Origin of the sequence: Bradyrhizobium sp. NDS-1, from assembly GCF_032918005.1 — a bacterium.
Classification (GTDB): domain Bacteria; phylum Pseudomonadota; class Alphaproteobacteria; order Rhizobiales; family Xanthobacteraceae; genus Bradyrhizobium; species Bradyrhizobium tunisiense.
In genome coordinates, this window is sequence record NZ_CP136628.1 from 3,363,425 (window position 1) to 3,585,761 (window position 222,337).

Here is a 222,337-nt window from a genome sequence, read left to right on the forward strand (position 1 = left end):
TCAGCTCTGCAACTTTGCCGATCCAGTCTGACACAGTTAGTCCGCTGAGCACTCGGCATATTGCGCCGTGCCTGTCCTTCCGAAGGCCGGCAGCCGACAATTCATTTGGGGCCGCTTTGTAATTGGTCTGAGCGTTTAATACTGCCTCAAGGAAGCTTCTTTGTTCGGGCGGCACGCGCGTAGATGGCGTGCAGCCAACCAAAACCGCGAAAAATACTATGATCATACATCGGATAGGGAACTTTCGATCGTCACTCATAGCCGAATTGTAAAAAAGACCACTCATTGCGTGAACCGATGGACGCAAGACGAATCGCGTCAAACATCACAGCTCGCCCACTACTTGGATACATTTGGCTCAGCAAGTCGTCTTTAGACGCATTAATGTCCTTGCAAACGAGGAACTGGCTGCTCGCGTTCGGCATGATTGTTCAACTGCGCCTAACGAGACCGGGATTTGCTTGCCCAGAGCCGAAAGTGCTGTCACGTAACAGAGCTCGTGAGCTTGCCTTCGGAGGCCTGCCTAAAGCGTTGGAGAACAGCGTTCTGCCCTGCATGGCAGTGATGGCCGTCACCTCGAAGGGCTATTCTTTGCCCGTCCTTCATTTGCAATCTCGCAGGGCCGGCGCTCCTTCTTGGGTCCTAAGAAGCCGCCCCCTAGGTGTGGGTGACGTGCGACCGCCCGATCCGGCTAGATATAAAATTTCAAAAGTGACTTTCTGTTCTCGAACCGGTTGGGGCAGCACGCGGGAAGCGCTGCCCGAGGGCGACTGCAACAGGCTGTAGCGGAATATCTGGTCGCCCGATCTTGGGGGCAGTTTCAACCTCAGGATTTCCGCCAATGCCCGACGCTCTTCCGCTGTATCCCTCCGACTTCCGCACCGCGCCGGTTGCACCCTTGAACCGAAAGCGCCGCAAAAACCCCCGCACGGTCACGATGCCCGGCAGGGTGGGGCCGCATGTGAAATTGGTCTTTGCCGAAATGGCGCGGCAAAAGCTGCGTTACCTTGACGTGGCCGAACGTAGCGGCGTGCAGCATGCTACGCTGAAGGCGTGGAGAAAGAAGAATCGGCCGGGCTTGGAGTCGGTTGAAGCCGTGCTAGCAACTCTCGGGTTCGGACTTGTCCCCGTCGCCGCACTTGAAGCGCTGGACCACCCTGAACTCGCGGGCGAACTCACCGCGCTAGCTCTCAAGATGCGGATGAATATCCCGCAGACCTGGGCCGCTCTGATCGACATCGGCGTCGAGCAAAAGCTTCTCCGCATGCGGGCAGACGAGCGCGGCACCATTCTGGCCGAGCATGAAGCGCGCCTCGCTCGCATCCCCGCCAACGACAACCAGAAGCGCCGCCGTAAAGTGGCTTAAGGGATACCGAAACGATCCCGACAGCCGCCCCTGATGTTCCCATACTGCTCCCGTTGCTTGGTTCTCCTCCACACCAAGTAAAGCCGGTCGTCAGCCTTGGCCGGTGTGTTTCGTAGCCAGATGCACCGGCCAGTTTTTTTTAGATGGATGCCCATGTCTAAGATCTATCTCTCGCGCACCCAGGCCGCAAAGCGGATCGGCCGTTGCGCAAAGACCCTCCGCAACCTCGCCAAGCGTGGCGATGGCCCCCCGTTTTTGTTAATCGGCGACCGACCTGCTTATCCGGCCGAACAGCTTCAGACCTGGATTGCAGCCGGCGGAGATGCCCAATGAGCCGCGCCAAGCTTCTCGCCGACCTTCAGGCGGCGTCCGCAGATTACTCAACGGCTCAGCGGCAGCTTGCAGAAGCGCAGTTCAGTGCACGTCACGGCATGGCGCACAATCTGATGTTCGCCGCGAGCCGCGAGCATGTTGCCTATCACCGCTGGCTCAGCGCTCATGAAGCATTCGCTACCAGTGCACCGAAGCCCGCTCCGAAACCTGCCCCGAAGGCATTGGCCGTCACACCGCGAGACCCCGGCGCAGACGCCGTTGCCGACTACTGGCGGCGGTGATTCAATCCACTAGAGACCCACCACAATGAGCATCCTGAAGTCCCTCTTCGGCAAGAAGCCGATTACTTCCACCGCCATCGCCACCGAGATCGAGAAGGCGCGCGCCGAACATGACGCTGTCCTTGCTAAACGGGGCGCAGCGCTGGCCGGTCTCGGCTTGATGGATGATGCTGCCCATCAGAAGGCCGAAGCAGAATATGAAGTGCACCGGCGCGCTGCCGATCGCGCTGCCGCGCGCCTCGCTGATCTTGAAAAGGCGCACGCGGAAGCGCTCGCGACCGAAGCATGGGCCGAGAAGCAAGCCGAGGCAGAACGCTTCCGCCAGCGTGTCGAGAATGCACGCAATGATGTTGAGATCCAGGCAGTTGTCTTGCTTCGCGAGTACGACGCTACGGCTGCAAAGCTCGGCGACATCATCGCTCGGCTCGGTGACATCGACACCGAGGCGAGCGCTGTTAACGAAGCTGGCCGATGCGCACCGGGCTTCGAGCCTGTGCGCAGCATCGACGCCGCGCACCGTCAGCATCCGGGTCGGCAAGCGAGCGAGCGTCGCGAGATGCAGCAGTGCTGGGTGTTCGCGAACGGGGATGTGCTTCCCGTGCGAACCAACGCTGATGGTAACGTCATCAAGGAAGAGCCGCGCTGGGTTCATCATGAACAGCGTTTCGACACCCCGCGCCTTGAGCAGCGTGAGATTGTCGTATCGCGCACCAAGGCGCGGCCTGGCCACTATGAAGCCGGCCTGGCCGGCATCGTGCTTCCGCCCGGGTTTGCCCGTGGTGCTGCACATTGGCCGCGCAAGTCATGAGCGCGCGGGGCTTGAAGTTGATTTGAGCCATCCCGTCGAAATCAGCGGGCTGGTGTGCGAGAACGCCGCTATGTCGTGCAGAGGAAGCGCAGTTGCGACATGACCCGTGCTGAGCTTAGTGGCTGCGACATCGAAAAATGGCGTTAGCGCGCACGCCTGATGTCAACTTGTCCGCCAATAGCGGCGCATTAGCGGACGGCGCCAGAGGTCGGCAAATGGGCCAATTACCGACATCGAGCCCCGCTCAGTCCGTTCCCAACGAACGCCGACCGCGCAAAGCGAGATGCGAGTTTTCGGCTTCAAGTTCGTCGCAACTGACCTATCGACAAACGCGACGAATGAGCGATTTAGCAAGCGCAGAGAAAGTTTTGAAAGGTTCGATCTTGCGAGCGCGGAGCGTCTCCTCAGACAGCCACAAATGAGGACCTCCCGGAGGAGGAACGCGGAGTAGTAAATAGTCAAGAATGCTTGCGTTATTCTCGCCCATTCTGATCGCCGCTATCCAGCCTGAATGCCATCGAACGCGGTGGCGCATACTCCAACGCACCTTGCCGTCGTAGTTGCGCCATTTAGCCAAACCGAAGTGGACGTGCACAATCTCGTCCACCAGCAAGCTATCACTTGACGACTCAATCGTGACACTGGCACCAGCCTTCTCAAGAAGCTCCCGAAGCTGCACAGCATGTCCGATGTTCATATCGAGCCACTGCTGGTGGGCGGTAAGATCCGTCCAGTGTTTATTGTTCTCGCGATAGTCGATTAATCGGTAAAGGTTTTGAAGGCTACCGAAGTGCTTATAATAGGTGTTGCTGTGTGGAAGCGTCGGAGCTTGATTAATAATCTTGGCGCTGAGTTTGCCTTTCTTCAGAAGGACTTTGCGCACCCGCCGCAGCATCTCGTCTTCTGAAATCTCGACGTGCCATTCATCCATGATCTTGTTCGCGCGTGTAAACGCAGCCTTATCGATAATGGGCGTGATGCAGCCCTCGCTCCTTATCCATTGCTCTTTTGGATTGTGCCTTCGCTTCGTGCCTAGTTTTTCCGTCGAACGATTGTAGACGTAGTTGCCGATGAATGCTTCGTTTTTTAGAATTGCGCCTACAAGCTTGTTACTCCAGAGCCGGCCGTTATGTGTCGCCACTCCTTCCCGATTTAGTTCTTTTGCGATGCTCCATTGAGACTTTCCTCCAACAAAATCATCGAAAATCCTCTTAATGATCGCGATTTGCTCCGTCGGTCCTGGACGTAGTTTCACTCGGTCTGCAGCCAAGCATTTGCGTTCACCGGGCTTGAGAACTCCTTTGAGCTGAGCGTGGTCGTCCACCAAGCAACGCTCCAAGCCAAAACCGGCCGAGCCGCCCATTTTGAACCCGATCTTAGCCAACCGCGAGGTCCCAGCAAAAACCTTTGCCGATAGCTCGCGGCTGTACTCGGCCGCCATGACCCGCTTGATGTTCTTCAGAATATTGGAAAGAAGGCTTCCGTCGTTATCAAACTGCTCCGCGCAGTATGCGACCTTAACCCCCGCCTTTTTGCAGATGAACTCATAATGCGCGCTTTCGTCTACGTCTTGAAAGCGCCCCCAACGGCTGACGTCAAAGACTAGAATATTGCCAAAATCAATCTGATCTGAGCTAACGTCAGCGATCAACTGAGTAAGGCCCATCCTGTTCTTAATCAGCAAGCCGCTTTCACCTTCATCGCGATAGGTGCTCACAATTGAGAGCCCGTGAAGCTGTGCGTAGGCAGCAATGACCACAGCTTGATTCTCAATCGAATATTTTTGGTAGTCAGTGGACATACGGACGTACTGCGCGGCTCGTTGCGCTTTTTGCGTCTGAGGTAGACTCTCCCTACGAGCGACAAGCGCGCGCTGCTCCGGCACTGCTGGCATTCCGCTGCGCGATATCCTTTTCATCTATACAACTTTGCTGCCGGCAGCGCCACTGGAAACGCCCTGTGGCTCCATAAGCCATCAGACACGTCGGCGCGAAGGTGATGAAACTGGACCTTCGGCGCTTGGTGCGAAATCGCAGGACATTTAAGCTTTTCACCGGAACTGTCGCGCCAACAGGCGTCCGCCATCCATTGTACCGAGCGTTGGCGCGCCAGCGGTGAAGAATCCTGACAGCCGTTGCCGTGCTTGGCGTCACGAGTGGCAAGACAAGAAGGACACCCCAAACAGGAGCCCGCGAGCACACATCGCGCGGTGCACGGAAGATACGACGCTCCATTAGAAAAGATCCTCGATCGCTTTGGCCGAACCTTGGTGCGCGGACGGAATGATGAGCTCTTCGTGCCCGGCATGTCCGGCCGTATCGAGTCGAACGACAAGCTGCGCAGCCTGACCGCGGACGGCGCTTCGGTGGTTGCCAGTTCTAGCGAGGGCACGACGACCCGAGGACCTGTTACTATCCAGAATCACTGGATGATTAATGGAGCCGACGATCCCCGCGCGGTGGCAGACCAAATCGACGCTCGCTTTTCCATCCTGATGCGTCAGCTTGAAAGCGAGCAACGCGGTCTCCTGAGTGACTGAGGCCGGAACCGAGAGGGCGCGACGCGCCTCAAAGGGAGCTGAACTGACAAAACCTCCAGTTGATGCTCGGCCTTGCAATTGCCTATACGATTCCGTATATTCACGTTATGTTCTTTGCGGGCCAAACCGAGAGCTGAATGAGGAATAGTCTCAAGACAGTTCTTTTTGTGGCCGCATTTTCGCCCGCGCTGATCAGCGTGGGACTCGCACGCCTTTATGCCGGCAGCCCCTTTTGGGACGCGATCTATTACCTCTTTGCCGGGTTCATCGGCAGCCTCTTGGTCGTCTATATCCTCACGGTGCTGAAGTGGCGGGGCGAAGAATTTCCCTTTGCAGCCAAGAAAATCGAGTCTAACGACGTTCTTCTCTTAGGAGTTGTGGTAACATACGTCTTCCCGTTCCTAGCAAGGGCGTCTGAGATCACGGTTGGTGCAATTCTTTTGATTGGCTGCGCGGTGTGGGTCGTTTTTTGGCTTACTGACGCAACAATACCGAGTCCTCTGATGCGACTAGTCGGGTATCGTTTCTATAAAATCGAAGCCGCGAACGGGATGGTTTACACGCTTATCACGCAGAGGGAAATTTTTGACCCTCGGGACGTGAAGACCGTCAAACGAATCTCCGGTTCGATGCTTTTGGAGATCGCCAAGTGAATCTGTTCGCCTTGATGAATGATCGACGAGTTGTTCGTATTCCGCTAACTGCCGAAGTTCAACGCGAGATGGACGAGATCTTCAACAATCAAGAACAGAAATTCAGAGCGTCCAGCGAGGAGCAAATCGCCTTTGATGGAAAATACAAGCCAGACGAAGGCGAGTGTCTCTTCATTGAAGACTATGATGATATCGATGGACTCCATGCCGCGATTGCAAATCCTTTGGGCATACCGCAGATCGCGCCCGAGGCAGATGAGTTCGAGAAGATAAAAGCTCTTTTTATGGGAAAGAGCCAAGACGGCAAGAGAATTGCCCTCGTTCAAAATTTCGATAAGAGAAAGGTTCTTTCCAACAAGGGCTTCGCAATTTTTCACTCAGCTGACGTTTTCAAAAAGGTCGAAGGTGTTGGCTTAACGATTGGCGCCAACCTTTCCGCCATTTTAGAGGACGGCAGGTTATCATTTTTCAGCTTTCACTCAGCACGACAAATCTTTGATCTCAGTCAGTACTTCAGGGAAGCGACCGACGAAGATCTGAATAGTTTTGCGGCCAGCGAAGCTCTGAAGGTGAAGGATCTCGCAACCTTTGTAGCTGCGTCCGATAACTGGATTCGGGGCAAGATCGCGCTGGTCATGCAGAGCGGCATCTTGGAGACTATCGACTTCGAGGCAACGAAGGCCGCCGCACTCGTTTTCGGTATCAACCTAGAGACCGAGGCTAATGGGGACAAAGTCGCTTTGGTCCTTCCAGAGAAAAAGGCCGAACTCAAGAAGCTTCTTCGTTTTTTGGATGAAGATTACTTCCAGTCTGTACTTTCGAGCACCCCGCATCTCTCCAACTCGAAAAGGCGCGTTTAGCGAGGGTGATCTGTTCGCCTATACGTCGGCAGACGGAAGTTAAGGATCTGCTATTCATGGCAGCCGCCCTCTTCATGACTAAACACATAAAGTGGGCGTAGCCAGATACGACGAGGCTTGACGGGAAGACTGCTCATTCTGCTGCCTCCAATTCCTGGGAGGCCACCGGCACCAGCGCGTCGGCCAGCAGCGCGTCGAGCAGTTGGCGGCGGGCGTCGGCGACGGAGGCGAGGCTTGCTTCCAGCCGATCGCACAGCGCCATTAGTGCTTCGACCTTGGCAACGATGCGGCGTTGTTCTGCGAGAGGCGGAAGGGGAATGGGCAGTGAAACAAGCGTTCCTTGATTTATCTTAGGCATTGTCGCCTGCGCACCAGATGCCTTCGACGAGAGAAACTCTCGGCTGGCCGGCGATATCGACGCCAGATGTACATAGTCGAGGCACACGTGGCCGGACACACGAACCTTCATGATCAGATCGGGAAAGAGGAACGTATTCGGCGGCCCTCTATATACCGCTGCCATCCCGACATACTCACGTGTGTTTCCGCGTTGAAAGAGAAGGTCGCCATCCTTGAGCCAGAAATCCGATCCGATCGGGATGTTTGCTTCAACGTACTTGAAATAGATCGGGTTAAACGTGCCGCTCGTCGTCGCGGTTAGACTTATCGCTTTAGGCGCATCCTCGCGTTTGGTAGGCTTCGGCGAGATACCGTTTTGTGGTCCCGATACAATGAGTTGGTCAAGTGCTGCCCACTTCCACGTTTTGGGCAGTGCGTAGGGCTCGTCTTCCGGATTGATCGAAACGGGCCCCCGTCGCGATCTACCTTTCTCGTTCGCAATTCGGTTTAGCAGTTCAGACGCCGGTTCGTCGTTCGCATCCTGCTGCACGAGCTTCCCGCGCATGGCCAGGTTAAGGACAGTTTGGCGTAGTTGCTTGATTTGGTCGGGGCGGGTGGTCAGCGCCGGCAGAGCGTCGAGGACGAAGCGGGAATCAGCCTGGAAGGTTTCGGGCTCGGGCGTATTGAGGCGTGCGAGGCTCGCTGCCGCTAGCCGGTCGCGCGCCGCCTCACGGTCCGCCCGCGCTAGCTCTAGCCGGTCACACAGGCCCATCAGCTCATTAACTTTACCCACAATGCGGTGCTGTTCAGCGAGCGGAGGAAGAGGAAACGGCAGCACGGCAAAATCTGCGTCGTTGATTGCCGGATAGGCTTGGCCACGTTGATTCTCTTCAACGCACTCCACCATGAACGGACTGCGCAGCACTATCCACATATAACGCGGCAACACGTGACCGTGCCCATTGAGGACCGCGAATGCGGTGCTAGCAATCGGCGCCGGGTCGAAGTCAGTTTCAATGACCGCAACGTTCAACAAATATGGGCGGACGCAGGAATAGATAACGTCGCCCTTTCGCGTGACCTTGCGCGCGCGGCTTGGAGCGTCGCTCGCTTCCAAGACCTTCGGAGCGGCAACAACGCCAGCCTCCTTGTCGATTGCTGTTACATCGATGTAAGTGAACTTCGATTGTGGGACTTGCTGCGCTCGATCGCTAGTAACTTCGCGGACACGCGTCCAACGCCAATTCCGCGGCACGTCGAACGGCGGCTCATTCACATCGGGGAGCGCCTTGCGCTTCCTGTTCTCACGATCTTTTTCATTCGCGATTCGCTTCAACAATTCCGACGCTGGTTCGTCGTTAGGATCTTGCAGCACAAGCTTACCGCGTACGGCCAGATCAAGAATGAAACGCCGTAGGCGAGCCACCGCGTTGGGTACGTCCGCGATCTCATGATAGTGCGCTAATAGGCGTTCTGCGTTCATCGCGAAAGCGCTTCCGCAAGTATCGCTTTCAACTGGTCCCGCAGAGTACCCGCCTGAGCTTCGGCGGCTGCAAGCTCAGCCAGCAGCGTTTCGGGGTCTCCGTGATCGTCTGCCACAGCGTGGGGGTTCTTGATGGCGAGGTTAAAGCTGCGCGCTTTGACTTCCTCGGCCGTCACCTTCCACGCCTGCGGCGTCTCCTCGCGACCGTTGCGCTCCTTGCCGCCCCACCAGTCGATGCAGTCTTGAAAATGCTCCAGCTGGATTGGCTTGGTCATCGAATAGGCCTTCTGGCCTGGCGGCACTCGATGCTCGTAAAACCAGATGTCCTTGGTCGGTGTGCCTTTCTCAAAGAACAGCAGGTTGGTTCCGATTGAAGCATAGGGCTTGAACACTGAGTTGGGCAAGCGAACGATAGTGTGGAGATTGCACTCCTCCATCAAATGTTCTTTGAGTCGGGTCTTGATGCCCTCGCCGAACAGCGTGCCGTCAGGCAGCACCACCGCAGCGCGACCATCGGTCTTTAGCAGGCGCACTATCAGCGCAAGGAAAAGGTCCGCTGTTTCCTTGGTGCGAAAGGTCGGAAAATTGTTCTCGATGCCGTCCTCCTCCTTACCGCCAAAAGGCGGGTTGGTGACGACAATATCGACGCGCTCGTCCTTGCTCCAGGAAACCAGAGGCCGAGCCAGCGTGTTGTCGTGGCGCACGAAGCTGGGGTCCTCAACGCCGTGCAGCAGCATATTGGTGACACAGAGCATATGCGGCAACTGCTTCTTCTCGACCGCCTTCAGAGCGCCCTGCATCTTCTCGCGCTGCTTGGGTGTGCGGACGTAGTGTTTTTCCATGTGATTGATGGCACAAGATAAAAACCCGCCGGTGCCGCAAGCCGGATCGAACAGGACTTCGCCTGGATGCGGATCGATGCGGTCGACCATGAAGGCTGTGACGGCGCGAGGCGTGTAGTATTCGCCGGCATTGCCGGCGGATTGAAGATCATTGAGTAGCTGTTCGTAGAACTCGCCAAAGTGCCGCCGCTCATCGAGGTTGTTGAAGTCGATCTGGCTGATCTTATTGACGACCTGTCGCAGCAGCTGGCCAGATTTCATGTAGTTGTAGGCGTCCTCAAATACATCGCGCACCACCCGGCGACGGTCGCCTGGCTGGCCGGTGGGTTTCAGGCCCTTCAGCGCCGGGAATAGCTCATCATTCACAAAGTCGAGCATGGCCTGACCGGTGATGCCTTCCGGGTCTGCCGCCCAATTGCGCCACTGAAAACGCCTCGGGATTGGTGAGCGGTAGCCATCCTTGGTCAGTTCGAGTTCCTGATCCTGATCGTCGATGATCTTGAGAAAGAACAGCCAAGTGAGCTGGCTGATGCGTTGGGCATCGCCGTCCACGCCCACGTCCTGACGCATGACGTCCTGAATAGATTTGACGGTTGTGCGGACGATCACGACATTTCCTCTTCAATCTCAGCCTTAAGCTCAAGCATTGTCTGCTCGACAGGGTCCCTGTTGCCGGTGGGATAGAGCGCTTTGATTGCCAATTTTGGGAAAGTGTCGCTTTTCCAAAACGTCTCGGGGTTGAAGCGAAATTTAGCCACCAATCGCCGACCGAAGTCCATTTCGCTGTGTAGGTATCCACCTAGTGGCGTTATGTCCGCAATCTCAGGGTACTCTCCAAGAAGATAACCTTCTTGAAGATGGGGCCGCATGGCCGATGGAGGACACGCGCTCGAAAGGCGAACAATCTGCATTGAGGCCTCTGAGCTGGCGGTGATGGCGCCACTCAGGTTTGGCACGGCCAACACATATACGAACGCCTCATCCGACTCGTCCGATGTCGCAAATGAAGCCGCAACTCGAAGAGAATGCGAAACATCGAGCAACGGGGTCGGGCATACTTCGTAGTGCTGCAAGATAGACCATCTTAGAAGCCGATGACGCGCCAGCCTGTCAGCGCCCACAAATTCCGCGCCTTCGTAGCGGGAGATTAGCTTTTTCTCCGCATCTCTCAGAACCGTGAACCGATTTGCGAGAGTCTGTTGCGATGGGATCTTTCCCGTCCGAGACGATCGAAAGATGGTGGGCTTTATGGTCGTCAGGCCTGATCTAGTTAGATAGTCGTTACTTTGTCCTCGAAAAAGAAGGACGTGCTCCCGATTAAGAAACTGCAGCGCCGCGATCTTCTGAGCTAAGTCGACGTACGATTTTACGCTATGCCCGGGGCCACGTCGAACGACTGTGTTTGAGACCGCCTCTGGAACAGAACTCCGGTCGTACAAACCCCAAATTGTCTGACTCCCTATGGTCTCCATTTTTTAACCTGCCGCCTCGTAGAGGGCGTTCTGCATTTCGCGGACAGCTTGCTCGAACCCATCCTTGTCGCCGAACGCCTTTATCAATTGGACGACGCTGCCCATGCTCGTAAATGGTGTCACCTTCAGCACATTGGCATCATCGAGATTCAGAACTCCCTCGTCGCGATACTTGTCGAGCAGAGCGTCAAGCACCGCGCGAGCTTGCGGTCCGTATTTCGTGAACACGTCGCGCTTCCTCACGTTCTCTGCACGCTCGCGGCGAGTCAGCGGCTTCTTGTCAAAAGCGACGTGGCAGATCAAGTCGAAGGGGTCAAGGTTCTTACCGAGCTCCTCGACGAGGGCATCGAGGGACAGCCCCTCCGCCTCCAACTCGTCAATGAGCGCCTTCTTGCGTTCGGCGGACTTCCAGCGCTTGAGGAAATCGTCGAGACTGGCAAAACGCTTCTTCAACGCCGCCCTGGTGAAGTCCCGCAAGGTCTCCGTGACCAGCTTTCCATTCTCGTCGAGGTATTCCACCCGCTCAGCGATGATGCGCGCGCCAACGCCATCCACATAAATCTTGCGGATCGGATCGCCAACCGGCAGAGGCACATTCGGCTGATCGACGATCGTTTCGTCGAGTGGCGGTTCATAGGTCGCCTGCTCGCTCTCCCCCAGTCCCTCGACAGGTGTGATCGGGTCGTTCTCGCCAGCTGTATGGATTTGCACCGGCTCGCCATCAAACTCTGGGTCGGCAAAGTGATTGGTCGCGCCGCGAAAGTCGATCAGCGTGAAGAAAAACTTCTTCGTGTCCTCATGAACGCGCGTGCCACGACCAACGATCTGCTTGAACTCCGTCATCGAACCGACTGGCCGGTCAAGCACGATCAACCGACAGGTCTGCGCGTCGACGCCGGTTGACAGCAGCCGCGAGGTCGTCACAAGCACGGGATATTTCGACTCGGGGTCGATGAAGTTGCCGAGCTGATCCTGACCCTCTTTGTCGCTACCAGTGATGCGCATCACGTAGCGATGATTCTCTTCCACGAGATCGGCGTTTTCGTTGACGAGAGCCTGCCGCATGCGAGCTGCGTGCTCTTCATCGACACAAAACACGATGGTCTTCTGGAAGCGGTCGCCGCTTTCTTTGAGGAACTCGGTGATCTTCCTAGCGGTCAGCAACGTACGGTCATCGAGTACTATGTTTCGGTCAAAGTCCTTTGCGTTGTAGATGCGGTCTTCGACAGCGTTGCCGTCCCGATCGAGCTGCCCGAGTTCCGGGCGGTAGCCTTCGATGTCGCGGTCAATATGAACCTTGATCACCTTATAGGGGGCAAGGAAGCCATCGCTGATTCCCTGCTTCAATGAGTACGTGAAAACCGGATCGCCGAAATAGTCGGTGTTGGAGACGTAAGCTGTCTCCTTGGGTGTGGCCGTGAGACCGACCTGGGTGGCCCCCGAAAAATGGCTCAGTATCTCGCGCCACGCGGAGTCTTCGGCCGCACTGCCGCGATGGCACTCGTCGATTATGATCAAGTCGAAGAAACCGGACGAAAACTCACGATAGATCTTTTGCCGCTCTTCGGGCCCGGTGATTGCCTGATAGAGCCCAAGATAGATTTCGAAGGCAGTGTCTATCCGCCGCTTTTTGTCCAGCGCCAATGGCAGATCGACGGTTGTACCGTCCTGCCGCTCGATCGTTTTGGCGTTTGTCGAAAGCTTAGCCATCGCCGCGCCAAACGGGCGGAAGTCGTTGACCATCGTCTGGTCGATCAGCACGTTGCGGTCGGCCAGAAACAGAATGCGCTTCTTGCGGCCGGCCTTCCAAAGCCGCCATATGATCTGGAACGCGGTATAGGTCTTGCCGGTGCCGGTCGCCATCACCAGCAGCACACGGTCGCGCCCCTTGGCGATAGCCTCAATTGCGGCGTTGACGGCGTTGACCTGATAGTAGCGAGGCGCCTTGCCACTGCCGTCATCGAAATAGTCCTGAAGGACGATATTTTCGGCTTCAGCGTCGAGGCCCTTCCAGGCACGGTAGCGCGCCCATAGGTCGGTCGGCGACGGGAAGGCATTGAGATCAAGGTTCACTTCGCGCGGCGTGCTGTCGCCGGTGCGGTCGTGGAACACAAATCCATCACCGTTCGAGGTGAACACGTAGGGAATATCGAGAGTGGCGGCGTAGTCCAGCGCCTGCTGCATGCCGTCACCGACACTACGAGAATTTTCTTTAGCCTCGATGAGCGCCAGCGGGATGTTCGGCTTGTAGTAGAGGACGTAGTCGGCGCGCTTGGCCTTCCCACGCGTGACCAGTTTGCCACGCACGATGATGCGGCCCTTGGTAAAGCCGACCTCCTCGCGAATTTGCAGCATTTCGTCCCAGCCAGCATCGCGCAGCGCTGGCGTGATGTACTTCGTGCAAATATCTCGTTCGCTTAATGAGCGTTTGTCCATTGATGGCAAGCTTTTTTGCGGCGCGAAGCGCGCCAGGCGAATGCAGTTTCAGATGAGTGAGTTGCCCCGGACCTAATCTCGAACCTCTAATGCGCGAAAGTTGAGCATGAAACAACTAGGTGATGAAGTCCTCCGCGAATGTTCGGCACTAAACAGTATGGCTGATACAGCGACTCGCTTGGCGGGTGAGACAGGACATGCAAAGCGGTCCGACGCCCGTGCCAGGGCTAGACTTTCTCTCATTCAAGCCAGCGGGTTCGCTCTTCGCTGAGCATCGCGTCTCCCGCAGGCTTTCTCAGCTCAAGAGTCATTGGGGCTTGGAGTGGGGCTTCGAGGACAACTTTTGAGGAGGCGCTCTCAGGCGCCGGCCCACAAAATCTGAAATTCTTTTGTATTTTCAAGTTGGTGGGGGAGGCAGGACTCGAACCTGCGAAGCCATGAGGCGGCTGATTTACAGTCAGCTCCCTTTGCCACTCGGGACACTCCCCCGCTCGACGGCAGCACAATCGGGCCGGACCTTGCCGGCGACCGAAGACGGCCATGGAACGTGAAGGCCGCGACAGCCCGGATGGGGGCGCGACCGGGCGCGGTTATGGGCGATCCGGTGGGGCAAAGTCAACCGAGGCGAACAGCTAAAATCGCCTTCGAAGCCACCCAAATTGCCATATTCCGGGACCCGTGACACAAGCGAGCCCATGAAGGATCGAAAATTCACCCCCAGAGGCTCCCGCGGCGGGGCTAAGCCCTTCAACAGGCCCGGGAAATCGGCCGGCCGGCCGGCCTGGCGCGACCGCGATTCGCACGCCGACGGGCCAGTCATCCTCTATGGCTGGCACACCGTGACCATGGCCCTGGCCAACCCGGAGCGGCGGATCCGCAAGCTGACGCTGACCGAGAACGCTGCGAAGCGGCTTGCGGACGAGAATATCGAAACCCGCGTCTCCCCCGAGATCGTCCGGCCCCAGGAGATCGACCGCCTGCTGTCGCCCGACGCGGTGCATCAGGGCCTGCTTGCGGAAGCCGATCCTCTGCCTTCGCTTGATATCGAGACCTTGAAGCAGGAGGGCATGGTGCTGGTGCTCGACCAGATCACCGATCCGCACAATGTCGGCGCGATCCTGCGCTCCGCCGCAGCCTTCGCGGTGAAGGCGATCATCACCACTGCGCGCCATAGCCCGGAAGCCACCGGCGTGCTCGCCAAGGCCGCCTCCGGCGCGCTGGAGCTGGTGCCCGTTGTGACCGTGCAGAACCTCGCGCGCGCGCTGACCACGCTGAACGAAATTGGCTTCCAGACCGTGGGCCTCGACAGCGAGGGCAGCGAGGACCTGTCGGACGTCGCGCTGCGCGAGCCGCTCGCGCTGGTGCTCGGCGCCGAAGGCAAGGGTCTGCGACAATTGACCCGCGAGACCTGCAGCGTCGTGGCGCGGCTCGACATGCCCGGCGAGATCAAGAGCCTCAACGTCTCCAACGCCGCCGTGCTTTCGCTCTATGTCGGCGCGAGCCGGCTCGGGTTGATGAAGTAGGCGGCTGCCACAAGCCGCTACCCCATCATCTCCCTGACCATCGGCACCACCTTCCGCCCATAAAGCTCGATGCTCCGCATCAGTTTCTCGTGTGGCAAGGGACCCGCCGAATATTTCAACTGAAACCGCGAAATGCCGAGCGCCTTCGCGGTCCTGGCGATCTTGCGCGCGACCGTCTCCGGCGAGCCGGCATAGAGCGAACCGTGCTCGGCCTCGCCGACGAATTCGTCGCGCCCCATCGGCGGCCAGCCGCGCTCCTTGCCGATGCGGTCGCGCATGGCCTTGTAGTCGGGCCACAGCTCTTCGCGGGCCTCCTCATCCGTCTCGGCGACGTAGCCGGGCGAGTGCACGCCGATCGGCTGCGCGGGGCGGCCGAATTCCTTGGCGGCGCGATGGTGGAGGTCCACGAAGGGTGCAAAGCGCGCGGGATCGCCGCCGATGATCGCGAGCATCAAAGGCAGGTCGTAATGCGCGGCGCGCACCACCGATTGCGGGCTGCCGCCGACGCCGATCCAGGTTTTCAGCCGGCCGTTCTCGACCGGCGGATAGACCAGCTGGTCCCGCAGCGGTGGACGCAGCTTGCCGTCCCAGTTCACCGGCTGCTGCGACAACAGTGCGGCGAACAGGTCGAGCTTCTCCTCGAACAGCTCTTCGTATTTGCGCAGGTCGAAGCCGAACAGCGGGAAGGATTCGGTGAACGAGCCGCGGCCGAGGATGACCTCGGCGCGGCCGTTCGACAGCGCATCGAGCGTGGCAAAGCGCTGGAACACGCGGATCGGATCGTCCGAGGACAGCACCGTCACGGCCGAGCCGAGACGGATGCGCTTGGTGCGCGTTGCGATCGCAGCGAGCACGGTCTCCGGCGAGGAGATCGCGAAATCGGCGCGATGATGCTCGCCGAGGCCGATGAAGTCGAGGCCGAGCTCGTCGGCCAGCACGGCTTCGTCGACGACGTTGCGGATGACCTGGGCGTGGGGGAGCAAGGCGCCTGAAGCGTCCTTGGTGACGTCGCCAAAGGTGTCGAGGCCGAATTGAAGCGGTGCGGTCATTGATCAGGTCTCTGCGGGGAGGATCGATCACACCTAATGAATGGCCGCGGTGCCACAAGCCGGCTTTCGGAAATGCTCGGTTTCCGTTTGTGCGTTCTATCGCGCGATCCGCACCACCATCTTGCCGAGCGCGCCGCGCGTCTGCATGGTCCTGAACGCCTCGCGAAAATCTTCCAGCGCGAAAACGCGGCCGACCACAGGCTTCAGCTGGCCGTCGGCGAGCCAGCCCGTCAACTGCGCCATCAGGCGCTTCTGCAGCTCGGGCTCGCGCAGCGGGATCTGCGCGAGGTCGACGCCGAGCAGGGCGCCGCCTTTCAGCAGCGGCAGGTTGAACGGCAGCGCGGGAATCGCGCCGGCGGCAAACCCGACCACGAGATGGCGACCGCGCCAGGCGATCGATCGAAATGCCTGCACCGAGATCTCGCCGCCGACCGGATCGAAGATCACGTCGGCCCCATGTCCGCCCGTCAACTCCTTGAAACTGTCGCGCCAGTCGGACTGCGTATAATCGATCACCGCGTCGGCGCCGTGCACCTGCGTGAATTCGCGCTTCTCCGCCGTCGATGCCGCCGCGATCACACGCGCGCCGAGCAGCTTGCCGATCTGGACGGCCGCGATTCCCGTTCCGCCCGCCGCACCCAGCACCAGGAGCTGCTCGCCTGCGACCAGCATGGCACGGCCGCTCAGCGCATAGAGCGCGGTCAAATAGTTGGCGCGAAACGAGGCGGCGACCTCGGCCGCGACGCCGTCGGGCAGCGGATAGAGTGCTTCGGGCTTGACGACGATCTCTTCGGCGAGCGCGCCCGACCGCGTCATGCCCATCACGCGCATGCCGGGTTGATAGCCGCCGGGCGCGCCGGGAGCTTCCGTCACGACGCCAGCGAACTCCGTTCCGGGAATGAAGGGGAGTGGATCCTTGGTCTGATAACGTCCCTCGATCTTCAAGCCGTCGACAAAGCCGATGCCGGCGGCTTCCACGCGGATGCGCAATTGCCCCGGCGCCATCGAGGGGGGCGGGATGTTCTTCAGGTCGATCTGATCGATGGTTGCGTATTGCTCGACGACGACGGCTTTCATATCGGGACCTCGGCTGTTCCGCTTATCCTGACAGGTCCCGAAACCAGCCTCTTGCGTCTATCGCCACATCCCGCGCATCCGCGCGCCGATGTCGATCTTCGGCCCTTGCGCCGCGGTGCGGGCCGCACCCGTTGCGGCCTTCGGCCAGGCGGTGCGCTCGAACAGGTAGACCAGCGGCTCCGGGATGAAGCGGGTGCGCGAGGCGTAGACGTGGCGGTCGCCTCTGGCGGCCTGGCCGTGGGTGAAGAAGCGCTGGGGAACGACGAGGTGCAAATCGTCCTTGGCGCGGGTCATCGCGACATAGAGCAGGCGGCGCTCCTCCTCGAGCTCGGCCGAGGTGCCGGCGCCGAGATCGGAGGGCATGCAGCCGTCGACGACGTTGAGCACGAACACCGACTTCCACTCCTGGCCCTTGGCCGAATGGATGGTGGAAAGGATCAGATAGTCCTCGTCGCGCAAGGGCGGGCCCGACTTGTCGCTGGTCGCATCCGGCGGGTCGAGCGTGAGCTCGGTCAGGAATTTTTCGCGGGATGAATAGCCGCTCGCGATCTGCTCGAGCTGCATCAGGTCGGCGCGGCGCGTCTCGGAATCCTCGTGCATGCGGTCGAGATGCGGCTCGTACCACAGCCGCACGCGTTCGAGATCGGCAGGCCATTCCGAATAGCGCAGGTTCTGGGTCGTGCGCACGAAGTCGGTCCAGTCAGCGCCGGTGCGTGCCGGCGCCGGGATCTGGCCGAGCGCGGCGAGCGGATCGGTGCTTTCCGCCATCTGGTCGAGCACCCGCTGCGCGGTGGCGGGGCCGATGCCCGGCAACAGATGCAGGATGCGGAAACCGGCGACGCGGTCGCGCGGGTTCTCGACGAAGCGCAGCAGCGCCAGCACGTCCTTGACATGCGCGGCGTCGAGGAATTTCAGCCCGCCGAACTTGACGAAGGGGATGTTGCGGCGGGTCAGCTCGATTTCGAGCGGGCCGGAATGCGAGGACGTCCGGAACAGCACCGCCTGGTGCTTTAGCAGTGCGCCTTGCTCGCGGTTCGCCAGCACCTCCTCGACGATGTAGCGGGCCTGGTCGGCCTCGTCGTGCACGGTGACGAGCTGCGGCTTCTGCCCGGAGCTGCGGTCGGTCCAGAGGTTTTTTGTGAAGCGCTCGCGCGCAAGGCCGATGACGCCGTTGGCGGCAGCCAGCACGGCTTGGGTCGAGCGGTAATTGCGATCGAGCGTGATGATCTCGGCGCGCGGCGAGAAGCTCTGGGGAAAGTCCAGGATGTTGCGCACCGTGGCGGCGCGGAACGAATAGATCGACTGGGCGTCGTCGCCGACCACGGTCAGGCCGCGGCCGTCCGGCTTCAGCGCCAGCAGGATCGAGGATTGCAGGCGGTTGGTGTCCTGATATTCATCGACCAGCACGTGATCGAAGCGGCCGCCGATCTCCTCCGCGATCAGCGCATCGCCCATCATCTGCGACCAGTAGAGCAGCAAATCGTCGTAGTCGAGCACGTGCTGGGCCTGCTTGGCCTCGACGTAAGCCGCGAACAGGCCCTTCAGCTCGGACGCCCAGCCTGCGCACCAGGGATAGTGCTGCCCCAGCACCTTCTCGATCTCCATCTCGGCGTTGACGCAGCGCGAGTAGATCGACAGGCAGGTGCCCTTGGCCGGAAAGCGGCTCTCGGTCTTCGACAGGCCGCGCTCGTGCCGGACCAGGTTCATCAGGTCGGCGGAATCCTCGCGGTCGTGGATGGTGAAGGCGGGGTCGAGGCCGATCCGTTCGGCATATTCGCGCAACAGACGCGCGCCGATGCCGTGGAAGGTGCCGGCCCAGCTGAGCGCATCGCGCATGATCGCGGCGTTGTTCTCGCCCAGCACCTTGCGGGCGATGCGCTCGACCCGGCCGGCCATCTCTGCCGCCGCGCGGCGGGAGAAGGTCATCAACAGGATGCGGCGCGGATCGGCGCCCGCCACGATCAGATGTGCGACGCGGTGCGCCAGCGTGTTGGTCTTGCCGGAGCCTGCTCCTGCAATGACGAGCAGGGGAGCGCCCACGGTCGCACCCTCGGCCACGCCATGCTCCACGGCGCGGCGCTGCTCCGCATTGAGCGTGTCCAGATATGCTGCCACGAATCGCCCCAGTGAAAGGGCGAGAGTCGGCGATCCCACCGCGAATCGCAATGCGGCTGGACGAAACCGGCTTTAGGATTTAGGGGGAGGACGGCCCAAGGTTCCAGTTTCGAAAAGCGCCCCCGGCATGACCGAGCTCAAGCCCGACCTGTTCGAGATGCGACGGCTGGAATCGCTCAGCAACACCATTTTTGGTGTCGCCATGACGCTTCTGGCGTATGACCTGCCCAAGGCCGCGGGGTTCACCAGTGCGCCCGGCTGGGGCGACCTCGCCCATGTCTATTCGGGCAAGCTCGCCGGCTTCGCGCTCAGCTTCATCATCGCCGGGGTGTTCTGGATCAGCCATCACCGCCGGCTGGCCCGCCAGCCCGTCGGCAGCCGCGGCGTGGTGGTCCTCAACCTGTTCTTCCTGCTCTCGATCGTGCTGCTGCCGGTGACCAACGGCCTCTACACCAATTTCGCCATGAGCAGCGCGGTCGCGGTGCTCTACGGCCTGCATCTGACCGCGATCGCCGGACTCAATGTCTGGCTGTGGTGGACCATCCTGCGGGGGTGGGGCCGCGAGATCGTCGCCTCTATGTTTCCGCTGTTGGTGTTCATCCCCGGCACGATCGTTGCGGCGTTTGCGCCGCATATCGCGCCTTACGTGTGGTTCATCGCCTTTGGCGGGCTGCTGATCCAGCGCTTCTATGTCGCGCCGAACCCATCGGCAGGCACGTAAAGCTTGACCGGGCGGATTTCGTAGACCGCGGTCGGATTGACCGCCCGCAGCTTCCGCGCCGCCGCGATCGCCTCTTCCTCGGTGGCGCATTCCATCAGGTGAAAGCCCAGAAGCTGCTCCTTGGTCTCGGCAAACGGGCCGTCCAGCACCATGCCGGCGCCGGGGCCCCGCAGGGTGCGGGCCTTTCGGGTCTCATCCAGGCGGGCGGCCGGCCCAAACTGGCCGCTGGCCCGCAAGGGGGCCTGAACCTCGATGACTTTGGCCACCACCGCGGCGTCCTGCTCGGGCGTCCAGGACATGACCTCGTCTTCCACGTGATAGGCCAGGATGGCGTAAAGCATCGTCACCTCGTTGTTTTTCTGCACGGGTCCCAAGGACGTCGCACCGACGGCGGTGCCGACAATTCCGAAGCAAAATATTGCGTAGCCCGCAAGCGACGAAACCGTCCTGAAACCCGATTGCGGCGTTGCCGTGTGAACGCCGCCGGAACCGGTCGCGACTGATGACCACAACAACAAGATTTTTGCTGGAGGCGGCAATGTCGGGTCACAACACCAGAAATGCTTGCAAGATCATCTGCGATGCGCGTCGGGCCGGACTATCGGAGCCTGCCGACCTGCACGACCAGGCCGGCCATCACCGCTATTACGGCAGCTCGGCCGAGAACGGCGGCGAGCGGATCGTGGAGAGCCGGCGCGGCAAACGCCCGCGCGTGTTCGGCATCTTCGGCTTCTGAAGTCCTACGTCCCCGATATGGACGTCCTGCAAATATCGATCGCGGCGATGCCGTTCCTGCTTGCACTCATGAGCCGGACGGGGAAGGTCATCGCGCCGTGCCTGCTGACGAGCCTCTTCACGGTGCTGCTCGGCGCGGAGCCCCACCGCGCGGTCGTGGCCTGGTGCGTCGGCATGCTCATCGCAGCCGTTGCGCTGCGCGAGCGGATTCGCGCGGGCTGGACCGGTGAGCGGCCGCGATCCACAAGTCAAATCTGAAAAGAGCAAATTCGAAAGAAAAGGCGCGGCGGGGAGGCCCCGTCGCGCCCGATTTCTTGCTCGCTGGTCCAGGGCTGAGAGCGCCCCGATGCCAAGCCCTTTAGTCGGAGCTCAGCGGGCGATCCCAGCGAGGTGACAGCGCTTGGTAAGAGACACTGGATCACCTCCTTTCGTTGGTTTCGGAAGATCTCAATATAGGCGGCATTCCTGGCGCTGTTAAGGGGCGCCGGGTCGGGAAGGAACCAGGGCGCCCGCACGGGGCGCAAGACGTTGCAAAGCGACCTCCTGGGCAGTTGAGACCGCCGCCCGGCCGTGTTAGGGAGCCCCTCATGCGGGTGTAGCTCAATGGTAGAGCAGCAGCCTTCCAAGCTGAATACGAGGGTTCGATTCCCTTCACCCGCTCCAACACGTGCCGCGCCAGAATTGTCCGGCACCTGAGCATATCGCTCGATCCCCTGCACCTGACGCGTTTCGAGTGGTCGTCGGCGCTCGCTGTGCGCTGACGGCGAACCCCTGGACATCCTCGGAGCAAGTGTAGCATCCTCAAGTTGCAGGCGGGCGGCACGATCTCGCTAGATTGATCGAGTTCTGCCGGGCGTGCCGTGAGGCCGGGGGCTGGAGTGGCGAAGCGCATCATCTTGTTGCTGGATGGCACGTGGAACGACGCCGATGATGATGGGGCCGACACCAACATCGTTCGCCTCAGGCAGAAAATCGCAGAGCATCTCTCCAACGCGCATGTGCGCGCCACGAGCGACGTCACCAGCTCCGCTTCCGTACCTCAGCAGACGTTCGTCCTGAAGGGAGGCAAGCCGGGCGGCCGGGAAAACGTCATCCTCTACGAGCGAGGGGTTGGAACCAGCGGTTTTCTGGACCGGTTCAGCGGCGGTGCGCTTGGAGCAGGCCTGTCGGAAAACGTTCGCCGTGCCTACACTTTTCTGGTCCAGCACTACGACCGGGGAGACGAGATCTTCATCTTCGGCTTCTCGCGCGGCTCATACACCGCCCGGTCGCTTGTGGGCTGTCTGGCAGCCGTCGGTCTGGTTTATCGAAATAAATTCGACGCCAAGGCCTTGTCGCGGCTGTGGGCGCATTACCGCACGCATCCGGCCACCCGACTCCCCTGTGACGGGATGCTCCTCGGGAAGATTTCGTCAGGTCCGAACAGCGTTCCAGTCAAGTTGCTCGGCTTGTTCGACACCGTGGGTGCCCTGGGGATACCGCTGAACGCGTTCTGGAAGGAAAATCGCGACCTGTACGGCTTCCATGACGTCGGTCTGTCGGAGATCTGCGAGCACAGCCTTCAGGCGCTGGCGATCGACGAACATCGGGAGGCTTTCGAAGCCACCCTCTGGCGGCGATTGCCCTTCACCGCACGGCCGGCAAACGTGGAGCAGGTCTGGTTCGCGGGGGCCCATGCCGACGTCGGCGGCGGATATATGCGATCCGGGCCGCATCAACTCGAAGACATCACCCTGAATTGGATGATCAAGCGCGTTCGCCAGATTGCCGGCGACGACTTCCCATTGGATCCGCCGCCGGCACTCGGTCCTGATTGTATCACGGCGCCCCAGCACGAACCTCGTCAGGGGCTGTATCGATTCACGCCGTATGTCTACCGGTCGATCGGAAATCTGCCCGTACCCGTGGCGCCGAGACCGTTCGAACGAAACGTCTGCTTCGACCGGCACGCCAAGCCCATCGGAGAGGCTATCCACATCAGCGCCATCGAGCGTCTGGGTCTACCCATCAGGATTGGCGGTGTTGACGCGACATACGCCCCGCGCAACCTCGTGTCGACCCTCCAGCAACTGGTTCAACTGAACGGTGATGTTGCCGTCGTGGACTGGAATGCCATGTCGACACCGCCCCTGCTGGCGACGGTGTTGATGGGGCAGGGGCTGAAAAGAGTCGGGTAACCGCGCGCGGAGCTTAGCCATGTTTTACTTGATCGTGCCGCTGGTCTTCATTGCGATTTTCGTGCTCGGGGCATTTTTCTGGTTCTGGTGGGCTGCGCCGCGCGCGCAGGTCCTGCTTCATTTCGATGCCGATCAGATCAAGCAGTTGGAGGTTCAGGATCGCCTGCGCCAGACGAACTATCAGGTCCTGACCGGGCTCGGACTCGTCGCGACCTTCATTGCCGGCGCCGTCCAACTCTGGTTGACGAGCAGCCAGTGGAACGCGGATTACAGGCTTCGTCTGGATCACGAGCGAAGCCAGCAATTTGCCGAGGCGACCCGCAGCCTGGTTGACGCCCCGGATAAACCCTATGCACAAGTGGCGGCGCAGCGGATCACCGGCCTCGTCTCGGAGAATCCTGGCGCTTTCGGGCAGCAGGCTATTACAATTCTGGAAAGCGTCGTCGTCGATGGAACGAAGGCCAACCGGATGCGGGAATCCGGGACTTGCTACGCGGAGGATCCGACCCGGCCAAGGCCGGTCGTCGAGCGCCGCGAGGAGCCACCGCCCGCTGCTCAGGCCGCCATCCAGCAACTCGGCGGTGCTGTACTATCCAGGGTCCGCAGTTCCCCCACCGGCAGGTTGTGTGCCGGTGACAGGCGCTTGAATCTGGCCAATCTCGGATTGGACAATTTCGATCTCAGCGGGCTCGACCTTTCTTGTTCGGTGATGACGCAAGCCCAGCTGCGTCGGGTCAGCTTACGATACGCCAATCTTTTTGGCGCTGATCTCGGTGGCGCAAGTCTGGCCGACTGGGATGTTCCAGGCTCGCCGGCCAGTTCGGGATGGTTGTGGAAGGAATCTGAAAGGCGGAAGCAACTTGTGAAGACGCCGTTCACCGCCGAGAGCATCGGCTTCGATGAAACCGATCCGGCTCAGAAGAAGGGAGCGGAAAGAAAGAACCCACTTCCTGAATTGGCCATCTGGCAGACCTATCGCTGCTTCATCACCGATTTGCGCTATGCCGATCTTCGCGGCGTCAACTTCGAAAACGCATCCCTGGGAGGCGTCGATTTCAGGGGCGCGGATCTGACCGGCGCCAATCTGTGCGGTGCCACGGTCAGCCGGGCGAATTTCAGGGGCGCCAAGGGTCTGACGAGCGACATGCTCCGACGAGTCTGCGTCGGTCGGTTTGGGGATGATGACGCCACCATCAACGCCGCCCAGCCGCTCGGCCTGGAGCCGTATTTTTCCGGCGAGTTCAGGCGCGTCGAGATGTGCGGAGTTCGGCGTGGTGATTGCCAGCCAAATGCCCAGACGTCGAAAGCCCTGAACCGGCCGCGCCGCTGAGAGAGGTATCGGTCATCTAAGCGAATTTCGGGAGGAAAGATGTACGCAATCACGTTCGCCGCGGCGGCCATCATCTGGCCGTTCATCGTGGCCATGATTTCGAGCCGGTTTGGCGCCGATGTGGGCGCTCGCTTCCTCGAACGCCCAGGACCGATTCCATCGACCGGCGAGGCGCTCACTCCAAGATCGCTCGAGCAGTGGCTGCGGTCGCCCGCCAATGGTCCCTTCCGCAGGCCCTATGCCCAGTGCATCATGCCTCTGGATGTCGTCTACATTTTTCTTGTCGGAGGGTTTTTCGTCGCTGGCTCGCTATGGCTCGTTTCGGCGCTGACATGGCCTGACCCGGCCGATAGGTGGTATTGCGTCGCGGTAAGCATCGTGCCGACCGCCTATATCATCAGCGATCTCGTGGAAGACGCCATGATCGCGCACGTCCTCCTGCGCCACGACGTGAGCGACACCAAATTCAACCTGATGCGTCTGGCGACGACCATCAAGATCGTGACCTTCGGAGCGTCCGCGGCTCAGACCGTTGTCCTCGGCTTTTGTGCGCTGCTGCTGAGTGCGGCCTGATGTTCCTTCGAGACGTTGCCCTGCGGGCCACGCTCCCATGCAATTCGCAACCGGGTTACGGTGAAACTCAGTTGACTGTGTGCTGTATCGCGACCTGATCGTGGCGAATTGCAAAGCCGCCGTGGGGCTGGTGTCCGATGCCCACCCAGGCCCGCAAGAACAAGGACGGCCCGGCCGCCGGGCCTGATCCAGGTCAATGTCTCGCGTGGCGGATGGTCTATTCGTCGGCCCTGACTTCGGGGTACACACGACATGACCGACAAGCCGATCGATTGGACGCCGGATCTCTCCTTGCCGACGTCGAAGTCCACCGTCCAGCACTTCACTGCAAATGCCGGCGGCGATCGCCTCGCGATCGACACCACGCCTTGGGGCGAGGCCGATCTCACGGTCAACGGTCAGTCGATTGCTCACATTGAGACGGCACCGAGCGCCGGGGACGCGTTTCGCGCGCTCGAAACGTTCGCGGAAGATTTCGAAGACGGCAAGGATGCGCGCCTCGGTCGGGCGATCGAGGACGACGAGGTTCGCCAGAGGCTGGGCCTGACGCGCCGCTAGGAACCATCACACGGCGCACGAGTTGGCCGGTCGGGCAGGGCCGAAAGTCACACCAGGCCCGTGCAGGAAGACGTGCGCGGGCGCACCACCGCGCAGATCGCAGGTCATCCCATTCATCCGATGCTGGTGCCGATCCCGATCGCGTGCTGTGTCGGGGCGCCGCTGACCGACATCGCCTATGCCGCAAGCGCCGAGATCATGCGGGCGATTTTTCCGCCTGGCTGACGCCCACCGTGGCGCAAGGCCTGCACTTGGGGCGTGCCAGAGTAGGGGCCCGCGCGCAGCCATGCTTGAGGCAGCTCAAACCGCCTCCGCGCGTCGTTGATAGCCTATAGAGGCGCCAGGAGTTCACCCATGCGTTCCGATACGGTCAATCGCATTGCTGCAGCCGCCGAGAAGGGTTCGCGAGGCGGTGACCGACATCGAGTGACGGCCGCGCCGTCTTGCTTTGATCCCGGTTGGGGTGCGTGATGGAGGGCTTCTCAGATGCATGCGATGATCCTGACTGCGCGAGGAAAGCCGCTTTCATTTCAAGAGCGACCGGATCCCGTTCCCGGACGAGGCGAGGTTCGTATCAAAGTCAGCGCTTGCGGAGTTTGTCGAACCGATCTGCACGTCGTTGACGGTGAGCTGCCCGACATTCCTTATCCGATCGTTCCGGGTCATGAGGTCGTCGGCCGCGTTGATGCACTGGGCGAGGATGTCGAGAATCTGGCCTTGGGCACGCGCGTCGGCGTACCTTGGCTTGGTTACACCTGCGGAGAGTGCCTTTACTGCCGCACCGGCAAGGAAAATCTCTGCGATCGGCCCCAATTCACCGGCTACACGCGTGATGGTGGCTTTGCGAGCCATCTGGTGGCCGATGCAAGGTATTGCTTTCCACTTGGCGAGGACGGCGATGACGTAGCCGTCGCCCCGCTGCTCTGCGCCGGTCTGATCGGTTGGAGATCCCTGATCATGGCGGGCGAGGGCAAAGCGTTGGGCATCTATGGTTTTGGCGCGGCGGGCCATATCGTAGCGCAGGTTGCTCGAGATCAGGGGCGGACCGTCTATGCCTTCACACGTGCCGACGATCGGGACGCGCAGCAGTTTGCGCTTTCTCTCGGTGCGAATTGGGCTGGCGCTTCGGAGGATCGGCCACCGGCCGAGCTCGACGCCGCAATCATCTACGCACCTGTTGGCGCGCTGGTGCCTCTTGCCCTGCGCGCGGTGCGAAAGGGCGGCCGGGTCGTCTGCGCCAGCATTCATATGTCCGACATTCCCGCATTCCCGTACGATATTCTCTGGGGGGAGCGACAGATTATGTCGGTAGCCAATCTGACGCGGCGCGACGGAATCGATTTCCTCGCAGCTGCTGCTAAAGCCAACATTCGGATACAGACAACAGTATTCCCGCTGACGCAGGCGAACGAAGCACTCGCTCACCTTAGGGAGGGTAAGCTCGTTGGCGCTGCGGTGCTCCGTTCGTGACTGTATCGTTGCGGCTTCATCGTCTGATCTAGACAGCTGTCGATTGGCAGCAGTTTCAGCGACCGGCCTCAGACGGCCGTGCTACCTCAACGAATTGCGAGTTCGCTGACGGGCTTGTGGCCGTCTTTCCCGGTTTGACTATGCACGTTGGCGTGGACGGTCTTATCCGCTCGCTTTGACCATGATCTGTAATAGGCAACCGCGGTCATGACCGACAGGCCACCAGCTCCAACGAGGAGCTGAGAAGGAACATTGTCGGAAGTCGCTTGCAGTATAAAATATGCGATGAATGACAGGTAGATTCCAACGCAAAACACTTCAAGCGACTGTTGGCCGCATTTGATCAACGGTTGCCAGATGGCTGCGCGCAGTCCCGGTGCATCGATCGGTATGAGTCGCGTTACGACGATTGTCAGAAGCGCCAGATGCAGGAAACGGTAGGGCGCCAAGTTGGTTTTGTCGTTCGGATTAAATATCTCGAATAGAGCGCGCGGAAATATCGTCCGAAGCTCCGGCAGAATCCCCGCCAGGGTCATTGCCGCCGCGAAAAGCAAATAGATCACACTGACGCAGAAAACCACTCGGGAGCGAACCAGGAAATTCAACGTTCCGGCTCCACCGAGCGCCAGCCACGCACCGATCACGAAGAGAAGTTGCCACGTGAAAGGATTGAAATACCACCAGCCCGAGGGATAGGAGGGAAGATTCCAGCCAAATTGTCGAGCGGCGAAATACAGAAGGACGGATCCTGCCATGATCCAGTTTCGGTGCCGTAGCATCATCCAAAGGATTGGCGGAAAGCTACCCATCAGAACGACATACAGGGGCAGCACATCGAGATTCACCGGCTTGTATCTCAGCACCAGTCCCTGCAACAGCGTTTCGACCGGCGCATTCGTAAGAGGTGCAACATTGAATTGATCGATGAAACGGGGAGCGTTGAACTCCTGCGAGAGAAAATGGATGGACGAGATATAGAACACGAACAGCAAGACGTGCGCGGCGTAGATCTGCCAGACCCGCTTCAAGAGTCGCGTTGCTCCGAAAACGAAGCCTCGCTCGGACATGTGCCTGGTGTACACAAGGGCCGAGGTATAGCCTGAAATGAACACGAACAGATCAGCGCCATCGCTGAAGCCATAGTTCCGGAACGTCAGCCAAGCCAGCACGGTGCTGGGAATATGGCCCAGGAACATCGCCCAATTTGCGAGTCCGCGAAACAGGTCGAGGCGCAAGTCCCGTGTCGAAGGTGGCAGGGCGATGGCGCTCATTGTCTAAGCCGATTGTGATGATTGCGGGAGCTTGAGTGACGTCGGCCTGGATTGCCGGGCGTACGCGACTACCCGCGAGGTCTGGTATCGAACCGGTTTGCAGCAACGATAATCCTAGAAACAGCTTCGGCGATCTTATTGAGGCATATCAATCTTTTGGCGCGGTGGAGACCGGCCTGTATTCAACTCGCCGACGAGATAGTCATTGCCGCAACCAGGATGTCGACCAGCAACGTTTTGGGGGCGCCGACGACAGCGGCAACGGTGTGGCAGGTGAGTGCGATCCATCCGCAGCTGACGCAACGTTAAGCCCGCCGGCGCGTTATCGGACAGGCGGTCTTTTGAAAGCCAAGCCAGGAGTTCGACAATGGGCCTTGCTCAATATGCCATCGTGCCGGTGCGGGACGAATGGGGCGTGCTGCACGACGGCGACGTCAAGAACACATATGCCACCAAGGAAGCTGCTTTCGAGTCGGCGGTCGCGGCCGCATCCCTGGCGCTGCGTGAGGGGCATGAAGTTCAAGTCAGCGTGCCCGGCCGGGAGGCCGGCGACAACGCGCTGGGCGTGAGGCCGGGATGACCAAGCCCCGTGAGCCGAACGGCGTGGAGCCATCCCGCTCCGAGGACGACATCCAGCGCGAGCAGCTGGGTCCGCGCGGGGGCCCCGGCGCGCCGGATCCTGCCAGGATGACGCCCCAGCGCGACAAGACGCCGAAGCACGTCGATCCCGGCCATACGGCCTGATGCGGCGAGGCCGCGCCGCGGGGTGGCGCTCATAGCCGCTCAGGGCGATGTTGGTTGCCGCGGCCGGTTTTCAGGCGTTATGTGATGTTCGTTCGAACATTGCGCTCGAGCGCGATCATCATGAGGATGCAGGATGAACCCCGTCGTCGTTGCTGTTGCTATTACCGGCTCTGTTCCGCGCAAGAAGGACAACCCCGCGGTGCCGATCCTGCCGGCGGAGCAGATCGAATCGACGCACGAGGCCTTCGAGGCTGGCGCCACCCTTGCGCATATCCATGTTCGCAACGACGACGAGACGCCGTCCTCCGACCCGGAGCGCTTCGCGCTGGTGCAGGAGGGGATCAGGAAGCATTGTCCCGCCATGATCGTACAGTTCTCGACCGGCGGGCGAGGGCGCGATCCCTCGGCGCGTGGATCGTCGCTCTATCTGAAGCCTGATATGGCCTCGCTGTCCACAGGCTCAGTCAATTTTCCAACCATCGTCTACGAGAACAGCGCCGCTCTGGTCGAGACTCTTGCCACCGGCATGAAGGCAAATGGCATTCGTCCGGAAATCGAGATCTTCGATCTCTCGCATCTGCATGGTGCTCGGCGTCTGATCGAGGCGGGGCTGATCGACGCCCGTCCGCACGTGCAGTTCGTTATGGGCGTCAAGAATGCGATGCCCGCGGACGAACACGTCCTTGACATCCTTCTGGCAGAGCTGAGGCGGCTGATCCCGAACGCGACGTGGACCGCGGCCGGGATCGGACGTCATCAGGCCGAGGTCATGGGCTGGGCGCTGGCGCGGGACGCCGATGCGGTTCGCACCGGGCTCGAGGACAATATCAGGGTCGACAAGACGCGCCTCGCCGCCAGCAATGCGGAGCTCGTGAGCATCGCCTGCGAGGCTGTCGCCCGCCACGGACGGCGCGTCGCGACTGCGGCAGAGGCGCGCTCCTTGCTCGGGATCGCCCGGTAAGGACGATCATCCCGCGCCTGACGTGTGCCTGACATGCTCCTGGCCGCCTTCTGCCATTCGGCGGTCGGCGTTCCCGTGGGCTCGGTCCCCGGCTAAGCATGGCTCACAGGCGCGATCTGCGCCTGTCGGCCAGGCGACGTTTGGAATGCGGTTCTTGAAATCTGACGGCAGGCTGATCGGCGTCCTGCTGGTGCTCGCCATCACGCAGCTGGTCGGATGGGGCACGATCGGGCTGCCTGCCATCGTCGGGCGCGACCTCGCCGCCGACCTCGGCATGAGCCTGCCGGCGGTGTTCGCCGGGACATCCGTTCTCTATGTCTCGATGGGCCTGTGCGCCCCGTGGCTCGCCAAATCATTCGCGCTTCATGGCGCACGGACTGTCATGATGGTCGGCACGGTCGTCACCGCGCCGGGCTTCGTGCTGCTGTCCCTCGCGCGCGAGCCGACGATGTATTTCGCCGCCTGGATCGTCCTCGGCATCGCCGGCAGCGCCACGCTGTCGACCGGCGCCTATATCATGCTGAACGAGATTGCCGGGCGACAGGCCAAGAATGCGATCGGGGCCTTGATGCTGGTGACGGGCCTGTCCAACAGCATCTTCTGGCCGACGACCTCGTTACTGAGCGCTCACCTCGGCTGGCGCGGGACGTGCCTCGTCTATGCCGCGATGATGCTCGTCGTCAGCCTTCCGCTCTATGCGCTCGCGCCGCGCCGGAAAATCGCCGGGGATGATGGCGGCGAGCCGGTCAAGGCGCCGCCGCCGCCCACGATTCCACGGAGCACTTTCGGCCTCGTCGTCGCCGCGATCACGCTCAACGCCTTCGTCAATTTCGGCATCAGCGCCATCATGATCGAGCTCCTGCGCGCGGAGGGGCTGCCGCCGGCGCAGGCGCTTCTGTGCGGCTCGATGCTGGGCGTGATCCAGGTCAGCGCCCGCGGGCTCGATCTGCTCGGTGGCGGGCGGTGGGACGGGATCACGACCGGGCTGGTTGCGGGCACGGCGCTGCCGTTGGCCATGCTGCTGCTGATGCTGAGCGAGGGCGCGACCTGGGCCGTCGCGGTCTTCATCCTGCTCTATGGCGCCGGCAGCGGGGCGATGGCGGTGGCGCGGGCCACCATCCCGCTCGTGTTCTACGACCAGACTGAATTCGCCAAGGCGATGTCGATGATTGCGCTGCCGCTCAATCTCGCCTCCGCGATCTCGCCGCCGCTCCTTGTCGGCCTGCTCACCGAATTCGGCAGCCGCGGCGCGCTCGGCCTCACCTTGGTCTGCTCCTGCGCGACGGTGCTGATCCTGGTCCTGCTTGGGCGGAGGCGGCCGCAGGTGGCGGTGGCCGCGACCTGAGCCCTCCAGGCAATATTCGCGGCGCGGAAAGTTGCGGCCGGCGCCACCCTCCGTGCCCGCAGGAGATAGCCGTATGCCGCCAGTGCAGTGCTCACCGCGCTAAAATGGTGTATCCGCAGGGAGCGCGGCCCGCGATCTCGCCGCCGCGCCAATATCCAGTTCCCGGAGGAAGCTTACATGTCGGCCCTGCCGCTTTCAGGCATCAAGATCCTTGATCTCACGCGCGTCCTCGCCGGGCCGTTGTCGGCCCAGATGCTGGGCGATCTCGGTGCGGAGGTGATCAAGATCGAGCGACCGGGCACCGGCGACGATGCGCGCGCATTCGGGCCGCCTTACCTGACCGACCCGGAAGGCAAGGCCAACAACAACAATTCATTCTACCTCTGCGCCAACCGCAACAAGAAGTCGGTCACGGTCAATATCGCCAAGCCCGAGGGGCAGGCGATCATCCGCGAGCTCGCCAAGGACGTCGACGTCTTCATGGAGAACTACAAGGTCGGCGACCTCAAGCGCTACGGCCTCGATTACGAGACCATCAAGGCGGTCAATCCCGGCATCATCTACTGCTCGGTGACCGGCTTCGGCCAGACCGGTCCCTATGCGCCGCGCGCCGGCTATGACGCCATCCTGCAGGCGATGGGAGGGCTGATGAGCGTCACCGGCCACATGGACGGCGAGCCGGGCGAGGGCCCGATGAAGGTCGGTCCGTCCATCGTCGACTACATGACCGGCATGAACACCTCGATCGGCATTCTCTCCGCGCTCTATCACCGTGACGCCAATGACGGGCAGGGGCAGCACATCGACGTCTGCCTGTTCGACACCGTCATCGCGTCGCTGTCGCACTGGCTGCAGATCTACCTCGTCAACGGCAAGACCCCGCCGCGCCGCGGGACCTGGGGCAATGGCGGCATGCCGGCCGGCGTATTCCGCTGCACCGACGGCGAATTGATGCTGGTGGTCGGCAACGACGGCCAGTTCCGAAAGACCTGCGCCGTGCTCGGCGAGCCGGAGCTCGCGAACGATCCGCGCTTCGTCAAGAACAACGACCGCGTCGTGCATGGCAAGGAGATCATGGCGATCTTCGCCGGCCTGTTCCTCAAGCAGCCGGTGGCCTACTGGCTGGAGAAGCTGGAGGAGGCGGGCGTGCCCTCCGGTCCGATCAACAATTTCGAGCAGGTGTTTTCCGATCCGCACGTCCAGTCGCGCGGCATGCGGGTCAAGACTCAGCATAAGTTCGAGCCCGAGCTTTCCCTGATCCGCAACGCGCTGACCCTCTCGGGCACCCCCATCACCGACTACCGCGCCCCGCCGCTGCTCGGCGAGCACACGCAGGAGGTGCTCGGCGGCAAGCTCGGCTATGATGCGGGAAAGATCGAGGAGTTGAAGAAGCAGGGGATCATCTAGCGCTTTTCTCCCCTTCTCCCGAAAGGCGAAAAGGGGAGCGACGCTTGGCCTTGCCTGAGGCCTGCGGGCCATCCCCAGATAAGTCCGGTCCGTAGTCGCACAGGCTTTCGCTTTGCGCGCGACTCTGATTCGATCCCTCTACTTGAGTTCGGGGAGGGAAGCGAATGTCCTACACGATCGGGTTCCAGGCCAAGAACCAGAAGGCAATTCTGGCGACCGAGGCGGCCACCGCCAATCAGGCCGTCGCCATTGTTGCCGCACTGCGGCAGAGTGCCGACGAGATCAAGTTCATCCGCTCGCCGCAGGAAGGCGAGATGGGCATCGAGATGCTGCTGCTGCTCGCCAAGGAAGAGGCCGAGGAGATGCCGCAGCGGGCCTGATCACCCGCTCACACTTCGGTCAGAAGCGAAACATGCCGGCTGCAGGATGATGTAGCACGGCGTCAGTCTCGCTCGAACCGAAGGTGGCTGCCCATGAAACGCGAAGCGCTCCGCGTCGAACCGATTTCGACGTTCCTCGATCGCGTGAAAGCGCCGACCTCGCCGGTCACGCGCGCCGGCCACACGATCTTCGTCTCCGGCCTGCCGCCATTCGATCCCGCGACCGGCGAGATCGCGGAAGTGCCGATCGAGCGGCAGAGCGAGCTCGTCATGGAGCAGATGAAGCTGTGCCTCGCGGCGGCCGGCGCTTCGCTCGACAATGTCATGAAGTGCAACGTCTACTGTACCTTGACCAAGCACTTCGCCGCCTTCAACGCCGTATACGCCCGCTATTTCCCCACGGATCCGCCAGCGCGGATCTTCGTCTGCACGCCGGAATGGTTCGGCCCGTTCGACGTCGAGATCGACTGCATCGCGATGGTGTGAGGGACTATCGCGCCGCCACCCGCGACGGCGCCTTCGCCTCGATCTTTCCCGCCGTCAGCGCCATCGTCGCGACGCTGACCACGCGCGCGACGACATCCTCGACGTCGTCGAGATCGCATTTGCCTTCCGACAGCTTGGTCAGCCGCTCGCTCTCGCGGATGGTGTGGTGCGCCATCGCGAGCGCGAAGTTGAGGCCCCAGTAGATATCGACCTCGCTGCGCTCGGGCAGGGCGCGGCGCATCGCGCCGGCGAATTTGCGCAGATGGTCGATCTCGCGGTTCTTGATGCGGCGGATCGGCGGCACGGATTCGATCGAGGCGCGGATCATGAAGCGCGCCGCCGTGGAGCGCTGGTTCTCGGGGCCGAGACAGCCGCGCAGCGTCGGCCCGACCAGCGCGTGCAGGATCACCTCGATCGGCGCGCGGCCGCCGCCTTGCTCTTCCGCCGCTTTCAACTCGCGCAAACGCTCGCGGTTGGTGGCGATCGAGCGCGTGACAAATAATTCCGCGATCAACTCGTCCTTCGAGCCGAAATGATAGTTCACCGCCGCCAGGTTGACACCGGCCTCCGCGACGATGTCGCGCAGCGTCACGTCGCCGAAGCCGCGATCGGCATAGAGCCGTTCGGCGGCGGCGAGAATGGCAGACCTCGTATGATCGCTGGCCATGAGTGCCCCTGAGGGGAGGGAGTTGCAATTCAAACAGTTGTATGAAACTATCGTTTGAAGGCCGGAGATGTCAATGCGCAATCGGGACTCGTTCGCAACTCCAAAGGTTGGTTCCGAAGGCACCGCAAGCGCGCTTGCGGGCTGCGCGCAAGCGGTGGACAGTCCGGCGCAAAACAGGCCCGCGAAGCCAGCAGGCTCGCAAAGAGAGAGACGAGGAGCGTCCCATGGATTTCGATCTGTCCCCCAAGCAGAAGGAATGGCTCGACCGCGTGAGGTCCTTCATGGCCAAGCACGTGCGCCCGGCGGTGCCGATCTATGACCAGCAGGATCACAGCGGCGAGCGCTGGAAAGTGATCCCGATCCTCGAGGACCTCAAGAAGAAGGCCAAGGCCGAAGGCCTCTGGAACATGTTCATGCCGCCGAGCGAGCATGAGGACGACGAATTCCGCGGCGCGGGATTGACCAATCTGGAATACGCCCTGCTGTCGGAAGAGATGGGCCGCATCACCTGGGCCTCGGAAGTGTTCAACTGTTCCGCGCCCGACACCGGCAACATGGAGGTGTTCATCCGCTACGGCTCCAAGGAGCAGAAGCGGAAATGGCTGCGTCCGCTGATGGACGGCGAGATCCGCTCGGCCTTCCTGATGACGGAACCGGCGGTCGCGTCCTCCGACGCCACCAATATCGAGACCCGCATCGAGAAGGACGGCGACCATTACGTCATCAACGGCCGCAAATGGTGGTCGTCCGGCGTCGGCGATCCCCGCTGCAAGATCGCGATCCTGATGGGCAAGACCGATTTCAAGGCGGCCAAGCATCAGCAGCAGTCGCAGATCCTGGTTCCGCTCGATACCCCCGGTATCAAGGTCGAGAAGATGCTGCCGGTGTTCGGCTTCGACGACGCGCCGCACGGCCACGCCCAGGTGCTGCTCGACAACGTCCGCGTGCCCAAGGAGAACATCCTGCTTGGCGAAGGCCGCGGCTTCGAGATCGCGCAGGGCCGTCTTGGTCCGGGCCGTATCCATCACTGCATGCGCACGATCGGCAAGGCCGAGGAGGCGCTGGAGAAGATGGTGAAGCGTCTGTCCTCGCGCAGCGCCTTCGGAAAGAAGATCGTCGAGCATTCCGTGTGGGAGCAGCGCATCGGCGAAGCCCGCACCAACATCGAGATGACGCGCCTGCTCTGCCTCAAGGCCGCCGACATGATGGACAAGGTCGGCAACAAGACCGCGCAGGCCGAGATCGCCATGATCAAGGTCGCAGCGCCCAACATGGCGCTGAAGATCATCGACGAGGCGATTCAGGCGTTTGGCGGCGCCGGTGTCTCGGACGAGGCGGGCCTTGCCAAGGACTACGCCCACATCCGCACACTCCGTCTCGCCGACGGCCCGGACGAGGTGCACAATCGCGCCATTGCCAGGCTTGAGGTTCGGAAGTATGCAAACTCTCCAAGTCACTAAGGACGGCGGAGAGCGCTGACCGCGCTCTCCCCACCGTCATTCCGGGGCTCGCGAAGCGAGAACCCTGAATCTCGAGATTCCGGGTCTGGTCCTTCGGACCATCCCGGAATGACCGACAAGAAAAAGAGGGAGCGTCATTGTGGCGGACGGCGTCAGGAAAGACGAAGAGTTTTCGGGCACCAAGCCGGTCGAGGAGCGGCATCGTTTCGACGAGCTGCGCCTGGAAGCCTGGATGCGCAATAACGTCGAAGGCTTCGAGGGTCCGCTGGTAGTGCTCCAGTTCAAGGGCGGCCAGTCCAATCCGACCTACCGGCTGAACACGCCGAACCGTTCCTACGTGATGCGCCGCAAGCCGTTCGGCAAATTGCTGCCGTCGGCGCATGCGGTCGACCGCGAATATCGCGTGATCGCAGCGCTCGGCAAGCAGGGTTTCCCGGTCGCGCGTGCCTACGCGCTGTGTCAGGACGATAGCGTCATCGGCGCCGCCTTCTACATCATGTCGATGGAGGAGGGCCGGGTGTTCTGGGATCCGACGCTGCCGAGCCAGGATCGCGATGCGCGGCGCAAGATCTTCACCAGCAAGATCGAAACGCTGGCGAAACTGCACATGTACGATCCCACGGCGATTGGCCTTGGCGATTTCGGCAAGCCCGGCAACTATTTTGCGCGCCAGATCGACCGCTGGACCAAGCAATATCGCGCCTCCGAAACGCAGCACATTCCGGAGTTCGAGAAGGTCGCCGAATGGCTGCCCAAGACCGTGCCGGAGCAGGCGCGCGTCTCGATCGTCCACGGCGACTATCGCCTCGACAACATGATTTTCCACGCGACGGAACCGCGCGTGCAGGCCGTGCTCGATTGGGAGCTGTCGACGCTCGGCGATCCCATGGCCGACTTCACCTATCTGTTGATGCAGTGGATCATGCCGGGCCTCGATGGCGCCGACCTCAAGGCGCTCAACATCCCGAGCGTGGAAGAGGCCGCGCAGATTTATTGCAACGTCACCAAAATGACGGTGCCCGATCTCAACTGGTATTTCGCCTACAATCTGTTCCGCCTCGCCGGCATCACGCAAGGCATCGCCGGCCGTGTCCGCGACGGCACCGCCGCCAACGCCAAGGCCCTCGAATCCGCCAAGCGCACCGTGCCGCTGTCGCTGGCGTCGTGGGAGTATGCGCAGAAAGCGGGCGCGGTGTAGCAAGAGCGAAGGCGCGGCTGACGGCCGCGCCTTTCGCTTTCGGGAGTTCGTCATCCCGCACATTCGCTGTCATTGCCCGCGAAGGCGGGCAATCCAGTGTTCCAGAGACGCCGAGACGCCGCGGCGTACTGGATGCCCCGGTCAAGCCGGGGCATGACAGCAGTGATGAGGTGGGTTTATTCCGCCGTCATTGCGAGCGGAAGCGAAGCAATCCAGGATCTTTCCACGGCAGTAGTCTAGATTGCCTCGTCGCTACGCTCCTCGCCATGACGGGCGGCGGGTGGCGAGCCCAGCATCGGTTCAGGTAGAGACGGACGCATGATCGACCAGATCACCCTCACCACCTACATCCTCATTGTCCTCGGCTTCGTCTTTATTCCCGGGCCAGCGACGCTGCTGACAATAGCGCGTGCGGCGAGTTCCGGCACAAAGGTAGGCATCGCGACCGGAGCGGGAATTGCTGCGGGCGACATCATCCACACCTGCATGGCCATCGTCGGGCTGTCGGCGATCATCGCGACCTCGGCGCTGCTGTTCAGCATCGTCAAATATGCCGGCGCTGGCTTCCTGATTTATCTCGGCATTCGCGCCATGCTCGACAGGGCCCCGGTCGAGTTGAACGGCGCCGCGCCCCAGATTGGCGCGGGCCGCGCCTTCCGCCAGGCCGTGCTGGCCGAAGTGCTCAATCCCAAGACCGCACTTTTCTTCCTGGCGTTCCTGCCGCAATTCGTGAAGCCGGAGCACGGTGCGCCCGCACTTCAGCTTGCCATTCTCGGTGTCGTCTTCGTGCTGCTCGGTCTGTTCAGCACCGTCGTGTTCGCCGTCGGCGCCGGCCGTCTCGGCAACCTCCTGCGCCGCCATCCGGCGGTGGTGAAGTGGCAGGGCAAGGTGGTCGGCGCCATCTACTGCGCCGTCGGTGTGCGGCTGGCCTTGCAGGAGCGGTGAGGCAGGTTGGCTCGCGTAGGGTGGGCAAACTACCGCCGTGCCCACCATCTCTCGGCGATCACACGAAAACGGTGGGCACGCTCCGATTTGCCCACTCTGCGGCAGCGCCTAAGAGGCGCCCTTCACGCAATGCGCGATCAGCCTCTCCACGAAGCCTGCGCATTTCTCCAGTTCGGCCATCTCCACGAACTCATCCGGCGTATGCGCCTGCGCGATCGCGCCGGGGCCGATCACGACGGAAGGCACATCCGCCATGCTGGCGAACAGGCTGGCCTCGGTCCCGAAGGCGACCTTGGCGTGGTCGTTGCGACCCGCAAGGCTCTTGGCGAGCGTGACGATGGCCGCGTCGGTAGCGGTGTCGAGCGCGGGATAGTCGAGGATCTCCTCGAAATCGATGCCGCAATCGGGATGCCGCGCCTTCATCGCCGGGTCGAGCTCGGCCTTGGCCCAGGCGACGATCGCGTCCGTGACCTCGCGCGATTCGGTGATACCGATGCCGCGGCATTCAAAATCCACCGTGCAGGTGTCGGGCACGATGTTCAGCGCCGCGCCGCCATGCACGATGCTGGTGAGCAGCGTCGAGTGCGGAACGTCGTAGAGGCTGTCCGTCGCGCGCGCGGCCGCGAGTTGCTCGGCGCGGCGGCGGATCTCGACGATTAATTCGGCCGCATATTCGATCGCGTTGACGCCGTCGGGCGCGATCGAGGAATGGCGGGCGAGCCCGCGAAACGTCGCGCGCACGCCGTGCTTGCCCTTGTGGCCGATGATCACCTTCATCTCGGTCGGCTCGCCGATGAAGGCGCCGAGCGGCTTGATCTTCTTCTTCGCGACCTCGCGTAGCATCGGCCGCACGCCGACGCAGCCGATCTCTTCGTCGTAGGAGATCGCCAGGTGAATCGGCGTTGCGAGCTTCGCCTCCACCATCTCCGGCACCATGGCGAGGCACACCGCGACAAAGCCCTTCATGTCGGTGGTGCCTCGGCCATAGAGCTTGCCGTCGCGCTCGATCAGCTTGAACGGATCGTGGCTCCAGTCCTGGCCGACGACCGGCACGACATCGGTGTGTCCCGACAGGACGAAGCCTGGCCGATCCTGCGGTCCGATGGTGACCCATAGCGAGGCCTTCTGTCCGGTCTCATCGATGATGCGCTCACCCTTGATGCCGAACGCGGCGAGGTAGCTCTCGATATGGGCAATCAGGGGCAGGTTGGTGCGGTCGCTGATGGTGTCGAAGCCAACGAGGTCGGCGAGGAGTTTGCGGATGCGGTCGGGTCTTGAGTTCTGCATTGTCTCGTTCTGTCAGGGGAAGGAGGTTGGAGTGCTTGCAGGAACCATACCAATGTGAGGTCTCCTTGGGCAAATAAACACCGCCGCCGTCATTCCGGGAGGATGCGTGGCATCAAGCTATGGTGCGCAATTGCGCACCTGAGAATCCATCGGCCCGCATCACGCGCTGTGAAATGAATTCCGGGCTCGCGACTTCGTCGTGCCCCGGAACGGCGAGGGGCGCTACCATCCCTTGGTTGCCCGACGGGCAAAACACCCAACTGGTCGGTCAATGCGCGCAGCCGAAAATATTCCACTTTACCGAAATTCGGAAAGTGCGTATGTGTCGCGCCAACCCGGCCCAAGGAAGAGGGGCGTATCGCGATCGTCACGACGCGGGCCGGACGGCGGTGGACGCTGATTGCATCGGCGCGAAGAGCTTCGCAGGGCGGGCAACCGTGAGCGAGAGCGTCGCGCACACGACCGGTGTGATTCCAGCGTACGGCAAAATCGTGTGGTCCTGACGCCCGGGGTCTGTGCGTCAAGGCTTGTGGTGAGGTGTGTCGTCCAACCGGACGCACGCGTCAGCCATCCGCAAGGCGACGGGGGCAATAGTGCAACGCTCCCCGAGGAGAGCACGACATAAGCCGTAAAACCACTGCGCAGGGAAGGCCGGGATGTCCTGGCTACACCTGTATGCCGCTGTGCAGTTTCTTGTCACGCAGGTTTCGCACAGTGGACCGCGGGTGCCAGCCGGCGCCCGGTCTTCCCTGCGCCCTCTTTCAATCGAGGGCGAAGCGATGAAGCAAAGCTCGGGCGACATGCGCCGCGAGGATGATCAATCATGTGTATCGTTGAACAAGGTGTCGTGCCGCGGACACAACGCAGCGTCCCTTCGACGATGCGCTGCAGAGCCGGGGCCTATGCATCAACGAGTGCCGTGGCTTCCTTGAGTCCCGGCTCTGCGCAGCAGCGCAAGAACGTTGCAACGCGTCCGGGACCCGAGCGGAGCTCGTTACACGGGCTTGCCCGTATACGGCATCGACGCCGTCAAGCCGCCATCCACCGGGAACGCCTGGCCGTTGACATAAGAGGCTTCGTCGCTGGCCAGGAACAGGCCCATCGCCGCGAGCTCGTGCGGCTGGCCGGGGCGCTTGAGGGGATTGAGCTGGCCGATCTTGTCCTGGGTGCCGCGCTCCTTGGCGCGGTCGAAGATCGGCTTGGTCATGCCGGTTTCGATCAGGCCCGGGCACACCGCGTTGATGCGCACGCCGGTGCCGGTGAGCGAATAGGCGGTGGTCTGCACCAGGCTGATCACGCCGGCCTTGCTCGCGGCGTAGGGATGTCCGCTGGCGCCGGCCTTGAGGCCCGCGACGGAGGCGGTCAGCACGATCGCGCCGGACTGCTGCTTCACCATTTGCGGCATCGCATGCTTCACCGCCAGGAACGGCCCGATCAGATTGACGCGCAACACCTCCTGCCAATGCTCCACGGTCTGCTCGCCGAGCGGGATCAGCCCGCCGCTGACGCCGGCATTGGCCCAGATCACGTCGAGCCGGCCGTGGGTCTTCACTGCCTTGTCGATCACGGCAACGACGTCAGTCTCGGAGCCCGCGTCGGCGATCATGGCCTCCGCGACGCCGCCGGCCTTTTTCACCTCCTCGACGGTCTCCTTCACCGCCTCGGTGCGATCGACCGCAATGAGCTTTGCGCCTTCCCGGGTGAACAGGAGCGCGGCGGCGCGACCGATGCCACTGCCGGCGCCGGTGATGATGACGGATTTGCCTTGCAGGCGGCCCATGCGTTTCTCCCTTGTGGTGCCTCGCGCGGCCCTTGCCGCGCGACGGAATTTCAAACAAGATTTCAAACGGTAAAGTGTCTTGAGACACGTTCTCTACTGACGTACAGCGACATCAAACGGGATGGAAGAGCTTCGATGACAGGTGCAGACAAGCCCAAGGTGGTCACGACGCGGTGGTGGTGGGTCCGTCACGCGCCGGTGCGCAACGACGGCGGCAACATCTACGGCCAGTCCGACATCGCCTGCGACACCAGCGATACCTATGTGTTCAACGCTGTTGCCAAGGTGCTGCCACGCACTGCAGTCTGGTTTTCCAGCAATCTGAAGCGCACGCATCAAACGGCCGAAGCGATCTGGGCGGCCGGCTTTCCACGGCCGGCGTCGATGAAATGGGAAGCTGATCTCGCCGAGCAAAATCTCGGCCGCTGGCAGGGCATGAACCGCGCCCAATTCATCGCGAGCCGTCCCGTCGGCACCAGCTGGTTCGCCGATATCAACGAGCCCGCACCCGGCGGCGAGAGCTTCATGGATCTCTATCACCGCACGCGCCGCACCATCGAGCGGATCAACAATGAGGCAGCAGGCCAGGACATCATCGCGGTCGCCCATGGCGGCACCATCAAGGCGGCCGTTGGTCTTGCGCTCGGCGGTTTGCCGGAGCAGGGGCTCGCATTCGACATCGACAATGTGTCCGTGACGCGGCTCGATCATTTCGCAAGCGCCGAGCGCACGGTCTGGCGGTTGCCGATGGTGAACCAGCAGCCATGGATCGCGGATGACGCTCACGCGGCGATGCATCAGCCCGCGGGACCGGAAGTCAAGAAGCTCGCCTGAAGAAATTGCGCGCTCGCACCGACGCGACGTAAGCTCGGGGCCAAATCAATCGTAATCTGGGAGAGAAACATGACCTTGTTCGACATGAAGGGGAAAGTCGCCGTCATCACGGGATCGACGCGCGGCATCGGGCTTGCGATCGCCGAGCGCATGGCCGAGCACGGTGCCAAGGTGGTGATTTCCTCGCGCAAGGCCGATGTCTGCGAGCAGGTCGCCAAGGGCATCAATGACAAGTACGGCAAGGGTACCGCGGTCGCAATCGCCGCCAACATCTCGTCGAAGGAGAACCTGCAAGACCTCGTCGACGAGAGCAACCGCGCCTTCGGCAAGATCGACGTGCTGGTCTGCAACGCCGCCTCGAATCCGTATTACGGTCCGCTCGCGGGGATCTCCGACGATCAATTCAGGAAGATTCTGGACAACAACATCGTCGCCAACAACTGGCTGATCTCGATGGTGGTGCCGCAGATGATCGAGCGCAAGGACGGCTCCATCATCATCGTCTCCTCGATCGGCGGGCTCAAGGGCTCGACCATTCTCGGCGCCTATGCGATCTCCAAGGCCGCCGACATGCAGCTCGCGCGCAACCTCGCCTGCGAATATGGCCCGCACAACATTCGCGTGAATTGCATCGCGCCCGGCCTGATCAAGACCGATTTCGCCAAGGCGCTGTGGGACAATCCGGAGAATTTGAAGGCCTCGACTGCGCGCTCGCCGCTGCTGCGCATCGGCATCCCCGACGAGATCGCCGGCGCCGCCGTGTTCCTGGGATCGAAGGCCGGCGACTTCATGACCGGCCAGACCATGGTGATCGACGGCGGCGCGACGATTAGTTGACGCGATAGAGCGTCATCCCGGGGCGCGCTTAGCGCGAACCCGGGATCTCGAGATTCCGGGTTCGATGCCTTGCATCGCCCCGGAATGACCCTTCGGGTCACTCCACCGCCGCGTAAACCAGATCCCGCACCAAGGTCCGCGTGTAGTCGCGCTGTCCCGGGCCCTGGCTCATGAACACCGCGAACAAATCCTCCTTCGGATCGATCCAGAAGAACGTGCCGGCAATGCCGCTCCAGAAATACTGGCCGACGCTGCCGGGGAAGGGCGCGATGCCGGCCTCGCGGCGCACGGCGAAGCCGAGACCAAAGCCGTGGCCGGGCGACAGCAACGTGCCATTCGTCACGACATGCGGCCCGAGGTGATCGGACGCCATCAGCTCCAGCGTCTTGCGGCCGATGATCCTGTTGCCGTCGAGCGTGCCGCCGTTGCGCAGCATCAGGCAGAAGCGGGCATAATCCATCGTGGTTGAAACCAGCCCACCGCCGCCGGACTCCATTAGCGGTTGTTCGAGCATGTTGAACAGAGCGACCTTGTCGCCGGTCCAGGGATCGGCCGCGAACGGGTCGGCAAGCCTGGTGGCATTGGACTCGGCTGTCGAGAAGCCGGTCTCGGCCATTTGCAGCGGTGCCAGCACGCGCTCTGTCAGGAACGCGCCGAGCGACTTGCCGCTGGCGACCTCGATGATGCGACCAAGGATGTCGGTGGAGCGGCTGTAGTTGAATTCCGCGCCGGGCTGGCAGACCAGCGGGAAGCTCGCCACCAATGCGGCATGCTCGGCATTGGTGATCTTGCGGCTGCGCACGCGGGACTCCTGGTAGAGCTTGTGCACGGGTCCGTCTCCCTGGTGCTCGTAGGTGAGGCCCGAGGTGTGGCGAAGCAGGTCCTGCACGGTCATCGGCCGCGCCGGCGGCACCAGCTCGAGCTTGCCGTCCTTGACGATGCCGACCTGCTGGCCGGCGAACTCCGGGATGAACTTTGCGACGGCGTCGCTGAGCAGGAGGTGGCCGTCCTCGACCAGCGCCATGACGGCGACCGAGACGATCGGCTTGGTCATCGAGAAGATCCGGAAGATCGAATCCCGCGCCATCGGCGCAGGCCCCGCCGGGCTCTGCCTGCCGAGCGCCTCGAACCAGCCGATTTGGCCGCGCCGGGCCACCAGCACGGTGACGCCGGGAACGGTTCCCTTGTCGATCTCGCGCTTGAAGGCGTCCGACATGGCCTGCAGGCGCGGCCGCGACAGCCCGAGCGTCTCCGGGCGGGCCTCCGGCAAGGGCGGAGTGTGGACCGCGGAGGCGGCAGTGGTAGCAGCTTGAGCGTTCATGGGGGCTCCCGGGCTCTTGTTTTTTGGTCGGGAAAGTGTGGCCCAGAAACCCCGGTACAAACAAGCGAGGCCGGCGCGGTTCACCCTTGCAAACCGGTCGTCGCCTGTGCTTGAAAGCGGCCCTGATCCCAAGGCGACGCGGGGTCCGTAGGAGTGTAGCTCAATTGGTAGAGCACCGGTCTCCAAAACCGGGGGTCGCAGGTTCGAGCCCTGCCACTCCTGCCAGTCAAATCAATCACTTAAGTTCGATGCTGGCGGATAGGGACGAGGACGTCCCATGGACGAATCGCCACGCGCTGGCCCGTATCCCGAGGGCCAGGCCGGCGAGGCGCCTCTTAGCGCGCCGGCGCCCGTTCCGCATCGGCGGGACCCTGGCTGCGATCGACGTCCCGGATGGGGACGCGGCGCAGCAGCGAGACGATGGTGCCGCCGAGCTCGAAATAGGTGCGCAGCCGCAGCGCACGGGACGACCCCTTCAGCTCCGCGTTCAGGCTCACCGGCACTTGGACGTAGGTGAGGCCAAGCTGGAGCAGCGAGATCAACGCGCAGATCTGATAGCCGTAGCCGTCGGCCTTGACCGCGATCTGGCGCAGCCATTTCACGGGGTAGACGATCATGCTGTGGTAGTCGGACAGCCAGAAGCCGAACAGGCAGTTCAGGATGAACCGCAGCGAGTGCGACTGCAGCGAGCGGTTGACGGAGCGGTCCGACTGGTTGTCGCGATAGGTGATGACGAGGTCGGCGGCGCCGGCCGCCTTGAACATCCGGGCAATGCCCTCGTTCTGAAAGGCGTGATCGCCGGGAATGAGCGTGATGGCTTCGAATTTCGCGCGCGACAGCGCGTATTCGAAGCCGGCACCGACGCCGCGCCGCTCGGCGTTATGTTGCACGATGATGCGCGGCTCGCCGGCCGCAAACTCGTCCATGATCGCGCCGGTGCCGTCGGTGCTGCCGTCGTCGATCAGGAAAATCTCGAAATCGTCGAGCAACTCGCGGGCGAGCGGCAACACGCCGTCGATGGTATCGGCGATCTTGTCCTGCTCGTTCAGTGCAGGGATGACGATCGTAAGCCTTTTTGCCGCCCTGGAAGGTGTCATCTCATGCCGCCTGTCGCCGGCCACTCTTTACTGGTGGAACCCTGGCGCGACTCTAGGTCATATGGGCCGGGCGAACAATAAGGGGCCCGCAGATATGCCCCGTACGACCGGTATGAATCCGGCGATGTGTGTGTTCTGCGCAACTAATCCGAAAAATCATAGAGACTGGTATCGCCGATGCCGAAGGCGCGGCGAAGCCGTCCGACGCGGTCTGCCATGGTCCGGCCCGCGATGGTCGGGGCGAAGTGCGTATCGAGCGGTTCGACCAACCCGCCGTCGACCAGGTTCCTAATTCGTCCCTGGAACAGAGCTGGAACCTGCCGCTCGATGATGTCTGTAAGCGGTGCTCTCCGCTCGGGCCGGTCGACGACATCGAGCAGGATGTCCAGGGAAACCGATTTGTACACTGCGCCGAAAGCGAAGACGTAACCCATGACGAGAAAGCCGAAAATCGACGCGGCGTCCCAGTACTGAAATTCCGGAACGACGAAGATTCCGAACATCATGCCGAGACCATGGGTGACGACCGCGGCGATCGCGAGCAGCATCACGGCTCCAAGCGTCCATCCGCGAGTGCGGGCCATCGACTGCAAGGCAGGAGCCAGCAGGGCGAAGATGACGGCGGCGAGGAATCCGACAACGAAGGACATCGCGGCCGCTCACCCAAGTCCGGTCGACAGGCGGACGAGTTTGACGAGACGCGCGACCGCCACGCCCTTCGCCGTCGGGACAAGCCTGCCGTCTGCCGTGACCACCATCCCGGCGCCGACGAGCAGCTTCAGGCGGTTGTGCGTGAAGGTGCCGAGATCGCCGCCCTGCATATAGGCGACCGCCCATTGCTCCAGGGTGAGGGGGCGCCCGGCCCGGACGAGTGCCGTGAGCAGCGTCAGCGTAAAGCCCCAGGCCAGCAGGCTGAAGAGGATGTAGCAAAACATCATCGCGGTCGCCAACAGGAACAGGCCGCTGAGTACGTCGTCGAAATGGCGTTGACCTGGGAGTGCGATGCAGGCGACCGCGTAAAGGGCGATGACGCTGACGCAGCCGAGCCGAAAGCGGCGGCCGGATCCGCCGGTGGCGGCGATGCGCGCATAGCACAGCAACAGCAGCGGCAGCGCGACGCTGAGACCAATCGCGGCGGCTTGCGCCGGGCCCGGTAGCATGTTCATTCGGAAAATCGCCCCGGACGCCTCTCAGGCCCAGCCAGAGCGAAAGTCTATAGGAGGTCGTATTTTTCGGGTCAAGGGAGCCCGTCATCCCGCCCTTGCGGACGTCTCGTGGGCGTGCGAATCCTTGCAGGGATGCCGTTCCTCCATCCGAGATGTTCCCATTGCTGCGTGCGATAGTCGTTCTCCTCGTCGTCTTGGTGGCAGCGCATGCGCCGATGCTCCTGAACGACGGTCTCTTCATGGACGACTGGCTGGTGCTCAAGCCGCGTCCGGACTATTTCATCGACATCGATTTCCTGCTGAACGGCGCCGGTCATCCGATTTTCTATAGCTACGACACGTTCGCAAACTGGACGGGCGCCCCCGTCGCCGTGATGGTCTCGCTGGCGTTCGCCGGAATCGTCCTCGGCGCAACATCGCTGGCGCTGACGGCAACGCGTCTCAATCTGCTCGACCGCGCAGAGGCGGTCGGTTTCGCGCTGATCGTCTGGACCTATCCCGGCTATCAGCTTTGGGCGGGCAAGGCGAACTCGGTCTACGTCTTCAGCTTCGGACTCCTGTTCGTCGGTGCAGGGTTGTTGACGCTGGCCTTCAGCGCCCGCGGCCTGCGGCGTGTGCTGCTTCGCGTGGCCTGTGCGCTCGTGTTCCTGCTGAGCTTCGCACTCAACTCGATCATCGTGCTCTATGCCTTCGTGGTGCTCGGCCTCTTCGTTGCGATCTGGCGGAGCGGCAACGCGGCGGAGGGCTTCGTTCGCCGCACATGGTTCGCAGCCTGGCGCACTGCCTTGGGATATCCGGAGCTGATCATGCTTCCGCTGATCTACTGGGGCACGCTCAACATCTGGTTCAAGCGGATCGGCGTGTACGCACAGCATTATGATGCGCATTTGCCGACCCTGCTCGAACTGGTCGGGGGATGGTCGGCATTTCTGGTCACGGCTTACTTCGACCTCCTGGGTCATGCTGTGCGCGCGGCGATCAGGGTCCCGACGATCTTCATTCTGGCGGCCGTGCTCGTCGGCATCGTCCTGCTGATGCTGCGTTCCGACACGAAGCCGGCCACGTCCAGGCTCGCGACCATCGTGCCGCTCGTGCTTGCCGGGATCTTGTTCCTCGCATTGTCGTCACCCTATCTGATCGCGGGCCTGCGGCCGTCCTCCACGCATTTCTACGAGAGCCGTCATCTCCTGATGTTCGGCGTGCCGATGGCATTGGCGCTTCTCGCACTCAAGCGGCTTGCCGAACGTTGGACCATTCCCAACACCGCCTTTGCGGTCGTGTTCGGCTCGGGCCTGATCATGTCGATCGGCATGCTGTGGAGCGACTACGTCTTCATGCAGGCGAGAACGCTGAAGCAGGAGGCGCTGGCGCGCGACCTTGCCGGCCGGGTCCAGCCCGCGGCCACGGTCTATGCGCTCGACGACGGCTTTGTCGACTACCCGTCTCGGCACGTGCCGTTCGGCCTCGCCGAGGTCACCGGCATGCTCCGCCTTGCCTGGGGTAACCAGCCCTTTTTCGGATTCGCGCTGCGCGCGGAGCGACCCGACATCCTGCAGGGAATGGACGAAGCGAGGAAGGCTCCGGGAAGTGCATTCCATCATTTCGATCCGTCGGGACCGCAGGCGACGATCTCGTTCCAGCCGGGCCCTGGAGCCGCGCCGAACCAGACCCTGGTGCGAAAATACTACGCGTGCCGGTTGCTGGCGCGCTGCGATGTTGCAGAGTTTCTGGCTCAACTTGCGCAGGTCACGATCAAGCTGGGCCCGATCGCCGGCGTCCTGCCGCTCGATGGCGCAAGCAAGAGTGCCGTGCCTAGCCGCTAGGACGCTGTTTCCAAACCGTCTCTGCAAGCGCGATGTCGGTCACCGAATCCTCGCCGGAGGCCAGAGGTATGGCTCGCGCGGCGATGTCGGTAACGAAGGCGTCGGCCTGTCGCCGAAATGCCCAACTCTTTTCGCCCGTCAGCCGCGTGCCTTGGCCATCATGATCGATGATGACCTCCGCCTCTTGCTCGGCGAAGGGTGGGGGCAATTCCAGGGTCAGCGCGCCGCGCTCGAAATCGATCGTCAGTCCCTCGCGCCAGGCACCCTCTGACCCGTTCACGAGATCCAGCGTGCAGGCGACGCCGTCGAAGTCGAGCGTTATGCGCGCGGCGCCGGAGGTCTCGACTGCGCTTTCGGCGACGGTCGGCGACGATCCGAGCAGGTAGCGCGCCAGATTGATGATATGGCTGAAGACGTTCAGAAAATTGTCGTAGCCGGGACGCATCGTGCGCGGCATCCAGTCGGGACCATCCTGCCAGAGTTCGAGCCCGTCGGGCCGGGCTTCGCCGGTCATCACGAAATTGTCGTGCGAGCGTCCAGTGTCGCCGCCGAAGCACCAGCCTCGTGCCCGGACCATGCGTCCGAGCGACTGGTCGTTGCGCAAGCGGGTCAGCACCTGCAGCGCCCGTGCCACACCGGCGTCGTGACGCTTCATGTAGCCGATGCTGTAAACGAGGTTGTGCCGGCGCGCAGCTTCGACCAGCGAAATGGCCTGGGCCGTCGTGTAGGCCATCGGCTTTTCCGAGAGCACGTGCCGGCCGCTGTTCAATGCGTCCAGAACGATCGGACCGGTGGCGCGACGCTTCGTCACGACGACGACGGCGGACACCGCGCTGTCCGCGAGCAATTCGCGATGCGTGCCGTAAACCCGGGGAATGCCGAATTTCTGCGCGGCGGCGGCCGCGAGGTCCGGCCGAAGATCGGCGATCGCGACGACTCGGCAGGCGGGATTGGCCGCGAAATTGGCGAGGTGGCACATCTGGCCGACCATGCCCGTTCCGATGATGCCAATGCCTGGCCCCACTGGCGATGATCCCTTAGCGCTTCCGGATCACGAGGAAATGCGCCGGTTGTCCCCACGTGTTGATGAACGCCGCATCCGACCTGGTGAGGGCGGCGACCGCGGATGCGTCCCGTCGCCCGATCGCGCCGAAGATGCGATGGAAACTGTCGAGCGTCGCAATGACGGCTTCGATGTCGGCAGCATCGTCGGCGAGAACGTCGCTCGTCCGGATCGTCTCGCGCAGCGACGCGAGGCCCGCGACCACGCGCGGCAGGCTCTCGCCGAACGGATCGTCGATCATCGCATCGACGTCGAGGACCAGCGCCTCGATCGATGCGGAGATCGCCTGCACTGCATCGGCCTTGCCGACCAGATAGAGCTTTCGCCCGCCGAGGAAGCTCAGGCGACTGCGGTCGAGATGGCGTCTGGCGCGATGCAGCTTCTCGTCACCGGACAGGACTTTCTTGTGCCAGTAGATGTCCAGGCTGTCGCGGTAGGCGGGCCATGCCGAATGGACGTCGAACCCCTGTTCATGCGCCGCCGCGCACAAGGTGGCCGCGTCGAGGAAGTAGCGATGCCGGACGAACGGATTCTCCAGCACGTCCATCAGCCAGGATTCGAAGCTGCGGGTGTGCGGAATGCTGTCCCACTTCGGCTCGAATAGCAGCTTGGCCGTCTCGAGCGCGGCGCGACCGCTCAATGCCTTGCCGGCCGCATGGATCGCCTTGAGCGCGAGCTCGAAGAAGCCGCCATAGCGCTCGTAATAGGACACGACGGCATAGCCGTCCGGGTTGAGCTTCCGATGGAAGACGCCGAGCCATTTTTCGCTCGGCTGGACCGTGTAGATGAAGCCCTCGGCATCGATGATGTCGAAGCGGCGATCGCTGCTGAAGCCCTCGACGTCCGCGAGTGCGAGCTCGCGGAGACGCTCGGTCAAGCCGAAATGCGCGAAATAGGCCTCGATCTTCGGATGTGCATGCCGGTTCGGTTCGGCGAGCGTCATGTTTGCGCCCCAACCGGCAAACACCAGCGCGTTCTCGCCGGAATCGGGGCCGAATTCGAGCACATCGGCATCGCGGAACAACCGCGGCGGCAGCACCAGCTTGTCGGAAAACAGCTCGCGCCGCTGACCGGCGTAGGCCTCTAGCTCGGTGGACGACTTGAAATTCCCGAACGTCGGCAGGACATCCTGACGTTCGTAATAGTTGAAGAGCTTGTCCTCAGCCATGCCGCGACCTTAGCGCCGCTTCGAGACGATCGAGCTCGCTCCAGATATCGGAGGGCGCGAAGATCGAAACGATCTCAAGCGGACGCTTCACGCTCTCGCGCAGCCGGCTGCTGACCTTGGCTTCGTTTTCCTGGTTCACGGCGAGGAGACACACGAGCGGATTCGCGTTGCCGGCGAGGTCGTCGGGCGAGCGGATCGGAATGCCGGTGCCGGGCAGGAACAGCCCCTGGCGCTCCTTCTGGTCGTCGACCGAGAGGTCGACGAGATCCGCCAGCTCGTGGGCGTTGGTGAAGGTACAGGCGCGGCAGCCGGCACCGTAGATGGCGATCTCGGCACCATCGGCGCGAGCTTTCGCGAGAATCGGACGGAGACGCGCGCCATACTCTCTTGCGCGCTGACCGAATTTCTCGCCGACACCGGCCGGCGCGGGCGGCACCGTTACAGTGCCCGCGGCACGGCGAGCGGCGATCGCGAGGCTGCCGCCGCTGAAATTGTATTTCTTCACGGACACTGCCTCGAAGCCGTGGCGCGCCAGCAGCGCGAGCAGGGTCGGTTCGGTGAAATAGCTGACGTGCTCCTCCCAGAGCACGGAGAGGTCTCCCACCGCCGAGCCGGGGGCGAAATCGGGCACGTCGATGAACAGCAGCCCATCCTCCTTCAGCGCGATCTTCACGCAGGCGAAGAAGTTTTCAAAGTCGACGATATGCTCGAGCACCTGGCGCGATATGACCAGGTCGAACTTGCCGGACTGAGCGACTGCGTCGTGGGCCATCTCCGGGCTGAGCATGTCGGCATAGACCTTGATGCCGCGCTCGCGAGCGATCTTGCCAGATACCGGATTGGGCTCGACGCCAACCATGACCTTGGTGCCGCGTTCGCGGAGCTTGTCCATGAACAGGCCGTCGTTGCATCCGATCTCGAACACGGACTGATGCTTCGAGAATTTCGCAATGGTGTCGAGCTCGTCCACCTGGTGCGGTTCGGGCTTCCAGCTGCTGAAATTGTAGTTGAACTGGCGGTACAGAATGTCGGGATCGATCGGCTTGACGATCTGGGGCAGGCCGCAATCGCCGCAGGCCAGCACCTCGAACGGATACCGTTCATCCTGCTCGTTTCGGCTGTGCCGCAGCCGATGTGCAATCGGCATCAGTCCGAGGTCGATGACCGGACGCAGGTTGGTGGAATGGCAAAGGCGGCAATGGTCGGTCACGGCTTTAACTCTTTGCAGGAAAAGCAAGGGAACATCGGCGCCACGGCGATACGCGGCGCAGTTGAACGCTATATAGCGCCGCAGGCTGTGCCACAATTCTTAAGTTGCCCGGGGTGGGCTATTCACAAGCCCGGAGGCCCCTCTGAAGCTGGTACCCCGCGGCCTTCATTGCGGGCTTCCCCGCCGACACGCACGGAACCGCGCGAAGCCGACTAATGGCAGGTCATGAGTTGATCGAGAGCCTTGATGTCCGCTCGCTGGCCGTTGGGAGACAGACGGTGCTTCACCACCTCGAATGGCTCGATGCCGTAGGCCTGCCGGTAGATCTCTTTCGACCTCGTCCGGAGCGCGGAAACGCCGGCCTCGGCTTGGGGAGCGAGTGCTTGCTCGCCATCCCTCCACGTCAACAGCCAGTAGTCCGGGGTTTCGCTATGCAAGGCGAATCGCTTCACCAGTTCGGCGCTCTGAAAGAGATCGGAGAAGCCGTTGAGCCAGAAATCGCAATTCTGCTTCTGGACATAGAACAGCTTGACACCGAGTGACCGGAGGGTGGCTTCGGCCGTGTCGGCAGTTCCCAGTGCGATCTTCCTGAAGTCGCGCGCGACGTCACTCTGATAGGTGTGGATGATCTTGCCCCGCGTCAGCAGCGGCGAGAAATAACAGGGCACCATGGCGCGGTAACCGTTGAGCGCGAGAATCCGCTCGGAGCCCGTCGATTGCTGCAGTTCATCACAGCGCTGCCAGTTCAGGCTGACACGAGGCATCTGGATGAGTGAGCGCCCGCCGCCCGCAAAGGCAATGGCTCCGTCATCCCTGAAGCTCTGCCAAGGATAGGAGATTGTCATCCAGCCGCACGCGGCGAGCAGCGCCAGGATGGCAACATTGGGTGCAAAGCGCCCGACGAATATGGCCGGGATTAGCCAGCGCACGATGATAAGAGCCCAGCACGCGATCGCGACGGCCGCGAGCGGGAATAGCGCATTGACGTGAATGGATAGACGGATCAGGCTCGGAATGTTCAGCGTCATGTCCAACAGCCGCACGCTGGCGACATAGGCGATCACGATGAAGACGCCCGCAATGCTGGGCAGGGCCAGAGACTTCGTGACACTGGCGCGATCCGGAAAAAATCTAGAATCGAGGAAAGAGATCGCGCAAGTCGTCGCCGCGATCAGAGCTGCAACCTGCAGAACGGATTTGGCCTGCCTGATGAAGTTGACCACTCCGACCTTGCTGAGAAAGTCGGTGACCTCCAGCGATTGCGACAGCACGAAGAAGTCAAGAATCTCCAGGCTGCCGAACTGCGAGAAACGTTCGACCAATGCGATCTTTCGAAAGAGCGAGTACGGATTGGTTGCGGGGATTCCGAGATAGAAGTAGTTGATGGAGAAGGCGAGGATGCACCCGCAAACCGCTCCCAACCCGAGCAGCAGGCTGGTGACGAGACCGGATCGATCGCGCTGAAGGAGCCTGGTGAATACGCCTAGCAACGAAATCAAGAACACGAACGCTGCATAGAGCGGATAGGAGGCAGAGACGGCAAGGCCGCAAAGGCCGGCGGCAAGGCGGTCGCGAGCCTGGGAAGACCGAATGACGACCAGCAGGAAATAGACGAAGAATGCCGCGGTCTGAAGGTGGTACTTGCCGAACTCCATGATGTAGAGGCCAGCCTTGACGCTCGGCATCGTGCGGGGCCACGCAAGGCCCAGGATCGCTACGCCGAGTGCAATTGGTATCGCCGCGTCTTCCCAACGGCGTCCGAGAGCCTGTAACGGCAGAATGAGTCGGGCGAGCTCAAAAATGACCGCGCCGATCCCGACGAAGTAGAGAAACGAAACGATCTGGGCAACGTGGGGCGGCAGGAACGTCGCCAGCAACAGATGCAGGCCGTTGCCGTGACCAATTTCAAAGTCGGAGAAGATGGGATTGTCGGCCGCAAGCCAGATGCTGTGATTTCTCGCAACCTCCGCGAGATACGGGGCGTAGAGCTGTTGGACGTCGGTCGAAACGACGTCCGGTATGACGGCGCGATCGAGGAACACCGTCGCCAGAAGCCAAAGACCCATCAGGCATGTTGCGGCCAGCGGCAGGGTCACCGCGAGTTTCTGCGGCTTCCCGAAGCTTCGGCTATCCCACAGCAGCGCCAAGGTCGCAAATCCGAGAACGATTTGCGGGTACAGGATGGAAAGAGCGCCGAAACCAAATCCGGTCAGGATCAGCGCGGCTGCGCCGACAAAGAACTCGTCGACGCGCTGAGTGGGCTCGTGCCTGATGAGCGAGAACGTCAGCCGTCCGGTCGCCATGATGAGCCAGCCGAGATACGGCGTCAGGACGATCCAGGCGAGCACGTAAAGTCGCGTGGTCCAGCCACCGTCGTACAGCAGGATGCGATAGGTGCCGGTTCGGTTCACGAACCAGATGGCAAGTGCCGCAGGCACGAAGACGAGGGCGCGCGGCCACCACGCCTCGACGATGGCGCGCATACGCAACTCGCCGGCCGTCATCGTTTGATCTTGTCCAGGATTGCTCATGCTAGACCGGCGCGACATCAGTTCGTTCGGCGATGGCCCGCGCCTGGTCGGGGTTGAAGCTGGTGCGCTCGGGGGCGATCAGCCATACCAGCCCGCCAACCAGCCCGATGATCAGGCCGCCAAGACCCAGGAAGACGGATATCGCAAGCGCCTTGTCGGATGCGATTCCAGCGAGACCGAGCGCGGCAACCATTGCGCCTTCTCGCACGCCCCATCCTCCGATCGAGATCGGAACCGCGGACGACAGAATGACAAGCGGAACAAGAGCGAACGCATCAAGCGCAGAGAGTGGCGCGTCGAGCCCGATCGCAAGGACCTGACAGGCTGCGACCGTGATCAGGTGGATGATGACGGCCGACGCCATCAGCGTTCCGCGCCCGTCAGCCGCCAGCGGAGCCCTGACCAGCAACGCGAATTGCACGATCCTGGCCGGCAGCGCGGCGATGATGCGAGGCGGCCAGCGGTCCAGCATGAGCAGAGCGATCAGGCCGAAACACGCCATGACGAGAACGACGATGATCGCGAACAGGAGCGACCTGTCGCTGATCCGTTGCAGCAGGAACGGCATCCCTGCCAATATGACGACACCCAGCGCCAGCAGCGCCAGAAACCGATCGGCCACGATGCTGCTGATGGTCGGCGACCATTGCACGCCATGGCGCCGCAGCATCCAGATCCGAACCGCGTCACCGCCTGCGGGCAGCACCTGGTTGAAGAAGGTGCTGACCATGAGAATGCGCCAGCCGGACAGCCAATCCAGAGGCACGTGCATGGCGCGGAGGATCAGAATCCAGCGGTGGCAAAGCACGAAGGTCTGGACAAACAGCAGCAGCACCGCGAGCGCCAGCATGTCCAGTCTGACGGCGAGAAGATCGGCTTGCAGGGAGGACAAATCCTGGGTCCGCAACAATAATACGAGGATTCCGATCGAGACGGCGAACTTCGCCAGAGTAAGCAGTGCTTTTGCAGGCGGCTTCATCGGCTGGTGTCGTCCTCGATCATTCGCGGCGGTATCGTCGGGCAGCGATAGCGGCCGGAGTCTATTTTCTCGCCAGATGCTCCGTGGCGAGCGTGGCAATCCTTGTGACGTAGTCCTGGACCTCGGCGGCGTCGCCGCCATCGGGGGCCCAGTCGGGAAATGCGGTGCGGGCGGGATCGAACGGGCCGGCCGTGGTTTCGTGAAACACCAGCCACTCCGAGGTGATCAGGATCGAGTGAAAGACCTGTTCGGGCATGCGGTAGTAGCAGCGCTTGCCCTGGCCGTAGGGCGCCATCTCGAGCACCTGGCGAATGCCGCCGTCGTCCTCGAAGATCACAACCTGCGCGGTGCCCTCGATGACGTGGAACGATTCAGGTTTGCCAAAATGCTTGTGAGGCCGCACATACGCCTCGCGATGATGCACGATCAGCATTTCGTGCAGGCTGGACGAGGGATCGGGATGCGTGCACAGCCGGCTGCGTAGACGCGGGTTGCCGGCGGCGATGCGCTTCAGCTCCGCGATCGTGGCGTCATCGGCCGTGACGATGGCGTCGTCCGAATAATAGACTTCGGGATTCTGCGCGCGCAGCGACGTCGGCCGGCGCGGGCTCGTCGCCTCATTCGAAGAAGATGAACCCATGGTCGCCCCGGTACCCGCATTTGTCGTAGATCCAGGCCCAGGTTTCCGGGCCGTGGAAGCTCAGGCAAGTGAGCTGCCAGTAGAGGAGGTTCGCCTTCTCGCGCTCGTTGCGGAAGGATTCGACCATCAGATATTTCGAGGTGCCGCGTCCGACGCGCTCGATCTCAGGCACCGCGCGGAAGACGTCCTCGAGCGGAAGGTTGTGCAGCACGCCGAGCGACACCACGAGATCGAAACTGTGATCGGGGTAGGGGAGCTCCACGGCGCTGCCGACTTTCAACAGCGGCCGCACCTCCTCCTTGGCATTGGCGATGCCGTAGTCGGAAATGTCGATGCCGGCGACCGTGAGGTCGGGGACGAGCTGGGTGAATTCGTAGAGCAGGTAGCCCTTGCCGCAGCCGACGTCGAGCACACTCATTCCGGGCTTGATGCCGTAGCGATCGATCAGGGTCTGGGCGAGCGGACGCCAGCGTCCGTCGTAGCGATAGCCGCCATAGCCGTAGCGCCGGTCGCCGTCCCAATAGTCGCGCCCCCACTGCCGCGCCACAGTGGCGGATTCCGCCTTGTCGTGCTCGACCACGCGCTGAACGTAGTTCCGCCTGGTCGATGCGTGCATTGGCTGGAGCAGGTTGATCTCGGTCATGGCGCCGAACCGGTCCGCGGCATCGTCACAGGATGGTCGCGTATTTATTGACCAGCAGGATGTCCTCGACGGCCTGGATGTCCTTCTGCGATGACAGCGTGATCTCCTCGACGGCTGCGTGGAGGTCGCAGCCTTCGCGCAGCACGCGGTCGTAGATCTGTCGTCGCCGGGCCTCGTCGGGTGGCAACATGAAGATGCTGTAGAGGATCAACCCCTTCAGGCGGGGCAGCTCGTCCAGGATGTCCTCGAGCACCATGTAGCTGCCGGGCATGATGTGCTCGACGGCGCTGAGCAGAAATTGCAGGTTTTTCCGCCGCGCGTAGTCGCGAATCACGATGTTCTGGACGTGCTGCGGGGTGCGGCTGCCGTTCAGCGGCCGCGCGCCGATATAGCCGCGATGTCCGGCTCGCTCAGCCATGGAAGCCCCCCGGCAGCTTGTATTGCATGCCGACCCGCGTCGCCGGGCGCAGCAGGATCGGCTCGAAGAATTCGCCGAAGCGCTTGTCCGCGTAGGGCGACATGATGCTCTTGAAGCGGCAATTCATGCTCCAGCGCGTGCCGGGCTCCTCGTTGACGCGATTACCGTGCATCAGGGTCTGATTGAACAGCATCACGTGACCGTAGGGAATCTCGATGAAGGTCGCGTGCGGCTTGATCGTCTTGTACAGCTCCTCGGCGCTTCGCAGGCTTGCCATCCGGTCCTGCATGTCACCGTTCAGCGACGGCGGCAGCAGATACATCGCCTTGGTGCTGTGGACGTCGACCAGCGGCACCCACACCACGACCTCGAACGGCGAGTCGCCCGACCAGACGTCGGAATGGGTGGCGAGCAGCGAGGAATCGTCGCCGGGCATCTGGATGCTGAGATTGACGCGGCGCTGCATGCAGAGCTCGTTGCCGACGATGGTCTCGATCGTCGAGCGTGCCAGACGGAAATAGGTCGGCCGGAACCACGGCTCGGCGTTGAGGCCGTTGAAGACGTGCAGCCGCAGGCCGTTGAGATCGTCGACGCTCACCCGCGTGTGGATGCTGTCGAGCATCGCGTAGGGATCGTTGCTGTGCGGCAGCTTCAGATAGTCCGCCGCAAGCTCGGCGGTGCGCCGCTGGATCCGGTCGAGGCCGGCGCGGTCGTCCGCCGGCGTGGTGACGAAGCCGTGGTCGATGAAGCGCTGCGCCAGCGCCTGCTCGTCAGCCTGAAGGAAGTCCGTATCCGTCATGCAAAATACTCCCGGGCGGTCGCGCAGATATAGCTGATATCGGCGGCCGACAGGAACTGGTTGATCGGAAGCGTAAGGATCTGGTCCGCCTGTCGTTCCGTCACGGGGAACGCGCCGCGGCCGTGGCCCAGATGCGCCGCCGCCGGCTGCAGGTGGATCGGGACCGGATAGTGAATGGCGGTCTCGATGCCCTTGTCGGCAAGAAATTTCTGGAAGTCGTTACGGCGGTCGGTCTGCACCACGAAGGTATGGAAGGTATTGAACTCGATGTTGCGGCAGGGCGGAATGAACAGAGGGAGCCCTGCGAGCTCGGCGCGGTATTGCGCGGCGTTGCGCCGCCGGCGCTCGATCACCGATGGCAGGTTGCGCAGGCGAATGCGCAGCACTTCCGCCTGCAACGTGTCGAGCCGTGACACGATGCCCCATTCCTGGACGTCGCTGCGGTTGATCAGACCGTGATTGCGCAGCCGGCGGATTCGCGCGGCGAGCTCGGCGTCCGCGGTGACGAGGAAGCCGGCATCGCCCGCGGCATTGAGATTCTTCAGGGGATGGGCGGAGAAGCAGCCGAACGTTCCGATGGTGCCACTCATTCGGCCGTCATAGGTCGAGCCGACCGCCTGGGCGCTGTCCTCGATCACGGCGAGCGCGTGCTTGTCCGCGATCGCCATCAGCGGGGCCATGTCGGCCATGCGCCCAGTCAGATGCACCGGCATGATCGCCTTGGTGCGCGGCGTGACGGCAGCCTCGACCGCGGCCGGATCGATGTTCTGGTCCGGCAGCACGTCCGCAAACACCGGCGTCGCGCCGACCGCGACGATCGCGGCGGTCGATGCCACGAACGAATTCGGCGGGGTGATGACCTCGTCGCCGGGACCGATATTGAGCGCCCGCAAGGCGAGGATCAGCGCGTCGGTGCCGGAATTCAGCGTCACGACATGCGCCGAGCCGAGATAGGCGGACAATTCCTCCTCGAGTTTTCCAACGGCGGCTCCGCCGATGAAATCGCCGCGCTGGAACACGCCCTCGACCGCCTGCATGATCTCGGCGCGCTCTTCCTCGAACTGTGCGGGAAGATTGACGTAACCGATGCGCCGGCGGCCGGTGTCAGCGTCCATGGCAGAACTTCCTGACGGTCTCGATGACGCGATCCTGCTGGGCGCGCGTCAAATGCTGGTCGACGGGGAAGCTGATGACTTCCTTGGCGTGGCGGTCGGTGACCGGGAAGGTGCCGGGCGCGTAGCCGAGATGCCTGAGGCCTTCCTGCTGGTACAGCGGGATCGGATAATGGATCTTGGCCTCGATGCCGTTGTCCAGGCAATGTTGGTAGAGCTCGTCGCGGCGCTCGGCGAACACCATGTAGAGGTGGTAGACGTGTTTCACGTTGGGCCGGCGCGGCGGGACGCGCAGGCCGGGGAGACCGGCAAGGCCGGCGTCGTAATAGGCCGCATTCTCGATCCGGCGCCGCGTGATCTCGCTGGTCTGGCCGATCAGCCAGTTGCCGACCACGGCCTGCAGGGAATCGAGCCGCGAGTTGCAGCCGAGGATCGCAATCTCGTCGCGATTCTTCATGCCGTGATTGCGGATCAGACGGAGTTTTTCGTTCATGCCGTCGTCATTGGTGACGACGACGCCGGCATCGCCCCAGACGTTGAGGTTCTTGAGCGGATGCAGGGAGAAGCCGGCCGCGATGCCGTGGGTGCCGGAGCGCTTGCCCGCAAACTCGGAGAGGATGCCCTGGCACGCATCCTCGACGACGGGCAGGTTGTGTCGCTGCGCGATCGGCATCAGCTTGCCCATGTCGGTGACCTCGCCGGTCAACTGGACCGGCATGATCGCTTTGGTCTTCGCAGTGATGGCGGCCTCGACCTGGTCGACATTCATGCAGAAGGAATCGTCGCAGTCGACCAGCACCGGCGTCGCGCCGGTTTCCGCGATCGCGCCGACGGTGGCGATGAACGTGTTGGCGGCGGTGATGACCTCGTCGCCATGGCCGATGCCGAGCGCCTTGAGCGGAAGCTTGAGTGCATCGGTACCGGATCCGACGCCGATGGCGTGACGCACGCCGATCAGCTCGGCAAAGCGCTTCTCGAATTCGGCAACCGGCTTGCCAAGGGTGAAGTCCCCGGTCGCTACCAGACGGCCGATCTCGGCCAGGATCGGAGCGGGGTCGGAAAATTGCTCGAGCAGATAGGAATATCGAACGTCGTACATGTGACCCGTCAGGTGGAATGGAGTTGAGGAGAGGGGGTGTGCGAGGCGGCATGCGCGCGCTCGATCGAGGTCGCGATCGCGGCCGCGGAAAGTCCGTGCTTCTTCAGCAGAGAGTCCTGCGAGCCGTAATTGTGCATGAAGCGGTCCGGCAGCGACAGCCGCAGCATCGCCGGCAGGCCCGAACCGAGCTTGTCGATCAGCGTCTCGGCAACCGCGCTGCCGAGGCCGCCGGAGGGCACGTGCTCCTCCAGCGTTGCCAGGAGCTTGACGCCGCGGATCGCCTGCAGCAGCGCTTCGGTGTCGAGCGGCTTCACGGTGTGCATGTGCAAAATACCGGCGCGAATGCCTTGCGCGGCCAGCAGGTCGGCTGCAGCGATGGCGCGCTGAAGCATGATGCCGGTCGTCACCATGAGGACGTCGCCGGGCGGCCGCATCAGGATGGCCTTGCCGATCTCGAAGCCGTGCTCGGCCTTCGAGACGATCGCGTCGCCGCCCTTGCCGAGCCGGATATAGATCGGTCCGGTCCAGTCGAGCGTCTTGTCCATCATGCGCGCGGCCTCGTCGGCGTCGCACGGGCAGATCACCGTCATGTTCGGCAGCGCCCGCATGATGGCGATGTCCTCGATCGCCTGGTGCGTGGGGCCGAGCGGTGCGTAAACGAGCCCGCCGCCATTGGCGATCAACCGCACCGGCAGGTTGTGCAGGCAGAGATCGACCGCCACCTGCTCGTAGCAGCGGCGGGTGAGGAAGGTCGCGATGGTGTTGACGTAGGGCACGAAGCCTTCCATCGCGAGACCCGCCGACATGCCGATGATGTGCGCTTCCGAAATGCCCTCGATCAGATGGCGCTTGGGGAATTCCTTGCTCATCGCGCGCAAGGTGCCGGCGCCGGGATCGGAGCCGATGTAAAGAACTCGCTCGTCGCGTGTGGCGAGCTTGTGGACCATGTTCATCGCGGTGTTGCGCATGGGGAGCCGATCAAAAATCGCCGACGGCGACGCGGATGGCGTCGAGCTCGCTGTCGGTCAGCTTGTTCTTGTGATGCCAATCGGCGTTGGATTCTGCGGCCGGCAGACCCTTGCCCTTGACGGTATGGCAGATGATCGCGGTGGGCTTGCCCGGAACGGCCGGGACCTGCTTCAGCACGGTGCGCAGGGTACCGACGTCGTGGCCGTTGATCTCCTGCACGGCGAAGCCGAAGCTGCGCCATTTGTCCGCGAGCGGCTCCAGCGGCAGGACGTAATCGGTCGGGCCGTAGCTCTGGAGCTTGTTGTAGTCGATCATCGCGACCAGATTGTCGAGCCCGTGCTTGGCCGCGCCCATCGCGGCTTCCCACACCGATCCCTCGTTGATCTCGCCGTCGCCGAGCAGGACGAAGGTCCGGTAGCTGCGCTCGCGCATGCGCGCGGCGAGCGCGAGACCGACGCCGATCGACAGACCATGTCCGAGCGCACCGGTCGAGGCCTCGACGCCCGGCACCTTGCCGTATTCGGGATGTCCGCCCAGGATACTGTCGGGGCCGCAAAAGCCGTCCAGCTCCGACAGCGGGAAGAAGCCGCGATCGGCGAGGAGCGCATAGAGCGCCAGACAACCGTGTCCCTTGCTGAGGATCGCGCGGTCGCGATCGGGATCACGCGGGTTGTTCGGATCAATCCGCAGCACGTCGTCGTAGAGCACGCGCACCATCTCGATCAGCGACAAGGCCGGACCGACATGGCCGCGTCCAGCCGAACGGACAGAACCGAGGACCAGGCGGCGCAAATAAAGACTGCGCTCGTCCAGCGTGCAGGTGAGGGCGGCTTCAGCGTGGGGTGAGATCTGGATCACGTTGGCAAATCGTTTGATGGAGCCGGCGGGCTTTGTCGAGCTGGCCGGCAAGGCGGACCGTCAGATCGCCACCCTGCGCAGCCAGGGCGCGCCGGGAGCGGCTTTCCGGCAAATAAGCATTCAGGACAATCAGGCACCAAATCGCCCCGAACACAGGATACAGTACGTCACGGCGGATCGCAAACGCGTCATCCCCAGCCTCGAAGGCGTGCGAGAGCCGTTCGATCAATCGGTTCGCGCTGGCCTCCGGCAGATCGCTGCCCGGGTGAATCGCGGTGTCGGACACGAGCTTGACCGGATCGTCCCAGCCGAAATATTCGAAGTCGATGAAGCGCAGCCTGCCGTCTTCGGTGCGTAGCGCGTTGTGCAATCCGAAATCCGACGGGCTCAATGCGCGATGGGCGGGTGCCAGGTCCGCGGCGGGATCCCGGCCCAGTTCCGCGTAGCGTCGACGGAGCCGTTGAATGGCGGCGGCAGTGCTGGGAACCAGGTCGCGGTCGATGAACGCGCGCAGGTCCGGATGATCGTCCGAGGCCCGTCTCAGTCCGGCGAGGCGCTGCTCGTACTGGGCGACGGCTTCCTCAGGCGAAAAGATGCTGGCTGAGGCGTTCCGCAAAGTCTGCGCGCCCTCGGCCTCGCGCAGCTTCTGCAATTCGATCAGGAAATCGGCCAGCTGATCGGCATCGCCGTTCTGGGGGCGCAGCACCGCCGCTTCGCCGTCAAACCATTGATACAGCGCACAGCATGCATCCGCGTCCTTCGCGATCGGACGCGGTGTCGATGTGATGCCGTGGCGCGACAGAAACGACAAGGCGTCATATTCCTGTCCCAGGCGATCGCGCCCGTCGGACGGATATTGCTTGAGGGCGAGGGGCGAACCCTCCGTCATCTCCAGCCGAAACACTCGGTTATTGCCGCCGGACCGTGCCGGTTGGGCAGCCGCGACCTGTACCCCGGCGAGGCGGCTGCCGATCGAGATCGCATCCTGCGCGCTCAAATCCGGTTCGCTCATTGCGCGAACACTCCGCGGCTTATGTCCGCCCAGGTCGCGATCGGCTCGCAATGGCCGGGATGGGGCGGCCGCGACTGTGTGAACAGGATTGATCGCGTCGCCCTCGGAAAATGCGGTTGCTCGAAGACGTCGACGAGATCGTCAATGAAGATATCGAGCTTGAGGCTCGCGAGCCGCTCGACCTTGGCTGCCAGCGTGTCCTCGAAATAGACATCGCCCGCCGCCAGCGCGGCATCGGCGACGTCGATGAGGCCGGCGCCCTTCAGCCAGCCGCGCGCGGCCTCGCGCAGATCGACGCGCTCGGGATCCTGATGGCCGAACTGCGTCTTGTGACTGACGATGTAGACGCTCGCGCCGGTCTTGCGGCAGCTTGCGAGAAACTCGCGGACTCCAGGATAGATCTCGGCGCCGCCAATGCCCTTGCCGTAGACGAAGCCTTGCAGCCCCTGCCAGGCAAGCTCGCCGCCCGCGCGGGACCGCAAGAGATCCCGCACATCGGTCTTCAGCCCGACCCAGCCCTCCGGCACCAGCCCACGCTGGCGCGCGACGGCGGCAAAGACCTTGTCGTAGCAGATGATCGTGTTGTCGAAATCGATGCCGATCCGCACGCCGCTCACTTCATGCTGATGTTCTGCATCATCTTGATGTTGAAGTACCGGGGATCGTTGAGCGAGTTCGGCAGGCGGCCGGCCCTGAAGGCGTCCACCAGTCCGGACACGGCCTGCTCGATGGTGTGCGTCGGCGCAAATCCGAGCTCGCGGCGGATCTTCTCCGAGGAGACATGGTAGGAGCGCAGATCGTCGGTCGGCTCGACGGCCACGTCGACGTTGCTTCCGACCACCGATTTGACGATGTCGGCGATCTTCATCAGCGAGTGGTTTTCGTAGCCGATATTGTAGATCTTGCCGTCGATCTTCGCGTCATCCTGCTGAAGCAGGAACAGATAGGCCGCCGACATGTCCTCGATGTGCAGATTGGGCCGCTTCTGCGTTCCGCCGAACACGCGGATACGGCCGGTGTTGACCGCAAGGTTGGTCAGGATGTTGACGACGACGTCGAGCCGCTGCCGCGGTGCGTAGCCGCAAACCGTGGCGGGACGAACCGTGCAGGTGACGAAGCCGGACGCGGCCTCGTCGGCGAGGTCGGTCTCGCACATCGCCTTGAACTTGGAGTAGTCCGTGAGCGGCTCGCAAGACAGCTCCTCGGTGACCTCGGCCTCGTCCTTGATGCCGTAGACGCTCGACGAGGAAGCGTAGATGAAGCGCTTGATGCCGGCCTTCTTCGCGGCGCGCACCATCGGACGGAAGCAGTCGTAGTTGATGGACTTGCCGAGTCCCGGATCCAACTCGAACGAGGGATCGTTGGAGATGCAGGCGAGGTGGATCACCGCGTTGTTGCCGCGCAGGGCCTCGTTGATCGCGGCCTCGTCGCGGATGTCGCCCTTGATCAGGCGCAGGTTCGGATTGTCGCGTACGGCGTTGAAGACGTCGTCACCGTACATGAAGAGGTCGAGCACGGTGACCTTGTGTCCGGCCGCCAGCAGCCGGGGAACCAGCACGCTGCCGACATAGCCGGCGCCACCGGTGACCATCACATTCCATTTCTGATCAATCACTGTCGTTCTCCAGATTCTTTTATCGCGCTACTTCAACAACGCGGTGACAAACTTGACCAGCGGCGCCTTTTCGACCGAGCTGCGGTGACCGACGATGCCGACCTTGATCGCGCCCGCCGCGTTACCGATGAAGGCGACGTCCTCGATATTGCCGCCGGCCGCCACCAGCGGCGCCGTAATCGTCAGGAAGGCATCGCCGGCGCCGACCGTGTCCACCACGGTCTTGGTGAAAGCGGGCACGCGCGCGACGCCTGTCTTCGACGAGAAGGGGTAGCAGCCGAAGGAGCCGTGCGTGATGATCATGTTGTCGCAATCGATCTTGCCGTGCAGGCCGTCCTCGATCACCGATGCGATATCGTTGAATTTGTCGGTCGCGGCCAGGCGCGCTTCCGGCGCGTCGATGCAGACGTAGTCGGCCCGCGGATACTTCGTGATCAGATTGTAGCCATGGTTGCCGCTGTTGCTCTGGGCGTTGACTGCCAGGAACTTGGAGTTCGCGATCAACGTGTCGATCGTGCTGGGTGCGATCATCCCGTGACCGAAATCGGTGACGATGACCACGTCCCCGCCGCGCACGCGTTCCGCTGTGACCTTGTCGATCTCCCTGCGCGTGGTCTCGTCCAGCGGCGTGTCGTCCATGGTGTAGACTTCGAACAGCTTGTGCAGATAGCCCATCTCGACGTACCGCAATTTGCGCGTCGTAGGGCGGCCCTGAATGCGGATCGACGTGAGCGTGACATTCGGGCGGACATGGGCGCGAATGAATTCTTCGGGGTAGTCGTTGCCACCCAGCGTCGTGACGATCTCCACCGACTTGCAGAAGCTCGCCACGTGATTGGCCGCGGCAATGACGCCGCCGGCAAATTGCTCGCCATTCCTGAACAGCGTCGCGACGATGTTCTCCTTCGAAGCCTTCCCGAGCGCCGTGACGTACTGGTATTCGTCGATGATGGTATCGCCGACCAGCACGACGTGCATGTCCTGGATCTTGTCGATCAGCTTCAGCAGGCGTTCGGCGCCGCCGCCTTCGCGCACCTTCTGGAGGTAGTCGCGCAGAGGTGGATCGTAAATGTCGAAGTAGCGGTTCAGCAGCGACGACGAGCTGAACGTCACGTCGCGCGTGAAGACGACTCGCCCGCCATGACGTTCGACCGCCTCGCGTTCGGTGGCGATCTTGCCGGTGACGTCATCCTCGGGGTTTTCGTAATCCGAGCCCTTCACGTAGATGTCGGGGCGCACGGTATCGAGGACCGGCTCGGCGCTGGAGGTCCGGTTGATGCCGACCCAGTCGACCGTGCCGAGCGCGGCCAGCATCTCCGCGCGCATGTTCTCCGGAAAGATCGGCCGTCCCGGACCCTTGTTGACGAAGCGGTCGGCGGTGATGGTCACGATGACCACGTCGGCCTCGTTGCGCGCCGCCAGGATGTGCCGGACGTGGCCGAGGTGCACGAGATCGAACACGCCGTGGCAGAGCGCGACCGTCAGGCCCTTGGCCTGCGCGGCGCGCGCAACCTCGCCGAGCTCCTCGATCGACTTGATCTTGTCGTGCGGTGCCGGATGGCCGGTCGGCTTGTCTGGAGCATTACCCATATGAATTACCCAAAGCGCCGGCAGGTCTCAGATGGCCGGCCCGAAATTGATCGACTCGCAGCAACGATATCCCGCGAGCCTGTTCAAGAGCTTGCCTTCGGCGAGCTCTTGTCGTCACCGAGATATTTGAACCAGTCCCTGGTGGCGTCGGCGATCTTGTCGACCGTCCACAGCGGAGCGTCCTTGTACTGATCCATCGATTTCAGCATCGTCGCAACGCCGTCCTCGAACTTCACCTTCGGCGTCCAGTTCAGGACCCGCTTGATCTTGGTGATGTCGGCGTAGGTGCAATCGGGCTCGCCCGGACGCTTGGGAATGTGGACCCTGTCGCCGCCGAGAAGCTCGACCAGCCGGTTGACGCTGTAGGTGTTGTCCGAGCCGACGTTAAATATCTCGTGCGAAATATCGGAGCGCGCTGCGGTCACGAAGGCGTCCGCGACGTCGCTGACGAAGGTGAAGTCCCGCGTCTGCTCGCCGTCGCCGACCACCGTGAAGGGCTTGCCGGCGAGCTTCTGCGCCATGAACACGCCGAACACGGCGCCGTAAGTGCCGGTGGTGCGATGGCGCGGCCCATACACGTTGAACAGGCGCAGCGCGACCGCGGGCAGCTTGTAGACCTGGCACCAGTGCATGACGCACTGCTCGCCGAGATTCTTGGTAAGCGCGTAGGGATACATCGGCCGGATCTCGGCGCTCTCGGGCGTCGGATAGGCGTCGGGAATACCGTAGCAGGACGAGGATGCCGCGTAGACGAAGCGCTTGGCGCCAGCGTGCCGTGCCGCCTCGAGAACGTTGACCGTGCCGTCGACATTGGCGCGATGATACGGGATCGGGGACTCGATCGAGGGAACGATGTCGGCAAGTGCCGCGAGGTGGAAGACCCAGTCGACACCGTGGAAATACGGCTTGATGGATTCGAGGTCGGTGACGTCAGCCCGCACGACCTTCAACTGGCTCGAATTGGCGCGCGAGGCCAGATTTTCGGGGCGGCCGATCACGAAATTATCGAGCGCGACGACTTCGTGGCCATCATCAAGGAGGCGATCGACGAGGTGACTTCCGATGAAACCTGCGCCACCGGTGACAATGCATTTCATGGGGAACATCCGTGACGCGAATGCCCAGCGAAACAGGCCCGCCAATGTTAAGTGAAACCCGAAAGCCGACTATCAGCCGCTCGCCGATTTTGCAAGCATTATACCTTTGCAATCCCTAGTAATAGCCGGTATCAGGGCGTCATGTTGCAGCCGAGCCGCCAGCCCATGCCTGTCGAGTCCGTCGATCCCGATCACAAGGCTTTTCTCGACGATTACGTGGGTCGCCTCCATCGCGCGACGGCGGTCGACGACGGCGTTTTTGCCTCGATCTCGGCTACGCGCGCCGTCTGGTTGCGCACGCGCGAGCAGGGCGGCCGCGTCATCTTCATCGGTAACGGCGGCTCGGCCGGCATCGCCTCTCATCTGGCGATCGATCTTGCGAAGAACGCATCGGTGCCTGCGCTCTGCTTCAGCGACGCGAGCATGATGTCGTGCCTCGCCAATGATTACGGGTTCGAGGCTTGGATCGCGCACGCCGTGCGGCTGAACGCCCGTGCCGGCGACTGCCTCGTCGCGATCAGCTCGTCGGGACGCTCGAAGAACATCCTCAATGCGGTGGCGCAGGCGAAGACGATGAAGCTTGATGTGATCACGCTGTCGGGGATGAATGTGGACAATCCCCTGCGCAATCTCGGCGATGTCAATTTCTGGGTCGACAGCCGCAGCTACAACATTGTCGAGACCACGCACCAGTTCTGGATGATGGCCGCGATCGACCTCGTCATCGGTCGCGCGGAATATCCGGCATCCTGAGGCGGGCACCGGATGCAGTCGCGGTTCAAACAGGCGGCCCTGTTTTCGGTAAAGCTGCTGCTGTCGATCGCCGTGCTGGTCTACATCGCGCGCGGTCTCGACCTGAAGCAGTTGCGCAACCATATCGTCTCGGTAGATCCTTTCCTGTTCGTCCTCGCGCTGGCGCTGATCTTCTTCCAGACCTTCGTGCTCAACGGCCGGTGGGCGCTGATCATGCGCGCGCTCGGCGTGTCGCTGGACTGGCTCGCGGGCTGGCGCATCCTCATGATCAGCCTCTGGTTCAATCAGGTGTTGCCGTCGTCGGTCGGCGGGGATGCGGTGCGGATGTGGCTGCTGCGCCAGCGTGGCGTGCAGTGGCCGGAGGCGGTCAAGGGCGTCGCGGCCGACCGTTTCACGGCATTGATCGGGTTGATCGTGCTGATGGTAGCCGGATTGCCGTTGCTGCTGTCTCGCGTGTCCAATCAGGCCGCGATCCTGGCCATCGGCGGGCTGACTCTGGCAGGCGTCGCCGGTACCTTGGTCCTGTTGACGCTCGACCGTCTGCCCAAGCACCTCATTGCGCATCCGGCGATCGCGAGCTTCGTTCGGTTCGGAGCACTGGTGAGATTTCTTCTGCTGCAGTCCGAGCGCCGCGCTCTGCTGTTCGGATCGGCGCTTCTCATTCATCTCGTGACCGCGGCCGCCTGCTACGCCCTGGCGCGCGGTGTCGGAGCGCAGCTCTCGGTGCTGGACGCCGTCGTCCTGATTCCGCCGGTGGTGCTGTTGACGGCCGTCCCGATCTCAATCAGCGGCTGGGGCGTTCGCGAGGGTGCGATGGTCGCCTGCCTCGGTCTGGCGGGCGTGCCTTCCGAGGAAGCGCTGTCGGTTTCGCTCCTGCTGGGCGCCATCAGCGTGATCATCGGGCTCGTCGGCGGTGCGATCTGGCTGGCAAGTCCGGAGCGCGGCTCGTATTCCGCGGACAAGGCTGCCAAGGCGGCGGAGGAAGCTCCCAGCTACGGGCTGGGAAAGGAAGTCTCGAGCCACCCATGACCCGTTTGAGCCCCTTGCTGCAGGTCTGGTTTTCACAGGGTGGGATTGCCTCACCCGCCCGCGCATCTCATTTTTCGGTTCCACGATGAAAAATCTGTTCTACGTCCGCCAAACCTGCCGCCTCTGTCATTCGGACAAGCAGGAGCTGGTCGTCCCGATGGCAGGCATGCCCATCGGCACGCCGAACTTCCAGGTCCCGGACGCCAGCGTCGACGATCCCGTCTTCCGGGCCGCGGTGCCGATGGCGCTGCATCTGTGCCGGGATTGCGGTCACCTGCAGATTCTCCATGTCGGCAATCCCGAGATCCAATACCGCAACTACGTCTACACCACCTCGCTCTCGCTCGGCCTGCGGGAGCACTTCGCGGGCTATGCGAACGACGTCGTCAGCCGCTTCGGCATCGCGCCGGGCTCGCTGGTCGTCGAGCTCGGCAGCAACGACGGATCGTTGCTCGGCTTCTTCAAAGAACGCGGCATGCGGGTGCTGGGTGTCGATCCCGCCGTCGACATCGCGCGGCGCGCGACCGAGGCAGGGATCGAGACCATCGGCGATTTCTTCACCGATGCCATCGGTCACCGCATCTTGCAGAGCCATGGTGCGGCGAGCGTCGTGATCGCCAACAACATGATCGCCAATGTCGACAATCTCGATCCGCTGGTGATCGGGGTTCGCGACGTGCTCGCGCCGGACGGGTTGTTCGTCTTCGAAACGCAATACGGCGTCGACGTCACCGAGAAGAACCTGCTCGACACCGTCTATCACGAGCATCTGTCGTATTTTAACATCAAGCCGCTGATCCGTTTCTTTGCCCGGCTCGGCATGGAGCTGATCGACGTCCAGCACATCTGGACCAAGGGTGGCTCGATCCGCGTGACGGTGCAGCGCGCCGGCGGTGCCAAGAAACCGTCGGCCGAGGTCGCGCGCTTCGTTGCCGAGGAAGAACGGCTCGGTGTCGATCAGCCAGCCTATTATGCGCCCTACGTGAAGAGGATCGCCGCGATCCGCGACGAGTTGGTCGCGATGGCCGATGCCGCCCATGCGCGCGGGCAGCTCGTTGCCGGCTACGGCGTCTCCGTCGGCACCACAACTCTGCTGCCGCAGTTCGGCCTGGAGAGCAAAATCGACTTCCTCGTGGACGACGACCCCAAGAAGGGGAACGTGATGGCCGGCCCGGGTTACGACATCCCGATCCTGCCGCCTGCCGCCCTTTACGAGCGCAAGCCGGCATTCGTCGTTGTCTTCGCCTGGCGCTATGTCGACCCGATCCGGGCCAAGCACGCCCGCTATTTCGCCGAAGGTGGAAAATTCGTGGTTCCGCTGCCGGGCATTTCGATGGTCGACCGGGCCGACTGACTGCGTTTGGGCAGGCAAGGGGCAGGGCGCCAGGCTGGCCCCTGCACCAGCAGATCATCGGACCGGTAAAGCTTTGATTCGCTTGGAATCTGCCGGAGCCTGGTGCGGATCAGGGGGCTTGGCGGGCCCGCCGCTATCTTGACCTTTGGTCCCATCCGCAGTAGATACCCCGCACTCGCAGCCGGCCCGTTAGACGCGGATCTCCGGCGCGGCTTTGAAATCCCCGAACAATCGAGCCCGGTTTCCGGCTCATCCTTCGCGACAGAGGGCTGGGCCAACGGCGGCTGTTCGGATCCCTGAAATTCAATCGCGTCTGTCGACGGACGTTGGACATCAAAACGATGGCAGTCAGCCCGTTCAAGTTCTTGCAGGAAGTGCGCTCGGAGACGGCCAAGGTCACCTGGCCGACCCGCCGCGAGACCACGATCACCACCATCATGGTGTTCGTCATGGTCGCCGTGGCCTCGATCTTCTTCTTCGCCGCCGACCAGATCATCCGTGTCCTCATCACCTTCCTTCTGGGCATTCACTGATGGCAACAGCAACCGCTCAACTGTCTGACAAGCGCTGGTACATCGTCCACGCCTATTCGAACTTCGAGAAGAAGGTCGCCGAATCGATCCGCGAGCAGGCCAAGCAGCGCGGGCTCGAGGAGCTGTTCGAGCTGGTGCTGGTGCCGACCGAGAAGGTCACGGAAGTGCGCCGCGGCCGCAAGATCGACGCCGAGCGCAAGTTCTTCCCGGGCTACGTGCTGGTGAAGATGAAGCTGACCGACGAGGCGTTTCATCTGATCAAGAACACGCCGAAGGTCACCGGCTTCCTCGGCGCCGAAAACAAGCCGATGCCGATCTCGGAGGCCGAAGCCATGCGCATCCTGCACCAGGTGCAGGAGGGCGTGGAACGGCCGAAGGCGTCGGTGTCGTTTGAAATCGGCGAGAACGTGCGCGTGGCCGACGGCCCGTTCGCCTCGTTCTCGGGTGTCGTCGAGGAAATCGACGAGGCGCGCTCGCGCGTGAAGGTCGCGGTGTCGATCTTCGGCCGCGCCACGCCGGTCGAACTGGAATTCGGTCAGGTCGAGAAGGTCTGATCGGGTCGCGCGTGAAGCCGAAAAGCTTCGCGCAAAGAGAGGCCGTGGGAGGGAGAGGGCGGTTGCCAGCCGCATCCGACCCAGACCACGAACCTGAAACCGCCGGCCATGCCGGCACAACAGGAGTGATACATGGCAAAGAAAGTGACCGGATACCTGAAGCTTCAGGTCCCGGCCGGTGCGGCGAATCCTTCGCCCCCGATCGGTCCCGCGCTCGGTCAGCGCGGCCTCAACATCATGGAGTTCTGCAAGGCGTTCAACGCCCAGACCCAGAAGGAAGAGAAGAACACCCCGATTCCCGTCGTGATCACGATCTACGCCGATCGTTCGTTCACATTCGAGATGAAGACGCCCCCGATGTCGTTCTTCCTCAAGCAGGCCGCCAAGATCCAGTCCGGCTCGAAGGCGCCGGGCCGTGACAAGGCCGGCAAGGTGACCAAGGCGCAGGTGCGCGAGATCGCCGAGAAGAAGATGAAGGATCTGAATTGCGACTCGATCGAATCGGCCATGAAGATGGTCGAGGGCTCTGCCCGTTCGATGGGTCTGGAAGTGGCGGGGTAAGCGGCTATGGCAATCGGAAAGCGTTTGAACAAAGCCCGCGAAGGTGTTGATCGCGAAAAGCTTTATCCGCTCGCGGACGCCATCAAGATGGTCAAGGAACGCGCGAAAGCGAAGTTCGACGAGACCATCGAGGTCGCGATCAACCTCGGCGTTGATCCGCGTCACGCCGACCAGATGGTCCGTGGTGTCGTCACCCTGCCGAACGGCACGGGCCGTACGCTCCGCGTCGGTGTGTTCGCCCGTGGTGCCAAGGCTGATGAGGCCAAGGCTGCGGGTGCCGACGTCGTCGGCGCCGAAGACCTGGTCGAGAAGGTGCAGAACGGCTCGATCGATTTCGACCGCTGCATCGCCACCCCCGACATGATGCCGCTGGTCGGTCGCCTCGGTAAGGTGCTCGGCCCGCGCGGCCTGATGCCGAACCCGAAGATCGGCACCGTGACCATGGACGTCACCGGTGCGGTGAAGGGTGCCAAGGGCGGCTCGGTCGAGTTCCGCGTCGAGAAGGCCGGCATCCTGCAGGCCGGCGTCGGCAAGGCCTCGTTCACCGAGGAGAAGCTGGTCGAGAACATCAAGGCCCTGGCTGACGCTGTCACCAAGGCCAAGCCGGCCGGCTCCAAGGGCACCTACATCCAGCGCGTTGCCGTGTCCTCGACGATGGGCCCGGGCGTGAAGGTCGAGCCGGGCACCGTTCTCGGCTGAGGTTTGGAAATTGCATGCGGCGAGGGGCGGAATCGGGCAGCCGATTCCGCCCCTCGTCGTTTGTGAAGGCTTTCACCGGAAACAAGAACAATGGCTGACAAGGTCCTGATCTATTCGCGCTTTCCCAAGTCGATGATGGCGCGCTTCGCCGAGCGGTTCGATCTGCTCGACACCGGCGGCAAGCCCGCGAGGGAGGTGTTTTCGGCCGACGAACTCGGCGGGGTCCGCGCGATGTTGACGGCGGGCGGCACGCCGCTCGGTGCGGAAGCGATGGATCTCTTCCCAAAGCTCGGCGCCATCGTCTGCTACGGCACGGGCTATGACGGTGTCGATCTGAAGGCGGCAGCCAGCCGCAACATCGCGGTCGGCCACAGCCCCGGCGCCAATGCGGCCTCGGTCGCCGATATCGCGATGACCCTGATGCTGGCGACGACGCGGCGGATCCTGGTCGCCGACCGGTACGTCCGCAGTGGCGACTGGGCCGCCTCGAAACAATCTCCGATGATGCGCCCGCAGGCCGGGATGCCCGGCCGCCGCATCGGCGTCTACGGGATGGGCGAGATCGGCCGCAAGATCGCGGCGCGCTGCGCCGCTTTCGAGAGCGAGGTCGGCTATTTCAGCCGGAGCAAATACGATCTGCCCTATCAATATTTCCCGTCGCTGGAGGCGCTGGCTGACTGGTGCAGCGTGCTGATGGTCGCGGTGCGGGCGGGGGCCGAGACCCAGCATGTCGTCAACGCCGACATCCTGAAGCGGCTCGGGGCGGACGGCTACGTCGTCAACATCTCCCGCGGTTCCGTGATCGACGAGAATGCCCTTGTGGCGGCCCTGACCGAGAAGACCATCGCCGGCGCTGGCCTCGACGTCTTCGAGACGGAACCGCACGCGCCCGATGCGCTGACCGCGCTCTCCAACGTGGTGTTCGCCCCGCATATCGGCGGTCACACGCTCGAATCGCACGTTGCCATGCAAGCCTGCGTGCTGGCGAACCTGACCGCGTTCTTCGAGGGCAAGCCGCTGCCCTACGCGGTCAAATCGGCCTGAATCGGTCTTTATCGGCCCAGGTCAAGCCCCGCCGGCAACAGATTGGAACTGGTGTGAATTTTGCTCTTGGCAAGCAGGCTCCGAGCGGTTAAAGAGCCGCTTCCGGACGTGCCGGCCTCGGCTGGCGTGTTCGTGCACGCATTCAGAAAACCCGACACGACAGGAGATCATTCCTTTTCAGGACGTCCGCGAGGATTTGCCCGAAAAGGAAGGAAAACCCGTCGGTTGGTGGAATGCGGGCAGAGGTCGGACGGTTCGCCGGCTGACCTTGTCCTGTCCAAGACTGCAGGCGCCCGCGAGGAATTTCGATTTCTCAATGGCTTAATTGCATGGCCTGCATAGACGGGTGAAGACCGGATTTCACTTCGCATCCAGCTTTAGGGCTGGTTCGCGAAACGGGTCTGGTTCGGACCTCGACACGCCGTGGGCCCAAGGGCTCCCGGAGGGCAGGCTTTGAATCGTCGTTTTGCCCGGCGTGTCCTGGGGGGATTTGCCCCCGAGGTTCAGGTTTGGGTGGGACGATGGGTGCAACCCGGCGGTCCCGCTTCCCGCGATGACCGCCAACCGGAGAGAGCTTGCTGTGGAACGAGCGGCAAAAAAAGAGGCGGTCGAACAGCTCAATGAGGTCTTCAAGACCACGAGCGTCGCGGTCGTTGCTCAATATTCCGGCCTGACCGTTGCCCAGATGCAGAAGCTGCGCATGCAGATGAAGCAGGCTGGTGCCTCGGTGAAGGTCTCGAAGAACCGTCTCGCCAAAATTGCTCTTGAAGGCACTGACGTCGTTGCCATCGGCCCCATGCTGAAGGGACCGACCGTGATCGCCACTTCGAACGATCCGGTAGCGGCGCCAAAGGTCGCCATCGAATTCGCCAAGACGAACGAAAAGTTCGTCATCGTCGGCGGCTCGATGGGGAAGACCGTCCTGAATGTCGACGGCGTGAAGGCGCTTGCCTCGCTGCCGTCGCTTGATGAACTGCGCGCCAAGATCGTCGGCCTGCTTGTGGCCCCGGCGACCAAGATCGCTCAGCTCGCCAATGCGCCCGCGGGCAAGCTCGCGCGCGTCATCCAGGCTCATGCCTCAAAGGGCGAAGCGGCCTGACGCCCTTCGCAAAACTCAAACCCGAACCAGACTTACACGTAAGGAAACTGAACAATGGCTGACTTGCAGAAGATCGTTGACGACCTCTCGAGCCTCACCGTGCTCGAAGCTGCTGAACTGGCGAAGCTCCTCGAAGAAAAGTGGGGCGTTTCGGCTGCCGCGGCCGTCGCCGTGGCCGGCCCGGCCGGTGGTGGCGCTGCCGCCGCTCCGGCTGAAGAGAAGACCGAGTTCACGGTTGTCCTGGCCTCGGCCGGCGACAAGAAGATCGAGGTCATCAAGGAAGTCCGCGCCATCACCGGCCTGGGCCTGAAGGAAGCAAAGGACCTCGTCGAGGGCGCGCCGAAGCCTGTCAAGGAAGGCGTGAACAAGGAAGAGGCCGACAAGATCAAGATCCAGCTCGAGAAGGCTGGCGCGAAGGTCGAGCTCAAGTAAGCGGCGCTTGCTGCGAGATCCCGGGCGAGCGTCAGCGAAGCCCGGGATCTTGGCTTGCCCCTCAAAGGGGCGTGCCGGATGCAAAAGGCGTGCGACGGAACGTTCCGACGCGGGCCAAACACGAAAAAGTGTGGGGATTTGCGGGTTTCACCCTCGAATCTGCATTATTGTCGCCCCATATCGGGTCGGCAGCACGAAAGCGCGGTGGGCAGGGATGCCGGATTTCCCTGTAAGCCGTTGGGAGAGCAAGCTATTTCGGGCTTTTGCAGTCCGTGAAGACGATGGTTGTGACGGGCGGGCGCGCAGCAGCGCCCCGCGCGTCGTTTTGCGTTTTGAAGGTCTGAAGAACAGATTCAGGACATTCTCGCCTGAAACTGAGTCTCCGGTCCCCAAAACGGGTTCGAAAAATTCAACCCGGGGAGCGGTGGCAGCCGCGTCCCGGACGGCGCGCCCGGAGCGGGCGACGAAAATGAGAGGCCACGATGGCGCAGCAGACATTCACCGGTCGCAAACGCGTTCGCAAATTTTTCGGACACATCAAGGAAGTCGCCGAGATGCCGAACCTCATCGAGGTTCAGAAGGCGTCCTATGACCAGTTCCTGATGGTCGATGAACCGCAGGGTGGCCGTCTCGACGAGGGTCTGCAGGCGGTCTTCCGCTCGGTGTTTCCGATCTCCGACTTCTCGGGCACCTCCATGCTGGAATTCGTCCGCTACGAGTTCGAGCAGCCGAAATACGACGTCGACGAGTGCCGTCAGCGCGGCATGACCTTCGCGGCCCCCCTCAAGGTGACGCTGCGCCTCATCGTGTTCGATATCGACGAGGAAACCGGCGCGAAGTCGGTCAAGGACATCAAGGAGCAGGACGTCTACATGGGCGACATCCCGCTCATGACGATGAACGGCACCTTCATCGTCAACGGCACCGAGCGCGTCATCGTCTCGCAGATGCACCGCTCGCCCGGCGTGTTCTTCGACCACGACAAGGGCAAGACCCATTCCTCGGGCAAGCTGCTGTTCGCCGCCCGCGTGATCCCGTATCGCGGCTCCTGGCTCGACATCGAGTTCGACGCCAAGGACATCGTCTATGCGCGTATCGACCGTCGCCGCAAGATTCCGGTGACCTCGCTGATGTTCGCCCTCGGCCTCGACGGCGAGGCGATCCTGTCCACCTTCTACAAGAAGATCCTCTACAAGCGGACCAAGGAAGGCTGGCGCGTTCCGTTCGACGCCAACCGTTTCCGCGGCTACTCGACCGTCAACGATCTGATCGACGCCGACACCGGCAAGGTCGTGCTCGAGGCCGGCAAGAAGCTCACCGTCCGTGCCGCCCGCCAGCTCCAGGAGAAGGGGCTGAAGGCGTTGCGCATGTCCGATGAGGAGCTGGTCGGCAACTACATCGCCGAGGACCTCGTCAATCCGAAGACCGGTGAGATCCACGCCGAGGCCGGCGAGGAAATCACCGACAAGTCGATGAAGGTGCTCAACGAGCACGGCTACAAGGAATTGCCGCTGCTCGACATCGACCACGTCAATGTCGGTCCCTATATCCGCAACACGCTCTCGGCCGACAAGAACATGACGCGCGAAGATGCGCTGTTCGACATCTACCGCGTGATGCGTCCGGGCGAGCCGCCGACGCTGGATTCGGCGCAGGCCATGTTCCAGTCGCTGTTCTTCGACGCCGAACGCTACGACCTCTCCGCGGTCGGCCGCGTCAAGATGAACATGCGCCTCGACCTCGATGCGCCCGACACCCAGCGCACGCTGCGCAAGGAAGACATCCTCTCCGTCATCAAGACGCTGGTGGATCTGCGCGACGGCAAGGGCGAGATCGACGACATCGACCATCTCGGCAACCGCCGTGTGCGCTCGGTCGGCGAGCTCATGGAGAACCAGTACCGCATCGGCCTCCTGCGCATGGAGCGCGCGATCAAGGAGCGCATGTCCTCGGTCGACATCGACACGGTCATGCCGCAGGACCTGATCAACGCGAAGCCGGCGGCTGCCGCCGTGCGCGAGTTCTTCGGCTCCTCGCAGCTCTCGCAGTTCATGGACCAGACCAACCCGCTGTCGGAGATCACCCACAAGCGCCGCCTGTCGGCACTTGGACCGGGCGGTCTGACCCGCGAGCGCGCCGGCTTCGAGGTGCGCGACGTGCATCCGACGCATTACGGCCGCATCTGCCCGATCGAGACGCCGGAAGGTCCGAATATCGGCCTGATCAACTCGCTCGCGACCTTCGCGCGCGTGAACAAGTACGGCTTCGTCGAGACGCCGTATCGCAAGGTCAAGGACGGCCGCGTCACCGACGAGGTCGTCTATCTCTCGGCGATGGAAGAGGGCCGCTACACGGTCGCGCAGGCCAACGTGCCGCTCGACCCGAAGGGCCGCTTCACCGAAGACCTCGTGGTCTGCCGTCACGCCGGCGAAGTCTTGCCGGTGACGCCGGACAAGGTCGACTACATGGACGTGTCGCCGAAGCAGCTCGTCTCCGTCGCCGCGGCCCTGATCCCGTTCCTCGAGAACGACGACGCCAACCGCGCGCTGATGGGCTCGAACATGCAGCGCCAGGCGGTGCCGCTGGTTCGCGCCGAGGCGCCGTTCGTCGGTACCGGCATGGAAGGCGTGGTTGCGCGTGACTCGGGTGCCGCGATCGCGGCGCGCCGTTCGGGCGTGATCGACCAGATCGACGCCACCCGCGTCGTCATCCGCGCCACGGAAGATCTCGATCCGACCAAGTCGGGCGTCGATATCTACCGTCTGATGAAGTACCAGCGCTCCAACCAGTCGACCTGCATCAACCAGCGTCCGCTGGTGAAGGTCGGTGACATCGTCAAGAAGGGCGACATCATCGCCGACGGTCCGTCCACCGATCTCGGCGAGCTCGCGCTCGGGCGGAACGTGCTCGTCGCGTTCATGCCGTGGAACGGCTACAACTTCGAAGACTCGATCCTGCTCTCCGAGCGGATCGTGAAGGAAGACGTCTTCACCTCGATCCACATCGAGGAGTTCGAGGTGATGGCCCGCGACACTAAGCTCGGCCCCGAGGAAATCACCCGCGACATTCCGAACGTCTCGGAAGAAGCGCTGAAGAACCTCGACGAAGCCGGTATCGTCTACATCGGTGCGGAAGTGCGCGCCGGCGACATCCTGGTCGGCAAGATCACGCCGAAGGGCGAGAGCCCGATGACGCCGGAAGAAAAGCTCCTGCGCGCCATCTTCGGCGAGAAGGCCTCCGACGTTCGCGATACCTCGCTGCGCGTTCCGCCGGGCGTGCAGGGCACGATCGTGGAAGTGCGCGTGTTCAACCGTCACGGCGTCGACAAGGACGAGCGTGCGCTGGCGATCGAGCGGGAAGAGATCGAGCGTCTGGCCAAGGACCGCGACGACGAGCAGGCGATCCTGGACCGCAACGTCTACAACCGTCTTGCCGAGCTCCTCGAGGGGCGGCAGGGCATTGCAGGTCCCAAGGGCTTCAAGAAGGACACCAAGATCACCCGTGCGGTGCTCGAGGAGTACCCGAAGTCGCAATGGTGGCTGTTCGCTTCGCCGAACGACAAGCTGATGGCCGAGATCGAGGCCATGCGGAAGCAGTACGACGAGTCGAAGAAGGGGCTTGAACAGCGCTTCCTCGACAAGGTCGAAAAGCTTCAGCGCGGTGACGAATTGCCGCCCGGCGTGATGAAGATGGTCAAGGTCTTCGTCGCGGTGAAGCGCAAGATCCAGCCCGGCGACAAGATGGCCGGCCGCCACGGCAACAAGGGCGTGGTGTCGAAGATCGTGCCGATCGAGGACATGCCGTTCCTCGAAGACGGCACGCACGCCGACATCGTGCTCAATCCGCTCGGCGTGCCCTCGCGCATGAACGTCGGACAGATCCTCGAGACCCATCTCGGCTGGGCCTGCGCCGGACTCGGCAAGCGTATCGGCCAGACGGTAGATGCCTATCTGTCGAAGCAGGACATCAAGCCTCTGAAGGAAACCTTGAAGAAGGTCTACGGCGAGGACGAGACGATCAAGTCGCTCAACGACAACGAACTGATCGAGCTCGGCCACAACCTCAGCCGCGGCGTGCCGATCGCGACGCCGGTGTTCGACGGCGCCAAGGAGGCGGACATCGAGGAGATGCTGAAGCTTGCCGGTCTGGACGCTTCGGGCCAGTCGACCGTCTATGACGGCCGCACCGGCGATCCGTTCGATCGCAAGGTGACGGTCGGCTACATCTACATGCTCAAGCTGCACCATCTGGTCGACGACAAGATCCACGCGCGTTCGATCGGTCCGTACTCGCTCGTCACCCAGCAGCCGCTGGGCGGCAAGGCGCAGTTCGGCGGCCAGCGCTTCGGCGAAATGGAGGTGTGGGCGCTCGAGGCCTACGGCGCGGCGTACACGCTCCAGGAGATGCTGACGGTGAAGTCGGACGACGTCGCCGGCCGTACCAAGGTGTACGAGGCGATCGTGCGCGGCGACGACACGTTCGAGGCCGGTATTCCGGAATCGTTCAACGTGCTGGTCAAGGAAATGCGCTCGCTCGGCCTCAACGTCGACCTGCACAACTCCAAGGTTGGACCGGCGCCGACGTCGGAAGCGGCCGAGTAATTCGACCTGTCATGCCCGGCCTTCCAGGCCGGGCACCGGCGCCCCGTCCGAGGCCTTGAGGGCAGGGCGCCTGCTCGAGTGATTTTCGAATTTGCGGCCGGAGGCGACCGGCACGCGAGGAGAAGACGATGAACCAAGAAATTATGAATCTCTTCAACCCGACGACGCCGGCTCAGGTCTTCGACCAGATCCGGATCTCGATCGCGTCTCCAGAGAAGATTCTGTCCTGGTCCTACGGCGAGATCAAGAAGCCGGAGACCATCAATTACCGTACCTTCAAGCCCGAGCGCGACGGCCTGTTCTGCGCCCGCATCTTCGGGCCGATCAAGGATTACGAGTGCTTGTGCGGCAAGTACAAGCGCATGAAGTACAAGGGCATCATCTGCGAGAAGTGCTCGGTCGAGGTCACGCTGTCGCGCGTCCGGCGCGAGCGCATGGGCCATATCGAGCTCGCAGCCCCCGTCGCCCACATCTGGTTCCTGAAGTCGCTGCCCTCGCGCATCGGCCTCCTGCTCGACATGACGCTGAAGGATCTCGAGCGGATCCTCTATTTCGAATACTACGTCGTGCTCGAGCCGGGCCTCACCGCGCTGAAGGACCGCCAGCTGCTGTCGGAAGACGAGTATCTGAAGGCGCAGGACGAGTACGGTCAGGACTCCTTCACCGCCATGATCGGCGCCGAAGCGATCCGCGAGCTGCTCAAGGGCATGGACCTCGAGAAGCTCGAGGCTTCCCTGCGCATCGAGATGCAGGAGACAGACTCCGACATCAAGCACAAGAAGCTCGCCAAGCGCCTGAAGATCGTGGAAGCGTTCCGCCACTCCGGCAACAAGCCGGAATGGATGATCATGACCGTGGTTCCGGTGATTCCGCCGGACCTGCGTCCGCTCGTGCCGCTCGACGGCGGCCGCTTCGCGACCTCGGACCTCAACGACCTCTACCGCCGCGTCATCAACCGCAACAACCGCTTGAAGCGGCTGATGGAGCTGCGCGCGCCCGACATCATCATCCGCAACGAGAAGCGCATGCTTCAGGAAGCGGTCGATGCGCTGTTCGACAACGGACGCCGCGGCCGCGTCATCACGGGTGCCAACAAGCGCCCGCTGAAGTCGCTCGCCGACATGCTCAAGGGCAAGCAGGGCCGTTTCCGCCAGAACCTGCTCGGCAAGCGCGTCGACTATTCGGGCCGTTCGGTGATCGTGGTCGGTCCCGAGCTGCGCCTGCATCAGTGCGGCCTGCCGAAGAAGATGGCGCTCGAGCTGTTCAAGCCGTTCATCTATTCGCGGCTTGACGCCAAGGGCCTGTCCACCACCGTGAAGCAGGCCAAGAAACTGGTCGAGAAGGAGCGGCCCGAGGTCTGGGACATCCTGGACGAGGTCATCCGCGAGCATCCGGTGCTGCTGAACCGCGCACCGACGCTGCATCGTCTCGGCATCCAGGCGTTCGAGCCGGTGCTGATCGAGGGCAAGGCGATCCAGCTTCACCCGCTGGTCTGCTCCGCGTTCAACGCCGACTTCGACGGCGACCAGATGGCCGTGCACGTCCCGCTGTCGCTCGAAGCGCAGCTGGAAGCGCGCGTCCTGATGATGTCGACCAACAACATCCTGCATCCGGCCAATGGTCAGCCGATCATCGTGCCGTCGCAGGACATCGTGCTCGGTCTCTATTACGTCTCGATCATGCGCGAAGGCCTGCCCGGCGAGGGCAAGGCGTTCGGCGAGATGGCCGAGCTCGAGCACGCGCTGCACGCGAAGGTCATCCACCTCCACACCAAGATCAAGTACCGGTGGGAAGGCATCGACGAGACCGGCAAGATCTCCAAGCGCTGGATCGAGACCACCGCCGGCCGCGTCATGCTCGGCAATCTGCTGCCGAAGAATCCGCGCGTCCCGTACGAGATCATCAACAAGCTGATGACCAAGCGCGAGATCTCCGGCGTCATCGACCAGGTCTACCGCCACTGCGGCCAGAAGGAGACGGTGATCTTCTGCGACCGCATCATGGCGCTCGGCTTCTACAACGCGTTCAAGGCGGGCATCTCGTTCGGCAAGGACGACATGGTCGTGCCGAACTCCAAGTGGAAGATCGTCGACACCACCCGTACGCTGGCGAAGGATTTCGAGCAGCAGTACAACGACGGCCTGATCACCCATGGCGAGAAGTACAACAAGGTCGTCGACGCCTGGTCGAAGGCCACGGAAGAAATCGCCAAGGCGATGATGAAGGAGATCTCCTCCACCAAGAAGACGGCGAGTGGAGCGGACGCCGACATCAACTCGATCTACATGATGGCCCACTCCGGCGCCCGCGGTTCGCCGGCCCAGATGCGCCAGCTCGCCGGCATGCGCGGCCTGATGGCCAAGCCGTCGGGTGAGATCATCGAGACGCCGATCATCTCGAACTTCAAGGAAGGCCTCTCGGTTCTCGAGTACTTCAACTCGACCCACGGCGCCCGCAAGGGCCTCGCGGACACCGCGTTGAAGACCGCGAACTCGGGCTATCTGACCCGTCGTCTGGTCGACGTCGCGCAGGACTGCATCATCACGCAGAGCGACTGCGGCACCAAGCTCGGCATCAAGATGCGCGCCATCGTCGATGCCGGCACCGTGGTTGCTTCGCTGGGTTCGCGCATCCTCGGACGCACGGCCTGCGAAGACATCCGGGACAGCTCGGGCAAGGTGATCATCAAGCGCGATACGCTGATGGAAGAAAGCCATCTGGACGCCATCCAGCAGGGTGGTGTGCAGGAGGTGAAGATCCGCTCGGCTCTGACCTGCGAGCTCGTCAACGGCATCTGCGGCAAGTGCTACGGCCGCGACCTCGCCCGCGGCACGCCGGTCAACCACGGCGAAGCGGTCGGCGTCATCGCGGCGCAGTCGATCGGCGAGCCGGGCACCCAGCTCACCATGCGTACCTTCCACATCGGTGGTGCGGCGCAGCTCAACGAGCAGTCGTTCGTCGAAGCCAATTTCGACGGCAAGATCGTGATCAGGAACAAGGCCATCGCCCGCAACAGCGAAGGTCACCTGGTCGCGATGGTGCGCAATATGGTGGTGGCGATCGTCGATGCCGACGGCACCGAGCGTGCGACGCACCGCGTCCAGTACGGCTCGCGTCTGCACGTCGACGAAGGCGACATGGTCAAGCGCGGCCAGCGCATCGTCGAGTGGGACCCCTACACCCGTCCGCTTCTCACCGAGGTCGAAGGTACCATCGGCTTCGAGGACCTGATCGAGGGTCTGTCGATCTCGGAAACGCTGGACGAGGCCACCGGCATCGCCAAGCGCGTGGTCATCGACTGGCGCTCGACGCGCGGCGGCGGGGACCTGCGTCCCGCCATCGTGGTCAAGGGCAAGGACGGCAAGGTGCTCAAGCTCGCCCGTGGCGGCGATGCCCGCTACATGCTGTCGGTTGACGGCATTCTGTCGGTCGACATCGGAGCCAAGGTCCAGGCGGGCGACATTCTCGCCCGTGTCTCGACCGAAAGCGCCAAGACGCGTGACATCACCGGCGGTCTGCCGCGGGTGGCGGAACTGTTCGAGGCACGGCGTCCGAAGGACGCGGCGATCATCGCCGAAATCTCGGGCACCATCCGGTTCGGGCGCGACTACAAGAACAAGCGTCGCATCTCGATCGAGCCGATGGACAAGACCGACGAGGCGCGCGAGTACCTGATCCCGAAGGGCAAGCACATCCACCTTCAGGACGGCGACGTCGTCGAAAAGGGCGACTTCATCGTGGAAGGCAACCCCGCGCCGCACGACATCCTGGCGGTCAAGGGCATCGAGGAGCTCGCGGCCTATCTGGTCAACGAGATCCAGGAGGTCTACCGGCTCCAAGGCGTGCTCATCAACGACAAGCACATCGAGGTGATCGTCCGTCAGATGCTCCAGAAGGTGGAAGTTACCGACCAGGGCGATACGGACATGATCTCGGGCGAGCAGGTCGACAAGATCGAGTTCGACGCGCTGAACGAGAAGGCCAAGGAAGAGGGCAAGAAGCCCGCCACGGGGACGCCGGTTCTGCTCGGCATCACCAAGGCGAGCCTCCAGACCCGCTCGTTCTTCTCGGCGGCCTCGTTCCAGGAGACCACCCGCGTCCTCACGGAAGCGGCGGTCAACGGCAAGGTCGATCCGCTCGAAGGCCTCAAGGAGAACGTCATCGTCGGCCGGCTGATCCCGGCAGGCACCGGCGCTTCCATGGCCAAGATCCGCGAAGTCGCCGTGAAGCGCGACAAGATGATCCTGGACGAGCGCGAGAAGCAGGCGGCCGTCGTGTCGCCCGCGCCGGAGGCGGAGCTTCCCGCACTGCCGCCCGCGGAATGATGGTTCATCCGTAGGAATACCGAGGACAATAAAAGGCCGGCGCAAGCCGGCCTTTTTGCTGCTTTCATTGCCTGCTGCGATGCGGGATCAACCTTTGTTCATCTTTCCTTCAGGCGCAAAAGCGCTTCTGCTAGGAGAGTTTAGACCGGTGGAACCCGCGACGGGGCTGGGCCGGAGACCACGGAACTCACATGCTCGATCTTGCAATCGTAGGCGGCGGCCCCGGTGGGCTGATGAGCGCCTGGTATCTGAAGCGCAAGCTTGGCGATCTCTGCCGTGTCACCATCTACGAAGCCTCCGACCGGCTCGGCGGCAAGATCGCCACGCGCAAGTTCGATTCGGCGCCTGCGATGTACGAGGCCGGCGTTGCCGAGATCTACGACTACTCGATGACCGGGCCCGACCCACTGCGCGAGCTGATTCAGCATTTCGGACTGCAGACCATTCCGATGGATGCCGAGCAGGTGCAGTTCGGCGGCGAACTGCTGAGCGACGTGCCCGGCATGCGCCGCAAATACGGCGCCAAGACCGCGGCGGCAATCGAGGCGTTCCGCAAACGTTGTGCCGAGGTGATGTCGCCGATCGAATATTACGAGGGCGTCGGCGCGCACGACAACGACAACCCCTGGGCCTACAAGACCGCCGAGCAGGTGCTCGACGAGGAGGTCGAGGACGAGACCGCAAAGCGCTTCTTCAAGGTGATGGCGCGCTCCGACATCGCGACCGAGAGTCACAACACCAACGGCCTCAACGCGCTCAAGAACTATCTGATGGATGTCGACGGCTATATTGGCCTGTATTCCATCCAGAACGGCAACGAGCAGCTGATCGAATGCCTCCAGTCGGAAGTCAACGCCGACATCCAGCTCAATCACCGCGTGCTCACCGTGGGCAAGGCGCCGTCCGGCCGCTATCAGCTCAAGATGATGAACGGCAAGGGACCCGAGACCCGCGACTTCGATCTCGTGCTGGTCTGCCTGCCGCATTCCTGGCTCGCCACCATGGGGTGGGAAGGCGAGCAGCTGCGCAGGTCGATGGTCAAGCACGTCTCCTATTTCGACCGTCCCGCGCATTACCTGCGCGTCTCGATCCTGTTCGAGACGCCGTTCTGGGGCGAGAAGATTCCCGGCGCCTGGTTTATGTCGGAAGCCTTCGGCGGCTGCTGCGTCTACAATGAGGGCGCGCGCCACGATGTCGGCAAGCACGGCGTGCTGAACTGGCTCATTCCCGGCTCCGACGCGCTGGCCTTTGCCAATCTGTCGGACCAGGAGCTGATCGACGCCGCGCTCAAGTCGCTGCCGGCTTCGCTCGGCGATGCGCGTTCGCATTTCATGGAAGGCAAGATCCATCGCTGGCTGTCGTCAGTGAACGCGATTCCGGGCGGTCTGCCCGTGCGCGACGTCATGACCAACCACCGGCCGGAGCCGAAAGAGCATCCCGGCATCGTGGTGGTCGGCGACTATCTGTTCGACTCGACGCTGAACGGCCTGCTCGATTCCTCGGACGCGGCGACCGACATCATCCTGACCGAGATGATGCGTCTGCGCCGCAAGGGCGCGCAGGATGGCAAGCCCGTCTCCGACAAGATCGACCGCGATTATTTCGAGAACTATCGGGGCCTTGGTTCCTATCACGAGGCATGGCGCCACTTCACCGACCCCGATTATCTCACCAAGCTGCTCGGCATCGTCTGGGGCAGGACCAAAGGCGCCAAGCTGCTCGTCGCTGGCTCGGCCAGCGGCGAGCTGGTCGGCGCGCTGCGCGAGCGCGGCATCGACGCCTTCGGCATCGAGAACAACCGTGCCATCCACGGAAGGACGCCGAAGGCGCTGAAGAAGTACAACAAGCTCGGCTCGATCACCGACATGCCGTTCAAGGACGGCGCGTTCGACTTCGTGTTCGAGACCAGCCTTTGCCACGTTTCCCCGAAGCAGGTGGTCCGCGCGATCAAGGAGCTGAATCGCGTGGTCAAGACCGGCCTCGTGTTCGGCTCGATCACCTCGGACATGGCTCCGGCTTTGATTGATCGCTACGATCTCCTCCGCGGGGTCAAGAAGCTCGGCACCTGGTGGGAATGGTCCGAGCTGTTCTTCGGCAATGGCTTCGACCTCGCGATGCACCGCAAGGATTGCACCGATGCGCTCTGGGAGGCGACGCTCGCCGCCAACAAGGGGCCGGGGCAGTGGTACGCCGACGCCGACAGCTTGCGCTATTCCTTCTTCGACAAGGTCGAGGACGAGGACGACGACTGAACGCTTGGCGCGAGCGCCTTCGCCAATTGTTTTTGCCGAATTCATCTTGATCGCATAGAATCGGTGCAATAGCGGTTACCGCTATCTCCTGCTTTCTCTGCGGTCATGCCGGCCGTCAGCATCGGTTGGTTTCATGGCGTCCAAGCCCCTCCCGCCCGACAAACAGAAGCTCGCTGCCGAAGAGGCGGCCGAGCTCGACGACAAGCTCGCCGCCGCCGCCAGGCCGGACCTCGAGAATGATGAGGAAGACGAGAGCGAGGACGAGCTGGGGCTCGATGATGACGATGAGGATGAAGACCTCGTCGTCTTTACGGCGCGCGAGGCCGCCGGCGCGCTCGCCACCATCGTCGGCTTCGTCAAGCCCTATCTGACCAACTACAAGCGGATGCTGTCCTACGTTGCGTTCGGCGTCTTCGTCGAGACGCTCTTCAACGTCATCATGCCGCTCAGCCTGAAGTTCCTGATCGACGACGCGCTCGGCGAGGAGGATTTTCAGGCACTTTACAAGATCCTCGGCGTGCTCGCGGTAACGGGCATCTTCACCTCGATCGTCGCGGTCTGGTACGAGCGCTGGGATGCGCGGCTGGCCGCTTGCGTCATCTCCGACATTCGCTCGCGCCTGTTCGAGCATGTCCAGGACCTGCCGGCGGCCTATTTCGGCCGCACCAAGCGCGGTGAGATCCTGTCCCGCTTCTCAGTCGACCTCTCGGCCGTCGAAGGCTCGATCAAGACCTTTGCCAACAGCGCGGCGCTGCCGTTCCTGGAGCTGATCGCCGGCATCATCCTGATGCTGTTTCTGAACTGGCAGCTCGCCGTCGTTGCGCTGCTGGTGTTCCCGATCACCCTGATCGGGCCGCGCATCCTCACGCCAAAGGCCGTGCAGGCCAATTACGAGCAGAAGCAGAACGAGAGTGCGCTGCTCGGCATGGTCCAGGAGAACGTGGCGGCGCAGGCCGTGATCAAGGCCTTCAGCCTGCAGCGCAAGATGTTCGGCTTCTTCCGGTTCCGCAACGACGAGACCCGCGACAGGATCGCTTCAGCGACCTTCCTCTCGACCATGGTGGAGCGCACGGTCACCATTTCGGTTCTGCTCCTGCACCTCGTGGTGCTCGCGATCGGCGCCTATCTGGCAACAACGGGCCAGATCACCATCGGCACCTTCGTCACCTTCGAAAGCGCGTTCTGGGAGGTCTCCTACAACATCGCCCACGTGATGCATTTCATTCCGGTGTCGATCTCCTCGGCCGCCGCGATCCGCCACATCCAGGAACTGCTCGACGAGCCCACCCGCGGCGCCGATCGTCCTGGCGCGCCCGACCTGCCGCGCATCACCAACGACATCACCTTCGATCACGTCACCTTCCAGTACGAGGGCAGTCAGACGCCGGTGCTGGATAATCTCAGTCTCAAGCTCAATGCGGGCAAGCGTATCGCGATCGTCGGCCCGAGCGGATCCGGCAAGAGCACGCTGCTCAACCTGATCCTGCGGCTGTACGTGCCCAACGAGGGGCGCGTCACCATCGACGGTGTCGACGTCCGCAAGGTGACGCTGGATTCACTACGCCGGAGCATGGCGGTGGTGTTTCAGGAGAACATGTTGTTCAACATGTCGATCCGCGAGAACATCCGGCTCGGCAAGGAGGGCGCGAGCGACGCGGAGGTGGAGGAGGCGGCCAGGAAGGCCGAGATCCACCGCTACATCATGAGCCTGCCGCAACGATACGACACACCGGTCGGCGAGCGCGGCGACACCCTGTCGGGCGGCCAGCGCCAGCGCATCGCGATCGCGCGCGCGATCATCCGCAACCCCTCGGTGCTGTTGCTGGACGAAGCGACCTCCGCTCTGGACCAGACCACGGAAGCTGCGATCAACCGGACGCTGCTCAAGGTGGCCAAGGGGCGCACCATGATCTGGTCGACCCACCGCCTGACCTCGGTGGTCGAGATGGACGAAATCATCGTGATCTCCGCGGGCAGGGCGATCGAACGCGGCTCGCATGCCCAGTTGCTCGCCAAGAACGGCATTTATCGCAAGCTGTGGAACGACCAGATCCACCAGCCGCATGGCGCGGCGGCTCACGCCGACGACGGCAGAGACGATGATGACGAAGAGGATGACGAGGACGACGACGACCGGGAGGAGTGACCCGCGCGGCACCGATTCTGTGATCCCGTCATCGATGCTCACTCGCTCCGCACGGGACGGTGAGTTCTTCGATTCGAAAACCGGGTCTGATTAACCCGCATGCGGATCGGCAGGGCGTCGAAAAAGCCCACGGCCAGCATCGGGACTGTCGGTTGAACCGGACAATCCTCCGACGATTATGACGGTGTCCCGGGGCGCCAATTGCTGCCGAAGCGAGTAGATTAACGCCTCAAAAGCAATAAAAGCCTCTCCGAGTGAAAGAAAAGTACTTTTAACCCGGATATAAATAGCCTCGCAGGCTAGCGACGTGAAGGGCGCCACCCCATATGAAGCTGGCGCGGCAAGGGCGGCAAACAGCGATTTTGACAGGCTCCTGAGCGCTTTGTGACTGTCGTTTCGCCTTGACTTGATCGATTCTCACTTATAGAAAGCGCCTCACTTAACGACAGGCGGTGAGCATCGCCAGCGTCGGAACGGGCCACCCGTTAGATCCCCAAGAACTAGATCCACAAGGACTAGATCCACAAGGGTCGCTCAAGGCGGGCACCAACCTCGACGAATGCCGCTCAAACGCTGTCGATCATAGCTAGGCAATGCCAGTGCGACTTTAGTTCTCTCGAGCACGTTCTCTTGAGATCGAATTCGGATGCATGACCTCAGTGCGCGGGCCGCGGCATTACGCTGACCGGCCTCAATACTGCGGTCCTCTGTGGCGTCGAAGCGCTTTCCGCTCGTTGATGGAGCGGTTGGCGCAATTTCGCTTTGTGCGGATTGTTCCGCTAAAGGCGACCTCGTCGGGCGGGTAGCTCGAAAGAATTTGCAGTCCCGGCAACGGGCTGCGGCAAGACAGCGGATCCGAACAGGATCCGCGACAGAACAAAGGGTAAGGCCAGGATGCCGACGATCAACCAGCTGATCGCTCAACCGCGTGAAGTGCAGAAGTCGCGCAAGAAGGTGCCGGCGCTGCAGCAGTCGCCGCAGAAGCGTGGTGTTTGCACCCGCGTCTACACCACGACCCCGAAGAAGCCGAACTCGGCGCTTCGTAAGGTCGCCAAGGTGCGCCTGACCAACGGCTTCGAGGTGATCGGCTACATCCCCGGCGAGGGCCATAATCTCCAGGAGCACTCGGTGGTCATGATCCGCGGCGGCCGCGTCAAGGACTTGCCGGGCGTGCGCTACCACATCCTCCGCGGCGTTCTGGATACCCAGGGCGTCAAGAACCGTAAGCAGCGTCGTTCGAAGTACGGCGCGAAGCGTCCGAAGTAAGCGGGAACCAGGTCCATGTCTCGTCGCCACTCAGCGGAAAAGCGCGAAGTCCTTCCCGATCCGAAGTTCGGGAACATCATCGTCACGAAGTTCATGAACTCGGTGATGTATGCCGGCAAGAAGTCGGTCGCCGAAGGCATCGTCTACGGTGCGTTCGGTATCATCGAAACCAAGACCAAGCAGAACCCGCTCGGCGTGTTCGAGCAGGCACTCGAGAACGTCATGCCGACGATCGAAGTGCGCTCCCGCCGCGTCGGCGGCGCGACCTACCAGGTCCCGGTCGAGGTTCGTTCGACCCGCCGTCAGGCGCTGGGCATCCGCTGGCTGATCTCCGCTGCGCGCGAGCGCAACGAGAAGACTATGACCGAGCGGCTGTCGGCGGAGCTCCTGGACGCGTCGAACAACCGGGGCAACGCCGTCAAGAAGCGCGAAGACGTGCACCGGATGGCGGAAGCCAACCGCGCCTTCTCGCACTATCGCTGGTAACGGCGAAACACGGAATCTAAGGAACACCCCATGCCCCGCGTTCATGCCATAGAGAATTACCGCAACTTCGGTATCATGGCGCATATCGATGCCGGCAAGACGACGACGACCGAGCGCATCCTCTATTACACCGGCAAGAGCCACAAGATCGGCGAAGTGCACGAAGGTGCCGCGACGATGGACTGGATGGAGCAGGAGCAGGAGCGTGGCATCACGATCACTTCGGCCGCGACCACCGCGTTCTGGGCCGGCAAGCGTCTGAACATCATCGACACCCCCGGCCACGTCGACTTCACCATCGAAGTCGAGCGTTCGCTGCGCGTGCTCGACGGCGCCGTCTGCGTGCTCGATTCCAACCAGGGCGTCGAGCCCCAGACCGAGACCGTCTGGCGCCAGGGCGACAAGTACAAGGTTCCGCGCATCGTCTTCGCCAACAAGATGGACAAGACCGGCGCCGACTTCTTCAAGTGCCTGGCCGACATCGTCGACCGCCTCGGCGCCAAGCCGATCGCGATCCAGCTTCCGATCGGCGCCGAGAACAACTTCAAGGGTCTCGTCGACCTCGTGAAGATGCAGGGCATCATCTGGAACGATGAATCGCTCGGCGCGAAGTTCGACTATGTCGACATTCCCGAGGATCTCGTCGAGCAGGCCAAGGAATACCGCGAGAAGATGGTGGAAGCCGCCGTCGAGCTCGACGACGACGCCATGGCCGCCTATCTCGACGGCAAGGAGCCGGACGAAGAGACGCTGAAGCGGCTGATCCGCAAGGCGGTTCTGACCGGCGCGTTCTATCCCGTGCTGTGCGGCTCGGCCTTCAAGAACAAGGGCGTGCAGCCGCTGCTCGACGCCGTCGTCGACTATCTGCCGTCGCCGATCGACGTGCCCGCGATCAAGGGCACCGACGACCACGGCAACGAGGTCGTGCGCAAGGCGGACGACAAGGAGCCGCTCGCGCTGCTCGCGTTCAAGATCATGGACGACCCGTTCGTCGGCACCATCACCTTCTGCCGCATCTACTCCGGCGTTCTGCAGAGCGGCACCGGCGTCGTGAACTCGACCCGCGAGAAGAAGGAGCGCATCGGGCGCATGCTCCTGATGCATGCGAACAACCGCGAAGACATCAAGGAAGCCTATGCCGGCGACATCGTCGCGCTGGCCGGCCTGAAGGAAGCACGCACCGGTGACACGCTGTGCGATCCCGACAAGCAGGTGATCCTGGAGAAGATGGAATTCCCCGAGCCGGTCATCGAGATCGCGATCGAGCCGAAGTCCAAGGCCGACCAGGAAAAGCTGGGCGTGGCACTGGCCAAGCTCGCCGCGGAGGATCCGTCCTTCCGCGTCTCGACCGACCAGGAGTCCGGCCAGACCATCCTCAAGGGCATGGGCGAACTCCATCTCGACATCAAGGTCGACATCCTCAGGCGTACCTACAAGGTCGACGCCAACATCGGCGCGCCGCAGGTTGCGTTCCGTGAGCGCGTCACCAAGAAGGCCGAGGTCAAGTACACCCACAAGAAGCAGACCGGGGGTACCGGTCAGTTCGCGGAAGTGTCGATCGTGGTCGAGCCGAACGAGCCCGGCAAGGGCTACGAATTCGAGTCCAAGATCGTCGGTGGTGCGGTTCCGAAGGAATACATCCCCGGCGTTGAAAAGGGCCTCAACAGCGTGATGAGCTCCGGCGTGGTCGCGGGCTTCCCCGTAGTCGACGTCAAGGTTCAGCTCGTCGACGGCAAGTACCATGACGTCGACTCGTCGGCGCTCGCCTTCGAAATCGCATCGCGCGCGGCATTCCGCGAAGCCTTGCAGAAGGGCAAGTCCGTCCTGCTCGAGCCGATCATGAAGGTCGAAGTGGTGACCCCGGAAGACTACACCGGCTCGGTCATCGGCGACCTGAATTCCCGGCGCGGTCAGATCCAGGGGCAGGACATGCGCGGCAACGCCAACGTCATCAACGCGATGGTGCCGCTCATGAACATGTTCGGTTACGTGAATAACCTGCGCTCGATGAGCCAGGGTCGCGCAACCTTCACCATGCAGTTCGACCACTACGCAGAAGCGCCGGCCAATGTGTCGGCAGAAGTCCAGAAGAAGTTTGCCTGATTGTCGTCGGTCACGAACTGACGATTGAACGGAGAGTCAAATGGCCAAAGCAAAGTTTGAACGTAACAAGCCGCACTGCAACATCGGCACCATCGGTCACGTCGACCACGGCAAGACGTCGCTGACCGCGGCGATCACCAAGGTTCTCGCCGAAGCAGGCGGTGCGACGTTCACCGCGTACGACCAGATCGACAAGGCGCCGGAAGAGAAGGCGCGCGGCATCACCATCTCGACCGCGCACGTCGAGTACGAGACGCCGAACCGCCACTACGCCCACGTCGACTGCCCCGGCCACGCCGACTACGTGAAGAACATGATCACCGGCGCCGCCCAGATGGACGGTGCGATCCTGGTCGTGTCGGCCGCCGACGGTCCGATGCCGCAGACCCGCGAGCACATCCTGCTCGCCCGCCAGGTCGGCGTGCCCGCGCTGGTCGTGTTCCTGAACAAGTGCGACATGGTCGACGATCCGGAACTGCTCGAGCTCGTCGAGCTCGAAGTCCGCGAGCTGCTCTCGAAGTACGACTTCCCGGGCGACAAGATCCCGATCATCAAGGGTTCGGCGCTCGCCGCTCTCGAAGATTCCGACAAGAAGCTCGGCCACGACGCCATCCTCGAGCTGATGAAGAACGTCGACGAGTACATCCCGCAGCCGGAGCGTCCGATCGACCAGCCGTTCCTGATGCCGGTTGAAGACGTGTTCTCGATCTCGGGCCGCGGCACCGTCGTGACCGGCCGTGTCGAGCGCGGCATCGTCAAGGTCGGCGAGGAAATCGAGATCGTCGGTCTGCGTGCGACCCAGAAGACGACCGTCACCGGCGTCGAAATGTTCCGCAAGCTGCTCGATCAGGGCCAGGCCGGCGACAACATCGGTGCGCTGCTCCGCGGCACCAAGCGCGAAGACGTCGAGCGCGGCCAGGTGCTGTGCAAGCCGGGTTCGGTCAAGCCGCACACCAAGTTCAAGGCTGAGGCTTACATCCTCACCAAGGAGGAGGGCGGTCGCCACACCCCGTTCTTCACGAACTACCGTCCGCAGTTCTACTTCCGCACCACCGACGTGACCGGTGTCGTGCATCTGCCGGAAGGCACCGAGATGGTGATGCCGGGCGACAACATCGCGATGGAAGTGCACCTGATCGTGCCGATCGCGATGGAAGAGAAGCTCCGCTTCGCGATCCGCGAAGGTGGCCGCACCGTCGGCGCCGGCGTTGTCGCCTCGATCATCGAGTAATTACGAGAATAGGGATCGGCGAATAGCGAGTGGTGACATTCGCTATTCGCTATTCGCCACCCACTGAAGAAAGACCACGGCAATGAACGGCCAAAACATTCGTATCCGTCTCAAGGCGTTCGACCATCGTATCCTCGATACGTCGACCCGCGAGATCGTGAACACGGCGAAGCGCACCGGCGCGCAGGTCCGCGGACCCATTCCGCTGCCCACCCGCATCGAGAAGTTCACCGTCAACCGTTCGCCCCACGTCGACAAGAAGAGCCGCGAGCAGTTCGAGATGCGCACTCACAAGCGCCTGCTCGACATCGTCGATCCGACCCCGCAGACCGTCGATGCTTTGATGAAGCTCGACCTGGCCGCCGGTGTCGACGTCGAGATCAAGCTCTAAGATTTTTGGATCCCGTTCGCGCAAGCGGACAGAAAGAACAGGAAGCAAGCCGATGCGCTCCGGAGTGATCGCACAAAAGGTCGGGATGACGCGGGTCTTTACAGAGGCCGGCGAACATATCCCCGTGACCGTGCTGAAGCTCGGCAATTGCCAGGTCGTAGGCCACCGTACCGAAGAGAAGAACGGTTACGTCGCGCTCCAGCTTGGTTCTGGCAGCCGGAAGACCGTTTACATGCCCAAGGCGGAGCGCGGCCAGTTCGCGGTCGCCAAGGTCGAGCCGAAGCGGCAGGTCGAGGAATTCCGCGTTACCGCGGATGCCATGATCCCCGTCGGTGCCGAGATCCTTGCCGACCACTTCGTCGTCGGCCAGTTCGTCGACGTCACCGGCACCTCGGTCGGTAAAGGCTTCGCCGGCGGCATGAAGCGCTGGAACTTCGGCGGTCTGCGCGCCACCCACGGCGTCTCGGTCTCGCACCGCTCGATCGGTTCGACCGGTGGCCGTCAGGACCCCGGCAAGACCTGGAAGAACAAGAAGATGCCCGGCCACATGGGTGTCGACCGCATCACCACGCTCAACCTTCGCGTCGTTCAGCTCGATGTCGAGCGCGGCCTGATCCTCGTCGAAGGCGCCGTTCCCGGCTCCAAGGGCGGCTGGATTCGCGTGCGCGACGCCGTCAAGAAGCCGCTGCCGAAGGAAGCTCCGAAGCCCGGCAAGTTCAAGGTTGCGGGTGGCGAAGCCGAGGCTGCGGCCCAGCAGGAGGGTGCGTGAGATGGAATTGAAGGTCACCACCCTCGAAGGTAAGGAAGCCGGCTCGGTCCAGCTGTCCGACGCCATTTTCGGCCTCGAGCCGCGCCAGGACATCATTGCGCGTTGCGTGCAGTGGCAGCTCAACAAGCGCCAGGCCGGCACGCACAAGGCCAAGGGTCGCGCCGAGATCTGGCGCACCGGCAAGAAGATGTACAAGCAGAAGGGCACCGGCGGTGCTCGTCACGGCTCGGCCCGCGTGCCGCAGTTCCGCGGCGGCGGTCGTGCCTTCGGTCCGGTGGTGCGTTCGCACGCCACCGACCTGCCGAAGAAGGTTCGCGCGCTCGCGCTGAAGCATGCGCTCTCGGCCAAGGCCAAGGACGGCGATCTCGTCGTGATCGAGAAGGCCGCGCTGGAAGCCGCCAAGACCAAGGCGCTGCTCGGTCACTTCTCGGGCCTGGGTCTGACCAACGCGCTGATCATCGACGGTGCCGAGCTCAACAACGGCTTCGCCGCGGCGGCCCGCAACATCCCGAACATGGACGTGCTGCCGATCCAGGGCATCAATGTCTACGACATCCTGCGCCGTCAGAAGCTCGTTCTGACCAAGGCCGCCATCGATGCGCTGGAGGCGCGCTTCAAATGACGAAGAACATCGAGGCTCGCCACTACGACGTCATCGTCTCGCCGGTCGTGACCGAAAAGGCGACGATCGCCTCCGAGCACAACAAGGTGCTGTTCAAGGTGGCCGCGAAGGCGACCAAGCCGCAGATCAAGGAAGCGATCGAGAAGCTGTTCGACGTCAAGGTCAAGAGCGTCAACACGTTGGTCCGCAAGGGCAAGACCAAGATCTTCCGCGGCCATCTCGGCTCGCAGTCGAACACCAAGCGCGCGATCGTGACCCTCGAAGAGGGCCACCGGATCGACGTCACCACCGGTCTGTAAGGTCGTACGACGATGGCACTGAAGACATTCAATCCTACGACGCCGGGCCAGCGCCAGCTGGTCATGGTCGATCGTTCGGCCCTCTACAAGGGCAAGCCGGTTAAGGCGCTCACCGAGGGTAAGCACTCCTCGGGCGGTCGTAACAACACCGGTCGCATTACCGTGCGCTTCCGCGGCGGTGGTCACAAGAAGACACTGCGCACCGTGGATTTCAAGCGCGAGAAGATCGACGTTCCCGCGACCGTCGAGCGTCTCGAGTACGATCCAAACCGCACCGGCTTCATCGCGCTGATCAAGTATCAGGACGGCGAGCAAGCCTACATCCTGGCGCCGCAGCGCCTGGCCGTGGGTGACACCATCATCGCCGGCAACTACGTCGACGTGAAGCCGGGCAACGTCATGCCGCTCGGCAACATGCCGGTCGGCACCATCATCCACAATATCGAGGTCAAGATCGGGAAGGGCGGCCAGCTCGCCCGTTCGGCGGGCACCTATGCCCAGCTCGTCGGCCGCGATCAGGACTACGTGATCATCCGCCTGAATTCGGGCGAGCAGCGCCTCGTGCACGGCCGTTGTCGCGGCACGATCGGCGCGGTGTCGAACCCGGATCACATGAACACCTCGATCGGCAAGGCCGGCCGTAATCGTTGGCTGGGCCGCAAGCCGCATAACCGCGGTGTCTCGATGAACCCGATCGACCATCCGCACGGCGGTGGTGAAGGTCGTACCTCGGGCGGCCGCCACCCGGTCACCCCGTGGGGCAAGCCGACCAAGGGCAAGAAGACCCGTACCAACAAGTCGACCAACAAATTCATTCTCCTAAGCCGCCACAAGCGGAAGAAGTAAGGAACGCCGGACATGGTTCGTTCAGTCTGGAAAGGCCCGTTCGTCGAGGGTTCTCTGCTCAAGAAGGCAGATGCCGCCCGCGCGTCCGGCCGTCACGACGTCATCAAGATCTGGAGCCGTCGCTCGACGATCCTGCCGCAGTTCGTCGGCCTGACCTTCGGCGTCTACAACGGTCAGAAGCACGTGCCGGTGGCCGTCAACGAGGAAATGGTCGGTCACAAGTTCGGCGAGTTCTCGCCGACCCGGACCTTCCATGGCCACTCCGGCGACAAGAAAGCCAAGAAGGCTTGAGGATTGAACGATGAGCAAACCTAAGCGCGAACGGAGCCTCGCCGAGAACGAGGCCAAGGCGGTCGCCCGGATGCTGCGGGTGAGCCCGCAGAAGCTCAACCTGGTCGCCCAGCTCATTCGCGGCCGGAAGGCGGCTGCTGCGCTCGCCGATCTGCAGTTTTCGCGCAAGCGGATCGCTGTGGACGTGAAGAAGTGCCTGGAATCGGCTATCGCCAACGCCGAGAACAACCACGACCTCGACGTCGACGATCTCGTCGTGGCGCAGGCCTTCGTCGGCAACGGCCTCGTGATGAAGCGCTTCGCCGCTCGCGGCCGTGGCCGCTCGGGCCGTGTCTACAAACCATTTTCGCAGCTGACGATCATCGTTCGTCAGGTCGAAGCCGAAGCAGCCGCTTAAGGGCGCAGGAGAACACGATGGGTCAAAAGATCAATCCGATCGGTCTGCGTCTCGGCATCAACCGTACCTGGGATTCCCGCTGGTTCGCCGGCAAGCAGGAATACGGCAAGCTGTTGCACGAGGACGTCAAGATCCGTGAGATCCTGCACAAGGAGCTCAAGCAGGCGGCCGTCGCCCGCATCGTGATCGAGCGTCCGCACAAGAAGTGCCGCGTCACCATCCACTCGGCCCGTCCGGGCGTGGTGATCGGCAAGAAGGGCGCGGACATCGACAAGCTGCGCAAGAAGGTCGCGGACATCACCTCGTCCGACGTCGTCATCAACATCGTCGAAATCCGCAAGCCGGAGCTCGATGCGACGCTGGTGGCCGAGTCGATTGCGCAGCAGCTGGAGCGCCGCGTGGCGTTCCGCCGCGCCATGAAGCGCGCCGTGCAGTCGGCGATGCGTCTCGGCGCGGAAGGCATCCGCATCAACTGCTCGGGCCGTCTGGGCGGTGCGGAAATCGCGCGCATGGAGTGGTACCGCGAGGGTCGCGTGCCGCTGCACACGCTGCGCGCCGACATCGACTACGGCGTTGCGACCGCGTTCACGACCTTCGGCACCTGCGGCGTCAAGGTCTGGATCTTCAAGGGCGAGATCCTCGAGCACGATCCGATGGCCCAGGACAAGAGAATGGCCGAAGGCGAGACCAGCGGTGGTGGTGATCGCGGTGGCCGTGGGCGCCGTGACAACGCTGCGGCCTGATCCGCACTGAGAATTTGAGGGCTTGAAGCCATGATGCAACCTAAGAAAACGAAGTTCCGGAAGGCGCACAAGGGCCGCATCCACGGCGTTGCGTCTTCGGGCGCGACGTTGGCGTTCGGCCAGTTCGGCCTGAAGGCGACTGAGCCTGAGCGCGTCACCGCGCGCCAGATCGAGGCCGCCCGCCGCGCGCTGACCCGCCACATGAAGCGTGCCGGCCGCGTCTGGATTCGCGTGTTCCCGGACGTTCCGGTGTCGAAGAAGCCGGCCGAAGTCCGCATGGGCTCCGGCAAGGGTTCGCCGGAATTGTGGGTCGCGCGCGTCAAGCCGGGCCGGGTGCTGTTCGAGATCGACGGCGTCAACACCCAGACGGCGCGTGAGGCGCTGACCCTGGCGGCCGCCAAGCTGCCGATCAAGACGCGCTTCGTCGAGCGCATTGCGGAGTAATGGCCATGGCCCAGATGAAGATCGAAGACATCCGCGCGATGAGCCCCGACCAGCAGGATGACGCCGTCCTGAACCTGAAGAAGGAGCGCTTCAATCTGCGCTTCCAGCGCGCCACCGGGCAGCTCGAGAACACCTCGCGCCTGCGCGAGGCCCGCCGTGACATCGCCCGGATCAAGACCGTCGCCGCGCAGACGCGCGCGAAGAAGAAGTAAGAGGCTTACGAAGATGCCGAAACGTACTTTGCAGGGCGTGGTCGTCAGCGACAAGCAGGCCAAGACCATCGTGGTGCGCGTTGATCGCCGCTTCACGCACCCGATCTACAAGAAGACGATCCGCCGTTCGAAGAACTACCACGCGCACGACGAGAGCAACGAGTTCAAGCCGGGCGACATGGTGTGGATCGAGGAATCGAAGCCGATTTCGAAGTTGAAGCGCTGGGTCGTGATCCGGGGCGAACACAAGAAAAGCGCCTGATCTGTTGGCTTTAGCCGACTGACTTCAGGGAAATGTTGAGCGCCGGCTGGGCTGGCGCAAATAGAAGAGGACGAGGTGCATCAATGATTCAGATGCAGACCAACCTCGACGTGGCCGATAATTCTGGCGCACGCCGTGTCATGTGTATCAAGGTGCTCGGGGGCTCCAAGCGCCGCTACGCCACGATCGGCGACATCATCGTCGTTTCGATCAAGGAAGCGATTCCGCGTGGCAAGGTGAAAAAGGGGGACGTGATGAAGGCCGTCGTGGTGCGCGTCCGCAAGGACATTCGCCGCGCCGACGGTTCGGTCATCCGCTTCGACCGCAACGCCGCCGTCCTGATCAACAACCAGTCCGAGCCGGTCGGCACCCGTATCTTCGGGCCCGTGCCGCGCGAGCTGCGCGCGAAGAACCACATGAAGATCATCTCGCTCGCGCCGGAGGTGCTGTGATGGCTGCGAAGATCCGCAAGGGCGACAAGGTCGTCGTGCTGACCGGTCGCGACAAGGGCCGCACCGGCGAAGTGTTCGAAGTGCGTCCCGACGCCGGCACGGCGCTCGTGCGCGGCATCAACATGGTCAAGCGTCACCAGAAGCAGACGCAGGCCCAGGAGGGCGGCATCATCTCGAAGGAGTCGCCGATCCAACTGTCCAACATCGCGTATGTCGGCAAGGACGGAAAGCCGACCCGCGTCGGATTCAAGATTCTGGCGGACGGCAAGAAGGTCCGCATCGCCAAGAGCTCGGGAGCTGAGATCGATGGCTGAGGCCGCTTACACCCCGCGCCTGCGCGCGGAATACGATGCGAAGATCCGCACGGCCATGACCGAGAAGTTCGGTTATGAGAACGTCATGCAGGTTCCTCGCCTGGACAAGGTCGTGCTGAACATGGGCGTTGGCGATTCCGTCAACGACCGCAAGAAGGCCGAGACCGCTGCTGCCGAGCTGACCCAGATCGCCGGCCAGAAGGCGATCGTGACCTATTCGCGTATCGCGATCGCGACCTTCAAGCTGCGCGAGAACCAGCCGATCGGCTGCAAGGTCACGCTGCGCAAGGCCCACATGTACGAGTTCATCGATCGCCTGGTGACGGTCGCGCTGCCGCGCGTCCGCGACTTCCGCGGCCTGAACCCGAAGAGCTTCGACGGCCGCGGCAACTACTCGCTCGGCATCAAGGAGCACATCATTTTCCCCGAGATCGACTTCGACAAGGTCACCGAAGCCCGCGGCATGGACATCACCGTCTGCACCACGGCCAAGACCGACGAAGAGGCGAGGGCCTTGTTGACCGCTTTCAATTTCCCGTTCCGGCAGTGAGACGCTGACCTAAAAGCCTCTCAAACGCGGATACCCAGGAGCCAAGCATGGCAAAGAAGAGTTCAGTCGAGAAGAACAACCGGCGCAAGCGGATGGCGAAGAACGCCGCCCCGAAGCGCGCGCGGTTGAAGGCGATCATCGCCGACAAGACGCTGCCGATGGAGGAGCGGTTCGCCGCGACCCTGAAGCTTGCAGAGATGCCGCGCAATTCGTCGGCGACCCGCATCCGCCTGCGTTGCGAGCTGTCGGGCCGGCCGCGCTCGAACTACCGCAAGAACAAGCTGTCCCGTATCGCGCTGCGCGAACTTGGCTCCAAGGGCATGGTCCCGGGCCTCGTGAAGTCCAGCTGGTAAGGAGGGTCGTTTAGATGTCTACGCACGATCCAATCAGCGATCTGATCACCCGTATCCGCAACGCGCAGATGCGCTCCAAGAACAAGGTCTCCACGCCTGGCTCGAAGATGCGCGAGAACGTGCTCGAGGTCCTCAAGAGCGAGGGCTACATCCGTGGTTACGCCACGCTCGAGCATTCCTCAGGCCGCAGCGAGATCGAGATCGAGCTGAAGTATTTCGACGGCGAGCCCGTCATCCGCGAGATCGAACGTGTCTCCAAGCCCGGGCGTCGCGTTTACGCCTCGGTGAAGAACCTGCCGCGTGTGAACAACGGACTCGGCATTTCCGTGTTGTCGACGCCGAAGGGGATCATGGCCGACCACAGTGCGCGTGAAGCGAACGTGGGCGGTGAAGTTCTCTTCACGGTGTTCTGAGAAGGATTTTTGAGCCATGTCACGAGTTGGCAAAAGGCCTATTCCGGTTCCGTCGGGTGTGACCGCGACCGTCGATGGGCAGACCGTCAAGATGAAGGGTCCGAAGGGCCAGCTTCAGTTCGTCGTCCATGACGACGTCGAGGTGAAGCTCGAGAACGGCCAGGTGAAGGTGAATCCGCGGGTCGAGACCAACCGCGCGCGCGCGCTGTACGGTACCGCTCGCGCCCAGGTCGCGAATCTGGTCGAAGGCGTCACCAAGGGCTTCGAGAAGAAGCTCGAAATCACCGGCGTCGGTTACCGCGCCGCGATGCAGGGCAAGAACCTGCAGCTCGCGCTCGGCTACAGCCACGACGTGGTCTACGCGATCCCGGAAGGGATCACGATCACCGTGCCGAAGCCGACCGAAATCACCGTGACAGGCAGCGACATCCAGCGTGTCGGCCAGGTCGCCGCCGAGATTCGCTCCTATCGTCCGCCGGAGCCCTACAAGGGCAAGGGCGTGAAGTATGTTGGCGAATTCATCTTCCGCAAGGAAGGCAAGAAGAAGTAACGGAGCCGGTCATGTCGAAAGCCAAGGTTACGAATGCCCGGCGCAAGCGGAGTGTGCGGCTGAAGCTGCGCCGTTCCGGTGGTGGTCGTCCGCGTCTGTCGGTGTTCCGCTCGTCCAAGCACATCTATGCCCAGGTCATCGACGACCTGAAGGGCGAGACGCTGGCCTCTGCCTCGTCGCTCGAGAAGTCGATGCGCGACGGCGGCAAGACCGGCGCCGACATCGATGCGGCGAAGGCGGTCGGCAAGCTGCTGGCCGAGCGCGCCGCCGAGAAGGGCGTCAAGGAAGTCGTGTTCGATCGCGGCAGCTACCTCTATCACGGGCGCGTCAAGGCTCTTGCCGATGCAGCGCGTGAGAGCGGGCTGAACTTCTAACGGAATTTGAGGATTGAGGCGTAAGCCTCTGAAGGATTGGAAAAATGGCAGAACGCGAACAACGTGGTGGACGCGATCAACGCGGCGGACGTGACCGTCAGCAGCGCGAGGAGCGCGACAGCGAGTTCGTCGACAAGCTGGTCCACATCAACCGCGTGGCCAAGGTCGTCAAGGGCGGTAAGCGCTTCGGTTTCGCCGCGCTGGTCGTGATCGGCGATCAGAAGGGCCGCGCCGGCTTCGGTCACGGCAAGGCGCGCGAAGTGCCTGAAGCGATCCGCAAGGCCACCGAGTCCGCCAAGCGCAACCTGACCCGCGTGTCGCTGCGCGAGGGCCGCACCCTCCATCACGACATCGCCGGCCGTCATGGCGCGGGCCGTGTCTACCTGCGTGCAGCTCCGGCCGGTACCGGGATCATCGCCGGCGGTCCGATGCGCGCCGTGTTCGAGACGCTCGGCGTCCAGGACGTGGTGGCGAAGTCGATCGGCTCGTCGAACCCGTACAACATGGTGCGCGCGACCTTCGACGCGCTGAAGCATCAGGATTCGCCGCGTTCGGTCGCAGCCCGCCGCAACATCAAGGTGTCCACCCTCCAGTCGCGCCGTATCGGTGGCGATGCCGAGGCGGCTGCCGACTAACGGAAGCTTTCGGAGTAGACTCCCATGGCCAAGGCCGCAAAGACGATCAAGCTCGAGCAGACCGGCAGCGCGATCCGCCGCCATCACTCGCAGCGCTCGACGCTGATCGGGCTCAAGCTCAACAAGATCGGCCGTACCAGCGAACTGCCCGATACCCCGGCGGTCCGCGGCATGATCGAGAAGGTTCACCATCTCGTCCGCATCGTCGACGAGAAGTAAGCAAAGGCGCATGATCCCGAAGAGCGGGCACCGTTCCTCGGCGAAGATCATGCGCAAGACACAAGGAGAAGGGCGATGAAGCTCAGCGATATCGCCGACAACGCCGGCTCGCGCAAGAAGCGTATGCGCGTCGGCCGCGGCATCGGTTCGGGCAAGGGCAAGCAGGCCGGCCGCGGCGGCAAGGGCCAGACCGCGCGTTCGGGCGTGCGCATCAAGGGTTTCGAAGGCGGTCAGATGCCGATGCATCGCCGTCTGCCAAAGCGCGGCTTCAACAACATCTTCCGCGTCGAGTTCGCCGAGATCAATCTCGACCGGCTCCAGGAAGCGGTCGATGCCAAGAAGATCGACGCCGGCAGTGTCGTGAACGTCGAGGCCCTGGTGAAGGGCGGCGTGCTGCGCCGCGCCAAGGCCGGCCTGCGGCTGCTCGGCCGCGGCGAGCTGAAGTCCAAGCTCAACATCGAAGTGCACGGCGCCACCAAGACCGCGATCGCCGCGGTCGAGAAGGCCGGCGGCTCGGTGAAGATCCTCGCCCCTGCCAAGGAAGAAGGCGAGGCGGCGTAACAACTGCGTCATCGGCCCGCAGCTCGCGGGCCTTTACGCATGCGGAACGTGGACTTATCGAAGCCGAGCCCCAGATAATGTCCGGCGTCCGCGAGAGTAGCCCGGCCGCGGGCATGACGGCGCAATAGGCGGCGGGAGAAAGTCCAAGATGGCCTCTGCAGCGGAACAACTGGCAGCCAATCTCAATTTCGGCGCGTTTGCCAAGGCCGACGAACTGAAGAAGCGCATCTGGTTCACCCTGGGTGCGCTGCTCGTTTATCGGCTCGGGACCTACATTCCGCTGCCCGGTATCGACCCGAGCGCCTGGGAACAGGTGTTCCGCTCGCAGGCCGGCGGCATCCTCGGCATGTTCAACATGTTCGCCGGCGGTGGCATCAACCGCATGGCGATCTTCGCGCTGAACATCATGCCGTACATTTCGGCCTCGATCATCATCCAGCTTCTCACCACCGTCTCGCCGCAGCTCGAGGCGCTGAAGAAGGAAGGCGAAGCCGGCCGCAAGACGCTGAATCAGTATACCCGCTTTCTCACGGTGATTCTGGCCGCGTTCCAGTCCTACGGCATCGCGGTAGGACTTCAGGGCGCCGGCAATGTCGTCAGCGAACCCGGATTGTTCTTCCTGCTCTCGACCTCTGTCACGCTGACCGGCGGCACCATGTTCCTGATGTGGCTCGGCGAGCAGATCACCTCGCGCGGCATCGGCAACGGCATTTCGCTGATCATTCTCGCAGGCATCGTCGCCGAGCTGCCGGCGGCGCTCGCCGGCATGCTCGAGCTCGGCCGTCAGGGCGCGATGTCGACCGGCCTGATCCTGGTCGTCATCATCATGGCGGTCGCCGTGATCGCCTTCATCGTGTTCATGGAGCGCGCGCAGCGTCGCCTCCTGATCCAGTATCCGAAGCGCCAGGTCGGCAACAAAATGTTCGAGGGCCAGTCCTCGCATCTGCCGCTCAAGCTCAACACCTCCGGCGTGATCCCGCCGATCTTCGCATCCTCGCTGCTGCTGCTGCCGACCACGGTCGCCAACTTCAACGCAGGCAGTGGGCCGGAATGGTTCCAGTGGATCACCACCCAGCTCGGCCACGGCCGTCCGCTGTTCCTGATCATGTATCTGGCGTTGATCGTGTTCTTCGCCTTCTTCTATACCGCGATCGTGTTCAACCCGACCGAGACCGCGGACAATCTGAAGAAGCACGGCGGCTTCATACCGGGCATCCGTCCCGGCGAGCGCACCGCGGAATATATCGACTACGTGCTCTCGCGCGTCACGGTGCTAGGTGCGATCTATCTGGCGATCGTCTGCTTGATCCCGGAGATCCTGATCTCCTACGCCTCGGTGCCTTTCTACTTCGGCGGCACCTCGCTGCTGATCGTCGTCAGCGTGACCATGGACACGGTGGCGCAGGTGCAGGGTTATCTGCTGGCGCATCAGTACGAAGGCCTGATCCGCAAGTCGAAGCTGCGCGGCCGCCGTAGATGAGCAGGGAGCTCGCGCGCCGGATCGCTTTCACGATTGGCGCGCTGCTCCTTTTCAGGCTCGGCACACAGATCCCGATCCCGGGGCTGGATGCTTCTCGCCTGGCGTCGTTGCCCGGCTTCAACGACCGCCTGTCGCTCTTTTCGCCCGGCCTCATTCCCTATCTGACCGCGGCGATCTTTCTCCGGTTGCTGTCCGTGGTGTGGCGCGGCCTGAGTTCGCTCGAGCGGTCGGGCGATGCGGGCCGGCGCAAGCTCGTCCGTGTCACGCTCGGCCTCACGCTGGCTCTTGCTGCCTTTCAGGCGTACGGCATCGCGTCCACGCTGATTTCCTTTCCCGAGCTCGTCAGGAATCCCGACGGTTGGTTCGTGATGACCGCCACGGCCTCGATGGTTGGTGGTGTCTTCCTGCTGGTGTGGCTGAGCGAGCAGATCACCCGCTACGGGATCGGCAACGGCCTGGCGCTGATCTTGAGCGTCGGCATGCTCGTCTCCCTGCCGCGAGACGTCGCCGGCATCGCCGATGTCGTGCGGAGCGGGGCGCTCTCGGGCAATCTCGTGTTCATCCACGCCGTGTTCTGGGTCGTGACCGTCGCCGTGATCGTGCTTGTCGAAGGCGCACGGCGAAATATCAGGGTCGAGTTCGGGGCGCGCGATGTCGGCGCGCGGCAATTGCCGGGGCGCGATGCCGTGCTGCCGATCAAGCTCAACAGCGCCGGATTCCTGATTCCGGTCACCGTTGCGCCGTGGACTTTCTTTCTACCGCTTGCCTTTGCCGGCTTCGTCCTGGGCGGCGATCATCCGCTGGTCGTCGCGGCGTACCGGCATCTCCAACTGGGCCAGCCGGCGCACATGATCCTGGTGTCGATCGCCGTATTCCTGCTCGCCTTCGTCTACACCGCCTACGTTGTCGATCCCGAGCACACGGCCAAATCCCTGGCGCAGCATGACGGCACAATTCCCGGTGTGGCGCCTGGCGAAGCTACGGCCGGCTATCTCGATCGCGTCGTATCATTGACGACGGTCGTCGGAGCCGTCTACCTGACGGCATTGCAGTTGATTCCGCAGGTGTTCGACCTTTACGGGATCGGTCTGCCTTATAGTATGATCGTCAATGGTGGTGCGGCGCTGGTTGTGGTTTGCACCGCTCTTGATATCAAAACACAGGTGCGCGACGTATCGCTCACCAATCCGGGGGGCGTACGCCGATGAGAATTATACTTCTGGGACCGCCGGGGTCGGGCAAGGGGACCCAGGCGCAGCTCTTGGTGCAGCGCTATGGCATCGTCCAGCTCTCCACTGGCGAGATGCTGCGTGCGGCGGTTGCCGCGGGGACGCCGGTCGGGCTGAAGGCCAAGGAGATCATGGCCAGCGGCGGCCTCGTGCCCGACGAGGTCGTGGTCGGAATCATCTCCGACCGGATCGACCAGCCGGACGCCAAGAACGGTTTCATCCTCGACGGCTTCCCGCGCACCGTGCCGCAGGCCGAGGCGCTGGACGAGTTGCTCAAGCACAAGCATCTCAAGCTGGACGCCGTGATCGAGCTTCGCGTCAACGAGAGCGCGCTTCTGAGTCGTGTCGAGACCCGCGTTGCCCAGATGCGGGAGCGCGGAGAAGAGGTCCGGCTCGACGACACCCCGGAAGTTCTGACCAAGCGCTTGGCCAGCTACCGGAATCAGACGGAACCGCTGATTCACTACTATTCCGAGCGGCGGAAGCTTTCGACCATCGACGGTATGATGGCCATCGACGAGGTCACCCGCGCCATCCATCGCCAGCTGCTGGCACTGGGGGCGGTCGAGCCCAAGACCCGGGCCAAGAGCGCGGCCAAGGCTGCGCCGGCCAAGAAGGCCAGGGCGGGAAAGACGGTGGCCGGGAAAGCAGCCAAAAAGGCGAAAACGGCCAAAAAGAGCGCCAAATCGGCCAAAAAGGCTGTGAAGGGCCCCAAGAAGGCGGCCAGGAAGGCCGGCAAGAAGACCGTCAAGAAAGCGGTGAAAAAGGCAGCCAAGAAGGCCCACAAAAAGGGTGCCAGGAAGGCTGCAAAAAAGGTCACGAAAAAGCGAGCCAAACGCTAGCAGCGGTTGACGAAAGCCCCTGGAATCCCCTAATAAGCCCCGCATCCAAGTCGGATAGTTTCAGACGATGCCGGGCCCCAGGAAGACCGGGGGTGGGCGTCGTGTTCGCGTTTGTGAACACCTGCCCGAGAACACAAGCACTTAAGCCCGATCCTGACGAGGATCGGCGACAGGAGAGAAGGCCTTGGCCCGTATTGCCGGCGTGAACATTCCCACCAACAAGCGCGTGCTGATCGCGCTCCAGTACATCCACGGCATCGGTCAGAAGATCGCCGGCGAGATCCTGGAGAAGGTGAAGATCCCCGTGGATCGTCGCGTCAATCAGCTCAGCGATGCCGAAGTGCTCCAGATCCGCGAAGTGATCGACCGCGACTATCTCGTCGAGGGCGACCTGCGCCGCGAGGTCGGCATCAACATCAAGCGTCTGATGGACCTCGGCTGCTATCGCGGCCTGCGTCATCGCCGCGGTCTGCCGGTGCGCGGCCAGCGCACCCACACCAATGCGCGTACGCGCAAGGGTCCGGCGAAGGCCATCGCCGGCAAGAAGAAGTAAACTGGCGAATTCGCAGTAGCGAGTGGCGAGTAGGGACGTCTCCCTATTCGCCACTCGCTACCGCTATTCGCTTCCACAGGTGTAGCCGCTGGCATTACGGCGGCGTTCGAGATCTCCAGGAAAGGTACTCAATGGGCAAGGAAGCCACCCGCGTTCGTCGTCGTGAGCGCAAGAACATCGCCTCCGGCGTCGCGCATGTGAACTCGTCGTTCAACAACACGACCATCACCATCACCGACGCGCAGGGCAACACGATTGCCTGGTCCTCCGCCGGCACGATGGGCTTCAAGGGCTCGCGCAAGTCGACCCCCTACGCCGCGCAGGTTGCCGCCGAGGACGTGTCCAAGAAGGCGCAGGAGCACGGCATGCGCACGCTGGAAGTCGAAGTTGCCGGTCCCGGTTCGGGCCGTGAATCGGCGCTCCGCGCGCTCCAGGCCGCAGGCTTCACCGTCACCTCGATCCGTGACGTGACCACGATCCCGCACAACGGTTGCCGTCCCCGCAAGCGTCGGCGCGTTTGATACGAAATTGCGGGCGCATCGGCGCCCGCGATTGTTTTTTGCAAAGCCGCGGGAATCTGCGGCCTTTCTCCAACGCCAGTATCTGCAATCGCAGTATGACTGGCCTGTATGGGTGAAACAGTGACGATCCAGAAAAATTGGCAAGAACTGATTCGACCGAACAAGCTCCAGGTCACGCCGGGCAGCGATTCGAACCGCTTCGCGACCATCGTCGCCGAGCCGCTCGAGCGCGGCTTCGGCCAGACTCTCGGCAACGCGCTGCGCCGCATCCTGCTCTCCTCGCTCCAGGGCGCGGCGGTGCAGTCGGTGCACATCGACGGCGTCCTGCACGAGTTCTCCTCGATCGCGGGCGTCCGTGAGGACGTCACCGACATCGTGCTCAACATCAAGGACATCTCGATCAAGATGCAGGGCGAGGGCCCCAAGCGCATGGTCGTGAAGAAGTCCGGCCCGGGCGTCGTCACCGCCGGCGACATCCAGACTGTCGGCGACGTCGTGGTGCTCAACCCGGACCTGCAGATCTGCACCCTCGACGAGGGCGCCGAGATTCGCATGGAGTTCACGGTTGCGACCGGCAAGGGCTACGTGCCCGCCGAGCGCAACCGCCCCGAGGATGCGCCGATCGGCCTGATCCCGGTCGACAGCCTGTACTCGCCGGTTCGCAAGGTCTCCTACAAGGTCGAGAACACCCGCGAGGGCCAGATCCTCGACTACGACAAGCTGACCATGACGATCGAGACCAATGGTGCGATCTCGCCGGATGACTCGGTGGCTTACGCTGCCCGCATCCTGCAGGATCAGCTCAACGTGTTCGTCAACTTCGAAGAGCCGCGCAAGGAAGTCGCCCAGGAGATCATCCCGGACCTCGCCTTCAACCCGGCCTTCCTCAAGAAGGTGGACGAGCTCGAGCTGTCGGTGCGTTCAGCCAACTGCTTGAAGAACGACAACATCGTCTACATCGGCGATCTCGTGCAGAAGAGCGAGGCGGAGATGCTCCGCACCCCGAACTTCGGCCGCAAGTCGCTGAACGAGATCAAGGAAGTGCTGGCCCAGATGGGTCTGCATCTCGGCATGGAAGTGCCGGGCTGGCCGCCGGAGAACATCGACGAGCTCGCCAAGCGCTTCGAAGATCATTACTGAGCATTCGTCATTCCGGGGCGGCTCGCAGAGCCGAACCCGGAATCTCGAGATTCCGGATCGTCGCTTCGCGCCGTCCGGAATGACTGACAGGGCGAACGCAGGAAGCCCACCTGAAAACCAGTCGCTGAACCACCGCGACACAATCGAAAAAGGACTACACACATGCGTCACGGCAAGGTTCATCGGAAGCTCAACCGCACGGCCGAGCATCGCCGCGCGATGTTCGCCAACATGTGCGCCGCGCTGATCAAGCACGAGCAGATCGTCACCACGCTGCCCAAGGCCAAGGAGCTTCGTCCGATCGTCGAGAAGCTCGTCACCCTCGGCAAGAAGGGTGGCCTCGCCATGCGCCGCCAGGCGATCTCCGAGATGCGCGACAAGGACCAGGTCAAGAAGCTGTTCGACGTCTTGGCGCCCCGCTACAAGGATCGCCAGGGCGGCTACACCCGCATCATCAAGGCTGGCTTCCGCTACGGCGACAATGCCGCGATGGCCGTGATCGAGTTCGTCGATCGCGACGTCGATGCCAAGGGCCAGGATTCCGGTCCGGTGCAGGAAAAGGAAGCCGAGGCGGCGTAAGCCACTCAGCATATGAATTGAAAACGGCGCCTCGGGCGCCGTTTTTGTTTCCGGTACAGGTCGATTCCCCGCGGGACTAGTCTTCCTTGATCCCCGCCTTTTGCGCGATCGCCTTCATTTCAACGGTCTCCTTGCCGATGGCGCCCGGCCAATCGCTGTAACGCGCGAAGCCGGGCTCGAAGCCGACCTTGGCGAAGCGCTCGGCTACGGAGGGATTGTTGATCGTCCCCTCCAGGGTCGACGAGAGCTTGTCGTGAATGGCCGGCGGCAGACCCTTGGGAGCGACGACGGCGCCCCATGAGGCGAAATCGATGTTGCCGTAGCCGAGCTCGGCGAGCGTCGGCGCGTCGGGCAGGAAAGGCGTGCGCTTGCCCGAGAACACCGCGAGCACCTTGACGGTGCCGGCCTCGATCTGCGGCTTGACGGCGATCACCGTGTCGACGTGGTACTGGATGTGCTTGCCGATCAGGTCGTTCATGGCCGGCGCGCTGCCCTTGTAGGGCAGGTGGACCATCTTGATCCCGGCGGCCGATTTGAACAGCTCACCGGCAAAATGCGACACGGTCGCCACGCCAAAGGAAGCGAGCGACAGCTTGTCGGGATTGGCCTTCGCCTCGGCGACGAGCGCAGCCACGTCCTTGATCGGGTTGTCCTTGTAGGTGACCAGCACCAGCGTGATCTTGCCGACCTGGCCGAGCGGCTCGAAATCCTTCGCCGCGTCGTACGGCACACTTTCCTTCACGGCCGCCGGCAGCGTGAAGCTCGAGTTCGAGCTGAAGAACAGGGTGTATCCGTCGGGCGCCGCGCGCGCGACTTCCTTGGCCGCGATCGTGGTGCCGCCGCCGGGACGGTTCATGATGAGCACGGGCTTGCCGAGCCGCGTCTCCAGTTCGCCGCCGATGATGCGCGCGACCACGTCAGAGGCGCCGCCCGGCGGAAAGGGGACGATCAATTGCAACGATTTTTCCGGATAGACTGCTTGTGCCGGCGCGAGCGAATTGCCGCCCATCAGGCCGAGAAACCCGAGCGCAACAGCGAGGGCGGTTCTCTTCATCGCTTGGTCCTTCCGTGTTCGCATGAGCAATGATGTTCGGATCTGGCTTAGCAATAATCATTCCACCTGCGGACGAGCCGGGGGCGTGAGAACCAAATTGCTGCCGGAACAGATCGTCTCACTGATTGGTGAGCGCCGATTGCGGCGAAGTCCACCGCGTCCGATATCCCCGTCATCGATCTGATGGAGATATTACATGAACATCGAGCTTTCCGGGAAAACTGCTCTCGTGACCGGTTCGACCGCCGGCATCGGCCACGCCATTGCCAGGGGCCTCGCCGCTTCCGGCGCCAGCGTCGTGATCAACGGCCGCGGCCAGGACAAGGTCGACGCCGCCGTCCGCAAGCTTGAAGGGGCGGGCGCCAAGGTGCGCGGCATCGCTGCCGACGTCTCGACCGCGGCAGGCTGCAAGGCGCTCGTTGCGGCGCTGCCTGATGTCGACATCCTCATCAACAATGCCGGCATCTTCGAGCCGAAGGATTTTTTCGACATCCCGGACGAGGACTGGAGTCGCTTCTTCGAGGTCAACGTCATGAGCGGCGTGCGGCTGTCGCGGGCCTACATGAAGGGCATGCTCAAGCGCAATTGGGGGCCGCATCGTCTTCATCTCCTCGGAGTCCGGGCTCAACATTCCCGTCGAGATGATCCACTACGGCATGAGCAAGACGGCCCAGCTCTCGGTCGCGCGCGGCCTCGCGCAGCTCACGCGTGGCACCGGCGTCACCGTCAATTCCGTGTTGCCGGGCCCGACCATGTCGGAGGGCGTCGAGACCTTCGTGAAGGATCTCGCGAAGCAAAACGGACAGTCCGTGGACGAGGCCGCGGCCAATTTCGTCAAGCAGCATCGCCCGAGCTCCTTGATTCAGCGCTTCGCCAGCGTCGATGAGATCGCCAACCTGGTGGTTTACGTTGCCTCGAAGGAAGCCTCTGCCACCAACGGCGCGGCGCTGCGCGCGGAGGGCGGCATCGTGAATACGATCGCCTGAGGCAGCGCATGACAGCCTATGTGATCTCGGAAGTCGAATTGCGCGATCTCGATGGATTTGAGGCCTATCGAACGCTCGCCGCGAAGACGATCGCGCAGTACGGCGGGCGCTATCTCGTCCGCGGCGGCAAGGCCGAACTGGCGGAGGGCAATCTTCCGCCGAAGGCCATCGTGATCGTCGAATTCCCTTCGATGGCGAGGCTGAAGGAATGGTACGCCTCGCCGGAATATGCCGAGGCGCTCAAGCTGCGGCAGACGGCGCTGGAGCGGCGGCTGCTGTTCGTCGAGGGCGTGCCGGAAGCCTAGCTGCCGTAGGGTGGGCAAAGCGACAGCGTGCCCACGCATTTTTTAGCAACCGAGAGAGGTGGTGGGCACGGCGCAAGTGCGCCTTTGCCCACCCTGCGACTCCTTCGCCTACCATCCCTCCAGCACGATCTTGCCGCGCGACTTGCCGCTTTCGAGCAGCGCATGCGCGCGTTTGAGATTTGCTGCGTTGATCGTGCCAAATGTCTGGTCAAGCGTGGTGCGCAAGACGCCCTTGTCGATGAGGTCGGCGACGTCGTTCAGCAGATGATGCTGCGCGATCATGTCCGGCGTCTGGAACGAGGAGCGGGTGAACATGGATTCCCAGTGCACCGAGATCGCCTTGCCCTTGAACGTGCTCATGACGAACTCCGGTGGATCGTCGATCAGACCGAACCGGCCCTGCGGCGCCATGAACTCGGCGATGGCCTTGTAGTGTTGGTCCGTGAAGGTGAGGCTCGCCACCAATGCGACCGGCGGCAGCTTTAGTTTCTCGATCTGCTCCTTCATCGGCTTGCCGTGGTCGATCACGGCATGCGCGCCGAGATCGAGGCACCATTTTTGCGATTCCGGCCGCGTTGCGGTCGCGAGCACCGTCAGCCCGGTGAGGCGGCGCGCGAGCTGGATCAGGATCGAGCCGACGCCACCGGCGCCGCCGGTGATCAGCAGCGTGCGCGGATCGAGGCTCTTGCCCGGCACGGCGCCGAGCCGGTCGAACAACAGTTCCCAGGCGGTGATGGAGGTCAGGGGGAGGGCGGCTGCCTGAGCAAACGAGAGCGACTTCGGCTTGTTGCCGACGATGCGTTCATCGACGAGATGGAATTCGGCATTGGTGCCCTGGCGCAGGATCGAGCCGGCGTAAAACACCTCGTCGCCCGGCTTGAATAGAGAGACCTCGGGCCCGACAGCGTCCACCACGCCGGCCGCGTCATAACCCAAGATCTTGGTCTCGCCCGCGGGCGGGGCGGCGCGCTTGCGTACCTTGTAATCAACCGGATTGGCCGAGATCGCCTTCACGGCGACGCGGATGTCGCGCCCCTTGGGCTCGGGTTTTGCGGTCTCGAAATCGATCAGCGAATCCGCGTCCTCGATCGGAAGCGATTTCTTGTAGCCGATGGCCTTCATGGTTTGTCTCCATCAGATGGGCGCCCAGCTTGGGGACATGCGCCTGTCCTGCTAACTGTCGCTCTGGCTCCGATTTGGCAAGTACTGTAAATTCGGGGATATAGTCCCCGTTTGGATACTATTGGGAAAACACGCATGAAGCGGCGCGATTTTGCCCGGCGCCCGGGCTGCTCGGTCGAGGCGACGCTGGACCTGATCGACGGCAAGTGGAAGGGCGTCATCCTCTATCACCTGCAGAGCGGCACCCAGCGTTTCGGCGAATTGCGCCGCCGCATGCCCGGCATCACCCAGCGCATGCTGACGAAACAGCTTCGCGCGCTGGAGGAGGACAAGCTCGTCATCCGCAAGGTCTATGCCGAGGTGCCGCCGCGGGTGGAGTATTGCCTCTCCGAGCTCGGCGAGAGCCTCAGGCCGGTGATCGATATCCTCAAGGCCTGGGGCGAGAGCCATCAGCAGCGACTGTCCTGCGCGCCGGCGCCGGTGGTCGTGAAGAAGCCGAAGCGCGCGGCATAGATGATCGAGGAGCGCGTTCCTCAAGCTTGGTGTCATCCCCCCGGACGCGTCATCCGTATCCACAGGGCGAAGTTTTAGCGCGACCCGGCAACTCCGGGTCTTCGCCAAACTCCATCCTGTGGTGATGGCCCCGGGTTCGCGCTGGCGCGCGCCCCGGGACGACGAGTTTGCCTAGAACGCGAACTGCGTTCGCATCGCGACGGCGTCGAACTTCGAGCCGACGTTTGCGGTCGAGATCGGCGAGGCCTGCCGCGACACCGTTCCGTGCAGGTAGTCGAGCATGAAACGGACGTTGCCGTTGACGTACCAATTGAGCGCGAGCGTATAGACAGTCTGCCGGCCGCCGGCGACACCGCTCGCGGTCGCGAGCTGATCGTTGAGATCGATGGTCGAGAAGCGTCCCGCAATCTCCCACGCGCCCCAGCCGCCGCCGTCGAGCGAGAACGGATGTGCCGGCTTGACGCCGTGATAGGCCGCGTTCGCCGCATTGTAGCTCCGGCCTTCGCCCGTCAGCACGTAGCCGGCCTGCGCGTAGCCGCCCTGGAATTTGAGGCTCGGCGCGCCGACCAGCGGAACGCCGGTATTGGCGGTGCGGTCGACATTGTACCAGAAGTACTCGCCCTGGACGATGAGCGGCCCATAGGTCGCCGCCGCCTCGATGCTGTAGACCTGCGCGCCCGAAGCGTTGGCGATGGCGCCGGTCGAGATCAGCGTCGTCGGATCAAGCCGCAGTTCCGGACGATCGCTGAGTGTGACCGTCTGCGTGTTTGCGATCAGATTGCGCGGCGGCTGGATCAGCCATTGCGCATTGGCGCCGATATGCACCGAGTAGTCCTTGGCGCTGATCGGATTGCCGGCCACGCGCGCCACGGCGCCATATTGCTCGCTCGTGCCCGCCGGCGTCGCGCTGGAGGCGGAGTGGATCGCACCCGTCGACGGTCCCGTGACATAGCCGCCGATCCAGAGCTGGTCGTTGTACCAGCGCGCACCGGCTGCGGAGCGAAAGTCGCCTGCGGCGATGTTGGTGGCGATCACGCCGGGCGAGGCGCGCTCCATGAACATGATGTCGTTGGAACTCGTGGCCTCGTCCAGGGTGTAGGGCAGGTCCATGATGCCGGCCTCGATCGCCATCCGTCCGCCGAACGGCTTCAGACCGGTGTAGCTGAGATAAGCGTTCTCGACACCGGAGAGGCCACCGCCCGGGAGAGATCCCGGCGCGGCGCCGCCAAATCCATCGGACGAGCCACCGAAATCGTAGACCAGCGCAAAATTCCAGTCGTTGAAGAACTTGCCGGTGACGCCGATGCGCGCGCGGCGAACGTTCTGGCCGCTGTCGAGCTTCTGCGGCACGGTCGCTGCGGTGTTGGGACGGTAGTCATAGCCCCCCACATCCCAGTGCAGGCGACTGGTGATGGCGACGCAGTTCGCCTGGTCGGCGGTGCAAATGGTCGGCCGGTTGTTCGGCATCGTCACGACGACGCCGGAGGCCGGCGCCGGTCCCTTGACGGGGATCGCGGCATTGGCGTTGGCAACTGCGGCCTTTGCTTCCGAGCGCGCTTCGGCCTTGGCCTCGGCCTTCGCTTCGGCCTTGGCCTTCGCGGTGGCCGCCGTGTTCGCGGCGGTCTGGCTCTGGAGCTTGTCGAGCTTTTGCTCCAGCATCTTCAACTGTTGCTTGAGCAGGGCAATCTCCTGCTCGCTGCTGCTTGCCGATTGGGCCTGGGCCTGCGAGGCCGCCAGCGCGCCGGCGAGACCGATCGCCGTGGCTGCAATTCTTGTTCTGCTCCTGCTCACGTTACGCCTCCATCGTTTGACGAACTTTCCCAAAGTCCGTGATAAGTCGCTGGCGGAGAGCCTAGGTATGATCGATGACCGGCCCGCGACGCTGCGACGCGCTTGTGTGGGTTCCGACTGATGCAAATTCGCCGCAACCGAATCCGCTCGACATCACAATGCGGGATGATGCGCATCATGCCAATCGAGCCATGATGCAAATTGCCGATTCGCACGCTCGGCTTGCGTCCCGGACACACCGGAAAAGGGGCCCGAATTGCCGCCCGGCGCCCTTCTATTGGGGGGCGAACGCGCCTATATTCCGGCGTCTTTTCCAAGAGGTAGGAATGTTTCGAACGAGCTGGACCGCCGCCGTCACGGCCTTGTGCATAGGCTTTTCCGCCCACTTCAATCCGGCTCCGGCGCAGGATCGCCGTGTTCCGTCCTCGCCGGCCGAGCTGCGTCTATCCTATGCGCCGATCGTGCAGCGGGTGCAGCCGGCCGTCGTCAACGTCTATGCCGCCAAGGTGGTGCAGAACCGCAATCCGCTGCTTGATGACCCCGTCTTCCGCCGCTTCTTCGGCGTGCCCGGCCAGCAGCCCGAGCAGATGCAGCGCTCGCTTGGCTCCGGCGTCATCGTTGATGCCTCCGGCCTCGTCGTCACCAACGTTCATGTCATCGAGGGTGCGGACCAGGTGAAGGTATCGCTGTCCGACAAGCGCGAGTTCGAGGCCGAGATCCTCTTGAAGGATTCCCGCACCGATCTCGCCGTGCTGCGGCTGAAGGACAGCAAGGAGAAATTTCCGACCCTCGATTTCACCAATTCCGACGAATTGCTGGTCGGCGACGTCGTGCTTGCGATCGGCAATCCCTTCGGCGTCGGCCAGACCGTGACTCATGGCATCATCTCGGCGCTCGCGCGCACGCAGGTCGGGATCACGGACTACCAGTTCTTCATCCAGACTGACGCTGCGATCAATCCCGGCAATTCCGGCGGCGCGCTGGTCGACATGAGCGGCAAGCTCGCCGGCATCAACACCGCGATCTATTCGCGCTCCGGCGGCTCGCAAGGAATCGGCTTTGCGATCCCCGCCAACATGGTGCGTGTCGTCGTCAGCTCCGCCAAGAGCGGCGGCAAGGCGGTGAAGCGGCCGTGGCTCGGGGCGAAGTTGCAGGTGGTGACGCCGGAGATTGCCGAGAGCCTGGGCTTGCGGTCGCCGACCGGCGCGCTGGTGGCGAGCGTGGTCTCGAATGGCCCCGCCGCGAAGGCCGGCCTGAAATCCTCCGACCTCATCACCGGAATCGACGGCCAGATCGTCGATGATCCCAACGCCTTCGACTATCGCTTCGCCACCCGTCCGCTTGGCGGTAGCGCGCAGATCGATGTGCAGCGTGGTGGCAAGCCCGTCAAGCTGACAGTGGCGCTCGAGACCGCACCCGATACGGGACGCAACGAACTCGTCGTCACCGCCCGCTCGCCGTTCCAGGGCGCGAAGGTCTCGACCATCACTCCGGCGGTTGCCGACGAGCTGCATCTTGACGCCGATACCGAGGGAGTCGTGATCACCGATCTCGGCGGCGACAGTGCGGCCGCGAATGTCGGCTTCCAGAAGGGCGACATCATCCTCGCCGTCAACAACCAGAAGATCAGCAAGACCGTCGATCTGGAAAAGGCGGCGGGCGAGCGCGCGAGGATCTGGCGCATCACGCTGGTGCGCGGCGGCCAGCAGATCAACGTCACGCTGGGCGGATGAGTCCGAAGCGACCACAGCAGACGTCAACTCTCTTCGCTGCGGCGGGGCTCGACCACGACGCCCCGCATCCGCTGCCGGACCGCTTACGCCCGCGCGTGTTGTCGGAGGTCGTCGGGCAGGACCATATCCTCGGTCCCGACGGCGCCCTGACGCGCATGCTGGAGACGCGCACGCTGGGATCGCTGGTGTTCTGGGGACCGCCTGGCACCGGCAAGACCACGGTGGCGCGGCTGCTGGCGGATGCGACCGATCTGCATTTCGAGCAGATCTCCGCGGTGTTCTCCGGCGTCGCCGACCTGAAGAAGGCTTTCGACGCCGCGCGTGCCCGCCGCGAGATGGGCAAGGGCACACTGCTGTTCGTCGACGAGGTGCATCGCTTCAATCGCGCGCAGCAGGATTCGTTTCTGCCCGTGATGGAAGACGGCACGGTGGTCATGGTCGGCGCCACCACCGAGAACCCGTCCTTCGAACTCAACGCGGCGTTGCTCTCTCGCGCGCGCGTCCTGGTGTTTCGCTCGCTCGACGCTGCCGCCATCGAAAAGCTGTTCGCGCATGCCGAGGCGGTCGAGGGCAGGAAGCTGCCGCTCGATGAAGAGGCGCGCGCGGTGCTGGTGCGCATGGCCGACGGCGATGGCCGTGCTTCACTCACGCTCGCCGAAGAGGTCTGGCGCTCGGCGCGGGCGGACGAGATTTTCAATGCCGCGCAATTGCAGGACATCCTGCAGCGCCGCGCTCCGATCTACGACAAGTCGGCCGACGGCCATTACAACCTGATCTCGGCGCTGCATAAGTCGGTGCGCGGCTCCGATCCCGATGCTGCGCTGTATTACCTCGCGCGCATGCTGGATGCCGGCGAGGACCCGTTGTTCCTGGCCCGCCGCGTCGTGCGCATGGCGGTGGAGGACATCGGCCTCGCCGATCCGCAGGCGCTCGTCATCGCCAACGCAGCCAAGGATGCCTTCGACTTCCTCGGCCATCCCGAGGGTGAGCTCGCGATCGCGCAGGCGGTAGTCTATCTCGCCACCGCGCCGAAATCGAACGCAGTCTACACCGCCTTCGGCACGGCGATGCAGGTCGCAAAACAGGCCGGCTCGCTGCTGCCGCCCAAGCACATCCTCAACTCCCCGACCAAGCTCATGAAGTCGGAAGGCTACGGTGCCTCATACGAATACGACCACGATATGCCGGATGCCTTCTCCGGCCAGGATTACTTCCCCGAAGCCCTGGGCCGGCAGACCTTCTACGACCCGCCCGAGCGCGGCTTCGAGCGCGAGATCAGGAAGCGGCTGGATTACTGGGCGAAGTTGCGGAAAGAGCGGGGCGGGACAGGCTAGAAACGGCCATTTCGCCGTGACGGCAGCCGGCTTTTAGGGTACGCAGGCAGCCATGAGCCGCCGTATCAAAAGAACCGATCCCAAGCCCCGTTCGCGCGACGAGCGCAAGGAAGCGCGCCCTCATCAGGCGCGCAGCGCGAAGACAGCCGGCCCGCGTCCGGGCGGCAAGCCCGGTGGAAAGCCGCCGCGCTTTGCGGGCGAGCGCGCGGAGCGGCGTCCGCCGAAAGTTGTCCAGGAGAGACCTGAGCCGGCAAAGCCCGTCGAGGCATTGCTGCCGACCAAGGTGCAGACCGTCATCGTGACGGCCGACGAGAACAACATGCGCGTCGATCGCTTCCTCGAAGCGCGGTTTCCCGGCCTATCGTTCTCCCACATCCAGCGCGTCGTGCGCAAAGGCGAGCTGCGCGTCGACGGCAAGCGTGTCGACAGCAAGGACCGCCTGGAGGAGGGCCAGAGCGTCCGCATTCCACCGCTCAAGCTCGACACGCCGAAGGTCGTCGGCGAACTGTCGGAGGCTGCGCAGAAGACGCTCAAGGCGCTGAAGGAAATGACCATCTGGGAGGACGACGACGTCCTCGTCCTGAACAAGCCCGCCGGCCTTGCCGTGCAGGGCGGCTCGGGCATGACGCGGCACATCGACCAGATGCTGGAGGTGATGCGCGACTCCAAGGGCCAGAAGCCGCGCCTCGTGCACCGCATCGACAGGGAGACGTCGGGTTGCTTGCTGGTTGCGAAGACGCGCTTTGCCGCCTCGCATCTGACCGGCGCGTTCCGCTCGCGGTCGGCGCGCAAGGTCTATTGGGCGCTGGTGCCGGGGCTGCCGAAGCCCAAGCAGGGCCGCATCTCGACCTTTCTTGCCAAGGAGGAGAGCGAGGACGATACCATCATGCGCATCGCCCAGCACGGCGACGAGGGCGCAAGCCACGCGGTGACGTACTACGCCGTGGTCGAGACCGCCGGCAACAAGCTGACCTGGGTCTCGCTGAAGCCGGTGACGGGCCGCACCCACCAGCTGCGCGCCCACATGGCCCATATCGGCCACCCCATCGTCGGCGATCCCAAATATTTCAACATCGAAAACTGGCAGCTGCCGGGCGGCCTGCAAAACCGGTTGCATCTGTTGGCGCGCCGCATCGTCATCCCGCATCCGCGCGGCGGCGTGATCGACGCGACCGCGCCGCTGCCGCCGCACATGCAGCAATCGTGGAACCTGCTCGGTCTCGACGCAACCAGATTTGATCCGATCGAAAACGCTCCGGAGGAATAGCCGGGTTGAATGAGGACATTGGGCGCACGACATATCCGCCATGACGCGGCTTTCGATCGGTGTGGTGCTGTTTGTTGCTCTGTTCATGGGGCGAGCTGTCCAGGCGCAATATGTGTCTCCGGGCGCCTCTAGGCTTGCTCCTTCGCAGCCTGCGCCGCCACCGCCGCCGAAGATCGAGGTGCCGAAAGTTCCGCAATTCGATGCGCCGCTGCGCTACAATTACGGGCCACTCCCGCGCAATTCGTTCAGCGATCGCGTCACGAAGTGCCTCGACGACGCTGCAGCTGCGGGGCTTGGGCCGGCCGATCGCGGCACATATGCGCGCAGTTGCGCGAACTAATGCAGTCATCGTCGCCTGGCCTTCGCCGGGACGGCGGCGGTAATTTGTTGAGGACAGGGACCGAAGAACCGACATGCGCGAATTGTTCGAAGAAGCTGCGGGGCAGCCCGCGCCGGATCCCCGGGCATCGGCGCGCGCATCCGCGCGCACGCCGCTGCGCAAGCGCTTTTACAAGACGGCCGGCGTCACCGAGGCCGAAGGCGGCTTCGCCATCGCGCTCGACGGCAAGCCGATCCGCACACCCTCCGGCCGTCAGGTGGTGATCCCCTCGCGCGCACTGGCCGATGCGGTGGCCTCCGAATGGGCGGCCCAAGGGGAGACGATCGATCCCGTGACCATGCCACTGACGCGGATCGCGAACAGCGTCGTGGAGAGCGTCGTCGACCGCGTCGAGCTCGTCAGCGACGATCTCGCAAGATATTTCGAGTCCGATCTGCTGTTCTATCGCGCCGGCCATCCTGAGGGGCTGGTGGCCCGCGAGGCCGCACATTGGGATCCGGTGCTGTTCTGGGCCGCGGAGACTTTGGGCGCACATTTCATCCTGTCCGAGGGTGTCATGCATGTGAAACAGCCGGACGAAGCGGTCAGGGCCGCGCGCGCCGCGCTGCCCGGGGATGCCTGGTCGGTCGCCGCACTCCACGTGGTGACGACCCTGACTGGCTCGGCGTTGCTGGCGCTGGCCCTGGCGCACGGCGCGCGCGACGCCGACCAGGTCTGGGCCGCCGCCCATGTCGATGAGGACTGGAATATCGACCAATGGGGCGTGGACGAGGAGGCCGCTCACCGGCGCGCTGCCCGCTTCAGGGATTTCGAGGCCGCCGTGGCGTTTTTGGCGGCGGCAAAGCCGCCTGCGGCCTGAGGTTCTTAACGAGAGGATCCGGATGTCCGGTTTTTCTGCGGGAACTGATCGTCAGCTGGCGGCCTTTTGCATCGATCGCGGCGTTTGGGACTTGGAAAGAAAATGACGGAAGACGGTGTAAGGAAGTTCTTTGAGCGATACGAGACGTTCTTCAATAGATCGCTCGATGGCAACGTCGATCCAGATGAGGTCGCATCGCTTTATGCTTCCGACTTCATCGCCGCCTCGCCTGCCGGGGTGACGGCTGGAAAGAACGACGATCAACTCAAGAAGGTTATGGCGCAAGGTTACGAACGCTATCGGGCGATCGGGACGAAGGAAATGCGGATACGCGATGTACGCCTCTCACCGATAGACGAGCATCATTGCATGGCCCATGTCGCCTGGACGGCAACCTATGCCAGCAAGGATCAACCAGACATAGCGATAGATTTTGACGTCCACTACTTCATTCAGGATCTGAACGGGGAGCCGAAGGTGTTCGGCTGGGTATCCGGCGACGAGCGAGCGCTGTTGAGGAAGCACGGCATCATCTGAAGGCGGCTGCCCACACACCTCGTCGCATGTTGCGGTCCCTCAAGTCGGCTTGACGCCCAGGCGGAACTCCCATTGAGACATCGCCCAGTTTGCCTGCACAGGTCGGGAATGACAGCGCATTTGTCCCCCATCCGGCGCAACGGCATTAACGAAATCAGAGCCGTAGACTTAACGAGAGGTTTACGAGGGGCGCGTTAGGGTGGGCCAGCATTCCCCGGGCCCCTGAGATGCCGACGCCGATCAGCTCGATCCTTCCGGTCAGTGCCGCCAGCTCCGTGGCTGATGCGACGACGCCCGATCTCGCATTGCAGCCCGGCAGCGTCGTGAACGCCAAGGTCGTCAGCGTGCTCGCCGACAATCTGGTGCGGATCGCGATCGCAAACCTGTCGATGGACGTGATGTCGGAGGTGGCGCTCACGCCCGGGCAGAACCTCCAGCTCGCGGTGTCGAAGAACGACGGGACCATCCGGCTCGCGGTCATGGGCGGGGCAGGCGAGACCACTCCCGACCAGGTCACGTTGACGGCCCGCGCGGCCTCACTGGTGGACAGCCCGCCGCTGGCGCTGTCGGCAAGCGCAGCGCGCAATGCGCTGACGCCGACCGAACGGATTGCAGTCACATTGGCTTCGGCCGAGGCCGCGGCGAAGCAGGGCAGCCAGGCGCCGCTGTTTGCCAATCTGGCATCCATCGTTACCGGCAGCAATTTGCCGGCGGGGCTCAAGCAGGCCGTGCTGAACGTGCTGGCGCAGCAGACGCCGCTCAATCCCGGGCTCGATGGCGCCGATGTCGAGTCCGCGTTCCAGAAATCCGGGCTGTTCCTCGAGGCCTCGCTGGCCGCGGGCGCGACGCCGTCGTCCGGCGCAGGGCCGGATCTGAAAGCGGCGTTGCTCGTGCTGCGCCAGACGCTGGCCACGCTCGAGTCCTCCGCGCCAAGGGCGCAAGCTGCAGCGCCTGCGTCCAACGCGACGGGGACAGCCGCGCCGGCTCAAGCAACCGGCCGGGCAGCACTGGCCGCGGTGCCGTCGCCCGAGGCCGAGATCGCTCAACCGCAGCAAATGCCGCGCAGCGCCACGCCCGCGGCCGCCGTCCCGGCTGATACCGCCGACGGCGCTGCGCAGGCCGCGATGCCACGGATCATGTCCGCAGGCCTTGCCGCCAGCCTCTTGCAGGAGATGACCCAAAACCTGCCGCGGATGCTCGGCAATGTGCCAGGGTCCAACAAGGCCGTGCCTGATGGCCACGTCTTCGAGGCGGCCGCTCACGCGACCACACCGCCGCCGTTTCGCGGAGCATTGCCGGCGTCGCAGGCCATCGCCTCGCCGTCGCTCGCGCCGGATACGCCGCTGGCGGCCACGGTACATCGCCTGCTCGACGACACCGATGCCGCGATCGCGCGGCAGACCCTGCTCCAGGTCGCTTCGCTCCCCGATCGCACTGACGCGTCCGGCCACCGCATCGACCCGGCCGTGCCGCAGTGGAATTTCGAGATACCCTTTTCAACGCCGCAAGGCACCGCGATGGCGCAATTCGAGATCTCGCGCGACGGAGGCAACGAATCCGCCGATGCCGCCAAGCAAGCCTGGCGCGCGCGCTTTTCGCTCAACGTCGAGCCGGCCGGCCCGGTGCATGCGCTGATCACGCTGAGCGGCGACAAGACGTTCGTGCGGATGTGGGCGGAGCGGCCCGTGACCGCGCAGCAGCTCCGCGCCGGCATCGGTGAGCTCAATCAGGCCCTGATGAGGGCCGAGCTCAAGCCCGGCGACATCATCGTGCGCGACGGCACGCCGCCGCAACCGGCACCGGCCCGCGCCGGCCATTTTCTGGATCGCGCCACATGAGCGACCCATCCAAGCTCGCGATTGCGCTGCACTACGAGAAGGGCTCTGGCGCGCCGGTTGTCGTCGCCAAGGGCAAGGGCACGATTGGCGAAAAGATCGTCGAGATCGCCAAGGCCCACGACATCCCGATCGAGGAGAACGAGGTCCTGGCCGGCGCACTGTCCAAGGTGGAGCTCGGCGAGGAGATCCCGCCGGATCTCTACAAGGCGGTCGCCGAGGTGCTTGTGTTCGTGCTGCGGCTGTCGGGCCGAGGGCGGTAGAGCATGATCCGGACCCGAAGGGCCGCGTCAGCGCAAAGTGTGCAGCGGTTTTCCGGACAGATCATGCTCAAGAAGCAATCCGTCATCGTTTGACCAGATATCGGCGGCATTGTAGCCGTCACCTTCATCGTTCAACGGACATCGCTCTTGCTCACCCGCCGTTCCACCCTCGGCCTGCTCGCCGCAGCCGCCACCATGCCGCAGCGCGCGCTCGCCCACGTCGCGCCGCCGCGCAACGAGATCCGCGACAGCCTGGCAAAGCGCTTCACCGACCTCGGCACATCGGGCACCTTCGTCGGCTACAAGGTCGAGGACTATCTGGTCGTCGCCTCCGACAAGGAGCGTTCGGGCGAGGGGAAGCTGCCGGCCTCGACCTTCAAGATCCCGAACTCGCTGATCGCGCTGGAGACCGGCGTCGTCACCGATCCCGACAAGGACGTGTTTGCCTGGGACGGCGTGAAGCGGCCGATCGAGGCCTGGAACAAGGATCACACGCTGCGCAGCGCGATCGCCGTGAGCGCGGTGCCGGTCTATCAGGAGATCGCGCGCCGCATCGGCCAGGAGCGCATGCAAAAATACGTCGACGAGTTCGACTACGGCAACCGCGACATCGGCGGCGGCATCGACCAGTTCTGGCTCACCGGGGCGTTGCGCATCGATCCGGTCGAGCAGATCGATTTCGTCGATCGGCTGCGCCGCCGCGCACTGCCGGTCAGCAAGCGCAGCCAGGACCTCGTCGCTGACATCCTGCCGGTGACCAAGGTGGGCGACAGCGTCATCCGCGCCAAGTCGGGCCTGCTGGGTGCGGAGCGCGGTGAACCGTCGCTCGGCTGGATGGTCGGCTGGGCCGAGAAGGGCGAAGCGCACACGGTGTTCGCGCTCAACATGGACTGCAAGGAGCCGCGCCACATCAGTGAGCGCATGTCGCTGACGCAGGCCTGCCTCGCCGAGATCGGCGCGATCTAGCGCGATCACGCCGACGCCTCACTCCAATGTCATTGCGAGCGCAACGAAGCAACCCAGCCGTAGGGTGGGCAAAGGCCCAAGGCGCCGTGCCCACCATCTCCCTCTAATGGGCTACAATCCGTGGGCACGCTACGCTTTGCCTACCCTACGACATTGCATTTGGAGCGGGCACTCACCCCAGCTCGAACAACACCTGCAAAAATTCCTCCACCGCCTTGCGCGCTTCAGCGGCCGTCTTCGGACAACGGAGTCGCGCGCTGTCAATTTGACGCAGACGGCGACCGCCTCAGGCGGTGTCGGTCTTCTTCGCCGCCAGCGCCTGGTCGATGGCAAAGCCGCCGATCTCGCTCATCGCCTGCGAGATCACGTCGCCGCGTCTGGCAAAGCCGGTGGAGAGATAATCGAACTGTGTCCGTGCCAGCCGCAGCACCTCGATGGGCACGGAAACCGCCGTCTCGTTGAAGCTGTCGACGGAGGCACGCACGCTATCCAGTTCGCTCGTGAGCTTGCCGATATGGCTCTCGGCATTCTGCATCAGGCCGATCAGCTTGCCGCGCTCGGCATCGAAGGCGGCGCGCTCGGCTGCGGCCGCTGCGGTGACCTCGGAAAGCTGCGCCCGCAGCGCTGCGATCTGGCCGACCATGGCGTCGGAGGCCAGCTCTGCGGCTTGGCGCAGCTCCGCATTGCGCGTGCTCTCGATCTGTTGCTCGTGATAGAGCCGCTCGGCTGACATCGCCCGATGCGTCAGCGACTCGATCAGGCTTGCGGCACGCAGCAGCGTTTCGCCATTCCGCCCCGACACCATGCTGGCCATGCGCCGCAGGAAGTCGACGGTTTCTGACGATGAGTTCGGCGGCAGGGGGACGACCGTCGCGGACATGTGTGACGCTTGAGCCAGGCTGTGGTGACCGCCGCCGTACCGAACCGGGCTCACGCAACATTCGGCGCCTGATCGTAAGCTCGGAGCAAGCCTGAATCGGCCGGCCCGGTCAACTGGCTGGCGCCGGCGTCAGGCGTCCTTTTGCCGTCCGATCCGGCCCAGATGGGTAAAGCCAAACCCCGCAGAATATTTCAGGCCATAGCCGAGGGCCCGGTCGATGCCGATATGGGCGAGCCAGATCAACGCGATGGACAAGGTGAGCGGCGAGCCGAGGCCGAAGCCGAGCGTCAGCAGCGATACCGGCGCCATGTAGCTGTGGGCAGCGTTGTAGACCAGCGCGCCGAATTTGGCGTCGGACAGGTATGCCAGGAAGCTGAGATCCGGGACGAAGAAGAGCAGGGCAAAGACCAGCCAGGAGCCGTCCCAGGCCCAGTAGAGCATCACCATCCCGATGAACAGGGTGAGGCCCTCCAGCCGCAGCAGGATGTTGACGCCGCCCGTTGCAGCCCCTGTCTCGGCCATTCTCTCGTCCATGCTCGCCTCCCGGGCAAAACCTTGTAATCTCTCACGCTTTAAGCCCGGACAGGGCAGCCCTGCGACGCGGAAAGGCGCTTTCCGGGTCGCAAAATGCCGTGTTAGAACCCCGCATCACTTAAGAACTGGCGGGAGCAAATGAAACACATCCTGGACGCCCTTGAAGATCGTCGTGCCGGCGCAAAGCTCGGCGGCGGGGAGAAGCGCATCGAGGCGCAGCACGCCCGCGGCAAGCTGACCGCGCGCGAGCGGATCGAGCTGCTGCTCGACAAGGGATCGTTCGAGGAATTCGACATGTTCGTCGAGCACCGCTCCACCGAGTTCGGCATGGAGAAGAACAAGATCCCCGGCGACGGCGTCGTCACGGGGTGGGGCACGGTCAACGGCCGCAAGACGTTTGTCTTTGCCAAGGATTTCACCGTGTTCGGAGGGTCTCTCTCGGAAACGCACGCGCTGAAGATCACGAAACTCCAGGACATGGCGATGAAGGCGAGGGCGCCCATCATCGGCCTCTATGACGCGGGCGGCGCCCGCATCCAGGAAGGCGTCGCCGCGCTCGCCGGCTACTCCTACGTGTTTCGCCGCAACGTGCTGGCCTCGGGCGTGATCCCGCAGATTTCCGTCATCATGGGGCCCTGCGCCGGCGGCGACGTCTATTCGCCTGCGATGACCGACTTCATCTTCATGGTGAAGAACACCAGCTACATGTTCGTCACCGGCCCGGACGTCGTGAAGACCGTGACCAATGAGGTCGTGACCGCGGAAGAGTTGGGCGGCGCCTCGGTGCACGCCACGCGCTCCTCGATCGCGGACGGCGCCTTCGAAAACGACGTCGAGACGCTGCTCCAGATGCGTCGGCTGATCGACTTTCTGCCCTCCAACAACACCGACGGCGTGCCGGAATGGCCGAGCTTCGACGATATCGGCCGCGTCGACATGTCCCTGGACACGCTGATCCCCGACAATCCGAACAAGCCCTACGACATGAAGGAGCTGATCCTGAAGGTCGTGGACGAGGGCGACTTCTTCGAGATTGCGGACATGTTCGCCAAGAACATCGTCACCGGCTTCGGCCGCATCGCGGGCCGCACCGTCGGCTTCGTCGCCAACCAGCCCATGGTGCTGGCCGGCGTGCTCGACAGCGACGCATCGCGCAAGGCGGCGCGCTTCGTCCGCTTCTGCGACGCCTTCAACATCCCGATCGTCACCTTCGTCGACGTGCCGGGCTTCCTGCCCGGCACTGCGCAGGAATATGGCGGTCTGATCAAGCACGGCGCGAAGCTGCTGTTCGCCTATTCGCAATGCACCGTGCCGCTCGTCACCGTCATTACCCGCAAGGCCTATGGCGGCGCCTTCGACGTCATGGCGTCCAAGGAAATCGGCGCCGACATGAACTATGCCTGGCCGACCGCCCAGATCGCGGTGATGGGCGCCAAGGGCGCGGTCGAGATCATCTTCCGCAGCGACATCGGCGACCCCGACAAGATCGCCGCCCGCACCAAGGAATACGAAGACCGCTTCCTGTCCCCCTTCATCGCGGCCGAGCGCGGCTATATCGACGACGTCATCATGCCGCACTCGACGCGGAAACGGATCGCGCGGGCGCTGGCGATGCTGAAGGACAAGAAGGTGGAAACGCCAGCGAAGAAGCACGACAATTTGCCGTTGTGAGGGGAGGGCACGCCGGTGGCAATTTGGCGTCGACGATCAAGATTATCGCGGCGCGCCGTTGGACCGTGTGACCTGATATTGGGCGTGTTGTCCGCAGTCCTGGCGATGGACGTCTCGTGTTTCGCGCAAGACAGCGAGATGACCGTCACCGCCCGGACGTCGGAAGAGACTGTTATCGAAGGCTACGCCGACGCCGACAGTACGTGCGCGCCAGTCGAGCTTCCCCGGCTCTTGCTTGTGAAGTCGCCAGAACATGGGATCGTCTGCTATCGCATTGAGGATTTCGCGGTGGCAGGCGACACCGGAAGCGATCGAGCCTGTATCGGGCGCTGGATTCGCGGCATAAGCCTGTTTTACCTGGCACGACCTGGGTACAGCGGGCGGGATAGTCTCCGCTACGAAGCGGTCACCGATCGAAGGCGAGACCGAGTGGCTGTTCGCGTCAGGGTCTTGCCCGGTCCCGCAAACGATTCCGATGTACCGGTCAACACTGCTGATTCTTCGCGCGAGCCCGCGATGTCGATTGGGCCCATCCCTGCGTGCGTCGTGCCGGTGTCCTAGGCGGTGGCGCCCTCTATAACCGACGTTTCGCTTGTCCCCCGATCCGCTCGCTCACAAGTTCCAATGACCGAAGACGATCCCACCGACGAAATCTCCGACATCGAAGATCGCATCGAGCGGCTCGCCGAGATCGCCGAGCGCTGCCGCAAATACATCCTGGCGTCGAAGATCGCGATTGGGGGCGGAGCGGTGCTGCTGTTGGTGACGATCCTCGGTCTGTTCGGCTTCGGTCAGACGGCAGCCCTCGGATCGATTGCACTGGTGCTGGGCGGCATCGTCTCGCTCGGCTCGAATGTCTCGACGCTGCGGCAGACGGACGAAGCCATCAGCGCTGCGGAAGCGCGCCGTGCGGCGCTGATCGGCAGCATCGACCTGCGAGTCGTCGCGGACGCGCCGCTAAAGCTGGTTTGACGCACCGAGCGCCGGCGCGCCTCACGCGGCGGACTTGAGCGTCAGCTCCGAGAGCTCCGCGCGGCATTCGGCGGCGAAGGCTTGCAGCCGATCGGCGGTCTGCCGGTCGAGGATGGCTTTGGCCAGCCGCTCGGCGCGGGCGATCTGTTGCTTGAGATATTCGATGCGGACCATGGGTCACCTTTCGAACTGCTTCCTTGTTGGCGACAGTAGGCCAGGCGCTTGATTGATTATGTGAGACGCATCACGTTTCGCGTGCCTTATCCCCCGCGGCGAAATGCGCCATCTGGTCGGCGTGGGCCTTGAGAAAGGCCGGGCGGCCGGTGGCGCGTGCGGCGTAGGCGCGGCAGGCGGGGCTATCCGCCAAGCCTCCGAAACCATCGACGACGCGCAGCACATCCGACATCAGGATGTCGGCGACGGAAAACGAGCCCGCCAGCCATTCGCGGCTGGCCAGCACCGGCTCGAGATGCTTCAGGCGAAGCTTGAGGAAGTCGTCCACGAACTTCCACGCCTGCGTGTCGGTCGGATGTCCCATGAACTTCGACATGGCCCAGGGCAGGGCGGCCATCTCGACCGAATTGAGCGCTGCGAACACCCATTCCGTCGCCTCGCCACGACCGCGCGGGTCGGCAGGCATCAGCTTCTCGCTGAGCCCGCCGAGATGCAGCAGAATCGCGCCGCTCTCGAAGATCGAGAGGTCGCCATCGGTCAGCCACGGCACCTGGCCGAAGGGCTGGTGCGCGAAATGCGCAGGCCCGCGATCCTCGAACGGCACGCCGGCGACCCGATAGGGCAAGGCGGCTTCTTCGAGGGCCCAGCGCACGCGAAGGTCGCGCACGAAGCCGCGCGGCGCTTCGGGAACCCAATCGAAGGTGGTCAGGGTGAGGTCGGCCATTTGCAGTCTCCGTGTCCTGGTTCGACACAAAGGACGAGCAAAGGGCGCCCATCCCGACAGGGGTGCCGACTTTTTTTGTCGCCGGTGGTTTAACCGGTTAGTCTCGTCGGACATAACAGGAGGAAATCCGATGCCTGCAGCCTTCTTCGTCGTCCGTGCCATTGTCTCCGACGCCAGCAAACGCGCAGCCTTCGACAGATGGTACGAGACCGAACATCTGCCCGACGCGGTGAAGGCCTTTGGCGTGAGCAAGGCGTGGCGGTTCTGGAGCCTCGATGATCCCTCGCTGCACCAGGCGACGTATCAGTTCGATGACGAGGCCAAGCTCGCGGCGATGCTGAAGGGAGACGCGTTGCAAAAACTCGTCGCCGATTTCGACCGCGACTGGCCCGACGTGAAGCGCTCGCGCGAGACGCTGGTGCTCGCGCAGGAGTTTTCGCAGTAGGGCACGCCGAATGTCCGCGTCGCAACGAATCTGAACCCACGATTCAGCCTTGGTTGATTCAGCCTTGGTTCATGTCGTGAGCCCGACAATTCCTCTGCATCACTTGGTTGGTAGCCTAGAGGACATGTCATGGAGCGTCGAAACTTTTTGAAACTCGCATTGGGGCTGACGGCGGGCGCCGCCGTCTTCGCCGCGACCGCGCAGGCCGCGCCGCTGTCGCCGCCGCCGCTCAGTGACCCCGCTCGCACGCCGCAGGGAAATTCCGACGCTCATCCCGCGGTCACCACCAGCGAAGAAGCCGCCAGGCTGACGCCCGAACAGGTTCACTGGCGTGGCCGCCATCGTGGCTGGGGCCATCGTCATTGGCGCCGGCATCGTCGGCGCCGGCACCGCCACCATCACTGGTGAGCGCGCAGTAAACAGCGAATCGGACGGGGATCGCCGCTGGGCGGTCCCCGTTTCGATTCTGGAAGCGCTCCGGTTGGGCATACGAATCGCCGGCGGCAGGCAAAAAAATGGCCGCGCAGGCTTTCGCCGCGCGGCCCTTTCGCGAACGGAAGAGATCAGTACGGGCGGCAGCGGCCGGCGTACCAGTGCAAGCCATAGGGGCACGTGCGCGCGCGGGGCACGACGACGACCGGCGGGGCGACAATCACGGGGGCAGGGCGCACCACGACCGCGCCACGCATCGGGCGGCAGTTTCCATAGGGACCGCGATAGTACCCTCGGCCGCAGCCCTCGGCGGCACTGGCCGCCTCGCTGAAACCGACCACCGAGCTGGCGAGCATGGCGGCGGCTAACAGGTATTTCATTTGATCTTCCTTCTCGTCCTTAGGGGAAGTCTTTGGGTTTGGCGCTTGTGGCGCACAATGAATCAAGAGACACGATTCGATATGTCAAATCTTGCAACACATCGACACGGTGCGATCCAAACCTGCCAATCATGACCTGAATGCGGCATGAACGTTTCCCGCATGCGGCTTTGGACGACAGAAACTGGCGAAGGCGGCCGGGAAAATGCGGCATCAGCTCGCTGTGTTGCTCCGGCGCCTTCAGGAAGCCGACGGGAGCAGTTGACGCGCGCCTTCAGTTCTTTCCGTCGCCGAACAGCGCGGCAAACTGCTTCTCGCCGGTACGGGTGAAGTTCACGACGCGGCTGCCGGGCGTCGCGTCGCGCGCCGCCCATTTCAGTTCGGCGAAGCGCCGCATCATGGCTGCCCCGAGCGTGCCGGCGAGGTGATGCCGCCGCTCGCTCCAGTCGAGGCAGGCCTTGCACACCGGGCGGCGCGGGTGGGTCAGCATGTCGGACGAGATCTGCAGATGTTTGGCGAGGAAGCGCTCGCCCTCGGCCGTCAGCTCGATGTCCTGCTTCTTCTGCCGGATCAGATTCCGCTCGCGCAGGGAATCGAGCATTTGCACACCGAGATCGCCGGCGAGATGGTCGTAGCAGATCCGCGCGCGCCGCAATGCCGGATCCTTTGGCCCGGTGCGCACCCGCATGTGGCCGGTCCGCGCCGCTAGTCCCGCCAGACCTTCGAGCACGCCGGCGACGTCGTCGTCGGTGAGGCGATAGTAGCGGTGGCGGCCCTGCTTCTCCGGCTCGACCAGTCCGCCGGCCTCGAGCTTGGACAGATGCGAGCTCGCAGTCTGCGGCGTGATGCCGGCCTCCTGCGCCAGCTCGCTCGCGGTCAGCGCGCGTCCGTTCATCAGCGCGGTGAGCATGTTGGCGCGGGCGGGGTCGCCGACCAGTGCAGCGACCATGGCGATGTCGGGTCCAGCTTTCATGCTTCGATGGTAGCCGAAGCATTGTGGTCGGGCAAGCGCGTAGCGTGTTGGCACGAACACGTCATTGCGAGCGACGCCAAGCAGTCCAGATGCTTCAGCGGCGACGGTGCTGCTCGCGCTTCTCGCAACCAAAATTCAGGAGCCCATCATGTCCGTCACCGTTTTCATTCGCTACCAGCTCGATCCCTTCAAGCGCGCGCAGTTCGAGGAATATTCCAAACGCTGGCTCACCATCATCCCGAAATGCGGTGGTGACCTGATCGGCTACTTCATGCCGCATGAGGGCACCAACAACATCGCCTTTGGGCTGATTTCCTTCGAGAGCCTGGCGGCGTACGAATCCTATCGCAAACGGCTGCGCGCCGATCTCGACGGCACGGCCAACTTCAACTTTGCGGAGGCCGAGAAATTCATCTTCGCGGAAGAGCGCACCTTCCTGCGCAAAGTGGTATTGTAGGCCAACACGCCGTTTGCAGGAGATGCCCATGATCGCCGTGATTTTCGAGGTCTGGCCCAAGCCCGAACACCGCCAGGATTATTTCGACCTCGCGGCCGACCTGAAGCCGCTGCTGCAAACCATCGACGGCTTCATCTCGGTCGAGCGTTTCGAGAGCCTGACCGAGAAGGGCAAGATCCTTTCGGTGTCATTCTGGCGCGACGAGGCGGCGGTGCAGGCATGGCGCAACACGATGGAGCACCGCCGCACCCAGGCCAAGGGCCGCGCAAAGATCTTCGCCGATTATCATCTGCGCATCGCCAGCGTGATCAGGGATTACAGCATGAACGATCGCGAGCAGGCGCCGAAGGACAGTCGGGCGGTGCACGACGCGCACTAGCGCTGGCGTGAATGCGCGCCTATGTCTTCGCGGCAAATAGGGGAGAGAAACATGCACGTGACAACTGCTGACAAGCGCGCGACCTTCAGGAAGATGCACGAGGGCGGGTGCTTCATCCTGCCCAATCCGGTCGACGTCGGCAGCGCCAAGGCGTTGCAGCATCTCGGGTTCAAGGCACTCGCCTCGTCGAGCGCGGGCTTTGCTTGGACCATCGGCAAGGCCGACAACCACGTCACCGTCGAGGACGTCTGTCAGCATCTTGCAGCATTGAGCTCGGCCGTCGATATTCCTGTCAACGCCGATTTCGAGGGCGGCTTCGCGGTCGAGCCGGACAGGGTCGCGGACAATGTCGAGCGCGGCGTGCGCACCGGCGTTGCCGGTCTGTCGATCGAGGATTCCACCGGCGACAAGGACAGGCCGATTTACGAGCGCACGCTCGCGGTCGAGCGCATCAAGGCCTCGCGCAAGGCGATCGGTGACAGCGGCACGCTGCTGGTCGCCCGCTGCGAAGCCTATTTGTGGGGTGTGACCGATCTCAAGCTGGTCATCGACCGGCTCACCGCATACGCGGACGCGGGGGCGGATTGCCTTTATGCACCGGGCCTGAAGACCCGCGAGGACATCAGCGCTGTGGTGAAGGCTGTCGCACCGAAACCGTTCAACCTGCTGATCGGCGCGTCCGGCCTGTCGCTGCAGGAAGCCGCCGATCTCGGCGTACGCCGGATCAGCGTCGGTGGCTCGCTTGCGCGTGCCGCCTGGGGCGGCTTCATGCGTGCGGCAAAAGAGATGGCGGAGAAGGGCACGTTCACCGAGCTCGGCAGCGGCTATTCCGGCGGCGAGCTCAACAAGATGTTCAGCTAGCAAACGAAGAGCGGCGGGACAATGTCCCGCCGCTCTCACGTCTCAATGCGAAGTCTTACTTCGCGCCTTCAGACGGCGCCGGCGTATCCGGCGCCGGCTTTGCAGCAGGCGTATCCGGGGCAGCCGGCCTGCTCGGCGCAGCGCCCGTGGTCACGCCCGGGCCGGTGTTGGTGCGCGGCGTCACGTCGCGCATGCCGGAAGGCGCGGCCGGATTGGCGGGCTGCGTCTGTGCCGTCTGCGAGGCCGGTGTGTTGCTGGCCTCATTGGTCGTGCTGGTATTGTTCAGGCCGTAGAACACGGCACCCAGCACCAGTGCGATCGCAACGGCGAACAACGCAACCTTGCCGCTGGAGGCGGGGCCTTCGCCAAGCTCGGGGTCGGCCTGAAGGTCGGCATCCCGGCGCGCCGTGCGAAGATACTCATCGTCGGCGAGGTTCGGGCGGTACGGATCGTTGGGAAAACGGTCGTCAGCCATCGATTGGATCTCCTCGGTTAAGACGCCTGGACAACCCGTGGATGCGAGATTCTGTTCCGCGCTCCCTATGCTTTCGTCGCATGTTGCCCTCATGCCGGGAATCGGGAACCTGTGGGGGCAGGGAACCGAATGCGAGTTCCATGGCCGAGACGAAGGGAACTAGCCCAGGGGGTTTAAGCTATGTGGAGCCTGCCGCCGACGGATAGCGTGTTGCATCTTCTGGGATACGTCGCCATCACGGCGGAGGGCATGACCGCGGCGCTGGCCGCCGGCCGGCGCAGCATGGATTATGTCGGCGTTTGTCTTCTCGCCTGCGTCACGGCGCTGGGCGGCGGCACGCTGCGCGATTTGTTTCTCGGTCACTATCCGCTGGTGTGGGTGGCCAACCCGATCTATCTCGCGCTGCCGGGTGGCGCGGCGCTGTTGACCATCCTGATCGCGCGGCTGGTGCATCGGCTGCACCTGGCCTTCATCGTGCTCGATGCCATAGGCCTCGTCGTCTTCACCATGATCGGCTGCAATGTTGGCTGGCAGATGGATGCCTCGCTGCCGATCGTGATCGTCGCCGGCATGGTGACGGGCTGCGCCGGCGGCGTCTTGCGCGACGTGCTCTGCAACGACGTGCCGTTGTTGTTCCGCGCCGAGCTCTACGCCAGCGTCTCGGTGGTCACCGGACTGTTCTACGCGACGGCGTTCGGCCTCAATCTCAATGCCGAGCTCTGGACGATCCTGACCTTCGTGCTCGGTCTCAGCTTCCGCCTGCTCGCTGTGCGCTACAGATGGGAGATGCCGAAATTCGTGTTCACGGGGGATGAGGAGCGGTGACGCTGTCGCGCGCGATTGGCGAATGGCGAATGGCGAATAGATCCGGTCATTCGCTACTCGCTACTCCCCATTGGCGCCTTCCTTCCTCGCCTTCGCCACTTGCGACGGCGTCACCAGCAGGCCGGCATTGCCCCAGGAATTGCGGATGTAGTTCGTCACCGCCGCGATCTCACCATCGGACAGTTGCTTGGCATAGCCCGGCATCTCGCCAGTGTTGGGCGCGCGCGGAGTGGTCACGGTGTGGGCGCCGTCGAGGATGATGCGCAAGGTGGAGGAGGGATTGTTGGATTGCAGCAGCGCGTTGCCCGGTAGTGGCGGATAGATGCGCGGGGCACCTGAGCCGTCGGCTTCATGGCAGGCGATGCAGAGTTTTGCGTAGACGGCCTGGCCGGCCTTCATCTCGGCGTCGCCAGGCGGCGTCACGATCGTTTCGCGCCGTGCCGGCGGCAAGCTCTTCAAGTAGACCGCGATCGCGCGCACATCGGCATCGCTCATCTTCGAGGTCGAGTTGACGACCACCTCCGCCATCGGCCCGCCGGCATGGCTCCGGGCATTGCGTCCGCTCTGCAGATACTCCGTGATGTCAGCCTCGCTCCACGACTTCAGCCCGGTGCGGGCGGCGCCGTCGAGCCTTGGTGCGAACCAGCCGCTCATCTCGTTGCCCGAAAGTGCTTGCGCGCTCTTGTCCGCGCCGAAATAGGTCTTGGGCGTGTGGCAGGCGCCGCAATGACCTAGCCCCGTGACGAGGTAGCCGCCCCTGTTCCAGGCCGCGCTCTTGCTCTGGTCCGGCTCGAACAGGCCGGGCTTGAAATACATCGCGTTCCAGATCCGCATCAGTCCGCGATAGCCGAACGGCCAGCGCAGCTCCGGCGGCTTGTTGCGGGTGACGACCGGCGCGAGCGTGCCGAGATAGGCGCGGATCGCCAGCGTGTCGTCCTTGGTCATCTTCGTGAAGTAGGGGTAGGGAAAGGCCGGGTAATAGTTCGAGCCGTCGGGCGCGATGCCGGTGCGCACCGCGCGCACGAAGTCGGCGTCCGTCCAGGCGCCGATCCCGGTGTCGCGGTCCGGGGTCAGGTTCGGCGCATAGATCGCGCCGAAGGGCGTATCGATGCGCTTGCCGCCCGCGAACGGTTTTGCGGGATCGGCGGTGTGGCAACCTGCGCAGCCGCCGGCCTCGACCAGCGTCTTGCCGTAGGCGATCTGCTCCGGTGATGGCGCGGCGGCGAGGGCCGCATTCGCAACCGCACTGCACAACGCGATCACAGCCAGAATCGTCCGCATCGAAGCCTCTCCCGCGACCAATCGCCGTCATCGCACCATAGCGGCGCATCCATTCATTTCGCCACGGTGGGGGGATGGTGACACAAATTGAAAACGCCCGGCGTATTTCAGGCCACGAAGTTGCGATTTTTACCCGGCGCCGCCTTTGGTCCAGAATTGTGATGCGGAGCGTTAAATATCCGACATAGAGTGGCGCAAATGGTCGGCGCGCCCTAGCTAAAAAAGACGGGCAGGCAACGGCTTAAGCGGCAAGACCTGAACAGGGCGTTGGAAAGAGGACAGCATGGGCATCAACCAGGGTCCGATCAGTCTCGATCAAAAATACACCCAGGAGACCGGACACGTCTTCACCACGGGCATCCAGGCCCTGGTCCGGCTGCCCATGGCCCAGATCCGGCGCGACCGCGCCAGCGGCCTCAACACCGCGGGCTTCATCTCAGGCTATCGCGGCTCGCCGCTCGGCGGCTACGACCAGCAGCTCTTCGCGGCGCGCAAGCATCTCGAACAGTACAACATCAAGTTCCAACCCGGCGTGAACGAGGATCTGGCGGCCACCGCCGTCTGGGGCTCGCAGCAGCTCAACCTCTCGCCCGGTGCCAAATACGACGGTGTGGTCGGCATCTGGTACGGCAAGGGCCCCGGCGTCGACCGCTGCGGCGACGTGTTCCGCCACGGCAATGCCGCGGGCTCGGCCAAGAACGGCGGCGTGCTCTGCCTTGCCGGCGACGACCATGGCGCCAAATCCTCCACCGTCCCGCATCAATCCGACCATGCCTTCATGTCGGCGCTGATGCCGTATCTCTATCCCTCGAGCATCCATGAGATGATCGAGATGGGCCTCTTGGGCATCGCGATGTCGCGCTATTCCGGCTGCTGGGTCGGCATGAAGGTGATCACGGAGACGGTGGAGACCACCGCCGAGATCGACCTCACCGACGAGATGAAGCCCTTCATCATCCCCGCCGATTTCGAGCTGCCGCCCGGCGGCCTTAACCTGCGCTGGCCCGACGACCGCTTCGAGCAGGATCGCCGCCTGCAGGACTACAAGGGCTTTGCCGCGATCGCCTTTGCGCGCGCCAACAAGGTCAACCGGGTCACCATGGATTCGCCGAACGCCCGTTTCGGCATCATGGCATCAGGCAAGAGCTACGAGGACGTGCGGCAGGCGCTGCGCGAGCTCGGGATCACCGAGGAGGTCGCCGCCAAGATCGGCCTCCGTCTCTACAAAATCGGCATGCCCTGGCCGCTGGAGCCGGAAGGCGTGCATGAATTCGCCGTCGGGCTCGAAGAGATCTTCATCGTCGAGGAACGGCGCGAGATCGTCGAGAACCAGGTCAAGCAGGTGCTGTTCAACTGGCGCGACGACGTCCGCCCGCGCATCGTCGGCAAGATGGACGAGCACGACAAGCGCTTCCTGACCTTCGCCGCCGAGCTCAGCGTCGCCTCGCTAGCGACCTCGCTCACCGAGAGACTTCTGAGGCTCAATCTGAACCCCGAGATCGCGGAGATGCTCCGCGTCAAGGCCGACTGGTTCAACGGCCGTCAGGCGACCCAGATGCAGGCGGTCGCCCCCGTGTCCCGAACACCGTATTTCTGCTCCGGCTGTCCCCACAACACCTCCACGAAGGTCCCCGAAGGCAGCCGCGCGCTGGCCGGCATCGGTTGTCACTTCATGGCGCTGTGGATGGACCGCTCGACCGAGACCTTTACGCATATGGGCGGCGAGGGCGTGCCATGGGTCGGCATCGCGCCCTTCACCAACGAGAACCACATTTTTGCGAACCTCGGCGACGGCACCTATTTCCACTCCGGGCTTCTGGCGATCCGGCAAGCAGTCGCCTCCAAGACCAACATCACCTACAAGATCCTCTACAACGACGCCGTCGCCATGACCGGCGGCCAGCGTCATGACGGCGATCTCTCGCCGCAACAGATCACCTTCCAGCTCCACGCCGAAGGCATTCGCGAGATTTATCTGGTCTCGGAGGCGCCCGACGCCTATCCGGCGGACAGCATCGCGCCCGGCGTGAAGCTGTATCATCGCGACGAACTGCAGAACGTCATGAAGATGTGCCGGGAGCATAAGGGCACCTCGGCGATCGTCTTCGTGCAGACCTGCGCCGCGGAAAAGCGCCGCCGCCGCAAGCGCGGCCTGATGGAGGATCCGGCGCGCCGCGTCATGATCAACCCGGCGGTCTGCGAAGGCTGCGGCGACTGCTCCGTGCAGTCGAACTGCATCTCGGTCGAGCCGCTGGAGACCGAATTCGGCCGCAAGCGCGCCATCAATCAGTCCTCCTGCAACAAGGATTATTCCTGCCTCAAGGGTTTCTGCCCGTCCTTCGTCACCGTGGACGGCGGCAAGCCGCGCCACCGCGCGCCGGCTGAGCTCAGCGAGATCGGCGAGCTGCCCGAGCCGGCTTCGCGCCCGACGCTGGACAAGCCCTACAACATCGCGGTCGGCGGAGTCGGCGGCACTGGCGTTCTCACCATCGGCGCGCTGCTCGGCATGGCCGCCCATATCGAGGGCAAGGCCTCGATGATCCTCGATATGTCGGGCCTCGCGCAAAAAGGTGGCGCGGTGCTCAGCCACGTTCGCCTGTCGGACCATCCGGCGGAAGTGACCTGCTCACGGATCGTCACCGGCACGGCCGATCTGGTGCTCGCCGCGGACGAGGTGGTCGCGGTTGCCAAGGACACGATTTCGCTCTGCGATAGCAACCGCACCCACGGCATCATCAACAGCCACGTCATCCCGACCGCCGACTTCGTCCTCAACCGCGATTTCAACTTCCAGACCCGCAAGCTGAACGGATTGCTCGAGACGGCGCTGCACAAGGACTCCGTCTTCTTCGATTTCACCAAGCCGGCCGAGCAGCTGCTCGGCGATGCCATCGCCACCAACATGATGATGATGGGTTACGCCTACCAGAAGGGGCTATTCCCGCTGTCGGCTGAATCGATCGAGCAGGCGATCGAGATCAACGGTGTCTCGATCAAGGTGAACAAGGAGGCCTTCCGCCTCGGCCGCCTCGCGGTGGCAGATCCCCAGCGCCTCGCCGACATGCTGAAGGGAACCGACGAGGTGGTTCCGCCGAAGACGCTGGACGCAATGACGCTCGACGAAGTGATCGAGCATCGCGTCAAGCACCTGATCGCCTATCAAAACGGCCGGCTGGCACGGCGCTATCGCAAGTTGGTCGATCAGGTTCGCGATGCTGCCAAGCAGGGCGGCTATGGCGAGGCTCTGCCGCGCGCGGTCGCGGTGAACTACGCCAAGCTGCTTGCCTACAAGGATGAATACGAAGTTGCACGCCTCTACACCGACGGCGCTTTCGAGCAGCAGCTCCGCGATCAGTTCGAGGGCGACTTCAAGTTCAACTTCAATCTCGCGCCGCCGATTTTGGCGAGCGGCGTCGACGCGCTCGGTCGCCCCAGGAAGCGCGCCTTCGGCCCATGGATGCTGAACGTGTTCCGCGTGCTGGCAAAATTCAAAGTCCTGCGCGGCACCCCGTTCGACATCTTCGGCCGCAGCGCCGACCGCAAGCTCGAGCGCGATCTGATCGCCGGCTACGAGAAGGACGTCTCCACCGTGCTCGGCCTGCTGTCGCCGGTCACGATCGACACCGCAGTCGAACTGCTCTCGCTGCCCGACCGCATCCGCGGCTACGGCCCGGTCAAGGAGAAGGCCGTGAACGACGCCAAGGCCCGCTATGCGCAGCTTGCGGCCGATCTCGCCAATCCGCCGCCCGCGCCAAGGCAGATCGCCGCGGAATAGGGCGGTCTCGTCGTCGGGTGGGCAAAGGCGCAAAGCGCCGTGCCCACCGCCTCGCCAGGATTGCACGGGAACGTGGGCGCACTTCGCTTGCCCACCCTACGACACCATCCCTTGCGTTGCCTGCCGGGCAAAACACCCAATAGGCGGGTCAATCCACCGGGGTAAAAATATTCCACTTTACCGAAATTCGGGATTGTCGTAATTGTTTGCTACCTCATCCCTCTCAGAGGGGCGTATCGCGATCGTCACGAAACGCGGGGTGAGTGGCGGTGGACGCGGGCTGCGTCGCACGAGCAATCGTGCACACGACAGGCGCGGTCGCGCGTACGGCAAAATCGTGTGGTCCTGACGTCCGGGGTCTGTACGTCAAGTCTTGCGGTCATCCGCAAGGCGACGGGGGCAATAGTGCAACGCTCCCCGGGGAGATCACGACATAAGCCGTAAAACCACTGCGCAGGGAAGGCCGGTTGCTTGGCCGCACCTGTATGCCGCTGTGCATCTGTTCTTCGCGCATTCGCGCACAGCGGACCGTGGGTGCCCAGCCGGCACCCGGTCTTCCCTGCGCCCTCTGTTTTCAGAGGGGAGCAAGACGGACGCAAAGCTCGGGCGAGACGCGCCGCGAGGATGCGGGCGTGTGTCTGCTGAAGCGTTGCAGCGTGTCCGGGACACGAGAGCTCGCCACTTGCGCCAACCCGCCATCCTCTCGCCCGACGGAATATTTCCGCGCTTGCCAATCTGCCCACCGCGGTTCAGAAAAACGGGGCAATAAGAAACGCGAGCGGAGACCTCTGTTTTGACCATCAAGGGCAAGGCCTACATTGCCGGGATATTTGAACACCCGACCCGGCATGCGCCGGACAAATCCACAGCGCAGCTCCATGCCGAGGTCGCCAAGGGCGCGATCGAGGATGCCGGGCTCTCCAAGGACGATGTGGACGGCTATTTCTGCGCGGGCGACGCGCCCGGCGGCGCCTGGCCGATGGTCGATTATCTCGGCCTGAACACCAAGAAGCTCCGCCACGTCGATTCCACCGAGACCGGCGGTTGTTCCTACATCATCCATCTCGGCCACGCCGCCGAGGCGATCGCCGCGGGCAAATGCTCGATCGCGCTGATCACGCTCGCCGGCAAGCCGCGCACCGGGGTGATGCCACCGCGCGCAGCCGGCGCCGAGGCCGATTTCGAATCCGCTTACGGCGCGACCACGCACAATGCCTACGGCATGTGTGCCATGCGCCATATGCACGACTACGGCACCACCTCGGAGCAGCTCGCCTGGATCAAGGTCGCGGCCTCGCATCACGCGCAATACAATCCGCATGCGATGCTGAAAGATGTCGTCACCGTCGAGGACGTGCTGAACTCTCCGATGATCTCCGATCCCTTGCATCGCATGGATTGCTGCGTCGTCTCCGACGGCGGCGGCGCGCTGATCGTGACGACGCCGGAGATCGCCAAGAGCCTGAAGAAGCCGCTTGTGCGCTTGATCGGCCACGGCGAAGCCATGAAGGGCCCGCGCGGCGGCAAGGATCTCGATCTCACATACTCCGCCGGCATCTGGTCCGGCCCGCGCGCGTTCGAGGAAGCGGGCATCACGCCGAAAGACATCAAATACGCCTCGATCTATGACAGCTTCACCATCACCGTGTTGATGCAGCTCGAAGACCTCGGCTTCTGCAAGAAGGGCGAGGGCGGCAAGTTCGTTGCCGACGGCAATCTGATCTCGGGCGTCGGCAAGCTGCCGTTCAACACCGACGGCGGCGGCCTCTGCAGCAACCATCCGGTCAATCGCGGCGGCATGACCAAGATCATCGAGGCTGTCAGGCAGCTGCGCGGCGAGGCGCATCCGAAGGTGCAGGTCAAGAATTGCGATCTCGCGATCGCTCACGGCACCGGCGGCCTTCTGGGCGTTCGCCACGCCGCCTCGACCGCCATTCTGGAGCGCGTGTGATGAACGAAGCAAAGAAATACCCGGCACCAGTGACGAACCCCGAGACCGCGGCGTTCTGGGACGCGGCCAAGCAAGGCAAGTTCATGATCAAGCGCTGCACCGCCTGCGGCGAAGCGCATTACTTCCCGCGCTCGATCTGTCCGTTCTGTTACTCCGACAAGACGGTGTGGGAGGAGGCATCGGGCGAGGGCACCATCTACACCTGGAGCCTGATGCGGAAGTCGCCGACCGGCCCCTACGCCATCGGCTATGTCACGCTGAAGGAGGGGCCGTCGGTGCAGACCAACTTCGTCGACTGCGATCTCGAGAAGCTGAAAATCGGCCAGAAGGTGAAGGTGGTGTTCAAGCCGACCGACGGCGCGCCGCTGCCGTTCTTCACGGTGGTGTAGTTCTTACTTCCCTTCTCCCCTTGTGGGAGAAGGTGGCGCGAAGCGCCGGATGAGGGGTATCGCTCCGCGGAGAAAGTTTTCGATGGGGAAGCAACCCCTCACCCAAACGAGTTTGTTGCGGGCAGCATCTAGCCCTCTCCCACAAGAGGAGAGGGCGCATTAACGAGCGCCGCCGCTTGCTGAGACGAATGCCGGGAGGAAACCAGAAGAATGTCCGCCAGATACGAAGAACTGAAATCCCTCAAGAACCTCGGCCAGAAATACGCCTACACCGACCGCGAGGTGATGCTCTACGCCTACGGCATCGGCCTCGGCGCCGATCCCATGGACGAGAAAGAGCTCGCCTTCGTCAACGAGGGCACGCTGACGCCGCGGCCGCTGAAAGTGGTGCCGACATTCGCGTCCGTCGCGGCGTGGGGCTCGGGTCCGGGCGAGATGAATCTCAACCGCGTGATGGTGGTGGACGGCGAGCGTGACATCACCTTCCATCAGCCGCTGCCGGTTGCCGCGAACATCACCGCCGATTCTTCCGTCGTCGAGGTCTACGACAAGGGCAAGGACAAGGGCGTCGTCATCGTTCACCAGACCGTGCTGAAGAACGAGAAGGGCGAGAAGCTGGCAACGCTGGTCGCTTCGCGCTTCGCTCGCGGCGACGGCGGCTTTGGCGGGCCAAGCCTGACCCAGCCCGATCCGCACAAGATTCCCTCGCGCAGCCCCGACAAGACCATCGACATCACCACGCGCCCCGACCAGGCGCTGGTCTACCGCCTCTGCGGCGACCGCAACCCGCTGCACTCCGATCCCGAGTTCGCCAAGAAGGCCGGCTTCCCGCGCCCGATCCTGCACGGCATGTGCACCTACGGCATCACCTGCCGCGGCGTGCTCCAGACCTATGCCGACTACGATGCGAGCGCCTTCCGTCAGCACGTCGCGCGGTTTTCCTCACCGGTCTATCCCGGCGAGACCGTGACCATGGACCTCTGGAAGGACGGCAACGTGATCTCGTTCGAAGCCAAGGTGAAGTCGCGCGGCGTCACCGTGATCAAGAACGGCAAGACGGTGCTGGGTTAGGCTGCTCTCGTGCCCCGGACGCAGCGCAGCGCGTAGCGGTGCGCTGCAGAGCCGGGACACGACAAAGAACAAACAGGGAGAAGCCACCATGGGACTGCTCGACGGCAAGGTTGCGCTGATCACCGGGGCGGGTGGGGGGCTCGGTGAGGCCTATGCGAAGCTGTTCGCGCGAGAAGGTGCCTCGGTCGTGGTCAACGACCTCGGCGGGCCCCGCGACGGCTCCGGCGCCGACACCTCCATGGCGCAGCAGGTCGTGAACGCGATCACGGCCGAGGGCGGCAAGGCGGTCGCCAACGGCGCCGACATCTCCACCATGGAGGGTGGCCAGTCGATATTCGACGACGCCATCAAGCATTTCGGCCGGGCCGACATCCTGGTCAACAATGCCGGCATTTTGCGCGACCAGACCTTTCACAAGGCCTCTGAGGCCGATTGGGACAAGGTCATCAAGGTGCATCTGAAGGGCACCTTTTGCTGCACCATGCCGGTGTTTCGCTGGATGCGGGAGAACGGCGGCGGCGTCATCGTCAACACCTCCTCGACATCGGGTCTGATCGGCAATTTCGGCCAGACCAATTATGGCGCGGCCAAGGGCGGCATCTGGGGCCTATCCAACGTGCTGGCGATCGAGGGCCGCAAATACAACATCCGGATCTGGACGTTGGCGCCGGGCGCGCTGACCCGCATGACCGCAGACCTGCCCCGCTATAAGGAGAACCCGGGGGCGGCGCTGGGGCCGGACGGCATCGCGCCGGCCGTGCTATACATGGTCAGCGATTTGTCGGGCGACCAGACCGGCAAGGTGCTGGGCGTGTCCGGGCCCCGCGGCGTGCGCGAGATGCGGATGATGGAAATGGAAGGCTGGAAACCGCCGCACACGGGCTGGAAGGCCCAGGACATCGCCGATCATGCCAAGGAGATCTTCTTCTCCGAGGAGCAGATCAAGATGGGGGCGCGGCGGTTTTAGGCTGACTTGTCGTTCCGGGCGATGCGAAGCATCGAACCCGGAACCTCGAGATTCCGGGTTCGCGCTTTGCGCGCCCCGGAATGACAACAGAGAGAGACGAAGACCGATGAAACTCACCGCCGACGCCAAGGGCACTTTCGCAATCGCGCCGACGCCGTTCCACGACGACGGCCGGATCGACGAGCGCTCTATCGACCGCCTGACCGATTTCTACGAGGAGGTCGGCTGCGACGGCGTCACCGTGCTCGGCATCCTCGGCGAGGCGCCCAAGCTTGACGCCACTGAAGCCGAGCAGGTGGCGGTGCGCTTCGTCAAGCGCGCCAAGAAAATGCAGGTGATCGTCGGCGTCTCCGCACCGGGCTTTGCCACCATGCGCTCACTGGCGAGGGCCTCGATGGACGCGGGCGCGGCCGGCGTCATGATCGCGCCGCCGCCGTCCCTGCGCACCGACGATCAGATCGTCGGCTATTTCAAGCAGGCGGCGGAAGCGATCGGCCCCGACGTACCCTGGGTGCTGCAGGATTATCCGCTGACGCTCTCGGTGGTGTTCACGCCCGCCGTGATCCGCAAGATCGTCATGGACAATCCGAACTGCGTGATGCTCAAGCACGAGGACTGGCCGGGGCTGGAGAAGATCACGACACTGCGCGGCTTCCAGAAGGACGGTTCGCTCCGTCCGCTCTCGATTCTCTGCGGCAATGGCGGCACGTTCCTGGACTTCGAGATGGAGCGCGGTGCCGACGGCGCCATGACCGGCTACGCCTTCCCGGAGCTTCTGATTGACGTCGTGAACCTTTCCAAGGCCGGCAAGCGCGATGCCGCGCATGACCTGTTCGACGCGCACCTGCCGCTGATCCGCTACGAGCAGCAGCCCGGTGTCGGCCTGAGCATCCGCAAATACGTGCTGCAGAAGCGCGGCATCATCGCCTCCAGCGCCCAGCGCAAGCCGGGCGCGACCATCACGGCGACGGCGAAGGCGGAAGTCGAATATTTGCTGTCGCGCGTCGCCCGGGTCGACAAGCGCGCCAATCTCGGCCCGCAATCCAGCGCCGCGGGTTAGTCGCATGGCCGAGACATCAGCATCACGCCCGGCCTCGACGATCCTCCTGTTGCGCGACGGCGAGAAGGACATCGAAATCTTCATGATGGTTCGCCATCATCAGATCGAGTTCAACTCGGGCGCGCTGGTGTTTCCCGGCGGCAGCGTCGATGCCGGCGACAAGGAGATCGTCGCCCGCACCGATCTGTATTCGGGCGGCGAGGGCTTGAGCGAAGCGGACCGCGGGTTTCGCATCGCCGCGATCCGCGAGACCTTCGAGGAGAGCGGCATCCTGCTGGCGCGATCGAAGGAGACGGGCCTGTCGGTCGATGCCAGGCGTGCGGGCGAGATTGCGGATGCGCATCGCGTCGCGCTCAACGACCACAAGATCAGCTTTCTCAGGATCCTGGCCGACAACGGTCTGGAGCTCGCGCTCGACACGCTCCTGCCTTACGCGCACTGGATCACGCCGGAGGGCATGCCGAAGCGTTTCGACACCTGGTTCTTCCTTGCCGCCGCGCCGCCCGATCAGCTCGGCGCCCATGACGGCCGGGAGTCGACGGATTCGATATGGGTCTCGCCGCGCGAGGCGGTGGAGGGCGGCGAGAGCGGCCGCTTCAAGCTGCCGTTCCCGACCACGCGCAATCTGATCCGGCTGGCGAAGCAGCCAACGGTGCAGGCCGCGATGGAGCATGCCCGGGGCATGTCGATCGTCACGGTGATGCCGGTCATGACCAAGACCGAGACCGGCCGCCAGCTCCGCATCCCCCGCGAGGCCGGCTATGACGGCGAGGTGTTCGAGGTGGGGGCGCTGGGCTAATACACTTCGACGTTCGACGAAGTATCGAGGGCTCGGTCGCGCTAGGTTCCGTCCATCGCGAATGGATGGACGCGCAGGATGGACGTCAGGCAGGATACCAACATCGCCGTCGAGCTGGCGCTCCTCGTCGCGCTCGCAACGCTCTGGGGCGGATCCTACACTTTCATCAAGCTTGGTGTCGCTACCATCCCGCCGATCACGCTGATCGCGGCGCGCACCGCGATCGCGGGCCTCTTGCTGCTGGCCGTCATGTGGGCGCGTGGCATCCGCATGCCGACGGATGCCGCGACCTGGCGACGTTTCGCGTTCCAGGCCGTGCTCAACAGCGTAATTCCCTGGACGCTGATCGCCTGGGGCGAACGCCATGTCGATGCCGCGCTTGCCACCATCCTCAACTCGGCCGGCCCGATCTTCACCTTCCTGCTCACCGCGGTGGTGACCCGTCACGAAGCGACGACCCCTCGAAAATTGTTCGGCGTGGTCGCCGGCATGGCCGGCATCCTGCTGATCGTCGGAGTCGATGCCTTTCACGGCATCGGAAGCGGCCTCGTCGCGGAGGCGGCGATCGTCGCCGCCACCATCTGCTACGCATGTGCCGCGATCTTCGGCCGCAGCTTCAAGGACCTCGATCCCATGGCGCCGGCAGCCGGCTCGCTGCTGGCCGGCGCCGCCGTCCTGATCCCGGCCTCGCTCTTGGTCGAGCAACCCTGGACGCTGGCGCCCTCGCAAAGCTCGGTGCTGGCACTGCTCGCGCTCGCCGTGTTTTCGACGGCCGCGGCCTTTGCGATCTATTTCCGCCTGATCCAGACCCTGGGCTCGGTCGGCACCACGGCGCAGGCCTATCTGCGCGTCCCGATCGGGGTGGCGATCAGCGTCGTCTTCCTCGGCGAGATCTTGAACCAGACCGCCTGGATCGGGCTGGCCTGCGTCGTCCTCGGCGTCGCCGCCATGACGATCCCGGCCGGGCGGCGGGCAAGCGTCAAACCGTCATAGAGGGCGAGAGGGGGTGGGCCAGGAGCACGATATTAACGATATTGCGAGGCGCGAGGCATGTTCCCCCGAGGGCGCAATACGTCGTATATTGGGGCCTCCATTAGCCCGGTCCCCCAAGACATCCTATGTCCGCCGAATTGACGCCGACCCCTGAGAAAAAGCGAACATTCTCGCTCTCCATCGGCCAGCTCACCTTCGGCAGTTTCCTGCTCGTGCTGGCGGTGATCATCGTCACCTCGACCGCGAGCGTGATCGCGATCCGGCACATCGACACGACCTTTGCCGAGCTGCAGCGGCTGCAGAGCGTCGGCGACCTCGCCGAGGACATCGACCGCCGCATGAACGAATTGCGCCTCGCCGCGCGCGATTTCGTCACCGATCCCGGCGCCGGCACCCAGTTCCAACAGGTGGGCGAGGCGGCCTCGACGCTCAGCGACATCCTGAAGAAGACCCGCATCGAGCTCGCACCCGAGCAGCAGGACATGATCGACGGGGTCACCGAGCGCCTCGCGACCTATCGGACGGGCCTCGAGCGGATCTCGACCCTGATCGATCGCCGCGCCCAGCTGCTCGCCGGCCTGCCGCCGCTGCGCGACCAGTTCGATGTGGCCGTCGCCGGAACCGCCGACCGCGAACTGGCCTCGCGCCTGTCGGAGGCGCAGAGCCGCATCGCGACCGGGCTGCTCGCGCGCAACCCCTCCGCGGCGGAGCAGGCCGCGCAGAACATGCGGGCACTGAACATTGGCGATGCCGGGCTGAAGGCGGCAGTGAACGATTATGCCGAGGCCATCATGGCCGTGGCCGTCAGAGAGCGGCAGATCGCCGATATCGACCGCGAGGTGCTGGGAACCGAGGGCCGGCTGATCGGCCGCGTCACCGAGTTGCTGCGCGAAGTCAGTGACCGGCGCGGCCACGTGCTGTCGCGTGACTTTGCCCGTACGCTGACGGAGGCGCGATGGCAGAGCATCGCGCTCGGCACCATCGGGGTCCTGATCGGCATTCTGGCGGCCGGCTTCGTGGTGCGCAGGACGGTCCGTCCGCTTGCCCAGATCGCGCGTTCCATTCGCGCGCTTGCGGCGGGCCGGAAAGACACCTCCATCCCGTCCGCCGACCTCGACAACGAGATCGGCGACATCGCGCGTGCGGCCGAAGTGTTCCGCCGCGCGCTGGAGGAGGCCGACACCGCGCGCGAGGCGGCGGTGCGCGCGCTCACCGAGCAGCGCCTCGCCGAAGAGAGTTACCGGAAACTGTTCGAGGGCTCGATCGACGGCATCTATGTGACGACGCCGGCCGGCGATCTCCTCAATGCCAACCCGGCGCTGGCGCGGATGATGGGTTATGACAGTCCGCAGCAGCTCATCGACAGCATCAACGACATCGCCCACACGATCTACGTCCATCCCGAGGCGCGCGTCGAATACCAGCGGCTCATGACGCGCGACGGCATGGTGCGCGAGTTCGAGTATCAGGTGCGCCAGCGCAGCGGCGACATCCTGTGGCTTTCCGACAGCGCTACCGGCGTGCGGGACGAGCAGGGCAACATCGTCCGCTACGAGGGAACGCTGCGCGACATCACCGACCAGAAGCGGGCGGAAGACGCCATCGCCGAAGGCCGGCGCCTGCTCCAGCAGGTCATCGACACCGTGCCCGCGGTGATCAACGTCAAGGACCGCAATCTGCGCTACGTGCTGATGAACCGCTACATGGCCGGCATCTTCGGCATCGAGCCGGGCGATGCGCTCGGCCGCACCACGGCCGACCTGATGTCGCGCTATGGCGCGGCCAAGTCCGACGAGAGCGACAAGAGGGTGCTCAAGCTCCGCAAAGGCCTCGGCTTCTACGAGGAGGAGTACAAGGACGCCTCCGGCAACATGCGGCAATGGCTGGTCAACAAGCTGCCGCTGCTCGATGCCGAGGGCGAGATCGAGCGGATCGTCACGGTGGCGCTCGACATCGGCGAGCGCAAGCGCGGCGAGCAGGAGATGCGCAAGGCCAAGGAATCCGCCGAGACGGCGCTGCGCAATCTGCGCGAGACGCAGGCCTCGCTGATCGAGGCCGAGAAGCTCGCCGCGCTCGGACGCCTGGTCGCCGGCGTGGCGCACGAGGTCAACAATCCCGTCGGCATCAGCCTCACGGTCGCGTCCGCGCTGGAGCGCAAGACCGCGATGTTCACTGCCGAAGTCGAGCGCGGCGAGCTCCGCCGCTCCACGCTCAACGATTTCCTGAGCACCAGCCGCGACGCATCCTCGCAGCTCGTCTCCAATCTCAACCGCGCCGCCGAGCTGATCCAGTCGTTCAAGCAGGTTGCCGCCGACCGCAACTATTCGGACCAGCGTACTTTCGATCTCGGCGACCTCACCGAGCAGGTGGTGATGAGCTTGCGGCCGGGCCTGCGCAAGCACAACCTGACGCTCAACGTCGAGTGCCAGCCCGATCTCGCCATGAACAGCTATCCGGGTCCGTACGGCCAGGTGCTGACCAATCTGTTTCTCAATTCGGTGGCGCACGCCTTCCCGGACGGCCGGCCAGGGACCATCGACATTCAGGTGCGGGAGTCCGGCAAGGACAATGTCGAGATCATCTTCTCCGACAATGGCTGCGGCATGTCGCTCGACGTTCGCCGCCGCGCCTTCGATCCGTTCTTCACGACGCGGCGCGACCAGGGCGGCACCGGCCTCGGCCTGCACATCGTCTACAGCATCGTCACCAACCGGCTCGGCGGACGGCTCGATCTCGATTCCGAGCCGGGCAGCGGCACGCGCATCCAGATCATCCTGCCGCGCACGGCGCCGCTCGAGCAGGCTGCGGAATAGCTAGTCGGCGTCGGCGAGCTTGTGCAGAGTCGCGCCGAAAATCTGGCTGGCCTTGCCGACCAGCGCCGTGCCCGTCATCTCTCCGCGCGTCTCTGTGAATGTGCCACTGACGCCGATGCCGACCGGGGCAGGGCCGCCGAACAGTGGATTGTCGTTGCCCCGAGGCGAGGTGTGCCGTTGCACCAGCACTTCGCCCTTGAAGGTGCTGTTGTCCTTCACCACGTAGCTGCCGGTGTAATAGAGATAGGCATCGCCGCCAAGAATCTTGCCGTCGCGAAAAAGAATGACGCCGCTGCCCTTGCCGGCTCGACCATCGAGCAGGGTCACATGAATCGAATAGAGACCGTTTTTCATAACGTCCCGCAGGCCGGCCGCCATCGCCCAATGGCGTAACCGGTCCTGCTTTTATGCCAAAGCGCATCCGCTCGCGCAACGCGGCAGTTTGCCGGCCGGCCGCGGGAGGTTGCCGCCGTGAGCCGCACGCTTCCCAGCTTGTGCTTGGATTCTCAAGTGTATTTCTTGTCGCGCTCCAGCAGTTCGATGGAAATGCCTTCGGGACCGCGGATGAAGCAGATGCGCACGCCGGGCCGGATCGTGGTCGGCTCGCGCGTGAAGGTGACGCCCTTGGCCTTGATCTCGGCCGCGACGGCATCGATGTCCTTCACCGTCAACCCGAAATGGTCGAGGCCCTGATGCGGATGCGGAGGCGGCGGGTTGACGTCGCTATCGCCCTCGAGCGGCGCGATGAAGATCCTGGCGCCTCCAAGGTTCACGTCGATCCGTCCCGGCGCATGCACGACCTCGCCGCCGAGGATGTCCCGCAGCCAAGCCGCCGTGGTCTCCGGATCGGGGCTGCGCAGATGGACGTGATCCCAAGTAACGACGAATGGCATTCCAATTCTCCCGACGCGCGATGGCTCGATGTTGCAGCGTATGTTAACGGCCCCGGCCGGCGATCGCCACTGCCCTTGCCGATTCGCAGGGAACCTTAGTTCGTCTTCCGGATTGAAGTAAGCTGTGGCCGAGTCCGTCGGCGCAATCGGTCGTCGAACGTGCTTCCGCCGCCATCGGTACAACCATGAACGCCAGGCTCGACCGGATCGGATTGGGGCGCTTCGCCGGGACCGGCGAGAGATTGGCGCGGGCCGTGACGATGGCCAGCGTCTCATTTGGCCGAAGCCTGCTGTGGCTGTTGGCCGCCATCATCGTCGGCTGCGGCGTCTGGATGCTGCTGCCTCTCTCCAAGGGCAATAGCGCTGAGCAGGTGAAGTCGGAGCTGGCCGCAGTCGAGCCGGCTCCTTCGGGAGATCCGGCGGCAGCGGGCTCGCTGGCGACCGAAGCTCAGGTCCCGGCTATGGCAGACCTCGATCGTCTCAGGATTTCATCGCAAACCTGGCGCCGTGGCGGCCTCGGCTCAAAAGCCCTGGTGACGTTCACGCTGCGAAACGACAATGACTATGCCGTAAACAATGTCGAGATCGTTTGCGCCTTCACGCGCCGCGACGGCAGTCATCTCACGAATCGCAGCCGCGTGCTGGCAGATCCGGTCAGCATGAAGAGCCGCAAGACCTTTGCCCGGATTCCCGTCGGCGTCGTTAACGTGAATGCCGATCAGGCGAAATGCTCGCTGGTTGCGGCACGTCGCGCGTAAGGACTGCATGTTCCGGTAGCGGAAAAGTTACCCTCCCGGGTCCTTGGCAAAAAACCTCGCGTTGCCATTTGAACCGAACGGCCTGGGCCAGGAACCAATCTAGTGATCGCCTGTTGAAGGCGAAGAGCCCACGCGGGGCGGAGCGCGGCCAATGCCAATCTTTCGGTATTTCGTCTTTGTCGGTGGAGCCTTGCTCGCACTGCTGTTCGCTGCGGATTTCGTCTTTCCGGCGGCGCCGGTGGCGCAAGCCGTTGCGACCGCAAGCAACGATCAGCCCCTGATCCGGATCCGGTCCGACCGCCATCTGCCCGAGCGCGTCGTGCTCGACACCACCCAGCCCACGATTGTCCCGCCGGCGGTGAAGACCGCCGCTGTTGCTGCGCCTCAACCGCCAGTGCAGGACAGCGCGTCGGCAGCTCTCGCCGAGATGTCGGCCAAGGCGCGGGTGCGCGAGACATTCGCCCAGTTCACGCCGCCGAAGGCCGATACCGCCGGCTCCAGGAACCCGGAGGTCAAGCCGCAGGCTTCACAAGCTCAGGCGTCTCAGGCCCAAATTGCTCCGGTCCAGGCTAAGCGCAAGGCCGCCAGGGCGTATCAGGCCCCGCAGCCCGGCCGGCCGATGATGCAGGTCGCCCAGCAGCCGCATTTCGGTCTCTTCAACACGACCTGGTGAGAGCGCCCTCCATCCGTCTCCAGGGAGGCGAGGAAGGGCTTTTTATTGGTCAGCCTCTCTGCTAATCCGAACCCGTCCGAACACCGCCCGGAGTGCTGGTTCGTCAGCGGCCGGTCCGGCAGGTTTCGGTTTGCGGCCCGGTAGCCCGGGCCAGGGCGCTCGTAGCTCAGCTGGATAGAGCATCGGATTTCGATTCCGAGGGTCGGAGGTTCGAATCCTTCCGAGCGCGCCAGTCCTTGGCGTTTCAGATATGTTCCGAATGGCGCCGATACCGGGTCCGCAGTCGCGAGGGCTGCAGCGTCAGGTCATGACCCCGCTTGTCGTCCCCTTGCCAACGTGTCCGAGGGCGCCTCGTGGAACGTCGCGCGGTAGGCTGCGGCAAATTCACCGAGATGATGGAAGCCCTGGGCACGTGCGCACGTGGCCACGGTCGCGCCGCCGCCCTTGAGGAGGCGGACGCGGGTCGCCCACAGCCTCTTGAGGCGAATATACTGGTGCAGGCTCATGCCGCGCACCTTGCTGACTGCGCCGCCGAGCGTCCGGATCGAGACGCCGAACTCGCTGGCCAGATCGGCGGTGTAGATCGGTGCGGTCGGATGGGCTGCGACGTAGTCGTCGATCCGCTGCACGAGCTTGATCGCTCGCTCGCCCTGCACCGAGGTGCTCAGGTCCGACATCGGATCGATCCGAAACAATTCGTCGAGCGCGAGCAACAGGCCCTCCTGGAGATGGGCAGCCACCTCGGTGGTTTCGAACAGGACGGGCTGCACTGATGCGGTTCGCAGGATGTCGAGCAGAAGCTGCCGCGTGTGGAGCAGGGCGGGCCGGTTTGCGATACGGGCCCGCAAGTCGTCGGCGTGATCGAACCAACCCCGGTCCCTCAGCCCGGGGGAGAGGATGATCATTGCATAGTGATTGGTCTGAGGCTCGACGAAATGGCAACCATCGTTGCCGCGGAGCGCAATGAAGAAGCGCGCATCGAGATCCAGGCCCTTGAAGTTGACCTGGAGGCCGTCGGTCATGGACAGGACCACCATCCCGCCCGGCATCCGATAGGCGGTGTCGAGAATCCGCGCGAACGATCTCATCACGATGATGCGGCAGGCCGGCAGGGCGACGACGGCGCGGGCCGCGGCAAAGTTTGGGACGTCGAGCGGAATGCTCCTCGCGTCCTCCATCGACTCGATCGGGCGAAACGCATCGACGTCGGCAAAGCCGATCAGTTGCAGCGCGGAGGATGGAGCGAGGGCGTCGAACAACATGGGCCTGGCCGGCTGCTGAAATGTGACAATCAAATGAACGTCGATACATCGCCATCAATGGCGAAACATCGCGTCTCAGTAAACCGAATTTCAGACCGTAGTATTGCGGACATCATGCCATGGCGCCTGTCAGATCGATGTCGCCGTCAACGTTCCCGGCTGAGGTTGGGCCCGGAAGCGTTGTCGATGAAGTGCAGCCGCGTGCATGCAGAGGGCGCGAGCTTCGTCCCCCTGTCTCAGCTGCCTCTCGAGATGCGTCTGCTGGTCCATGCCCGTCTGCGGGCACCGAAAACGTTCAACTCGGCCGTCACCGCAGAATGACGGTGCGGGCCGATTTATCCTTGATCCAGATCAGTTTTGGAATCGCTTCAGGCCGGCGACACCCGTGCGAGGAATGATCTCGCAAAAGCGAGGGGGCCCAAATGGCCCCCTCAGATGTCACCAGTGGCGATAGCGTGGGCCATAGCCATAATACCGTGGAGCGTAGTAGCGGGGCGCATAATACCGCGGGGCGTAATACGGCCGCGGAGCGTAGTACCCATAGTAGTTCGGACGCCACCAGCAGCGTCCCCAGGCGTCGCAGACCATGCGAACCTGCTCTACACCGGAGACCCCAGGTGTGGCAGGCGCCGGCGCGATGGGCATGGCGGACGCCGCCGGCGATACCGCCAAGCCTCCCAACATGGCACCGAACAGGGACGCGGCGACGAGGCCGATCTTGCGAGTCATGATGTCTTCCTCCGCTTACGCGGGACAGGATATCGAAGTTGTTCTGATCAAATTGTGGCGGAGCCGAAATGTAATGCTGATGAACGGATCTTCAGCAAGTCCGCTCGGCTAACCCCGCGTTGATCGTATCGCCGATGCCATGCCGTAGACCTTGATCCTGCGCAATTCGCAAGTCTGCCTCGGCTCTTAGTGTTGCCGGCGTGGCAGCGGCGTGGTGCTTGCTGCGGGGCAAGGTGAACTGGATGCTGGTCGTTCCAAATCTGTCGATCTCGCCGGAGAAAGTCTTCTTCGTCATCTCGAAATCGCGCCGGTCCGACATCGAGGCGGTCGGAGCGGGCGTCATCCCGGCCTTCGGCGACGATGACATGAGCTATGGGCGAGGCGGGACCACCGACCGGGCGGAGCTCGCGGGCTTTATCCGCGATCTCAATGTCGACGAGCAGATCGACCTCGTGGCGCTGACCTGGCTTGGTCGCGGCGATGGCGATCTCTCCAATTGGCGCGAATTGCAGACCCAGGCCGCGCAGGCGCACAACCAGCGCACCGCTTCCTACCTGATCGGCACGCCAATGCTCGCTGACTATCTGGAGGAGGCGATGGCGCAATTCGGCAAGTCCTTCGAGGATTTCGAAGAACATCTCTGATGCCGACGCGGCCTCGACAAGTGTTTCAAGGAGAGTTGCAATGGACAAGATGAGAATCGACAAGGGCGACTGGCTGGTCGTGTGCGATGGGCGCAAGGCGCTCATTCTGGAAAATCTCGGCGACGAGATGTTTCCGAACCTTCACACCAGGGAGGTGCACGAGCAGCCCAACCCCTCGACCAGCGCGCAAGGAAGCGATGCGCCAGGGCGCCTGCATGCCGCTGCCGGCGGCGTGCGCAGTTCGGCCGAGCAGACCGACTGGCATGACGAGGCCGAGCGCGCCTTCCTGCGGAGCTTGGCCAGCCGGCTCGATGCCGCCGTCAGCGCGGGTGAGACCTCGGCCCTGACCATGGTGGCCTCGCCGCGTGCCCTCGGCATGATCCGCGCCGATTACTCGGAGGTCATGCGCAAGGCGCTTCGGGGCGAGATCGGCAAGGATCTCGTCAAGCTGCCGGTCTACGAGATCGAAAAGCAATTGCTGCTGTCGGGCGCCGCCAAATAGAGGCGCCCTGCAGAGGCCGCGCCAGCGTCCCTCAGTAGCAGGGGTGCCGGCGGCGGTCCTGACCGACATAGGCGGCCGCGCTCTGGTAGCAATGGTTCGTCGACGGGCCGTCGTAATAGGCGAAGGTGCCGGGGGTGATGCCGGGACCGTAATTGTGGATGTAGCTGATCGGATAGGGCAGCGGGTTGACGTAACGGTGGTGCCGGTGGTGTCCCCGCGCCTCCGCGAGGCCAGGGGCTAGGATTGCGGCCGACAGGGCAGCAACCGCGGCTACAAGCGTCAACTTGCTCATCTTGATTCTCCGGGACCCGCGCGAATAGTCCCATCTATAGCCACTTCGAGCCTCCGGGGCACCCGTCCGGCGCCCGGAAATCAGGGGTAATCCCGCAGATTCCCGGGTGGGTGTGACAGAATTGCCTGAAATGCCGTCGAGGCCTGCCCATTTTTGGCCTTTTCGGGATGCTTAACGAATTCCCCACACAAGTATGACCAAAGACTATTCAGTCAAGAATCCTGTCGCCGGCCTGTTGGGGTCCTTCGAGGCCGGTGCATTCCTGAAGGCTTTCGCCGTCACCTCGCCATGCGCATCACGCTTTTGAGCCTGCTGTTGCTCTGCCTCGCCGCCGCTACGCCGGCGCGGGCCGAGCTGCGTATTACCCGTGACCACGGTGGCTATGTCGAGGAATACAAGACCAAGTACAAGCGCGTGCGCGAGAAGGGCGAGCGCGTCATCATCGACGGCATCTGCAATTCGGCCTGCACGCTGGTGCTCGGCATGGTGCCGATGAACAAGATCTGCGTGACGCCGCGCGCCAGCCTGGGCTTCCACCAGGCTTATTACGACAAGGCCTTCACCTTCGGCATCAAGGTCACCAGCTCCGAGGGGACGTCTGACCTGATGTCCTACTACCCCAATACGGTGAAGGACTGGATTCGGCGCAATGGCGGGCTCACCACCGACATGAAGAAGATCAAGAACGGCGTCGAGCTCTGGAAGATCGTCGACCCCTGTCCAGAAGAATGGTGAGCGGCCGACCTGAGTCGGTGTCCATCGCAGCGCAGCATCGTCCGGACGAAATTCGCGTTGCCGCATAGCCCCCGGTGGGGCAATGAAGGCGGCAATGGACCGCAATCAAGAAGCCCTGACCGCCCGCGCCGCGCCGATCCTGTTCGTCCTGCTCTGGAGCACCGGCTTCATCGGCACCAAATACGTCGTCGACAACGCCGATCCGTTGACCTATCTCGCCATCCGCATGGCGATCGTGGTCGGCCTGATGGCGATCATCGCGGGCGTCGCGCGGCCGAAATGGCCTGATGGCATCGGCATCGCGCACAGCGCGGTCGCCGGCATTCTCGTCCACGGCTTCTATCTCGGCGGTACCGCGATCGCGATCGCGCATTCCATCCCGGCCGGACTCTCCGCTCTCATCCCGGGCCTTCAGCCGATCCTGACCTCGACCGTTGCCAATCGCTGGCTCGGCGAGCGGGTGACACCGCTGCAATGGGCAGGGCTCGTGCTCGGCCTCGGCGGCGTGGTGATGATCCTGCACAACCGTCCCATGACCGGCGAAGCCGGGCTTGGCTGGCTCGCCTCGGTGGTTTCGCTGATCAGCATCACGCTCGGCACCCTCTATCAGCGCCGCTACTGCAACCAGATCGACTGGCGCGCCGGCAATCTCGTGCAGTATGTCGCTGTCACCATTTTCTTCGCGATCGGTGCCTTCCTGTTCGAAGACCGCGTGGTGCATTGGACGCGGGAGTTCGTGCTCGCGCTCGCCTGGCTCGCCGTAGCACTCTCAATCGGATCGATCGGGCTGTTGTACTGGCTGATCCGCCACGCCGCGGCGACCTCGGTCGCGAGCCTGTTCTATCTGGTGCCTGCTGTGACCGCGCTGATGGCATATCTGCTGTTCGGCGAAAAGCTCGATGGGCTGGCGATTGCCGGCATGGCGACGTGCGCGGCCGCGGTGTTCGTCGTCAACCGGCGCTCCTAGGCCGGTACGCCCGGTCGGCAAATACATCCCTGACGTGCGGGGCGCGCTCGTGTTAGGCTGGGCTGGTTTCAGCTTTCCTTTCACACGGTGATTTCATGAAGAAGGCGCGGCGCGCACTACTCGCAAGGTCATTGAAGCCGGTCCGGATTGCCTGCATCAACTACGCGGAGGAGATGATAAGCGACCGGATGATGGCGAGGCTCACGGCCGCGCTTCAGAAATGCTACGACGAGCACTTCCTGCCCGTGTGGGGCTACCCCGTCGATCTCGACGTCACCCGCAAGCCGAAGCCGACGGACTGGCAGCTCGTCTATTTCGACGATGCCACCCACAAGAACTTCCTCGGCCGGCACGAGTTGACCCATCGGGGACAGCCGATCTCCAAGATCTTCGTCAAGGCGCTGGGCGAGAACGATCCCGTCAGCCTGGCGGCGTCGCACGAGTTGTTCGAGATGGTGCTCGATCCCATGGCCAATCTGTGGGCCGACAAGACCCGCCATACCCAATATGCCTACGAGGTCTGCGACGCCGTGGAGGAGGAAGCTTTTCTCGTCAACGGTTTTCCGATGTCGAACTTCGTCTACCCGTCCTGGTTCGAGCCGTTCGGGCATCCCCGTGGCACCAAATTCGACCATATGGGGTCGCTGAAGGAGCCGTTCTCGATGACCGAGGGTGGCTACGTCATCAAGAAGGTCAACGGCCGGCGGGTGATCAAGCAGTTCGGCTCAGCGGAAAAGCGCAAGCGCTTCCACGCCGAGGACCGGCGCGGCCATCGCAGCGAATTCCGCGATCCTAAGGGAGAACACTACCCGGGCCGACGCGCATTGAGGCGGCGAGGGTAGGGCCCCGACGTCTCCGGGTGCGTCCGCACCCGGAGACCTCTCCAGGCGGCGCTCAGCGCTTGGCCTTTTTGGCCTTCTTCTTAGACTTGGTGGCTTTCTTGGCGGCCTTCTTCGTGGCCTTTTTCGCGGCTTTCTTTGAAGCCTTCTTTGCTGTTTTCTTCGTGGTCTTCTTCGCAGCCTTCTTGGTTTTCTTCTTGGCTGCTTTCTTCGGCGCTACTTTCTTCGCGACCTTCTTGGCTGCTTTCTTCACCTGCTTGACGGCGGTGACTGCGGCGTCCTTGGTCGCTTCCACGGCGTTGGTGATGGTGTCCATCGCCTGCTCGGTGATCGGCTTCTCGTCGTCCATATCGTCCCCCATTGTTTGAATGGAGCGATAACGATAGCGGGATTCGAAATTGTGTCAAAGCAGCGCTCAACCTTTGCGGATCTTTGCGTAAGCGGCGAGCGCGCGCTCGCGTCCCCTGGCATGATCGACGATCGGCTGCGGATAGGTCTTGCCGGGCGTGATGCCCGCGCTCGCAAGCTCGATCGGGGTTGCCCGCCAAGGCTGGTGGATCAGCTTCACCGGCAGATCCTTCAGCTCCGGCACCCAGGCCCGAACATAGGTTCCATCCGGATCGAACTTCTCGCCCTGGAGCTGGGGATTGAACACGCGGAAATAGGGCGCAGCATCGGCGCCGCAGCCGGCGACCCACTGCCAGTTCGCGGGGTTGCTGCCCGCGTCGGCATCGACCAGCGTATCCCAGAACCAGGCTTCGCCCTCGCGCCAGTCGACCAGTAGGTGCTTGACCAGGAACGAGGCCACCACCATCCGCACCCGGTTGTGCATCACCCCGGTGTGCCAGAGCTCGCGCAGGCCGGCATCGACAATGGGATAGCCGGTGCGGCCGCGCCGCCAGGCGGCAAGCGCCTTCTGGTCCGGTGTCCAGGGGAAGCCGTCGAAGTTCGCCTGCAGGTTTTCGGTGGCGAGGTCGGGGTGATCGTGGAGCAGATGGCGGCAGAACTCGCGCCAGCCGAGCTCACTCAGGAACTTTTCGATGCCCGGTCCGAGTGCCGGGTCTTCATCCGCAGCGAACCGCGCCGCGTGCCAGACTTGCCGGGGGCTGAGTTCGCCGAACCTCAAGTGCGGCGACAGGCCTGAGGTGCCGTCGCGATCCGGGCGGTCGCGATCGCCGACATAACGGCGCGCGGTGTGCTTGAGGAAGTCGCGCAGGCGTCTGCGGGCCGAGGCCTCGCCCGGTGTCCAGCTCTCGCGCAGGCCGCCGGCCCAGTCGGGTTTGGTCGGCTCGAGCCTCCAGCTCTCCAGCCCGTCGCCCGCATTTGTCGCAGCCGGGCGAAGCTCTTTCGGAGCAGACAGGGGTTTTGGCGGATCGCCGAGCGCCAGCACGCGCCGCCAGAATGGCGTGAACACGCGCAAGCCGCGGCCCTCCTTGGTGCGGATCGCCGAGGGCGGGACAAGGAGGTCACCAGGGAAGCTCTGTGAGTCGACGCCGAGCCTTGCCAGCGCTGCCCCGAGTTGGCGCTCGATCGTCTGATGCGGCGCCTGCGCGATCCCGTTCCAGTAGACGGCGCGGGCGCCGCTCTCCTGCGCCACCTCGGGGATCACCCTGGCCACGGGTCCCCTGCGCAGGACCAGCGCTCCGCCGCGCGCGGCGATCTCGGCCGCAAGCGCCCGCAGCGACTGCGCCAGCCACCAGCGCGTTGCGGCGCCGGGTGGCCGCCCGACCCCGTCGTCCAGGACGAAGAGGCAGAGCACAGGTGCGCCGGTTTTCGCGGCGGCGTGGAGGGCGGGATGGTCGGACAGCCGAAGATCATCGCGGAACCAGACGATGATGGGCGGCGCGCTTGGCGTGGTCAGGGAGGGCCTCGTTTGCGATTTGGAAACCATTCCGGGTGGGGCGATTGGAATCGCCGTTAATGCGGCCGTAAGCCGATTGCATGAATATGCAGGAATTACGGGGGTCATTCCAATCATGTCCAATCTTCTAACGGCGAAGTTCCTGCCGCAGTTCAAGCTCGGTACCAAGGCGGTCCTCTGTGCCGTGCTGCTGATCGCCGTGAACACGGCGCTCGTGGTCGGCGCCGGCTATTGGTCGCTGACATCCGCCTTCAATGATCGCGCATTGCGCGACATCGAGGTCAATCTGCGCACGCTGGCGCTGGCCTTTACCGAGATCGTTCCGGACGCCAAGGTCACAATGAGGGATGGCGCGGTGGTGCGCGCCGAGATCCCCAAAATGCCCGACCTCAAGGACCACGCCATCGTCGATCGGGCCGTGTCCTATGTCGGCGGCAATGCGACCCTGTTCGTGTTCGACGACGCGAGCGGGCAGTTCGTGCGACGCTCGACCAACGTGAAGAAGGAAAATGGCGATCGCGCCGTCGGCACCCAGCTTGCCGCCGACCATCCCGGGCAGGCGCCGCTGCGCCGGGGCGAGGCCTATAAGGGGCCGGCCACGCTGTTCGGCAAGTCGTTCATGACCGCCTACTTCCCGGTCGCGGACGCGGCCGGCAAGGTCGTCGGCATTCTCTATGTCGGCATTCCCATGATCCAGTACGAGAGCATGCTGGCCCACGCGATCGAGAGCATGGCAGTGGCCGCCGGGCTCGCCGCATTGCTGGTTCTTGTCCTGACGATGCTGGTCGTCCGCCGCGTCACCCGGCCGCTGATCTCGGTCACGCGCTCGCTCACCGCGCTTGCCAACGGCCAGAGCGACGTTGCGATCGAATGCGAGGATCGCGCCGACGAGATCGGCGAGATCGCCCGCACGGTCGCGGTGTTCAAGAGCAATTCGCTGGAGCGGGCGCGCATGCGCAGCGAGCAGGCGGCAGCCACAGCTGCGGCGGCCGAGCAGCGCAAATCCGACCTGCGCAACTTCGTCGAGGAGTTCCGCGGCAGCGTCGGCGGCGTCCTCGACAAGGTGCTCACCTCGTCCGGCGAGTTCGAGCGCGCGGCGCGGCAACTCACCGACGTCGCACGCTCCACCGCGGATCTGTCGGCTCAGTCCGCCGGCGCTTCCGAAAATGCCTCCGAGCACGTGCGTTCGGCAGCGTCAGCCTCGGACGAGCTGTCTCAATCGATCTCCGAGATCGCCCGGCGGGTCCAGGAATCGAACGCGATTTCCGCGGAGGCGGTGCAGCAGGCCGAGGCGACCGACCAGCGCATCGCGCAGCTTTCCGAGGCGGGCGCGCGCATTGGCGACGTCGTCAAGCTGATCACCTCGATCGCCGAGCAGACCAACCTGCTGGCGCTGAACGCCACCATCGAGGCCGCGCGCGCGGGCGATGCCGGTCGCGGCTTCGCGGTGGTGGCCCAGGAGGTCAAGACGCTGGCCGGCCAGACGGCCAAGGCGACCGACGAGATTTCGAACCAGATCGAGAGCATGCAGCTCGCGACCGAGGAATCGGTCGCCGCCATCAAGGCGATCAGCCAGACCATCGAGCGCATCAGCGGGATCGCAGGCTCGATCTCGGCTGCGGTCGAGCAGCAGAAGAGCGCGACCCACAACATCGTGGCCAGCGTTCGTGCCGCGGTGTCCGGCACCGCCGATGTCGCCGTCAATGTCCGTCACGCGGCCAAGGGCGCCAGCGAGACTGGCGAGACCTCGAGCCGGATGTTCGTCTCCGCACAGGCGCTCTCAGGCGAGAGCCTGCATCTCAAGGCTGAGGTCGACAGGTTCATCGACCGCGTGCGCGCGGCGTAAGTTGTCACCGTCATTCCGGGTTCGGTCCTGCGGACCGCCCCGGAATGACCGTTCGTTGTTATTCGTTGTTATTTTGGCTGCGGCACGATGCGGATGTAGGGTTTCGGTTCCTTCCAACCCTGCGGGTAGATCGTCTTGGCCTCGTCATTGGAGACCGAGCCCGCGATGATGACGTCGTCGCCCTGCGACCAGTCGGCCGGGGTCGCGACGCGATGCTTGGCGGTGAGTTGGAGCGAGTCGATGACTCGTAGGATCTCCTGGAAGTTCCGCCCCGTCGTCATCGGGTAGACCAGCACCAGTTTGATCTTTTTGTCCGGCCCGATGACGAAGACGTTGCGGACGGTCTGGTTGTCGGCGGCGGTGCGGGTGAGGGGATCGCCCGAGATCGCGGCCGGCAACATGCCGTAGAGCTTCGAGACGTTGTAATCGGTGTCGCCGATCATCGGATAATTGGGAGCCGCGCCTTGCGTCTCCTTGATGTCCTCCGACCATTTGGCATGGCGGTCGACCGGATCGACCGACAGGCCCATCAGCTTGACGCCGCGCTTGTCGAACTCCGGCTTCAATTTGGCGAGCGCGCCGAGCTCGGTCGTGCAAACCGGCGTGAAGTCCTTGGGGTGCGAGAACAGCAGTGCCCAGCTGTTGCCGATCCAGTCGTGGAACTTGATCTTCCCTTCGGTGGTCTCGGCTTCGAAGTCGGGTGCGGTGGTGCCGATCGGAAGTGTCATGGTTCTACCTCATCGCATTGAATTTACTGGGAAATTCAGTTCTGGCCGTCATCCTCAGTATAGAGGTCTTGCAAAGCCAAGTGAACGCCCGCTGAACCGGTTCAAGTAAAATGTGAATTCCTTCCTTGAAGAGCCGATTTCCTAGCAACTTTTTGTTACAGCCGCACCTGCGGCGAAACATCTCCACCCGGGGTCACACGGTCTCGCTCGCCCCGATTAAGCCTTTTATGACTTTCATCACACTCGCCCCGGCGCTCCCAGAACCAAAGCGGTCCTGACAGCGACCAATTGGCAACCATCTCGAAAAGTCGCGATCACCGTATCGAATCGTTAACCACCCCTTTACGCCGGCATGAAAATGCTGGTCGATCAGAAGAAGTCTGGAAGTGAACTATGTCTGCCGCTGCGCCTAAGTCTGTCCAATCGCCGTCCCTGGAACCGTCCTGCCGCGATACCGCGGCCCATGCGCTGAGCATCGTGCGCGACGGCGTGATCACGGGCGAAGGCCCGACCACCAAGGGAAGGGTGCATTTCTCCCGCTCGCTCGATGCCGATGACACCGCCTGGTGCACGCGCATCCTGACCGCAACCGCCGTCAACGACCAGCCCGTCAGCCGCCCCGAGGCTGAAATGCTGTTCGAGATCAACGAGGCCGCGACCGAGCGCACCGATGGCGGCCGCTTCGACGATTTGCTCGCCAAGGCCGTTGCCCATTATGCGGCAAGCGCCTCGGGCCTGAAGGTGCCGCCGCGCAGCGTCGCCTTGTCGGCCGATACCGACATCGAGAGCTGGGCGCCGTCCTATGCCTCCAAGGTCAACAGCGAGATGCTGGAGTGGATTGCCGGCCAGATGCGCGGCAAGCGCCACAACAACCGGCGCCTGATGGCGATGGTGGCGACCTTCCTGGGCGCCACCGCGCTGCCTCTGGCGGGCCAGTTGCCGAACGTGTTCGACATCGGCATGTAACAACCGAGATACTCTCGCGTCCCGTGCGGGGCGCGAGCGAAAGCGGCGGGGTTATTCCCCGCCGTTTTTGTTTGCGGGCGTCCGGCTCGAGCCCGAGCGTGCGGCCCGGAAGCCGGCGGCGTCGTTTGGCGCGCCGCTCGAAGTCAGCCATCCAAAATCTCCGTACTGACATCGTGAGGTGCGAGGCGTGCGATGCGGATGCATCGCGTGCGGAGCCCCGAAAGATGAGCGGCTGCCGAGCCGGGGCAGCGGGGGCGTCGCCCTTCGAGGGCGCTGAAGAAGCGGCCGCCTCAGGGTGACGGTCCGAGATGATGCATGCTGCAGCTTTCGATAAACGCTTTCGACGTACAGACACACCCTCGCATCCTCGCGGCGCATCTCGCCCGAGTTTTGCTCGTCGCCTTGCCCTCGATTGAAAGAGGGCGCAGGGAAGGCCGGGAGCCGGTTGGCTCCCGTGGACCGCCATGCCAAGAGCAGACTGCGTGTGCTTCATGCATAGCGGGAAACAGGGCAACCGGAGCATCCCGGCCTTCCCTGCGCAGTGGTTGGAACGGCTTATGTCGTGCTTTCCCCGGGGAGCGTTGCACTATTGCCCCCGTCGCCTTGCGGATGACTGACGCGTGCGTCCGGTTGGACGACACACCTCACCACAAGCCTTGACGCACAGACCCCGGGCGCCAGGACCACACGATTTTGCCGTACGCTGGAATCACACCGGTCGTGTGCGCGACGCTCTCGCTCACGGTTGCCCGCCCTGCGAAGCTCTTCGCGCCGATGTGACCTGCGTCCACCGCCGCCCGGCCCGCGTTCGTGACGATCGCGATACGTCCCCCTTCCTTGGGCCGGGTTGCCGCAACACATGCGCCCTTTCCGAATTTCGGTAAAGTGGAATATTTTCGGCGGCGCGGATTGACCCAGCGCTCGCGTGTTTTGCCCGACGGGCAACGCAAGGGGTTGTGTCCGGCGTTCAATCCGGCGCGGTTTGCACCGGTGGACTTGGAGCAGGCGCCGGCGCGGGCTTTGGCGCCGTCGGACGGCGGTCGGCCCTGGCAAGATCGCGGCGCAGCGACAATGGCGCTGCGTGCAGGGCAAACGCGATCGCGATCTGCGTTCGGTTCGAGAGCCGGTATTTGCGCATGATGTTGCCGATATGCGCCCGCACCGTGTTCTCCGAGATCTTGAGCTCGTAGGCGATGTTCTTGTTCTGCAGCCCCCGCGCGATCAGCATCATCAGCTCACGCTCGCGCGGTGTCGGGGTAATCGAATCCTTCGGATCCGGGCTCATGATGGGCTCCTCCCTGGTCTTCGGGCCGAATTCGCCGCGTCCGCCATCATCTCACTCCGTTTTGAGCGCCTCGATCGGGCTGAGCTTGGATGCCTTGTGGGCGGGATAGAAACCGAAGACGATTCCGGTGGCGATCGAGAAGGCGAGGGCGAGGCCGATCGCCTGGCCGTCAATCGAGGTGACCCAACCCGCCATGCGGGCGACCGTCATCGAGAGCGTGACGCCGCCGGCGACGCCGATGGCGCCGCCGAGCAGGCAGAGCACGAGGGCCTCGCAGAGAAATTGGAGCCGGATGTCCCGCATCCGCCCGCCCAGCGCGCGGCGGATGCCGATCTCCCTCGTGCGCTCGGTGACCGACACGATCATGACATTCATGATGCTGATGCCGCCGACGAGCAGCGAGACCGAGGCGATGGCGACGAGCAGCAGCGCGACAGTGCGGATCGCGCCCTGCTGCGCTTCCATCGCGGCGGCCGGATCCTGGACCTTGAAGTCGTCCTCCTGGCCGGCGGGGATGCGGTGGCGCTGCCGCAGCAGGTTCTCGATCTCCGATCGCGCCCCCGCCATCTGTCCGTCGCCGGTCACCTTGGCGATGATATACGCAACTGAATCCCGATTGATGTTGCTGGCGCTGCCGAGGAAGCGCAGCTTGGCGGTGGCGAGCGGAACGAAAGCGACGTCGTCCTGCGCCGGTCCCTTGCGATCGAGCACGCCGACCACTTCGAGCGGCACCTTCATGATCCGGATCTGCGCGCCGATCGGGTCGTCGCCGGGCGCGAACAGCTCGCGTGCGACCGTGCTGCCGAGGATCACGACCTTGCCCGCACCTGCCTCCTCGGGGCCGGAAAAATATCGCCCGCTCGCAAGCTGCCAGTCGCGCACCATGAAATGTCCCGTCGTCGTGCCGTTGATCGTCGTGTTCCAGTTCTTGCCCTCGTGGATGACCTGCGCCGTCCCGGCGATCGAGCCGGCCGCGGCCTGGATTTCCGGAATCTGCTCGAGGATGGCCTGTACGTCACTCTCGGTCATCGTCAGCTTGCTGCCGTCCTTGAGACGCACGCCGCCCTGATAGACCGCGCCCGGGGTGATCATCAGCACGTTGGCGCCGATCGCGCGGATCTGCTCCTGCAGGCGAAGCTGCGCGCCGGCTCCGATCGCAAACACCGTCACGATGGAGGCGACGCCGATCACGATGCCTAGCATGGTGAGGAAGCTGCGCAGCGGATTGAGGCGCAAGGCGTGCAGGGCGATCTGGAAGCCCTGGAGCATGGTCATGACAGCGCACTCCGTTTCGGCAGGATCGGGACCAGGGTCTCGTCACTGACGAGCTCGCCGTCATGCAGGCGGATCGTGCGGCGGCACCGCGTCGCGATGCCGGGATCATGCGTGATCATCACGATGGTCTGACCGGTCCGGTTGAGCGCGGCGAACAGGGCCAGGATCTCGGCGCCGGTGCGGCTGTCGAGCGCGCCGGTCGGCTCGTCGGCGAGCACGATCAGCGGGGAGGCGATCAACGCGCGCGCAATCGCGACGCGCTGCTGCTCGCCGCCGGAGAGCTGCCGCGGGAAGTGATGGGCCCGGTGCAGCATGCCGACGGCCTGAAGGCTCGCTTCCGCGCGCGCCAGACGTTCCTTGCGAGCGATGCCGCAATAGACCAGCGGCAGCGCGACGTTCTCGATCGCGTTGTGGCGGGCGAGCAGATTGTAGGACTGGAACACGAAGCCGATGCTGCGGGCACGCAAGGACGACCGGCGATCTTCCGACAGAGCGGCGACGTCGGCTCCCTCCAGATAGACGGCGCCCTCGTTCGGCAGGTCGAGCAGCCCGATCATGTTCATCAATGTCGATTTGCCGGAGCCGGACGGTCCCATCACGGCGACGATCTCGCCTTGCGCGATCTCGAAACTGACATTGCGCACCGCGGTGACCGCGACCCCGTCGGTGCGATAGGTCCTGCTGACCGACTGCAGGCTGATGAGCGGCGGGGAGGCGGTCATGATCCGAACCTGATTCCGAGAAATTCAAAGCCCGCCGGCCGGATCGCCTGGCCGACGGCGACCTGGCTGCCCTCGTCGAGATCTCCGCTCTTGAGTGCGACTTGTTCGACGCCGGCCGCGCCGACCGTCACGGCAATGCGCTGGAGCGCGCCGCTTGCGGTGCGCACCCACACCCCGCTGCGCGTGCTGGCCGGGTCCGGGCGCGTGCCGGAAGGCTGGAAGCGCAGTGCGGCGAGCGGCACCTTCAGAACGTCTTCCTGGCGCTCGATCACGATCTTCACCAGCGCGGTCATTCCGGGGAGCAGCGCGCCGTCCAAATTGGAGGTCGCCAGGACCACGGTGTAGGTGACGACGTGCTGCTGGTTCTGCGGCGCCTTGCGCACCTGCCGCACCACCGCTTCGAAGCGGCGGTCCGGATAGGCGTCCACGGTGAAATGCGCGTGCTGGCCGGGAGCGATGCGGCCGATATCGGCTTCGTCGACCTGTGCGTGGATCTCCATGTCTTCCAGGCGATGCGCCACCACGAAGGTGGTGCGCGATTCCAATCCGACCGCGAGCGTCTGGCCCTCGTTGACGAACCTGCCGACGACGACGCCGTCGATCGGCGAGCGGAGCACGGTGCGGTCGAGATCGGCCTGGGCCGCGGCGAGAACGGCCGCCTTCTCCGGCACGGCCATGCGTGCCTGCTGCAGCTCTGCCTCGATCCGGCGGACGTCGGCCTGTGCCCCCTCCACCGAAAAGGAGTTGAGGGACATCAGGACCTCGGCTTCGCGCTCCTGGGCGAGGCGTGCGGTGAACTCCGTCTGCGCGTCGTCGACAGCCGTCGTTGCCACGACGTTCTGCGACTGGAGCGCCAGCTTGCGCTGCAGGGTCTTCTGCGCCGAACTCTTGACCGCCTGCGCGCTCTCGAGCTTGGCAACGAGCACGTCCCGGCTGCCCCTGGCATTTTGCAGGTCGATCCTGGCGCGATCGAGCTTGGCCCTGGCGATGTCGACCAGGGAATTGGCAACGGCGAGAGAGGCCCTGGCTTCGTCGACCTTGGCCGCAAAGCTGCGCGGATCGATCAAGGCGAGCGGCTGATCCTTGGTCACGGTGTCATTGAAATCGACATAGACCCGGGCGAGCTGCCCGGACAATTGGGAACCGACCTCAATCGTCTTCACCGGCTGCAGGGCGCCGGTGACGGTGACGGTCTGCTCGATGCTGCCGCGCTGGATGGAGGCATAGCGGAACATCGGCGCATCCGACCCGAAGGTCGGTGCTTCGCGGCGGCCGGGCACGAGCAGCCGCTTGGTCTCGTCGTAGGCGTGAGCCGCCTTGTCTGCCGCGCTCCCGGCAGCGCCGGTGATGACGGCCGGCCCCGCGGCGTAGATCGCGGCGAGACCGCATGCAGTTCCTAGCAAGGCAATCGCTGGCACAAATCGCATATCAAAACCCGCCTCGTTGAAATGATTTCGTTGTCGGCAGGAAAAAGTGGCAACTCGCTATGGTTGTAAATCATCTAAAAGTAGTATCGATCGTCAGTATGTCGCGCTTGCGGGGGCGACGGTCGGGTGCGCATCGTCATCCAGAAGTAAAGTCTGCGGGGTGAGACGTTTCGTGATTTGCCGACAATGCATATGCATCGTATCGATACGAAGCGCGCGGTATCGAACTCGATAAGCTGACTGAACGCCTCGTATGATCCGGTCGATACGGCCGGTGGCCGGCGATCACGCCGGCACGTGGGTTGTAAATGCCATGACGCAGTTGGCGATGCTGCGGCCAAGATACCGGACTGTCGTATTCGCGATAGCGCGCTTCGCCATGATGCCGCCTGTGGCGCGTCGAAATCCCCGCGATCACGAAGCCCAATGTGTGAACGCCTTCACTCGCCTCCGGCGAGCGTTGGCCCTAAGACGTCGAACCGGCGGACGGACGCCGATCGTTCGATTCCCGCGAGTTGATCCAAGCACCTTGTCTTCGCTTGCAAGAAGAATGGACGGCGTTTGCCGGTCCATCGAGCCCAAGCCGGGAGTTTGTTGAAATGAATTCAGGCCAGGCCACCGTCTATGTCGTCGACGACGAAATCCAGATTCGAAATGCGATTGGAAGCCTGTGCGAGGAGACCGGCCACCAGGTGAAGTTGTTCGCCTCGACGGACGAGTTTCTCGCGGAGGATATTTCGCCCGGACCTTCGTGCCTCGTGCTCGATGTCCGCTTTCCCGGCACGTCGCCGACCGGCCTCGAGCTTCAACGCCGGCTCGCCGAGACGGGTGTGTCGATCCCGATCGTCTTCATCAGCGGCCATTCCGACGTCCGCGTCTCGGTCGAAGCCATGAAGCGCGGTGCGGTCGAGTTTCTGCCGAAACCGTTTCGCGAGCAGGAGATCCTCGATGCCATCAGGCATGGCATCGAGCGCGATCGCAGGCGGCTGGAGCGCGAAGACAGCGTGCGTGAAGCGCGCCAGCGCGTCGACACGCTGACGGTGCGGGAGCGCGAGATCATGCTGCTGATGGCCGAAGGGCTGGTCGCCAAGCAGATCGCGGCGCGGCTTGGCGTGAGCGAGGTGACGGCGAAGGTTCATCGCGCCAGGATGATGCGAAAGCTCGAGTTGCGCACGCCGATCGAAGTGGTGCGGCTGATCGACAGCATGGGGCGCGAGGCGCAGAGGACGTGCACAGGCATGGGATAGAATCTGCTCTTGCGCTTCCATGTGCCGACATTTCGCGCAGGCGTCTAGTCCGTATCGATTAGCATGAACTGCAGTCTGTCGCGCAGGCCACGGTCGGTTCACAGTATCCCTACGATGTCGGCCTCTTCCAAGACGGCATCCGTACTCAGTCAGACAACTTGGCCAGAAAGGGATACTCCATGCGCAAATTGTTTTTTGCTTCCGTTGCATTGTTCGCCCTGTCCTCCGCGGCGCAGGCCGCCAACACCTCGACCACGGTGCAAGTCGGCGTCGCGAACGGTTCGTCCGTCACGCAGAACGGCCTCACCAACTCCACTTCGTCGACCAGCCAGCTCGGCCTCGTGAACAGTGCGAGCACGATGCAGGGCACCAGCGCGGCCTCGCTCAACAACGGCAGCACGGTGACCCAGATCGGCGTGCAGAACTCGGCGACCACCGGGCAGGTGGCGTTCGGCAACAACGGCAGCTCGATCACCCAGGACTCGTTCGGGCCTGCCGCGCTGCAGAACAACGCCGCCGGCGTCGGCCAGCTCAGCGTGTTCGGCACCAACGGCAGCACCGTCACGCAGACGGCGCACTGACCCACGCAACCGTTTGGCCGGACGCATCGAGTTGCGGTGCGTCCGGACCATTCCCGAATGCACCGCAATCCGGGCGGCCGATCAATTGCGATGGCCCGCTTATTCTCGTGGAGGAAACGACATGCGGATCACCTATTTCATTGCAACGGTTGCAGCGTTCGGTGCGCTGACGGTCGCCGATGCACAAGCCGGCAACAGCGCCAGCGTGCTGCAATTCGGAACCACCAACACTTCGTTCATTTCGCAGAGCGGGTCGACCAGCAACAGCGCCACGACGATGCAGTTCGGCGCGACCAATAGTGCGACCACCTTGCAGACGGGCTCGCTCCTGACCGTCAACAATTCGGTGATCGGGCAGGGCGGCACCACCGCGACTGCGTCCAACACGGCGCTGGCCGGCCAGGTCGGCGGCTCCAATTCGAGCCTGATCGGCCAAATCGGCGCGAACAACACGGCCGGCGTCGGACAGCTCGGTATCCTGAACGGCTCCACGATCATCCAGCAGGCTCCGTGAGCCGATCCGAAGTGACGAGGCATGTCATGAAATATCATTCGGGATGCGCGGGCGCCGTCGTGCTCGCTCTGTGCTCGATCGGTGCCGGCTCGGCCGGCGCCCAGACCGCCGACATCAAGACCATCGTCTCGGTCGGCGGGCCGCCCGTCGTGCTGAACCAGAACAGTCAGCTCAACATGGCGGGCGTGTTCATGATCGGCGGCAGCACCAGCGCGACCGTGACGCAGAACGGCACCAACAATGCCACGGGCGTTCTGCAATTCGGCGGGACCAATTCCGCAGCGATCGGGCAGGCCGGAGCGAACAATTTGGCCTTCGTCGGTCAGACCGGCCAGTCGGCGACCAGCCTGATATCCCAGCTCGGCACGATGAATGCGGGCACGGTGGCGCAGTTCGGCGCGGTCAACGCGTCGACGATCGTCCAGACCAATCCCTGATACGCAGGCGGTCTCGCCGGCGTCGACAACAAACGGGGCAGTGCGATGCGATACGGCAAGCGGGTCCTGAGACAGGTCTTCGCCCTGGCGGCATTGGTCGCCGCCATCGGCTCGGCGACGCAGGCGTGTGCCGGCTCGGTCCAGCGCAGCGTGACGAGAGGCAATGTCAGCATCGAAACGGTCGTGCAGTTCGGCGACAACGTTCAGCCCGTGACGATCGAGGAGAACAGCCGCATCAACATCGCGCGGGTGATCCAGATCGGCGGGACCGGAACGGTGGACGCGACCATCATCCAGAACGGCACGCGCAATTATGCCAATGTGATCCAGGTGGGCGGCACCACCAATGCGGTGATCGGTCAGTCCGGCGTGAGCAACACCGCCGAGATCACCCAGATCGGCAATTCCACCAACGCGCTCCTGCTCCAGATCGGAGACATGAACACGGGAGCCGTGAGGCAGTTCGGGCGTTTCAACTGGCTGGCGGTCTTTCAGTTCAGCCGATGATGGAGGTGTGAGATGAGATTGCTCCTGCTCGCCTCCGGAATAGGACTCATGGGCGTGGTTGCGGCGGCGCCGGCGGGCGCCGGCGACGGCCACACGACGGTGGTCCAGGACGAGAACGGCACGTCGGTGATCACGCAGAGTGGCGATCCGGCACAAGCCGAGGTCAAGATCGAGAAGGAACCCGGGCGCACGACGGTCTATCGCCGCAGCGGCGGCAACACCGCGATCGTGACGCAGGGTACCGGAACGGCGCAGGACATGCTCGACTGGCTGCGCAAGCAGGGCCGTTGACGCACGAAAGCCCACCGTCGCAGCCGGGGATTCCGGGCGTCTTGCCGCAGCGGTTCCGCGGTTAATCCCGTGCCTTAACCAATAATTAATTATACGTTTGCGGGTGGGCGACGGCCCGGCCTAGCGTAGCTGCGGGGAGCCGCTATCGCTTGAGCCAAACGAGTTGGTGCGTATCATGACGTATAAAATGCATGGGGCCTTGCTCGCCTCGCTCAGCGCAGCCGCGCTGCTCCTTCCCGCCAATGACGGTTTTGCCGGACCCGGCGCACAGCAGGGCCTGGCGGCTGCGCCGTCCGGCGCCATGGCGCGCGCGCCGATCGGACCGGGCGCGCGGTTTCACCGGCGCAGCAACCCCTGGGTCTACTGGCCCGGCGGCGGCGGGTACTTCAACGGCGGTGCCGCCTACAGCCAGCCGTTCGGCGAGACAGCTCATTCGTTCTCCGGCGACGTGCGCTACACCTATTCCTATGACGTTCCCTGGGACTGGACGCATCGCTTCCCGCCGAATGTCGTGCCGTCCGACCGACCCTATGTGCCGAGCTGCCCGACAGAGCAGGTGACGGTTCCCGGCCGCGGCGGCAGCGAGCACACCGTCAACATCATGCGCTGCTATTGAGCGGCGCTAGCCGAGCTCAAAGCTGGTCACGCCGAAGACGCGGTCGATGCGCAGCGGCGCGATCGGCCCCGTGTACATCCGCGCGGTCTCGAACACCGGCTTGAGGCCGAGCGCCTCCGCATGCGCGATGGCCTGGGGGTTGACGGCGGGGACATCAAGGAACACTTCGCCAATATTTGCGCTCGCAAGCAGGGCCTGGACGATCGCCTCCGCCGCCGCGCGGTCGTCGGCGACCAACGGGCCGATCTTGTGGCCGGTCCGGCACGGCCGGATCACGCCCCATGCGGCGAGCTTGCCGTCGCGCACCAGCGCGCGGCCGAGATGGCCCGGCGTGTTGATCCAGGCCCGCAGGAAGGCGCTGCGCCGGGCCGGGAAGACACTGGCGTCGTCGGCTTCCACATTTGCAAACGGGATTTTGTCGAGCGCAACGACATCGGCGGGCGGCCTGAAGGGCGCGGCGGCGATGCCGCCATAGCGGATATTGGCGTAAGCGAGCTGGAAGCCGGATTTCCTGTAATTGTCCTGCTGTGCCACGACACCGTCGAGCCCGATCACGCGCGCGCCCGCATGCGCGATCGCCGCGTTCCAGATGCGCAGGCCGTGGCCAGAGCCGCGCAGATCTGCGCGCACCATGTAGAAGCCGAGGAAGGCGAAGCGGTCGTCGTAATCGACGCAGGAGATTGTCGCCACCGGCTCGCCATCGATCTCGCCGACGAAGAAGCCTTGCGCGTCGGGAGCCGCGAAGCAGGCGGCGTCGGAGAGGCCGGGATTCCAGCCCTCGGCCGCGGCCCAGTCGATGGCGATGGAGATCTCCTCGGGGGCTAAGTTGCGGATCTGCAAATCACTCATCTCGCTTTGCTCATGAGGTGTGTCCTCTGGCCATGGACCTGCCGACAGGTCTGGCGGTAGAAGGCCTCATGATAGGCCGAGCCTGCGGCTCGCCTCAACTCGAGGGATGATCGGTCATGGCAGCAGAGAAGGTTGCGCTCGTTACCGCCGGCGGCAGCGGCATGGGGGCAGGCGCTGCGCGGCGGCTGGCCGCGGACGGGTTTCGCGTCGCGATCCTGTCGTCCTCCGGCAAGGGCGAGGCGCTGGCCGCCGAGCTCGGCGGGCTCGGCGTCACCGGCTCCAACAGGGAGAACGACGATTTGAAGCGTCTCGTCGATGGCGCCATGGCGAAGTGGGGACGGATCGACGTGCTCGTCAACAGCGCCGGGCACGGGCCGCGCGCGCCGATCACCGAGATCACCGACGAGCAGTGGCATGCCGGCCTCGACACATATCTGCTGAACGCGATCCGCCCGACGCGGCTGGTGACGCCGATCATGCAGGCGCAAAAGGGTGGCGCCATCATCAACATCTCCACCGCCTGGGCCTTCGAGCCCAGCGCGATGTTCCCGACCTCGGCGGTGTTCCGCGCAGGCCTTGCCGCCTTCACCAAGATCTTCACCGACACCCATGCGGCCGACAACATCCGCATGAACAACGTTCTGCCGGGCTGGATCGACAGCCTGCCGCAGACTGATGCGCGCCGCGACAGCGTGCCGATGAAGCGCTACGGCAAGGTCGAGGAGATTGCGGCGACGATCTCGTTCCTGGCCTCCGAGGGCGCGGCCTACATCACCGGCCAGAACATCCGCGTCGACGGCGGGCTGACGCGCTCGGTCTGAGGCAGAGTCGAATCGGGTTCAGGGATCTTGTCGTGGTGCGACGCGGTTGTGTGCTGCGCGCCGCGGGTGGCGGCTTGACGCGTGGCCCGCCGGCCACAGTTGGCATCCGTTCGCACGATCCGAAGCTCACACTACGTCACAGTCCTAGTGAACTTCGCCGCAGCCCAAGACGAGCAGCCGCGCACGCCCTATCCCCTCTCTGCGACGGTTGCCTGGTACAGGCGCGCATTCGGAACGCGAGGTCGATCGCGTGGGGCAAGGAGATTGATATGAACAAGTTTTTGCTGGCGATCGCTTCGGTTGTCCTGGGGACCGCATCCGTTCAGGCGGCCGACCTCGCGGCGCGTTACACCAAGGCGCCGGTGATGGCGCCGGCCTATAACTGGACCGGCTTCTACGTCGGCGGCAATGTCGGTGGGCAGTGGGGCAGTGCGAACCCCGCCACCACCACGCTGTTCCCGGTGGCTGCCTATTTCGCGGATTCGAGCGTGACCGCCATCGGGTCGGTCGGCGCCCAGCACATCAACAGCTCCAGCGTGACCGGCGGCTTCACCGCCGGCTACAATTGGCAGGTCAACAACGCCGTGCTCGGCCTCGAAGGCGACATCAACTATTTCGGCTTCAAGGGCAGCGCGAGCAGCACGGCCGTGTATCCCTGCTGCGCGCCCAGCACCTTCACCATCAATTCGTCGGCCTCGGCCGATTGGCTCGCCACCATTCGCGGCCGCATCGGCTTCCTCGCGACACCGAGTTGGCTGATCTACGCCACCGGCGGCGCCGCCATCGCCGAGGTGAAGGGCAATTTCAGCTTCACCGACACCTTTGCAGGCGCGACCGAGTCCGGAGCGATCCGCGACACCCGCGTCGGCTGGACGGCAGGCCTCGGCGGTGAATACGCCGTCGGCAACGGCTGGTCGTTGAAGGCCGAATATCTCTACGTCGATCTCGGTCGCAGCAGCATGACCAGCAACAATCTGAACGTCGGTGTGGCGTTGCCGGCCCAGACCTTCACCCATTCTGTCGATCTCAAGTCGAACATCGTGCGCGTCGGCGTGAACTACAAGTTCGGCGGACCGGTCGTCGCCAGATACTGAGCAGCCCGTTGCGACTCTGGTGTGAAAAGCCCCGGTTCGCCGGGGCTTTTTGTTGCGGCGTCAGCCAGCGTGCGATGCCACCAGACGCGCCAGCGCGGGCAGGATCTTGTAGCGGGCGATCTCGTGCGGATACTCGCCGCGATTGGCGAGCAGGACGATGGCGATCCGCCGCGCCGGCACCAGTCCGATATAGCCCGAGGCGTTGTTGAGGCCGCCCGGCTTGTCGACGATCGTGGCGTCAGGGAGATGCACGGTCTCCCAGGCCATGGCCTGTCCGAACTTTTCGTCGATGCGGAAGGACTCACGCTGCGTCATCCGCAGCGTCTCGCGCAAATGCGGATCAATCGCGCGGCCATCGATGCAAGCCGTTGCGAAAGTGGCAAGATCCCGGGCGGACGAGAACATCTGGCCCGTGCCGGCAAAGTCGAAATAGCTCTGCTGGCTGCCGATCGGGCCGATCGCCACGCCCTGGTCGGAATAGCCCTGGACCACGCGCTGCATCCAGGCCTCGTCCATGACAGCGCGATTGTCTGTGCCGCGTTCCGGGAGGAAGGTGGCCTCCATGGCGAGGGGACGGAGAATGCGGTGCTGGATCAGCGTGCGGATCGGCTTGCCGGTGCAACGTTCGAGCACGAGCTGAAGCACCACGTAGCCGGCATGGGTGTAGATGCGCTGCCGGCCGGGCGCGACGCCGGACGCCGGCGCGAAGGCGTTCAGCATGGCCATAAACTGCTCGCGCGTGTACTGCTCGTTCGGCCAGGGCGGATGGTCGGTCGGCAACAACAGACCCGAGGTATGCGTGACAAGCTGGCCGACGGTCACGTTGCGGATATAGCTGCCGTCCAGCTCGGGCATGTATTTCGGCAAGCGGTCGTCGAGCCGCAGCTCGCCGCGCAGCACGCCAAGCGCGACAAGAGCCGCCTCGAACGGCTTTCTCAAGGAGGCGAGGTTGAACAGCGTGTCCGGCGTCACCGGCCGCCGCGTGACATCGTCGGCAAGACCATAGGTGAAGAACTCGACATGGCGCCCGGCATAGAGGGCGGCGGCGAGGCCGCCCGCATGGTCCGGCGTCGCGGTCGGTGCCAGCTCGCGCGCGACGATGTCGCGCATCTGCGCGATCATGTCGGAATCCGCCGAGGCACGGCGGGGCCAGGCGAGGGCGAGCGGAACGAGCGCCGCCCGGGAGAGCGCACGCCGGGTGAGGTGCGACGAAGTGACAACGGCTGGCACGACTCTGACGCATGCAGGATGCGCCCCCAAAGCCTTCTTAGCGTGAAGAGGGCGGGCGTCCCAATTCACGATTGCGCGTTGTCGGGTTCCGCCTGGTGGGAGACGCGGCAAAATAACTTAGCCGTTCAGCTAACAATTATTGACGTCGGATCCTGGCGGCTCTATAGTTAGCTTCATGGCTAACCAATTATCCCCCCTCGATCAGGTCTTCTCCGCGCTCGCCGATCCGACGCGGCGGGCGATCGTGATGCGGCTATGTGACGGCGAGGCGTCGGTCGGCGAGCTCGCCGATCCCTTCGACATGGCGTTGCCGAGCTTCATGAAGCACATCCACGTGCTGGAGACGAGCGGGCTCATTCTGTCGGAGAAGTCCGGGCGCGTGCGCACCTGCCGGCTCAGCCCGGATGCGCTCCTCGGCGCCGAGGATTGGTTCCAGCGGCAGCGCGCGATCTGGGAGGCGCGGCTCGACCGGTTCGAAGCCTATGTGATGAAGCTCAAGAAAGAGAAGGAGAGGGCGGCCGCCAAGCGGCCGTCCCGAGCAACCAGGAAGAAAGGTTCTGAGTGATGACGAATTCTGCCAATCCCGCTCTGTCGCAATGGTCCCTCGACCGCGAGATCGTGATGTCCCGCGTGATCGACGCGCCGCGCGATCTGGTGTTCGAGGCCTGGTCCGACCCGAAGCATCTGCCGCAATGGTTCGGGCCGAAGGGTTTCAAGGTCGAGACCTTCGAGATCGACGTGCGGGTCGGCGGCGTCTGGCGCTTCAACATGATCGGCCCCGACGGCACGGTCTATCCGAACCGCATGCGCTTCCGCCGCATCGAGCGGCCGTCGCTGATGGAGATGGATCACGGCCTCGACCAGGACGATGACCCCGGCATGTTCCGCTTCACCGTCACCTTTGCCGAGCAGAGCAATGGCAAGACCGTGCTGATGATGCGTCAGCTGGCCTCGAGCTCCGAGCAGCGCGACGGCATGATCGGCTTCGGCGCCGTCGAATACGGCTACCAGACGCTGGACAAGCTTGCAGCCTATGTGGCGGGCATGAAGCGTTGAGGACAAAGCGGTCCCGGCTGAGGACAAGCCGGGACCGCATTCGCGCGCCTCACTCCCTGGCCTCGTCTGTCACGATGTCGCCGAGTTTCTGCCAGCGCTGGCCGTCGAACTGCACCATCTGGAACTGCTTGTTGACGCGATAATCGGTCGGCGACGTCGAGACCGAGATGCCCGGCAGCGTCAGGTCGAGTTCGACGTTCCTGAGGTTGGCCGCCTGCCGCATCACGTTGTCGCGGGTGAGGTCGTCGCCGCATTGCTTCAGCACCTGAATGAGCAACTGCGCGGTGATGTAACCGTAGACGTTCAGGTTCGAATCCTTGTCGCCCTCGGGATAGTACTTGGCCATGAAGGCGAGGTAGCGCTTCATGCCGGGATCGTCCTTCCATTCGGGATCGGCGGCATCCTTGACGTAACCGACGCTGACGACGCCCTTGGAATTGTCCAGGCCCGCCGGCTTCAGCACGGCGCTGAGCGAGGAGGCGTTGATGTCGATGATGTGCAGCGGCTTCCAGCCGATCTCCGCGACCTTCTTGATCGCCTGGGCCGCCTGTTTAGGGGTCGTGGCGCTGAACAGCACGTCGGCGCCGGCATCCCTGAGCCGCAGGATCTGCGAGTCGATCGTCGGTTCGGTGATCTCGTAGGACGTCTCGGCCACGACCATATTCGCGGCCTTCTCGCCGAGGCCGGCCTTGAGGCCGGCGAGATAATCCTTGCCGAGGTCGTCGTTCTGGTAGAGCACGCCAATTTTCGCGTTGGGGCGGTTCTTCAGCAGGTACTGCGCGTAGATGCGGCCCTCCACGAGGTATGAGGGATTGAAGCCCATGGTCCAGGGAAAGTTCTTGGGATCGGTGAAGCGCGCCGCTCCGGTCGCGGCAAACAGCTGCGGGATCTTCTTGGCGTTGAGATATTTCTGAACGGCGACGTTCGGCGCGGTGCCGATGATCTGGAAAGTCAGCAGCACCTCGTCGCTTTCGACCAGCCTGCGGGTCTGCTCCACGGTTTTCGGCGGCGAGTAGGCATCGTCATACTGGATCAATTCGACCTTGCGGCCGTTCACCCCGCCCTGATCGTTGATCATCTTCATATAGGCGGCCTGAGTCTTGCCAATCACGGCGTAGGCCGAGGCCGGGCCGCTGAGCGGCACGGTCTGACCGACTTTGATCGCGGTGTCGGAAGCGCCGGGATCGTATTTCTTCTGCGCCTGCGCCGCGGCGCTCGACAGCCCGAGAAGCAGGGCGAAGGCCGCGATGTGTTTGAGAATGACGCTTGTCATGTCCGGTCCCTCCCGATTGCTATTCGCCCTTGAGACCGGCGTCGCGGATCAGCTTGGCCCATTTCTGCGTCTCGGCGTCGATGAACCGGCCGAACTCGGTCGCATTGCCGGCGCGCACTTCGAGGCCCTGAGCGGTCAGCTTGTCCTTGATCGCAGGTTCTGCCAGCGCGCGCAGAACTTCGGCCTGGAGCTTGTCGACGATCGCGCGCGGCGTCGTCGAGGGCGCCATGAAGCCGTACCAGCCGGCAGCAGCAACGTTGGGAAAGCCCTGCTCGCGCAAGGTTGGCGCCTGCGGATAGAGTGCGCTGCGCTCGGGCGAGGCGACGCCGAGCACGATGAACTTGCCGCTCTGGATATAGGGCAGGGCAGTCGGCAGCGCCGTCAGCGTGGCATCGACGCGGCCGGCGAGCAGCTCGGTGTAGGAGGCGGCATCGCCGCGGAAGGGGATGTTGAGACCCTTGACACCGGCGTCGCGAAACAGGAGCTCGCCGGCAAGGTGCGGCTGTGAGCCGGCGCCGGGCGAGGCGAAGGTCAGCCCATCGGGTTTTGACTTGCCATAGGCGATCAGCTCGGGAAGCGTCTTGAACGGAGCGTCGGCGCTGATGATGAGAAACAGCGGCGCGACCACGACCATGGCCACCGGCTGCAGATCCTTGCGGTCATAGGTCAGCTTGCCGAACAGCGCCTCGGCGGTGGCGTAGGGAGCCGCGACGTAGAGAATGGTGTAGCCGTCGCCCGGCGCATGCGCGACCATGTCATTGGCGATGCGGGTGCCGGCACCCGGCTTGTTCTCGACGATGAATTGCTGACGCAGGCTGCGGCCGAACTCTTCGGCGAGCAGGCGCAGCGAGATGTCGTTGGAGCCGCCGGGCCCGTAGGGCGAGATCAGCCGCACCATCCGCGAGGGCCAGGCATCCTCGGCCCGTGCCGTCAGGCCGGGGCCGGCGACCAGGCTGCCTGCGATGGTGCCCAGCAGGGCTCGGCGTGTGAGCGATGTCACTGTCTTCTTCCTCCCCTTTTTATTGTTGGTGTTCTTGTTGGTCTTGCCGCGACGTTCAGATCACCTTTCGCTGGGTGAGCCGTTCGATCTCGTCCTCCGAAAGGCCGAGCCAGTCGCAATAGACTTCGCGATTGTCCTGCCCGATGTCGCCGGCTGCGTGACGCATTCGCGTGGGATCGACGGTGAAGCGCGGAACGACGTTGGTCATGGCGACCGTGCCGAAATCGCGGTCAGGGACGCGCGTGATGACTTCGCGCGCCTTCATTTGCGGGTCGTCCGCGATCTGGTCGATCGAATAGATCGGGGCGAGCGTTCCCTGCGCGGCGTTGAATCTCGCGAGCACCTCGTCGAGGGGATGCGCGGCACACCAGCCGGCGAAGATGTCGTTGAGCTCGGCGGCATGTTTGACGCGCCGGTCGTTGGTGGCGAAGCGCGGATCGTCGATCAGGTCGGGCCGCTCGATCGCCCGGCAGTTCGCCGCAAAGAGGGCGTTGGTCGAACCCGCCAGCGTCACCCAGTGATCGTCGCTGGTGCGAAACACGGCGGCCGGCGCCGAATAGCCGTTGGCGTTGCCGATCCGGCTGCGGATGGCGCCGAGCTGATCGTGCTCGATGGCGAGGACGTCGAGCAGGCGGAAGGTGGCTTCGGTCAGCGAAAGATCGATCTCCTCGCCGGGCGCATCGGGGTCGTGCGCCCGTTTCCAGAGCGCCGCGAGCACGCCGACGGCACCGAACAGACCGCCGATCGAGTCCCCGATCGGGTATCCCGGATGGGTCGGCTCGCCGTCGCTCTCCCCCGTGATATAGGTGAGCCCGCCCATGGCCTCGAAGATGCGGGCAAAGCCAGGCCGCTCGCGATAAGGGCCATCCTGCCCGAAGGCGGTGGCGCGCAGGATCACGAGGCGCGGCTGGATCGACCACAGCACCTCCTTCGACAGGCCCCATCGATCGAGCGTCCCCGGACGGAAATTCTCGATCAGCACGTCGAAGCGGGAAACGAGCTGCTTGAACAGCGCAAGACCGTCCGGTGTGCGCAGATCGAGCGTGGCAAACTTCTTGTTGCGGTTGGCCGCCTTCCACCACAGCGGCTTGCCGTCCTTGAACGGCGGAAACGCCCGCACGCCGTCGCCATGCCCGGGCATTTCGATCTTGAGCACCTCGGCGCCGTAGTCGGCCAGCAGGGTTGCGGCAAAGGGCGCTGCGATGATCGTCGCGATGTCGAGAACCTTCAGTCCCTCGAGCGGTCCAGCCATGTCACGTCCCGGCGCTTGTGATTTTCTTGGTTTTGCGGGGCGGCGTGAGCTCTGCCTGCCCGACGATGGCGCGGATGCTGTCGGCGAGCGCCGCGATGCGCGGTCCGATCTCGCCCTCGAGCTGCCCCGGCTGCAACCGGAACGCGGGGATGCCGCAATTGATCGAGAACGACTGCTTCGATTCGCCGGCGTGAAACAACGGCGCGGCGACGGCATGGATCGAGGCCATGTATTCGCCCCAGCAGGTGCAGAAGCCGCGGCTTTTGCATTGCGTGATCCCGGCGCGATACTTGTCACGAAAAGCAGACCACAGCTCGGCGTCTTCCGAGGCGATGTTCCGTTCGAGCCGCTCCGCATCGGCCGACGGCAGGGTCGCCGCCGCGGCGCGTCCCATCGCGGTCATCACCACGGGAATCGGCATGCCGATGTCGGGCGCGTGCGGCCCGACATCACCGGAGCGCGCGGTCTCGACATAGATCATCGAGGTGGCGTCGAGCAGACCGATCGAAACCGTGCCGCGGACGCTGAGCGCGAGCTCCTGCATCATCGGCCGCGCCATTTGGCGGAATTGCATCCCGGCAAGCAGGGGATGCGCGATCCGCAGCGCCCGCGCACCGACGCGGTACTTGGCGCGTTCGGCGTCGTAGCGGAGGTAGCCGAGTTCGGCCAGCGTGTGGGTCAGCCGCGCGACCGTCGGCCGCGGAATTCCGGTGAGCGTCGACAGCTCCATGTTGCCCAGCAGCGTGCTGCCGGCCCTGAACGCCTCGAGCACGACGAGCCCCTTCGCCAGCGTCGTCGCGAAGGCGGCGTCGTCGACACTCTCCGCCAGCACTGCGGCGGCGGAGGAGAGCGGATGTCGAGGTTTGGCGGAATCTGTCCGAGGCATTCCTAACTATCGGACGAACGAATTTGGGATGTCCAATTAATTCGCCGTTGCGGCAAAAAATGTCCGCTATGTGGACGGTACGGTTGCGCCGGGGTTTCGCTGAAGCGCGCGCTCGACCCACCAAACACACAGATTTTTGTCGTGATTGCATGCCCTCCTGTGACAGGATTATTACGTCGGCATGTCAGATCGATAATTCTTGGAGCAGTTCATGTTGCAGTGGCAGCAGCGGTCGAATCCCCTCGCGTGGTGGTGGGGATCCCTCACGCTTGTGAGCGGCGCCAACATCCTCGTCTGGTTCATGCTGTACCGCGAGTTCTACCCCACGCCTTCGGGCAGCCTCGGTGGCGGCTCGGACATCGGGCTAATGTTCCTGTTGTGCGCCGGTTATGTGTTCGGCTGCGCGTTTCGCTCGGTCCTGCCGCGCGCCGACGTGCAGCGCATCTGCCTGTTCGACACCTGGCTGTCGAGCGTCGTCGTCGGCCGAACGGTCGCGACCGTGGCCGAGCTCTGCTTCGTCGCGCAATGGGCCATCATCCTGCATCAGCTCGGCAAGATGACCGGTGCGGAGACCGCGGTGAACATCGCGCTCGTGATCGTGCCGATCATCATCATCGCGGAGTGCTTCTCCTGGTATGCAGTGGTGACGACCAACTTCCTCTACAACGCGATCGAGAACTCGCTCTGGGCGGTGACCTTCTTCCTGGCCGGCATCGCGCTGTGCCGCCTGATGCCGGAATTCCAGGGCCCCGTGCGCTGGGCGCTGATGTCCGGCATCGTCGGCATTGCCTGCTTCCTGGCCTTCCTCATCACCGTCGACGTGCCGATGTATTTCAGCCGCTGGCGGGCAGGGCACGCCGAGGGCAACAGGTTTCTCGGCTTCCTCGAAGGCCTGCACGATGTCTCGACGCGCTGGGTGGTGACCCACGACATCGCGCATTGGAAGGGCGAGCTGACCTGGATGTTCCTGTATTTCAGCGCCGCGGTGTGGTCGAGCCTCGCGCTCTGCGCGCTCTACGCGATGGAAGGCTATCTGGCGCGCTATCTGGCCTGAGGGCTGGAGCACCATTCCGATGGAATTGGAGCAGTGCTCGGGATTCACGGTTTGACGCGCGTTCCTGGCGCGAAATTGCGGGCACTTCGCTTGAATCCGCTCTACTTGCCCACCAGGCTGCACTTGCTGCGGTCGAGCGGACGGAAGGCCTGATCGGGCGGGATGGTCGCGACCAGCTTGACGAAATCCCACGGCCCCCGGGACTCCTGGGGCGTCTTGACCTGAACCAAATAGAGATCGTGCACCATGCGCTGGTCTTCGCGGATGCGGCCGTTGGGCGTGTACGCATCCGACACGGGGGTCGCCTTCATCTTGGCCATTACGGTCGCGCTGTCGTCGGAATCTGTGTCCTTGATCGCCTGCAGATAGTGGCGCACGGCGGAATAGACGCCGGCCTGGATCTGCGACGGCATCGCCTTCCGCCGCGCATAGAAGGCGTCGGAGAACTTCCGGGCTGCCGGCGAGACGTCCTCGAAGAACGAGGTGAGGATGAGGTCGCCCCTGGTTGCCTTCAGCCCGACCGCTTCAATGTCGACGTTCTGAAACGACATCGGCACGATCTTGATACCCTGATCAGCGAGACCGAATTCCTCGGCCTGCTTGATCGCGGTGGCGTTGTCGCCGGCCACGTTGATGGCGAGGATCTTCGCGCCCGAGGACTGGGCCTGCAGCAGGAACGAGCTGAAATCGGGCGTGCCGAGCTGCGCCTTGACGCCGCCGGCGACCTTGCCGCCGAGTTCGCCGATGCGGGCTCGTGCCGTCGCCTCAATCGAATGGCCGAAGGCGTAGTCGCCGGTGATGAAGAACCATGGCTCCTTGCTGGTCTGCATGATGCCGGAGACCACGGCGGTCGCGGTGGAATAGGCGTCCTGGGTCCATTGCACGCTGGTCGGCGCGCAGGCCTCGTCGGTGAGCTGATTGGCGCCGGCGCCGGAGACGAGGAAGATTTTTCCGTTGCCGCGGACGAGCTCCTGCACCGCGAGGGCGGCGCCGGAGCTGCCGCCGTCGGCGATTGCCTGGACGCCGTCGCTGAACCATTTGCGGGCCAGCGATGCCGCAAGATCCGGCTTGTTCTGGTGATCGGCCTGCAGGATCTCGATCGGCTTACCGTTGATCTTGCCGCCAAACTCCTCCGCGGCCATCCGCGCCGCCTCGACCGAGCCCGGCCCCATGGCGGTGGCGAACACGCCGTTCATGTCGGTGAGCACGCCGATGCGGATCAAGTCGCTCTTGATCTCGGCGCGCGCAGGCGGTCCTGCGAGCGCCAGCGTGACCAGCAGGATGGTGGCGGACGTCGTGCGGATGTTGGCCATGGCGTTTCCCGGTTTTGTCATTTTGATTGTGCGAAGACGTGGTCAGGCCGGTTCGGCGATGACCGTGTTGCGCAAGGTTCCGATGCCGGAGATCTCGACCTCGACGGTGTCGCCCGGGCGCATCCACAGTGGCGGAGTGCGCTTGGCGCCGACCCCGCCCGGCGTGCCCGTCACGACGACGTCGCCGGGGACCAGCGGGCAGATCGTGGAGATGTAGGCGATCAACTCGGGGATGGCGGTGATCAGGAGGTCGGTCGTGGTGTCCTGCACGACGGCGCCGTTCAGGCGCGTCTGCAAGGCGAGCTTTGACGGATCTGGAATTTCGTCCGTCGTCACCAGCCACGGGCCGAAGCTCCCGCTTTCGGCAAAGGTCTTGCCGGACAGGAACTGGCTGGTGTGCCGCTGCCAGTCGCGGATGCTGCCTTCATTGTAGCAGGAATAGCCGGCGATGTGGTCGAGCGCGCGGCTCGCCGGGATGTGCCGGCCTTGCTTGCCGATGACCAGCGCGAGCTCGCCCTCATAGTCGAAATCGTCGCTTACCCTGGGCTTCACGATCGGCTGGAGATGGCCGACCTGGCTGCAGGGAAAGCGCACGAACAGCGCCGGCTTCTCGGTGACGGTGCGGCCGGTTTCAGCCACGTGGTCCCGATAGTTGAGGCCGACGCAGATGATCTTGCCGGGATCGGGAATCACGGGGGCGAAGACGATCTTGTCGAGCGGATGATCGGGCGCAGTGGATGCGGCCAGCTTCGCCGCTTCGGCGAGGCGACCGGCTTCGAGCAATTGCCGCAGCGTCGTGCAGGGCGCCATGCGCGCGCCGAGATCGACGACGCCGTTGTCCTTGACGGCGCCGAAAGAGGCGCGGCCGTCGGCGATGAAAGAAAGCAGCTTCATGAGATATATCCCTGAGAATTGTTCGGTCAGGCCGCGGACGGCACCTGGGTTGGAGGCATGATGGCGGCGATGAGCTGGTCGAGTTCGGTCCCGTTACGGGCAGTGCCGCGCACGTAGCGGTCGGGGCGAACCAGCGCGGCGGTGATGCCGTGCTTGCGCAGCCAGTCGCCGATGGCTTCCGCGTCATCGTTGGTCAGGATCTTGATCCCTGCCCGTGAAAGAGCGAGAGGCGACGAGAGCATGGCCGCACTCTCGACGAGGAGCGCGTGGCTGTAGCCGACCCGGTCGTCGCTGCGGCCGCCGTCCGTCAACGCGAATTGCGGCGCGAGTTGTCCGGCCAGGGGCGACGTGCCGAGCGCGAGCCCGGGGCCCAGCAGGGGCTTCTTCACCTCGAGCTTGACCGGCGCGTTCTCTCTGGCCTCGCCGGCGGCAAGGCCCGCTTCGATCGCCTTGGTGTTGATGACGCCGCCGAGACGGATGGCGAGCTCGATGAATTCGCGCACATGCGGCTGACGTTCACTCTGGTACGTGTCGAGCAGATCGGGCGGGGCGCCGCCCCGGATGATGGCGCCGAGCTTCCAGGAGAGATTCGCGGCATCGCGGATGCCCGCGCACATGCCCTGGCCCAGGAAGGGCGGAGTCTGGTGTGCGGAGTCGCCCGCGAGCAGCAATCGTCCATTCCGCCATTGCTGTGCGATCACCGAATGAAACGTGTAGACCGCGGCGCGTTCGAGCTCGGCATCGTCGGGCGTGATCCAGCGCGACAGCAGCTCCCAGACCTTTGCCGGTTGCGCGATCTCCTGGGAATCCTCGTCCGGGAGAACCGTGATCTCCCAGCGCCGCCGCGTCCCGGTGCCGCGCACATAGGTCGCCGGCCGGCTGGAATCGCAATGCTGGAGACTGTAGTCGCCGAGATCGTCGCGCGCGCGCTTGAGCAGGACGTCGATCACCAGCCAGCGTTCGTGGAAGCCGAGATCGTCCATGCCGGAACCGATGAACCGGCGGACCAGCGAGCGGGCGCCGTCGCAGCCGACGACATAGCCGGCGCGAACCTCGCGGAGCTTGCCGTTGGAGAGGTCTTCGTAGCGGACGCGCACGCCATTCTCGTCCTGGTCGAGCGCGAAGACGTCGCACCGGTTCTGCAATGAGACGTGGGGAAAGCGGGCGAGGCCGCCGATCAGGACGTCCTCCAGATCCGGCTGGTGGAAGCGGTAGCTGAGATGCCAGCCCATTGGCGTCAAAGTCTGCGGACGCGACCAGTCCAGCAGCATCTTGCCGTTGGCATCGAGAAAGAGCATGCCTGGGCTGAGGATGACGAGCGGCGAGATCGCGTCGGCGAGGCCGATTGTCTGGAATACGCGCATGCATTCGTCGTCGAAATGCACCGCCCGTGGCAAATGATAGGTCCGCGCCTCGCGCTCCAGCACCAGCGTGCGAAGGCCGCACAGGCCGAGCAGGTTGGCGAGCGTGGCGCCGACCGGGCCGCGGCCGACGATCACGACATCAAACTCCTCGGGGGCGGATTTATCTTGCATGGGGGTATCTCTTCCCCAAGCCAGGCCGTCCGTTCAACGCCGTCGCGCCAAGTGTCCGCCCAGCGGACGGATCGGCCTAGACCTCGACGGGAATGGCTGCGGCCGTCTCCTGAAGCTGCACTGCAAACTGCGCAATCGCCTCGTCGATCCCCAGGGCCGAGCGAATCCAGATGATGGAGATGCAGCCGAACACGGCATCGTTGCGCACGATGGGCACGGCGATCGAAGCCGTTTTCGGATTGTATTCGCCCTCGCTGCGAACCGCGTAGCCCCGGGCTTGCGTCTCGGCGATCATGCGGTCGAGGCGGGCTTCGTCGAGAAAGGGGCGGTCGTCGGCCTCGTCGATGCGGCGCAGGTGATTGAGGATCAGTTCGCGCTCATGGGCGGGGCAGGCGGCGAGATAGGCGCGGCCGGCGGAGGTGCGCAGCATCGGCAGGCGCTTGCCGATCATGCTGCGGTCGATCGAGAGCGGGCTCCGCGCGTGGGTGGTCTCTTGGACGATCATCGCCGCGTTCTCGTAGGTCGAGAGATCGACCGGCCAGACCAGGGTCTTGCTGAGCTCGGCGAGATAGGGCGCCGTCGCCTGGCAGATCACGACGCCGGGATCGTAGCCGTCGCCGAGGCTCAGCGCGCGCCGGGTGACGCGAAAACGGTCGTCGCTTGCGCTGCGGGCGATGTAGCCGAGTTCTTCCAGGGTTTCGAGCAGGCGGTAGACGGTGGGACGTGGCAGGTCGAGCGCGCGGGCGACGTCGCCGGCGCGGATGCCGCCGGAGCGGTTGACCTCTCGCAGCACATCAAGCCCGCGCTTGAAGGCGCGGACGCCTTCCGATTGACGCGGCGCTCCCGTCCCCGTCCGCTCCTTGGACACTTCGCATTTCCTCCCTTGTGGCGCACGGTCCAGCGATTATCGTTGCGAACGCGAAGCGATTGCGGAACGCACCGTAGGATCGTGCGCAGTCGGTATCAAGTTCGCCGTATTGCGGCATACGCGATGCCTTCGGGAGGACTTCAATGGAAATCACCGCGCTCGGCTATATCGGGATCAATTCATCGCAGCTCGACCAATGGGGCCGGATGGCGACGGGACTGCTCGGCATGCAGCAGGTCGATCGCGGGGGCAAGATGCGCGCGTTCCGGATGGACGATCGCAAGCAGCGGCTGATCGTGGACGGCAGCAGCGACGCCGGTCTTGCGGTGATGGGCTGGGAGGTTCCGTCAAGCGCAGAGCTCGACCGCCTGGCCGCGCGGCTGGAAGGCCACGGCGTGAAGGTGACGCCTGGATCACGTGCGCTCGCCGACGAGCGGCATGTGACCGGGCTGATTTCGTTCGCCGATCCAGCGGGCAATCGGCTCGAGGCGTTCTGCGAGCCTGAGATTGCGGCCGAGCCCTTCAAGCCGGGCCGGCCTATCTCGGGCTTCCGCACCGGTGCGCTGGGCATGGGGCATGTCGTGCTCAATGTGGAGGATGTCGAGCCGCTCTTGCCGTTCTACCGCGACGTGCTCGGCTTCCACGTCTCGGATTTCGGACTGAAGCCCTACGGGCTGTACTTTTTTCACGTCAACGGCCGCCACCACAGCTTCGCGATGGTCGGCTCGGGGCGGAAGGCGCTGCATCATTTCATGGTCGAGCTCGGTAGCCTCGACGATGTCGGTCAAGGCTACGACCTCGCGCAGCTGGACGAGGGCCGTATCGCCTACACGCTGGGCCGGCACACCAACGACCACATGACCTCGTTCTACGTGAACACGCCCTCCGGCTTCTTCATCGAATATGGCTGGGGCGCGCGCGTGATTGATCCCGAGACCTGGCAACCGCACGAGACGTTCGACGGCCCGTCGCTGTGGGGTCACGAGCGATTGCACATGCCGGAAGAGCAGCGCAAGCGCCTGCGCGACATGCGGCTGGATGCGGCCGCGCGCGGCGTCCGCGTAGCCGATCCGCGCGTGCCGCCGCTCAACTGCGCGTGGCTGGACCAGGTGGTTGCGCGCGAGTGATACGCTGGCGGGAGAACGCTCACGCCTCGCCGAGATCGAGCTCGGTCAGCAGTCCCTGGCGCAGCGCGAGGCGGACCAGCTCGATGTCGGAGCCGACGCCGAGCTTGTCCTTGATCAGGGAATGCAGGTTCGCCACCGTCTTCGGGCTGACATGCAGCGTCTCGGCGATTTCGTCGGTCGTCTTCTCCGCGAGCAACAGGCGCAGCACCTCGAACTCGCGTGCGGTAAGGACGTCGGCGGCCGAGCTTTCGCCGCCGAGCCGGCTCAGCGCCAGCTCGTGGTCGATGTCGGGACTGATCGCGATCTTGCCGGCGAGCACGTCCATCACCGCGCGCACCAGCGTTTCGGGCGGGCTGGTCTTGGTGACGTAACCCCTGGCGCCGGCGCGGATCGCCTGCACGGCGAAGCCCGCGTTCTGGTGCATGGTGAAGATGAGGATCCTTGCGCCCTTGTCCCACTGCCTGATCCGCCTGACGGCCTCGATGCCGCCGATGCCGGGCATGCTGAGGTCCATGATGACGAGATCGGGCGCCTCGGATTTGTACAGACGGTAGGCTTCCGCGCCGTCGGCCGCTTCCGCGATGACGCGCAGGCCCGGCTGCTTCTGGAGCACGGAGCGATAGCCTTCGCGGACAACGGAATGGTCGTCGACCAGCAGGATGGATGCATCGGCCGCGCTCATGCCGCATGCTCCAGCGCCTGCCGGTCGGCGGCGGCGAGCGGAATGGCGACGCGCAGCGCCGAGCCGCCGTTGGGGCCAACTTCGAAGTTCATCCGGCCGCGCAGGGCGGCAACACGCTCGCGCATGCCGAGCAGGCCCATGCCGGATTTGACTGCCGCATCACTTGGCCGGCCGTCGTCGTCGATGGCCAGCGCGATCTCGTCTGCGGCCATCGTCAGATGCAGGCCGACCTTGGTGGCGCCGGCATGCTTGGCGGCGTTGGTAAGCGCCTCCTGCACGATGCGGTAGAGGTTGGCGCTGATCGCGGCGGGCAGGGTCTCGAACGCGCCGTCGAAATCGATCGTGAAGCGCGTCTCGCCGCGGCTGCGTCCGTTCCAACCCGCGACGAGACCTTCCAGACTCGCGACGAGGCCAAGTTCCTCGACGTCGGGCGGGCGGAGCCGGAACAGCGCGCCACGCAGCGTCTCCATCATGCCGGTCGCAGTCCGCGCGATCCCGTCGCATTCGCCGAGCAAAGCGGGGCAATCCTGCGCGGCGGTCTGGCGGGCGGACGAGGCCAGCGCGCGGATGGCGGCCAGCGACTGACCAAACTCGTCGTGTAGCTCGCGGGCGAGATGGCGGCGCTCGTCGTCCTGCAGCGCGATCAGCTTCCGCGTCAGCTCGCTGCGTTCGGCAAGCGCGTTGTCGAGGCTTTCGGCGAGATGGTTGAAGCCGTCGCGGATCGCGGAGAGTTCGGCGAGATCGAACGGCGGCAGCCGCGCCGTGAGGTCGTTGGCCGCGATCCGCTCGAGGCCGGTACAGATCAGGCGGGTCGGGCGCAGCGCGCGCGCCAGCGCGGCGTAGACCAGCAAGCACAGCAGCGGCAGCGCGATCGCAAACGCAATCATCAGGCGGCCGGCCTCGTGCCACGCCTCCGCCGTTTGCACGGCCGGATCGACCGACACCACGGTCTCGCCGAGCTTGGCTCCGCGCACGATCACGGGCCGTGCCGCTTCGCGGCCGGGATCGAACAGGCTGCGATAGAAGGCCGCGAAGGCCTGTGGCGGCGGGCTGGCCGGAGCAGGCGCACCGCTGCAGAACCGCTGCAGCATCTCGCCGCTCGCGCCGCGGAATGCCAGGCAGAGGCCGGGCGTCATCACATAGGCGGCGACGGGGTCGAGGTTGGGAAAGTCGCGCGGTCCCGCCACCCACTGCATCTTGCCCTGTTGCAGCTCCAGCGACTTCGCCACGATCGCGGCGATGCCGTCGATGCGCGCGTGCACCGCGCGGTCGGCGGCGATCAGGAAATAGGCGGAGATCGCGGCGAAGCAGGCGGCCGTGATGGCGGCCACGCGCAGCGTCAGACGGACCTTGAGATCGAATCTCGGGCGTTTCCACATCGAGGGCACCTGGTGCGAAGCGGGCTCGTTGCCCGGCATTAAACGGCAGAACGCGGGCGGCGGGAAGCATTCCTGCCTTACCGCAATGCAAACTCGTGAAATTTTCCCGGCATTCGTCGGGACAGCGACGGCTGCATGGCCTCGAGCGACCCGTTCAGATTTGCAGCGCCGCTCACCCCATGAGGCCCATTCATGCACCGCTCCGGCCTGTTTCTCTCTGCTTTTCTCGTCTTTGTCCTGGCTCACGCGCCCGTCCACGCCGGGGCCGCCATTGGCGTTGCCATGGATGATTTCAGCTATACCGATACGTCGGGCGAGCCGACCAACCAGACCGCCGCTCACGATCGGCGGCTGGCAGCGTTCATGGCCGCGCTCAGACGGGACATCGGCGATGGCGGGCGCTATCGGCTGGTGCCGTCCACCCAGGACGGCGCGGCATTCAAGATCATCGGCGGGATCCAGAAGACGAGCACGCTGGTGCAATGGGCAAAGGTCGCCGTGATCGACGTCGGCGCCAAGAAGCTCGTGATGGACAAGCTGTACTCCTTCCGCGGCGACAGTGACGAAGCATGGGAGCGCGCCGAGATGTTCCTGTCCCGCGAGATCATGGGTGCGCTCGGCGCACAAGCGCCGGTCGCGCTTGCCGTGTTCGATTTCGAGCTCGAGGACATGACCGCCGCTTCGGGAGGCACCTTGGCCGCTTCAGACGCCTCGTACCTGGCCGAGGCGACGACCGGCGTGCGCGACGTCCTCGGCCAGTCCGGCCGCTACCGTATTGTCGACGTCGGCAGCGCGAGCAGCGAGGCGGCGAAGGCGGGCGCTTTGCACGACTGCGGCGGTTGCGAGGCGGCGATTGCGCAAAAGCTGGGGGCCGATCAATCGTTGATCGGCGTGGTGCGGCGGGTCAGCCGTACCGAATACACGCTCGGGTTCCTGGTGCGCGACGCCGGCACCGGCGCGGTGCTGGCGCGTGGCGACAGCGGTCTGCGCCTGGGCGCCGACTATTCGTGGAAGCGGGGCGCCGTGCGGCTGGTCAGTGATCGGCTGATCGAGAGCCAGCAAGCCGCCGAAAAAGCCAAAGAGCGATGAGATTCATCGCTCTTTAGATCTCTTGTTCGAGCATGATCCTTTCGGAAAACCGCTGTACACTTCCGGATCATGCTCAGAAGGTAAGCTGCACCTTCATCGATTGCGAGCGGTCGCTGGCGAGCTCGAAGGCGGCGACCGCATTCTCGAACGGCATGGTCGCCGTGATCAGCGGCTTGACGTCGATCAGGCCTTCGCCCATCAGCCGCACCGCGAGCTCGAACTCGGGATCGAAGCGGAAGGTGCCGTGGAGCTGCAGTTCCTTGGCGACGATGGAGTTGATCGGAAGCGTCATCTCACCGCCGAGGCCGAGCTGCACCAGCGTCGCGCCCGGCCGCAAGACGTCGAGTGCGGTGCGGAGTGCAGCCTGATTGCCGGAAGCTTCGAACAGCGTGTCGAACACGCCCTTGCCGGCACGCCAGGGATCGAGCGCCGTGGGATTCGCTGCGACGTTGATGGCGCGACTGGCACCGAGCTTCTTGGCGACCGCGAGCGGCGCCTCGGCGACATCCGTCACCACGATCTCGGCGGCGCCACCGAAACGTGAGACCAGGATCATCAGCGCGCCGATCGGGCCGCAGCCGGTGATCAGCACGCGCTTGCCGAGCAGGGGACCGGCCTGCTTGCCGGCATGTAGGCACACCGCCAGCGGTTCGGCGACCGCGGCTTCCGCCAGCGAGAGCTTGTCCGCGATCGGCACGGCCTGACTGGCATCCACCGTGATGAATTCACGGAAACCGCCTTGCACGTGGGGGAAGCGCATCGCGCTGCCGAGAAAGCGCATGTCGAGGCACTGGTTGCGCATGCCTTCCTGACAATGCAGGCACCGGCCGCACGGCTTGCTCGGATTGACCGCAACGCGTGTGCCTGCCGCCACGCCGGTGACGCCGTCACCGACGGCGGCCACCACGCCGGCGATCTCATGGCCTAGCGCCATCGGCTGCTGGATGCGCACGACGCCGAACCCGCCGTGATGGTAGTAGTGCAGGTCGGAGCCGCAGATGCCGCCGTTCGAGATCTTGACCCGGACTTCGCCCGGGCCAGGCGTGGCATCCGGATAGTTGTCGATCCGCAGGTCTTTCGGGGCGTGAATGACGACGGCGCGCATGGTCTCGTTCCCTGTTTCGCGGGTTACATCGCGGCGATCATGCCGCCATCGACATAGATGATCTGGCCGTTGACGTAGGTGGAGGCGTCCGAGGCGAGGAAAATCGCGGCGCCCACCAGCTCGTCCGGCTTGCCCCAGCGCTTCGACGGGATACGGCCCATCAGCCAGGTGTTGAAATCGGTGTTGTTGACCAGCGCCTCGTTCATGTCGGTCAGCATGTAGCCGGGGCCTATCGCGTTGGCCTGGATGCCGTGCTGGGCCCATTCCACCGCCATCGAGCGGGTCAGGTTCTTGATGCCGCCCTTGGCCGCGGTGTAAGGCGCGATGGTCGGGCGGGCGAGTTCGCTGCCGAGCGAGCCGATGTTGATGATCTTGCCGTGCTTGCGCGGGATCATGCGCTTGGCTGCCTCGCGGCCGATCACGAAGGCGCTGGTGAGGTTGGTCTCGATCACCTTGCGCCATTCGTCGGTGGTGAACTCCACCAGCGGCTTGCGGTGCTGGATGCCGGCATTGTTGACGACGATGTCGACGGCAATCCCTTGTCTGTCGAAATCGTTGAAGGCGGCGACGATCGCGGGCTCGTCGGTGACGTTGAAGGCGGCGCCTTCGGCCTGATGCCCGGCGGCACGAAACTCGGCGACCGCCTGCTCGACTCGCTTGGGGTCGACGCCGTTGACGATGATCCTGGCCCCGGCCTTCGCCATGCCCTCGGCAATGGCGCGGCCGAGCCCGCGGGAGGAGCCGGTCACGAGCGCGGTGCGGCCGGAGAGGTCGAAGAGGGACGTGCTCATCTCGAGAATCCTTAAACGTTGGAGCGGCGCACGCTCAGATCGGAGCGGTCGAATACGGCGGGCAGAAGGTCGACGCCGAGGCCGGGGCCCTCCATCGGGAAGACGTAGCCGTCCTTGATCACGGGCATCGTGGTGACGAGCTCGTTGTACCAGCCATTGTAGAAGGCGCGCACCGATTCCTGGATCAGCGTGTTCGGCTGGCTGAACGACATGTGGATGGCGGCGATGAAGCCGATCGGTCCGATGCAATCGTGCGGCGCGAAGGGACGGTGATAGGTCTCGGCCATCGCCGCGATCTTGCGTCCCTCGGTGAGGCCACCGGTCCAGCACAGGTCGGCCATCACCACATGCATGGCGTCGCGGTCGAGCATGTCCTTGTAAGGAAAGCGCGAGCCCAGCGTCTCGCTGGCGCAGACCCAGACATCGGTCGAGCGGGCGTATTCGGCCAGCGCCTGCGGCGAGTTCATCCGGATCGGATCCTCGTACCAGGTCGGCTTGTAGGGCTCGAGGGCGCGCGCGATCTGCTTGGCCGTCGGCAGATTCCACAGCGAATGGAGCTCGACCATGATCTCCATCTTGTCGCCGACGGCTTTGCGGATCTTCTCGAACGGCTCGATCGCCTGCTTCATCTGGGCCGCCGTGATGTAGAGGCCCTTGTTCTCCTGCGCGGCCGGATCGAACGGCCAGATCTTCATCGCGGAGATGCCGCTCTCTAGCAGGTTTTCGGCAAGCGCATCGGCGCGGTTCATGAAGCCGTCGAGATCCTCGTAAGGCCCCTTGTTAGCACCCAGATTCCAGTTCGCGACCGGGCTGATATTGGTGGAGCGGACATATTGCGTGCCGGCGCAAGTGTTGTAGATGCGCTGCTTGTCGCGGCAGAGGCCGCCGAGCATCTGGTGCACCGGCTGGCCGCAGACCTTGCCGAACAGGTCCCATAGCGCGATGTCGATCGCAGAGGCCGCGCGATATTCGACGCCGGTGGACGACTGCGCCATCGGCAGGTTCAGCATGTCGCGGTGGATCGCTTCGATGTGCAGGGGATTGCGGCCGAGCAGCCGGCCGGCAAAGGTGTCGTGGATCTGCGCTTCGACCGCGCCCGCGCCATAGAAGGTCTCGCCAAGCCCGATCACGCCCGTGTCGGTATGGACGCGCACCCAGATGACGTTGGAGAACTCCTCTGTGCGCAGGGTCTCGATCGACATGATCTTCACGGCAACAATCCTCCCGTCGGGTCTATAGCGCCCGCCTTGTTTGTCATTTCTGCGCCGCATTGCCGGCGAGAGCCGAGACCGTCTTACCGTTGCTTGTAATATATCACAACATGTTTTAAGGATATCACAAATCGCGCCGCCCCGCGAGGCGACGGGCTGACGGGAGGACGACATGGCACGGCGCAAGCGTACGCTCGAGGTGGTGAGAAACGACGACGGCGAGGGCAGGCCCTCCCGGCGCAACCGCCTCAACTTCTTCGAGCTGGCCTATCAGAAGATCGAGGAGCTCCTGGTCCATTGCGAGCTCAAGCCCGGTCAGTTCATGACCATGCTGGAACTGCAGGAGATGACCGGCTTCGGCCGCACGCCGGTGCACCACGCCGTCAATCGTCTCTCCGCCGACACGCTCATCATCATCCGTCCGCGCCACGGTCTGCACATCGCGCCGATCGATCTGGCACGCGAACGCATGCTGCTGGCCTTGCGCCGCGACATGGAGCGTTTCGTGATCCGCCTCGCGGCCGATCGCGCCAGCCTCTCGCATCGCAATCAGGCGCTTCACATCGAGCGCCTCCTGCGCGAGCGTCGCGCCAACCTGACGCTCGACGAATTCAACAGCATCGATCGCCGCATCGACGCGCTGGTGCTGGAGGCGGCCGGGGAGCCGTTCCTGGTGCACACGCTGCGACCGCTGCACACGCTGTACCGGCGCATCGGCTACATCCACCACCGTTTCATGCCGGGGCAGGCCGACCTGTCGGGCACGATCGATCGTCATGTCGCGATTCTCAACGCGGTGGCCAACCGCCGCGTCGAGGAAGCCGTGCAGGCGAGCGATGCCCTGATCGACTACATGGGCGAGATGTTCACGGGCATGGAGGTGGGGATCGACCCGCGCCTGCTCGATTGCAGCATCGAGCCGCTGCTCGGGGCGTAAGAGTTCCAAGGAGAAGACCAGACATGTCAACGATGGCGATGCCACAACCGACCGCGAGCGAAGCCGCGGTCCGCTACCTCATCACGAACTACAGCCCCAAGGGCAACAAGGTCGGCTGGCTGATGATGGCCTCGATCCTGGTCGAAGCCTGGGATCTGTATTCGATCGCCTTCGTGCTGATCTTCATCAAGGAGCAGTACAATCCCGATCCGCTGATGCTCGGTCTGGCCGCGGCCGGCACGCAAGGAGGCGCGCTCATCGGCGCGCTGCTCGGCGGCTGGCTGTCCGACAAGATCGGCCGCCGCGTCATGTTCCTGGTGACGATGGTGATGTTCATCGTGCTGGCGCTGGCGCAGGCCTTCGTGCCGGATGTGTTCTGGCTGGTCGTGATCCGCTTCCTGCTCGGCATTCCGCTCGGCTCGGACATTTCGACCGGCTACACCTACATCATGGAATCCATGGCCAAGGGCGAGCGCGAGGTCATGGGCAACCGCTGGCAGTTCATGTTCGCCGTCGGCGAAGTCCTCACCATCGGCGTCATCGTGATCTTCCTGCTGATCGACATGCAGCACGAGATGCTGTGGCGCGTGACGCTCGGTCTCGGAGCGCTGCCGGCGCTGATCATCCTTCTCATGCGCCACGACGTGCCTGAGACGGCCGTCTGGCTGGTGCAGAAGGGACGCTACCGCGAGGCCAAGCAGGTCGCGCGCGAGATGTTCAACGACAATCTCGACATGCTGCCGGACCGGGACGTCGAGGTGCCGAAGGTCTCGACCCGCGCCTTCCTCGCCGACCTCAGGAAGGATCCGATCCGCTGGCGCGCCACGGTGTACGGCTGGATCGCCTGCTTTGCGCAAGCCAGCGAATTCTCAACCTTTGCGTTCTATCTGCCGGTGCTGTTCGTGATGGTCGGCGTGTCGAGCGTGCTCGGCATCAATCTGGTGACGATGGCGCTGTTCTCCTTTGCTGCCCTGTCGGGCTGGGTCGGTCCGCTGCTGACGCCGAAGATCGGCCACCGCGGTATCTCGATCGCGGGGTTCGGAATCGTGCTGGCCGCGCTGCTGGTCGCGGCCTTTGCGCTCTACACCGACAACACGATCCTGCTGCCCTTCGCGGCCGCCGCCATGTTGTGGGGCCATTATTGGGACGCGTCGAACTGCATGACCATCCCGACCATGGTCGCCAAGCCGCAATATCGCGGCACCGCCAGCGGCTTCGCCTACATGTTCGTGAAGCTGCCGTCCTTCCTGGCGATCTTTCTGTTCCCGACGGTGTTCGCCGCGATCGGGCAGGCGAATGCAACGCTGATGGTCGCGATCTTCCCCCTGATCGGATTGCTCGCTGCAATCTTCATCCTGCCGGAAGTCTACGGCTACGAGAACGACTGACGACGTAGGGCCCGGTCGCGGCGGCATGCCGCGATCGGGTCCCCCGACGGGGCTTACGGGCTCAGGAAGACGGGATCAATCCCGACGCCATGGCCGAGCAGGCCGATCGCCTGGAGCTGGGCGCTGTGCAGGTCGATCTCGACGATCGCGAACAGGGTCAGCAGGACCACGGCCGTGACCAGGAGCAGCGGGTGGGACCTTTCCACCTCGCCCCGGCTCGGCGCAGTGAAGCTCTGAAACGCGCGACGCAGGGAAAAGCTCTGCGGCAATGCCTTTGACCGGATCTGCATGATGGACCTCCTTGCCGCGCCCTGTGAGGCCGCGCGACAAGTTGAAGGTTAGCTCCGGCGGTAGCGGCGGCATTGATACGCCGCAAACGGCGTGCGTTTATCGGATCGCAGCCGCCAGCGCCGCGATGAGGGCGGGCGGCGTCACCAGCAGGCCGAGCTTGAGGAACGGCCAGGCGCCGACCTCGATCTTTTCCCGGCGGAGCGCGACCAGCCAGAGGATGGTGGCGAGCGATCCTGTCACTGACAGGTTGGGGCCGAGATCGACGCCGATCAGGATGGCGCTGACGACCGGGCCAGGCAAATGATCGCTGGCGGCAACCGAGCCGGCGACGAGGCCGACGGGAAGGTTGTTGGCGATGTTCGTGGCGATGGCGGTGGCGATGCCCACACTCCAGGCTGCCTGCGGGACCGATTGAGCCACCGCCTGATGCAGCAATGCGCTGAGCTGCGCGATCACGCCGGTCCTGATCAGTGCTTCCACCATGACAAAGAGCCCGCCGACCAGCGGCAGCACGCTCCAGGACACGCCGCGCAGCACGGGCCATGGCGATTGCCGGCTGAGCAGCAGCACGATCGCGGCCGTCACGCCGCCGCAGATGAAGGTCGGCAGGCCCAGCTGCTTGTCCAGCGCCGACGCCGTGACCAGCACGATTCCGATCGCGACGATGCCGATGGCCGTCAGCTTGCCGCCGCGGCCGAGCTTGGGATGCGGCACGCTGCGCGCAATCGTCTCCTCCTTCAGCGCGCGGTGCTGGGTCAGGCGCAGCACGATGTAGGTCAGCAGGATGGAGGCGGCCGAGGGCAGGGCGAACAGGCGCAGCCATTCGGTGAGCTCGGGCATGCGCGCGCCGAACACGACGAGATTGGCGGGATTGGAGATCGGCAGCACGAAGCTCGCGGCATTGGCGATGAAGGCGCAGACGAACAAATAAGGCAGCGGCTTTGCGCCGGCCGCGCGCGTCGCGGCATAGACGGCCGGCGTCAGAACGATCGCGGTGGCGTCGTTGGAGAGCAGCACGGTCACGAGCGTGCCGACGAGATAGATCAGCAGGAACAGCCGCTGCGGCGAGCCGTCAGCATATTCCACCGCGAGCGCGGCGAGATAGTCGAACAGGCCCTCGAGCCGCGCCAGCTCTGCAATCAGCATCATGCCGATCAGGAAGAGGTAGACGTCGAGGCCTTTTTCGATGCCGGTGAGCGCGTCCCGCCATGGCAGCAGGCCTGATAGCACCAGGGCGCCCGCACCGATCACGGCCCAGACCGCCTCCGGCAGGCGAAAGGGGCGGATGATGACGCACGCGGTCGCGACGACGATGATACTCCAGGCCCAGATGGCGTCAGACGGCACGGTCAGTTCTCGAAACGGGTTGGGTTCATTCGGCAGCGATAGCCGATGCCGACGCCGCTGTCTTCCCCTGTGGGCGAGGGGCGCCATGTCGTGTCTCGGGCAGCGCGAGAATGCAAATGACGGCACCGATCGCAGCGACGGCCCCGAGGCTGATGAACGCCGCGCTGTAGCCTGCAGCGACCACCACGACGCCTCCCAGCGTCGTCGACATTGCGGCACCGATGCTCTGGGCCGTGATGACCGCGCCTTGCGCGACGTTGAAGCGTCCAGTGTTGCGCATGAGGTCGGCGACGATCACCGGGAAGATTGCGCCGAAGATGCCCGCGCCGACGCCGTCTAGCAACTGCACGCCGACCAGCCAGAACGGATTGTCCGAGAGCGTGTAGAGGGCGGCGCGAACAGGCAGGATCAGCAGCGCGGCGAGAAAGAAGCGCTTGTGGCCCCAGCGGTCGGCCTTCGCGCCGACCAACATCGCGAACGGCACCATCACCAATTGCGCGGCGACGATGCAGGCCGACATCAGGCTGGTGCCCATGTTCTTGTCCTGGAGCGCCAGCTTTTGCCCGACCAGCGGCAACATGGCCGCGTTGGCGAGATGGAAGAGCAGTACGCAGATTGCAAAGACGAGCAGGGGGCGGCAGGTCAGAAGCACGGTGATGCCCGACGGCGCGTCCCGCCGCGCATCGGCGTCTGCATCATTCATCCCACGGGCCAAATCATGATCGATGGCGCGGGCAGGGATCGCGAGGATACTGAGGAGGCTCGCGATCGCCATCGCGCCAAGGAGGAAGAAGACGACAGTCGGGCCCACCCAATAGGCGGAGACCCCCGCCAGCGCGGCCGCGACCGCATTGCCGGCGTGGTTGAAGGTCTCGTTGCGGCCGATCCGCCGGGTGAAGGCGGCATGGCCGAAGATGCCGAGCGAAACGGCTGCGATCGCGGGCGGAAACATCACGGCAGCGGCCTGCGCAATCCCTTGCGAGATCGCGACGGGGAGGAAGCTCGGAAACAACGGCAGCGACAGCGAGGCCAGCGTCACCATGATCGCAGCAATCACCATCACCAGCCGCTTCGCCCGGGTCGCATCGACCAGGGCGCCGGCCGGCGTCTGCGCCACGATGCCGGCAACGGTTGCGATCGACATCACGAGGCCGATCCGCGCCTCGTCCCAGTGCTGCTCGGTCAGAAGATAGACCGCGAGATAGGGCCCGAGCCCATCGCGGACGTCGGCGAGGAAGAAATTGGCTGCATCCAGCGCGCGGCCGGCCTGTCTTGCCTGATCGGGATTCTCGCTGGCCATCGGTCTCTCGATCGTCGTTGTGCAAACCAGCGTGCCAATCAATCCGCAGTCGTCCCGGACAAGCGGAAGCGCAGATCCGGGACCCATAACCGTTTGGCGAAGATTGGTGGCTAGCAGTTGGCTCGGTCACGCTTCCTGTGGATATGGATCCCGGATCGGCGCGCGCTCGAGGCGCGCTTGTCCAGGACGACGGTGGAGCTCACATTCACCGCGCCACCGAGAGCTTCTCCGTGATCGCCTTACGCAGAATCCGCGAGAGCGATTCCACCGAATATGGCTTCTGAATCAGCTCAAACCCGCGATGGGCGTTCTCGGCGAGCACGTTGCTGTAGCCGCTTGTGAGCACCACGGGCAGGCCCGGATAGCGCTCGCGAATGACGCCGGCGAGCTCGACGCCGTTCATGCCGGGCATGATGACGTCGGAGAAGACGAGGTCGACGGAGAATTCGTTCTCGCCCAGGATCGTCAGAGCAGCGTTGGCGTTGGCGACGCGCCGGACGACGTAGCCGAGATCTTCCAGAAGCTCGGTCGAGAACTGGCCGACATCGTCATTGTCCTCAACCACGAGCACGCGGTAGCCGCGCCCCGTGATCGCAGCCTCGTGGGTGAGCGCCGCGGTTTCCTTCTCGGCGGCGGGACTCTGCGCCTGGGGCAAATACATGGTGAAGGTCGCGCCGTGGCCTTGTGTGCTCGTCACCGCGATGTCGCCCTCGGACTGCTTCGCGAATCCGAAGGCCTGGCTGAGGCCGAGACCGGTACCCTTGCCGACCTCCTTGGTGGTGAAGAACGGCTCGAAGATGGAGTCGAGATGGTCCGGCGCGATGCCGCTGCCGGTGTCGGCGACGGAGATTGCGACATAGTCGCCGCCCCGCGCCGATTGTGCGCGCAGGCTCGGAATGCCCTGAACCTTGCGCACGGCGATGGTGAGGCGGCCTTCGCCGTCCATGGCGTCGCGGGCGTTGATGGCGAGGTTGATCAGCGCGGTCTCGAACTGGGCGATGTCGGCGACGGTGAAGCAGTCGGCATCGTCGATCTCGACGACGATCTCGATGCGGCCGCCGACCAGCGGCCGCACCAGTTGCGCGACGCCCTCGACCTGGCTGCCGACGTTGAAGATCTGGGGTTTCAGCGGCTGCCGGCGCGCGAACGCCAGAAGCTGCGCGGTCAGCTTGGAGGCGCGCTCGACCGTCTCGGAGATGGCATCGACATAGCGGCGGCGGCGCTCTTCCGGCAGCTCCCGCCGGCGCAGGAAATCGGTGGCCGAGCGGATGATGGTGAGGAGATTGTTGAAATCGTGTGCGACGCCGCCGGTGAGCTGGCCGATCGCCTCCATCTTCTGCGATTGCCGCAACGCCTCCTCGCCGCGGCGGCGCTCGGTGATGTCGACGGCCTCGGGCACGGCGCCTGTGATGTTGCCGTGACGGTCGAGCACGGGGCGCATGCCGAAGTCGAAATCGCGCTCGCCGACGGGAAGGCGTAGCCGCATCTCGAGCCGCACCGCTTCGCCCTTGAGCACGGTGTGGAAGGCGTCCTGCACTTGCGCGCTCATGCCCTCCGTCGCGCTGAACCAGGGCGTCTCCCACAACGGCTTGCCGATCACATCTGAAGAGCTCGCATCGATGCCGTCGAGTGCGGTCTTGTTGGCGTAGAGAAGCTCGCCCCTGAGATTGACCAGACCCTGATACTGGTTGCTGGTTTCCAGGATCGCGCGCAGCCGCGCCTCGTTGGATTCGAGCTCGGCGGTGCGTTGTGCGATGCGCTCTTCCAGCGTCTCGTTGAGCTGCCGGAGCTCGATCTCGGCCTGCTTGGCGACGGTGATGTCGTGGGCAACACCGATGAAGCCGATATGCTTGCCGGTCGGGTCCCAGCGTGGCTGCGATTCCGAGCGCAACCAGCGCCATTCGCCGCTGGCGTTCTTGTACCGCGCTTCGAGCACGAAGGGCTTGAGTGACGCTTCGCCCTGGACGGATTGCTGGAGCACGTGCGGCAGGTCGTCCGGATGCAGCACCTTGCGCCAGTCGAAATCGATGGCCTGATCATAGGGCAGGCCGACGAAATCGACATAGGCCTGGTTGGCGAAGGACCGCTTGCGATCGAGCTTGGTCACCCAGATCGGTACCGGCGCGCTGTCGGCGATCAACCGAAAGCGTTCCTCGCTCTCGCGCAGGGTCTCGCGCGCGAGCATCTGGTCGGTGATGTCGATATGGGCGCCCACGAGGCGGATGGCGCGGCCATCCTTGTCGCGCTCGATCTTGGCGACGACCCGGATCCAGCGGGTCTCGCCGTCATTGGGGCGGATGATGCGGTATGCGGCGGTGTAGTCTTCGCTCGTGCCGGCGAGCGCCTCCAAGAAATGCTTGACGGTTGCTTCGCGATCCTCGGGATGGAGCCGATTGACCCAATCCTCGTGCGATTCGTCGGCGGCCTCGGGCGGCAGGCCATGAATCATGAGATATTCGGGCGAGCGGCGGTTCTTGAACCCTTCGCGGAAGTCGACCTCGACGCCGCCGACCTTGCCAATGCGCTGGATGCGTGCGAGCTCGGCCTCGCGCTCCTGAAGCGCACGATAGGCGTTGTCGCGCTCGCGCGCGACGTCTTCGAGATGCTGGCGCAGCCTTTCGGCGGCGATGGTTTCGGGCAAGGGATCGTTCAAGGCATCGGCCGTTGTCATGCGGTTGCGCACGTGCCGAATGGATATTCACACAGACGGAGCGTGATGACCATTGTTTAGAGGAAATAGACTGTCTGGAAAGGCTGGCGGCGAGCCCGGCATGCGGGAAAGTGTGGTAGGCAACGCCGGTTTTGGCATTTTGTTCCTGAAATTGGAACGATGCAGCTGCGGATGCGTCTTCGCGAGGCGCCACACCTCTCGTCGTTCAAATCACCTTTCCGAAGAGGCTAAATCTTGAAGCTCTTTGTCTGCCAGGCCTGCGGCAACGTCCTCTATTTCGAGAACCGTGTCTGCGAACGCTGCGGCCATCAGGTCGCGTTCCTGCCGGAGAGGGAGACGATGTCGGCGATCGAGCCCGACGGAGAGGCCTGGAGGACGCTGGCAGACAAGGGCGAAAGCCGGATGCTGTGCCGCAATGCCGCGTACGATTCCTGCAACTGGCTGACGGATCCAGGCGAGGGCAACGGCTATTGCCGCGCCTGCCGCCACAACGGCATCGTACCGGATTTGTCCGACCCCGCCCAACTCGCCGGCTGGCGCGAGCTGGAGGTGGCGAAACACCGTCTGTTCTATTCCCTGATCCGCTGGAAGCTGCCGCTCCAGACCCGGCAAGACGACCCCGAGCATGGACTGATCTTCAATTTCCTCGCTGACGATCCCAACAGCGGAGAGAAGATCTTGACCGGCCACGACAACGGCCTGATCACGATCGCGCTCACCGAGGCCAATACCATCGAGCGGGAGCGGCGCAGGCTCGAGATGGGTGAGCCGTACCGTACGCTGCTCGGGCATTTCCGCCACGAGGTCGGGCACTATTTCTGGGACGTCCTGGTGCGGGGCGGCGGCAAGCTCGATGAATGCCGCGCGGTATTCGGTGACGATTCCGCCGATTACGGCCAGGCCCTGCAGCGCCACTATGCCGAAGGCCCGCCGCCGGACTGGCAGCAGAGTTACGTCTCGGCCTATGCCACGACCCATCCCTGGGAAGACTTCGCCGAGACCTGGGCGCACTATATCCACATCGTGGATGCTCTGGAGATGGCGGGCGAGTTCGGCATGGAGGTGCGCCCCAGGGTGGACCGCGACGGGGAGTTGACGGCGCGCATCCGTTTCAACCCCTACGAGGCAAGGGACGTCGACGCGCTGCTGAGCGCATGGCTACCCTTCACGTTCGCCATGAACAGCGTCAACCGTGCCATGGGCCTGCGCGACCTCTATCCCTTCATCCTGTCGCCCGCGGTGGTCGGCAAGCTCGGCTTCGTTCACGGCCTGGTCCGGGACGTGGCCAAGGAGCCCAAGGGCGCCGCAGGGGGGCTCTAAGGGCTTGCGAGCCCATTCGGTCTTGCGCTGGTACGCCAGAAGCGGGCCGGATTTAGACCGTTGCCTCCGGCCGATTTTGATGTACCACGGGAGCCACACGGCCCGTCCCAATAGGCCCCAACGGCCGGGGAAGGGTCCCGCCCAAGGTCGAGACTCAAGAAAAGCATGTTCAAACGCATCCTGATCGCCAATCGCGGCGAAATCGCCTGCCGGGTCATCAAGACCGCTCGCAAGATGGGAATACAGACGGTTGCGGTCTATTCCGAGGCCGATCGCGACGCCCTCCATGTCGAGATGGCCGACGAGGCCGTGCTGATCGGCCCGCCTGCGGCGGCCGAGAGCTATCTGGTGATCGAGAAGATCGTGGAAGCCTGTCGCAAGACGGGCGCCGAGGCCGTGCATCCCGGCTATGGCTTCCTGTCAGAGCGTGAGGCGTTTCCGCGCGCCCTGGAAGCCGCCGGCATCGTCTTCATCGGCCCGAACCCGGGCGCGATTGCGGCGATGGGCGACAAGATCGAGTCGAAGAAGGCGGCCGCCAAGGCCAAGGTCTCGACCGTGCCCGGCTATCTCGGAGTCATCGAGGACGACAAGCACGCGGTCAGGATCGCCGACGAGATCGGCTACCCCGTGATGATCAAGGCCTCCGCCGGCGGCGGCGGCAAGGGCATGCGCATCGCGCATTCGACGGCCGAGGTCGCCGAGGGCTTCAATCTCGCCAAGGCCGAGGCCAAGGCCTCGTTCGGCGACGACCGCGTCTTCGTCGAGAAGTTCATCGTTGATCCCCGCCACATCGAGATCCAGGTGCTGGGCGACAAGCACGGCAACGTCATTTATCTCGGTGAGCGCGAATGCTCGATCCAGCGCCGCAACCAGAAGGTCATCGAGGAGGCGCCGTCGCCGCTGCTCGACGAGGCCACCCGCCGCAAGATGGGCGAGCAGGCGGTCGCACTGGCGAAAGCCGTGAATTACGACTCGGCCGGCACCGTCGAGTTCGTCGCCGGGCAGGACAAGAGCTTCTATTTCTTGGAGATGAACACGCGCCTCCAGGTCGAGCATCCCGTCACCGAGCTCGTCACCGGCGTCGACCTCGTCGAGCAGATGATCCGCGTTGCCGCCGGCGAGAAGCTCGCGCTGGCGCAGAAGGACGTCACGCTGACAGGCTGGGCGGTGGAGTCGCGCCTCTATGCCGAAGATCCGTTCCGCAACTTCCTGCCCTCGATCGGGCGGCTCGTGAAATATCGTCCGCCGGCGGAAGCCAGCCAGGACGGCATCACCATCCGCAACGACACCGGCGTGCAGGAGGGCGGCGAAATCTCGATCCATTACGATCCGATGATCGCCAAGCTCGTCACCCATGCGCCGTCGCGCGCCGCCGCCATCGAGGCGCAGGCCACCGCGCTGGATTCTTTCTATGTCGATGGCATCCGCCACAACATTCCGTTCCTGTCGGCGCTGATGCACCATCCGCGCTGGCGTGAGGGCCGGCTCTCGACCGGCTTCATCGCCGAGGAGTTTCCCAAGGGCTTTGCGGTGCGCGTGCCGGAAGGCGAGGTCGCGCGGCGGATCGCCGCGGTCGGCGCCGCCATCGATCACGTGTTAGGGGAACGCAAGCGCCAGATCTCGGGCCAGATGGGCGGCCGCATCGTGCAGCGCGAGCGGCGCCGCGCGGTCTGGCTCGACCGCCAAGAGATACAGCTCGAGGTCGGCCGCGAGGGTGAGGCGATCGCGGTGCGTTTCGTCGATGCCGCCGGCAAGGTCGGCAATGTGCATCTGTTGCAGTCGCCGTGGAAGCCGGGTGATGCGGTCTGGCAGGGCACCATCGACGGCCATTTCGTCGCGGTGCAGGCGCGGCCGATTCCCAACGGCATTCGTCTGGCGCATCAGGGCGTCGAAGTGCCGGTCTATGTCTGGACCGAAGCGGAAGCCGCGTCCGCGCGCCTGATGCCGGTGACGACGGCCTCCGACAGCGGCAAGAAGCTGCTCTGTCCGATGCCCGGCCTCGTGGTCTCGATCGCTGTGACCGAGGGACAGGAGGTCAAGGCCGGCGAGACGCTCGCGGTGGTCGAAGCCATGAAGATGCAGAACGTGCTTCGCGCCGAGCAGGACGGCACCGTGAAGAAAGTCCACGCCAGCGCCGGCGCGACGCTTGCGGTGGACGCGCTGATCCTGGAGTTTGCGTAGGAGCCCCTTCGCGACGAAGCAATCCAGTCTGTCTCCGCGGATGCATTCCTGGATTGCTTCGCTTCGCTCGCAATGACGGAGTATGCTGCGGCCTCCGTGACCTAATCGAGACAGCGCCATGGCCTTTCGTTCCCGCCGCGAAAAACTGCGCTCCGTCCTGTCGGGCGCGACCTGCGTCCATCCCGGCTCGGTTTACGACGCCATCTCGATCCGCATCGCCGAGGACCTCGGCTTTCCGCTCGGCATGTTCGGCGGTTCGGTGGCCTCGCTCGCGGTGCTCGGCGACCCCGACATCACCCTGATCACGCTCACCGAGCTCGCCGAGCAGATGCGGCGGATGTCGCGGGCCTCGGCGCTGCCGGTGCTGGTCGATGCCGATCACGGCTATGGCAATGCGCTCAATGTGCGCCGTACCGTGCAGGAACTGGAGGCGGCGGGCGCCGCCGGCCTCACCATCGAGGACACGCTGCTGCCGGCCGCTTTTGGCGAGGCGAAGACGCAGCTGATCTCGCTCGAGGAAGGCGTCGGCAAGATGAAGGCCGCGCTCGACGGTCGTAGTGATGGCTCGCTGGTCATCATGGGCCGCACGGGTGCTGCTGCGATCAGTTCGATCGAAGATGCGATCCGCCGCGCCAGGGCATACGAAGCCGCCGGTGTGGATGCGCTGTTCTTCACCGGAATCAAGTCGCGCGCCGAACTCGAGGCGGTTGCCGCTGCGACGCACCTGCCGATCGTGCTCGGCGGGGCGCCGGAAGAGCTGAACGCGCTCGATTATCTCGCCGGTCAGCGCGTACGCATCGCGCTCCAGGGGCACGCGCCGATCGCAGCCGCGACGCAGGCCGTGTATGAGACTCTGAAGGCGCTCCGCGAAGGCGCGCCGCCGAAAAGCCTCAGAGGGATCGCATCGTCGGAGCTGACGGCCCGCGTCATGCGCGAGACCGACATCAAGGCGCGCAGCGCCGAGGTTCTCGGATTGAAAAAATGAGCCGGGCGATTCTCCAGGTCATGATCCGCGGGCGCGTGCAGGGCGTCGGCTATCGTGCCTGGGTCGAGTATCAGGCGACAACGAGCGGCCTCGAAGGCTGGGTCCGCAACCGCCGCGACGGCAGCGTGGAAGCGCTGTTCGCCGGCACGCCGCAGCACGTCGCCGACATGGTCGCGCTGTGCCGCCACGGCCCGCCATCCTCGCGCGTCGACAGCGTCACCAGCGAGACCGCGAGCGTGGATGAGCTGAATTTGCGCCGGGCAGGGGAGAAGTTCTCGGTGCTGCCGACGCTGTGAGAGCCATGGTTCTCGCCGCGCCGAAGGTCCGCTCCCTCGCCTCGTTCTTACGGGGACAGGTTGAGAGACTTCACCGCGGCAGCTTGGCGATCGCTTCGCTGAGCTCGTGAATCTCGTACGGCTTGCGCAGGATCGGGAAATCCCCGCGCACGCCGGCGGCGACCTCGCTGTAGCCGGTGGCGAGCAGGATCGGCAGGCCGGGGCGGATCTGGCGGAGATGATGGGCGAGGGTGAGGCCGTCCATCTTGCCGGGCATGACGATGTCCGAGAACACGAAGTCGACGCCGTTGTTCTCGATCTCGCGCAAGGCGGCTTCGGCATCGGCGACCCGGCGCACCTGGTAGCCGAGCTGCTCCAGCAGGCCGATGCTGACGACGGCGACGTCCGGATTGTCCTCCACCAGCAACACGGTACCGCTGCCCTGAAACGCGGGCTCCGCCGTCGTGTCGGACGATGGCGTGTCTTCTCCGCGGGGCAGGAGGATGGTGAAGGTCGTGCCCTTGCCGAGCTCGCTTGCGACGCTCACCGTGCCGCCGGCCTGGTGCGCGAAGCCGTGCACCTGAGACAGGCCGAGGCCCGTGCCCTTTCCGATCGGCTTGGTCGTGAAGAACGGCTCGAAGATCTTGTCGAGAACGTCGGAGGGAATGCCGAGCCCGGTATCGGTGACGTCGATCGCGACGAAATCGCCCGCGAGAGGCGCCTCGTCCAGCACGACCTTGCGTGCGCCGATCGTCACGGTGCCGCCGTCGGGCATCGCGTCGCGGGCATTGATGACGAGGTTGAGCAGCGCTGTCTCGAGTTCGGACGCGTCGGCCTTGATGGGCCAGACGTCGCGGTCGATGTCGAAGACCAGGCGTACGGAGCTGCCGACACCGGCATCGAGCACGTCGCGAATTGCCGCGATGCGGTCGGCGAAATCGATCGCCTGCGGATTGACGCTCTGCCGCCGCGCGAAGGTGAGGAGTTGGTTGGTCAGCGCCGCCCCGCGCTTGGTGGCGGTTTCGATGGCCGAGATCGCGCGCTGCACCTTGGCCCCGTCGTCGGCTCCTCGCTTCAGCATATGGAGGCTGCCGCTGATGATCATCAGAAGGTTGTTGAAGTCGTGGGCGACCCCACCGGTGAGTTGTCCGAGCGCGTCGAACTTCTGGGACTCGGCGAGCTGCTTCTGCATCGCCTCGAGCTTGATCTGGGTATTGCGGCGTTCGGTGATGTCCCGCGTGATCTTGGCGAATCCGACCAGTGCGCCGTCCTCGTAGATCGGATCGATCACGACGCTCGCCCAGAAGAACGTGCCGTCCTTGCGGACGCGCCAGCCTTCCTCCTCGTAGCGGCCCTTGTCCCTGGCGATGCCGAGCGCACGGGCCGGCTTGCCGTTGGCGCGGTCGGTTTCGGTGTAGAAGCGGGAGAAATGCTGGCCGAGGATCTCTTCGGGTGAATAGCCCTTGATGCGTTCGCCGCCGATGTTCCAGCTGGTGATGATCCCCTTGGGATCGAGCATGTAGAGGGCGTAGTCCGCGACTCCCTCAACCAACAGCCGGAAACTGCGTTCGCTCTCGAACAAGTCTCTCTGTTGACTGACTTTTTCGACCATTCCGGGACCCCGCCTCGACTGGAGCAAACGCCGCGGGCGCCGGATGGTTCCCTGAGCCTGGGACATTTTTAAGCAGATTTCCCCGCCTCGTATGCCGATGGCGTTGCTCTTGACAGCGGATCGCTATTATCAGATATTTCTGTCATGACAGAAATAACCGGAAAGAAGAAACTCCCCGCCGCCGTTGAGCGCTTCATCCTGCATTGGGGCGACATGGGGGACGAGTGGGGCGTCAATCGCTCGGTCAGCCAGATCCACGGGCTGCTCTACCTCTCCGAAGCACCGATGACCGCCGAGGACATCGCCGACACGCTCGGCATGGCGCGCTCCAATGTCTCCAACTCGCTGAAGGAGCTGCTCGCCTGGAACCTGATCCGGCGCGTGCCGATCCTGGGCGACCGCCGCGACCACTACGAGGCCGAGACCGACATCTGGGAGGTCGCCGCCAGAATTGCGGCGCGGCGCAAGGAGCGGGAGCTCGATCCGGCGATCGCGGCGCTCAGGGCATGCGTGTCCGACGCCACCGACGATCCCACCATCAATCCGGTCGCCAGCAAGCGGCTGAAGGAGATGCTCGCCTTCACCGAGCTCGCCGACCACTGGTTCATGCAGATGCTGAAGGTGCCTCAGCCGCGGCTGGTCGCCTTGATGCGGCTTGGCGAGAAGATCGTGAGCCTGCTGCCGCCGGGCAAGACCAAATAGTCTCGAGGAGGGTACGATGACGTCGGCAAGATTATCAGGCTGCAACGCATCGACCTCCGCTCACATCAAGCTGCTCGACGATCGCCGCTTCCGCGCATTGCTGTCGGACCAGGATTGGGGCCGACTGCCGCTCGCGACCTGGCGGCGCTTCTCCAAACGCGTCGCCGACGGCGACAGTGTCGTCTATGTCGGAATCGTCGACGAGATTTCCTTCAGCGACATCGGCTGGTGGCTCGCACAGGCGGCACGCATGATCGGCGGGCCGCTGCCAACCGGGCGTGACACCGGCGTGCCCATGATCGTGACCGTTACCGAGGATGCCGCAACTGGCGGTCAGACGTGGACGCGCATCTGCGCGCGCAAGCGTGGATTTCCGCAAGTGATCCATTCCGCCAAGCGTTTTGCCGGTCCGACCGGACTCGAAGAATATGTCGGATTCGGCGTTTCGATGGCGCTCCGCATCGCGGTCGAGGACCAGGCGCTGACCTTTCGCAGCGCCGGGTATGGGCTCCAGCTCGGACGCCTGTGGATCCCGCTGCCGCAATGGCTCACGCCGGGCGATCTCACCGTGACGCACCGCGACCTCGGCGAGGGCGCGTTCCGCTTCACCCTCGACGTCATTCATCCGCGTTACGGCGCACTGATCCACCAGTCCGCCACCTTCCGGGAGGCCGTGTCATGACACCGCTGTTGTGGACCCTCATCGCCATCCAGATCGTGATGGGTGTGTTCGACACCTTCTATCACCACGAATTCACCGAGCGCCTGGCCTGGCGGGTGTCGCAGCGCTTCGAGCTGAAGCTGCACGGCATCCGCAACATGCTCTATGCGCTGCTGTTCCTCGTGCTCGGCTGGCTCGAAGTCTATGGCGTTCTGGCGCTCTTGATCGTCGCGGTGCTCATTGCCGAGATCGTCATCACGCTGATGGATTTCGTCGAGGAGGATTTGAGCCGAAAACTGCCGCCGAGCGAGCGGATCAATCACACGCTGCTCGCCATCAACTATGGCGCCATTCTCGTGCTGTTGCTGCCGGTGCTGATCGACTGGGCGATGCAGCCGTTCGGCGTGATGGTCGTTTATCAAGGACTGCTGAGTATCGCCGCGACCGCCTGCGCGGTCGGCGCGGCGTTGTGCGGCGTCAGGGATTTTGCGGCGATGCGCCGATTGGGTCGCATGAAGAGTGTTCCGGCAGCGGCCCTCGTCGAAAAGATTCCCGGCCGCAAGACCGTGCTGATCACGGGCGCCACCGGATTCATCGGCAGCCGGCTGGCGGCAGGCCTCGGCGGGGCCGGGCACGACGTCATCGCGTTGGTCCGCAACCCCGCCAGGGCCGAGATGCTGCCGCCGCCGGTCACGCTGATCACGAGCCTCGATCAGCTTTCTGCGGACACGAAGATCGACGCCATCGTCAATCTTGCGGGCGAGCCGATCGGCAACGGCCTGTGGACCGAGGCCAAGCGCGCCAGGATCATCGACTCCCGCGTCGACATGACCGGCGAAATCGTCAAGCTGATCGCGCGGCTCGAGCGCAAGCCCGAGGTGCTGGTCAGCGGCTCTGCGATCGGCTGGTACGGCCTGTGGGCCGACCAGGTGCTGACGGAATCGGCGAAGTCGCACGCCTGCTTCAGCCACGAGCTGTGCGCGGCCTGGGAGGCAGCGGCGCGGCCGGCGGAGGAGTTCGGTGTGCGCGTGGTCTGTTTGCGTATCGGCCTCGTGCTCGGCACGGAAGGCGGCTTCATCACGCGCATGCTGACGCCCTTCGAGTTCGGCCTTGGCGGCCCGCTCGGCACCGGACGGCAGTGGATGTCCTGGATCGAGCGCGACGATCTCATTCGCCTGATCGCCTATGTGATGGCCACGCCCGATCTCGCCGGCCCCGTCAACGCCACCGCACCGATCCCGGTGACCAACGCCAAGTTTACCGAAGAGCTCGGCCGCCGGCTGCACCGGCCTGCGGTGTTCCGCATTCCCGGCGGCCTCTTGCGCCGGATCGGCGGCGGCTTCGCCGACGAGCTCCTGCTCGGCGGCCAGCGCGTGCTGCCGAACAAGGCGCTGAGCCGCGGCTTTGTCTTCCGGCACGAGACGCTGCGCAGTGCATTCGAGGCGATTTTGTAAGATTTCAGGTGGCGGCCGCGCTCCGAAACGTCGCCGCCACCGCGCGCAGCGCCGCTCGCTTGGCGGGATCGCTGACCTTCGAATGCAGCATCACCTTCGAGCTGCCAAGTTTCGGCAGCCTGTGCGCAGGCCCGATGTCGACCAGCCCGGGAGGCGCGATCCGCCGTGCCAGCGGCGCGATCGCAAGTCCGGCAAGTGCGGCGGCAACCACTGCCGTGACGCCGCCGCCGACGAAGCGCTCGCGCCAGGCGATGTTGGCCTTGTCGAGCATACGCACCGCGATGGCGCGGACGCCGCAGGGCGGGGCGAGCGTCGCAAGCGGCAGCGGCTCACCTTTCGGCAGGGTGAGGCGACGTGCGGCGAACCAGCCGAACTCATCCTCGGTCAGCATCTCGCCGCCGCGGCGGCTGCCTTCCTGGCGGACGATCACCGCATCGAGCTGACCTGCGTCATAGGCATCCTGCATCTCCCGCGAGAAGCCGATGGTGACGGCGAGGGTGAGGTTCGCCGACATCGCTTGCAGCCGTTCGAGCAGCGGCACGAGCTCGGGGCCGGCCGCGTGATCGGAGATGCCGAGCGAGAGCGACTGCACGGCCGGTGCCTCGCCCGACAGCGCGCGGTCGTGCGCGGCGATCAGCGCACGGGCGCGTTCGAGGAAGCCGGCGCCGTCGGCGGTGAGCCGGACCGCGCGGGGTGAGCGCTCGACGAGACGTTTTCCCAGCAACGTCTCCAGCCGTTGCAGCTTGAGACTGACCGCCGCCTGCGTCGTGCCCAGGGCTTCGGCGGCACGGGTAAAACTCTGGAGATCGGCAACCAGCAGGAAAGCCCTGATTGTGGCGATGTCGAGCGTCGGTGTCATTACGGATTCTTATCACTGATATCAACAGAGATAAGATACCAAAATGACGAGCGGAGGTCTAGCTTCCTACCAACGCCGCGCCAACCGGCGCAGCATCTTAAGGAGAACGACAATGCCCCTGATCACCGTGTCCTACACCACGTCCCGCGAGTCGCCCTCCCTGAAGGCCGACATCGCGAGCGCCGTGTCCGAGCTCACCGCAAGGATCCTGCACAAGGACCCCAAGGTAACGGCCATCATCGTCAAGCCGGTGGGCGCCGATGACTGGTTCGCCGGCGGCAGGTCGCTGGCCGAGCAGAAGCTTGCAAGCTACTGGATCGACATTCACGTCAGCGAAGGCACCAACACCAAGGACGAGAAGGCGGCCTATCTCGCCGCCATGTTCAGGCGCATGGCCGAGATTTTGGGCCCGCTGCATCCCGAGACCTACCTGCATGTCGACGAGGTCAAGGGCGACGCCTACGGCTTTGGCGGCCTGACCCAGGAGCGCCGCTACATCGCCGGCAAGCTCGAAGTGCCGCTGCAGGCGGCGTAAATCTGCAGGCCGCGGGTATGGTCTCGCCCGCGGCCTTCCGTCAGCTCGCCGCGCCGAACCGGACTTCCGAATTGTTCAGGAAGCACGTCTTGTCGAACAGCTTCAGGTCCAGCGGATTCGGCAGCCTGACGTCGCTGAGATCGGGGCAGGGCTTGACCTGGGGATCATAGGATCGGTCGATCTGCGAGATGAAGACGACGATCAGTCCTTGGTCGCGCGCGAAGGATTTCAGCGCGCGTACCTGAACGGTGAGGTCGGGGTTTTCCCGCCTCTGGTCGAGCAGCTGCAGATAGTCGATCACCACGACCGTGCCGCGGGGCGCCGTCGCCATCTGCTTGACGACGTAATCGGCGCTGATGGCGTCGGAGCAGTCGACCTCCAAGAGTGTGTCGAATTGCGCCGGCTTCACGCCGATCGCGCGCAAGCGATCCAGAACATCCTTCTCGGTGTACTCGAGTGAGAAGAACGCGGCCCGATGGCCCGGCTTCATCGCCTCCACCGCAAGTTCGAGGCTCATCAGCGTCTTGCCCTGGCCGGGCCGCGCGCCGACCAGCACCAGATCGCCAGGCATGAATTGCGGGAACAGCCTGTTCGCGGGCGTCAGCGCGGCGGCTTTCGCTGCGAGCATGCTCCAGGCGGAAAACCCTTCCGTCCTGGCGACGCGGTCGAGTGCGTCGTGCAGTGGAATGCGTTCCTCGCGGGACAGGCGCCTCGCGCGTCGCTTCAGATGATAGATCGGCGCAGAGAGTCTCATCGTCCAAACCTCCCGTTGCGAGCTGAAACGCAATCCCTCCTTATGCCCAGCGCTCGAACAGTCGGCCCGTGATCTCATCGCCCGGCATGAGGTCTGCTTTCCCGGCGGAGGGGGGAGGCGTGGGCGGCGCCGGAATCGAGCATAGCCGATTCCGTGAAGAACGCGGAGGCGTCAGGCGGCCACTTCCGGCAGCAGCGCGCGGGTCGGCCCGAACAATTCCTCGAACGCCTGCCGGAGCGCGACGTCGACATCGGCCATGGTCACGAGCTGGCCGAGGTCGACCAGCGAGGTGACGCCGTAGCGGGCGTCAGTGACGCCGCACGGCACGATGCCTGCGAAATGCGACAGCTCCGGCTCGACATTGATGGCGATGCCGTGGAACGAGACCCAGCGCTTCAGCCGGACGCCGATCGCCGCGATCTTGTCCTCGTAACCTTCGCCCTTGTCGGGCCGCTTGACCCAGACGCCGACGCGGTCCTCGCGCCGTTCGCCGCGGACGTTGAAGGCGGCGAGCGTGCGCAGAATCAGCTCCTCCAGGCTCGCGACATAGGCCCGGACGTCCGGCCGGCGGCGCTTGAGGTCCAGCATGACATAGGCCACGCGCTGGCCGGGCCCGTGATAGGTGAGCTGGCCGCCGCGTCCCGTGGTGAAGATCGGGAAGCGGGGATCGCGCAGGTCGGCTTCCTTGCCCGAGGTGCCGGAGGTGTAGAGCGGAGGGTGTTCGAGCAGCCAGACCAGCTCCGCGGCCTCGCCCGCCGCGATGGCGGCGACCCGTGCCTCCATGGCGGCCACCGCCTCGGGATAGGGCACCGGTGCGTCCGAGATTCGCCACTCGACAGGCTCGCCGCCGGCGGCGGAAAACGGCGTCAAATCGAGCTCTTGGCGGGGGTTTTGCGGCGAATTAACCATTGGCTAACCATAACGTGGTGATCATCTCGGGAGCAAATGCCAGTCTCAAGTTGCGGCGGTCCTGACAGTGCCCACTCTCGATAAAGTCACCGTGGATCTCATGGTCGTCCTCGGAACGACCACCATGCCGATTCATCAAGTATTACGTCTTTCCCGCGGCGCCATCATCGAGCTGGACGCAACCGAGGCCGACGAGGTCAAGGTTTTGGCCAATAATCTGCCGGTCGCCTCCGGCGTCGTGCTGGTCGACCGCAACCGCATCGCGGTCGAGGTCAAGCAGATGTTGCCGCGCTCACCGGGCACGCGGTAGCGGCCCGGGCACCCGGTAGGGGCCGGGGCACCCGGTAGCGGCCCGGGCACACGGGCAGGGCCGATTCGGGGAAGTCGCCCGAACTTTCGTGCAAAGCTTGTGGAATTCAGGGCCTTTGCAGGCTTGTACCCCTCTGATGGATTTGTTAGATCGGCGCCGTTGATCCGGCCGGCCCTCAAGCCTCAAGCCGGCATCCCCAAAAGCGCTCGTGGCGGAACTGGTAGACGCGCTGCCTTGAGGTGGCAGTGAGTAAAATCGTGGGGGTTCGAGTCCCTCCGAGCGCACCATCATCACCTTACCGTTGTTTTGATTGGGCTTTTGCAGCCGCCCTGCGCGGTTGACGGGCGTTTTGCGCGCACATCCATCACCGCAACCTGTCGGCAGCCGCAATTTCGTCAGTCGTTGTCGACCGCGGATTTTTGCGACCGAGTGTGGCCCGAGGGCGGCGCTTGGGTCTCTCGCCCGGGACCCTCATCCGCCAGCCCGGCGGCGGCGACGATCGGCGGGAAGATGCTGTCGTAGATCGCGCGCGCCTCGCGGATCAGGCGCTCCCGTTCGCGCTCGGATTTCGAAACGAAACGAATGACGTTGTCCATGCGCGCTCCCGCCTAGGCGGCTTCGTCCGCGCGACGCCAGATCGGAAACGGGTCGGCGAGCTTCGCCCATTCGGCGACGTTCATGGCGGGTTTCCCCGGCACGAGGCATGCGTCCAGCCGAGCACGAAGCGAAGGCTCGTCCATGCCGGTGCCGATGAACACGATCTCCTGGCGGCGATCGCCATAGATGTCGCTCCAGTTCTCGCGCAGCCGCTTCCGCCAGAACGGATCGTCCGGCCATCGCTCCGCCGGCACGCTCGCCCACCACGCACCAAGAGCCTGGGTGCGCGTGATCGAACCGGCCTGACTGATTTCACCAAGCCAATGCGGGCGCGTCGCCAGCCAGAAATGTCCCTTGGCGCGAATGACGCCGGGCCAGGGCTCCTTGATGAACTTGTCGAACCTGGCTGGATCGAAGGGCCGGCGCGCGCGATAGACGAAGTTCTTCACGCCGTATTCTTCGGTCTCCGGCACATGATCTGCGGAGCCGTAAAGCTCCTTGTACCAGAGCGGATGTTGCTGTGCCCTTTCGAAGTCGAACCGGCCGGTGTCGAGAATGCGATCGAAAGCCACCCGGCCGTGGTTGGCTTCGACGAGGTCCGCTTCCGGATTGAGTGCACGGATGATTCGCCGTGCCGCCTCGCGCTGCTCGGGCGAGGCGTCGTCGACCTTGTTAAGAACGATCACATCGGCGAACTCGATCTGCTCGACGAGCAGATCGACCAGCGTGCGTCGGTCGTTCTCCAGCGCTTCGCCGCGTTGCTCAAGAAAATCGGTCGACGAATAGTCCTTGAGCAGGTTCACGGCATCGACCACTGTGACCATAGTGTCGAGGCGTGCCACGTCGGAGAGGCTTTCGCCGCCCTCGGTGCGGAAATCGAATGTCGCCGCGACCGGCAGCGGCTCGGAAATGCCGGTCGATTCGATCAGCAGATAGTCGAACCGGCCGTGTTCGGCGAGTGCGCGGACCTCCCTCAACAGATCGTCGCGCAGCGTGCAGCAGATGCAGCCGTTGGTCATCTCGACGAGCTTCTCATCGGTCCGGGATAGATTCGCACCGCCATCGCGAACCAAATCCGCATCGATGTTCACCTCGCTCATGTCGTTGACGATCACCGCCACCTTGAGGCCGTGCCGGTTGTTCAGGACATGGTTCAGCAAAGTGGTCTTTCCAGCCCCGAGGAAGCCGGACAAGACGGTGACGGGGAGTTTCTGCATGGAGATCGAAGAGCCTTTTCAAGGGGATACGGCGACGGCGCGTGGGATCGGGCATTTGAACCAGCAATGTAATGTTATAACATTACATTACGTGCACGAGCCTTCGTCAAGCCGTTTTGCGGCTCAGCTGGAATTCATACGGGCATTCAGGTGATTGATCTCGGCGCGGAGCAGTCGCGCGAAGGACACCTTGCGGTGTTGACGATGGCATGAACTGAACATCGAGCAGGTTGCTCGTCACTGCGGCAGGGACACCAGCAGCCAGACGCCCGGCGCGTGAGCGATCAACAAAGCCGGCTGAGAGAGTTCTCTGCGATGTGAGAGGAGGGCCGAGATGAGCGGATGGTGCTGAGGCTCGCGCGCAAGAGCGTCACGCCCGATCCTTGGTCCACCTGCTGAAGCGCTTCCGGGATGCTGTAGATCTCGTGCCGCCGACAATATCGACACGATCCTGGAATCTGGGTGCCTCAGAGACGTACGCCGGTTGTGGCAAACGCTTGCGCGACCGGCTCCTGGACTCGATTCAAGATCACCATCCCCGCAATCGCGATGACCAAGGCCGCGAGGCAGCCAAGAGAAAACGCTTTCATCCGCAGCCTCCATCGAAGATGCATCAAAGTACTTATACGACACGGCTTCCCGCGAGCAAGCTCGTTGATCGCATCAAGCCGCGAACGCTCCTACGGGCTCTTGAAGATGGGATCGGCGGAAAATGCATCGCCCATCAGGCCGAGGGACTGAAGCGTGGAGCGATTCCGGTCGACCTCCAGGATCGCGAGAAGAAGCGCAAGCACGACGGCAATGAGGATCAGCACGGGCGAGGTGTCTCGGGGAGCCGGCTCCTGCGACCCGTCAAGCCCGCGCAAAGCGCGAAGTCGCGCCAGCATCTGCAAAAATGGCCGCGTTCGCCCCTGCACGCCGTCCTCCTTGACGTCACCAGACCAGCGGGAGCGTAGTGCCCGGCTCCCCGAGCACTCAAGCAGCATCTGCAAGGCCAGTCTGTTGCTGCGCACATTCCGGAACGGAAGTGGTGTCAGCTCGTTTGGTACGTGCATCGGAGGATCCGACGTGAAATTGCTTACGACCATTTTGTGCTTTGCAGCACTCTGCCTCTTCGAAAGCGCCTCCGCCCAGACCGCGCAACCCAACTCGCCTGCCGCGCAAACCCCTCCGGAGGATAAGGGGCAACGCCAGCCGCAAGGCTGGACGGGCCCCATCAACACCGGTTCGGGGGGCGCGCCCGCCGAAAGCCCCCAGGGGCAAAGTCCGCCGGGAATGCAGCCCGCGCCTGAGGGATCATCCAAGGTCACGACGGCACCAGCGAAGTAGATCGGATATTCATCTCCGCCTGCCGTTCTGGCAATCTCGGGGGCATCAACGTGACCACGGCCGGTGAGGGGCAATGAGGTTACCTTTCTGCGCGGGTGGCGCCGCAGTCCTGTGGGCCATCGTCGCAGTATCGCCCGTGCACGCCGACATGGCGGGACATGGCGGCGCCGTACGGGCGCTTGCTGTTTCCCTCGATGGGAATGAGCTGTTGTCCGGCGGCTTCGACACAGCGGCCATTCGTTGGTCGCTGGAGACGGACGCGGCGGAGCAGGTGCTGCGGTATCATGCCGATGCCGTCAATGCGGTCGCCTTCCTGAAGGACGGCCGCATGGTCACGGCAGGTGCCGATGCACGCATTGCGGTGTGGACGGTCGGTCGGCAGCAGCCGGACCGGGTGCTCGAGGGACATGAAGGGCCGATCGTCGCGCTGGCGGCTTCTCCCGAGGGGACGCTTCTCGCATCCGCTTCATGGGATCGCACGGTGCGGCTGTGGTCGCTGTCGGACGGCACCTCGCGCGTGCTCGCAGGGCATTCGCAGAACGTCAACGGTGTCGCATTCACGCCGGACGGCAAGTTGTTGATCAGCGTCGGGTATGATCTGACGATGCGCATCTGGCGTTTGCCAGGCGGTCAGCCCGAAATCGTGACCTTGCCGGCGGCGCTCAATGCCGTGGCCGTGGCGCCGGATGGAGAGATCGTTACAGGCGCGGTCGATGGCATGGTGCGCATGCTGACCACGGACGGCAAGATCAGCGGCGAGGTCGCGGCCGGCACGACACCGGTGGTGGCCGTGACGATCTCGGCGGACGGTGCCCTGGTTGCCGCGGCCGGCATCGGCGGCACGGTCGCCATCATCGACCGCAAGTCGCGCAGCCTGCTGCGAACGCTGATCGAGCCTCGGCTTCCGGTTTGGTCGGTCGCTTTCCTGCCAGATCGCGAGACGCTGATCACGGGTGGTGCGGACGGCAAGCTCCGGCGCTGGAATGCGCGTACGGGCAACCCGATCGGCTCAGGCCAACCAGGCAAAGTGGCTGATCCGCTGGCGACCTATGCCGGCGATCACGGTGCGGAGGTATTTCGTGCGTGCGTTGCCTGTCACACGCTGTCGGACAAGGAGGTTCAGCGTGCCGGTCCGACGCTTGCGGGACTCTATGGCCGCAAGATCGCATCGCTCCCGGGCTACCGCTTCTCCGAAGCACTGAAGACGATGGACATCATCTGGACGCCGGAGACGGTCGCAAAGTTGTTCGAAGTCGGACCGAACACTTACACGCCGGGGACGAAAATGCCGGAGCAGCGCATCGGTTCGGCCGAGGATCGCCGCGCATTGACCGACTTCCTTGGCCGCGCCACGTCGCGGTAACCGCCTCTCAGATCGAGTCCCAATTGTCCATCGGGAGATCCCTCATCTCCGGATGCTGCTTGAGGATCTGAATGACGTCGATGACGGGATGCTCCTTCAGCGCTTCCGCAACGCAGTGATTGACGTATTTCCGGCGCGACAGCCACGCGATTTTCTTGCCCTTGGCTTCGGCCTTGCAGGCGACAATGGCCTGTTTCACCGCGGTCTTTTGCGCCTTGGTCAGGGGAGGGGCGGCGGCTTCGGCTGATCCGCCGGCAACGGCAATCGAGATCATGCACGTCGACAGAGCTGCGATGAAACGAGACATGGTGATGCTTCCTTGGTTTCCGACCCTGCGAGATTATCCGTTGTTGTCCTTGCCCTCGCGCTGGCGCAAATAGTCGTCCGTGGTGCGCGGTGGCGTTCGTTCGGGAACGCCCTTGAACGGATCGAATTGCTGTTCGCTCATGACGATGACGCGGCAGTCGGCACACATCCTGAGTGCCGCGACGCGCTTGTCGCCCGCCGGATACATCCAGTGCCGGCCTTCGAGCTTGGCGGCGATGCGGTCGATCGTGCTCTTGACGCCGAAGGCCGTGCCGCAGCGGACGCAGTGAGCGGGCTCTTCTTCCTTGATGATCACGGCGGAAGCGCGCGCCGCACGGAAATCGATCTGCGGCTTGAGGCTGATGACCTTCTCCGGACAGGTGCTCTGGCACAGGCCGCATTGCACGCAGGCATCCTCGACGAATTTCAGCACGGGACGGTCGGGATCGTCGCGCAGCGCGCCGGTCGGGCAGGCCGAGACGCAAGAGAGGCACAGGGTGCAGCCGCCGGTATCGACACTGATCGCGCCGACCGGCGCTCCCGGCGGCAACGCGATCACGTCCACGGGTGTCGGCGCCAGGCGGTGCAGCTCGCTCAGTCCGAATCGCAAGAGGTCGCGCCGCTTGCCGACAGTCTTGAAGGTCGCGGGCGTCGCGACGGCGGCGAGCGTGCCGATCTCTGTCAGATGTCCGCTGAGCACATCAGGATCATCCGTTTCGATCGTGGCGAGGCGACGGCCGGCAAATCCGAGACCGCTGAGGATGGCCTCGGCCATGCCGATCGTCTGCAACAATCCCGTCAAATCGTGCCGCGGCTTGGCACGCAGCAAGAACCGCACCGCCGATACGCCATAAGCAAACGCGCCGACGACCGCCTCCAGTCCGAGCTGCGTGAGCTCGTTGAGGGCAAAGGGAAGCACGTTCGCCGGCAGGCCGTCGCCATGTCGCGCCAGGGCATCGATCAACGGCGTGCCGTGCGGGTTGTCATGAAGGAGCAGCACGGCATTCGTGCCGCCGGCCTCGTGGTAGGCGAGCAGCATGGCGCGAATGCGATGGAGCTGCGTATCGGCCGGCGGCTGCGTGTAGGCAGCCGCGCCGGTCGGGCACGCGGCGGCGCATTGGCCGCAGCCCGCGCAGATGTTCGGATCGATCGCGACATGATTGCCGGCGGGCGTGATCGCGCCGGTCGGGCAGAGGTCGAGGCAGCGATGGCATCCCGTGCGCTTCGAGCGCGAATGAGCGCAGAGACTGGGCGTCACGTCGACATATTTCGGCTTGTCGAAGCTGCCGACGAGGTCGCGCGCGGTCAGCACGGTGCGCAGTATCGCCGTCGGATCGTTCGGATCCGCGCGAAGATAGCCGTCGCGCAGCTCGTGGGCAGGAAATAGCGGCATCCCGCCGGAGAGATCGAGCACGATATCGCAGCGCGAGGTGACCCCGCTCCGCGCCGCGTCCAATACGAAGCGGTCACGCGAGGAGGGGCGGGGACGCGCATAATCGTCGATCGCAAGCTCGAAGGCGCCGAAATGTCCCTTCGCGGAGCGGATCGTTCCCTTCACGATCGGGAAGACCGTGGCTGTTGGCGGCACTATCCCGTCGAGCTGCTTCAACATCACCGTGACGTCGAGGTGATCGGCAAGCAGGCGGCCGGCCTCGATCGCGGCCTCATCGCGCCCGTAGATCAGGACCACACCTTCGCTCGACAAGGTGACGAGCGGATAGTCCGGGATCGGGATGGACGCGGACGCGAGCAGGGCAGCCATTTTTGCTCCGGCTCGGGCGCTGTCGTGCGACCATCCCGCCGTCTCGCGAATGTTGACGAAGCTGATCGGCTCGGGGCGTTCGCCGGCCTCATCCGCGAATTGTGTCGCCTGTTGCGTGCAGGCGACCGTCAGTGCGCCGCCGGCGACGGCTGCCGCGCGGAAGTGATCGAGCTCGGTACCGCAGAGATGGCGGAAACCTCTGATCTCGCTGTTGGAACATCCGCGCTTGATCGCGGCCACGTCGAGACGCATCGTGTCTTCGCACGAGCAGATCAGGACGGTCTTCGAGGGCTGCTCCAGGTTAACCCCTCCGCCATTTGGACGACGACGACGGACTCGCGCCGCCCTTTCGTCTCGTATAAACATTATCCATCGGGAAGAAAAGGAAAGCGGAGAACGGTCTGTCCTCGACCTTAGTCAGCCACGTTTCCCTGGCGGAACCGATTCACCTGCCGCCGCCGTTCACATTGGTGCGGCTGCGCGAGAGTGGCGACGCTTTTGCCCACGCATGCCGCATTGCACCGGAGAGTGGCGCCGGGACGCTCGTCTATGTCGGCCGCTTCGACCTGGCGGAGTTCGCGGTGGTGCTCGAGCCGGCCGAGCCGCTGCGCAGCGCGCGGCGCGCAATCTACGCCGGCATGGTCGCGCTCACTGATGCCTTGCGCGCCTACGCGCCGCCGAGCAAGCCCATCACGATCGGTTGGCCGGACGCGGTCAGGATCGACGGAGGCTTGATTGGCGGCGGGCGCTTGGGTTGGCCTGTCGCGGCCAATGAGGAGGCGGCGCCGCCATGGCTGGTGTTCGGCGCGATGATCCGGACGGTCGCCATGAACGACGAGGAGCCGGGTGTCCATCCGCTTGCCTCGGCGCTCGACCAGGAGGGCTTTGGCGAAACTGGTGCGGCGCAGATCACCGAGAG

General features: G+C 63.8%; 227 protein-coding genes, 5 tRNA genes and 2 pseudogenes (2 of these 234 cut by a window edge). 145 read left to right on the forward strand and 89 right to left on the reverse strand.

Features of this window, described 5'->3' with window-relative positions; genetic code table 11:
- On the reverse strand, window positions 1–34 hold the 5' end (the start) of the coding sequence (locus tag RX330_RS15680; RefSeq protein ID WP_317243569.1) for a hypothetical protein. 287 nt of this gene lie to the left of the window's left edge; the window shows 34 of its 321 coding nt (coding positions 1–34); its start codon is at window positions 32–34; its stop codon lies beyond the left edge, outside the window.
- An 807-nt stretch (window positions 35–841) separates the two neighbouring features.
- Here RX330_RS15680 and RX330_RS15685 point away from each other — a divergent pair.
- From RX330_RS15685 to RX330_RS15700, 4 genes are all read left to right on the forward strand, one after another.
- Window positions 842–1,366 carry a hypothetical protein gene (locus RX330_RS15685; RefSeq protein ID WP_317243570.1) on the forward strand — a complete coding sequence of 175 codons (525 nt, stop codon included), beginning with the start codon at window positions 842–844 and terminating at the stop codon, window positions 1,364–1,366.
- 153 nt (window positions 1,367–1,519) lie between these two features.
- Window positions 1,520–1,699, forward strand: a complete 180-nt coding sequence (locus tag RX330_RS15690) for a hypothetical protein (protein ID WP_317243571.1) — start codon at window positions 1,520–1,522, stop codon at window positions 1,697–1,699.
- Entirely contained in the window at window positions 1,696–1,980 is a 285-nt protein-coding gene (locus RX330_RS15695) for a hypothetical protein (protein WP_317243572.1), read from the forward strand. The genes RX330_RS15690 and RX330_RS15695 overlap by 4 nt, the downstream gene beginning before the upstream one ends.
- 25 nt (window positions 1,981–2,005) lie before the next feature.
- Complete coding sequence (locus tag RX330_RS15700; RefSeq protein WP_317243573.1) at window positions 2,006–2,788, forward strand: hypothetical protein; 783 nt, start codon at window positions 2,006–2,008, stop codon at window positions 2,786–2,788.
- Between the two features lie 319 nt (window positions 2,789–3,107).
- Here RX330_RS15700 and RX330_RS15705 read toward each other — a convergent pair whose 3' ends face one another.
- On the reverse strand, window positions 3,108–4,682 hold the full coding sequence (locus RX330_RS15705) for a recombinase family protein (RefSeq protein WP_317243574.1): 1,575 nt from the start codon (window positions 4,680–4,682) through the stop codon (window positions 3,108–3,110).
- Window positions 4,683–4,943: 261 nt separating this feature from the next.
- On the opposite strand from RX330_RS15705, the gene RX330_RS15710 reads away from it, so the two are divergent.
- The 3 genes from RX330_RS15710 to RX330_RS15720 all read left to right on the forward strand — a co-directional run bounded on the left by RX330_RS15710 (window position 4,944) and on the right by RX330_RS15720 (window position 6,840).
- Window positions 4,944–5,327, forward strand: a complete 384-nt coding sequence (locus RX330_RS15710) for a hypothetical protein (protein WP_317243575.1) — start codon at window positions 4,944–4,946, stop codon at window positions 5,325–5,327.
- Window positions 5,328–5,464: 137 nt separating this feature from the next.
- On the forward strand, window positions 5,465–5,980 hold the full coding sequence (locus RX330_RS15715) for a hypothetical protein (RefSeq protein WP_317243576.1): 516 nt from the start codon (window positions 5,465–5,467) through the stop codon (window positions 5,978–5,980).
- On the forward strand, window positions 5,977–6,840 hold the full coding sequence (locus tag RX330_RS15720; protein WP_317243577.1) for a Kiwa anti-phage protein KwaB-like domain-containing protein: 864 nt from the start codon (window positions 5,977–5,979) through the stop codon (window positions 6,838–6,840). Before RX330_RS15715 ends, RX330_RS15720 begins: the two co-directional genes overlap by 4 nt.
- 133 nt (window positions 6,841–6,973) lie before the next feature.
- Here the strand turns inward: RX330_RS15720 and RX330_RS15725 are convergent, their stop codons facing one another.
- The 5 genes from RX330_RS15725 to RX330_RS15745 form a co-directional block, all read right to left on the reverse strand.
- Complete coding sequence (locus tag RX330_RS15725) at window positions 6,974–8,662, reverse strand: restriction endonuclease subunit S (RefSeq protein ID WP_317243578.1); 1,689 nt, start codon at window positions 8,660–8,662, stop codon at window positions 6,974–6,976.
- Window positions 8,659–10,113 (reverse strand): class I SAM-dependent DNA methyltransferase, encoded by a 1,455-nt coding sequence (locus RX330_RS15730; RefSeq protein WP_317243579.1) that lies wholly within the window; start codon window positions 10,111–10,113, stop codon window positions 8,659–8,661. Before RX330_RS15730 ends, RX330_RS15725 begins: the two co-directional genes overlap by 4 nt.
- Entirely contained in the window at window positions 10,110–10,976 is an 867-nt protein-coding gene (locus RX330_RS15735) for an FRG domain-containing protein (RefSeq protein WP_317243580.1), read from the reverse strand. Before RX330_RS15735 ends, RX330_RS15730 begins: the two co-directional genes overlap by 4 nt.
- Before the next feature lie 3 nt (window positions 10,977–10,979).
- Entirely contained in the window at window positions 10,980–13,412 is a 2,433-nt protein-coding gene (gene hsdR / locus RX330_RS15740) for an EcoAI/FtnUII family type I restriction enzme subunit R (protein ID WP_317243581.1), read from the reverse strand.
- 403 nt (window positions 13,413–13,815) lie between these two features.
- A tRNA-Tyr gene (locus RX330_RS15745) sits at window positions 13,816–13,901 on the reverse strand.
- A 206-nt stretch (window positions 13,902–14,107) separates the two neighbouring features.
- On the opposite strand from RX330_RS15745, the gene rlmB reads away from it, so the two are divergent.
- On the forward strand, window positions 14,108–14,935 hold the full coding sequence (gene rlmB, locus RX330_RS15750; protein ID WP_317243582.1) for a 23S rRNA (guanosine(2251)-2'-O)-methyltransferase RlmB: 828 nt from the start codon (window positions 14,108–14,110) through the stop codon (window positions 14,933–14,935).
- A gap of 17 nt (window positions 14,936–14,952) precedes the next feature.
- Here the strand turns inward: rlmB and RX330_RS15755 are convergent, their stop codons facing one another.
- The 3 genes from RX330_RS15755 to RX330_RS15765 all read right to left on the reverse strand — a co-directional run bounded on the left by RX330_RS15755 (window position 14,953) and on the right by RX330_RS15765 (window position 19,176).
- Complete coding sequence (locus RX330_RS15755; protein ID WP_317243583.1) at window positions 14,953–15,984, reverse strand: LLM class flavin-dependent oxidoreductase; 1,032 nt, start codon at window positions 15,982–15,984, stop codon at window positions 14,953–14,955.
- A 96-nt stretch (window positions 15,985–16,080) separates the two neighbouring features.
- The gene (locus RX330_RS15760) at window positions 16,081–17,061 is read right to left on the reverse strand and encodes an NADPH:quinone oxidoreductase family protein (RefSeq protein ID WP_317243584.1); all 981 of its coding nucleotides are present in this window, start codon (window positions 17,059–17,061) and stop codon (window positions 16,081–16,083) included.
- A 57-nt stretch (window positions 17,062–17,118) separates the two neighbouring features.
- Complete coding sequence (locus tag RX330_RS15765) at window positions 17,119–19,176, reverse strand: ATP-dependent helicase (protein ID WP_317243585.1); 2,058 nt, start codon at window positions 19,174–19,176, stop codon at window positions 17,119–17,121.
- Window positions 19,177–19,303: 127 nt separating this feature from the next.
- On the opposite strand from RX330_RS15765, the gene RX330_RS15770 reads away from it, so the two are divergent.
- Window positions 19,304–19,897 (forward strand): TMEM175 family protein, encoded by a 594-nt coding sequence (locus tag RX330_RS15770; protein WP_317243586.1) that lies wholly within the window; start codon window positions 19,304–19,306, stop codon window positions 19,895–19,897.
- Here RX330_RS15770 and RX330_RS15775 read toward each other — a convergent pair.
- Window positions 19,864–20,238, reverse strand: coding sequence for a YciI family protein (locus RX330_RS15775; protein WP_212308581.1), 375 nt, complete (start codon window positions 20,236–20,238; stop codon window positions 19,864–19,866). The two genes, RX330_RS15770 and RX330_RS15775, sit on opposite strands and share 34 nt — an antisense overlap.
- Before the next feature lie 197 nt (window positions 20,239–20,435).
- Here RX330_RS15775 and RX330_RS15780 point away from each other — a divergent pair, with 197 nt between their 5' ends.
- The 9 genes and pseudogenes from RX330_RS15780 (at window position 20,436) to RX330_RS15820 (ending at window position 26,740) form a co-directional block, all read left to right on the forward strand.
- Window positions 20,436–20,633, forward strand: coding sequence for a hypothetical protein (locus RX330_RS15780; protein ID WP_317243587.1), 198 nt, complete (start codon window positions 20,436–20,438; stop codon window positions 20,631–20,633).
- 17 nt (window positions 20,634–20,650) lie between these two features.
- Entirely contained in the window at window positions 20,651–20,890 is a 240-nt protein-coding gene (locus RX330_RS15785) for a hypothetical protein (protein ID WP_317243588.1), read from the forward strand.
- Window positions 20,891–21,221: 331 nt separating this feature from the next.
- Window positions 21,222–21,295 (forward strand) — tRNA-Gly (locus RX330_RS15790).
- Window positions 21,296–21,510: 215 nt separating this feature from the next.
- On the forward strand, window positions 21,511–22,809 hold the full coding sequence (locus RX330_RS15795; RefSeq protein WP_317243589.1) for a DUF2235 domain-containing protein: 1,299 nt from the start codon (window positions 21,511–21,513) through the stop codon (window positions 22,807–22,809).
- A gap of 19 nt (window positions 22,810–22,828) precedes the next feature.
- Window positions 22,829–24,139 (forward strand): pentapeptide repeat-containing protein, encoded by a 1,311-nt coding sequence (locus RX330_RS15800; protein WP_317243590.1) that lies wholly within the window; start codon window positions 22,829–22,831, stop codon window positions 24,137–24,139.
- A 39-nt stretch (window positions 24,140–24,178) separates the two neighbouring features.
- Window positions 24,179–24,712, forward strand: coding sequence for a hypothetical protein (locus RX330_RS15805; protein ID WP_317243591.1), 534 nt, complete (start codon window positions 24,179–24,181; stop codon window positions 24,710–24,712).
- 252 nt (window positions 24,713–24,964) lie between these two features.
- Complete coding sequence (locus tag RX330_RS15810; RefSeq protein ID WP_317243592.1) at window positions 24,965–25,270, forward strand: hypothetical protein; 306 nt, start codon at window positions 24,965–24,967, stop codon at window positions 25,268–25,270.
- Window positions 25,271–25,390: 120 nt separating this feature from the next.
- A pseudogene (locus RX330_RS15815) lies at window positions 25,391–25,494 on the forward strand (hypothetical protein); the annotation flags it as partial.
- Window positions 25,495–25,756: 262 nt separating this feature from the next.
- Complete coding sequence (locus tag RX330_RS15820) at window positions 25,757–26,740, forward strand: zinc-dependent alcohol dehydrogenase family protein (RefSeq protein WP_317243593.1); 984 nt, start codon at window positions 25,757–25,759, stop codon at window positions 26,738–26,740.
- An 86-nt stretch (window positions 26,741–26,826) separates the two neighbouring features.
- Here the strand turns inward: RX330_RS15820 and RX330_RS15825 are convergent, their stop codons facing one another.
- Window positions 26,827–28,011, reverse strand: coding sequence for an OpgC domain-containing protein (locus tag RX330_RS15825; protein ID WP_317243594.1), 1,185 nt, complete (start codon window positions 28,009–28,011; stop codon window positions 26,827–26,829).
- 367 nt (window positions 28,012–28,378) lie between these two features.
- Here RX330_RS15825 and RX330_RS15830 point away from each other — a divergent pair, with 367 nt between their 5' ends.
- The 7 genes from RX330_RS15830 to RX330_RS15860 all read left to right on the forward strand — a co-directional run bounded on the left by RX330_RS15830 (window position 28,379) and on the right by RX330_RS15860 (window position 33,334).
- Window positions 28,379–28,591 (forward strand): hypothetical protein, encoded by a 213-nt coding sequence (locus RX330_RS15830; RefSeq protein WP_212092252.1) that lies wholly within the window; start codon window positions 28,379–28,381, stop codon window positions 28,589–28,591.
- Complete coding sequence (locus tag RX330_RS15835) at window positions 28,588–28,755, forward strand: hypothetical protein (protein ID WP_317243595.1); 168 nt, start codon at window positions 28,588–28,590, stop codon at window positions 28,753–28,755. Before RX330_RS15830 ends, RX330_RS15835 begins: the two co-directional genes overlap by 4 nt.
- A 133-nt stretch (window positions 28,756–28,888) precedes the next feature.
- Window positions 28,889–29,716 (forward strand): 3-keto-5-aminohexanoate cleavage protein, encoded by an 828-nt coding sequence (locus tag RX330_RS15840; protein WP_317243596.1) that lies wholly within the window; start codon window positions 28,889–28,891, stop codon window positions 29,714–29,716.
- A gap of 145 nt (window positions 29,717–29,861) precedes the next feature.
- Complete coding sequence (locus RX330_RS15845; RefSeq protein ID WP_317243597.1) at window positions 29,862–31,061, forward strand: MFS transporter; 1,200 nt, start codon at window positions 29,862–29,864, stop codon at window positions 31,059–31,061.
- Between the two features lie 177 nt (window positions 31,062–31,238).
- Window positions 31,239–32,468 carry a CaiB/BaiF CoA transferase family protein gene (locus RX330_RS15850; protein ID WP_317243598.1) on the forward strand — a complete coding sequence of 410 codons (1,230 nt, stop codon included), beginning with the start codon at window positions 31,239–31,241 and terminating at the stop codon, window positions 32,466–32,468.
- Between the two features lie 164 nt (window positions 32,469–32,632).
- Window positions 32,633–32,848, forward strand: a complete 216-nt coding sequence (locus RX330_RS15855; protein WP_212092247.1) for a hypothetical protein — start codon at window positions 32,633–32,635, stop codon at window positions 32,846–32,848.
- A gap of 93 nt (window positions 32,849–32,941) precedes the next feature.
- Window positions 32,942–33,334 carry a RidA family protein gene (locus RX330_RS15860; RefSeq protein WP_317243599.1) on the forward strand — a complete coding sequence of 131 codons (393 nt, stop codon included), beginning with the start codon at window positions 32,942–32,944 and terminating at the stop codon, window positions 33,332–33,334.
- A gap of 4 nt (window positions 33,335–33,338) precedes the next feature.
- Here RX330_RS15860 and RX330_RS15865 read toward each other — a convergent pair whose 3' ends face one another.
- Window positions 33,339–34,001 carry a TetR/AcrR family transcriptional regulator gene (locus RX330_RS15865; protein WP_317243600.1) on the reverse strand — a complete coding sequence of 221 codons (663 nt, stop codon included), beginning with the start codon at window positions 33,999–34,001 and terminating at the stop codon, window positions 33,339–33,341.
- 224 nt (window positions 34,002–34,225) lie between these two features.
- On the opposite strand from RX330_RS15865, the gene RX330_RS15870 reads away from it, so the two are divergent.
- From RX330_RS15870 to RX330_RS15880, 3 genes are all read left to right on the forward strand, one after another.
- Window positions 34,226–35,461, forward strand: coding sequence for an acyl-CoA dehydrogenase family protein (locus RX330_RS15870; protein ID WP_212092244.1), 1,236 nt, complete (start codon window positions 34,226–34,228; stop codon window positions 35,459–35,461).
- Window positions 35,462–35,600: 139 nt separating this feature from the next.
- On the forward strand, window positions 35,601–36,659 hold the full coding sequence (locus RX330_RS15875) for a phosphotransferase family protein (RefSeq protein ID WP_317243601.1): 1,059 nt from the start codon (window positions 35,601–35,603) through the stop codon (window positions 36,657–36,659).
- 318 nt (window positions 36,660–36,977) lie between these two features.
- Window positions 36,978–37,604, forward strand: coding sequence for a LysE family translocator (locus RX330_RS15880; protein ID WP_212092242.1), 627 nt, complete (start codon window positions 36,978–36,980; stop codon window positions 37,602–37,604).
- 108 nt (window positions 37,605–37,712) lie between these two features.
- On the opposite strand, the gene argE is transcribed toward RX330_RS15880, so the two are convergent.
- Together argE and RX330_RS15890 are read right to left on the reverse strand one after the other, a co-directional pair.
- Window positions 37,713–38,891: an acetylornithine deacetylase gene (gene argE / locus RX330_RS15885; protein ID WP_317243602.1), complete on the reverse strand. Its 1,179-nt coding sequence runs from the start codon at window positions 38,889–38,891 to the stop codon at window positions 37,713–37,715.
- Between the two features lie 994 nt (window positions 38,892–39,885).
- Window positions 39,886–40,671 carry an SDR family NAD(P)-dependent oxidoreductase gene (locus RX330_RS15890; protein ID WP_317243604.1) on the reverse strand — a complete coding sequence of 262 codons (786 nt, stop codon included), beginning with the start codon at window positions 40,669–40,671 and terminating at the stop codon, window positions 39,886–39,888.
- A 135-nt stretch (window positions 40,672–40,806) separates the two neighbouring features.
- Between RX330_RS15890 and RX330_RS15895 the strand changes: the two genes are divergently transcribed.
- Together RX330_RS15895 and RX330_RS15900 are read left to right on the forward strand one after the other, a co-directional pair.
- Entirely contained in the window at window positions 40,807–41,505 is a 699-nt protein-coding gene (locus tag RX330_RS15895) for a histidine phosphatase family protein (RefSeq protein ID WP_317243605.1), read from the forward strand.
- A gap of 69 nt (window positions 41,506–41,574) precedes the next feature.
- Window positions 41,575–42,342 carry an SDR family NAD(P)-dependent oxidoreductase gene (locus RX330_RS15900; protein WP_317243606.1) on the forward strand — a complete coding sequence of 256 codons (768 nt, stop codon included), beginning with the start codon at window positions 41,575–41,577 and terminating at the stop codon, window positions 42,340–42,342.
- A gap of 97 nt (window positions 42,343–42,439) precedes the next feature.
- On the opposite strand, the gene RX330_RS15905 is transcribed toward RX330_RS15900, so the two are convergent.
- Window positions 42,440–43,663 carry a serine hydrolase domain-containing protein gene (locus RX330_RS15905; RefSeq protein ID WP_317243607.1) on the reverse strand — a complete coding sequence of 408 codons (1,224 nt, stop codon included), beginning with the start codon at window positions 43,661–43,663 and terminating at the stop codon, window positions 42,440–42,442.
- A 149-nt stretch (window positions 43,664–43,812) separates the two neighbouring features.
- Between RX330_RS15905 and RX330_RS15910 the strand changes: the two genes are divergently transcribed.
- A tRNA-Trp gene (locus tag RX330_RS15910) sits at window positions 43,813–43,888 on the forward strand.
- Window positions 43,889–43,998: 110 nt separating this feature from the next.
- On the opposite strand, the gene RX330_RS15915 is transcribed toward RX330_RS15910, so the two are convergent.
- The 3 genes from RX330_RS15915 to RX330_RS15925 all read right to left on the reverse strand — a co-directional run bounded on the left by RX330_RS15915 (window position 43,999) and on the right by RX330_RS15925 (window position 45,926).
- A complete protein-coding gene (locus tag RX330_RS15915) occupies window positions 43,999–44,760 on the reverse strand; it encodes a glycosyltransferase family 2 protein (protein WP_317243608.1) in 762 nt (253 codons plus the stop codon).
- 143 nt (window positions 44,761–44,903) lie between these two features.
- Window positions 44,904–45,410: a hypothetical protein gene (locus RX330_RS15920; protein ID WP_212092235.1), complete on the reverse strand. Its 507-nt coding sequence runs from the start codon at window positions 45,408–45,410 to the stop codon at window positions 44,904–44,906.
- A gap of 9 nt (window positions 45,411–45,419) precedes the next feature.
- Complete coding sequence (locus RX330_RS15925) at window positions 45,420–45,926, reverse strand: hypothetical protein (RefSeq protein WP_212092234.1); 507 nt, start codon at window positions 45,924–45,926, stop codon at window positions 45,420–45,422.
- Between the two features lie 152 nt (window positions 45,927–46,078).
- Between RX330_RS15925 and RX330_RS15930 the strand changes: the two genes are divergently transcribed.
- Window positions 46,079–47,749: a hypothetical protein gene (locus tag RX330_RS15930; protein ID WP_317243609.1), complete on the forward strand. Its 1,671-nt coding sequence runs from the start codon at window positions 46,079–46,081 to the stop codon at window positions 47,747–47,749.
- On the opposite strand, the gene RX330_RS15935 is transcribed toward RX330_RS15930, so the two are convergent.
- The 18 genes from RX330_RS15935 to RX330_RS16020 all read right to left on the reverse strand — a co-directional run bounded on the left by RX330_RS15935 (window position 47,739) and on the right by RX330_RS16020 (window position 66,552).
- Window positions 47,739–48,773 (reverse strand): Gfo/Idh/MocA family protein, encoded by a 1,035-nt coding sequence (locus RX330_RS15935; protein ID WP_317243610.1) that lies wholly within the window; start codon window positions 48,771–48,773, stop codon window positions 47,739–47,741. The genes RX330_RS15930 and RX330_RS15935 overlap by 11 nt on opposite strands.
- 13 nt (window positions 48,774–48,786) lie before the next feature.
- A complete protein-coding gene (locus tag RX330_RS15940) occupies window positions 48,787–49,980 on the reverse strand; it encodes a class I SAM-dependent methyltransferase (RefSeq protein ID WP_317243611.1) in 1,194 nt (397 codons plus the stop codon).
- Complete coding sequence (locus RX330_RS15945; RefSeq protein ID WP_317243612.1) at window positions 49,973–51,190, reverse strand: class I SAM-dependent methyltransferase; 1,218 nt, start codon at window positions 51,188–51,190, stop codon at window positions 49,973–49,975. The genes RX330_RS15940 and RX330_RS15945 overlap by 8 nt, the downstream gene beginning before the upstream one ends.
- A gap of 212 nt (window positions 51,191–51,402) precedes the next feature.
- Window positions 51,403–53,538, reverse strand: a complete 2,136-nt coding sequence (locus RX330_RS15950) for a hypothetical protein (RefSeq protein ID WP_317243613.1) — start codon at window positions 53,536–53,538, stop codon at window positions 51,403–51,405.
- A 184-nt stretch (window positions 53,539–53,722) separates the two neighbouring features.
- On the reverse strand, window positions 53,723–54,841 hold the full coding sequence (locus RX330_RS15955; RefSeq protein ID WP_249153793.1) for a lysylphosphatidylglycerol synthase transmembrane domain-containing protein: 1,119 nt from the start codon (window positions 54,839–54,841) through the stop codon (window positions 53,723–53,725).
- Window positions 54,762–55,340, reverse strand: a complete 579-nt coding sequence (locus RX330_RS15960) for a WbuC family cupin fold metalloprotein (protein ID WP_212092228.1) — start codon at window positions 55,338–55,340, stop codon at window positions 54,762–54,764. Before RX330_RS15960 ends, RX330_RS15955 begins: the two co-directional genes overlap by 80 nt.
- Window positions 55,318–55,983, reverse strand: a complete 666-nt coding sequence (locus RX330_RS15965; RefSeq protein ID WP_212092227.1) for a class I SAM-dependent methyltransferase — start codon at window positions 55,981–55,983, stop codon at window positions 55,318–55,320. The genes RX330_RS15960 and RX330_RS15965 overlap by 23 nt, the downstream gene beginning before the upstream one ends.
- Before the next feature lie 25 nt (window positions 55,984–56,008).
- Complete coding sequence (locus RX330_RS15970) at window positions 56,009–56,401, reverse strand: LIC12192 family sporadic carbohydrate cluster protein (protein ID WP_212092226.1); 393 nt, start codon at window positions 56,399–56,401, stop codon at window positions 56,009–56,011.
- The gene (locus RX330_RS15975; protein WP_317243615.1) at window positions 56,394–57,200 is read right to left on the reverse strand and encodes a sporadic carbohydrate cluster 2OG-Fe(II) oxygenase; all 807 of its coding nucleotides are present in this window, start codon (window positions 57,198–57,200) and stop codon (window positions 56,394–56,396) included. Before RX330_RS15975 ends, RX330_RS15970 begins: the two co-directional genes overlap by 8 nt.
- Entirely contained in the window at window positions 57,197–58,315 is a 1,119-nt protein-coding gene (locus RX330_RS15980; RefSeq protein ID WP_317243616.1) for a DegT/DnrJ/EryC1/StrS family aminotransferase, read from the reverse strand. The genes RX330_RS15975 and RX330_RS15980 overlap by 4 nt, the downstream gene beginning before the upstream one ends.
- Window positions 58,305–59,411, reverse strand: a complete 1,107-nt coding sequence (locus tag RX330_RS15985) for a DegT/DnrJ/EryC1/StrS family aminotransferase (RefSeq protein ID WP_317243617.1) — start codon at window positions 59,409–59,411, stop codon at window positions 58,305–58,307. The genes RX330_RS15980 and RX330_RS15985 overlap by 11 nt, the downstream gene beginning before the upstream one ends.
- 8 nt (window positions 59,412–59,419) lie before the next feature.
- Window positions 59,420–60,379 carry a transketolase family protein gene (locus RX330_RS15990; protein WP_212092222.1) on the reverse strand — a complete coding sequence of 320 codons (960 nt, stop codon included), beginning with the start codon at window positions 60,377–60,379 and terminating at the stop codon, window positions 59,420–59,422.
- 10 nt (window positions 60,380–60,389) lie between these two features.
- On the reverse strand, window positions 60,390–61,238 hold the full coding sequence (locus RX330_RS15995) for a transketolase (RefSeq protein ID WP_317243618.1): 849 nt from the start codon (window positions 61,236–61,238) through the stop codon (window positions 60,390–60,392).
- Entirely contained in the window at window positions 61,213–62,250 is a 1,038-nt protein-coding gene (locus tag RX330_RS16000; RefSeq protein ID WP_317243619.1) for an aminoglycoside phosphotransferase family protein, read from the reverse strand. The genes RX330_RS15995 and RX330_RS16000 overlap by 26 nt, the downstream gene beginning before the upstream one ends.
- On the reverse strand, window positions 62,247–62,858 hold the full coding sequence (locus RX330_RS16005; protein WP_317243620.1) for a hypothetical protein: 612 nt from the start codon (window positions 62,856–62,858) through the stop codon (window positions 62,247–62,249). Before RX330_RS16005 ends, RX330_RS16000 begins: the two co-directional genes overlap by 4 nt.
- Window positions 62,859–62,863: 5 nt before the next feature.
- Window positions 62,864–63,865, reverse strand: a complete 1,002-nt coding sequence (locus RX330_RS16010) for an NAD-dependent epimerase/dehydratase family protein (RefSeq protein WP_212092218.1) — start codon at window positions 63,863–63,865, stop codon at window positions 62,864–62,866.
- A gap of 27 nt (window positions 63,866–63,892) precedes the next feature.
- The gene (locus tag RX330_RS16015; protein ID WP_212092217.1) at window positions 63,893–65,455 is read right to left on the reverse strand and encodes a PfkB family carbohydrate kinase; all 1,563 of its coding nucleotides are present in this window, start codon (window positions 65,453–65,455) and stop codon (window positions 63,893–63,895) included.
- Window positions 65,456–65,538: 83 nt separating this feature from the next.
- Window positions 65,539–66,552 carry an SDR family oxidoreductase gene (locus RX330_RS16020; RefSeq protein ID WP_317243621.1) on the reverse strand — a complete coding sequence of 338 codons (1,014 nt, stop codon included), beginning with the start codon at window positions 66,550–66,552 and terminating at the stop codon, window positions 65,539–65,541.
- Window positions 66,553–66,603: 51 nt separating this feature from the next.
- On the opposite strand from RX330_RS16020, the gene RX330_RS16025 reads away from it, so the two are divergent.
- The 46 genes from RX330_RS16025 to rplQ all read left to right on the forward strand — a co-directional run bounded on the left by RX330_RS16025 (window position 66,604) and on the right by rplQ (window position 109,061).
- Window positions 66,604–67,305: an SIS domain-containing protein gene (locus tag RX330_RS16025; protein ID WP_317243622.1), complete on the forward strand. Its 702-nt coding sequence runs from the start codon at window positions 66,604–66,606 to the stop codon at window positions 67,303–67,305.
- Between the two features lie 12 nt (window positions 67,306–67,317).
- Window positions 67,318–68,334 carry a lysylphosphatidylglycerol synthase transmembrane domain-containing protein gene (locus tag RX330_RS16030; protein WP_317243623.1) on the forward strand — a complete coding sequence of 339 codons (1,017 nt, stop codon included), beginning with the start codon at window positions 67,318–67,320 and terminating at the stop codon, window positions 68,332–68,334.
- A gap of 85 nt (window positions 68,335–68,419) precedes the next feature.
- Window positions 68,420–69,688, forward strand: coding sequence for a class I SAM-dependent methyltransferase (locus RX330_RS16035; RefSeq protein ID WP_212092213.1), 1,269 nt, complete (start codon window positions 68,420–68,422; stop codon window positions 69,686–69,688).
- 341 nt (window positions 69,689–70,029) lie between these two features.
- Window positions 70,030–70,221 (forward strand): preprotein translocase subunit SecE, encoded by a 192-nt coding sequence (gene secE / locus RX330_RS16040; RefSeq protein ID WP_007602984.1) that lies wholly within the window; start codon window positions 70,030–70,032, stop codon window positions 70,219–70,221.
- Window positions 70,221–70,775, forward strand: a complete 555-nt coding sequence (gene nusG / locus RX330_RS16045) for a transcription termination/antitermination protein NusG (protein ID WP_007602985.1) — start codon at window positions 70,221–70,223, stop codon at window positions 70,773–70,775. The genes secE and nusG overlap by 1 nt, the downstream gene beginning before the upstream one ends.
- Window positions 70,776–70,907: 132 nt before the next feature.
- Window positions 70,908–71,336 carry a 50S ribosomal protein L11 gene (gene rplK, locus RX330_RS16050; protein WP_006611824.1) on the forward strand — a complete coding sequence of 143 codons (429 nt, stop codon included), beginning with the start codon at window positions 70,908–70,910 and terminating at the stop codon, window positions 71,334–71,336.
- Window positions 71,337–71,342: 6 nt separating this feature from the next.
- Window positions 71,343–72,035: a 50S ribosomal protein L1 gene (gene rplA / locus RX330_RS16055; RefSeq protein WP_317243624.1), complete on the forward strand. Its 693-nt coding sequence runs from the start codon at window positions 71,343–71,345 to the stop codon at window positions 72,033–72,035.
- A 90-nt stretch (window positions 72,036–72,125) separates the two neighbouring features.
- The gene (locus RX330_RS16060) at window positions 72,126–73,079 is read left to right on the forward strand and encodes a 2-hydroxyacid dehydrogenase (protein ID WP_317243625.1); all 954 of its coding nucleotides are present in this window, start codon (window positions 72,126–72,128) and stop codon (window positions 73,077–73,079) included.
- Between the two features lie 580 nt (window positions 73,080–73,659).
- Window positions 73,660–74,178, forward strand: a complete 519-nt coding sequence (rplJ, locus tag RX330_RS16065; protein WP_212092211.1) for a 50S ribosomal protein L10 — start codon at window positions 73,660–73,662, stop codon at window positions 74,176–74,178.
- A gap of 54 nt (window positions 74,179–74,232) precedes the next feature.
- Window positions 74,233–74,610, forward strand: coding sequence for a 50S ribosomal protein L7/L12 (rplL, locus tag RX330_RS16070; RefSeq protein ID WP_317243626.1), 378 nt, complete (start codon window positions 74,233–74,235; stop codon window positions 74,608–74,610).
- 482 nt (window positions 74,611–75,092) lie between these two features.
- Window positions 75,093–79,211: a DNA-directed RNA polymerase subunit beta gene (gene rpoB, locus RX330_RS16075; protein ID WP_194402796.1), complete on the forward strand. Its 4,119-nt coding sequence runs from the start codon at window positions 75,093–75,095 to the stop codon at window positions 79,209–79,211.
- Between the two features lie 128 nt (window positions 79,212–79,339).
- Entirely contained in the window at window positions 79,340–83,536 is a 4,197-nt protein-coding gene (gene rpoC / locus RX330_RS16080; RefSeq protein ID WP_212092209.1) for a DNA-directed RNA polymerase subunit beta', read from the forward strand.
- Between the two features lie 191 nt (window positions 83,537–83,727).
- Window positions 83,728–85,788 (forward strand): FAD-dependent oxidoreductase, encoded by a 2,061-nt coding sequence (locus RX330_RS16085; RefSeq protein WP_317243628.1) that lies wholly within the window; start codon window positions 83,728–83,730, stop codon window positions 85,786–85,788.
- Between the two features lie 133 nt (window positions 85,789–85,921).
- Window positions 85,922–87,934: an ABC transporter ATP-binding protein gene (locus tag RX330_RS16090; RefSeq protein ID WP_212092207.1), complete on the forward strand. Its 2,013-nt coding sequence runs from the start codon at window positions 85,922–85,924 to the stop codon at window positions 87,932–87,934.
- 894 nt (window positions 87,935–88,828) lie between these two features.
- Window positions 88,829–89,200 carry a 30S ribosomal protein S12 gene (gene rpsL, locus RX330_RS16095; RefSeq protein WP_007603006.1) on the forward strand — a complete coding sequence of 124 codons (372 nt, stop codon included), beginning with the start codon at window positions 88,829–88,831 and terminating at the stop codon, window positions 89,198–89,200.
- Window positions 89,201–89,215: 15 nt separating this feature from the next.
- Window positions 89,216–89,686 carry a 30S ribosomal protein S7 gene (gene rpsG / locus RX330_RS16100; protein ID WP_027520967.1) on the forward strand — a complete coding sequence of 157 codons (471 nt, stop codon included), beginning with the start codon at window positions 89,216–89,218 and terminating at the stop codon, window positions 89,684–89,686.
- A gap of 30 nt (window positions 89,687–89,716) precedes the next feature.
- Window positions 89,717–91,789 carry an elongation factor G gene (fusA, locus tag RX330_RS16105; RefSeq protein ID WP_212092206.1) on the forward strand — a complete coding sequence of 691 codons (2,073 nt, stop codon included), beginning with the start codon at window positions 89,717–89,719 and terminating at the stop codon, window positions 91,787–91,789.
- A gap of 40 nt (window positions 91,790–91,829) precedes the next feature.
- Window positions 91,830–93,020 (forward strand): elongation factor Tu, encoded by a 1,191-nt coding sequence (gene tuf, locus RX330_RS16110; RefSeq protein ID WP_008136415.1) that lies wholly within the window; start codon window positions 91,830–91,832, stop codon window positions 93,018–93,020.
- Between the two features lie 82 nt (window positions 93,021–93,102).
- Window positions 93,103–93,411: a 30S ribosomal protein S10 gene (gene rpsJ / locus RX330_RS16115; RefSeq protein WP_002712302.1), complete on the forward strand. Its 309-nt coding sequence runs from the start codon at window positions 93,103–93,105 to the stop codon at window positions 93,409–93,411.
- 52 nt (window positions 93,412–93,463) lie between these two features.
- On the forward strand, window positions 93,464–94,180 hold the full coding sequence (gene rplC, locus RX330_RS16120) for a 50S ribosomal protein L3 (RefSeq protein WP_028141005.1): 717 nt from the start codon (window positions 93,464–93,466) through the stop codon (window positions 94,178–94,180).
- 1 nt (window position 94,181) lies between these two features.
- Entirely contained in the window at window positions 94,182–94,802 is a 621-nt protein-coding gene (gene rplD, locus RX330_RS16125) for a 50S ribosomal protein L4 (RefSeq protein WP_212092205.1), read from the forward strand.
- Window positions 94,799–95,101 carry a 50S ribosomal protein L23 gene (locus RX330_RS16130; RefSeq protein ID WP_212092204.1) on the forward strand — a complete coding sequence of 101 codons (303 nt, stop codon included), beginning with the start codon at window positions 94,799–94,801 and terminating at the stop codon, window positions 95,099–95,101. The genes rplD and RX330_RS16130 overlap by 4 nt, the downstream gene beginning before the upstream one ends.
- A 12-nt stretch (window positions 95,102–95,113) precedes the next feature.
- Window positions 95,114–95,947: a 50S ribosomal protein L2 gene (gene rplB, locus RX330_RS16135; protein ID WP_018322265.1), complete on the forward strand. Its 834-nt coding sequence runs from the start codon at window positions 95,114–95,116 to the stop codon at window positions 95,945–95,947.
- A gap of 12 nt (window positions 95,948–95,959) precedes the next feature.
- Window positions 95,960–96,238 (forward strand): 30S ribosomal protein S19, encoded by a 279-nt coding sequence (gene rpsS, locus RX330_RS16140; protein ID WP_008136357.1) that lies wholly within the window; start codon window positions 95,960–95,962, stop codon window positions 96,236–96,238.
- Window positions 96,239–96,248: 10 nt separating this feature from the next.
- Window positions 96,249–96,635: a 50S ribosomal protein L22 gene (gene rplV, locus RX330_RS16145; RefSeq protein ID WP_008136353.1), complete on the forward strand. Its 387-nt coding sequence runs from the start codon at window positions 96,249–96,251 to the stop codon at window positions 96,633–96,635.
- 17 nt (window positions 96,636–96,652) lie between these two features.
- Window positions 96,653–97,378 (forward strand): 30S ribosomal protein S3, encoded by a 726-nt coding sequence (gene rpsC / locus RX330_RS16150; RefSeq protein WP_129268065.1) that lies wholly within the window; start codon window positions 96,653–96,655, stop codon window positions 97,376–97,378.
- Window positions 97,379–97,408: 30 nt separating this feature from the next.
- A complete protein-coding gene (rplP, locus tag RX330_RS16155; RefSeq protein WP_008136349.1) occupies window positions 97,409–97,822 on the forward strand; it encodes a 50S ribosomal protein L16 in 414 nt (137 codons plus the stop codon).
- A gap of 5 nt (window positions 97,823–97,827) precedes the next feature.
- A complete protein-coding gene (rpmC, locus tag RX330_RS16160; protein ID WP_026202715.1) occupies window positions 97,828–98,034 on the forward strand; it encodes a 50S ribosomal protein L29 in 207 nt (68 codons plus the stop codon).
- Between the two features lie 13 nt (window positions 98,035–98,047).
- A complete protein-coding gene (rpsQ, locus tag RX330_RS16165; RefSeq protein ID WP_007603028.1) occupies window positions 98,048–98,296 on the forward strand; it encodes a 30S ribosomal protein S17 in 249 nt (82 codons plus the stop codon).
- Window positions 98,297–98,379: 83 nt separating this feature from the next.
- Entirely contained in the window at window positions 98,380–98,748 is a 369-nt protein-coding gene (gene rplN / locus RX330_RS16170) for a 50S ribosomal protein L14 (protein ID WP_007603030.1), read from the forward strand.
- Entirely contained in the window at window positions 98,748–99,062 is a 315-nt protein-coding gene (rplX, locus tag RX330_RS16175; protein WP_007603031.1) for a 50S ribosomal protein L24, read from the forward strand. Before rplN ends, rplX begins: the two co-directional genes overlap by 1 nt.
- Window positions 99,055–99,612 (forward strand): 50S ribosomal protein L5, encoded by a 558-nt coding sequence (gene rplE / locus RX330_RS16180; protein WP_018322267.1) that lies wholly within the window; start codon window positions 99,055–99,057, stop codon window positions 99,610–99,612. The genes rplX and rplE overlap by 8 nt, the downstream gene beginning before the upstream one ends.
- 47 nt (window positions 99,613–99,659) lie before the next feature.
- Window positions 99,660–99,965: a 30S ribosomal protein S14 gene (rpsN, locus tag RX330_RS16185; RefSeq protein ID WP_212092203.1), complete on the forward strand. Its 306-nt coding sequence runs from the start codon at window positions 99,660–99,662 to the stop codon at window positions 99,963–99,965.
- 14 nt (window positions 99,966–99,979) lie between these two features.
- Window positions 99,980–100,378 carry a 30S ribosomal protein S8 gene (gene rpsH / locus RX330_RS16190; protein ID WP_007603034.1) on the forward strand — a complete coding sequence of 133 codons (399 nt, stop codon included), beginning with the start codon at window positions 99,980–99,982 and terminating at the stop codon, window positions 100,376–100,378.
- A gap of 16 nt (window positions 100,379–100,394) precedes the next feature.
- Window positions 100,395–100,928 carry a 50S ribosomal protein L6 gene (gene rplF, locus RX330_RS16195; protein ID WP_212092202.1) on the forward strand — a complete coding sequence of 178 codons (534 nt, stop codon included), beginning with the start codon at window positions 100,395–100,397 and terminating at the stop codon, window positions 100,926–100,928.
- Window positions 100,929–100,939: 11 nt separating this feature from the next.
- Window positions 100,940–101,302: a 50S ribosomal protein L18 gene (gene rplR / locus RX330_RS16200; RefSeq protein WP_027520949.1), complete on the forward strand. Its 363-nt coding sequence runs from the start codon at window positions 100,940–100,942 to the stop codon at window positions 101,300–101,302.
- 44 nt (window positions 101,303–101,346) lie between these two features.
- A complete protein-coding gene (rpsE, locus tag RX330_RS16205; RefSeq protein WP_015685409.1) occupies window positions 101,347–101,937 on the forward strand; it encodes a 30S ribosomal protein S5 in 591 nt (196 codons plus the stop codon).
- Between the two features lie 24 nt (window positions 101,938–101,961).
- Complete coding sequence (gene rpmD / locus RX330_RS16210) at window positions 101,962–102,156, forward strand: 50S ribosomal protein L30 (RefSeq protein ID WP_011088137.1); 195 nt, start codon at window positions 101,962–101,964, stop codon at window positions 102,154–102,156.
- 75 nt (window positions 102,157–102,231) lie between these two features.
- Entirely contained in the window at window positions 102,232–102,717 is a 486-nt protein-coding gene (gene rplO, locus RX330_RS16215) for a 50S ribosomal protein L15 (RefSeq protein ID WP_317243631.1), read from the forward strand.
- 148 nt (window positions 102,718–102,865) lie between these two features.
- Window positions 102,866–104,197 carry a preprotein translocase subunit SecY gene (gene secY / locus RX330_RS16220; protein ID WP_212092201.1) on the forward strand — a complete coding sequence of 444 codons (1,332 nt, stop codon included), beginning with the start codon at window positions 102,866–102,868 and terminating at the stop codon, window positions 104,195–104,197.
- Window positions 104,194–105,405, forward strand: a complete 1,212-nt coding sequence (locus RX330_RS16225; protein ID WP_317243632.1) for a preprotein translocase subunit SecY — start codon at window positions 104,194–104,196, stop codon at window positions 105,403–105,405. The genes secY and RX330_RS16225 overlap by 4 nt, the downstream gene beginning before the upstream one ends.
- Window positions 105,402–106,268: an adenylate kinase gene (locus tag RX330_RS16230; protein WP_212092199.1), complete on the forward strand. Its 867-nt coding sequence runs from the start codon at window positions 105,402–105,404 to the stop codon at window positions 106,266–106,268. Before RX330_RS16225 ends, RX330_RS16230 begins: the two co-directional genes overlap by 4 nt.
- Before the next feature lie 184 nt (window positions 106,269–106,452).
- Complete coding sequence (gene rpsM, locus RX330_RS16235; RefSeq protein ID WP_008549231.1) at window positions 106,453–106,821, forward strand: 30S ribosomal protein S13; 369 nt, start codon at window positions 106,453–106,455, stop codon at window positions 106,819–106,821.
- A gap of 131 nt (window positions 106,822–106,952) precedes the next feature.
- Window positions 106,953–107,342, forward strand: coding sequence for a 30S ribosomal protein S11 (gene rpsK, locus RX330_RS16240; RefSeq protein WP_007603045.1), 390 nt, complete (start codon window positions 106,953–106,955; stop codon window positions 107,340–107,342).
- Between the two features lie 108 nt (window positions 107,343–107,450).
- Window positions 107,451–108,482: a DNA-directed RNA polymerase subunit alpha gene (locus RX330_RS16245; RefSeq protein WP_063195091.1), complete on the forward strand. Its 1,032-nt coding sequence runs from the start codon at window positions 107,451–107,453 to the stop codon at window positions 108,480–108,482.
- A 162-nt stretch (window positions 108,483–108,644) separates the two neighbouring features.
- Window positions 108,645–109,061: a 50S ribosomal protein L17 gene (gene rplQ, locus RX330_RS16250; protein ID WP_018322277.1), complete on the forward strand. Its 417-nt coding sequence runs from the start codon at window positions 108,645–108,647 to the stop codon at window positions 109,059–109,061.
- Between the two features lie 76 nt (window positions 109,062–109,137).
- On the opposite strand, the gene RX330_RS16255 is transcribed toward rplQ, so the two are convergent.
- The gene (locus RX330_RS16255; protein ID WP_317243633.1) at window positions 109,138–110,115 is read right to left on the reverse strand and encodes a Bug family tripartite tricarboxylate transporter substrate binding protein; all 978 of its coding nucleotides are present in this window, start codon (window positions 110,113–110,115) and stop codon (window positions 109,138–109,140) included.
- Between the two features lie 196 nt (window positions 110,116–110,311).
- Between RX330_RS16255 and RX330_RS16260 the strand changes: the two are divergent.
- Window positions 110,312–111,101: pseudogene (locus RX330_RS16260) on the forward strand (SDR family NAD(P)-dependent oxidoreductase).
- A gap of 8 nt (window positions 111,102–111,109) precedes the next feature.
- A complete protein-coding gene (locus RX330_RS16265; protein WP_212092196.1) occupies window positions 111,110–111,406 on the forward strand; it encodes a DUF1330 domain-containing protein in 297 nt (98 codons plus the stop codon).
- Window positions 111,407–111,514: 108 nt separating this feature from the next.
- Here the strand turns inward: RX330_RS16265 and RX330_RS16270 are convergent, their stop codons facing one another.
- Window positions 111,515–112,528, reverse strand: coding sequence for a zinc-binding alcohol dehydrogenase family protein (locus RX330_RS16270; protein ID WP_317243634.1), 1,014 nt, complete (start codon window positions 112,526–112,528; stop codon window positions 111,515–111,517).
- Between the two features lie 135 nt (window positions 112,529–112,663).
- Between RX330_RS16270 and RX330_RS16275 the strand changes: the two genes are divergently transcribed.
- On the forward strand, window positions 112,664–113,041 hold the full coding sequence (locus RX330_RS16275) for a winged helix-turn-helix transcriptional regulator (RefSeq protein WP_212092194.1): 378 nt from the start codon (window positions 112,664–112,666) through the stop codon (window positions 113,039–113,041).
- Window positions 113,042–113,212: 171 nt separating this feature from the next.
- Here RX330_RS16275 and RX330_RS16280 read toward each other — a convergent pair whose 3' ends face one another.
- Window positions 113,213–114,832, reverse strand: coding sequence for an OprO/OprP family phosphate-selective porin (locus tag RX330_RS16280; RefSeq protein WP_317243635.1), 1,620 nt, complete (start codon window positions 114,830–114,832; stop codon window positions 113,213–113,215).
- A gap of 326 nt (window positions 114,833–115,158) precedes the next feature.
- On the opposite strand from RX330_RS16280, the gene RX330_RS16285 reads away from it, so the two are divergent.
- From RX330_RS16285 to blaOXA, 9 genes are all read left to right on the forward strand, one after another.
- Window positions 115,159–116,565 (forward strand): DegQ family serine endoprotease, encoded by a 1,407-nt coding sequence (locus RX330_RS16285; protein WP_212092192.1) that lies wholly within the window; start codon window positions 115,159–115,161, stop codon window positions 116,563–116,565.
- Window positions 116,562–117,899, forward strand: coding sequence for a replication-associated recombination protein A (locus RX330_RS16290; RefSeq protein WP_317243636.1), 1,338 nt, complete (start codon window positions 116,562–116,564; stop codon window positions 117,897–117,899). Before RX330_RS16285 ends, RX330_RS16290 begins: the two co-directional genes overlap by 4 nt.
- A gap of 52 nt (window positions 117,900–117,951) precedes the next feature.
- A complete protein-coding gene (locus RX330_RS16295; protein ID WP_317243637.1) occupies window positions 117,952–119,166 on the forward strand; it encodes an RluA family pseudouridine synthase in 1,215 nt (404 codons plus the stop codon).
- 40 nt (window positions 119,167–119,206) lie between these two features.
- The gene (locus RX330_RS16300) at window positions 119,207–119,506 is read left to right on the forward strand and encodes a hypothetical protein (RefSeq protein WP_317243638.1); all 300 of its coding nucleotides are present in this window, start codon (window positions 119,207–119,209) and stop codon (window positions 119,504–119,506) included.
- Between the two features lie 73 nt (window positions 119,507–119,579).
- A complete protein-coding gene (locus RX330_RS16305; protein ID WP_317243639.1) occupies window positions 119,580–120,365 on the forward strand; it encodes an ATP12 family chaperone protein in 786 nt (261 codons plus the stop codon).
- 102 nt (window positions 120,366–120,467) lie between these two features.
- Window positions 120,468–120,902: a nuclear transport factor 2 family protein gene (locus tag RX330_RS16310; RefSeq protein ID WP_317243640.1), complete on the forward strand. Its 435-nt coding sequence runs from the start codon at window positions 120,468–120,470 to the stop codon at window positions 120,900–120,902.
- Between the two features lie 227 nt (window positions 120,903–121,129).
- Entirely contained in the window at window positions 121,130–122,740 is a 1,611-nt protein-coding gene (locus RX330_RS16315; RefSeq protein WP_317243641.1) for a flagellar hook-length control protein FliK, read from the forward strand.
- Entirely contained in the window at window positions 122,737–123,000 is a 264-nt protein-coding gene (locus RX330_RS16320; protein WP_063195078.1) for an EscU/YscU/HrcU family type III secretion system export apparatus switch protein, read from the forward strand. Before RX330_RS16315 ends, RX330_RS16320 begins: the two co-directional genes overlap by 4 nt.
- A 147-nt stretch (window positions 123,001–123,147) precedes the next feature.
- Window positions 123,148–123,966 carry a class D beta-lactamase gene (gene blaOXA, locus RX330_RS16325; protein ID WP_317243642.1) on the forward strand — a complete coding sequence of 273 codons (819 nt, stop codon included), beginning with the start codon at window positions 123,148–123,150 and terminating at the stop codon, window positions 123,964–123,966.
- Window positions 123,967–124,252: 286 nt separating this feature from the next.
- Here the strand turns inward: blaOXA and RX330_RS16330 are convergent, their stop codons facing one another.
- Together RX330_RS16330 and RX330_RS16335 are read right to left on the reverse strand one after the other, a co-directional pair.
- A complete protein-coding gene (locus RX330_RS16330) occupies window positions 124,253–124,846 on the reverse strand; it encodes a hypothetical protein (protein ID WP_317243643.1) in 594 nt (197 codons plus the stop codon).
- Window positions 124,847–124,975: 129 nt separating this feature from the next.
- The gene (locus RX330_RS16335) at window positions 124,976–125,380 is read right to left on the reverse strand and encodes a DUF4260 domain-containing protein (RefSeq protein WP_028140985.1); all 405 of its coding nucleotides are present in this window, start codon (window positions 125,378–125,380) and stop codon (window positions 124,976–124,978) included.
- Between the two features lie 138 nt (window positions 125,381–125,518).
- Between RX330_RS16335 and RX330_RS16340 the strand changes: the two genes are divergently transcribed.
- Window positions 125,519–127,051 (forward strand): acyl-CoA carboxylase subunit beta, encoded by a 1,533-nt coding sequence (locus RX330_RS16340; RefSeq protein WP_317243644.1) that lies wholly within the window; start codon window positions 125,519–125,521, stop codon window positions 127,049–127,051.
- Between the two features lie 624 nt (window positions 127,052–127,675).
- Window positions 127,676–128,023, forward strand: coding sequence for a hypothetical protein (locus tag RX330_RS16345; RefSeq protein ID WP_212092181.1), 348 nt, complete (start codon window positions 127,676–127,678; stop codon window positions 128,021–128,023).
- A gap of 21 nt (window positions 128,024–128,044) precedes the next feature.
- On the opposite strand, the gene RX330_RS16350 is transcribed toward RX330_RS16345, so the two are convergent.
- Both RX330_RS16350 and RX330_RS16355 read right to left on the reverse strand, forming a co-directional pair.
- A complete protein-coding gene (locus RX330_RS16350; protein WP_212092180.1) occupies window positions 128,045–128,197 on the reverse strand; it encodes a hypothetical protein in 153 nt (50 codons plus the stop codon).
- 70 nt (window positions 128,198–128,267) lie between these two features.
- Window positions 128,268–128,921, reverse strand: coding sequence for a glutathione S-transferase family protein (locus tag RX330_RS16355; protein WP_317243645.1), 654 nt, complete (start codon window positions 128,919–128,921; stop codon window positions 128,268–128,270).
- Between the two features lie 130 nt (window positions 128,922–129,051).
- Between RX330_RS16355 and RX330_RS16360 the strand changes: the two genes are divergently transcribed.
- Together RX330_RS16360 and RX330_RS16365 are read left to right on the forward strand one after the other, a co-directional pair.
- On the forward strand, window positions 129,052–129,366 hold the full coding sequence (locus tag RX330_RS16360) for a hypothetical protein (RefSeq protein ID WP_317243646.1): 315 nt from the start codon (window positions 129,052–129,054) through the stop codon (window positions 129,364–129,366).
- Window positions 129,367–129,495: 129 nt separating this feature from the next.
- The gene (locus RX330_RS16365; protein WP_317243647.1) at window positions 129,496–129,774 is read left to right on the forward strand and encodes a twin-arginine translocation signal domain-containing protein; all 279 of its coding nucleotides are present in this window, start codon (window positions 129,496–129,498) and stop codon (window positions 129,772–129,774) included.
- 155 nt (window positions 129,775–129,929) lie between these two features.
- Here the strand turns inward: RX330_RS16365 and RX330_RS16370 are convergent, their stop codons facing one another.
- Together RX330_RS16370 and RX330_RS16375 are read right to left on the reverse strand one after the other, a co-directional pair.
- The gene (locus RX330_RS16370; protein WP_212092176.1) at window positions 129,930–130,178 is read right to left on the reverse strand and encodes a GCG_CRPN prefix-to-repeats domain-containing protein; all 249 of its coding nucleotides are present in this window, start codon (window positions 130,176–130,178) and stop codon (window positions 129,930–129,932) included.
- A gap of 274 nt (window positions 130,179–130,452) precedes the next feature.
- Window positions 130,453–131,151 (reverse strand): ArsR family transcriptional regulator, encoded by a 699-nt coding sequence (locus RX330_RS16375; RefSeq protein ID WP_317243648.1) that lies wholly within the window; start codon window positions 131,149–131,151, stop codon window positions 130,453–130,455.
- Between the two features lie 148 nt (window positions 131,152–131,299).
- On the opposite strand from RX330_RS16375, the gene RX330_RS16380 reads away from it, so the two are divergent.
- From RX330_RS16380 to RX330_RS16390, 3 genes are read left to right on the forward strand one after another with little or no spacing between them, the layout of a single operon-like run.
- Window positions 131,300–131,608: an NIPSNAP family protein gene (locus RX330_RS16380; RefSeq protein ID WP_317243649.1), complete on the forward strand. Its 309-nt coding sequence runs from the start codon at window positions 131,300–131,302 to the stop codon at window positions 131,606–131,608.
- A 28-nt stretch (window positions 131,609–131,636) separates the two neighbouring features.
- On the forward strand, window positions 131,637–131,987 hold the full coding sequence (locus RX330_RS16385) for an antibiotic biosynthesis monooxygenase family protein (protein WP_212092173.1): 351 nt from the start codon (window positions 131,637–131,639) through the stop codon (window positions 131,985–131,987).
- 51 nt (window positions 131,988–132,038) lie between these two features.
- Window positions 132,039–132,848: an oxaloacetate decarboxylase gene (locus RX330_RS16390; RefSeq protein ID WP_317243650.1), complete on the forward strand. Its 810-nt coding sequence runs from the start codon at window positions 132,039–132,041 to the stop codon at window positions 132,846–132,848.
- Between the two features lie 55 nt (window positions 132,849–132,903).
- Here the strand turns inward: RX330_RS16390 and RX330_RS16395 are convergent, their stop codons facing one another.
- Window positions 132,904–133,323 (reverse strand): hypothetical protein, encoded by a 420-nt coding sequence (locus tag RX330_RS16395; protein WP_317243651.1) that lies wholly within the window; start codon window positions 133,321–133,323, stop codon window positions 132,904–132,906.
- A gap of 180 nt (window positions 133,324–133,503) precedes the next feature.
- Here RX330_RS16395 and RX330_RS16400 point away from each other — a divergent pair, with 180 nt between their 5' ends.
- Complete coding sequence (locus tag RX330_RS16400; protein WP_317243652.1) at window positions 133,504–134,148, forward strand: trimeric intracellular cation channel family protein; 645 nt, start codon at window positions 133,504–133,506, stop codon at window positions 134,146–134,148.
- A gap of 60 nt (window positions 134,149–134,208) precedes the next feature.
- Here RX330_RS16400 and RX330_RS16405 read toward each other — a convergent pair whose 3' ends face one another.
- Window positions 134,209–135,429: a c-type cytochrome gene (locus tag RX330_RS16405; protein WP_317243653.1), complete on the reverse strand. Its 1,221-nt coding sequence runs from the start codon at window positions 135,427–135,429 to the stop codon at window positions 134,209–134,211.
- 283 nt (window positions 135,430–135,712) lie between these two features.
- On the opposite strand from RX330_RS16405, the gene RX330_RS16410 reads away from it, so the two are divergent.
- The 9 genes from RX330_RS16410 (at window position 135,713) to RX330_RS16450 (ending at window position 149,247) form a co-directional block, all read left to right on the forward strand.
- The gene (locus RX330_RS16410) at window positions 135,713–139,204 is read left to right on the forward strand and encodes an indolepyruvate ferredoxin oxidoreductase family protein (protein WP_317243654.1); all 3,492 of its coding nucleotides are present in this window, start codon (window positions 135,713–135,715) and stop codon (window positions 139,202–139,204) included.
- Window positions 139,205–139,997: 793 nt separating this feature from the next.
- Complete coding sequence (locus RX330_RS16415; RefSeq protein WP_212092167.1) at window positions 139,998–141,155, forward strand: thiolase domain-containing protein; 1,158 nt, start codon at window positions 139,998–140,000, stop codon at window positions 141,153–141,155.
- Window positions 141,155–141,544 (forward strand): Zn-ribbon domain-containing OB-fold protein, encoded by a 390-nt coding sequence (locus tag RX330_RS16420; RefSeq protein ID WP_317243655.1) that lies wholly within the window; start codon window positions 141,155–141,157, stop codon window positions 141,542–141,544. The genes RX330_RS16415 and RX330_RS16420 overlap by 1 nt, the downstream gene beginning before the upstream one ends.
- A 210-nt stretch (window positions 141,545–141,754) precedes the next feature.
- A complete protein-coding gene (locus RX330_RS16425; protein ID WP_212092165.1) occupies window positions 141,755–142,615 on the forward strand; it encodes a MaoC/PaaZ C-terminal domain-containing protein in 861 nt (286 codons plus the stop codon).
- A gap of 88 nt (window positions 142,616–142,703) precedes the next feature.
- Window positions 142,704–143,582: an SDR family oxidoreductase gene (locus tag RX330_RS16430; protein WP_317243656.1), complete on the forward strand. Its 879-nt coding sequence runs from the start codon at window positions 142,704–142,706 to the stop codon at window positions 143,580–143,582.
- A 106-nt stretch (window positions 143,583–143,688) separates the two neighbouring features.
- Window positions 143,689–144,642 carry a dihydrodipicolinate synthase family protein gene (locus RX330_RS16435; RefSeq protein WP_317243657.1) on the forward strand — a complete coding sequence of 318 codons (954 nt, stop codon included), beginning with the start codon at window positions 143,689–143,691 and terminating at the stop codon, window positions 144,640–144,642.
- 4 nt (window positions 144,643–144,646) lie between these two features.
- Window positions 144,647–145,441 carry an NUDIX hydrolase gene (locus RX330_RS16440; protein ID WP_317243658.1) on the forward strand — a complete coding sequence of 265 codons (795 nt, stop codon included), beginning with the start codon at window positions 144,647–144,649 and terminating at the stop codon, window positions 145,439–145,441.
- Window positions 145,442–145,519: 78 nt separating this feature from the next.
- Complete coding sequence (locus RX330_RS16445) at window positions 145,520–146,434, forward strand: DMT family transporter (RefSeq protein ID WP_317243659.1); 915 nt, start codon at window positions 145,520–145,522, stop codon at window positions 146,432–146,434.
- Between the two features lie 125 nt (window positions 146,435–146,559).
- Window positions 146,560–149,247, forward strand: coding sequence for a PAS domain S-box protein (locus RX330_RS16450; protein WP_212092160.1), 2,688 nt, complete (start codon window positions 146,560–146,562; stop codon window positions 149,245–149,247).
- Here RX330_RS16450 and RX330_RS16455 read toward each other — a convergent pair whose 3' ends face one another.
- Window positions 149,248–149,601, reverse strand: a complete 354-nt coding sequence (locus RX330_RS16455) for a GrlR family regulatory protein (protein ID WP_317243912.1) — start codon at window positions 149,599–149,601, stop codon at window positions 149,248–149,250.
- A 152-nt stretch (window positions 149,602–149,753) separates the two neighbouring features.
- On the reverse strand, window positions 149,754–150,140 hold the full coding sequence (locus tag RX330_RS16460; RefSeq protein WP_317243660.1) for a VOC family protein: 387 nt from the start codon (window positions 150,138–150,140) through the stop codon (window positions 149,754–149,756).
- A 185-nt stretch (window positions 150,141–150,325) separates the two neighbouring features.
- On the opposite strand from RX330_RS16460, the gene RX330_RS16465 reads away from it, so the two are divergent.
- The 3 genes from RX330_RS16465 (at window position 150,326) to RX330_RS16475 (ending at window position 151,803) form a co-directional block, all read left to right on the forward strand.
- Window positions 150,326–150,898 carry a hypothetical protein gene (locus RX330_RS16465; RefSeq protein WP_212092158.1) on the forward strand — a complete coding sequence of 191 codons (573 nt, stop codon included), beginning with the start codon at window positions 150,326–150,328 and terminating at the stop codon, window positions 150,896–150,898.
- A 151-nt stretch (window positions 150,899–151,049) separates the two neighbouring features.
- Window positions 151,050–151,571 carry a hypothetical protein gene (locus tag RX330_RS16470; protein ID WP_317243661.1) on the forward strand — a complete coding sequence of 174 codons (522 nt, stop codon included), beginning with the start codon at window positions 151,050–151,052 and terminating at the stop codon, window positions 151,569–151,571.
- 155 nt (window positions 151,572–151,726) lie between these two features.
- A tRNA-Arg gene (locus tag RX330_RS16475) sits at window positions 151,727–151,803 on the forward strand.
- Window positions 151,804–151,876: 73 nt separating this feature from the next.
- Here the strand turns inward: RX330_RS16475 and RX330_RS16480 are convergent.
- Complete coding sequence (locus tag RX330_RS16480; RefSeq protein WP_317243662.1) at window positions 151,877–152,833, reverse strand: AraC family transcriptional regulator; 957 nt, start codon at window positions 152,831–152,833, stop codon at window positions 151,877–151,879.
- A 438-nt stretch (window positions 152,834–153,271) separates the two neighbouring features.
- On the reverse strand, window positions 153,272–153,562 hold the full coding sequence (locus tag RX330_RS16485; RefSeq protein ID WP_249153775.1) for a hypothetical protein: 291 nt from the start codon (window positions 153,560–153,562) through the stop codon (window positions 153,272–153,274).
- A 242-nt stretch (window positions 153,563–153,804) separates the two neighbouring features.
- On the opposite strand from RX330_RS16485, the gene RX330_RS16490 reads away from it, so the two are divergent.
- Window positions 153,805–154,206: a DUF3775 domain-containing protein gene (locus RX330_RS16490; RefSeq protein WP_317243663.1), complete on the forward strand. Its 402-nt coding sequence runs from the start codon at window positions 153,805–153,807 to the stop codon at window positions 154,204–154,206.
- Window positions 154,207–154,246: 40 nt separating this feature from the next.
- Window positions 154,247–154,708: a host attachment protein gene (locus tag RX330_RS16495; RefSeq protein ID WP_212092154.1), complete on the forward strand. Its 462-nt coding sequence runs from the start codon at window positions 154,247–154,249 to the stop codon at window positions 154,706–154,708.
- A 31-nt stretch (window positions 154,709–154,739) separates the two neighbouring features.
- On the opposite strand, the gene RX330_RS16500 is transcribed toward RX330_RS16495, so the two are convergent.
- Window positions 154,740–155,000 (reverse strand): hypothetical protein, encoded by a 261-nt coding sequence (locus RX330_RS16500; protein ID WP_212092153.1) that lies wholly within the window; start codon window positions 154,998–155,000, stop codon window positions 154,740–154,742.
- A gap of 288 nt (window positions 155,001–155,288) precedes the next feature.
- Here RX330_RS16500 and RX330_RS16505 point away from each other — a divergent pair, with 288 nt between their 5' ends.
- From RX330_RS16505 to RX330_RS16515, 3 genes are all read left to right on the forward strand, one after another.
- Window positions 155,289–155,735: a hypothetical protein gene (locus RX330_RS16505; RefSeq protein WP_212092152.1), complete on the forward strand. Its 447-nt coding sequence runs from the start codon at window positions 155,289–155,291 to the stop codon at window positions 155,733–155,735.
- A gap of 94 nt (window positions 155,736–155,829) precedes the next feature.
- Window positions 155,830–156,702 (forward strand): DMT family transporter, encoded by an 873-nt coding sequence (locus RX330_RS16510; RefSeq protein WP_317243664.1) that lies wholly within the window; start codon window positions 155,830–155,832, stop codon window positions 156,700–156,702.
- 95 nt (window positions 156,703–156,797) lie between these two features.
- Complete coding sequence (locus RX330_RS16515) at window positions 156,798–157,544, forward strand: hypothetical protein (RefSeq protein WP_212092150.1); 747 nt, start codon at window positions 156,798–156,800, stop codon at window positions 157,542–157,544.
- 52 nt (window positions 157,545–157,596) lie between these two features.
- Here the strand turns inward: RX330_RS16515 and RX330_RS16520 are convergent, their stop codons facing one another.
- Window positions 157,597–157,890 (reverse strand): histone, encoded by a 294-nt coding sequence (locus tag RX330_RS16520; RefSeq protein ID WP_317243665.1) that lies wholly within the window; start codon window positions 157,888–157,890, stop codon window positions 157,597–157,599.
- Between the two features lie 66 nt (window positions 157,891–157,956).
- A complete protein-coding gene (locus RX330_RS16525) occupies window positions 157,957–159,432 on the reverse strand; it encodes a cryptochrome/photolyase family protein (RefSeq protein ID WP_317243666.1) in 1,476 nt (491 codons plus the stop codon).
- Window positions 159,433–159,517: 85 nt separating this feature from the next.
- On the opposite strand from RX330_RS16525, the gene RX330_RS16530 reads away from it, so the two are divergent.
- Window positions 159,518–161,248, forward strand: a complete 1,731-nt coding sequence (locus RX330_RS16530) for a methyl-accepting chemotaxis protein (protein WP_317243667.1) — start codon at window positions 159,518–159,520, stop codon at window positions 161,246–161,248.
- 68 nt (window positions 161,249–161,316) lie between these two features.
- Here RX330_RS16530 and RX330_RS16535 read toward each other — a convergent pair whose 3' ends face one another.
- Window positions 161,317–161,976, reverse strand: coding sequence for a peroxiredoxin (locus RX330_RS16535; protein WP_212092146.1), 660 nt, complete (start codon window positions 161,974–161,976; stop codon window positions 161,317–161,319).
- A 393-nt stretch (window positions 161,977–162,369) separates the two neighbouring features.
- Here RX330_RS16535 and RX330_RS16540 point away from each other — a divergent pair, with 393 nt between their 5' ends.
- On the forward strand, window positions 162,370–162,942 hold the full coding sequence (locus RX330_RS16540) for a hypothetical protein (RefSeq protein WP_212092145.1): 573 nt from the start codon (window positions 162,370–162,372) through the stop codon (window positions 162,940–162,942).
- Between the two features lie 967 nt (window positions 162,943–163,909).
- Here RX330_RS16540 and RX330_RS16545 read toward each other — a convergent pair.
- The 4 genes from RX330_RS16545 to RX330_RS16560 are packed head-to-tail and all read right to left on the reverse strand — an operon-like array spanning window position 163,910 to window position 167,651.
- Complete coding sequence (locus tag RX330_RS16545) at window positions 163,910–164,227, reverse strand: response regulator transcription factor (RefSeq protein ID WP_317243668.1); 318 nt, start codon at window positions 164,225–164,227, stop codon at window positions 163,910–163,912.
- 51 nt (window positions 164,228–164,278) lie between these two features.
- Window positions 164,279–165,502: an ABC transporter permease gene (locus tag RX330_RS16550; RefSeq protein ID WP_212092818.1), complete on the reverse strand. Its 1,224-nt coding sequence runs from the start codon at window positions 165,500–165,502 to the stop codon at window positions 164,279–164,281.
- Window positions 165,499–166,224 (reverse strand): ABC transporter ATP-binding protein, encoded by a 726-nt coding sequence (locus tag RX330_RS16555; RefSeq protein WP_212092819.1) that lies wholly within the window; start codon window positions 166,222–166,224, stop codon window positions 165,499–165,501. Before RX330_RS16555 ends, RX330_RS16550 begins: the two co-directional genes overlap by 4 nt.
- Window positions 166,221–167,651, reverse strand: coding sequence for an efflux RND transporter periplasmic adaptor subunit (locus RX330_RS16560; RefSeq protein ID WP_317243669.1), 1,431 nt, complete (start codon window positions 167,649–167,651; stop codon window positions 166,221–166,223). The genes RX330_RS16555 and RX330_RS16560 overlap by 4 nt, the downstream gene beginning before the upstream one ends.
- A gap of 599 nt (window positions 167,652–168,250) precedes the next feature.
- Here RX330_RS16560 and RX330_RS16565 point away from each other — a divergent pair.
- The 7 genes from RX330_RS16565 (at window position 168,251) to RX330_RS16595 (ending at window position 171,844) form a co-directional block, all read left to right on the forward strand.
- Window positions 168,251–168,898: a response regulator transcription factor gene (locus RX330_RS16565; protein WP_317243670.1), complete on the forward strand. Its 648-nt coding sequence runs from the start codon at window positions 168,251–168,253 to the stop codon at window positions 168,896–168,898.
- Window positions 168,899–169,077: 179 nt separating this feature from the next.
- The gene (locus RX330_RS16570) at window positions 169,078–169,479 is read left to right on the forward strand and encodes a curlin subunit CsgB (RefSeq protein WP_212092822.1); all 402 of its coding nucleotides are present in this window, start codon (window positions 169,078–169,080) and stop codon (window positions 169,477–169,479) included.
- A 121-nt stretch (window positions 169,480–169,600) separates the two neighbouring features.
- Entirely contained in the window at window positions 169,601–169,993 is a 393-nt protein-coding gene (locus RX330_RS16575; protein WP_317243671.1) for a curlin, read from the forward strand.
- Between the two features lie 26 nt (window positions 169,994–170,019).
- Window positions 170,020–170,430: a curlin gene (locus RX330_RS16580; RefSeq protein ID WP_317243672.1), complete on the forward strand. Its 411-nt coding sequence runs from the start codon at window positions 170,020–170,022 to the stop codon at window positions 170,428–170,430.
- A gap of 45 nt (window positions 170,431–170,475) precedes the next feature.
- On the forward strand, window positions 170,476–170,937 hold the full coding sequence (locus tag RX330_RS16585) for a curlin (RefSeq protein WP_317243673.1): 462 nt from the start codon (window positions 170,476–170,478) through the stop codon (window positions 170,935–170,937).
- Between the two features lie 12 nt (window positions 170,938–170,949).
- A complete protein-coding gene (locus RX330_RS16590) occupies window positions 170,950–171,228 on the forward strand; it encodes a hypothetical protein (RefSeq protein ID WP_212092825.1) in 279 nt (92 codons plus the stop codon).
- A 175-nt stretch (window positions 171,229–171,403) separates the two neighbouring features.
- Window positions 171,404–171,844, forward strand: coding sequence for a hypothetical protein (locus RX330_RS16595; protein WP_212092826.1), 441 nt, complete (start codon window positions 171,404–171,406; stop codon window positions 171,842–171,844).
- 6 nt (window positions 171,845–171,850) lie between these two features.
- On the opposite strand, the gene RX330_RS16600 is transcribed toward RX330_RS16595, so the two are convergent.
- On the reverse strand, window positions 171,851–172,693 hold the full coding sequence (locus RX330_RS16600) for a GNAT family N-acetyltransferase (RefSeq protein ID WP_317243674.1): 843 nt from the start codon (window positions 172,691–172,693) through the stop codon (window positions 171,851–171,853).
- A 116-nt stretch (window positions 172,694–172,809) separates the two neighbouring features.
- Between RX330_RS16600 and RX330_RS16605 the strand changes: the two genes are divergently transcribed.
- Together RX330_RS16605 and RX330_RS16610 are read left to right on the forward strand one after the other, a co-directional pair.
- Window positions 172,810–173,514: an SDR family oxidoreductase gene (locus tag RX330_RS16605; protein ID WP_212092828.1), complete on the forward strand. Its 705-nt coding sequence runs from the start codon at window positions 172,810–172,812 to the stop codon at window positions 173,512–173,514.
- 269 nt (window positions 173,515–173,783) lie between these two features.
- Entirely contained in the window at window positions 173,784–174,608 is an 825-nt protein-coding gene (locus RX330_RS16610; RefSeq protein WP_317243675.1) for an outer membrane protein, read from the forward strand.
- Window positions 174,609–174,668: 60 nt separating this feature from the next.
- Here the strand turns inward: RX330_RS16610 and RX330_RS16615 are convergent, their stop codons facing one another.
- Window positions 174,669–175,730 (reverse strand): serine hydrolase, encoded by a 1,062-nt coding sequence (locus RX330_RS16615; protein ID WP_317243913.1) that lies wholly within the window; start codon window positions 175,728–175,730, stop codon window positions 174,669–174,671.
- Window positions 175,731–176,013: 283 nt separating this feature from the next.
- Here RX330_RS16615 and RX330_RS16620 point away from each other — a divergent pair, with 283 nt between their 5' ends.
- Window positions 176,014–176,403 carry an ArsR/SmtB family transcription factor gene (locus RX330_RS16620; protein WP_317243676.1) on the forward strand — a complete coding sequence of 130 codons (390 nt, stop codon included), beginning with the start codon at window positions 176,014–176,016 and terminating at the stop codon, window positions 176,401–176,403.
- Window positions 176,403–176,894: an SRPBCC family protein gene (locus RX330_RS16625; protein ID WP_212092832.1), complete on the forward strand. Its 492-nt coding sequence runs from the start codon at window positions 176,403–176,405 to the stop codon at window positions 176,892–176,894. Before RX330_RS16620 ends, RX330_RS16625 begins: the two co-directional genes overlap by 1 nt.
- A 49-nt stretch (window positions 176,895–176,943) precedes the next feature.
- Here RX330_RS16625 and RX330_RS16630 read toward each other — a convergent pair whose 3' ends face one another.
- Genes RX330_RS16630 through RX330_RS16645 form a run of 4 tightly spaced genes read right to left on the reverse strand, consistent with a single transcriptional unit; the run spans window position 176,944 to window position 181,305 of the window.
- Window positions 176,944–178,167, reverse strand: coding sequence for an ABC transporter substrate-binding protein (locus RX330_RS16630; protein ID WP_317243677.1), 1,224 nt, complete (start codon window positions 178,165–178,167; stop codon window positions 176,944–176,946).
- A gap of 19 nt (window positions 178,168–178,186) precedes the next feature.
- Entirely contained in the window at window positions 178,187–179,167 is a 981-nt protein-coding gene (locus RX330_RS16635) for a Bug family tripartite tricarboxylate transporter substrate binding protein (protein ID WP_317243678.1), read from the reverse strand.
- Window positions 179,168–179,222: 55 nt separating this feature from the next.
- On the reverse strand, window positions 179,223–180,419 hold the full coding sequence (locus tag RX330_RS16640; RefSeq protein ID WP_317243679.1) for a CaiB/BaiF CoA transferase family protein: 1,197 nt from the start codon (window positions 180,417–180,419) through the stop codon (window positions 179,223–179,225).
- A gap of 1 nt (window position 180,420) precedes the next feature.
- On the reverse strand, window positions 180,421–181,305 hold the full coding sequence (locus RX330_RS16645) for an IclR family transcriptional regulator (RefSeq protein ID WP_317243680.1): 885 nt from the start codon (window positions 181,303–181,305) through the stop codon (window positions 180,421–180,423).
- Between the two features lie 211 nt (window positions 181,306–181,516).
- Between RX330_RS16645 and RX330_RS16650 the strand changes: the two genes are divergently transcribed.
- On the forward strand, window positions 181,517–182,359 hold the full coding sequence (locus RX330_RS16650) for a hypothetical protein (protein WP_212092837.1): 843 nt from the start codon (window positions 181,517–181,519) through the stop codon (window positions 182,357–182,359).
- Window positions 182,360–182,460: 101 nt separating this feature from the next.
- On the opposite strand, the gene RX330_RS16655 is transcribed toward RX330_RS16650, so the two are convergent.
- From RX330_RS16655 to RX330_RS16670, 4 genes are all read right to left on the reverse strand, one after another.
- A complete protein-coding gene (locus tag RX330_RS16655) occupies window positions 182,461–183,672 on the reverse strand; it encodes an ABC transporter substrate-binding protein (RefSeq protein WP_212092838.1) in 1,212 nt (403 codons plus the stop codon).
- Between the two features lie 42 nt (window positions 183,673–183,714).
- Window positions 183,715–184,566 (reverse strand): fumarylacetoacetate hydrolase family protein, encoded by an 852-nt coding sequence (locus tag RX330_RS16660; RefSeq protein ID WP_212092839.1) that lies wholly within the window; start codon window positions 184,564–184,566, stop codon window positions 183,715–183,717.
- 26 nt (window positions 184,567–184,592) lie between these two features.
- Window positions 184,593–186,101: a bifunctional 3-(3-hydroxy-phenyl)propionate/3-hydroxycinnamic acid hydroxylase gene (locus RX330_RS16665; RefSeq protein ID WP_317243681.1), complete on the reverse strand. Its 1,509-nt coding sequence runs from the start codon at window positions 186,099–186,101 to the stop codon at window positions 184,593–184,595.
- 76 nt (window positions 186,102–186,177) lie between these two features.
- On the reverse strand, window positions 186,178–186,969 hold the full coding sequence (locus RX330_RS16670) for a DNA-binding transcriptional regulator (protein WP_317243682.1): 792 nt from the start codon (window positions 186,967–186,969) through the stop codon (window positions 186,178–186,180).
- 143 nt (window positions 186,970–187,112) lie between these two features.
- On the opposite strand from RX330_RS16670, the gene RX330_RS16675 reads away from it, so the two are divergent.
- A complete protein-coding gene (locus RX330_RS16675) occupies window positions 187,113–188,096 on the forward strand; it encodes a VOC family protein (RefSeq protein WP_317243683.1) in 984 nt (327 codons plus the stop codon).
- Window positions 188,097–188,115: 19 nt separating this feature from the next.
- Here RX330_RS16675 and RX330_RS16680 read toward each other — a convergent pair whose 3' ends face one another.
- Complete coding sequence (locus RX330_RS16680; protein WP_212092843.1) at window positions 188,116–188,778, reverse strand: response regulator transcription factor; 663 nt, start codon at window positions 188,776–188,778, stop codon at window positions 188,116–188,118.
- Window positions 188,775–190,157, reverse strand: a complete 1,383-nt coding sequence (locus RX330_RS16685; protein ID WP_317243684.1) for a HAMP domain-containing sensor histidine kinase — start codon at window positions 190,155–190,157, stop codon at window positions 188,775–188,777. The genes RX330_RS16680 and RX330_RS16685 overlap by 4 nt, the downstream gene beginning before the upstream one ends.
- Before the next feature lie 192 nt (window positions 190,158–190,349).
- Here RX330_RS16685 and RX330_RS16690 point away from each other — a divergent pair, with 192 nt between their 5' ends.
- Window positions 190,350–191,246 (forward strand): DUF3280 domain-containing protein, encoded by an 897-nt coding sequence (locus RX330_RS16690; protein ID WP_317243685.1) that lies wholly within the window; start codon window positions 190,350–190,352, stop codon window positions 191,244–191,246.
- 73 nt (window positions 191,247–191,319) lie between these two features.
- Here the strand turns inward: RX330_RS16690 and RX330_RS16695 are convergent, their stop codons facing one another.
- From RX330_RS16695 to RX330_RS16705, 3 genes are read right to left on the reverse strand one after another with little or no spacing between them, the layout of a single operon-like run.
- Window positions 191,320–192,351 (reverse strand): L-idonate 5-dehydrogenase, encoded by a 1,032-nt coding sequence (locus tag RX330_RS16695; protein ID WP_317243686.1) that lies wholly within the window; start codon window positions 192,349–192,351, stop codon window positions 191,320–191,322.
- 23 nt (window positions 192,352–192,374) lie between these two features.
- Entirely contained in the window at window positions 192,375–193,142 is a 768-nt protein-coding gene (locus RX330_RS16700) for an SDR family oxidoreductase (RefSeq protein ID WP_212092847.1), read from the reverse strand.
- Window positions 193,143–193,153: 11 nt separating this feature from the next.
- Window positions 193,154–194,353: a mandelate racemase/muconate lactonizing enzyme family protein gene (locus tag RX330_RS16705; RefSeq protein WP_317243687.1), complete on the reverse strand. Its 1,200-nt coding sequence runs from the start codon at window positions 194,351–194,353 to the stop codon at window positions 193,154–193,156.
- 172 nt (window positions 194,354–194,525) lie between these two features.
- Between RX330_RS16705 and RX330_RS16710 the strand changes: the two genes are divergently transcribed.
- Window positions 194,526–195,290 carry a GntR family transcriptional regulator gene (locus RX330_RS16710; protein WP_212092849.1) on the forward strand — a complete coding sequence of 255 codons (765 nt, stop codon included), beginning with the start codon at window positions 194,526–194,528 and terminating at the stop codon, window positions 195,288–195,290.
- Window positions 195,291–195,313: 23 nt separating this feature from the next.
- On the forward strand, window positions 195,314–196,678 hold the full coding sequence (locus RX330_RS16715) for an MFS transporter (protein WP_317243688.1): 1,365 nt from the start codon (window positions 195,314–195,316) through the stop codon (window positions 196,676–196,678).
- A gap of 53 nt (window positions 196,679–196,731) precedes the next feature.
- Here RX330_RS16715 and RX330_RS16720 read toward each other — a convergent pair whose 3' ends face one another.
- From RX330_RS16720 to RX330_RS16735, 4 genes are all read right to left on the reverse strand, one after another.
- Window positions 196,732–196,968: a hypothetical protein gene (locus tag RX330_RS16720; protein ID WP_317243689.1), complete on the reverse strand. Its 237-nt coding sequence runs from the start codon at window positions 196,966–196,968 to the stop codon at window positions 196,732–196,734.
- A 97-nt stretch (window positions 196,969–197,065) separates the two neighbouring features.
- Entirely contained in the window at window positions 197,066–198,316 is a 1,251-nt protein-coding gene (locus tag RX330_RS16725; protein WP_317243690.1) for an arsenic transporter, read from the reverse strand.
- 25 nt (window positions 198,317–198,341) lie between these two features.
- Window positions 198,342–199,616, reverse strand: coding sequence for an MFS transporter (locus RX330_RS16730; protein WP_317243691.1), 1,275 nt, complete (start codon window positions 199,614–199,616; stop codon window positions 198,342–198,344).
- Window positions 199,617–199,821: 205 nt separating this feature from the next.
- A complete protein-coding gene (locus RX330_RS16735) occupies window positions 199,822–202,299 on the reverse strand; it encodes a PAS domain-containing sensor histidine kinase (RefSeq protein WP_317243692.1) in 2,478 nt (825 codons plus the stop codon).
- Between the two features lie 222 nt (window positions 202,300–202,521).
- Here RX330_RS16735 and RX330_RS16740 point away from each other — a divergent pair, with 222 nt between their 5' ends.
- From RX330_RS16740 to RX330_RS16755, 4 genes are all read left to right on the forward strand, one after another.
- Window positions 202,522–203,607, forward strand: a complete 1,086-nt coding sequence (locus RX330_RS16740; RefSeq protein WP_317243693.1) for a putative zinc-binding metallopeptidase — start codon at window positions 202,522–202,524, stop codon at window positions 203,605–203,607.
- Window positions 203,608–203,772: 165 nt separating this feature from the next.
- Complete coding sequence (locus RX330_RS16745; protein WP_317243694.1) at window positions 203,773–205,788, forward strand: acetyl/propionyl/methylcrotonyl-CoA carboxylase subunit alpha; 2,016 nt, start codon at window positions 203,773–203,775, stop codon at window positions 205,786–205,788.
- Between the two features lie 118 nt (window positions 205,789–205,906).
- Complete coding sequence (locus tag RX330_RS16750) at window positions 205,907–206,773, forward strand: oxaloacetate decarboxylase (protein ID WP_317243695.1); 867 nt, start codon at window positions 205,907–205,909, stop codon at window positions 206,771–206,773.
- On the forward strand, window positions 206,770–207,069 hold the full coding sequence (locus tag RX330_RS16755) for an acylphosphatase (protein ID WP_317243696.1): 300 nt from the start codon (window positions 206,770–206,772) through the stop codon (window positions 207,067–207,069). The genes RX330_RS16750 and RX330_RS16755 overlap by 4 nt, the downstream gene beginning before the upstream one ends.
- 70 nt (window positions 207,070–207,139) lie before the next feature.
- Here RX330_RS16755 and RX330_RS16760 read toward each other — a convergent pair whose 3' ends face one another.
- On the reverse strand, window positions 207,140–208,660 hold the full coding sequence (locus tag RX330_RS16760) for a PAS domain-containing sensor histidine kinase (protein WP_317243697.1): 1,521 nt from the start codon (window positions 208,658–208,660) through the stop codon (window positions 207,140–207,142).
- A 144-nt stretch (window positions 208,661–208,804) separates the two neighbouring features.
- Between RX330_RS16760 and RX330_RS16765 the strand changes: the two genes are divergently transcribed.
- The 3 genes from RX330_RS16765 to RX330_RS16775 are packed head-to-tail and all read left to right on the forward strand — an operon-like array spanning window position 208,805 to window position 211,477.
- Window positions 208,805–209,362 carry a GbsR/MarR family transcriptional regulator gene (locus tag RX330_RS16765; protein ID WP_317243698.1) on the forward strand — a complete coding sequence of 186 codons (558 nt, stop codon included), beginning with the start codon at window positions 208,805–208,807 and terminating at the stop codon, window positions 209,360–209,362.
- Window positions 209,363–209,378: 16 nt separating this feature from the next.
- Window positions 209,379–210,044: a DUF4166 domain-containing protein gene (locus tag RX330_RS16770; protein WP_317243699.1), complete on the forward strand. Its 666-nt coding sequence runs from the start codon at window positions 209,379–209,381 to the stop codon at window positions 210,042–210,044.
- Complete coding sequence (locus RX330_RS16775; protein WP_317243700.1) at window positions 210,041–211,477, forward strand: TIGR01777 family oxidoreductase; 1,437 nt, start codon at window positions 210,041–210,043, stop codon at window positions 211,475–211,477. Before RX330_RS16770 ends, RX330_RS16775 begins: the two co-directional genes overlap by 4 nt.
- A gap of 4 nt (window positions 211,478–211,481) precedes the next feature.
- On the opposite strand, the gene RX330_RS16780 is transcribed toward RX330_RS16775, so the two are convergent.
- On the reverse strand, window positions 211,482–212,336 hold the full coding sequence (locus RX330_RS16780; protein WP_317243701.1) for a LysR family transcriptional regulator: 855 nt from the start codon (window positions 212,334–212,336) through the stop codon (window positions 211,482–211,484).
- A gap of 112 nt (window positions 212,337–212,448) precedes the next feature.
- On the opposite strand from RX330_RS16780, the gene RX330_RS16785 reads away from it, so the two are divergent.
- On the forward strand, window positions 212,449–212,871 hold the full coding sequence (locus tag RX330_RS16785; protein ID WP_317243702.1) for a tautomerase family protein: 423 nt from the start codon (window positions 212,449–212,451) through the stop codon (window positions 212,869–212,871).
- Window positions 212,872–212,911: 40 nt separating this feature from the next.
- Here the strand turns inward: RX330_RS16785 and RX330_RS16790 are convergent, their stop codons facing one another.
- Both RX330_RS16790 and lipB read right to left on the reverse strand, forming a co-directional pair.
- A complete protein-coding gene (locus RX330_RS16790) occupies window positions 212,912–213,625 on the reverse strand; it encodes a DNA helicase (protein ID WP_317243703.1) in 714 nt (237 codons plus the stop codon).
- Between the two features lie 171 nt (window positions 213,626–213,796).
- Entirely contained in the window at window positions 213,797–214,534 is a 738-nt protein-coding gene (gene lipB / locus RX330_RS16795) for a lipoyl(octanoyl) transferase LipB (RefSeq protein ID WP_317243704.1), read from the reverse strand.
- Window positions 214,535–214,601: 67 nt separating this feature from the next.
- Here lipB and RX330_RS16800 point away from each other — a divergent pair, with 67 nt between their 5' ends.
- Both RX330_RS16800 and RX330_RS16805 read left to right on the forward strand, forming a co-directional pair.
- On the forward strand, window positions 214,602–214,844 hold the full coding sequence (locus tag RX330_RS16800; RefSeq protein WP_018647371.1) for a FliM/FliN family flagellar motor switch protein: 243 nt from the start codon (window positions 214,602–214,604) through the stop codon (window positions 214,842–214,844).
- A gap of 202 nt (window positions 214,845–215,046) precedes the next feature.
- Window positions 215,047–215,131: transfer RNA gene (locus RX330_RS16805), tRNA-Leu, on the forward strand.
- Between the two features lie 108 nt (window positions 215,132–215,239).
- On the opposite strand, the gene RX330_RS16810 is transcribed toward RX330_RS16805, so the two are convergent.
- The 4 genes from RX330_RS16810 to RX330_RS16825 form a co-directional block, all read right to left on the reverse strand.
- Window positions 215,240–215,440 carry a hypothetical protein gene (locus RX330_RS16810; protein ID WP_317243705.1) on the reverse strand — a complete coding sequence of 67 codons (201 nt, stop codon included), beginning with the start codon at window positions 215,438–215,440 and terminating at the stop codon, window positions 215,240–215,242.
- Window positions 215,441–215,452: 12 nt separating this feature from the next.
- A complete protein-coding gene (zigA, locus tag RX330_RS16815; RefSeq protein ID WP_317243706.1) occupies window positions 215,453–216,658 on the reverse strand; it encodes a zinc metallochaperone GTPase ZigA in 1,206 nt (401 codons plus the stop codon).
- Between the two features lie 467 nt (window positions 216,659–217,125).
- Window positions 217,126–217,248: a hypothetical protein gene (locus RX330_RS16820; protein WP_317243707.1), complete on the reverse strand. Its 123-nt coding sequence runs from the start codon at window positions 217,246–217,248 to the stop codon at window positions 217,126–217,128.
- Between the two features lie 90 nt (window positions 217,249–217,338).
- Complete coding sequence (locus RX330_RS16825) at window positions 217,339–217,650, reverse strand: hypothetical protein (protein WP_375848653.1); 312 nt, start codon at window positions 217,648–217,650, stop codon at window positions 217,339–217,341.
- Window positions 217,651–218,060: 410 nt separating this feature from the next.
- Between RX330_RS16825 and RX330_RS16830 the strand changes: the two genes are divergently transcribed.
- Complete coding sequence (locus RX330_RS16830; RefSeq protein WP_317243708.1) at window positions 218,061–219,350, forward strand: c-type cytochrome; 1,290 nt, start codon at window positions 218,061–218,063, stop codon at window positions 219,348–219,350.
- Between the two features lie 7 nt (window positions 219,351–219,357).
- Here RX330_RS16830 and RX330_RS16835 read toward each other — a convergent pair whose 3' ends face one another.
- Both RX330_RS16835 and RX330_RS16840 read right to left on the reverse strand, forming a co-directional pair.
- Window positions 219,358–219,657, reverse strand: coding sequence for a hypothetical protein (locus RX330_RS16835; RefSeq protein ID WP_249154118.1), 300 nt, complete (start codon window positions 219,655–219,657; stop codon window positions 219,358–219,360).
- A gap of 33 nt (window positions 219,658–219,690) precedes the next feature.
- Window positions 219,691–221,670: a 4Fe-4S binding protein gene (locus RX330_RS16840; protein ID WP_317243709.1), complete on the reverse strand. Its 1,980-nt coding sequence runs from the start codon at window positions 221,668–221,670 to the stop codon at window positions 219,691–219,693.
- A 218-nt stretch (window positions 221,671–221,888) separates the two neighbouring features.
- Here RX330_RS16840 and RX330_RS16845 point away from each other — a divergent pair, with 218 nt between their 5' ends.
- Window positions 221,889–222,337, forward strand: partial view of a biotin/lipoate--protein ligase family protein gene (locus RX330_RS16845; protein WP_317243915.1) — the 5' portion only. 238 nt of this gene lie beyond the right edge of the window; only the first 449 of its 687 coding nucleotides appear in the window; it begins with the start codon at window positions 221,889–221,891; its stop codon lies beyond the right edge, outside the window.

What these genes read in the sequence shown, in the direction of transcription:
- RX330_RS15685 (WP_317243570.1), top strand. Translation starts at nt 842, where the DNA reads ATGCCCGACGCTCTTCCGCTGTATCCCTCCGACTTCCGCACCGCGCCG.
- RX330_RS15690 (WP_317243571.1), top strand. Translation starts at nt 1,520, where the DNA reads ATGTCTAAGATCTATCTCTCGCGCACCCAGGCCGCAAAGCGGATCGGC.
- RX330_RS15695 (WP_317243572.1), top strand. Translation starts at nt 1,696, where the DNA reads ATGAGCCGCGCCAAGCTTCTCGCCGACCTTCAGGCGGCGTCCGCAGAT.
- RX330_RS15700 (WP_317243573.1), top strand. Translation starts at nt 2,006, where the DNA reads ATGAGCATCCTGAAGTCCCTCTTCGGCAAGAAGCCGATTACTTCCACC.
- RX330_RS15705 (WP_317243574.1), bottom strand. Translation starts at nt 4,682, where the DNA reads ATGCCAGCAGTGCCGGAGCAGCGCGCGCTTGTCGCTCGTAGGGAGAGT.
- RX330_RS15715 (WP_317243576.1), top strand. Translation starts at nt 5,465, where the DNA reads ATGAGGAATAGTCTCAAGACAGTTCTTTTTGTGGCCGCATTTTCGCCC.
- RX330_RS15725 (WP_317243578.1), bottom strand. Translation starts at nt 8,662, where the DNA reads ATGAACGCAGAACGCCTATTAGCGCACTATCATGAGATCGCGGACGTA.
- RX330_RS15735 (WP_317243580.1), bottom strand. Translation starts at nt 10,976, where the DNA reads ATGGAGACCATAGGGAGTCAGACAATTTGGGGTTTGTACGACCGGAGT.
- hsdR (WP_317243581.1), bottom strand. Translation starts at nt 13,412, where the DNA reads ATGGACAAACGCTCATTAAGCGAACGAGATATTTGCACGAAGTACATC.
- rlmB (WP_317243582.1), top strand. Translation starts at nt 14,108, where the DNA reads ATGAAGGATCGAAAATTCACCCCCAGAGGCTCCCGCGGCGGGGCTAAG.
- RX330_RS15755 (WP_317243583.1), bottom strand. Translation starts at nt 15,984, where the DNA reads ATGACCGCACCGCTTCAATTCGGCCTCGACACCTTTGGCGACGTCACC.
- RX330_RS15760 (WP_317243584.1), bottom strand. Translation starts at nt 17,061, where the DNA reads ATGAAAGCCGTCGTCGTCGAGCAATACGCAACCATCGATCAGATCGAC.
- RX330_RS15770 (WP_317243586.1), top strand. Translation starts at nt 19,304, where the DNA reads ATGACCGAGCTCAAGCCCGACCTGTTCGAGATGCGACGGCTGGAATCG.
- RX330_RS15775 (WP_212308581.1), bottom strand. Translation starts at nt 20,238, where the DNA reads ATGCTTTACGCCATCCTGGCCTATCACGTGGAAGACGAGGTCATGTCC.
- RX330_RS15780 (WP_317243587.1), top strand. Translation starts at nt 20,436, where the DNA reads ATGTCGGGTCACAACACCAGAAATGCTTGCAAGATCATCTGCGATGCG.
- RX330_RS15785 (WP_317243588.1), top strand. Translation starts at nt 20,651, where the DNA reads ATGGACGTCCTGCAAATATCGATCGCGGCGATGCCGTTCCTGCTTGCA.
- RX330_RS15800 (WP_317243590.1), top strand. Translation starts at nt 22,829, where the DNA reads ATGTTTTACTTGATCGTGCCGCTGGTCTTCATTGCGATTTTCGTGCTC.
- RX330_RS15805 (WP_317243591.1), top strand. Translation starts at nt 24,179, where the DNA reads ATGTACGCAATCACGTTCGCCGCGGCGGCCATCATCTGGCCGTTCATC.
- RX330_RS15810 (WP_317243592.1), top strand. Translation starts at nt 24,965, where the DNA reads ATGACCGACAAGCCGATCGATTGGACGCCGGATCTCTCCTTGCCGACG.
- RX330_RS15820 (WP_317243593.1), top strand. Translation starts at nt 25,757, where the DNA reads ATGCATGCGATGATCCTGACTGCGCGAGGAAAGCCGCTTTCATTTCAA.
- RX330_RS15825 (WP_317243594.1), bottom strand. Translation starts at nt 28,011, where the DNA reads ATGAGCGCCATCGCCCTGCCACCTTCGACACGGGACTTGCGCCTCGAC.
- RX330_RS15830 (WP_212092252.1), top strand. Translation starts at nt 28,379, where the DNA reads ATGGGCCTTGCTCAATATGCCATCGTGCCGGTGCGGGACGAATGGGGC.
- RX330_RS15835 (WP_317243595.1), top strand. Translation starts at nt 28,588, where the DNA reads ATGACCAAGCCCCGTGAGCCGAACGGCGTGGAGCCATCCCGCTCCGAG.
- RX330_RS15840 (WP_317243596.1), top strand. Translation starts at nt 28,889, where the DNA reads ATGAACCCCGTCGTCGTTGCTGTTGCTATTACCGGCTCTGTTCCGCGC.
- RX330_RS15845 (WP_317243597.1), top strand. Translation starts at nt 29,862, where the DNA reads ATGCGGTTCTTGAAATCTGACGGCAGGCTGATCGGCGTCCTGCTGGTG.
- RX330_RS15850 (WP_317243598.1), top strand. Translation starts at nt 31,239, where the DNA reads ATGTCGGCCCTGCCGCTTTCAGGCATCAAGATCCTTGATCTCACGCGC.
- RX330_RS15855 (WP_212092247.1), top strand. Translation starts at nt 32,633, where the DNA reads ATGTCCTACACGATCGGGTTCCAGGCCAAGAACCAGAAGGCAATTCTG.
- RX330_RS15860 (WP_317243599.1), top strand. Translation starts at nt 32,942, where the DNA reads ATGAAACGCGAAGCGCTCCGCGTCGAACCGATTTCGACGTTCCTCGAT.
- RX330_RS15865 (WP_317243600.1), bottom strand. Translation starts at nt 34,001, where the DNA reads ATGGCCAGCGATCATACGAGGTCTGCCATTCTCGCCGCCGCCGAACGG.
- RX330_RS15870 (WP_212092244.1), top strand. Translation starts at nt 34,226, where the DNA reads ATGGATTTCGATCTGTCCCCCAAGCAGAAGGAATGGCTCGACCGCGTG.
- RX330_RS15880 (WP_212092242.1), top strand. Translation starts at nt 36,978, where the DNA reads ATGATCGACCAGATCACCCTCACCACCTACATCCTCATTGTCCTCGGC.
- argE (WP_317243602.1), bottom strand. Translation starts at nt 38,891, where the DNA reads ATGCAGAACTCAAGACCCGACCGCATCCGCAAACTCCTCGCCGACCTC.
- RX330_RS15890 (WP_317243604.1), bottom strand. Translation starts at nt 40,671, where the DNA reads ATGGGCCGCCTGCAAGGCAAATCCGTCATCATCACCGGCGCCGGCAGT.
- RX330_RS15895 (WP_317243605.1), top strand. Translation starts at nt 40,807, where the DNA reads ATGACAGGTGCAGACAAGCCCAAGGTGGTCACGACGCGGTGGTGGTGG.
- RX330_RS15900 (WP_317243606.1), top strand. Translation starts at nt 41,575, where the DNA reads ATGACCTTGTTCGACATGAAGGGGAAAGTCGCCGTCATCACGGGATCG.
- RX330_RS15905 (WP_317243607.1), bottom strand. Translation starts at nt 43,663, where the DNA reads ATGAACGCTCAAGCTGCTACCACTGCCGCCTCCGCGGTCCACACTCCG.
- RX330_RS15915 (WP_317243608.1), bottom strand. Translation starts at nt 44,760, where the DNA reads ATGACACCTTCCAGGGCGGCAAAAAGGCTTACGATCGTCATCCCTGCA.
- RX330_RS15920 (WP_212092235.1), bottom strand. Translation starts at nt 45,410, where the DNA reads ATGTCCTTCGTTGTCGGATTCCTCGCCGCCGTCATCTTCGCCCTGCTG.
- RX330_RS15925 (WP_212092234.1), bottom strand. Translation starts at nt 45,926, where the DNA reads ATGAACATGCTACCGGGCCCGGCGCAAGCCGCCGCGATTGGTCTCAGC.
- RX330_RS15930 (WP_317243609.1), top strand. Translation starts at nt 46,079, where the DNA reads ATGTTCCCATTGCTGCGTGCGATAGTCGTTCTCCTCGTCGTCTTGGTG.
- RX330_RS15940 (WP_317243611.1), bottom strand. Translation starts at nt 49,980, where the DNA reads ATGGCTGAGGACAAGCTCTTCAACTATTACGAACGTCAGGATGTCCTG.
- RX330_RS15955 (WP_249153793.1), bottom strand. Translation starts at nt 54,841, where the DNA reads ATGGCGGCGACGCCGCCGAGGTCCAGGACTACGTCACAAGGATTGCCA.
- RX330_RS15960 (WP_212092228.1), bottom strand. Translation starts at nt 55,340, where the DNA reads ATGGGTTCATCTTCTTCGAATGAGGCGACGAGCCCGCGCCGGCCGACG.
- RX330_RS15965 (WP_212092227.1), bottom strand. Translation starts at nt 55,983, where the DNA reads ATGACCGAGATCAACCTGCTCCAGCCAATGCACGCATCGACCAGGCGG.
- RX330_RS15970 (WP_212092226.1), bottom strand. Translation starts at nt 56,401, where the DNA reads ATGGCTGAGCGAGCCGGACATCGCGGCTATATCGGCGCGCGGCCGCTG.
- RX330_RS15975 (WP_317243615.1), bottom strand. Translation starts at nt 57,200, where the DNA reads ATGACGGATACGGACTTCCTTCAGGCTGACGAGCAGGCGCTGGCGCAG.
- RX330_RS15980 (WP_317243616.1), bottom strand. Translation starts at nt 58,315, where the DNA reads ATGGACGCTGACACCGGCCGCCGGCGCATCGGTTACGTCAATCTTCCC.
- RX330_RS15985 (WP_317243617.1), bottom strand. Translation starts at nt 59,411, where the DNA reads ATGTACGACGTTCGATATTCCTATCTGCTCGAGCAATTTTCCGACCCC.
- RX330_RS15990 (WP_212092222.1), bottom strand. Translation starts at nt 60,379, where the DNA reads ATGCGCAACACCGCGATGAACATGGTCCACAAGCTCGCCACACGCGAC.
- RX330_RS16000 (WP_317243619.1), bottom strand. Translation starts at nt 62,250, where the DNA reads ATGAGCGAACCGGATTTGAGCGCGCAGGATGCGATCTCGATCGGCAGC.
- RX330_RS16015 (WP_212092217.1), bottom strand. Translation starts at nt 65,455, where the DNA reads ATGGGTAATGCTCCAGACAAGCCGACCGGCCATCCGGCACCGCACGAC.
- RX330_RS16020 (WP_317243621.1), bottom strand. Translation starts at nt 66,552, where the DNA reads ATGAAATGCATTGTCACCGGTGGCGCAGGTTTCATCGGAAGTCACCTC.
- RX330_RS16030 (WP_317243623.1), top strand. Translation starts at nt 67,318, where the DNA reads ATGCAGTCGCGGTTCAAACAGGCGGCCCTGTTTTCGGTAAAGCTGCTG.
- RX330_RS16035 (WP_212092213.1), top strand. Translation starts at nt 68,420, where the DNA reads ATGAAAAATCTGTTCTACGTCCGCCAAACCTGCCGCCTCTGTCATTCG.
- secE (WP_007602984.1), top strand. Translation starts at nt 70,030, where the DNA reads ATGGCAGTCAGCCCGTTCAAGTTCTTGCAGGAAGTGCGCTCGGAGACG.
- nusG (WP_007602985.1), top strand. Translation starts at nt 70,221, where the DNA reads ATGGCAACAGCAACCGCTCAACTGTCTGACAAGCGCTGGTACATCGTC.
- rplK (WP_006611824.1), top strand. Translation starts at nt 70,908, where the DNA reads ATGGCAAAGAAAGTGACCGGATACCTGAAGCTTCAGGTCCCGGCCGGT.
- rplA (WP_317243624.1), top strand. Translation starts at nt 71,343, where the DNA reads ATGGCAATCGGAAAGCGTTTGAACAAAGCCCGCGAAGGTGTTGATCGC.
- RX330_RS16060 (WP_317243625.1), top strand. Translation starts at nt 72,126, where the DNA reads ATGGCTGACAAGGTCCTGATCTATTCGCGCTTTCCCAAGTCGATGATG.
- rplL (WP_317243626.1), top strand. Translation starts at nt 74,233, where the DNA reads ATGGCTGACTTGCAGAAGATCGTTGACGACCTCTCGAGCCTCACCGTG.
- rpoB (WP_194402796.1), top strand. Translation starts at nt 75,093, where the DNA reads ATGGCGCAGCAGACATTCACCGGTCGCAAACGCGTTCGCAAATTTTTC.
- rpoC (WP_212092209.1), top strand. Translation starts at nt 79,340, where the DNA reads ATGAACCAAGAAATTATGAATCTCTTCAACCCGACGACGCCGGCTCAG.
- RX330_RS16085 (WP_317243628.1), top strand. Translation starts at nt 83,728, where the DNA reads ATGCTCGATCTTGCAATCGTAGGCGGCGGCCCCGGTGGGCTGATGAGC.
- RX330_RS16090 (WP_212092207.1), top strand. Translation starts at nt 85,922, where the DNA reads ATGGCGTCCAAGCCCCTCCCGCCCGACAAACAGAAGCTCGCTGCCGAA.
- rpsL (WP_007603006.1), top strand. Translation starts at nt 88,829, where the DNA reads ATGCCGACGATCAACCAGCTGATCGCTCAACCGCGTGAAGTGCAGAAG.
- rpsG (WP_027520967.1), top strand. Translation starts at nt 89,216, where the DNA reads ATGTCTCGTCGCCACTCAGCGGAAAAGCGCGAAGTCCTTCCCGATCCG.
- fusA (WP_212092206.1), top strand. Translation starts at nt 89,717, where the DNA reads ATGCCCCGCGTTCATGCCATAGAGAATTACCGCAACTTCGGTATCATG.
- tuf (WP_008136415.1), top strand. Translation starts at nt 91,830, where the DNA reads ATGGCCAAAGCAAAGTTTGAACGTAACAAGCCGCACTGCAACATCGGC.
- rpsJ (WP_002712302.1), top strand. Translation starts at nt 93,103, where the DNA reads ATGAACGGCCAAAACATTCGTATCCGTCTCAAGGCGTTCGACCATCGT.
- rplC (WP_028141005.1), top strand. Translation starts at nt 93,464, where the DNA reads ATGCGCTCCGGAGTGATCGCACAAAAGGTCGGGATGACGCGGGTCTTT.
- rplD (WP_212092205.1), top strand. Translation starts at nt 94,182, where the DNA reads ATGGAATTGAAGGTCACCACCCTCGAAGGTAAGGAAGCCGGCTCGGTC.
- RX330_RS16130 (WP_212092204.1), top strand. Translation starts at nt 94,799, where the DNA reads ATGACGAAGAACATCGAGGCTCGCCACTACGACGTCATCGTCTCGCCG.
- rplB (WP_018322265.1), top strand. Translation starts at nt 95,114, where the DNA reads ATGGCACTGAAGACATTCAATCCTACGACGCCGGGCCAGCGCCAGCTG.
- rpsS (WP_008136357.1), top strand. Translation starts at nt 95,960, where the DNA reads ATGGTTCGTTCAGTCTGGAAAGGCCCGTTCGTCGAGGGTTCTCTGCTC.
- rplV (WP_008136353.1), top strand. Translation starts at nt 96,249, where the DNA reads ATGAGCAAACCTAAGCGCGAACGGAGCCTCGCCGAGAACGAGGCCAAG.
- rpsC (WP_129268065.1), top strand. Translation starts at nt 96,653, where the DNA reads ATGGGTCAAAAGATCAATCCGATCGGTCTGCGTCTCGGCATCAACCGT.
- rplP (WP_008136349.1), top strand. Translation starts at nt 97,409, where the DNA reads ATGATGCAACCTAAGAAAACGAAGTTCCGGAAGGCGCACAAGGGCCGC.
- rpmC (WP_026202715.1), top strand. Translation starts at nt 97,828, where the DNA reads ATGGCCCAGATGAAGATCGAAGACATCCGCGCGATGAGCCCCGACCAG.
- rpsQ (WP_007603028.1), top strand. Translation starts at nt 98,048, where the DNA reads ATGCCGAAACGTACTTTGCAGGGCGTGGTCGTCAGCGACAAGCAGGCC.
- rplN (WP_007603030.1), top strand. Translation starts at nt 98,380, where the DNA reads ATGATTCAGATGCAGACCAACCTCGACGTGGCCGATAATTCTGGCGCA.
- rplX (WP_007603031.1), top strand. Translation starts at nt 98,748, where the DNA reads ATGGCTGCGAAGATCCGCAAGGGCGACAAGGTCGTCGTGCTGACCGGT.
- rplE (WP_018322267.1), top strand. Translation starts at nt 99,055, where the DNA reads ATGGCTGAGGCCGCTTACACCCCGCGCCTGCGCGCGGAATACGATGCG.
- rpsN (WP_212092203.1), top strand. Translation starts at nt 99,660, where the DNA reads ATGGCAAAGAAGAGTTCAGTCGAGAAGAACAACCGGCGCAAGCGGATG.
- rpsH (WP_007603034.1), top strand. Translation starts at nt 99,980, where the DNA reads ATGTCTACGCACGATCCAATCAGCGATCTGATCACCCGTATCCGCAAC.
- rplF (WP_212092202.1), top strand. Translation starts at nt 100,395, where the DNA reads ATGTCACGAGTTGGCAAAAGGCCTATTCCGGTTCCGTCGGGTGTGACC.
- rplR (WP_027520949.1), top strand. Translation starts at nt 100,940, where the DNA reads ATGTCGAAAGCCAAGGTTACGAATGCCCGGCGCAAGCGGAGTGTGCGG.
- rpsE (WP_015685409.1), top strand. Translation starts at nt 101,347, where the DNA reads ATGGCAGAACGCGAACAACGTGGTGGACGCGATCAACGCGGCGGACGT.
- rpmD (WP_011088137.1), top strand. Translation starts at nt 101,962, where the DNA reads ATGGCCAAGGCCGCAAAGACGATCAAGCTCGAGCAGACCGGCAGCGCG.
- rplO (WP_317243631.1), top strand. Translation starts at nt 102,232, where the DNA reads ATGAAGCTCAGCGATATCGCCGACAACGCCGGCTCGCGCAAGAAGCGT.
- secY (WP_212092201.1), top strand. Translation starts at nt 102,866, where the DNA reads ATGGCCTCTGCAGCGGAACAACTGGCAGCCAATCTCAATTTCGGCGCG.
- RX330_RS16225 (WP_317243632.1), top strand. Translation starts at nt 104,194, where the DNA reads ATGAGCAGGGAGCTCGCGCGCCGGATCGCTTTCACGATTGGCGCGCTG.
- RX330_RS16230 (WP_212092199.1), top strand. Translation starts at nt 105,402, where the DNA reads ATGAGAATTATACTTCTGGGACCGCCGGGGTCGGGCAAGGGGACCCAG.
- rpsK (WP_007603045.1), top strand. Translation starts at nt 106,953, where the DNA reads ATGGGCAAGGAAGCCACCCGCGTTCGTCGTCGTGAGCGCAAGAACATC.
- RX330_RS16245 (WP_063195091.1), top strand. Translation starts at nt 107,451, where the DNA reads ATGGGTGAAACAGTGACGATCCAGAAAAATTGGCAAGAACTGATTCGA.
- rplQ (WP_018322277.1), top strand. Translation starts at nt 108,645, where the DNA reads ATGCGTCACGGCAAGGTTCATCGGAAGCTCAACCGCACGGCCGAGCAT.
- RX330_RS16255 (WP_317243633.1), bottom strand. Translation starts at nt 110,115, where the DNA reads ATGAAGAGAACCGCCCTCGCTGTTGCGCTCGGGTTTCTCGGCCTGATG.
- RX330_RS16265 (WP_212092196.1), top strand. Translation starts at nt 111,110, where the DNA reads ATGACAGCCTATGTGATCTCGGAAGTCGAATTGCGCGATCTCGATGGA.
- RX330_RS16270 (WP_317243634.1), bottom strand. Translation starts at nt 112,528, where the DNA reads ATGAAGGCCATCGGCTACAAGAAATCGCTTCCGATCGAGGACGCGGAT.
- RX330_RS16275 (WP_212092194.1), top strand. Translation starts at nt 112,664, where the DNA reads ATGAAGCGGCGCGATTTTGCCCGGCGCCCGGGCTGCTCGGTCGAGGCG.
- RX330_RS16285 (WP_212092192.1), top strand. Translation starts at nt 115,159, where the DNA reads ATGTTTCGAACGAGCTGGACCGCCGCCGTCACGGCCTTGTGCATAGGC.
- RX330_RS16290 (WP_317243636.1), top strand. Translation starts at nt 116,562, where the DNA reads ATGAGTCCGAAGCGACCACAGCAGACGTCAACTCTCTTCGCTGCGGCG.
- RX330_RS16295 (WP_317243637.1), top strand. Translation starts at nt 117,952, where the DNA reads ATGAGCCGCCGTATCAAAAGAACCGATCCCAAGCCCCGTTCGCGCGAC.
- RX330_RS16300 (WP_317243638.1), top strand. Translation starts at nt 119,207, where the DNA reads ATGACGCGGCTTTCGATCGGTGTGGTGCTGTTTGTTGCTCTGTTCATG.
- RX330_RS16305 (WP_317243639.1), top strand. Translation starts at nt 119,580, where the DNA reads ATGCGCGAATTGTTCGAAGAAGCTGCGGGGCAGCCCGCGCCGGATCCC.
- RX330_RS16310 (WP_317243640.1), top strand. Translation starts at nt 120,468, where the DNA reads ATGACGGAAGACGGTGTAAGGAAGTTCTTTGAGCGATACGAGACGTTC.
- RX330_RS16315 (WP_317243641.1), top strand. Translation starts at nt 121,130, where the DNA reads ATGCCGACGCCGATCAGCTCGATCCTTCCGGTCAGTGCCGCCAGCTCC.
- RX330_RS16320 (WP_063195078.1), top strand. Translation starts at nt 122,737, where the DNA reads ATGAGCGACCCATCCAAGCTCGCGATTGCGCTGCACTACGAGAAGGGC.
- RX330_RS16330 (WP_317243643.1), bottom strand. Translation starts at nt 124,846, where the DNA reads ATGTCCGCGACGGTCGTCCCCCTGCCGCCGAACTCATCGTCAGAAACC.
- RX330_RS16335 (WP_028140985.1), bottom strand. Translation starts at nt 125,380, where the DNA reads ATGGACGAGAGAATGGCCGAGACAGGGGCTGCAACGGGCGGCGTCAAC.
- RX330_RS16340 (WP_317243644.1), top strand. Translation starts at nt 125,519, where the DNA reads ATGAAACACATCCTGGACGCCCTTGAAGATCGTCGTGCCGGCGCAAAG.
- RX330_RS16345 (WP_212092181.1), top strand. Translation starts at nt 127,676, where the DNA reads ATGACCGAAGACGATCCCACCGACGAAATCTCCGACATCGAAGATCGC.
- RX330_RS16350 (WP_212092180.1), bottom strand. Translation starts at nt 128,197, where the DNA reads ATGGTCCGCATCGAATATCTCAAGCAACAGATCGCCCGCGCCGAGCGG.
- RX330_RS16355 (WP_317243645.1), bottom strand. Translation starts at nt 128,921, where the DNA reads ATGGCCGACCTCACCCTGACCACCTTCGATTGGGTTCCCGAAGCGCCG.
- RX330_RS16360 (WP_317243646.1), top strand. Translation starts at nt 129,052, where the DNA reads ATGCCTGCAGCCTTCTTCGTCGTCCGTGCCATTGTCTCCGACGCCAGC.
- RX330_RS16365 (WP_317243647.1), top strand. Translation starts at nt 129,496, where the DNA reads ATGGAGCGTCGAAACTTTTTGAAACTCGCATTGGGGCTGACGGCGGGC.
- RX330_RS16370 (WP_212092176.1), bottom strand. Translation starts at nt 130,178, where the DNA reads ATGAAATACCTGTTAGCCGCCGCCATGCTCGCCAGCTCGGTGGTCGGT.
- RX330_RS16375 (WP_317243648.1), bottom strand. Translation starts at nt 131,151, where the DNA reads ATGAAAGCTGGACCCGACATCGCCATGGTCGCTGCACTGGTCGGCGAC.
- RX330_RS16380 (WP_317243649.1), top strand. Translation starts at nt 131,300, where the DNA reads ATGTCCGTCACCGTTTTCATTCGCTACCAGCTCGATCCCTTCAAGCGC.
- RX330_RS16385 (WP_212092173.1), top strand. Translation starts at nt 131,637, where the DNA reads ATGATCGCCGTGATTTTCGAGGTCTGGCCCAAGCCCGAACACCGCCAG.
- RX330_RS16390 (WP_317243650.1), top strand. Translation starts at nt 132,039, where the DNA reads ATGCACGTGACAACTGCTGACAAGCGCGCGACCTTCAGGAAGATGCAC.
- RX330_RS16395 (WP_317243651.1), bottom strand. Translation starts at nt 133,323, where the DNA reads ATGGCTGACGACCGTTTTCCCAACGATCCGTACCGCCCGAACCTCGCC.
- RX330_RS16400 (WP_317243652.1), top strand. Translation starts at nt 133,504, where the DNA reads ATGTGGAGCCTGCCGCCGACGGATAGCGTGTTGCATCTTCTGGGATAC.
- RX330_RS16405 (WP_317243653.1), bottom strand. Translation starts at nt 135,429, where the DNA reads ATGCGGACGATTCTGGCTGTGATCGCGTTGTGCAGTGCGGTTGCGAAT.
- RX330_RS16410 (WP_317243654.1), top strand. Translation starts at nt 135,713, where the DNA reads ATGGGCATCAACCAGGGTCCGATCAGTCTCGATCAAAAATACACCCAG.
- RX330_RS16420 (WP_317243655.1), top strand. Translation starts at nt 141,155, where the DNA reads ATGAACGAAGCAAAGAAATACCCGGCACCAGTGACGAACCCCGAGACC.
- RX330_RS16425 (WP_212092165.1), top strand. Translation starts at nt 141,755, where the DNA reads ATGTCCGCCAGATACGAAGAACTGAAATCCCTCAAGAACCTCGGCCAG.
- RX330_RS16430 (WP_317243656.1), top strand. Translation starts at nt 142,704, where the DNA reads ATGGGACTGCTCGACGGCAAGGTTGCGCTGATCACCGGGGCGGGTGGG.
- RX330_RS16435 (WP_317243657.1), top strand. Translation starts at nt 143,689, where the DNA reads ATGAAACTCACCGCCGACGCCAAGGGCACTTTCGCAATCGCGCCGACG.
- RX330_RS16440 (WP_317243658.1), top strand. Translation starts at nt 144,647, where the DNA reads ATGGCCGAGACATCAGCATCACGCCCGGCCTCGACGATCCTCCTGTTG.
- RX330_RS16445 (WP_317243659.1), top strand. Translation starts at nt 145,520, where the DNA reads ATGGACGTCAGGCAGGATACCAACATCGCCGTCGAGCTGGCGCTCCTC.
- RX330_RS16450 (WP_212092160.1), top strand. Translation starts at nt 146,560, where the DNA reads ATGTCCGCCGAATTGACGCCGACCCCTGAGAAAAAGCGAACATTCTCG.
- RX330_RS16455 (WP_317243912.1), bottom strand. Translation starts at nt 149,601, where the DNA reads ATGAAAAACGGTCTCTATTCGATTCATGTGACCCTGCTCGATGGTCGA.
- RX330_RS16460 (WP_317243660.1), bottom strand. Translation starts at nt 150,140, where the DNA reads ATGCCATTCGTCGTTACTTGGGATCACGTCCATCTGCGCAGCCCCGAT.
- RX330_RS16465 (WP_212092158.1), top strand. Translation starts at nt 150,326, where the DNA reads ATGAACGCCAGGCTCGACCGGATCGGATTGGGGCGCTTCGCCGGGACC.
- RX330_RS16470 (WP_317243661.1), top strand. Translation starts at nt 151,050, where the DNA reads ATGCCAATCTTTCGGTATTTCGTCTTTGTCGGTGGAGCCTTGCTCGCA.
- RX330_RS16480 (WP_317243662.1), bottom strand. Translation starts at nt 152,833, where the DNA reads ATGTTGTTCGACGCCCTCGCTCCATCCTCCGCGCTGCAACTGATCGGC.
- RX330_RS16485 (WP_249153775.1), bottom strand. Translation starts at nt 153,562, where the DNA reads ATGACTCGCAAGATCGGCCTCGTCGCCGCGTCCCTGTTCGGTGCCATG.
- RX330_RS16490 (WP_317243663.1), top strand. Translation starts at nt 153,805, where the DNA reads ATGCTGGTCGTTCCAAATCTGTCGATCTCGCCGGAGAAAGTCTTCTTC.
- RX330_RS16495 (WP_212092154.1), top strand. Translation starts at nt 154,247, where the DNA reads ATGGACAAGATGAGAATCGACAAGGGCGACTGGCTGGTCGTGTGCGAT.
- RX330_RS16500 (WP_212092153.1), bottom strand. Translation starts at nt 155,000, where the DNA reads ATGAGCAAGTTGACGCTTGTAGCCGCGGTTGCTGCCCTGTCGGCCGCA.
- RX330_RS16505 (WP_212092152.1), top strand. Translation starts at nt 155,289, where the DNA reads ATGCGCATCACGCTTTTGAGCCTGCTGTTGCTCTGCCTCGCCGCCGCT.
- RX330_RS16510 (WP_317243664.1), top strand. Translation starts at nt 155,830, where the DNA reads ATGGACCGCAATCAAGAAGCCCTGACCGCCCGCGCCGCGCCGATCCTG.
- RX330_RS16515 (WP_212092150.1), top strand. Translation starts at nt 156,798, where the DNA reads ATGAAGAAGGCGCGGCGCGCACTACTCGCAAGGTCATTGAAGCCGGTC.
- RX330_RS16520 (WP_317243665.1), bottom strand. Translation starts at nt 157,890, where the DNA reads ATGGACGACGAGAAGCCGATCACCGAGCAGGCGATGGACACCATCACC.
- RX330_RS16525 (WP_317243666.1), bottom strand. Translation starts at nt 159,432, where the DNA reads ATGGTTTCCAAATCGCAAACGAGGCCCTCCCTGACCACGCCAAGCGCG.
- RX330_RS16530 (WP_317243667.1), top strand. Translation starts at nt 159,518, where the DNA reads ATGTCCAATCTTCTAACGGCGAAGTTCCTGCCGCAGTTCAAGCTCGGT.
- RX330_RS16535 (WP_212092146.1), bottom strand. Translation starts at nt 161,976, where the DNA reads ATGACACTTCCGATCGGCACCACCGCACCCGACTTCGAAGCCGAGACC.
- RX330_RS16540 (WP_212092145.1), top strand. Translation starts at nt 162,370, where the DNA reads ATGTCTGCCGCTGCGCCTAAGTCTGTCCAATCGCCGTCCCTGGAACCG.
- RX330_RS16545 (WP_317243668.1), bottom strand. Translation starts at nt 164,227, where the DNA reads ATGAGCCCGGATCCGAAGGATTCGATTACCCCGACACCGCGCGAGCGT.
- RX330_RS16550 (WP_212092818.1), bottom strand. Translation starts at nt 165,502, where the DNA reads ATGACCATGCTCCAGGGCTTCCAGATCGCCCTGCACGCCTTGCGCCTC.
- RX330_RS16555 (WP_212092819.1), bottom strand. Translation starts at nt 166,224, where the DNA reads ATGACCGCCTCCCCGCCGCTCATCAGCCTGCAGTCGGTCAGCAGGACC.
- RX330_RS16560 (WP_317243669.1), bottom strand. Translation starts at nt 167,651, where the DNA reads ATGCGATTTGTGCCAGCGATTGCCTTGCTAGGAACTGCATGCGGTCTC.
- RX330_RS16565 (WP_317243670.1), top strand. Translation starts at nt 168,251, where the DNA reads ATGAATTCAGGCCAGGCCACCGTCTATGTCGTCGACGACGAAATCCAG.
- RX330_RS16570 (WP_212092822.1), top strand. Translation starts at nt 169,078, where the DNA reads ATGCGCAAATTGTTTTTTGCTTCCGTTGCATTGTTCGCCCTGTCCTCC.
- RX330_RS16575 (WP_317243671.1), top strand. Translation starts at nt 169,601, where the DNA reads ATGCGGATCACCTATTTCATTGCAACGGTTGCAGCGTTCGGTGCGCTG.
- RX330_RS16580 (WP_317243672.1), top strand. Translation starts at nt 170,020, where the DNA reads ATGAAATATCATTCGGGATGCGCGGGCGCCGTCGTGCTCGCTCTGTGC.
- RX330_RS16585 (WP_317243673.1), top strand. Translation starts at nt 170,476, where the DNA reads ATGCGATACGGCAAGCGGGTCCTGAGACAGGTCTTCGCCCTGGCGGCA.
- RX330_RS16590 (WP_212092825.1), top strand. Translation starts at nt 170,950, where the DNA reads ATGAGATTGCTCCTGCTCGCCTCCGGAATAGGACTCATGGGCGTGGTT.
- RX330_RS16595 (WP_212092826.1), top strand. Translation starts at nt 171,404, where the DNA reads ATGACGTATAAAATGCATGGGGCCTTGCTCGCCTCGCTCAGCGCAGCC.
- RX330_RS16600 (WP_317243674.1), bottom strand. Translation starts at nt 172,693, where the DNA reads ATGAGTGATTTGCAGATCCGCAACTTAGCCCCCGAGGAGATCTCCATC.
- RX330_RS16605 (WP_212092828.1), top strand. Translation starts at nt 172,810, where the DNA reads ATGGCAGCAGAGAAGGTTGCGCTCGTTACCGCCGGCGGCAGCGGCATG.
- RX330_RS16610 (WP_317243675.1), top strand. Translation starts at nt 173,784, where the DNA reads ATGAACAAGTTTTTGCTGGCGATCGCTTCGGTTGTCCTGGGGACCGCA.
- RX330_RS16615 (WP_317243913.1), bottom strand. Translation starts at nt 175,730, where the DNA reads ATGATCGCGCAGATGCGCGACATCGTCGCGCGCGAGCTGGCACCGACC.
- RX330_RS16620 (WP_317243676.1), top strand. Translation starts at nt 176,014, where the DNA reads ATGGCTAACCAATTATCCCCCCTCGATCAGGTCTTCTCCGCGCTCGCC.
- RX330_RS16625 (WP_212092832.1), top strand. Translation starts at nt 176,403, where the DNA reads ATGACGAATTCTGCCAATCCCGCTCTGTCGCAATGGTCCCTCGACCGC.
- RX330_RS16630 (WP_317243677.1), bottom strand. Translation starts at nt 178,167, where the DNA reads ATGACAAGCGTCATTCTCAAACACATCGCGGCCTTCGCCCTGCTTCTC.
- RX330_RS16640 (WP_317243679.1), bottom strand. Translation starts at nt 180,419, where the DNA reads ATGGCTGGACCGCTCGAGGGACTGAAGGTTCTCGACATCGCGACGATC.
- RX330_RS16645 (WP_317243680.1), bottom strand. Translation starts at nt 181,305, where the DNA reads ATGCCTCGGACAGATTCCGCCAAACCTCGACATCCGCTCTCCTCCGCC.
- RX330_RS16650 (WP_212092837.1), top strand. Translation starts at nt 181,517, where the DNA reads ATGTTGCAGTGGCAGCAGCGGTCGAATCCCCTCGCGTGGTGGTGGGGA.
- RX330_RS16655 (WP_212092838.1), bottom strand. Translation starts at nt 183,672, where the DNA reads ATGGCCAACATCCGCACGACGTCCGCCACCATCCTGCTGGTCACGCTG.
- RX330_RS16660 (WP_212092839.1), bottom strand. Translation starts at nt 184,566, where the DNA reads ATGAAGCTGCTTTCTTTCATCGCCGACGGCCGCGCCTCTTTCGGCGCC.
- RX330_RS16665 (WP_317243681.1), bottom strand. Translation starts at nt 186,101, where the DNA reads ATGCAAGATAAATCCGCCCCCGAGGAGTTTGATGTCGTGATCGTCGGC.
- RX330_RS16675 (WP_317243683.1), top strand. Translation starts at nt 187,113, where the DNA reads ATGGAAATCACCGCGCTCGGCTATATCGGGATCAATTCATCGCAGCTC.
- RX330_RS16680 (WP_212092843.1), bottom strand. Translation starts at nt 188,778, where the DNA reads ATGAGCGCGGCCGATGCATCCATCCTGCTGGTCGACGACCATTCCGTT.
- RX330_RS16685 (WP_317243684.1), bottom strand. Translation starts at nt 190,157, where the DNA reads ATGTGGAAACGCCCGAGATTCGATCTCAAGGTCCGTCTGACGCTGCGC.
- RX330_RS16690 (WP_317243685.1), top strand. Translation starts at nt 190,350, where the DNA reads ATGCACCGCTCCGGCCTGTTTCTCTCTGCTTTTCTCGTCTTTGTCCTG.
- RX330_RS16695 (WP_317243686.1), bottom strand. Translation starts at nt 192,351, where the DNA reads ATGCGCGCCGTCGTCATTCACGCCCCGAAAGACCTGCGGATCGACAAC.
- RX330_RS16700 (WP_212092847.1), bottom strand. Translation starts at nt 193,142, where the DNA reads ATGAGCACGTCCCTCTTCGACCTCTCCGGCCGCACCGCGCTCGTGACC.
- RX330_RS16710 (WP_212092849.1), top strand. Translation starts at nt 194,526, where the DNA reads ATGGCACGGCGCAAGCGTACGCTCGAGGTGGTGAGAAACGACGACGGC.
- RX330_RS16715 (WP_317243688.1), top strand. Translation starts at nt 195,314, where the DNA reads ATGTCAACGATGGCGATGCCACAACCGACCGCGAGCGAAGCCGCGGTC.
- RX330_RS16720 (WP_317243689.1), bottom strand. Translation starts at nt 196,968, where the DNA reads ATGCAGATCCGGTCAAAGGCATTGCCGCAGAGCTTTTCCCTGCGTCGC.
- RX330_RS16730 (WP_317243691.1), bottom strand. Translation starts at nt 199,616, where the DNA reads ATGGCCAGCGAGAATCCCGATCAGGCAAGACAGGCCGGCCGCGCGCTG.
- RX330_RS16745 (WP_317243694.1), top strand. Translation starts at nt 203,773, where the DNA reads ATGTTCAAACGCATCCTGATCGCCAATCGCGGCGAAATCGCCTGCCGG.
- RX330_RS16750 (WP_317243695.1), top strand. Translation starts at nt 205,907, where the DNA reads ATGGCCTTTCGTTCCCGCCGCGAAAAACTGCGCTCCGTCCTGTCGGGC.
- RX330_RS16755 (WP_317243696.1), top strand. Translation starts at nt 206,770, where the DNA reads ATGAGCCGGGCGATTCTCCAGGTCATGATCCGCGGGCGCGTGCAGGGC.
- RX330_RS16760 (WP_317243697.1), bottom strand. Translation starts at nt 208,660, where the DNA reads ATGGTCGAAAAAGTCAGTCAACAGAGAGACTTGTTCGAGAGCGAACGC.
- RX330_RS16765 (WP_317243698.1), top strand. Translation starts at nt 208,805, where the DNA reads ATGACAGAAATAACCGGAAAGAAGAAACTCCCCGCCGCCGTTGAGCGC.
- RX330_RS16770 (WP_317243699.1), top strand. Translation starts at nt 209,379, where the DNA reads ATGACGTCGGCAAGATTATCAGGCTGCAACGCATCGACCTCCGCTCAC.
- RX330_RS16775 (WP_317243700.1), top strand. Translation starts at nt 210,041, where the DNA reads ATGACACCGCTGTTGTGGACCCTCATCGCCATCCAGATCGTGATGGGT.
- RX330_RS16780 (WP_317243701.1), bottom strand. Translation starts at nt 212,336, where the DNA reads ATGACACCGACGCTCGACATCGCCACAATCAGGGCTTTCCTGCTGGTT.
- RX330_RS16785 (WP_317243702.1), top strand. Translation starts at nt 212,449, where the DNA reads ATGCCCCTGATCACCGTGTCCTACACCACGTCCCGCGAGTCGCCCTCC.
- RX330_RS16790 (WP_317243703.1), bottom strand. Translation starts at nt 213,625, where the DNA reads ATGAGACTCTCTGCGCCGATCTATCATCTGAAGCGACGCGCGAGGCGC.
- lipB (WP_317243704.1), bottom strand. Translation starts at nt 214,534, where the DNA reads ATGGTTAATTCGCCGCAAAACCCCCGCCAAGAGCTCGATTTGACGCCG.
- RX330_RS16810 (WP_317243705.1), bottom strand. Translation starts at nt 215,440, where the DNA reads ATGGACAACGTCATTCGTTTCGTTTCGAAATCCGAGCGCGAACGGGAG.
- zigA (WP_317243706.1), bottom strand. Translation starts at nt 216,658, where the DNA reads ATGCAGAAACTCCCCGTCACCGTCTTGTCCGGCTTCCTCGGGGCTGGA.
- RX330_RS16820 (WP_317243707.1), bottom strand. Translation starts at nt 217,248, where the DNA reads ATGAAAGCGTTTTCTCTTGGCTGCCTCGCGGCCTTGGTCATCGCGATT.
- RX330_RS16830 (WP_317243708.1), top strand. Translation starts at nt 218,061, where the DNA reads ATGAGGTTACCTTTCTGCGCGGGTGGCGCCGCAGTCCTGTGGGCCATC.
- RX330_RS16835 (WP_249154118.1), bottom strand. Translation starts at nt 219,657, where the DNA reads ATGTCTCGTTTCATCGCAGCTCTGTCGACGTGCATGATCTCGATTGCC.
- RX330_RS16840 (WP_317243709.1), bottom strand. Translation starts at nt 221,670, where the DNA reads ATGCGTCTCGACGTGGCCGCGATCAAGCGCGGATGTTCCAACAGCGAG.